General features: G+C 37.0%; 194 protein-coding genes, 4 tRNA genes and 2 pseudogenes (2 of these 200 running past the window's edge). 104 read left to right on the top strand and 96 right to left on the bottom strand.

The window, feature by feature from the left end; genetic code table 11:
• The 6 genes from EG346_RS11135 to EG346_RS11110 all read right to left on the bottom strand — a co-directional run.
• Positions 1 to 768, bottom strand: the 5' portion of a protein-coding gene (locus EG346_RS11135) for a T6SS phospholipase effector Tle1-like catalytic domain-containing protein (protein ID WP_123878665.1). Its footprint begins 573 nt before the window's first position; the window shows 768 of its 1341 coding nt (coding positions 1-768); it begins with the start codon at positions 766 to 768; its stop codon lies off the left edge, out of view.
• 158 nt (positions 769 to 926) lie between these two features.
• Positions 927 to 1604 carry a response regulator transcription factor gene (locus EG346_RS11130; RefSeq protein ID WP_073335206.1) on the bottom strand — a complete coding sequence of 226 codons (678 nt, stop codon included), beginning with the start codon at positions 1602 to 1604 and terminating at the stop codon, positions 927 to 929.
• The gene (locus tag EG346_RS11125; RefSeq protein WP_228423796.1) at positions 1573 to 2334 is read right to left on the bottom strand and encodes a sensor histidine kinase; all 762 of its coding nucleotides are present in this window, start codon (positions 2332 to 2334) and stop codon (positions 1573 to 1575) included. Before EG346_RS11125 ends, EG346_RS11130 begins: the two co-directional genes overlap by 32 nt.
• Before the next feature lie 17 nt (positions 2335 to 2351).
• On the bottom strand, positions 2352 to 2975 hold the full coding sequence (locus EG346_RS11120) for a hypothetical protein (RefSeq protein WP_123878663.1): 624 nt from the start codon (positions 2973 to 2975) through the stop codon (positions 2352 to 2354).
• A 19-nt stretch (positions 2976 to 2994) separates the two neighbouring features.
• Complete coding sequence (locus tag EG346_RS11115; RefSeq protein ID WP_073335208.1) at positions 2995 to 3729, bottom strand: hypothetical protein; 735 nt, start codon at positions 3727 to 3729, stop codon at positions 2995 to 2997.
• A gap of 200 nt (positions 3730 to 3929) precedes the next feature.
• Positions 3930 to 4550 carry a DUF5715 family protein gene (locus tag EG346_RS11110; RefSeq protein ID WP_123878661.1) on the bottom strand — a complete coding sequence of 207 codons (621 nt, stop codon included), beginning with the start codon at positions 4548 to 4550 and terminating at the stop codon, positions 3930 to 3932.
• 217 nt (positions 4551 to 4767) lie between these two features.
• Here EG346_RS11110 and aqpZ point away from each other — a divergent pair, with 217 nt between their 5' ends.
• Entirely contained in the window at positions 4768 to 5487 is a 720-nt protein-coding gene (gene aqpZ, locus EG346_RS11105; RefSeq protein WP_123882635.1) for an aquaporin Z, read from the top strand.
• A 184-nt stretch (positions 5488 to 5671) separates the two neighbouring features.
• Here aqpZ and EG346_RS11100 read toward each other — a convergent pair whose 3' ends face one another.
• The 5 genes from EG346_RS11100 to queD form a co-directional block, all read right to left on the bottom strand.
• Positions 5672 to 6217, bottom strand: coding sequence for a hypothetical protein (locus tag EG346_RS11100; protein WP_123878659.1), 546 nt, complete (start codon positions 6215 to 6217; stop codon positions 5672 to 5674).
• A 23-nt stretch (positions 6218 to 6240) separates the two neighbouring features.
• Positions 6241 to 6714, bottom strand: a complete 474-nt coding sequence (locus EG346_RS11095) for a phosphate ABC transporter permease (RefSeq protein WP_123878657.1) — start codon at positions 6712 to 6714, stop codon at positions 6241 to 6243.
• Between the two features lie 61 nt (positions 6715 to 6775).
• The gene (locus tag EG346_RS11090) at positions 6776 to 7759 is read right to left on the bottom strand and encodes a LuxE/PaaK family acyltransferase (protein ID WP_123878655.1); all 984 of its coding nucleotides are present in this window, start codon (positions 7757 to 7759) and stop codon (positions 6776 to 6778) included.
• Positions 7760 to 7940: 181 nt separating this feature from the next.
• Positions 7941 to 8732: a UDP-2,3-diacylglucosamine diphosphatase gene (locus EG346_RS11085; protein ID WP_123878653.1), complete on the bottom strand. Its 792-nt coding sequence runs from the start codon at positions 8730 to 8732 to the stop codon at positions 7941 to 7943.
• 29 nt (positions 8733 to 8761) lie between these two features.
• Positions 8762 to 9208 carry a 6-carboxytetrahydropterin synthase QueD gene (gene queD, locus EG346_RS11080; protein ID WP_073335212.1) on the bottom strand — a complete coding sequence of 149 codons (447 nt, stop codon included), beginning with the start codon at positions 9206 to 9208 and terminating at the stop codon, positions 8762 to 8764.
• 569 nt (positions 9209 to 9777) lie between these two features.
• On the opposite strand from queD, the gene EG346_RS11075 reads away from it, so the two are divergent.
• From EG346_RS11075 to EG346_RS11050, 6 genes are all read left to right on the top strand, one after another.
• The gene (locus tag EG346_RS11075; protein ID WP_123897652.1) at positions 9778 to 10194 is read left to right on the top strand and encodes a hypothetical protein; all 417 of its coding nucleotides are present in this window, start codon (positions 9778 to 9780) and stop codon (positions 10192 to 10194) included.
• A gap of 34 nt (positions 10195 to 10228) precedes the next feature.
• Positions 10229 to 11497, top strand: a complete 1269-nt coding sequence (locus EG346_RS11070) for a phage tail-like protein (RefSeq protein ID WP_123878649.1) — start codon at positions 10229 to 10231, stop codon at positions 11495 to 11497.
• Positions 11498 to 11768: 271 nt separating this feature from the next.
• The gene (locus EG346_RS11065; RefSeq protein WP_073335215.1) at positions 11769 to 12203 is read left to right on the top strand and encodes a transposase; all 435 of its coding nucleotides are present in this window, start codon (positions 11769 to 11771) and stop codon (positions 12201 to 12203) included.
• Positions 12193 to 12408, top strand: a complete 216-nt coding sequence (locus tag EG346_RS11060; RefSeq protein WP_123878647.1) for a hypothetical protein — start codon at positions 12193 to 12195, stop codon at positions 12406 to 12408. The genes EG346_RS11065 and EG346_RS11060 overlap by 11 nt, the downstream gene beginning before the upstream one ends.
• Positions 12389 to 12715 carry a helix-turn-helix domain-containing protein gene (locus EG346_RS11055; protein ID WP_123878645.1) on the top strand — a complete coding sequence of 109 codons (327 nt, stop codon included), beginning with the start codon at positions 12389 to 12391 and terminating at the stop codon, positions 12713 to 12715. Before EG346_RS11060 ends, EG346_RS11055 begins: the two co-directional genes overlap by 20 nt.
• Before the next feature lie 197 nt (positions 12716 to 12912).
• Complete coding sequence (locus tag EG346_RS11050) at positions 12913 to 13857, top strand: helix-turn-helix transcriptional regulator (RefSeq protein ID WP_228425812.1); 945 nt, start codon at positions 12913 to 12915, stop codon at positions 13855 to 13857.
• Between the two features lie 46 nt (positions 13858 to 13903).
• Here the strand turns inward: EG346_RS11050 and EG346_RS11045 are convergent, their stop codons facing one another.
• The 3 genes from EG346_RS11045 to aceB all read right to left on the bottom strand — a co-directional run bounded on the left by EG346_RS11045 (position 13904) and on the right by aceB (position 17493).
• Entirely contained in the window at positions 13904 to 14299 is a 396-nt protein-coding gene (locus tag EG346_RS11045) for an acyl-CoA thioesterase (protein WP_123878643.1), read from the bottom strand.
• A 127-nt stretch (positions 14300 to 14426) separates the two neighbouring features.
• Positions 14427 to 15707 (bottom strand): isocitrate lyase, encoded by a 1281-nt coding sequence (gene aceA / locus EG346_RS11040; RefSeq protein WP_073335220.1) that lies wholly within the window; start codon positions 15705 to 15707, stop codon positions 14427 to 14429.
• A gap of 208 nt (positions 15708 to 15915) precedes the next feature.
• The gene (gene aceB, locus EG346_RS11035; protein WP_123878641.1) at positions 15916 to 17493 is read right to left on the bottom strand and encodes a malate synthase A; all 1578 of its coding nucleotides are present in this window, start codon (positions 17491 to 17493) and stop codon (positions 15916 to 15918) included.
• A gap of 125 nt (positions 17494 to 17618) precedes the next feature.
• On the opposite strand from aceB, the gene EG346_RS11030 reads away from it, so the two are divergent.
• From EG346_RS11030 to EG346_RS11020, 3 genes are all read left to right on the top strand, one after another.
• Positions 17619 to 19103, top strand: a complete 1485-nt coding sequence (locus EG346_RS11030) for a helix-turn-helix domain-containing protein (protein WP_123878639.1) — start codon at positions 17619 to 17621, stop codon at positions 19101 to 19103.
• Between the two features lie 125 nt (positions 19104 to 19228).
• Positions 19229 to 19882, top strand: a complete 654-nt coding sequence (locus EG346_RS11025; protein ID WP_073335223.1) for a ComF family protein — start codon at positions 19229 to 19231, stop codon at positions 19880 to 19882.
• 171 nt (positions 19883 to 20053) lie between these two features.
• Positions 20054 to 20743 carry an alpha/beta fold hydrolase gene (locus EG346_RS11020; RefSeq protein WP_123878637.1) on the top strand — a complete coding sequence of 230 codons (690 nt, stop codon included), beginning with the start codon at positions 20054 to 20056 and terminating at the stop codon, positions 20741 to 20743.
• A 5-nt stretch (positions 20744 to 20748) separates the two neighbouring features.
• Here EG346_RS11020 and upp read toward each other — a convergent pair whose 3' ends face one another.
• On the bottom strand, positions 20749 to 21402 hold the full coding sequence (upp, locus tag EG346_RS11015) for a uracil phosphoribosyltransferase (RefSeq protein WP_073335225.1): 654 nt from the start codon (positions 21400 to 21402) through the stop codon (positions 20749 to 20751).
• Positions 21403 to 21485: 83 nt separating this feature from the next.
• Positions 21486 to 22796 carry a ribosome biogenesis GTPase Der gene (der, locus tag EG346_RS11010; RefSeq protein WP_047450295.1) on the bottom strand — a complete coding sequence of 437 codons (1311 nt, stop codon included), beginning with the start codon at positions 22794 to 22796 and terminating at the stop codon, positions 21486 to 21488.
• A gap of 254 nt (positions 22797 to 23050) precedes the next feature.
• On the opposite strand from der, the gene EG346_RS11005 reads away from it, so the two are divergent.
• Positions 23051 to 23121 (top strand) — tRNA-Gln (locus EG346_RS11005).
• A 371-nt stretch (positions 23122 to 23492) separates the two neighbouring features.
• Here the strand turns inward: EG346_RS11005 and EG346_RS11000 are convergent.
• The 9 genes and pseudogenes from EG346_RS11000 to EG346_RS25080 all read right to left on the bottom strand — a co-directional run bounded on the left by EG346_RS11000 (position 23493) and on the right by EG346_RS25080 (position 35435).
• On the bottom strand, positions 23493 to 23855 hold the full coding sequence (locus EG346_RS11000; protein WP_073335226.1) for a hypothetical protein: 363 nt from the start codon (positions 23853 to 23855) through the stop codon (positions 23493 to 23495).
• A gap of 673 nt (positions 23856 to 24528) precedes the next feature.
• Positions 24529 to 24850: pseudogene (locus EG346_RS25100) on the bottom strand (RHS repeat-associated core domain-containing protein); the annotation flags it as partial.
• 80 nt (positions 24851 to 24930) lie between these two features.
• Positions 24931 to 25455, bottom strand: a complete 525-nt coding sequence (locus EG346_RS10990) for a hypothetical protein (protein WP_123878634.1) — start codon at positions 25453 to 25455, stop codon at positions 24931 to 24933.
• Between the two features lie 4 nt (positions 25456 to 25459).
• Positions 25460 to 26560: an RHS repeat-associated core domain-containing protein gene (locus EG346_RS25475; RefSeq protein ID WP_164466111.1), complete on the bottom strand. Its 1101-nt coding sequence runs from the start codon at positions 26558 to 26560 to the stop codon at positions 25460 to 25462.
• A 136-nt stretch (positions 26561 to 26696) separates the two neighbouring features.
• Positions 26697 to 27131, bottom strand: coding sequence for a hypothetical protein (locus EG346_RS10980; RefSeq protein ID WP_123878632.1), 435 nt, complete (start codon positions 27129 to 27131; stop codon positions 26697 to 26699).
• On the bottom strand, positions 27128 to 30610 hold the full coding sequence (locus EG346_RS10975; RefSeq protein ID WP_123878630.1) for a DUF6443 domain-containing protein: 3483 nt from the start codon (positions 30608 to 30610) through the stop codon (positions 27128 to 27130). Before EG346_RS10975 ends, EG346_RS10980 begins: the two co-directional genes overlap by 4 nt.
• A 7-nt stretch (positions 30611 to 30617) precedes the next feature.
• Entirely contained in the window at positions 30618 to 33890 is a 3273-nt protein-coding gene (locus EG346_RS10970) for a hypothetical protein (protein WP_123878628.1), read from the bottom strand.
• Positions 33891 to 33894: 4 nt separating this feature from the next.
• Positions 33895 to 34800: a T9SS type A sorting domain-containing protein gene (locus EG346_RS25085; RefSeq protein WP_228425808.1), complete on the bottom strand. Its 906-nt coding sequence runs from the start codon at positions 34798 to 34800 to the stop codon at positions 33895 to 33897.
• Between the two features lie 77 nt (positions 34801 to 34877).
• Positions 34878 to 35435 (bottom strand): hypothetical protein, encoded by a 558-nt coding sequence (locus tag EG346_RS25080; RefSeq protein WP_228425807.1) that lies wholly within the window; start codon positions 35433 to 35435, stop codon positions 34878 to 34880.
• A gap of 508 nt (positions 35436 to 35943) precedes the next feature.
• Between EG346_RS25080 and EG346_RS10960 the strand changes: the two genes are divergently transcribed.
• A complete protein-coding gene (locus EG346_RS10960; RefSeq protein ID WP_073336960.1) occupies positions 35944 to 36138 on the top strand; it encodes a bacteriocin-like protein in 195 nt (64 codons plus the stop codon).
• Positions 36139 to 36399: 261 nt separating this feature from the next.
• Here EG346_RS10960 and katG read toward each other — a convergent pair whose 3' ends face one another.
• Positions 36400 to 38679 carry a catalase/peroxidase HPI gene (katG, locus tag EG346_RS10955; protein ID WP_123878626.1) on the bottom strand — a complete coding sequence of 760 codons (2280 nt, stop codon included), beginning with the start codon at positions 38677 to 38679 and terminating at the stop codon, positions 36400 to 36402.
• Between the two features lie 331 nt (positions 38680 to 39010).
• On the opposite strand from katG, the gene EG346_RS10950 reads away from it, so the two are divergent.
• On the top strand, positions 39011 to 39472 hold the full coding sequence (locus tag EG346_RS10950; protein ID WP_123878624.1) for a heme-binding domain-containing protein: 462 nt from the start codon (positions 39011 to 39013) through the stop codon (positions 39470 to 39472).
• An 11-nt stretch (positions 39473 to 39483) separates the two neighbouring features.
• Positions 39484 to 39897 (top strand): thiol-disulfide oxidoreductase DCC family protein, encoded by a 414-nt coding sequence (locus tag EG346_RS10945; protein ID WP_123878622.1) that lies wholly within the window; start codon positions 39484 to 39486, stop codon positions 39895 to 39897.
• A gap of 82 nt (positions 39898 to 39979) precedes the next feature.
• Here the strand turns inward: EG346_RS10945 and EG346_RS10940 are convergent, their stop codons facing one another.
• Positions 39980 to 41413 carry an alpha-amylase gene (locus EG346_RS10940; protein ID WP_123878620.1) on the bottom strand — a complete coding sequence of 478 codons (1434 nt, stop codon included), beginning with the start codon at positions 41411 to 41413 and terminating at the stop codon, positions 39980 to 39982.
• Between the two features lie 188 nt (positions 41414 to 41601).
• Here EG346_RS10940 and EG346_RS10935 point away from each other — a divergent pair, with 188 nt between their 5' ends.
• Positions 41602 to 42288, top strand: a complete 687-nt coding sequence (locus EG346_RS10935; RefSeq protein WP_073334448.1) for a DUF4290 domain-containing protein — start codon at positions 41602 to 41604, stop codon at positions 42286 to 42288.
• Positions 42288 to 43595, top strand: coding sequence for a UDP-N-acetylglucosamine 1-carboxyvinyltransferase (murA, locus tag EG346_RS10930; protein ID WP_123878618.1), 1308 nt, complete (start codon positions 42288 to 42290; stop codon positions 43593 to 43595). The genes EG346_RS10935 and murA overlap by 1 nt, the downstream gene beginning before the upstream one ends.
• A 90-nt stretch (positions 43596 to 43685) precedes the next feature.
• Here murA and EG346_RS10925 read toward each other — a convergent pair whose 3' ends face one another.
• From EG346_RS10925 to EG346_RS10915, 3 genes are read right to left on the bottom strand one after another with little or no spacing between them, the layout of a single operon-like run.
• Complete coding sequence (locus EG346_RS10925; protein WP_123878616.1) at positions 43686 to 44150, bottom strand: hypothetical protein; 465 nt, start codon at positions 44148 to 44150, stop codon at positions 43686 to 43688.
• A gap of 45 nt (positions 44151 to 44195) precedes the next feature.
• Positions 44196 to 44771, bottom strand: a complete 576-nt coding sequence (locus EG346_RS10920; protein WP_123878614.1) for a DUF6705 family protein — start codon at positions 44769 to 44771, stop codon at positions 44196 to 44198.
• A gap of 19 nt (positions 44772 to 44790) precedes the next feature.
• On the bottom strand, positions 44791 to 46167 hold the full coding sequence (locus EG346_RS10915; protein ID WP_123878612.1) for a hypothetical protein: 1377 nt from the start codon (positions 46165 to 46167) through the stop codon (positions 44791 to 44793).
• Positions 46168 to 46304: 137 nt separating this feature from the next.
• On the opposite strand from EG346_RS10915, the gene EG346_RS10910 reads away from it, so the two are divergent.
• A complete protein-coding gene (locus EG346_RS10910) occupies positions 46305 to 46670 on the top strand; it encodes a helix-turn-helix domain-containing protein (protein ID WP_123878610.1) in 366 nt (121 codons plus the stop codon).
• Between the two features lie 131 nt (positions 46671 to 46801).
• Here the strand turns inward: EG346_RS10910 and EG346_RS10905 are convergent, their stop codons facing one another.
• The 4 genes from EG346_RS10905 to EG346_RS10890 all read right to left on the bottom strand — a co-directional run bounded on the left by EG346_RS10905 (position 46802) and on the right by EG346_RS10890 (position 50713).
• Positions 46802 to 48727 carry a DUF2207 domain-containing protein gene (locus EG346_RS10905; RefSeq protein ID WP_123878608.1) on the bottom strand — a complete coding sequence of 642 codons (1926 nt, stop codon included), beginning with the start codon at positions 48725 to 48727 and terminating at the stop codon, positions 46802 to 46804.
• Positions 48728 to 48730: 3 nt separating this feature from the next.
• Positions 48731 to 49279, bottom strand: coding sequence for a LemA family protein (locus EG346_RS10900; RefSeq protein WP_123878606.1), 549 nt, complete (start codon positions 49277 to 49279; stop codon positions 48731 to 48733).
• 227 nt (positions 49280 to 49506) lie between these two features.
• On the bottom strand, positions 49507 to 49824 hold the full coding sequence (locus EG346_RS10895; protein WP_228425805.1) for an NIL domain-containing protein: 318 nt from the start codon (positions 49822 to 49824) through the stop codon (positions 49507 to 49509).
• Between the two features lie 244 nt (positions 49825 to 50068).
• Positions 50069 to 50713, bottom strand: a complete 645-nt coding sequence (locus EG346_RS10890) for a YiiX/YebB-like N1pC/P60 family cysteine hydrolase (protein ID WP_228425803.1) — start codon at positions 50711 to 50713, stop codon at positions 50069 to 50071.
• Positions 50714 to 50843: 130 nt separating this feature from the next.
• Between EG346_RS10890 and EG346_RS10885 the strand changes: the two genes are divergently transcribed.
• The 6 genes from EG346_RS10885 to EG346_RS10860 all read left to right on the top strand — a co-directional run bounded on the left by EG346_RS10885 (position 50844) and on the right by EG346_RS10860 (position 59489).
• Positions 50844 to 51548, top strand: a complete 705-nt coding sequence (locus EG346_RS10885; RefSeq protein ID WP_073334443.1) for a response regulator transcription factor — start codon at positions 50844 to 50846, stop codon at positions 51546 to 51548.
• A 9-nt stretch (positions 51549 to 51557) separates the two neighbouring features.
• Positions 51558 to 52910, top strand: a complete 1353-nt coding sequence (locus EG346_RS10880) for a HAMP domain-containing sensor histidine kinase (protein WP_123878602.1) — start codon at positions 51558 to 51560, stop codon at positions 52908 to 52910.
• A gap of 312 nt (positions 52911 to 53222) precedes the next feature.
• Positions 53223 to 53918: an MgtC/SapB family protein gene (locus EG346_RS10875; protein WP_073334441.1), complete on the top strand. Its 696-nt coding sequence runs from the start codon at positions 53223 to 53225 to the stop codon at positions 53916 to 53918.
• Between the two features lie 61 nt (positions 53919 to 53979).
• Positions 53980 to 55074, top strand: coding sequence for an efflux RND transporter periplasmic adaptor subunit (locus EG346_RS10870; RefSeq protein ID WP_123878599.1), 1095 nt, complete (start codon positions 53980 to 53982; stop codon positions 55072 to 55074).
• 70 nt (positions 55075 to 55144) lie between these two features.
• Positions 55145 to 58240: an efflux RND transporter permease subunit gene (locus EG346_RS10865; RefSeq protein WP_123878597.1), complete on the top strand. Its 3096-nt coding sequence runs from the start codon at positions 55145 to 55147 to the stop codon at positions 58238 to 58240.
• Positions 58230 to 59489 (top strand): TolC family protein, encoded by a 1260-nt coding sequence (locus EG346_RS10860; protein ID WP_123878595.1) that lies wholly within the window; start codon positions 58230 to 58232, stop codon positions 59487 to 59489. Before EG346_RS10865 ends, EG346_RS10860 begins: the two co-directional genes overlap by 11 nt.
• Before the next feature lie 270 nt (positions 59490 to 59759).
• Here the strand turns inward: EG346_RS10860 and EG346_RS10855 are convergent, their stop codons facing one another.
• Together EG346_RS10855 and EG346_RS10850 are read right to left on the bottom strand one after the other, a co-directional pair.
• Complete coding sequence (locus EG346_RS10855; RefSeq protein WP_073334438.1) at positions 59760 to 60242, bottom strand: DUF1801 domain-containing protein; 483 nt, start codon at positions 60240 to 60242, stop codon at positions 59760 to 59762.
• Positions 60243 to 60356: 114 nt separating this feature from the next.
• Positions 60357 to 62153, bottom strand: coding sequence for a T9SS type A sorting domain-containing protein (locus EG346_RS10850; protein ID WP_123878593.1), 1797 nt, complete (start codon positions 62151 to 62153; stop codon positions 60357 to 60359).
• A 403-nt stretch (positions 62154 to 62556) separates the two neighbouring features.
• Here EG346_RS10850 and EG346_RS10845 point away from each other — a divergent pair, with 403 nt between their 5' ends.
• The 4 genes from EG346_RS10845 to proC all read left to right on the top strand — a co-directional run bounded on the left by EG346_RS10845 (position 62557) and on the right by proC (position 66164).
• Positions 62557 to 63762: a pyridoxal phosphate-dependent aminotransferase gene (locus tag EG346_RS10845; RefSeq protein ID WP_123878591.1), complete on the top strand. Its 1206-nt coding sequence runs from the start codon at positions 62557 to 62559 to the stop codon at positions 63760 to 63762.
• A gap of 10 nt (positions 63763 to 63772) precedes the next feature.
• Positions 63773 to 64261 carry a hypothetical protein gene (locus tag EG346_RS10840; RefSeq protein WP_123878589.1) on the top strand — a complete coding sequence of 163 codons (489 nt, stop codon included), beginning with the start codon at positions 63773 to 63775 and terminating at the stop codon, positions 64259 to 64261.
• A 4-nt stretch (positions 64262 to 64265) separates the two neighbouring features.
• Positions 64266 to 65279: a UDP-N-acetylmuramate dehydrogenase gene (gene murB, locus EG346_RS10835; RefSeq protein WP_123878587.1), complete on the top strand. Its 1014-nt coding sequence runs from the start codon at positions 64266 to 64268 to the stop codon at positions 65277 to 65279.
• An 81-nt stretch (positions 65280 to 65360) separates the two neighbouring features.
• Complete coding sequence (proC, locus tag EG346_RS10830; RefSeq protein ID WP_073334434.1) at positions 65361 to 66164, top strand: pyrroline-5-carboxylate reductase; 804 nt, start codon at positions 65361 to 65363, stop codon at positions 66162 to 66164.
• On the opposite strand, the gene EG346_RS10825 is transcribed toward proC, so the two are convergent.
• On the bottom strand, positions 66145 to 66567 hold the full coding sequence (locus EG346_RS10825) for a VanZ family protein (RefSeq protein ID WP_123878585.1): 423 nt from the start codon (positions 66565 to 66567) through the stop codon (positions 66145 to 66147). The two genes, proC and EG346_RS10825, sit on opposite strands and share 20 nt — an antisense overlap.
• Before the next feature lie 55 nt (positions 66568 to 66622).
• Between EG346_RS10825 and lnt the strand changes: the two genes are divergently transcribed.
• Positions 66623 to 68257 carry an apolipoprotein N-acyltransferase gene (gene lnt / locus EG346_RS10820; RefSeq protein WP_123878583.1) on the top strand — a complete coding sequence of 545 codons (1635 nt, stop codon included), beginning with the start codon at positions 66623 to 66625 and terminating at the stop codon, positions 68255 to 68257.
• Positions 68258 to 68539: 282 nt separating this feature from the next.
• Here lnt and EG346_RS10815 read toward each other — a convergent pair whose 3' ends face one another.
• The gene (locus EG346_RS10815) at positions 68540 to 70252 is read right to left on the bottom strand and encodes a T9SS type A sorting domain-containing protein (RefSeq protein ID WP_164466109.1); all 1713 of its coding nucleotides are present in this window, start codon (positions 70250 to 70252) and stop codon (positions 68540 to 68542) included.
• A gap of 240 nt (positions 70253 to 70492) precedes the next feature.
• Here EG346_RS10815 and rpmB point away from each other — a divergent pair, with 240 nt between their 5' ends.
• The 6 genes from rpmB to EG346_RS10785 all read left to right on the top strand — a co-directional run bounded on the left by rpmB (position 70493) and on the right by EG346_RS10785 (position 72956).
• The gene (gene rpmB, locus EG346_RS10810; protein ID WP_002976757.1) at positions 70493 to 70735 is read left to right on the top strand and encodes a 50S ribosomal protein L28; all 243 of its coding nucleotides are present in this window, start codon (positions 70493 to 70495) and stop codon (positions 70733 to 70735) included.
• Between the two features lie 6 nt (positions 70736 to 70741).
• Positions 70742 to 70924 (top strand): 50S ribosomal protein L33, encoded by a 183-nt coding sequence (gene rpmG, locus EG346_RS10805; protein ID WP_027373683.1) that lies wholly within the window; start codon positions 70742 to 70744, stop codon positions 70922 to 70924.
• A 19-nt stretch (positions 70925 to 70943) separates the two neighbouring features.
• Positions 70944 to 71096 carry a DUF4295 domain-containing protein gene (locus EG346_RS10800; RefSeq protein ID WP_002976755.1) on the top strand — a complete coding sequence of 51 codons (153 nt, stop codon included), beginning with the start codon at positions 70944 to 70946 and terminating at the stop codon, positions 71094 to 71096.
• A 99-nt stretch (positions 71097 to 71195) separates the two neighbouring features.
• Entirely contained in the window at positions 71196 to 71552 is a 357-nt protein-coding gene (locus EG346_RS10795) for a RidA family protein (RefSeq protein ID WP_228425797.1), read from the top strand.
• Positions 71553 to 71672: 120 nt separating this feature from the next.
• On the top strand, positions 71673 to 72626 hold the full coding sequence (gene ftsY / locus EG346_RS10790; RefSeq protein WP_073334430.1) for a signal recognition particle-docking protein FtsY: 954 nt from the start codon (positions 71673 to 71675) through the stop codon (positions 72624 to 72626).
• 69 nt (positions 72627 to 72695) lie between these two features.
• Positions 72696 to 72956 (top strand): GlsB/YeaQ/YmgE family stress response membrane protein, encoded by a 261-nt coding sequence (locus EG346_RS10785; RefSeq protein ID WP_073334429.1) that lies wholly within the window; start codon positions 72696 to 72698, stop codon positions 72954 to 72956.
• A gap of 71 nt (positions 72957 to 73027) precedes the next feature.
• On the opposite strand, the gene sppA is transcribed toward EG346_RS10785, so the two are convergent.
• Positions 73028 to 74782: a signal peptide peptidase SppA gene (gene sppA, locus EG346_RS10780; RefSeq protein WP_123878581.1), complete on the bottom strand. Its 1755-nt coding sequence runs from the start codon at positions 74780 to 74782 to the stop codon at positions 73028 to 73030.
• Positions 74783 to 74802: 20 nt separating this feature from the next.
• Between sppA and folK the strand changes: the two genes are divergently transcribed.
• The 5 genes from folK to fmt all read left to right on the top strand — a co-directional run bounded on the left by folK (position 74803) and on the right by fmt (position 81026).
• Complete coding sequence (gene folK / locus EG346_RS10775) at positions 74803 to 75219, top strand: 2-amino-4-hydroxy-6-hydroxymethyldihydropteridine diphosphokinase (RefSeq protein WP_123878579.1); 417 nt, start codon at positions 74803 to 74805, stop codon at positions 75217 to 75219.
• A 25-nt stretch (positions 75220 to 75244) separates the two neighbouring features.
• Positions 75245 to 76354: a flagellar motor protein MotB gene (locus tag EG346_RS10770; RefSeq protein WP_073334426.1), complete on the top strand. Its 1110-nt coding sequence runs from the start codon at positions 75245 to 75247 to the stop codon at positions 76352 to 76354.
• 67 nt (positions 76355 to 76421) lie between these two features.
• Positions 76422 to 77858, top strand: a complete 1437-nt coding sequence (locus EG346_RS10765) for an OmpA family protein (RefSeq protein WP_073334425.1) — start codon at positions 76422 to 76424, stop codon at positions 77856 to 77858.
• A 75-nt stretch (positions 77859 to 77933) separates the two neighbouring features.
• Positions 77934 to 79841, top strand: a complete 1908-nt coding sequence (locus EG346_RS10760) for a RecQ family ATP-dependent DNA helicase (protein ID WP_123878577.1) — start codon at positions 77934 to 77936, stop codon at positions 79839 to 79841.
• Positions 79842 to 80081: 240 nt separating this feature from the next.
• A complete protein-coding gene (gene fmt / locus EG346_RS10755) occupies positions 80082 to 81026 on the top strand; it encodes a methionyl-tRNA formyltransferase (protein ID WP_123878575.1) in 945 nt (314 codons plus the stop codon).
• A gap of 142 nt (positions 81027 to 81168) precedes the next feature.
• On the opposite strand, the gene EG346_RS10750 is transcribed toward fmt, so the two are convergent.
• The 3 genes from EG346_RS10750 to EG346_RS10740 all read right to left on the bottom strand — a co-directional run bounded on the left by EG346_RS10750 (position 81169) and on the right by EG346_RS10740 (position 84052).
• Positions 81169 to 81750 carry a Crp/Fnr family transcriptional regulator gene (locus tag EG346_RS10750; RefSeq protein WP_123878573.1) on the bottom strand — a complete coding sequence of 194 codons (582 nt, stop codon included), beginning with the start codon at positions 81748 to 81750 and terminating at the stop codon, positions 81169 to 81171.
• A gap of 108 nt (positions 81751 to 81858) precedes the next feature.
• Positions 81859 to 82980 (bottom strand): 3,4-dihydroxy-2-butanone-4-phosphate synthase, encoded by a 1122-nt coding sequence (gene ribB, locus EG346_RS10745; protein WP_123878571.1) that lies wholly within the window; start codon positions 82978 to 82980, stop codon positions 81859 to 81861.
• Positions 82981 to 83047: 67 nt separating this feature from the next.
• On the bottom strand, positions 83048 to 84052 hold the full coding sequence (locus EG346_RS10740) for an LLM class flavin-dependent oxidoreductase (RefSeq protein ID WP_123878569.1): 1005 nt from the start codon (positions 84050 to 84052) through the stop codon (positions 83048 to 83050).
• A gap of 330 nt (positions 84053 to 84382) precedes the next feature.
• Here EG346_RS10740 and EG346_RS10735 point away from each other — a divergent pair, with 330 nt between their 5' ends.
• Complete coding sequence (locus EG346_RS10735) at positions 84383 to 84823, top strand: hypothetical protein (protein ID WP_073334419.1); 441 nt, start codon at positions 84383 to 84385, stop codon at positions 84821 to 84823.
• Between the two features lie 36 nt (positions 84824 to 84859).
• Here the strand turns inward: EG346_RS10735 and EG346_RS10730 are convergent, their stop codons facing one another.
• On the bottom strand, positions 84860 to 86992 hold the full coding sequence (locus tag EG346_RS10730; RefSeq protein WP_123878567.1) for a helix-turn-helix domain-containing protein: 2133 nt from the start codon (positions 86990 to 86992) through the stop codon (positions 84860 to 84862).
• Positions 86993 to 87074: 82 nt separating this feature from the next.
• On the opposite strand from EG346_RS10730, the gene EG346_RS10725 reads away from it, so the two are divergent.
• Positions 87075 to 87524: a hypothetical protein gene (locus EG346_RS10725; protein WP_123878565.1), complete on the top strand. Its 450-nt coding sequence runs from the start codon at positions 87075 to 87077 to the stop codon at positions 87522 to 87524.
• A 316-nt stretch (positions 87525 to 87840) separates the two neighbouring features.
• Here EG346_RS10725 and EG346_RS10720 read toward each other — a convergent pair whose 3' ends face one another.
• Complete coding sequence (locus EG346_RS10720) at positions 87841 to 88368, bottom strand: gamma carbonic anhydrase family protein (protein WP_123878563.1); 528 nt, start codon at positions 88366 to 88368, stop codon at positions 87841 to 87843.
• A gap of 189 nt (positions 88369 to 88557) precedes the next feature.
• Between EG346_RS10720 and EG346_RS10715 the strand changes: the two genes are divergently transcribed.
• From EG346_RS10715 to hemH, 3 genes are read left to right on the top strand one after another with little or no spacing between them, the layout of a single operon-like run.
• The gene (locus EG346_RS10715; protein ID WP_073334416.1) at positions 88558 to 89436 is read left to right on the top strand and encodes a NifU family protein; all 879 of its coding nucleotides are present in this window, start codon (positions 88558 to 88560) and stop codon (positions 89434 to 89436) included.
• Between the two features lie 9 nt (positions 89437 to 89445).
• Positions 89446 to 89982, top strand: a complete 537-nt coding sequence (locus EG346_RS10710; RefSeq protein WP_123878561.1) for an NADPH-dependent FMN reductase — start codon at positions 89446 to 89448, stop codon at positions 89980 to 89982.
• Positions 89983 to 89993: 11 nt separating this feature from the next.
• Entirely contained in the window at positions 89994 to 91022 is a 1029-nt protein-coding gene (gene hemH, locus EG346_RS10705) for a ferrochelatase (RefSeq protein ID WP_123878559.1), read from the top strand.
• A 70-nt stretch (positions 91023 to 91092) separates the two neighbouring features.
• On the opposite strand, the gene EG346_RS10700 is transcribed toward hemH, so the two are convergent.
• Positions 91093 to 93042, bottom strand: a complete 1950-nt coding sequence (locus tag EG346_RS10700; RefSeq protein WP_123878557.1) for a M4 family metallopeptidase — start codon at positions 93040 to 93042, stop codon at positions 91093 to 91095.
• Positions 93043 to 93442: 400 nt separating this feature from the next.
• Positions 93443 to 94657, bottom strand: coding sequence for a type IX secretion system plug protein (locus EG346_RS10695; protein ID WP_073334412.1), 1215 nt, complete (start codon positions 94655 to 94657; stop codon positions 93443 to 93445).
• Between the two features lie 69 nt (positions 94658 to 94726).
• Here EG346_RS10695 and EG346_RS10690 point away from each other — a divergent pair, with 69 nt between their 5' ends.
• A complete protein-coding gene (locus EG346_RS10690) occupies positions 94727 to 95365 on the top strand; it encodes an MBL fold metallo-hydrolase (protein WP_073334411.1) in 639 nt (212 codons plus the stop codon).
• Positions 95366 to 95535: 170 nt separating this feature from the next.
• On the opposite strand, the gene EG346_RS10685 is transcribed toward EG346_RS10690, so the two are convergent.
• The 3 genes from EG346_RS10685 to EG346_RS10675 are packed head-to-tail and all read right to left on the bottom strand — an operon-like array spanning position 95536 to position 100721.
• Entirely contained in the window at positions 95536 to 97992 is a 2457-nt protein-coding gene (locus tag EG346_RS10685; protein WP_123878555.1) for a TonB-dependent receptor, read from the bottom strand.
• Between the two features lie 18 nt (positions 97993 to 98010).
• On the bottom strand, positions 98011 to 99489 hold the full coding sequence (locus EG346_RS10680) for a trehalase family glycosidase (protein WP_123878553.1): 1479 nt from the start codon (positions 99487 to 99489) through the stop codon (positions 98011 to 98013).
• 2 nt (positions 99490 to 99491) lie between these two features.
• Positions 99492 to 100721, bottom strand: a complete 1230-nt coding sequence (locus EG346_RS10675) for an MFS transporter (RefSeq protein ID WP_123878551.1) — start codon at positions 100719 to 100721, stop codon at positions 99492 to 99494.
• A gap of 123 nt (positions 100722 to 100844) precedes the next feature.
• On the opposite strand from EG346_RS10675, the gene EG346_RS10670 reads away from it, so the two are divergent.
• Positions 100845 to 101750 (top strand): AraC family transcriptional regulator, encoded by a 906-nt coding sequence (locus EG346_RS10670; protein ID WP_123878549.1) that lies wholly within the window; start codon positions 100845 to 100847, stop codon positions 101748 to 101750.
• A 119-nt stretch (positions 101751 to 101869) separates the two neighbouring features.
• Here EG346_RS10670 and EG346_RS10665 read toward each other — a convergent pair whose 3' ends face one another.
• Entirely contained in the window at positions 101870 to 102424 is a 555-nt protein-coding gene (locus EG346_RS10665) for a thioredoxin family protein (protein ID WP_073334406.1), read from the bottom strand.
• 156 nt (positions 102425 to 102580) lie between these two features.
• On the opposite strand from EG346_RS10665, the gene EG346_RS10660 reads away from it, so the two are divergent.
• The 4 genes from EG346_RS10660 (at position 102581) to EG346_RS10645 (ending at position 109461) form a co-directional block, all read left to right on the top strand.
• The gene (locus tag EG346_RS10660; RefSeq protein WP_073334405.1) at positions 102581 to 103177 is read left to right on the top strand and encodes a TetR/AcrR family transcriptional regulator; all 597 of its coding nucleotides are present in this window, start codon (positions 102581 to 102583) and stop codon (positions 103175 to 103177) included.
• Between the two features lie 358 nt (positions 103178 to 103535).
• Entirely contained in the window at positions 103536 to 104729 is a 1194-nt protein-coding gene (locus EG346_RS10655) for an efflux RND transporter periplasmic adaptor subunit (protein ID WP_123878547.1), read from the top strand.
• 7 nt (positions 104730 to 104736) lie between these two features.
• The gene (locus tag EG346_RS10650) at positions 104737 to 107919 is read left to right on the top strand and encodes an efflux RND transporter permease subunit (RefSeq protein WP_123878545.1); all 3183 of its coding nucleotides are present in this window, start codon (positions 104737 to 104739) and stop codon (positions 107917 to 107919) included.
• 129 nt (positions 107920 to 108048) lie between these two features.
• Positions 108049 to 109461, top strand: coding sequence for an efflux transporter outer membrane subunit (locus tag EG346_RS10645; RefSeq protein WP_123878543.1), 1413 nt, complete (start codon positions 108049 to 108051; stop codon positions 109459 to 109461).
• A gap of 61 nt (positions 109462 to 109522) precedes the next feature.
• Here the strand turns inward: EG346_RS10645 and EG346_RS10640 are convergent, their stop codons facing one another.
• The 3 genes from EG346_RS10640 to miaA all read right to left on the bottom strand — a co-directional run bounded on the left by EG346_RS10640 (position 109523) and on the right by miaA (position 111394).
• Positions 109523 to 110131: a hypothetical protein gene (locus EG346_RS10640; RefSeq protein WP_228423724.1), complete on the bottom strand. Its 609-nt coding sequence runs from the start codon at positions 110129 to 110131 to the stop codon at positions 109523 to 109525.
• 38 nt (positions 110132 to 110169) lie between these two features.
• Positions 110170 to 110340 (bottom strand): hypothetical protein, encoded by a 171-nt coding sequence (locus EG346_RS24800; protein WP_164466105.1) that lies wholly within the window; start codon positions 110338 to 110340, stop codon positions 110170 to 110172.
• Between the two features lie 142 nt (positions 110341 to 110482).
• Positions 110483 to 111394, bottom strand: a complete 912-nt coding sequence (gene miaA / locus EG346_RS10635; protein WP_123878540.1) for a tRNA (adenosine(37)-N6)-dimethylallyltransferase MiaA — start codon at positions 111392 to 111394, stop codon at positions 110483 to 110485.
• A gap of 131 nt (positions 111395 to 111525) precedes the next feature.
• Between miaA and EG346_RS10630 the strand changes: the two genes are divergently transcribed.
• From EG346_RS10630 to EG346_RS10615, 4 genes are all read left to right on the top strand, one after another.
• Positions 111526 to 112383 (top strand): YicC family protein, encoded by an 858-nt coding sequence (locus EG346_RS10630; protein ID WP_073334398.1) that lies wholly within the window; start codon positions 111526 to 111528, stop codon positions 112381 to 112383.
• A gap of 70 nt (positions 112384 to 112453) precedes the next feature.
• On the top strand, positions 112454 to 113017 hold the full coding sequence (gene gmk, locus EG346_RS10625; protein ID WP_123878538.1) for a guanylate kinase: 564 nt from the start codon (positions 112454 to 112456) through the stop codon (positions 113015 to 113017).
• Positions 113018 to 113130: 113 nt separating this feature from the next.
• The gene (gene nadA / locus EG346_RS10620; protein WP_123878536.1) at positions 113131 to 114150 is read left to right on the top strand and encodes a quinolinate synthase NadA; all 1020 of its coding nucleotides are present in this window, start codon (positions 113131 to 113133) and stop codon (positions 114148 to 114150) included.
• A complete protein-coding gene (locus tag EG346_RS10615; RefSeq protein ID WP_123878534.1) occupies positions 114150 to 114632 on the top strand; it encodes a hypothetical protein in 483 nt (160 codons plus the stop codon). The genes nadA and EG346_RS10615 overlap by 1 nt, the downstream gene beginning before the upstream one ends.
• A 48-nt stretch (positions 114633 to 114680) precedes the next feature.
• On the opposite strand, the gene EG346_RS10610 is transcribed toward EG346_RS10615, so the two are convergent.
• On the bottom strand, positions 114681 to 114875 hold the full coding sequence (locus EG346_RS10610) for a bacteriocin-like protein (protein ID WP_073334394.1): 195 nt from the start codon (positions 114873 to 114875) through the stop codon (positions 114681 to 114683).
• Between the two features lie 62 nt (positions 114876 to 114937).
• A complete protein-coding gene (locus tag EG346_RS24795; RefSeq protein WP_164466103.1) occupies positions 114938 to 115108 on the bottom strand; it encodes a bacteriocin-like protein in 171 nt (56 codons plus the stop codon).
• Between the two features lie 361 nt (positions 115109 to 115469).
• Here EG346_RS24795 and thrA point away from each other — a divergent pair, with 361 nt between their 5' ends.
• From thrA to EG346_RS10575, 7 genes are all read left to right on the top strand, one after another.
• On the top strand, positions 115470 to 117920 hold the full coding sequence (gene thrA / locus EG346_RS10605; RefSeq protein WP_123878532.1) for a bifunctional aspartate kinase/homoserine dehydrogenase I: 2451 nt from the start codon (positions 115470 to 115472) through the stop codon (positions 117918 to 117920).
• Positions 117921 to 117930: 10 nt separating this feature from the next.
• Positions 117931 to 118857: a homoserine kinase gene (locus tag EG346_RS10600; protein ID WP_123878530.1), complete on the top strand. Its 927-nt coding sequence runs from the start codon at positions 117931 to 117933 to the stop codon at positions 118855 to 118857.
• A 10-nt stretch (positions 118858 to 118867) separates the two neighbouring features.
• The gene (gene thrC, locus EG346_RS10595; protein WP_123878528.1) at positions 118868 to 120181 is read left to right on the top strand and encodes a threonine synthase; all 1314 of its coding nucleotides are present in this window, start codon (positions 118868 to 118870) and stop codon (positions 120179 to 120181) included.
• The gene (folB, locus tag EG346_RS10590) at positions 120178 to 120549 is read left to right on the top strand and encodes a dihydroneopterin aldolase (RefSeq protein ID WP_073334391.1); all 372 of its coding nucleotides are present in this window, start codon (positions 120178 to 120180) and stop codon (positions 120547 to 120549) included. Before thrC ends, folB begins: the two co-directional genes overlap by 4 nt.
• A gap of 29 nt (positions 120550 to 120578) precedes the next feature.
• Entirely contained in the window at positions 120579 to 121937 is a 1359-nt protein-coding gene (locus EG346_RS10585) for a DUF4403 family protein (RefSeq protein WP_123878526.1), read from the top strand.
• A gap of 23 nt (positions 121938 to 121960) precedes the next feature.
• Positions 121961 to 122467: an RDD family protein gene (locus EG346_RS10580; protein ID WP_123878524.1), complete on the top strand. Its 507-nt coding sequence runs from the start codon at positions 121961 to 121963 to the stop codon at positions 122465 to 122467.
• A 58-nt stretch (positions 122468 to 122525) separates the two neighbouring features.
• A tRNA-Cys gene (locus tag EG346_RS10575) sits at positions 122526 to 122596 on the top strand.
• Positions 122597 to 123174: 578 nt separating this feature from the next.
• On the opposite strand, the gene EG346_RS10570 is transcribed toward EG346_RS10575, so the two are convergent.
• The 3 genes from EG346_RS10570 to EG346_RS10560 all read right to left on the bottom strand — a co-directional run bounded on the left by EG346_RS10570 (position 123175) and on the right by EG346_RS10560 (position 125774).
• Complete coding sequence (locus EG346_RS10570) at positions 123175 to 123435, bottom strand: SemiSWEET family transporter (RefSeq protein WP_123878522.1); 261 nt, start codon at positions 123433 to 123435, stop codon at positions 123175 to 123177.
• 562 nt (positions 123436 to 123997) lie between these two features.
• Entirely contained in the window at positions 123998 to 124288 is a 291-nt protein-coding gene (locus tag EG346_RS10565) for a hypothetical protein (RefSeq protein ID WP_123878519.1), read from the bottom strand.
• Positions 124289 to 124322: 34 nt separating this feature from the next.
• Entirely contained in the window at positions 124323 to 125774 is a 1452-nt protein-coding gene (locus EG346_RS10560; protein ID WP_123878517.1) for a serine hydrolase, read from the bottom strand.
• 1009 nt (positions 125775 to 126783) lie between these two features.
• Here EG346_RS10560 and EG346_RS10555 point away from each other — a divergent pair.
• The gene (locus EG346_RS10555; RefSeq protein ID WP_228425792.1) at positions 126784 to 127611 is read left to right on the top strand and encodes a glycosyltransferase family 2 protein; all 828 of its coding nucleotides are present in this window, start codon (positions 126784 to 126786) and stop codon (positions 127609 to 127611) included.
• Positions 127612 to 128119: 508 nt separating this feature from the next.
• On the opposite strand, the gene EG346_RS10550 is transcribed toward EG346_RS10555, so the two are convergent.
• A complete protein-coding gene (locus EG346_RS10550) occupies positions 128120 to 128566 on the bottom strand; it encodes a hypothetical protein (protein ID WP_123878515.1) in 447 nt (148 codons plus the stop codon).
• A 250-nt stretch (positions 128567 to 128816) separates the two neighbouring features.
• Here EG346_RS10550 and EG346_RS10545 point away from each other — a divergent pair, with 250 nt between their 5' ends.
• The 8 genes and pseudogenes from EG346_RS10545 to EG346_RS10510 all read left to right on the top strand — a co-directional run bounded on the left by EG346_RS10545 (position 128817) and on the right by EG346_RS10510 (position 138143).
• The gene (locus tag EG346_RS10545) at positions 128817 to 129368 is read left to right on the top strand and encodes a YMGG-like glycine zipper-containing protein (RefSeq protein WP_073334384.1); all 552 of its coding nucleotides are present in this window, start codon (positions 128817 to 128819) and stop codon (positions 129366 to 129368) included.
• A 51-nt stretch (positions 129369 to 129419) separates the two neighbouring features.
• Positions 129420 to 131051, top strand: coding sequence for an LIC_10190 family membrane protein (locus EG346_RS10540; protein WP_123878512.1), 1632 nt, complete (start codon positions 129420 to 129422; stop codon positions 131049 to 131051).
• A 50-nt stretch (positions 131052 to 131101) separates the two neighbouring features.
• Positions 131102 to 132172: a chorismate synthase gene (gene aroC, locus EG346_RS10535; RefSeq protein ID WP_123878511.1), complete on the top strand. Its 1071-nt coding sequence runs from the start codon at positions 131102 to 131104 to the stop codon at positions 132170 to 132172.
• Positions 132173 to 132189: 17 nt separating this feature from the next.
• The gene (locus tag EG346_RS10530; RefSeq protein WP_073334381.1) at positions 132190 to 132753 is read left to right on the top strand and encodes a thioredoxin family protein; all 564 of its coding nucleotides are present in this window, start codon (positions 132190 to 132192) and stop codon (positions 132751 to 132753) included.
• Positions 132754 to 132798: 45 nt separating this feature from the next.
• Entirely contained in the window at positions 132799 to 133338 is a 540-nt protein-coding gene (locus tag EG346_RS10525; RefSeq protein WP_073334380.1) for a TlpA family protein disulfide reductase, read from the top strand.
• A gap of 84 nt (positions 133339 to 133422) precedes the next feature.
• Positions 133423 to 133764: a YkvA family protein gene (locus EG346_RS10520; RefSeq protein WP_073334454.1), complete on the top strand. Its 342-nt coding sequence runs from the start codon at positions 133423 to 133425 to the stop codon at positions 133762 to 133764.
• 123 nt (positions 133765 to 133887) lie between these two features.
• A pseudogene (gene pyrF / locus EG346_RS10515) lies at positions 133888 to 135266 on the top strand (orotidine-5'-phosphate decarboxylase).
• Between the two features lie 54 nt (positions 135267 to 135320).
• Positions 135321 to 138143, top strand: a complete 2823-nt coding sequence (locus EG346_RS10510) for an aminopeptidase (RefSeq protein ID WP_228425790.1) — start codon at positions 135321 to 135323, stop codon at positions 138141 to 138143.
• Positions 138144 to 138475: 332 nt separating this feature from the next.
• Here the strand turns inward: EG346_RS10510 and EG346_RS10505 are convergent, their stop codons facing one another.
• Complete coding sequence (locus tag EG346_RS10505) at positions 138476 to 139306, bottom strand: lamin tail domain-containing protein (RefSeq protein WP_123878508.1); 831 nt, start codon at positions 139304 to 139306, stop codon at positions 138476 to 138478.
• 88 nt (positions 139307 to 139394) lie between these two features.
• Positions 139395 to 140150 (bottom strand): T9SS-dependent surface endonuclease, AS87_RS02955 family, encoded by a 756-nt coding sequence (locus tag EG346_RS10500; protein ID WP_123878506.1) that lies wholly within the window; start codon positions 140148 to 140150, stop codon positions 139395 to 139397.
• Positions 140151 to 140336: 186 nt separating this feature from the next.
• Between EG346_RS10500 and EG346_RS10495 the strand changes: the two genes are divergently transcribed.
• Both EG346_RS10495 and dusB read left to right on the top strand, forming a co-directional pair.
• Positions 140337 to 143528, top strand: coding sequence for a DUF8818 domain-containing protein (locus tag EG346_RS10495; RefSeq protein ID WP_123878504.1), 3192 nt, complete (start codon positions 140337 to 140339; stop codon positions 143526 to 143528).
• 257 nt (positions 143529 to 143785) lie between these two features.
• A complete protein-coding gene (gene dusB / locus EG346_RS10490; protein ID WP_073334370.1) occupies positions 143786 to 144781 on the top strand; it encodes a tRNA dihydrouridine synthase DusB in 996 nt (331 codons plus the stop codon).
• Positions 144782 to 144817: 36 nt separating this feature from the next.
• Here the strand turns inward: dusB and deoC are convergent, their stop codons facing one another.
• The 5 genes from deoC to EG346_RS10465 form a co-directional block, all read right to left on the bottom strand.
• A complete protein-coding gene (deoC, locus tag EG346_RS10485; protein ID WP_123878502.1) occupies positions 144818 to 145564 on the bottom strand; it encodes a deoxyribose-phosphate aldolase in 747 nt (248 codons plus the stop codon).
• 2 nt (positions 145565 to 145566) lie between these two features.
• A complete protein-coding gene (locus EG346_RS10480) occupies positions 145567 to 146037 on the bottom strand; it encodes an Lrp/AsnC ligand binding domain-containing protein (protein WP_073334366.1) in 471 nt (156 codons plus the stop codon).
• A 16-nt stretch (positions 146038 to 146053) separates the two neighbouring features.
• Positions 146054 to 146995, bottom strand: coding sequence for an endonuclease/exonuclease/phosphatase family protein (locus tag EG346_RS10475; protein WP_123878500.1), 942 nt, complete (start codon positions 146993 to 146995; stop codon positions 146054 to 146056).
• Positions 146996 to 147369: 374 nt separating this feature from the next.
• Positions 147370 to 148041 (bottom strand): tRNA (guanosine(37)-N1)-methyltransferase TrmD, encoded by a 672-nt coding sequence (trmD, locus tag EG346_RS10470; RefSeq protein ID WP_073334362.1) that lies wholly within the window; start codon positions 148039 to 148041, stop codon positions 147370 to 147372.
• Positions 148038 to 149300 (bottom strand): NAD(P)/FAD-dependent oxidoreductase, encoded by a 1263-nt coding sequence (locus EG346_RS10465; protein ID WP_123878498.1) that lies wholly within the window; start codon positions 149298 to 149300, stop codon positions 148038 to 148040. Before EG346_RS10465 ends, trmD begins: the two co-directional genes overlap by 4 nt.
• 65 nt (positions 149301 to 149365) lie before the next feature.
• On the opposite strand from EG346_RS10465, the gene EG346_RS10460 reads away from it, so the two are divergent.
• On the top strand, positions 149366 to 150229 hold the full coding sequence (locus tag EG346_RS10460; RefSeq protein ID WP_123878496.1) for a glycoside hydrolase family 25 protein: 864 nt from the start codon (positions 149366 to 149368) through the stop codon (positions 150227 to 150229).
• Positions 150230 to 150327: 98 nt separating this feature from the next.
• Here the strand turns inward: EG346_RS10460 and EG346_RS10455 are convergent, their stop codons facing one another.
• Together EG346_RS10455 and EG346_RS10450 are read right to left on the bottom strand one after the other, a co-directional pair.
• Positions 150328 to 151974 (bottom strand): alpha/beta fold hydrolase, encoded by a 1647-nt coding sequence (locus EG346_RS10455; RefSeq protein WP_123878494.1) that lies wholly within the window; start codon positions 151972 to 151974, stop codon positions 150328 to 150330.
• Between the two features lie 97 nt (positions 151975 to 152071).
• Positions 152072 to 152611 (bottom strand): 5' nucleotidase, NT5C type, encoded by a 540-nt coding sequence (locus EG346_RS10450; protein WP_228425788.1) that lies wholly within the window; start codon positions 152609 to 152611, stop codon positions 152072 to 152074.
• Between the two features lie 336 nt (positions 152612 to 152947).
• On the opposite strand from EG346_RS10450, the gene EG346_RS10445 reads away from it, so the two are divergent.
• Positions 152948 to 154843 (top strand): ABC-F family ATP-binding cassette domain-containing protein, encoded by a 1896-nt coding sequence (locus tag EG346_RS10445; RefSeq protein ID WP_123878492.1) that lies wholly within the window; start codon positions 152948 to 152950, stop codon positions 154841 to 154843.
• 100 nt (positions 154844 to 154943) lie between these two features.
• Here EG346_RS10445 and EG346_RS10440 read toward each other — a convergent pair whose 3' ends face one another.
• Positions 154944 to 155999: a Gfo/Idh/MocA family oxidoreductase gene (locus EG346_RS10440; protein WP_123878490.1), complete on the bottom strand. Its 1056-nt coding sequence runs from the start codon at positions 155997 to 155999 to the stop codon at positions 154944 to 154946.
• 187 nt (positions 156000 to 156186) lie between these two features.
• On the opposite strand from EG346_RS10440, the gene EG346_RS10435 reads away from it, so the two are divergent.
• From EG346_RS10435 to EG346_RS10425, 3 genes are all read left to right on the top strand, one after another.
• Positions 156187 to 158475 carry a TonB-dependent siderophore receptor gene (locus tag EG346_RS10435; RefSeq protein WP_123878488.1) on the top strand — a complete coding sequence of 763 codons (2289 nt, stop codon included), beginning with the start codon at positions 156187 to 156189 and terminating at the stop codon, positions 158473 to 158475.
• A gap of 97 nt (positions 158476 to 158572) precedes the next feature.
• Positions 158573 to 159088, top strand: a complete 516-nt coding sequence (locus tag EG346_RS10430; protein WP_123878486.1) for a PepSY-associated transmembrane domain-containing protein — start codon at positions 158573 to 158575, stop codon at positions 159086 to 159088.
• A 160-nt stretch (positions 159089 to 159248) separates the two neighbouring features.
• Complete coding sequence (locus tag EG346_RS10425; RefSeq protein WP_073334344.1) at positions 159249 to 159839, top strand: hypothetical protein; 591 nt, start codon at positions 159249 to 159251, stop codon at positions 159837 to 159839.
• 97 nt (positions 159840 to 159936) lie between these two features.
• Here EG346_RS10425 and EG346_RS10420 read toward each other — a convergent pair whose 3' ends face one another.
• On the bottom strand, positions 159937 to 160572 hold the full coding sequence (locus tag EG346_RS10420; RefSeq protein ID WP_073334342.1) for a peroxiredoxin: 636 nt from the start codon (positions 160570 to 160572) through the stop codon (positions 159937 to 159939).
• Between the two features lie 94 nt (positions 160573 to 160666).
• Between EG346_RS10420 and EG346_RS10415 the strand changes: the two genes are divergently transcribed.
• Positions 160667 to 161551, top strand: a complete 885-nt coding sequence (locus EG346_RS10415; RefSeq protein WP_073334340.1) for a mechanosensitive ion channel family protein — start codon at positions 160667 to 160669, stop codon at positions 161549 to 161551.
• A 359-nt stretch (positions 161552 to 161910) separates the two neighbouring features.
• Here EG346_RS10415 and sucC read toward each other — a convergent pair whose 3' ends face one another.
• The 6 genes from sucC to EG346_RS10390 all read right to left on the bottom strand — a co-directional run bounded on the left by sucC (position 161911) and on the right by EG346_RS10390 (position 166999).
• A complete protein-coding gene (sucC, locus tag EG346_RS10410) occupies positions 161911 to 163101 on the bottom strand; it encodes an ADP-forming succinate--CoA ligase subunit beta (RefSeq protein ID WP_073334336.1) in 1191 nt (396 codons plus the stop codon).
• 208 nt (positions 163102 to 163309) lie between these two features.
• The gene (locus tag EG346_RS10405; protein ID WP_123878484.1) at positions 163310 to 164026 is read right to left on the bottom strand and encodes a hypothetical protein; all 717 of its coding nucleotides are present in this window, start codon (positions 164024 to 164026) and stop codon (positions 163310 to 163312) included.
• Positions 164027 to 164046: 20 nt separating this feature from the next.
• Positions 164047 to 164433, bottom strand: a complete 387-nt coding sequence (locus tag EG346_RS10400; protein WP_073334331.1) for a DUF423 domain-containing protein — start codon at positions 164431 to 164433, stop codon at positions 164047 to 164049.
• A gap of 1 nt (position 164434) precedes the next feature.
• Positions 164435 to 164851, bottom strand: a complete 417-nt coding sequence (locus EG346_RS25075; protein WP_228425786.1) for a hypothetical protein — start codon at positions 164849 to 164851, stop codon at positions 164435 to 164437.
• Entirely contained in the window at positions 164800 to 165504 is a 705-nt protein-coding gene (locus EG346_RS10395) for a hypothetical protein (protein ID WP_228425784.1), read from the bottom strand. The genes EG346_RS25075 and EG346_RS10395 overlap by 52 nt, the downstream gene beginning before the upstream one ends.
• A gap of 166 nt (positions 165505 to 165670) precedes the next feature.
• A complete protein-coding gene (locus tag EG346_RS10390; RefSeq protein ID WP_123878481.1) occupies positions 165671 to 166999 on the bottom strand; it encodes a hydroxymethylglutaryl-CoA reductase, degradative in 1329 nt (442 codons plus the stop codon).
• 143 nt (positions 167000 to 167142) lie between these two features.
• On the opposite strand from EG346_RS10390, the gene EG346_RS10385 reads away from it, so the two are divergent.
• A complete protein-coding gene (locus EG346_RS10385; RefSeq protein WP_123878479.1) occupies positions 167143 to 168402 on the top strand; it encodes a putative DNA modification/repair radical SAM protein in 1260 nt (419 codons plus the stop codon).
• A gap of 33 nt (positions 168403 to 168435) precedes the next feature.
• Positions 168436 to 169194, top strand: coding sequence for a TIGR03915 family putative DNA repair protein (locus tag EG346_RS10380; RefSeq protein ID WP_123878477.1), 759 nt, complete (start codon positions 168436 to 168438; stop codon positions 169192 to 169194).
• 628 nt (positions 169195 to 169822) lie between these two features.
• On the opposite strand, the gene EG346_RS10375 is transcribed toward EG346_RS10380, so the two are convergent.
• Together EG346_RS10375 and EG346_RS10370 are read right to left on the bottom strand one after the other, a co-directional pair.
• Positions 169823 to 170623, bottom strand: a complete 801-nt coding sequence (locus EG346_RS10375) for a DNA alkylation repair protein (RefSeq protein WP_073334319.1) — start codon at positions 170621 to 170623, stop codon at positions 169823 to 169825.
• On the bottom strand, positions 170620 to 171258 hold the full coding sequence (locus EG346_RS10370) for a peroxiredoxin-like family protein (protein ID WP_123878475.1): 639 nt from the start codon (positions 171256 to 171258) through the stop codon (positions 170620 to 170622). The genes EG346_RS10375 and EG346_RS10370 overlap by 4 nt, the downstream gene beginning before the upstream one ends.
• A 95-nt stretch (positions 171259 to 171353) precedes the next feature.
• On the opposite strand from EG346_RS10370, the gene EG346_RS10365 reads away from it, so the two are divergent.
• From EG346_RS10365 to gap, 4 genes are all read left to right on the top strand, one after another.
• Positions 171354 to 171695, top strand: coding sequence for a winged helix-turn-helix transcriptional regulator (locus tag EG346_RS10365; protein WP_073334315.1), 342 nt, complete (start codon positions 171354 to 171356; stop codon positions 171693 to 171695).
• Between the two features lie 58 nt (positions 171696 to 171753).
• The gene (locus EG346_RS10360; RefSeq protein WP_123878473.1) at positions 171754 to 172626 is read left to right on the top strand and encodes a DUF4846 domain-containing protein; all 873 of its coding nucleotides are present in this window, start codon (positions 171754 to 171756) and stop codon (positions 172624 to 172626) included.
• Positions 172627 to 172709: 83 nt separating this feature from the next.
• The gene (gene pfkA / locus EG346_RS10355) at positions 172710 to 173696 is read left to right on the top strand and encodes a 6-phosphofructokinase (RefSeq protein ID WP_123878471.1); all 987 of its coding nucleotides are present in this window, start codon (positions 172710 to 172712) and stop codon (positions 173694 to 173696) included.
• A gap of 30 nt (positions 173697 to 173726) precedes the next feature.
• Complete coding sequence (gene gap / locus EG346_RS10350) at positions 173727 to 174731, top strand: type I glyceraldehyde-3-phosphate dehydrogenase (RefSeq protein WP_073334309.1); 1005 nt, start codon at positions 173727 to 173729, stop codon at positions 174729 to 174731.
• 91 nt (positions 174732 to 174822) lie between these two features.
• Here gap and EG346_RS10345 read toward each other — a convergent pair whose 3' ends face one another.
• The gene (locus EG346_RS10345; RefSeq protein WP_123878469.1) at positions 174823 to 176112 is read right to left on the bottom strand and encodes a hypothetical protein; all 1290 of its coding nucleotides are present in this window, start codon (positions 176110 to 176112) and stop codon (positions 174823 to 174825) included.
• Positions 176113 to 176543: 431 nt separating this feature from the next.
• Here EG346_RS10345 and EG346_RS10340 point away from each other — a divergent pair, with 431 nt between their 5' ends.
• From EG346_RS10340 to EG346_RS10315, 6 genes are all read left to right on the top strand, one after another.
• Positions 176544 to 177317 carry a LuxR C-terminal-related transcriptional regulator gene (locus tag EG346_RS10340; protein WP_073334305.1) on the top strand — a complete coding sequence of 258 codons (774 nt, stop codon included), beginning with the start codon at positions 176544 to 176546 and terminating at the stop codon, positions 177315 to 177317.
• Positions 177318 to 177407: 90 nt separating this feature from the next.
• A complete protein-coding gene (locus tag EG346_RS10335; RefSeq protein WP_123878467.1) occupies positions 177408 to 178595 on the top strand; it encodes an oxygenase MpaB family protein in 1188 nt (395 codons plus the stop codon).
• Positions 178596 to 178798: 203 nt separating this feature from the next.
• Entirely contained in the window at positions 178799 to 179806 is a 1008-nt protein-coding gene (recA, locus tag EG346_RS10330; RefSeq protein WP_034749257.1) for a recombinase RecA, read from the top strand.
• 73 nt (positions 179807 to 179879) lie between these two features.
• Positions 179880 to 180605: a phosphodiester glycosidase family protein gene (locus EG346_RS10325; RefSeq protein WP_123878465.1), complete on the top strand. Its 726-nt coding sequence runs from the start codon at positions 179880 to 179882 to the stop codon at positions 180603 to 180605.
• A gap of 104 nt (positions 180606 to 180709) precedes the next feature.
• Positions 180710 to 182602, top strand: a complete 1893-nt coding sequence (htpG, locus tag EG346_RS10320; protein ID WP_123878464.1) for a molecular chaperone HtpG — start codon at positions 180710 to 180712, stop codon at positions 182600 to 182602.
• A 498-nt stretch (positions 182603 to 183100) separates the two neighbouring features.
• Complete coding sequence (locus EG346_RS10315; protein ID WP_073334296.1) at positions 183101 to 183481, top strand: helix-turn-helix transcriptional regulator; 381 nt, start codon at positions 183101 to 183103, stop codon at positions 183479 to 183481.
• A 546-nt stretch (positions 183482 to 184027) separates the two neighbouring features.
• On the opposite strand, the gene EG346_RS10310 is transcribed toward EG346_RS10315, so the two are convergent.
• Positions 184028 to 184324, bottom strand: coding sequence for an MGMT family protein (locus EG346_RS10310; protein WP_123878462.1), 297 nt, complete (start codon positions 184322 to 184324; stop codon positions 184028 to 184030).
• 115 nt (positions 184325 to 184439) lie between these two features.
• Between EG346_RS10310 and EG346_RS24790 the strand changes: the two genes are divergently transcribed.
• Positions 184440 to 184586: a hypothetical protein gene (locus tag EG346_RS24790; protein ID WP_164466099.1), complete on the top strand. Its 147-nt coding sequence runs from the start codon at positions 184440 to 184442 to the stop codon at positions 184584 to 184586.
• Between the two features lie 215 nt (positions 184587 to 184801).
• Here the strand turns inward: EG346_RS24790 and EG346_RS10305 are convergent, their stop codons facing one another.
• The 4 genes from EG346_RS10305 to EG346_RS10290 form a co-directional block, all read right to left on the bottom strand.
• On the bottom strand, positions 184802 to 185776 hold the full coding sequence (locus EG346_RS10305; RefSeq protein ID WP_073334290.1) for a deoxyhypusine synthase family protein: 975 nt from the start codon (positions 185774 to 185776) through the stop codon (positions 184802 to 184804).
• A gap of 185 nt (positions 185777 to 185961) precedes the next feature.
• Positions 185962 to 186342, bottom strand: a complete 381-nt coding sequence (locus EG346_RS10300) for a GreA/GreB family elongation factor (RefSeq protein WP_123878460.1) — start codon at positions 186340 to 186342, stop codon at positions 185962 to 185964.
• 379 nt (positions 186343 to 186721) lie between these two features.
• Positions 186722 to 187114 (bottom strand): alternative ribosome rescue aminoacyl-tRNA hydrolase ArfB, encoded by a 393-nt coding sequence (gene arfB, locus EG346_RS10295; protein ID WP_123878458.1) that lies wholly within the window; start codon positions 187112 to 187114, stop codon positions 186722 to 186724.
• A 111-nt stretch (positions 187115 to 187225) separates the two neighbouring features.
• On the bottom strand, positions 187226 to 188257 hold the full coding sequence (locus EG346_RS10290) for an AMP-binding protein (protein ID WP_123878456.1): 1032 nt from the start codon (positions 188255 to 188257) through the stop codon (positions 187226 to 187228).
• Positions 188258 to 188355: 98 nt separating this feature from the next.
• On the opposite strand from EG346_RS10290, the gene EG346_RS10285 reads away from it, so the two are divergent.
• The 4 genes from EG346_RS10285 (at position 188356) to EG346_RS10270 (ending at position 191695) form a co-directional block, all read left to right on the top strand.
• Positions 188356 to 188426, top strand: a tRNA-Gln gene (locus EG346_RS10285).
• A gap of 214 nt (positions 188427 to 188640) precedes the next feature.
• A complete protein-coding gene (locus EG346_RS10280) occupies positions 188641 to 189624 on the top strand; it encodes a tail fiber domain-containing protein (protein WP_123878454.1) in 984 nt (327 codons plus the stop codon).
• Between the two features lie 211 nt (positions 189625 to 189835).
• A tRNA-Gln gene (locus EG346_RS10275) sits at positions 189836 to 189906 on the top strand.
• 166 nt (positions 189907 to 190072) lie between these two features.
• Positions 190073 to 191695 carry a T9SS type A sorting domain-containing protein gene (locus EG346_RS10270; protein ID WP_123878453.1) on the top strand — a complete coding sequence of 541 codons (1623 nt, stop codon included), beginning with the start codon at positions 190073 to 190075 and terminating at the stop codon, positions 191693 to 191695.
• 261 nt (positions 191696 to 191956) lie between these two features.
• Here EG346_RS10270 and EG346_RS10265 read toward each other — a convergent pair whose 3' ends face one another.
• The 3 genes from EG346_RS10265 to EG346_RS10255 form a co-directional block, all read right to left on the bottom strand.
• Complete coding sequence (locus tag EG346_RS10265) at positions 191957 to 192595, bottom strand: HdeD family acid-resistance protein (protein ID WP_123878452.1); 639 nt, start codon at positions 192593 to 192595, stop codon at positions 191957 to 191959.
• A gap of 276 nt (positions 192596 to 192871) precedes the next feature.
• Positions 192872 to 194299 carry an amino acid permease gene (locus tag EG346_RS10260; RefSeq protein ID WP_123878450.1) on the bottom strand — a complete coding sequence of 476 codons (1428 nt, stop codon included), beginning with the start codon at positions 194297 to 194299 and terminating at the stop codon, positions 192872 to 192874.
• A gap of 117 nt (positions 194300 to 194416) precedes the next feature.
• On the bottom strand, positions 194417 to 194710 hold the full coding sequence (locus EG346_RS10255; protein WP_073334275.1) for a helix-turn-helix domain-containing protein: 294 nt from the start codon (positions 194708 to 194710) through the stop codon (positions 194417 to 194419).
• A gap of 185 nt (positions 194711 to 194895) precedes the next feature.
• Between EG346_RS10255 and ccoN the strand changes: the two genes are divergently transcribed.
• The 5 genes from ccoN (at position 194896) to EG346_RS10230 (ending at position 206651) form a co-directional block, all read left to right on the top strand.
• The gene (gene ccoN, locus EG346_RS10250; RefSeq protein WP_073334274.1) at positions 194896 to 197175 is read left to right on the top strand and encodes a cytochrome-c oxidase, cbb3-type subunit I; all 2280 of its coding nucleotides are present in this window, start codon (positions 194896 to 194898) and stop codon (positions 197173 to 197175) included.
• 20 nt (positions 197176 to 197195) lie between these two features.
• Positions 197196 to 198083: a cbb3-type cytochrome c oxidase N-terminal domain-containing protein gene (locus EG346_RS10245; RefSeq protein WP_123878448.1), complete on the top strand. Its 888-nt coding sequence runs from the start codon at positions 197196 to 197198 to the stop codon at positions 198081 to 198083.
• Between the two features lie 288 nt (positions 198084 to 198371).
• Complete coding sequence (locus tag EG346_RS10240) at positions 198372 to 203396, top strand: translocation/assembly module TamB domain-containing protein (RefSeq protein ID WP_123878446.1); 5025 nt, start codon at positions 198372 to 198374, stop codon at positions 203394 to 203396.
• Positions 203396 to 205720 carry a translocation and assembly module lipoprotein TamL gene (gene tamL, locus EG346_RS10235; RefSeq protein ID WP_123878444.1) on the top strand — a complete coding sequence of 775 codons (2325 nt, stop codon included), beginning with the start codon at positions 203396 to 203398 and terminating at the stop codon, positions 205718 to 205720. Before EG346_RS10240 ends, tamL begins: the two co-directional genes overlap by 1 nt.
• A gap of 1 nt (position 205721) precedes the next feature.
• Entirely contained in the window at positions 205722 to 206651 is a 930-nt protein-coding gene (locus EG346_RS10230; protein ID WP_123878442.1) for a YihY/virulence factor BrkB family protein, read from the top strand.
• Between the two features lie 77 nt (positions 206652 to 206728).
• Here EG346_RS10230 and argS read toward each other — a convergent pair whose 3' ends face one another.
• The 7 genes from argS to EG346_RS10195 form a co-directional block, all read right to left on the bottom strand.
• The gene (gene argS, locus EG346_RS10225; RefSeq protein ID WP_123878440.1) at positions 206729 to 208489 is read right to left on the bottom strand and encodes an arginine--tRNA ligase; all 1761 of its coding nucleotides are present in this window, start codon (positions 208487 to 208489) and stop codon (positions 206729 to 206731) included.
• 123 nt (positions 208490 to 208612) lie between these two features.
• On the bottom strand, positions 208613 to 210046 hold the full coding sequence (locus EG346_RS10220) for a SusD/RagB family nutrient-binding outer membrane lipoprotein (RefSeq protein ID WP_123878437.1): 1434 nt from the start codon (positions 210044 to 210046) through the stop codon (positions 208613 to 208615).
• Positions 210047 to 210052: 6 nt separating this feature from the next.
• Positions 210053 to 213076: a SusC/RagA family TonB-linked outer membrane protein gene (locus tag EG346_RS10215; RefSeq protein ID WP_123878435.1), complete on the bottom strand. Its 3024-nt coding sequence runs from the start codon at positions 213074 to 213076 to the stop codon at positions 210053 to 210055.
• Between the two features lie 414 nt (positions 213077 to 213490).
• Positions 213491 to 214912: a SusD/RagB family nutrient-binding outer membrane lipoprotein gene (locus EG346_RS10210; RefSeq protein ID WP_123878433.1), complete on the bottom strand. Its 1422-nt coding sequence runs from the start codon at positions 214910 to 214912 to the stop codon at positions 213491 to 213493.
• Between the two features lie 12 nt (positions 214913 to 214924).
• On the bottom strand, positions 214925 to 217927 hold the full coding sequence (locus EG346_RS10205; protein WP_123878431.1) for a SusC/RagA family TonB-linked outer membrane protein: 3003 nt from the start codon (positions 217925 to 217927) through the stop codon (positions 214925 to 214927).
• Between the two features lie 383 nt (positions 217928 to 218310).
• Positions 218311 to 219948: a SusD/RagB family nutrient-binding outer membrane lipoprotein gene (locus EG346_RS10200; RefSeq protein ID WP_073334263.1), complete on the bottom strand. Its 1638-nt coding sequence runs from the start codon at positions 219946 to 219948 to the stop codon at positions 218311 to 218313.
• Positions 219949 to 219958: 10 nt separating this feature from the next.
• Positions 219959 to 222952 carry a SusC/RagA family TonB-linked outer membrane protein gene (locus tag EG346_RS10195; RefSeq protein ID WP_123878429.1) on the bottom strand — a complete coding sequence of 998 codons (2994 nt, stop codon included), beginning with the start codon at positions 222950 to 222952 and terminating at the stop codon, positions 219959 to 219961.
• A 316-nt stretch (positions 222953 to 223268) separates the two neighbouring features.
• Here EG346_RS10195 and EG346_RS10190 point away from each other — a divergent pair, with 316 nt between their 5' ends.
• The gene (locus EG346_RS10190; RefSeq protein WP_123878427.1) at positions 223269 to 223853 is read left to right on the top strand and encodes a ribonuclease HII; all 585 of its coding nucleotides are present in this window, start codon (positions 223269 to 223271) and stop codon (positions 223851 to 223853) included.
• Between the two features lie 133 nt (positions 223854 to 223986).
• Positions 223987 to 225531 carry an IS1182 family transposase gene (locus EG346_RS10185; protein ID WP_123878425.1) on the top strand — a complete coding sequence of 515 codons (1545 nt, stop codon included), beginning with the start codon at positions 223987 to 223989 and terminating at the stop codon, positions 225529 to 225531.
• A gap of 108 nt (positions 225532 to 225639) precedes the next feature.
• Here EG346_RS10185 and yidC read toward each other — a convergent pair whose 3' ends face one another.
• Both yidC and EG346_RS10175 read right to left on the bottom strand, forming a co-directional pair.
• Entirely contained in the window at positions 225640 to 227436 is a 1797-nt protein-coding gene (gene yidC, locus EG346_RS10180) for a membrane protein insertase YidC (RefSeq protein WP_123878423.1), read from the bottom strand.
• A gap of 181 nt (positions 227437 to 227617) precedes the next feature.
• A complete protein-coding gene (locus EG346_RS10175; protein ID WP_073334257.1) occupies positions 227618 to 229225 on the bottom strand; it encodes a CTP synthase in 1608 nt (535 codons plus the stop codon).
• Positions 229226 to 229377: 152 nt separating this feature from the next.
• On the opposite strand from EG346_RS10175, the gene EG346_RS10170 reads away from it, so the two are divergent.
• Both EG346_RS10170 and EG346_RS10165 read left to right on the top strand, forming a co-directional pair.
• Complete coding sequence (locus EG346_RS10170) at positions 229378 to 229980, top strand: CDP-alcohol phosphatidyltransferase family protein (protein WP_123878421.1); 603 nt, start codon at positions 229378 to 229380, stop codon at positions 229978 to 229980.
• Positions 229970 to 230686, top strand: partial view of a phosphatidate cytidylyltransferase gene (locus tag EG346_RS10165; protein ID WP_123878419.1) — the 5' portion only. The gene runs 87 nt beyond the window's last position; only the first 717 of its 804 coding nucleotides appear in the window; it begins with the start codon at positions 229970 to 229972; its stop codon lies off the right edge, out of view. Before EG346_RS10170 ends, EG346_RS10165 begins: the two co-directional genes overlap by 11 nt.

Raw genomic sequence — 230686 nt, 5'->3', positions numbered from 1 at the left:
AGCATCAGTTTTTGCAGTTCTTACATCAGAAACATAATCTTCAAGGTCATTGGTATTAATAAAATCTGTAGAAATATATACGGAATGCGGTGCCTGAAGATAGCCACCTCCTACATCAGCGTGAGCGCCGGGAACGAAAACTTCTTTCCAGACCGATCCTGAAGTTTCGGTTTTGGTATCCTGCATACTTTTTGAATTTTCAAAAAAACCGGTGAGCGGGAAAAAGAAGCGGCATTCATTGACTGCACAGATATGGAGGGCATTTTCCACTTCCTGCGGAAGATTCATATCATAGGTGTTGAATGGTTTGGATTCAACCGTATCAAAAACACCGAGAAATTTTATGGTTATATTTGCTGATGGATATTTTGTTACCAGCTGATTACAGAACTCTCTGGCAAGCATACTTCCTCTGCTGAATCCATAGATATAAAAGTGATACTCTGTATTTCCGTCGCCCAAGATATTCTGTACAAAACGATCTGCTTTGTCTAATTTGTCGTCGGAAGAATATCCCTGTCCATCAGGAGGATTGGCGCATGTTGCCATTGCAAAATTGCTATCTTCACCGCCAGTGACAGTTCCTATACCTTCGACATATATTTTACTGTTTGCTTTAAATAAATTAAATAATTTATAGATATTGGTAGGAGCTCCTTTATAGCTTTCATTATTTTGTAAAGGCCTTTCAGATGAAGAAGCATTGATCCCGTTATTTCCTGTTCCGTCAAAAAAGATTCCGACAGATAGTATTGTATCGTTTTCCATCGCAGTGTTTTGCTTTAGTTATTAAAAAATTCCCTCTGCATTTTGATTGTTGTGTTCTACTTTAAATCCTGTAAAACTTATTTTTCAAATTAACGGAAGAAGGAAGAGCAATACTAGCGTGAAAAATACCAAATAAAAAATTCCGTATTTCTACGGAATCAGATTTTATCAAGAGAATATATGTTGTTGACAACAGCGTAGATGACAATCCCTACAGTGTTCTTGGCTCCGATCTTTTCCAGGATACGCTGGCGGTGGCTTTCTACTGTTCTGGGACTGATGAAGAGTTTTTCGCCGATTTCGTTATTCGTGTATTCCTGACAAATGAGTTTGACGACATCTTTTTCCCGTTCAGACAATTCGTCTTCCATTTCAAAAAGCGATTTCTTCTTTGCTGAACTGTTCATATAGGTAAAAAGCATCTGATGATCTTCTGCGGTAAAGAAAACTCCGTTTTTATAAACCATGGTAATAGCATCGATGAATGTTTTTCGGTGTGAGTTTTTGGGAAGAAAAGCAGATACGCCCAACTTGACCATATAGCCGAGAATCGACGTTTTGTAATGAGAAGAAAGAATAATAATCTTCAGTTCCGGATATTTTTCTTTAAGAACTTCTACCAGCTCAAAGCCGTTCATGGGCTGCATCTGTACGTCCACCAGCGCTATATTCGGAAAATCATCTTCCGAAAGGCTTCCCAGTTTCTCAATAAAATCAGGCCCGTTGTTGGAGGTAAGGCATACAGATATATTCTTTTCATTTGAAAGCAGCATTTTCACCCCTTCCAGGATCAGCTGCTCATCATCAATTAAGGCTATTTTGATTTGGGAGTTCATGGTTTTTTGGAATTATAATGATTAAACGGCTTCCTTTATTTAAAGAACTTTTCCATTTGTGTACGGCGTTCATAGATTTTATTCTGGATTCGATATTTTTGATACCCATCCCTTTTTTCACCAGGTCATAGTCAAATCCCTGCCCATTGTCAGAGATGATTACAGCCATATTCAGTGGGTAATCTTTGATGTAGATCCAAAGATCCGTCGCTGTGGAATGTTTGATCACATTGGTGGTAAATTCCTGAATAATTCTGTACAGCTGTACTTCTACAAAGATATCTTTTTTCTCATATCCCGGCATTACCTGCATGGAAATATTGATCTTGTGTGAAAGGTTGGCAATCAGCTCTTCCACATAGAGAACGAATCCTACCGATTCAAGGTTGACAGGATACAATGAATGGGAAATACTTCTGGCGGCATCAATAAGTGATGACATTTGGCTGTAAATATTTTTTTTAATCACCTCATCGCCTTTGGTATCGAGGTTATTCATCCACAATGAAAGGATATTAAGCCGGTTTCCAATATCATCATGAATCATGACGGCAATTCTTTTTCTTTCTTCTTCCTGTGCTTTTATATTTTCAAGCACCAGCTTTTTCTGATGGAGTACTTCAGCTTCATGCTGGACATTCTTCTCCTTAATGATCCTACTGATAAAGGCCCTGTAGGCAAGAAGAATAAAGGATACTATAATTGCTATGGTAACAATTATAAGGATCAACAGGCTGATATTTAAGGTTACTTCTTTAATTTAATGAAGGTATATAAAAATGAACAATATAAAATGCTCGACAGAATATTATTCGCGCTCAGAATAATATAATAGTCATTTTCTGACAGGTTCGCGATCTGGTGCTGAATGATAAAAATAAAGACCGAAACGGAATAATAGAAAAAAATACAGGCATCTGCGAGAAGAAAACGGTTGGGTACAGAAACGCCTTTGATCTCACGGATCAGTGCAAATCCTGAAAGACAAATGATGATGATATTTGAAACCACCTTTACAATATCGCTGTTAAAAGGATAATCATAAATATATTTTGACACCATAAATATGGTTGCCAGCAATGCGGTGACCCAAATTAAATATTTCGGAAGTTCCAGCTTCCGGATAAACAAAGCAGTAATCAGAAAAAACTCTCCAGCGATATAAAGAGGATACAGAAACGAGGTATCGTTAAGATTGAAAATATAAGGCAGAACGAGGTTCAGGAGTTCTATAAAAAAAAGAAAAGCAATACAGTGAAAATATTGCTTTTCTTTATTATTTAATATACGGTATTTTGCTGCTCCCAAAAGTATGATGGACAGAAGCAGACCGTAGTTTAGGAATAAAATTGCTTTAAAAAAATCGGTCATTCCTATCTATACTAAGTAGTTAAGATCCAAGTTCAGGAATACGGCAGATAGGAGGACAAGGTTTCGCCCAATCGTAAGTATTTGAAATAGTTTTAGCACTGTTTCCCTGCAATAGCTCCTGGAAAGAGATAAAGATAAGGGTTACCAGCATTCTCCCGTAAATATCATTGTATCTGAGTGCAAACGAACATTTAACCCCTGCGATCTTCGGTTCAGGATGACAAAGATCTTCCATAGGAATATAGAATTTTCTGAAAATTCTCGCTCCTGCGAATTCTGTACACTCACGGAAGAACCATTCCATTCCTTCATCTCTCCAACGTCCGATAGCTTCTATCGCTATATCCTGATCCAGGATGGGCTGGTCGGAAACCGGAAAAAACGTATTGGTATTATCATCTATTTGGGTAAGATTGCTGGAAAGAACTGCGTTTTTGACAACGGTAAATTCCTTTGATTGCTGCAGGATGATATCATGTTTAAGAGGTGCTAAAACTGTGTACTGGTACTCAACAACACTTTTATCAACATATCCTTTCTCGTCCAGCGGGATAAAAATAAGGACTACTTCCCCGTTGAATACGCCTACTTCTGCACAGACATCAACGTATTTGTTTTTCTCTTTGATTTTTTCGATCTTGTCCGCAGGCAGTTCGAAAATGTAATTGGTAGGAATCAGGTTTGAGATCAAGTGATAGTCTGAAAGACATTTGCTCCATTCAGCAACCGCTATTTTATAATCGTTCTCGTTCATAAGTTCATGGTTTATTTAGTGGCATAAAATTATACAAACTAAACATCCTGCACAACTAATCATATCATAAATTTATTATTCGTAAAATAAATTTAATTTTGAAAACCAAAAACCGCCTATCCGTTAAAATATTTTTGTGATTTATGGAGAATCATCTGTTGATAAGAGACCTTAGACTGAGATTGTCTGAAATTAATACATCAATAATTTCTTACTGTAATATGATAACAACTTTGCTGTCTTTCTTTGATATAGTAAATTTTGCCGGCAGCTGCATAAAAATTTAATACCTTTTCCAGTGCCACTTCCATTTTAGGATTGTATTTCAGCACATCATTGAACCGGATGTAGGAAATATCAAAGGAGTTTCCGTAGTTATGAGAGCTTATTCCCAGCGATGCATTGGAGTTTACTCTTCTCAGCCTGCACTGATCTTCCAATGTTCTTGTAATGGATGAAACCGTAAAAGTATGCCCTTTCGTTTCTTTGCTAAACCTGGCCCCCATTTTTTCGAGGGTACTCTTTGCTTTGGAAACCATATAGGCCCGGCTGTAATCCAGTTTTTGGACGCGATATCCTTTTCCTGCTTTTTTTATTTTATGAAACTTTCCGCTGCTGATATATTTCTGCACCGTTTTAGAGTCTATAAGCAACTTTATGCCAAAACTTTTTGATGCATCCAGATGCGATTTGTACAGAGTAGTGGGTTCCACTTTTAATACAGACGTAAGATCATAGCAGGGAAGTACTTTTTTTGCTGCCTGCGAATAATAAAAGCTATACATAAAAGGCACAAAGGCCGCACAAAAAAACTTTCTCATTAACCACGCTTTTAAATTACTAAACGAAAGATAAACATTTATGTCATACCATTCAACTCCCGCTTACTGTCATTCTGAAAAAATTCCCAACAAACATCAAACCAAATTATTAAATCATTAATTTTTCTTCCCAATAAATTGAAATATTTTAAAGATTTATCTTTCTATTTTAAGATTTAAATTTTACATTTGAGATACTTTTAACAATAAACATATGATAAAAAAACTTTTTGCTGAATTTTTCGGCACATTTTGGCTTGTTTTCGGCGGCTGCGGAAGTGCAGTTTTTGCTGCCGGAGTTCCCGATATTGGCATTGGCCTTTTAGGGGTATCTTTAGCCTTTGGTCTTACTGTTCTTACGATGGCTTATGCTGTCGGGCACATTTCCGGCGGACATTTCAATCCGGCTGTTTCTTTCGGACTTTTAGCGGGAGGCAGGTTCTCTGCAAAAGACCTTATCCCTTATATTGTGGCACAGTGTCTTGGAGCTCTTTTGGCTGCGGGATGTCTGTATGTTATCCTTAGTGGTTCCGGAGCCGTAGATTTTTCAAAACCGGGCGCTTTTGCGACCAACTTCTATGGAGAAGCGGTCTATAATGGAAAAGCATTCAGTATGGGAGCGGCATTTCTTGCTGAATTCTTATTAACGGCTTTCTTCCTGATTGTCATCATGGGAGCTACAGACAAATGGGCTAACGGAAAGTTTGCCGGTATTGCGATTGGCTTGGCTTTAACACTGATCCACTTAATTTCTATTCCGATTACGAATACTTCGGTAAACCCGGCAAGATCGCTTTCGCAGGCTGTCATTTCGGGTGGGCTTGCCATGTCTCAGCTTTGGCTGTTCTGGGCAGCGCCTATTGCGGGAGGAATTACAGGAGGATTGATCTACAAGTTTTTACTTCAGAGAGATTCAACGGAAGTTGTTGCTGATTAATTCCAATCATTATATCAAAACATTAGGCTGCCATTTTTTGGCGGCCTATTTTATTGTACGGCTGTGTGCTGGTTTTAAGTTTTGAATTTTAGTTTTGGGAAGAGTTTAGTGGCTGGTTTAAAGCACGAAATTCGCATACGGAAACTTTATACATTGCTGAAAACGGATGACTCATGTCTGATATCTATTTGATTTTCTTGATTTCAAAAGGATTTTTAAAAATAAGTTCTTCCTGTTTTCCTTTCATCTCCATTTTTCGCTGCAGCAGATTTAGCGCCATTTTTCTGATAAAAACATCTTTATCATTGAGTTTCCAGTAAGGGTCTTCATGCACTCTTTTGGGATTGCGTATAAGGTAGAACTCCGTTTCCCAGGTGTCTGCGTTATGATAGAATTCAATAATCCCACAGTGTCCGGGAATTAAGGCATGGTCTATCATACCCATCGGAAGAAGAAAACTGAACGCATTGCAGATATAATCACCGCAGGAAATCTTGTCATGTTTCAGAAATTTTTCGCCGGTCTTTTTATTAAGGTATGATTTTTTGAAATCATTTTTAAAGTCACTTTTCGAAAGTTTGATCTCAATTTCATGACTGAATCCTTCAGAATCAATCAACAGCATATCCGCTTCCCAGTCGGCCTGAAAATAATTCGTCAGTACAATTTCTTTTTCGAAATCGCAGTGGGAATGGATATAAGCGTGAACAAGTTCTTCGATCTTCAGCATGACAATTAAAGTTTAAATTGAGATTATTTCTTTTGCAGTTCGACAACGCCATAATGGAGCCAGATTCCAAAAATGCCCGTTTTGGTCACATAAGATTCATCTTTTCCAAACATAACGGTAGTATCAGGTTGTGTCTGACAAATAAAAAAATGTCCGCCATCCATACAATTCATTTTTCCATCTTTGTGTAGATCTGTCCACCCGAATTCTTTATAGGCATCACGGTCATCTTCGATGTCAAATAAAAACCGCTTAATGATGATTTTATCCTTCCCTCCATCTCTTTTTGAAGTCATCGACCACCTTGCCAGATCAGATTTTTCTTTAGCAGGAATTTCCTTAGGATCAGCATCTTTAATTCTGGTAACCACTAAGGTGTCTGTAGTCGTAGAAACTCCTTTATTGATCTCATTCATCAGGTACGTCCCGGACCAGATATCCTTTTCCTTCTTTTTCTGGGCAGATAAAAGACAAGACACCCCAGTCAGCATGATCATTAAAAAGAAATTTTTTAAGAGATTCATAGCAAGAGATCATTATTATTTTTAAAACTGAGCTTTATGAAACCAGCAAACTGCATCCGCGGATATCGGAATGGTCTATTCTTCCCAGCACCTGAAATGTATCACCTGGAAGTTTTTTACCCAAATCCTGTGTTGCAATAAAGCAGCATGAATGGATATTAGCGAGATCTATTATGTTAACAGCTCCGGTTCTTCCCTCCTGTTCGTAGGAAAAAGGATCTTCTGCATTCCGTACCAATATTCTCATCCAGTTGGGACACTTGTATTCATTGTTGCCCAGCGAATAGGCCTGAGAGAGAAGCTCTGTCATTGAATATTCGGAATAGATCTTCTCTGTTTTAAAACCGTTCTGCAGAATTTTCAAGAGTTCATCCTTGGTCATTTCTTCTTTTCTGCCTTTCATTCCTCCGGTTTCAATCACCGCCAGATTCTGAGATCCGTTAACAGATAGATTAAGGGATTCCACAGAGTCCAGGAAGTCAAGCAAGGCAAAAGACACTCCGAAAAGAATGACTTTTTTATCTTTCAAATTGTTTAAAAGCTCAAACAGGTCTGAATGATTATAAAGAAAATAGCCGTTCTCAGGTTTTGCAGATTTTTTCATCAGATAATCCACCATATAAATGAGAGATGAATTCTGTTTTTCAAGATAGCTTGGAAGTAAGCCCAGAAAAATAAAATCTTCAGGTTTTCCTATAAACTGTTCAAAACTCTTATAAATGCTTTCTTCATAGAGACCGGGATCGGCGATAAAATGTTTTGAAAGATTCATCTGCGTAGTTCCGGAACTCTGAAAAAACAAATCAGTCTTCGGTTTTTTGTCCAGGATCTGATGGTTTTTAAACATTTCGATCGGCAGGAAAGGAATCTTCGTCAACGTATTGACCTCATCAGGGTTTATTTTCAGGTAATCTACAAATTTTCTGTAGATCTCAACATGTTCATATTGATAATGAAAAGCGGCCAATGATGCATTCAGGAAATCCTGTTCTGTCTGTATGCTGAATATATTTTCCAATTTTATAAGACTATTTTAAAAACTCCTTATCAATTCAAAATGAATGAATTATATAAAAAATTATATTTTTTTACTATTTTTTCATTGCAAAATTACACTTTGGTAAACTTCTTGCAATTACTAATTTGGAATATGGATTAAAAACAAGAGTGAGCTTCGGTTCATTCGAAAATTACCTCTCTCAGGGGTAATTTTTTTTTGTGCCGTCTTTAAACGTTTTCAGTTCAAAATCATGCTCAAAAACGCCATAGGTAAAATAGGAAATCCAGTCTCCCAGATTAATGTATTTTGCTTTCTGTTCCAGATCCAAAACCATAGGAAGGTGACGGTGACCGTAAATGAAATAATCGATTTTCTGAGTCTTCAGTTTTTCTTTCGAATAGATAATCAGAAATTCTTTTTCTTCTCCTAAAAAGGCTTTATCCTCTTCTCCGGAGATCATTTTATTTTTCTGTGAAAGATACAATGCGACTTTCATGGCAATATCGGGATGCAGCCATTTGAAAAACCACTGTGCTACGGGATTCGTAAACAGCTTTTTCATTCTTTTGTATCCTTTGTCACCAGGCCCGAGACCGTCTCCGTGAGCAAGGAGAAACTCTTTTCCACCCATCTCAAAGTACTGTTTCTTATAAAAAACGGTACATCCGATTTCTTCTTCAAGATAATCTTTCATCCACAAATCATGGTTGCCTACAAAGAAATAGATGTGAATCCCTCTGTCTTTCAGTTCTGCAATTTTCCCGAGAACACGCACATATCCTTTGGGAATAACGTGTTTCCACTCGTGCCAGAAATCGAAAAGATCACCCATTAAAAACAAAACCTGAGCATCTTCCTTGATTTCATCCATCCAACGGATAAATTTCTCTTCACGCATCTTGCTTTCCTTAGGATCAGGAGCTCCAAAATGCTGGTCTGAAGCGAAATAGACTTTTTTTCCAGATTCTAAATTAATGATCGTTTTTAACACCGGTCTGAATTTTTATGGGTAAATTACTGTTACTTATTATCTTCTGCGAACCATTCTCCATAAGAGTTTTCTGTTTCGTGAAGTTTAAGATAGGCCAGAGAAACCTCAGCCGGAAGTTTTGATTTTATTTTGGCAGCAATAGCGTACAGCATATTCTCGCAGGTCGGCTGAAAACTGCAATAGATCACCTTGTGTCCTTTATTTTCAAGATCTTCGCCTAATTCTTTATGGGGAGACAGCGCATTGACAAGAACTGCATGATCCCACAGATCTACGATCTCAGATTTTACGATACTTTTTATATCTCCGAAATCCACTACCATTCCATTTTTGGAATTCTCCAAATCATTAATCACCCTTCCTTTAACCGTTACAAACAGTTTATAGGAATGTCCGTGCATATTTTTACATTTCCCATCATAGTTGTACAGCACATGGGCTGTTTCGAATGTGAAAATTTTTGTAATACGTATCATATTAAATGTACTATTTTTAAATAACTGGTTTTCAAGATATTAAAATTAAATCAAATTTAATTGTGTCAAAATATGTGTCAACTATCAATGAAACCATAAAATAATGCTCAAATTTAAAATAAAAAAGAGCAGGAAAAAAACCTACTCTTAATTTTGTTTTGTAACTGGCTAATAATAAATGTTTATAAAATTTGATTTCATTAATTTTTAAATATTTTCACCCTATGTGATTTTTACAATTATCCGCAAGAAGAATTAGTAGTTTTCTTAATTTTCTTAGGATCAACTTTTACCAGATTATTGCCCAGATCTGCGTTTTGAGAACATCACCATAAGTTCAAAATTCAAATATATTCACAACATTATATTACTGATAATAAGAAACTTAAATCAATATTGGTATTTTTGACAGTATCTATGTAGTATCCTTAAATATAAAGAGAAAGTATCCTCAGCGTATCTCATTCCTTTATTACAGGAAAAAATAAGGCTAATCTTGCACCTTAATTCTCTCATAGGTGAAAATACAATTAAAGAAAAGCAGTTACCGTATAAAAAAAGCATCCTGCATGCTTCTTTTGCTATGCCTTTTTTATAATATCAATGCACAATTACCAACAGGAACAAATGGCAGTCTACTTAAAAAGCACGGCATTATTTTTCAAACAGAGAAAAAAGTTTACAAACGGGAAGTCTATATCTCTGAAAATAAAAACTCTGTTATAGTTTCCAATAAAAAATCAGTAAATATTGGTGTTATAACCAATCCTTTTAAGGAAAAACAATCAGCATTAGTATTACAGCATAAATACAAAATGGTTGCTGTATACGAAAATAAAAATTTCCCAAAGCAACCTTTCAAAACAGTAGTATTCAAAAGGACTTTATTATCAGGAATACAGATCCGTCCTCCTCCTCTTTTCAATACACTACATGAAAAAAAGTATAAGTTCAAATATATCAATCCGGGAAGGGAGTTATTATAAAGCTCTTTTCATTCTTCTAAAATGAGAAAACAAAATGAGAAATAAATTTTATATCATCTTTACATTAACGATCGGTTCGTTAGCTTTCGGCCAGGTGGGTATCAATACACAAAATCCACAAGGGATTTTCAATATAGATGGCGGCAAAAACAATGCTGCTACAGGAACTCCCACCGCAATACAGTTAGCAGATGATTTTATTGTCACTGCATCAGGATCAACAGGTATCGGTGCAGATCCCGATGCATCTGCTATTCTGGAACTTAATGTAAGCCAGCTTGCCACAACCAACAAAAAGGGATTTTTAGGTCCAAGAGTAGCTTTAACAGCATATAACGATGCGGTTACAATTCCAAGTCCGGCCACTGGTTTACTAGTATTCAATTTAGGAACAGCTGCCCTTACCTATAAAGGCTATGTATATTGGGACGGCTACCAATGGAGACCTTTTGATGGACGTTCATCACAGCTTGGCACCATCGGTAGTTTGACATGCACAGACAATACTCTGGAGCCGCTTACCTATACTAGTGGTGTTCCTTTTGCAGGCACCATGTCTGTTCCGTATGCGGGAGGAAATGAAGGAATGTACCCTGCACAATCTATAGGACCTGTCAACGGACTTACAGCAACACTTTCACAGAGTAATTTTGCGCAGGGATCCGGTACTTTAAACTATCGCATTTCCGGGATACCAACGGTATCCAGTCCCAGTACAACAACATTTCCCCTTTCCATCGGAGGACAAAGCTGCAGTGCATCAGTTGGCCTTGGAAAAGTGCTGGCTCCCGGTGAATACCAGTTCTTTACTTATAGATTACCAGCGACGTACGTAGGATTATTGAGTACACAGATTGGCAGCTCTTATAATGCTGTTTTAGGAGGAAAGATAAGATTGGATCTTAATTTTACTGTAAGCTCCAATCAAGGTTCCGGAGCGGTGAGCTACAATCCTCGTTTAGTTAATGTCTCTCCGGGTAATATCAAGCTATGGTATGTAGCGTCATCGAGCATAGACCATTTCCGGCGTGCGAATGTCTTATTAGCCTCAGGAGGTTATATGGAAACCGATAACGGAGTTTATCTTAACTGGGGAGATAATATGAATGGTAGTTCAACTGCTGTAACAGCCACCAGCTCCAGTGATGATTCACAGGAGATGGAAACAATAGATTTAATTGTTGATGGAATTTGGTATAGAATAATAGTTTATGTTTCTGTAGATAACCTAAATGATAATGATCCTACTAATAACATCCGACGTGTCTTTATGACAGCACAAAGAATGTCATCCTCACAATGATTTTCAAATTCTATTAAAAATTTTGTTACTATTTATTATACAGTCATGAAAGTAAGGGGACAGCCAGCTTTGTGCTTCCACCAAAATAACAAACCGGAACAAGTAGCCAAGAAACCGCTTATCCTGTAACTGTAATGGCAGAGCCAACCGGAAATAATCCCATTGATACTAAAGCATATATAAAAATAGAACAGTAAAATACCTTAAATTTTTCCTATCCGGCAGATGAATCTGTCTGCCGGTTTCTATAGGACTTCAAAAACATAAACAAATGAATTTTAAAGAGATTCCAATAGGATCATTGATTGAACAAGAAGTTGCAGCACGCGAAATAGAACTTTCCCGTATCTGTAATTTTATGAAATGTACGGAACAGGAAATAGAGGAAGTCTACAAGGCAACAAGTATAGAAACAGAAAATCTGTTGAAATGGAGCAAGCTGTTAGAATATGATTTTTTCAGGCTGTATTCACAGCATTTGATCCTGTATGCTCCAGTAACCAAAAGCGCAGAAAACAAGAGCTACAAGAAAACAATCTTACCTCAGTTCCGTAAAAGCATGTATACAAAAGAAGTTATTGGCTTTATTCTGAAGCAAATACAGTCGGGAGAAATGTCAAGATTGGAAGTAATTGAACATTATAAAATCCCAAAAACAACTCTTTATAAGTGGATAAGCAAATATAAAGATGAAGATGAAAAATAATAAATATGTTTATCTCATAGGAAAATCCAAGAAAGAGATAACAGAGCTTCTTGAACAGGACTTTAACTATTATCCTGCCGATTTCTGGTTTTACATTTTGTCTAAGAGTTGGCTGGGAAGAATAAAGGTATTATGGCTGTATTTCAAAGATGAAAAGGTATATGAAATTAAAATAAAAACTACTTATGGAAAAATTAATCCCTGATTATAACAGAATCTATAACGATATCATTATAAAAGAGTTTCCAAATAAAAGAGATTCCTGCATGCGATTATTACAAAAAGAAAACTTATCTGTTATGGACATTATAGAACTGAACGAAAAAATTTTCGGCCTCCCGAACAAAGAAACTTTTGCAGCCAACCAGAGGCACCGTTCGTACACAAAAACAGACATTCTTAAAATACTTGATTACCAGAAAAAAAATCAACTCAACAACAGCCAGCTTGCCATCCATTTTAAATTAAGCCGTAACACAGTATCCAAATGGAAAAGACACTTTGTGGTATAAAATGGTATGCTTTTTTTTAAACAGAAAGGATTCCGGGAATGTTATTTCAAGTTTTATCAAAGAAAAATTTAATTTTATTTAACTGATAAACAATTATATATAAACAATACTATTTTTTTTAACATTACAGAAAATTAATTTTAAAACTTTAATTTATCAATAAATAAGCATTATCTTTTTACATTTATTTATTAACAATGCTACATCAAATACTGAATTATATACTGAATCTGCATATTGATCCCGATGCAGACAACCTTAAGCGTCTTGATGGCCAAAGACTAAATTTATTCTCATTTTCTATAGGCGTTATTTTGATTTTCAACAGTTTCAGGGACTTGTGGTTTGGGTTTGAAAATTATTTTGAAGTGTTGTTTATACTGGGAGTTATTTCCCTGATCCTTTTCTTTTTTACGAAGGTTCGACAAAATTCTTTAGTATGCCTTATTACTATAGAGCTTTACATCCTGGTGGTTTTCTTTTTCTCATCCACATCAGGTTTTGAAAATGGCATGTCATTGTATTATTTCCCGCTATTAACCAGTCCTCTGTTTATTTTTAATACAAGAAAAACCTTGAAGTATATCATCATTATTTTTGCTACTGTATTTATTTTATTTCTCACAAGTCATTATTATGATTTCAGAATATTCAGCATTGGTAACATGGGAAATTTAGAATTTTCAAAAAATCAAAGACTTATTACTTTTATAATGGTGTTTGTGGCACTGGCAATTATCGGATATTTTATTATGTTAAAACACTTTACGGTTTTGGAATTATACCAGAAGCTTCTTAGAAGCGAAAAAATCATCTCCGATATGCGTACAAAACTCAACAGAAAAGATGATCTGGATTTGGAGAATCTGGTAAAACTAGCCATGAATGATGATATTGCTTTCATACCCAAAATAAAATCTTCATTTCCCAATTTATATGATAATCTCATGGAAATAAATCCGGATATTACGTCCGAGGAGTTTAAATTATGCGCTCTTCTCAAGCTGGGTTTCACTACAAAAGATATCGCAGAATACAATCACATTTCAGTACGGACCGTTCAGACAAGGAAAAGCAGGCTGAGGAAATCATTCGGAATATCTGCTGATACAGATCTGTACAAATGGATCGATACTTTATAGTTTGGAGCAGATCCGTTTTGATGATGATACAGATGACTTTGAAAACTTATGATTCTTCAACGATATTATCCAGCCAGTCACTTTCCAGCCTTTTGATCTTTTGAGTTTTCAGATCTACCAAAACCCAAAGCGTATCTGAATCTACCACGAGCTTATCCTTGCAGTAGAATTCAACTTTTCTGGGTTGTTTTATGCCTTCAGGAGGTTTCGGATAGGTTTTAACCGTGATCACATCATGTAAGAACACTTGTTTCTTGTACTGAATATGATGATCAACGAGGATCCATGCAAATTCTGCAAATTCCGTTTTGTGTTTCAAAGAATCCCAATGTTCACCGGCAATTTCTTCCACCCAATGTACATACTGCACATTATTGACATGATGATTCTTGTCGATATGCTCTTCGGTTACGTGTATTTCTTTTTGATAAACTAAATCCATTATTTTTTCTTCTGCATTACTAATCAAATATATAAACTTTAATTTTTTAATTCTAATTTCGATCAAAAAACCTTCTCAAAACTGAGAAGGTTCACCTTTGAAAATTTTATTTAAATAGGGAAAGTGATCAATGAAACTGCGCCGTTTCCGTAGAATCTTTCATAGCAACGGTCGCAGAAGAACCGTTAGTCACTACATTCTGTACTTCATCAAAATACCCCGTTCCTACAAACGACTGGTGTTTTACCGCTCTGAATCCTTTCTGCTGCAAAGCAAACTCACGTTCCTGCAGTTCGGAATACCCTGCCATTCCTCTTTCTTTATACGCTAATGCGAGTTCAAACATTGCGGTGTTCAATGCATGGAAACCAGCGAGTGTAATAAACTGGAATTTATAACCCATTTTCGCAAGCTCTTCACGGAAATTCCCCATTTCCTCCACACTTAATCTGGCTGCCCAGTTGAATGAGGGTGAACAGTTATATGCGAGCATTTTTCCCGGAAACTGAGCATGAATTCCTTCTGCAAACTTTCTTGCCTGTTCCAGATCGGGATTAGAAGTCTCCATCCAGATCAGGTCTGCATAAGGCGCATAAGATAAACCACGGTCTATTCCCTGCTCTACTCCATTATTGACCACGTAAAATCCTTCGGAAGTTCTTTCTCCCGTCACAAATTTACGATCTCTTTCATCAATATCTGAAGTCAGAAGATCTGCTGCATCTGCATCTGTTCTTGCAATAATAATACTTGGAACCCCCAATACATCCGAAGCCAGACGGGCTGCAACCAATTTATTAATAGCCTCCTGAGTCGGAACCAAAACTTTCCCGCCCAGGTGTCCGCATTTTTTTGCTGAAGAAAGCTGATCTTCAAAATGAACCCCTGCTGCTCCTGCTTCGATCATCTGTTTCATCAGTTCGAAAGCATTCAGATTGCCTCCGAATCCTGCCTCAGCATCTGCGATAATGGGAACCAGATACTCTTTATCTCCGTTTCCGCTCACCGACTGGATCTGATCTGCTCTCAACAATGCGTTATTAATCTTTTTCACCACAGAAGGCACTGAGTTCGCAGGATACAATGACTGATCAGGGTACATTTCTCCTGATAAATTGGCATCAGCCGCTACCTGCCACCCTGAAAGATAGATCGCTTCCAGTCCAGCATCCACTTCCTGAACTGCCTGATTTCCGGTTAATGCACCAAGTCCTGCCACGTAATCCTGGTTATTTAATTTATTCCAGAATTTGTTTGCCATTTCTGTCGCAATCGTATAATCGATTTTATAAGAACCGCGAAGTTTTACTACTTCTTCAGCGGTATAGGTTCTTTTCACTCCTGTCCAGCGGGGATTGTTCAGCCAATCCTGTTCTATAGCCTGGATTTGTTCTTGTCTTGTTTTCATAATATTTTGGATTTGTTGTTTGTTAGGGATTAGATGATAGGTTTCAGGGATGAGAGAGTCTTAGCATTGTTTGAGATATCATTGATGAGCTATGAATGATGAGGTAAAGTCGATGGTTTTAGTATAATAGAATCGTCCCGCTTTCCAAAAGCCAATTCTCTTAAAATCAAACGCTCCCACTCTAAAATACTCCTACTTATATACGCTCTCACTCAATAAACGGATACGCTTTCAAAGTCAGGAATTCTTCAAATTTTTCCGAGAATACCAATTCATTGAAAAGTTCTTTCGCAAGATTGAATTTCCCATTTTTAAAACGCTGTTCACCTACATATTGTTCGATGTGGTCTATTTCTTCCGCTTCCCATTGGAGAATCATTTCGCGGGTTAATATTTGCCCGTTATCAAGTTTTGCTTCATTTTGTAACCATTGCCACAGCTGCGTTCTGGAAATTTCTGCGGTGGCGGCATCTTCCATGAGATTGTAAATAGCAGCTGCACCCACTCCCATCAGCCAGCTTTCCAGATACAAAATACCTACGTTGATATTTTTTCTGATTCCTTTTTCAGTAATTTCACCTTTTGGAACTTCCAACAGGTCTGCCTCTTTGATGTGGTATTCCAATTTTTTATCAATTTGATTTTGCGTTGGCATATGTTCATCAAAAATCTCTTTTGCAATGGAGACTAAAGCAGGATGGGCCACCCAGGTTCCGTCGTGACCGTTTTTCACTTCACGCTCCTTGTCTTTTTTTACTTTTTCAAAAGCCGCTTTGTTCGCTTCATCATCGTTTTTTACAGGAATTTGCGCTGCCATTCCTCCGATAGCATGAACGTTTCTTTTATGGCAGATTTCGATCACTCTTTTTGAATACGCACTCATAAATGGTGAAGCCATGGTCACCTGATCTCTGTCCGGCACCATAAAAGCGGGAAGGTTTCTGAATTTTTTGATGAATGAGAAAATATAATCCCATCTTCCGCAATTGAGTCCGGCACTGTGATCTTTTAATTCAAATAAAATTTCATCAATCTGAAATGAAGCGGTAATGGTTTCAATGAGAACCGTTGCTTTGATGGTTCCTATTGGTATTCCAAGATAATTTTGGGCAAAAACAAAAACCTCATTCCACCAGCGTGCTTCTTTATAATGTTCTAATTTCGGAAGGTAAAAATAGGGACCACTTCCGTTTTTAATTAAGTGCTGAGCATTGTTAAAAAAATAAATTCCAAAATCCGTGAGTGAACCTGATGTTTCTTCACCATTGATCTCCATATGCTTTTCCGGCAGATGCAAACCTCGTGGACGTACCTGAAGAACCGCTGTTTTTTCATTAAGCTGGTAAGATTTTCCATTTTCAGTCGTGAAATCTATCTTTTTTCTTACCGCATCGGCCAGATTTATCTGTCCCTGAATGCAGTTGTCCCAGGTTGGCGAGCTGCTGTCTTCAAAATCAGCCATAAAGGTTGATGCTCCGGAATTGAGAGCATTGATGATCATTTTCCGGTCTACAGGTCCTGTGATCTCTACTCTTCTATCTAAAAGGTCAGCGGGAAGTGATGCACAGATCCAGCTTCCATTTCTTATTTCTTCGGTTTCAGGAAAAAATTGAGGAAGATTTCCCAAATCAAAAAACTGCTGTATTTTTTTTCTTTCTTCTAAAAGTGCCAATCTTTTTGCGTTGAATTTCTGATGAAGTGCAACGATAAAATCGGTTAGTTCCGGAGTAAAAACCTCTTCAAACTGCTTCTGAGCTTTTATTTTTAACTGAGTTCTGGTTTCCATAACCTATTGATTTTGTGATTTGATGTTACAAACATAAATAAAAATTTTCACAATCAGCGAACGTTCGCTAAATATTTTAAAAATTTATTATGCGAATAATCGCATTCAATTTTTTATATTTGAATATGAATTCAGAAAGTGATTTTATCAAAACCGTTTTCGGACTAAAGCTGAAACAGCTGAGACAAAAGAAAAACTGGTCTCTGCAGGATCTTGCGGTGAAGACCGGTTTATCCAAATCTTACCTCAATGAAATTGAAAATGGAAAAAAATATCCGAAGCATGATAAAATCATTCAGCTTTCGGAATCGCTGGGCTCTACTTTTGACGAGCTGGTTTCTACTAAACTCGACAAAAGCTTAGCTCCATTTAACGAGATTCTGCAATCGGATTTCTTCAAGGAAATACCGTTGGATCTTTTTGGAATCAGCAAAAACAACCTGATCAGCATCATCAGTGATGCGCCTAAAAAGGTAACTGCTTTCATTAATGCATTGATTGAGATTTCACAGAATTACAATTTGGGAAAAGAACGCTTTTACTTTGCTGTCCTCAGATCTTTTCAGGAGCTGTATGATAATTATTTCCCTGAAATTGAGGATAAAACAGTTGAATTCATCAAAGAAAACGGGTTGGACACCAACAAAGATCTGAGAGCTTCTGTTTTGGAAAGCATTCTTACGGAAAAATTTCATTACAGCATCCAGTCTGAGGATTTTGAACAATTTGGAATACTGGATAATTTGCGTTCCCTGTTTGTTCCTGAACAAAAACTTTTACTGTTGAACCGGAAGCTTGAAAAAGATCAGAGAACATTTATTCTGGCTAAGGAAATAGGGTTTAATGTTTTGGAATTAAAGATTCGTCCCAACACTTATTCGTGGCTGGATTTCGGAAGTTTTGAAGAAATCCTGAATAATTTTTATGCGTCTTATTTTGCCGGTGCTTTATTAATTCCCAAGAAACAAACGCTTGAAAAAACCTCAGAATTTTTGCTTCAGCACACCTGGGAACCGAAAAGCTTTGAAGAGCTGATTGAAAGTTTTACCGACTCTCCTGAAACATTTTATTACCGACTGACCAATTTACTTTCTTCTGAATTGGGAATAAAGGATTTATTTTACCTGTGTCTGGTCAAGAAAAAGAATTCGGATAAAATCCAGATTTTAAAGGAACTTCACCTGAATCATCAGCAGGCACCGCACGCCAATGCGATGAACGAACATTACTGCCGAAGATGGATTGCCGTAAAAAACCTGCATCATTTAAAGGAGAATGAAACGCTTACCGATGCTCAGATCTCACATTACAAGGATCAGGGAGTAAGCTATCTGGTGATTTCCACTTCACAGAAAAATCCTTTTTCAGATGGAAGCAACAGAAGCTATTGTCTTGGAATTTTATTGAACTCCCAAACCATCAAAAAGATAGGTTTTATAAAATCTCCAACCTTAAAGACGATCAATGTAGGAGTCACCTGTGAGTCGTGCAGCATTCCGGATTGTGAAGTCCGGCAGTCACCGCCGATCCGACTGGAAAAGGAACATTTTAACCTCAGTATGAAAAATGCCATTGAGAAGATCAGGAAACAGATGATAGATGATAGATGATAGATGATAGATGATAGATGATAGATGATAGATGATAGATGATAGATGATAGATGCAAAATTAAAGTTTCCACAAACAATATCTCACTTCTAATCTCTATTTTCTAATTAAAAAAAATACACACCATGATATTAGATTTATTTTTTCCCAACCGCTGTATTGAATGTAGCCGGATCATAGATTCAGATCTTTTGGTTTGCAGTTTATGTTTTGAACAGATTCATTTTACTCATTTTGACTATTCTGGTGATAACATCATTAGAGAAAAATGCAAACTTTTGTTTCCCATTGAAAATACCTATGCCCTGATGAGGTTTGAGCAGGATAGTTTAAGTCAAAAGATTATCCACGAACTGAAATATAAAAGCAGGGAAAATGCCGGTAAAACTCTTGCCGAATGGACCAAGGAACGTTTGAATTTCAATGAAGAAAAACCAGATATTCTGGTATCTGTTCCGCTTCATCCTAAAAAATTAAAGGAACGGGGCTATAACCAACTGCATGTATTTACAGAAACATTGTCGACGTTTTATCATATCCCATTTGACCACGAATTGATCCAAAGAAATCACTATTCAAAAGCACAGGCCTTAAAGGATAAACAACACCGTTTGGAAACAACGAATCCATTTTCTCTTTCAAAGTCAATTTCGGGAAAGCATATTCTTTTGATTGATGATGTTTTCACGACGGGAAGTACTGTTTCATCTATTGCCTGGGAAATTTTAAATGCAGGAGATAATAAAGTGAGCGTTCTGGTGATGGCAGTGGATGTTTAGTATAAGGGTTTGAGCGTTTTAAAGTGATCTGGTTACTGGTTCACAGTTACTAGTTACTAGTTGCCAGTTGCCAGTTGATACCCCCCGAATCACTAAAACTCTCGTACCCTTCCATTCAATTACCTTTCTGCTTTCAATTCTTTTTCCTAATTTTCCGGTAAACTATTGATCATGAAAAATCTGCTTTTGCTGCACGGTGCATTGGGACACAGTTCCATTTTTAAACCTTATGAAAAGGAGCTGTCAAAATATTTCAATATCCATACGCTTTTATTTTCAGGACATGGAGAAACTGATTTACCAGAACAGGGAATTAGTATCGAAAAATACACTGAAGAAGTTAAAGCCTATTTGGAAAAAGAAAATTTAGAAGAGGTATGCATTTTTGGACATAGTATGGGAGGTTACGCAGCGCTTTGCTGTGCACTACGATATCCGGAAAGAATTCATTCTATTATGACTCTGGGTACAAAATTCGACTGGACGGAGGAACAGGCTTTAAAGGAAAGCAAAATGCTTGATCCGGAATCTATTCTTTTGAAAGTTCCCAAATATGCTGAACAACTGGAAAACCAACACGGGACAAAATGGAAACAATTACTTCCTGCCATTGCAAAAATGATGGTTTCACTGGGCAGAAATCCACCTCTGAATGAAAACAGCCTTTGGGGTATTACAATCCCGGTACAGATCATGACCGGAGACAAAGATCATATGGTCAGTATAGAAGAAAGTATCGGTGCTTACCACAGTATTCCAAATGCAAAATTGGCCATACTTCCGGACACCAAGCATCCTATGGAAAAAGTACGGCCCAATTTATTATTTGATCTGATGAAAGACTTCTGGGGTCTTTCTTAACATTTTTATCGTTGTAGTTTTTCACCGTAGCTTAAATCTCCGGCATCACCAAGTCCTGGCGTAATGTATCCTTTTGAAGTCAATCCTTCATCGATAGCCCCTACCCATATTTTTGCATCAGGATACGCTTTTTCAATGGTTTCCACTCCTTGTCTGGAAGCGATTGCCGCAACAATATGCAGCTGTGTTGGAGTTCCATTGGTTAAAAGGTCTTTGATGGCTTCAATTAAAGAAGCTCCTGTTGCCAGCATCGGATCAGCCACAATAAGTGGTCTTCCTTCAATATTCGGGCAGGTAAGATAATCCTGTTTGATCGAGAAATAATCATTGGCATCGTGCTTTCTATAAGCGGCAACGAAACCACAATCTGCTCTGTCCAGATAACTCAGGATTCCTTCAAACAAAGGCACTCCGGCTCTTAAAATAGTGGTAATCACAGGCTGAACTGCAATTTCCTGAACTTTAATTTTATCTAAAGGTGTTTGAATCTCTACTTCTTTGTATTCTAATCCTTTACTGATCTCAAACGCTGCAATTTCGCCGATACGCTCCATATTTCTACGGAACCTCATTCTGTCATGCTGGATGTCTATATTCCTAAGCTCATTGATCCAGGAGTTTACTAAAGAAAATTGTTTTGACAATACAATTGTATTCATTATTCTGAAAAAACTTTTTATTTAAACGATTAAATTTTATATGAATAAAATCCCTCTTAGAAAAATCTAAAAGGGATTATTTATTATTTCTGTCTGAAATACACTTCAATAGGAACTCCGGTAAACCCGAATTGCTTTCTCAATTGGTTTTCAGTAAATCTTTTGTAAGGTTCTTTTACATATTGAGGAAGGTTGCAGAAAAATACAAACTGTGGTGACGGCGTTGGAAGCTGTACACAATATTTAATTTTAATATACTTTCCTTTGTTAGCTGGTGGCGGAGTCTGCTCAAAAATAGGAAGCATCACTTCGTTTAATTTTGAAGTTTTGATCTTTTTCTTACGGTCTTCGTATACAACCATTGCCATTTCCACAGCTTTCAAGATTCTCTGCTTCGTTAATGCTGAAACAAAAAGAATTGGAATATCACTGAACTGACCGATCTTCTCTTTAATTGAATTTTCAAAATCCCTAACGGTATTGGTTTTCTTATCTTCAATAAGATCCCACTTATTCACAACGATCACAATTCCTTTTCTGTTCTTTTGTGCTAAACCGAAAATATTCATATCCTGAGATTCCCAGCCAAGCGTTGCATCCACCATAATGATTACAACATCTGAAAATTCAATAGAACGAATAGATCTCATTACCGAATAAAATTCCAAATCCTCATTTACTTTAGATTTCCTTCTCATTCCGGCAGTATCAACTAAAACAAATTCGTGTCCGAATTTATTATAAAGAGTCTGAATACTGTCTCTTGTAGTACCTGCAACATCAGTTACGATGTTTCTTTCTACATCAAGCAAAGCATTCGTTAAAGTGGATTTACCAACATTGGGACGACCTGCGATCGTAATTTTCGGCAATCCCTCGAAAGGATCTTTATAATCTGTTGTAGGGAAATCTTTAACAATATCATCCAAGACTTCTCCTGTTCCGGAACCTGTAGCTGAAGACAAAGTGTAATATTTTTCAATTCCTAACTGATAGAATTCAGTAGCGTTTATTTCCTCTTTGGCAGAATCTACTTTATTGATAACGATGTAAACGGGTTTATTTGCTCTTCTAAGAAGTTCGTGAATTTCGTAATCGGTATCAGTAAGGCCTTCTTCTACATTCATCATAAAAATGATAGACGTAGCTTCATCTATTGCCAGCTGAACCTGCTTACGGATCTCTTCTTCAAAAATATCATCCGTTCCTACATCATATCCGCCGGTATCTATAACTGTAAAATCTACTCCGTTCCAGTCAGATTTCCCGTAATGACGGTCTCTGGTAACACCAGCCGTAGAATCTACGATGGCTTCCCTTCTTTCTAGTAAACGGTTAAAAAGTGTTGATTTTCCTACGTTGGGACGCCCAACGATTGCGACAATATTTGACATAAAAATGTTTAATAAATGAAATTATTAATGGGTATCTCCAACTTTTGGAGCCCAATTTTTTGCAAAGATAAGATTTTATTATTTAGTCGTTAAAAAATACCATTTCTGGAACTCATTTTCATGAATTTTCACGATTATGTATTTAATTAAAAATCATGCAATTATAGATAAACACTACTTTTTTTGTCATTGATCTGCAAAAAATATTTTTTCAATCAAATATTTTTTATAATTTTGCATCACCAAAAAGATACAGACCCATGGTGTAACGGTAGCACTCTGGTTTTTGGTACCATCAGTTGGGGTTCGAATCCCTGTGGGTCTACATCAAAACAAAAGCAACTCGCTAATTTACAGCAAGTTGCTTTTTTATTTCGGTCACTTTTGGTCACTTAGTCACGATTTCGGTTACTGTTTTTGTTAAAAAGCCTTGACTAAACATCATTGAATCTATTTGAATCTGACTGTATTTTTAACTGCGGAAATAATGCCCATCACTATAATAATCATACACTAGATTTCTTGCCGTAGCTTCCCAATCAATATAAATATAATTTGGTGGGGTTCAGGAATACTTCTTCCAAAAGATACTGTACAAATGTTTCATCGTCTGAATATTCACCTATATAATAATTTATTACACTGTCATAAATCCGCTCAAAGTCACAGACTTTGCGCAGCGGGAAAGAGGAGGATTTATTTTATTATACAAATATTTTGTTTTTTTTCTAAAGTATAATAATGATTATATTTAATTATGGTTGAGTCATTTAAAATGTATTCATTGGGAGATTCAATGCCATGTTGTATTAAATCACTAACAGGAATTATTTTTAAAGAATAGCTTTTTCCTAGTTTAATTTTTTTACAATTATTGGACGTATTTTCTTTAAATACTTCTATAATATCATTATTATCTGCTATCAATATGCTAACTTCTTTATTTTCTTTAAAAGAGATTATTTTTCTTGTTATATGAACAGGTTTTGAACTAACAATTACATTGTTTGTTTGACAGCTACAAATAAAGAAGAAAAACAAAAAAACTATATTTTTCATAAGATTATTTTTTTAATTTTTTATCATCTGAATAAACTTTATACAAAGGCTGTGTCTGAATTTTTCCGTTAACATCTTTTTTTCCAGCAAAACCTTCATAATATTTTCTTGTCGTTGTCCCAACAGTCTCAAATCTTGTTCTAGCTGATATGACTAAATTATCATACGGCATCATGCTTCTGGTTTGATCATGGAATTTATCAAATATTGGACTAGGATTTAATGCTGTTTTTATCGGAACGTCTGTTTTTGTATTTAAAGATTCTTGGGTAATAAGCACATTTTCGACAACTTCATGTGTTATTCCTGTTCCTTTTTGAGTTCCTGTAAAACTTTCTGCACTTCCTAGTACATCAGGATTTGTATATTGAGTTCCTGTACTAATTCCCGTTGCTGAATCATAATCAGCACCACCAAAAGATCCTCCTGGCATTAGCCCCCCACTCGGCGTTACATTGTTACTCTCAGCATAAATTTTTGAATCCATACTGGTATTCTTTATACCATCATATAGAACTTTATCCGTTTTTGAAAGCTTATTATAGTCACTTTTGCTCAAATTTGCAGTATTCAATTTGCCATTCGAATCTTTTGTCATAGCAAGGCTGCTATTTGCATTTAATTGCTCAAGTGCTTTATCTGCTAAATTCCCCAGAAGATGGATATCCTTATTTTCCATTCCATCAGGATCAATAAACCTCAAAGGATTATTATATGCATAAGTATAAGTGCTCCAACGTCTAGAAGTTTCTGCCAAAGGATCAATTACACCCCATCTTCCCAAGTCAGGCATATAGAATCTTGCACCGTAATCATACATTCCGGTCTCCTGCAACTCCTTCCCGTTGTACTTGTAGTTGTAATCCATCAGCATCGATCCAAATATTATACCCCTCATGTTTCAATCCAAACGGATAGTAATTGTTTTCCTCCAGAAGGGCAACTCCTCCGCCGTGGGCAGCACTGTAGCTTAATCTTATATTTCCTAAATGATCTCTCTAATTGTAAACCACCGCAATTGCAGCGGTTTGTTTTTATTATTGGACATGGTCGAGACACTATATCTGCTGGGAAATTAATTATCATCAAACTCCTGACTAAATTTCACTCCCTTTTTTAAAAGTATCTCTTTTATCTCTTTTGATTTTTGTTGTGGAGATATACGAATAACTTCATTTTTTGAATTAAATACAATATACCAGTTTTTAGAATCATAATCTATTAATTTAGTTGCAAGATTAAAGTCTTCATACTTTGTTTCTTTGAATGAATGTTTTAATATATCTGATTTATTCAGTGATTCATCTATAATCAATTTATAACCTTCAATTTCATACACTTTACTATATTTAAAATCTTGTAATAATTTTGGATTAACAAACCATACGTCTAACCAGTAAGCATTTTCAACATTCTGACTTGTACTAGCACCAATTATTAGTATATTTTCTTTTTTGCTGATTTCTGTTTCTGAATTTCTATACTTAATAAATGCCTTAACAATATTTTGATATAAACTATTGTTTTTCTGACTATATATATTGTTTTTACAACTACTTATAAGTAGCAATAAAAAAACTAATAAAAAGCAATTTTTCATATTTTTATTTTTTTGTGTTACCTATATGTTTAGCTGTCTTATTGTCATATCTGAAGTAACCGACACCTGGAGTATATTGATAGACATTTTGAATATTTGCGTTGTGGTTTTTTCGGTCGCCACCTGGCAAACCTACATCAGTTAATATCCCACCTGTTTTTTTATCACGATGTGCATTAAAACCTGAAGGTCCCCATTCAGACCCTGGAGGATGAGAATGAACTCTTTCCTGCCGAATTGCATCTTTTGTAATGTGGAATCCAGAACCTCCTAAATTATTATTTTCAAGAACATCAGCAGCACTAGCACTTTCATTAATAGAATGATTAGTACCAACAATATTTGTAGAGAAACCATCGGAAAAGTTAAATGTATCTTGTCCAAATTCCACAGACGTATTATTTACTGCAAATTCAAAAACTTGTGTTGCAACATCATAATCTTGTATCTGCATATAGGTAAACTCAGTTCCTCCCGCGACTCCGTCGTGACCGGGTGTATTGTAAGGTACTGTTTTAGCTTCTCCTATTTGTGAATCTCCTGTTGGATTTGATTCCGAAACATTTGTCCGAGCAATCTGTATAGATTTAGATTCATCTTCGTTAGTAATGGTGTCATAGGCATTGTCATCTTTTTTTCTTTCTATATTTCCATTGTTGAATATCTTAATCTTATCTTCTGCCTGTCTACCATCCGGATCAATAAATCTCAAAGGATTATTAAAACCATAATTGTAAGGACTATGACGTCGCATATTCTCCGACAGCGGATCCACCACACCCCATCTTCCTAAATCCGGCATATAGAACCTTGCGCCGTAATCATACATCCCTGTCTCTTGTAATTCCTTCCCATTATACTTATAACTGTAATAGCTTCCCAACTTTGAACTGCTAAGCATTCCCTGAATATGATTTAATCCAAAAGGATAATAATTATTGGTATCTGTAACTTCCAGAACGCCTTCGCTGTTTTTCGCAAAACTTACCCTGGCATTGCCAAGGTGATCTCTGTATTGGTAAATATAGCGGTTTTCCGTGAATGAAATGATAAAAGAGACTGTATCAAAGGTAAACCAACGCTCTGAGAATTCCTTAAATGACAAAAGTTGTCACACAGGAGTCCGAGAGAGAAGGTGCTTTTGAGACAGCCTCCTTATTTTTATTAATGGACACGAGCGAGACGCTCGCGCCAGCGGGGGGGATTGCAGTTTTTTTTTTATGTTCTGTAAAAACTATTTTTTACATAAAAGACTTTGCTTCATTTGTATATTCAATTTTATAATGATTCTTATCTTTCCCAATATATATAAACTTATACTTAGGTAGTTGGTCTTTATTTAATTTTATATTCTGTTTATTATCAATAGTAATTGTAACATCTTTATTATTAAAAATTATACAGGCTGCTGTAAATCCTAACGTTGGCATAGTCTCACTTTTTTTATTAAGAATTGTACTATCCTCATTTTTAACAGTTATGAGATTGTCAAATTTAGATGTGAAAGTTAAAAATGATTTATTTTTATCATGTGCATCAAATTTTTTAATTAAAACTTTTGATCGTACATTATCAACAATTTCCATTTCCTTACCATATATTTCGGTTGTTTTTATAGCAGAACAGCTTATAAAAACAAATGAGCAGCAAACTATTATTTTATTAAATATTTTCATTGTCTTGATTTAGGTTGTTGTTCTTCTACTAATTTAATAGCATTAGTTCTTTGTTCTGGAGTTATTTTTTTACCTGGACCTCCTTCTCGCATTAAATTATCTGGAGAGGATTTTAAAGTTGCTTTATCATTATGTTTTATTCCTAATGTATGACCTGTTTCATGAGCACCTGTTTTAGCAACAGCAGATATATTTTTATTATTAAAATCTAATTGCCCTGTTTTTTCATCAGCACCGAGTCCTTCTGTAGTAAAAACATTAATCTGAGTTCTATTTATCTGTGTATTGTTATTAGTATCTGTCATTCCATTAGTAAAATATGTAGCATTATCAAAGAACTCTTGACTTTGTCCTTTAAAATCATCAACATTATTTTTATCATAACCATTATTATATTCCCAGATCATAGTAGATTTATCACTCTGACTGAAGGTAATATTGACTTGATTTCCAGCAGAATCTTTCCCTCCAAAAGATGATACAATTTGAGCTTCACGATCTTGAAGCAATGCAGACATTTGTGCATTAGAAAGAACTCCTATTGTATTATTTACAGGTTTATACGTAAGATGTAAATTGACAGTCTTATTTTCTAAGTTTCTACTTGATACCCATTCTAATCCTTCTAATTCTATACCGTCAATAACTCTATTTTCTGCAAACGCATAAGTACTGTTATAAGGAAATTTTTCCGCCAAAGGATCGATATTAAAAAACCTTCCTACATCTGGCATATAATTCCGCCACTTAAAACTGTAGAAACCATTCTCTTGCAACTCTTGCCCTTGATACTTATAACTATAATAGCTTCCAAGATTAGAACCCATCAGCATTCCCTGAATATGATTCAATCCAAAAGGATAATAGTTATTGGTATCCGTAACCTCCAGAATGCCTTCGCTGTTTTTAGCAAAACTTACCCTAGCATTTCCAAGATGATCTCTGTACTGGTAAATATAGCGGTTTTCTGTGAAACTGTAAAATCCTTCTGAAGTAGGCACAAAATCCAGTTTCCATTCAGGGGGACCTCCGATAACAAGGCCATCATTGATGTTTTTATACGCCTGTTCTTCAAAAGCGGTTTCACTTCTACAAGTAAGACATAAGCCTGCTCCTTCATTATAATCATACTGAAATCCATCAAGATAATCTGTAATACGTGTGGAACCTGAAAAACCTTTTCTTCCGTAAATCGTATGGGTTTTTCTGAGCTTTGTTCCGTCTGCACGGTATAAATACCCTAACTGTGCATTTGTAGCCTGTCCAAGTCCAAATGGATCTATGTATGTTATTGAATAGGTATTAGGGAGATTAAGGTAATTGTAAACAATACCCTTGATCCCTTTGTCTTTCATATTGATCATATTCCCGTTCAGGTCATAATCAATCATATTGTTTCCGCCTTCATATCCTGCATCATTTAAAGAACTTTCAACAACCTGATTCAGGCGGTTTCCTGTATAATGATAGGTAAGATTATCGACAAGCTGTGCTGTTCCTGCAGGCGCTTTTCCGTTTCTGTGCAGCGTAGTGATATTCCCATTGAGGTCATACGTCAGGTTTTCATTAAAGAAATAATTATTGGGAGCAGTAGTGTAGGCTTCTCTGTAAATGGCATCTGTCAGTCTGTTCAGCTTATCATAAACATAATGGTATGCTTTGTAAACATCATCAGCGGTTCTCCAGTGTACTTCTGCAATATTTCCTCCATATCGGGGAACTGATTTACCAGGAATAGCGGGATCCTGGTATCTCATGGAGTATCCGAATAGTTTTCCGTTAAGATTGTCCGGATCATTGATCCTGGTCATCCAGCCCCGAATATTGTATTGGTAATCCATGCTTTGAAGCGGTGATCCAATGCTGATTCCCCCGACTTTCTTGTTTTCAAGCTGAGAAAGCTCATTGTACTTATTCTGGGCAAGAATTTCTTCAGGATTGCTGTCTACCTGGTGTTTGTGGACCAGAAGTCTGTTCTGCTGATCATAGATGAAGTTTTCGGTAATGACTCTTTCTGTATCTGTAGTCAGTCTTTTGTGTTTCGTAATGACAGTCTGCGCTACTCCGGCAAAATCCAGTTTGGATTCTGTTTTGGTATAGCCTCCCAGATGATTGATGGAATGACTGCCAATCGCTCGTCCTTTACCATCATAATAGGTGTAGTTTTTGGTCCAGTTATCGTCTTCAATATTCTTGACCAGACTCATGACCGGAAGGCCTTTGGTGGTTTTTCCATCGGCTGGAGTTGCTGTCAAAATGGACTCTCCCTGAATGGCGGATGGAAAAGAGGGATTGAAATTGTATCCTGGAACAGTGTCATAATAGTTGATACTTAGGATTTTTTCATATAAAAATCCAAACGGATAGACCGCATTGCTGTAGTAAACGGGCATTGCACTATTGGTAAATCCGGAAGTATTGCGCTCTTCATGAAGCGGAGTTCCGGTATTGGCATAATAATCTACGGACTCTTGTACCTGTCTTCGTATGTACTGTGAACCTATAGCTGCTATTCCGGTATACAAAACTCTTGAAAATTGATCATATTTCGTGAATAGCCATTTACCAGAAGGCTTCATATTAGCATCCTGACTCATTATCAACCGGTCAGCTTTATCATATACCATATACTCCCAGCCTTTACCGGGAAGTTTCTTTTCTACCAAACGGTTTCTGCCGTCATAACGATATTGATAATACAAATTTTCTACTGTCGTAGGTTCAACAGTAGGAGCTGATGCTAAGGGAGGAATAACATACGCCAGCTGATCATATTCATTATAAACATAATACGTATCGGCATTTTCTGTAGAACTTACTACTTTTCGGACAAGCAAAAGCTGTCCTTTCCCATTTTTAAACTCTATGGTTTTGTTGCCGTCTTCATCAGTGACGGTATTTTTGTACAGTTGAGAAGGCTCGAAATACTGAGGAAGCTCTACCTGTGTTTCTGTCCTGCCATCAATCCAGATGGTAGTGGTTTTATATTTTCTAACGTAATCTTCACCAATATTCGTTGCATAATCAAATTTCACAGGTTTACCAGCCCAGTCATTTCCTACCTGGATCTGCTGCTGGATTCTGTCAAGTGGAGAGTTTTCCAGTACTTTTTCCGCATATATTTGTTCAGAACCATAGATGTTAGGTTGGGTAGCATTAGCCAATGGAGTCGGAACAATCGCACCATTCAGGGTCCCGGATTGCGGAACAGGCAAGTAGTCTTTTACCTGTCTTCCGAATGCATCGTATTCAATATGGGTAACCACATCTCTGCCTAAAGGGGAGGCTTTTACATTTACGACCTGTTTAGGTCTTCCCAGACCGTCAAAATACTGAACGGTTTCTGAAGTCTTTGTGGGGGTGGCTCCATTATAATCGAGATAGGTTTTGGTTTGTACATAGTTTTCTCCCTGCGTAAGCTGAGCCTTTGCTGACTGACTAATCAGCAACAACCCAATAGGAATGATTATTTTTTTCATGTCTGTGTTAGTTTTTGTAGTTGTATTTATATTCCTTCAGGATCTTACCCGTCGGGCTGTTTTCCCTTACTTCTTTCAGTCGGTTGGCGGTATCATAAATGTAGAATTCTCTGATGCCGGATGGAGGAGTGATGCTTTTTACTCCGATTAACGGATCATAGCTGTACGTACTGATTTGATACGCTGATAATGCAGCGTTATTTCTAAATACATCTAAAGCAGAGATCAATGATTGCTCTGACGCCTCTGTACTGAGCTGACCATCATTAACAGATGCATTGACGATATTATCGATAAGTGCCTGAGGAATATCTGAAAGCTTGGCCCCTTCTATTTTGGCAATAGGCTGGGTTTGGTTGTAGCCCCAGATGATTGTTGCTGAAATACCATTTTTGGTCGTATACTGCTGCAGGTTGCCCTTGGAATCGTATTTGTCATATGTGACTTCGGTGGATGGAACGCCAGTTAAATCAGATATATCATATGATTTTACATATAATGGAAGTACTAATGAAGCATTGTTATTTGTGATTTCTGCCGCTGTCTTAGGATAAACAGTCTCTGATTTTGAGAGTGTTTTTGTAGAAGTTCCAATAGTCTGGTTTGTTGATGTTTCCAGAGGAATACCAACCATATTCTTATCGATCATCAACTGGTTGCCTTTTTCGTGGGCATAACTATAATTTGTTTCATCAATAGATGCATCAGGAAAAGTAATTTTTTGTTTATTCAGCTGATAATGCCATGGATTATTGTAGAAGTATTCTGTTTGGGTAACAATTGGAACACCATTTAAATAATCACTTGTTTTCTGAGACTGTAAATAGGTAAAACGACTGATGTTTTTATAATATACAACATCCATATGTGGATAATCAGCATCCCAATTTCCAACATTGATAATAGGTTCATAAATTTTTCGTCTGCTGATACCTCCTAAATAAGAAGTCCTGCTTTGATCCTCAACATAATTGTTTTCAATAGTTTTTAAGGTCGTATTGTTATTGTCTTTATAAACTGTTAAGATCTCTTTCCCGTTATTCCAACCTGAGTTGGTCCAGGGAGCTGATATAATAGAGCTTCCTTTAAGAGTGGTACCCGGGTAATCCTTTTCGGAACTAAAGTGATGGACAGTTTTTCCTTTTCCTTCTATTTGTTCTTCCACAGTATCATAAAAAATATTCGGATTAAAAGAAAATAATCTGCCTATGTTAGATGAAGTAATGGCAGTATAGACAGACATTATAGGCAACGGATTTAAAGAACCCATACATAAGGAACCTGCCGATCTGACTTCAACAAATACAGGGTCTCTGGTAACGTTGATAGAATGTTCCCCATTATCCTTGATATACTTATATTTTCTTATTACAGGAAGTCCATCACCAGGAGTGTCAACCGTTGAACTAACCCTATATCCGCCTAACAACACATCTTGTAAGACAGACTTATCTTCCTGGTCATAATAATATACTTGAATATATGCCTGACAACAAACAAATGATGCTTGCACAGTGACTTTAATGGTCTGGTTCTTCTCAACAAAAACATAGGCAGTTTGACTATTGTTCAATGAAGATTCTGCCGAAATACCGAGAGAGGTATATCCAATACCAGGAAAATACTCAAATAAAGGCAGATAATTTCCTAACTGATCTTTAACCCACATTCCACCTTTCTGCTTATCAGTTTCTAAATCAGGGCTGTCTTTACAGTTCCCATAAGGATTGAGATAATTGGATAATTGAATACGAACATATCCCGACTTTGCAGGGGTAATAGTTAATTCCTGTGTTGAATCATAAGTGTTAGAGTTATTTACAGTCGAGGTACCTAAAAAAACTTCAGGTGCATACACCAAAACATTTTCCTTCCTAACGTGATTTTCGTAATTAAACAGTGTGTTGCCTCCCGTTGGGTAAGTAATGGCTTTTAATAACCCGTACTGTCCATAGGAAGGTTCAACTTTCTGATTAGCGCCACTATATTGAGGTGCTGTAGTATCATTACTCGAAAACAATTGAGGTACGAGACTGCTGTTGCTCACGCCATTATAAAACCCCCACATATCTCTGGAAAAACTTAATCTTGGAGGAAAGCTTTGCGGATTATTATATGTGAATTTATGGGATGAATTAATTTTATTATTCAACATTTCAGTTAAGAATACTCTTGACGAATTCGTTGTCAAATAGTTAAAGCTAATGTCATCTATTACTATATTAGTATGATACTTTTTTACATTAGTGAGTATTGAATAATCTCCATTTTGAGAGGAATAAGAAAATACAACGGAATTATTATTGGTATCAAATATTTTTTTGAGTTGCTTACCCACTACATACTGCTCTGAATCTGCAATAAGCCCTAAATCCGGTGGTATAGTATATGGCTTACCCTCACAATAGTAAAAATCATTTAGATCGTCATATTGTAGATCACCATATTTCTGCTGAATTGTTTGGGTGTAAGTCATTGTTTGGGATTGTGAAAGAATAGTGGTATAACTCACATCCTGATACTCAAATGTAAGAGTCTGGCCATTAGAAGTAATGATGGAAGTTAAATACCATGATTGTATATATTGTTGTGGTGGCTGATGTCCTCCAGTATTAAATGTCCTGTTTTGTATATATTCTATAGTATTGAAATTATATCTTACTCCGTTATCAAGTATAATTGAAAATAAATTTCCATTATCATTCCTTTTTATTTTGTAATCTTTCTGATCAATCATAATAATATTACCTGCTTTATTGATCATAAATTTTACGTTATAACCACCAAAGTTGGCAGAATACAAATCAGGCTCAGAATCAAAATCATCATTTTCACAGAAATTTAGATAGGCGGACAATTGAGTAGCAAAGTTTTCTGCTAAAGGGACATCTCCGCTCCCAAAACTGCTCTCTTCATCAGGTCTGTCTCTTATCGTTTTTGTGATAATTCCGCCTGAAATAAAAGTCCATCCTAATCCTACAGAACCATTCATCTCATCTACATTGATTCCGTTAGAAGCATAGTTTAAAGAAATGGGAATACTTGTTCCATCGACTGAAAGTTCTGTAATTGGAATATTAATATTGGGAGCACCTGTAAACATTCCTATGGGAACATTTCCATATTGGCTAAATTTAAAGGATTCCGGACTGGTTGGTGATATTTTAGGAATGTGTTTGCCAGCATCATTTGTATTGGTAGTATAATCCTGTGGGGTATTACTCTGACTATACATCAAAGCAGAAAGTATAATCCCTACCAATGTTAAAGTTTTTTTCATCGTGTTATTTTTTTATAAATTTCGCACTTGCTGTTTTATTATTATCCGTTTTTATGGTAACCAGATAAGCCCCCTGAATCAAATTCTGAGTATTAATTTTGGTCACCTTGTTTTTGGTTTTCACCGTCTGAAGCTGCCTTCCACCCATATCGTACAGCACTATATCAGCCTCTTTGAAATCGTAGCCTATTTCAACATAAGTATACTCTGAAACTGGATTCGGATAAATTTTGATATCCTGTTTTTCGATCAACTGGTCAAGCTGCTTATCTCCAAGCTTTACGATCTTCCAGTTTTCTTTTCCTAATTCTTCTGCGCTAGTTCCTGCCAGAATGATCGAACCGTCTCTGTTCAGCTTTATATCAGATAATCTTTCTTCTCGTTTTCTGGATTCACCTTTCACATGTTTGCGCCACTGTTCATTTCCATCTGCATCTAAATAAAGCGTCCAGAAGGTTTCGTCATCTGTTTCTATTCTTCCTTCTGCCTGTGTATAACCACCTAAAAGGATTCCTTTAGAAGATTTATTATCTGCTGAATGAATGACACTCATTCCCATCAAAATATCACGGTTTTTGAAATTGTAAGACTTTTGCCAGATCTCTTCTCCTCTTTCGTTAAGCGATATTAGCCATAGATCTGTTCCTTCTTCAATACCAACGGTTTTATTTCCTGATCTTTCTGAACGACTTTCGCCACCAATGATATAGCCAGTCGAAATCAAAGCAAGAGTTTTCAAATGATCATCTGCTTTTCCACCAAAGTTCTTTTCCCATTCAACCTTTCCTTCATTGTTAAGTTTGATGATATAATAATCTCCTTCACCATAGTTTTCAGTTTTCTTTGAACCACCCAAGTTGCTTCTGGAATAGATCCCTAACAATGCACCACCGTCTCTAGTGGGAATCATTTTCTCTACTTCATCCAATCCTTTTCCTCCTAAAATAGACTGAGAGAGTTCTTTTCCGTTCTTATCGAGCTTTATAATTAAAACATCTTTGATCCGTAACCTTTAGCCGAATTTTGGACATTTCCAGCCACAAAAAATCCTAAGTCTGTCGTCTGAATGACTGATCTTGCTTCTTCATCAGATGCTGATCCCAATGTTTTTTGCCAGAGCTCGTCTCCGAATTCATTTAATCTAATCAACCAGATGTCTGATCCACCTTTTGAATCTTCTTTTTTATCCAGTCCCTTTGCTGAATAAGTCGTGCCAGAAATCAAAAAACCTCCGTCTTGTGTAGAAATGGTTGCGGATAAATAATCATGATTGTTTCCAGAAAAATATTTTTCCCAAACCTCCTGACCCTGTTGGTTTAATTTGATCAAATGTAGGTCGTAACCATTGTTTTGTTTATTGCCTTCTGAGAGAGGTTTATTGCTCTGAATTGAGCTTCCCGTGATCAAATACTGCTGATCGATTGTTGTGGTTACCTGGCTTAAAAAATCCTGTGTACCGGATTTAATGTCTTTTTGCCAAACCACTTCCTGAGCATTGCTCAAGATTGTGCATATAGTCAATGCACTCATGTAGAGTTTTCTCATCTATTTTTGTGTATTTATTAATTTAACTTATGTTTAATTTGCAAATTTAACATTTTTTAATAATGATTTAGATCCCATTAATGAGATTTAATATGAATTTTATCACACACAAAAGATTATTATATATTTTAAATCTTTAGTACTACAAATCTACTATAGCGTAGCGACAGAACGTGTCGTGTATTAAACTAGATGTACTTATTTCGTAAAAAGCTAGAAGCATCTGAAATTTCAGTTAAAAGAATAGGCATTTGTTTAAAGAACTTATCTCAAACAAACTGTCAGGGTATTGTTATAGTAAAGAAGAATTTACCAATAAAAATCTTCTAAATTTAATGTTCAGTTCCTCTAAAAGCGTAGTTTAAGGAGTATCTAAATTTAATTTCAAAAAAAACACACGTGAACGTGAATTTTTATATTCGCAGTATTATATTTTTTTTTATATTAGTTTCATAAAAAAAGTATCCGAAACCGGATAAAATAATAAAAAAATTAATCCAAAACTACTATGAAAAATTTAAAAAAAATTTCAAGAGAGAACTTAAAAGCTGTTAAAGGAGGAATTACACAAGAATGTGCAGTATGGTGGGGTTCAGGTAAGCCATATTATAAAACTGAGGCAGCTTGTATTCAGGCAGCTTTAAATAATCAAGATGATTTTCCTAACTGCCATAATGAATGTGGACGTTGGTACGGTTACTAAACTTAAAAAAATAAATTAAAATGGCTGTTTTCTGGTGAAACAGTCATTTTTTTATGAATAACTTCTACTTAACCAGAGTGAATTTTCCATATCAGAAGTATATTTTCTTTAAGAGACTTCTTCCGGAAATTGATCCTATTTTTAATCAGGAACTCATTAATATTATATCATAATTTTTCCTCATCCCGATTAATCTATTCTAAGGCCAATAAAAAAGACAGCTTTTACAGCTGTCTTTACCCTATGATGTTATGTTAATCATTATTTCACATCAAACCGATCAAGATTCATTACTTTCGTCCAAACTCTCACGAAATCCTTAACAAATTTCCACTGAGCATCGTTGCTTCCATACACTTCGGCAATTGCTCTCAATTCAGAGTTCGACCCGAAAACAAGATCTGTTCGGCTAGCCGTCCATTTAGGCTGTCCTGTAGAACGATCGGTACCCATATACAGTTCATTATCTTCAGAAATAGATTTCCATTGCGTTCCCATGTCCAGAAGATTAACAAAGAAGTCATTGGTAAGTACTCCAGGGCGATTGGTAAATACACCATGTTTAGATCCGTCAAAATTAGTATCCAGTGCACGCATTCCTCCTACCAAAACCGTTAATTCCGGAGCTGTAAGGGTTAAGAGCTGTGCTTTATCGATCAATAAAGATTCAGTAGATACCGAGAATTTACTCTTCAGATAATTACGGAATCCGTCCGCTGCCGGTTCCAGATATCCCATAGATTCCACATCGGTCTGCTCTTGCGAAGCGTCCATTCTTCCAGGCGTGAAAGGGACTTTAATATCCTGTCCTGCATCCTGTGCTGCCTTTTCTACGGCTACACTTCCAGCCAAAACAATAATATCGGCCATTGATATCTTCTTTCCTCCGCTTTGAGAGTCATTAAATTCTTTCTGAATCTTCTCCAATTCCCCTAAAACTTTCTGAAGCTGAGAAGGATTGTTTACGGCCCAGTATTTTTGTGGAGCCAGACGGATTCTGGCACCATTAGCTCCGCCACGTTTGTCACTTCCTCTGAATGTAGACGCAGAAGCCCAGGCAACAGATACCAGCTCAGAAATAGTCAGTCCTGAATTTAATATTTTCCCTTTTAATGCCTCAACATCTCCATCATTCACCACTTCATGATCAACTGCCGGAATAGGATCCTGCCAGATCAGTTCCTCCTGTGGAACATCCGGTCCTAAATATCTTGCTTTAGGGCCCATATCTCTGTGCGTAAGTTTAAACCATGCTCTGGAGAAGGCATCAGCAAAGGCATCCGGGTTTTCGTAGAAATGTCTTGATATTTTTTCGTAAACAGGATCCAGTCGCAATGAAAGGTCTGTCGTAAGCATGGTAGGTCTGTGCTTTTTATTTGGATCAAAGGCGTCAGGAATAATCTCAGCACCTTCTTTCGCCACCCACTGGTGAGCGCCGGCAGGGCTTTTGGTAAGTTCCCACTCATTTTCAAATAAATTCTTGAAGAAATAATTACTCCATTCTGTAGGAGTTTCTGTCCAGGTTACTTCCAGTCCGCTGGAAATAGCATCTGTCCCTCTTCCTGATTTATAGGTACTGCTCCACCCTAGCCCCTGAAGTTCAATTCCGGCAGCTTCCGGTTCTTTTCCTACATGATCAGCAGGACCGGCACCGTGTGTCTTCCCAAAGGTATGTCCACCGGCAATCAAAGCTACTGTTTCCTCATCATTCATCGCCATACGTCCGAATGTATCTCTGATATCTTTAGCTGCAGCAATAGGATCAGGATTTCCGTCCGGACCCTCAGGATTTACATAGATAAGTCCCATTTGTACCGCTGCAAGTGGTTTCTCAAGATTTCTGGAGTGAATATCACCATCCGCATCATCATCTGTAGGAAGTACCCCATGTTGTTCAGCTACACCTTCTGATCCGTGAGCATAACGAAGGTCACCTCCCAGCCACGTTTTTTCCGAACCCCAGTAAATATCCATATCCGGTTCCCATACATCTTCACGCCCTCCTGCAAATCCGAATGTTTTAAAGCCCATCGATTCCAGAGCTATATTTCCTGTCAGGATTAAAAGATCAGCCCACGAAATATTCTTTCCATATTTTTGTTTAATCGGCCACAATAATCTTCTGGCCTTGTCTAAACTTACATTATCCGGCCAGCTGTTCAAAGGGGCAAAACGTTGCTGTCCTGCTCCCGCTCCACCTCTTCCATCCCCTACACGGTACGTACCGGCACTATGCCACGCCATGCGGATAAACAAAGGACCGTAATGGCCAAAGTCAGCGGGCCACCAATCCTGAGAGTCTGTCATTAATGCATGGAGGTCTCTTTTTACCGCCTCAAGATCAAGGCTTTTAAATGCTTCGGCGTAGTCAAAATCCTTATCCATAGGATCTGAAAGTGATGAGTGCTGACGCAGGATATCTACCCTCAGTTGCTCAGGCCACCAATCTAAATTTTTGGTTCCTCCGCCTGCTACGGATTCTTTTTTCATTGTTCCGTTATGAAATGGGCACTTACTGATGTCATTCGAATCTTTTTCCATTGTCGTTTAATATTTTATGTTGTTTAATACATTTTCTTTTTAAATACCTGACAAACTTACAAAGCCTTCTTAATATATACAATCTATTAATTTTAATTTAAACCATAGTTAAAAACTATAATAAATTAATTTTTACAGATCGCTTGATCATATCAGACTAAAACAAGTAATAATGCAATTAAGTTAATGAAAATTAGAGAATGTACAGACAATATGCAAGATTAAACCATCATATTTAGAATGATTCAAATGAACGGTATACAATTTGATAATCAGTTCATTCAGTTTAATAAAATTTGACTATTTTTATAATTCCAAGCATAAAATTGATATGAAAAAAATACTCATTATCCTCCTTGTTGCCTTCATTATTATCCAGTTTTTCCCGATTGACAAAACCAATCCACCTCCTACGCCGGGCATGGATTTTCTGAAAATCAAAAATACACCACCCCCTGTTGCCAGGATGATCAGTACCTCATGTTATGACTGTCATTCGAATGAAACCCAATATCCATGGTATTCAAGCATATCACCAGCTTCATGGTTAGTTAAAAATCATATCGATGAAGGCCGTAAGCATCTTAATTTCTCTACCTTTGCTGTATACGAGCCGAAGATACAGGCTCATAAACTGGAAGAATGCATAGAAATGATCGAAAAGGAAGAAATGCCTTTGGAATCTTACTATGTAGGACACCAGGATGCAAAACTGACCGCTGAACAGCGTAAAGAATTGATCCAATATTTCAAAAAAGTAAAAGAAGACACCGAAAGGAAAATGGTATTTTAAAAATAAGCGTCATGCGGGAGAATTGGGAAGATCAACATATTGTGTTTTTTGACGGCGATTGCGGCGTCTGTAATTTCTGGGTGCAATGGATTCTTGAACGGGATAAGAATAACAAATTTATGTTTGCATCCCTTCAGTCTGATTTCGGACAAAAATTCTTGGCTGAAAGAGGTCTGGAAACCAAAGTATTCAACACGCTCTATCTCTGGAAACCGGGCCATTACTACTACATAAAATCAAGGGCAGTACTCCAGATTGCCAGTATATTGGGTGGTATTTATAAGCTTTCGGTTGCCGGAAAAATAATTCCTGCATTTTTAAGTGATCAGGTGTATGATCTCATTTCAAGAAACAGAATGAAACTGGCTAATCAGAAATGCTTTCTTCCTGATCCGAATCAAAAGAAAAAATTTATTGAAGTCTGATTCTTAATGATGGATTTCTTCAAAATACATACTGAAAAAGCAAAGATGAATCATCTTTGCTTTTTTATTTATTAAACTTTCTCTATTGGTTCAACGACCATATGGAATAGCTGTTTGGCGGAGACTGGATCTTCACCCATTGATCTCCCTGCGTTGTAGGATACCAGGTAGAATTACCTGTAAAATCTTTGATCTGCTTACTGCTCCAGTTGGTTTGCACCCATCTTTCCTGCCAGCTTGATGAATTGTTGATATAAACTACAAGTCCGGGATTTCCATTGTACCCGTTACGTCTTGCGATATATTCATCATTATCTGTATACAGAATAGAGGTATTTCCGGTGGCTTTGTTATTATGAATCCAGATCAGATTGTTCAGTTTTTGTTTATTCAGCCACTCTTCATAATCCCGGTAAAAGATCGTCGGATATCCTTCATGAGTCAGAATATAGGCATAGGCCGGCATTTTATTGTTAATAATATCTGTATCATGATTGGCTACAAAAGTAACAGCTTTGTAAGGATTTCTTTTCCACATCATATCGTCATTCAAAGCATTTAAATTTCCATTATCAAAAGCTTCATCCATTTTATAATAGGCTGCAAAATCGAAGACGGAACTGTTGGCATTGTTCGCCCACCATTCCAGAGTATTCACATTGGAATCCCACAGTTCACCTACGGAAAATCCGCCCACATTGCTATTCCAGGTATTAACTACCCAAGGTCCGAAACCTTTGACATAATCAAATCTCCAGCCGTCAAATTTCATGACATTTTTATAGTACTTTCCAACAGAATCATCTCTTCCCCAAAGCCAGTCCTGAACGTAGGGATTAGCGTGACAAAGATCCGGAAACCCACCAAAAGCCCCTTCATCATTGTTTCCATAGGAGTTTTTATAAAAATCATTGTAGCTTCTTGGAAATTTACCCGAAGCTATGGCTGAGAAATCGGTCCATGTATTGGTTCCTGTAAAAGGATTGGACTGAGATTGTCCACCACTGTTGTGATTGATGACAATATCTGCATAAACCTGCATATTTTCAGCATGGGCCTTTGTAATTAATGCTTCCAGTTCAGTTCTTGAACCAAATCGTGTTTCTACACTTCCGTTTTGGTTGAAATTTCCAAAATCATAATAATCGGTAGGATCATATCCCATGGAATACGCTCCGTTCTGAGCTTTTGAAGCAGGAGGAAGCCATACTGCACTGATCCCTGAATCTGACCATGCGGCGAGTTTGTCTTTCACGGTATTCCACCAGTTTCCACCTTCGGGAACATCCCAGTAAAATCCCTGCATAAGAACTCCTCCTCCGGGACCGGATACAAATTTTCCGGATACAGATCCGCTTCCGGTACTAAAAGGACGCCCGTCATGCGTTGTCACATTAACGGTTTTGCTGTGAGATTCCTGTTTCCTCAGATTTTCATTATCATTTTCATCAGTGTTCTGACAGGAATTAAAAACGGCTAAAACCAGCATCGAAACTAAGAAATGTGTTTTTTTCATACTACTATTTTAATTATTAACCTATTAACTAAATTACAATTTTCTTAAAACAAATTCTATAAAATGTGAAATATTTTAATTTTCACCAAAAGATCTTTGGAAAAGGATGCCTACAATTTTCATTAAAAAATCATAAACTTTTTATATTTTCAAAACAATTTTTCTTTTAATCCATATATTTGCATATTATGGAATATAACACCCAAAGAACTCAGCTTCATATGCCAGAATATGGCAGAATCATACAGCAGTTGGTTGAACGCTGCAAGGAACTCCCTACCAAAGAGGAAAGGAGTGAAATGGCCATGGCTATTATCGATTTTATGGGTCAGAGAAACCCTCAACTCCGTGACGAAGACAATTATAAACATAAACTTTGGGATCATCTTTTCATTTTAGCAGAATATGATCTTGATGTAGAATCCCCATATCCTTTCCCTACCAGAGAACAATTGGCCGAAAAGCCGAAAAGAATGGAATATCCTAAACTTCAGGGAGATTTTAAGTTTTACGGGAAAAGTATCCTTCAACTGATTGAAAAGGCCATCGAACTTGAACCGGGTGACGAAAAGGAAGCCCTGATCGAGGTGATCGCCAACAATATGAAGAAGTCTTACAATGTATATAATAAGGAACATGTAACGGATGACGTCATTTTCCGTCACCTTAAAGAGTTGTCTGAAAACAGGCTGGACCTTACGGGAATAGAATCGCTTGAAAAGAGCAAAATCTATTACACCACCAACAATAATAGCAGAAACAACAGCAACAACGGGCGAAATAACAGCAATAACGGACGAAACAACAGCAATACCAATAAAGACCAGACTAATAAGAGAAGGCATAATAACAACAACCATAAAAACAGAAAGTAATGAGTGGAACATTTCAGATAAGGGGAGGAAAAAAACTGCATGGGGAAATAACTCCACAAGGGGCAAAAAATGAAGCTTTACAAATTTTATGTGCTGTCTTGTTAACCGATGAGGAGGTAAGAATTAAAAATATTCCTGATATTCACGACGTCAACAGACTGATCGAAATTCTAGGTGATTTCGGGGTAAAAGTAACCAAAAATGGCCAGGGCGATTTCACATTCAAAGCCGACAAGGTCAATTTCGACTATATAAAATCAGACGAATTTAAAAAAGACGGAGCTAAACTGAGAGGTTCCATTATGCTGATGGGGCCGATGCTTGCCCGCTACGGTGAAGCTTATATGCCGACTCCGGGAGGTGATAAGATCGGAAGAAGAAGATTGGATACGCATTTCCAGGGATTGGTAGAACTAGGAGCTGAATTTAATTATGATGAAGAGGAATATTTCTATTCATTAAAAGCGAAAGAACTGAAAGGGAAATTTATTCTTCTTGAGGAAGCTTCCGTAACCGGAACTGCGAATATCGTTATGGCTGCAGCTCTTGCTAAAGGAAAAACAAGAATTTATAACGCTGCGTGCGAACCTTATCTTCAGCAATTATGTAAAATGCTGAACAGAATGGGTGCCAATATTTCCGGAATCGGTTCTAACCTGGTAACCATTGAAGGGGTAGACTATCTTCACGGTACGGAGCATACGATGCTTCCGGATATGGTAGAGATCGGATCATGGATAGGACTTGCTGCCATGACGAAATCTGAAATTACCATCAAAAATGTCAACTGGAGCCAGCTTGGCGTGATTCCCAATACATTCAGAAAATTAGGAATTCAGCTTGAACAGAGCAATGACGATATCTTTATTCCTGCTCAGGAAAACTATAAGATCCAGAAGTTTATCGATGGATCTATTCTTACCATTTCAGATGCTCCTTGGCCAGGATTTACGCCGGATTTATTATCGATTATTCTGGTAGTAGCTACCCAGGCGAAAGGAAGTCTTTTGGTTCACCAGAAAATGTTTGAATCCAGATTATTCTTTGTGGATAAACTGATCGATATGGGGGCACAGATTATTTTATGTGATCCGCACAGAGCAACAGTAATCGGATTGAACCAGGAAGCTCCGTTGAGAGGAACGACTATGGTTTCTCCTGATATCAGAGCCGGAAATGCCCTTCTGATCGCGGCACTTTCTGCGGAAGGAAAATCCATCATCCACAATATCGAGCAAATCGACAGAGGATATGAAAATATTGACGGAAGACTGAAAGCCATTGGTGCTGACATTGAAAGAATTTAAAAGAATTTATTTAAAATAGGCTGTCTTAAAAGACAGCCTATTTTAAATAACAGTATTGGAGTATGACAAAATTGCTCTATAAAATAATATTTAATCAATATCATTAATACTAAGTTTTGCAGCTTCTAAAATAAGTTCTGCTGCTTCATAAAAATGTCCATGATATTTTTTTGAAATTCCTTGAACCTGGAATTTTTTTTCTGAATTATCCTTTTTTAAAGTTATTGAATTACTTCCACCATCAAGAGTTCCTATCAAATAATTATTACTTTTAGGAAATTCTATGCTATCTTGTTTTATTTTTAAAATAATTCCTTGGATTTGTTTATACTTTTCATATGTTGTTCTCTTATGATCATAGTATTCTCCTTTTCTGAAGATTTTTACGATGACAGGCCTTTTTCTATGTTTTTTCGTAGGAATTAATATAACCGTTAATCCATCACCTCCTACTACAACAGCATTCAAATGATCTAATTGAATAAATTCATCATTATTTTTTTGTGACGTACAAGAAAATAAACAAAAAAGAAATAATAATATTATTTTTTTCATGATCTGTGTTAGATAATAAAACCTCCAAGCTTGGAGGTTTTACTTTTATTGCTTAGTTAATACTATATCTCTTGGAAAGTTAATGGGAAAATCACCATTTTGATCTACATAACTGTTATGAACACAGTCTTCTTTATAAATACTTGGCATATATTCAAAGTGGAGTGTCATTTGATTTCCAGAGAAATTTGTAATATCTAAAGCTGCCGATTTTCCACACATATTTTGAGGATAAAAATAAAGCCTTTTCCAATTTCCATTTCGTAAACTACCAGAAATGCCTGTAAACTCAGGATCTGTATTGTTAAAATTTGTAATCTTATCAATTTCTATTATTCCGTTTGATGCAATTACTTTCCTTGCACCTAATATTCTATCTTTATAATAGGGATGTGTATCACCGGGAATAGAAGAAGAGGTTTTCACTTTGTTGAATTGAAGGTAAAGTGTTTTTCCGTTCCAAGTACCTTTCCAAAGCCCAACATATTTATCCAATTCATTGTTCGTATCTTTTAAATAAGCATTGTTTGGTATCTCACTCGGATCAGTATTAAGAGGATACTCTTGTGCTTTACATAAAAATGAAAGCATTGTTGCTATAATTAAAAATAGATTTTTCATATTTTTTTTGTTTTTATTATTAAGGACAATTAGTCTCTGTTAATTTTCCGTTTACAAGGCTTAGCTGAGTGTTTCCACTTGAGGTATTTCTGAAAAGTTTTGCACCAGGTATATTCATTTTTTCGTTCATAAATTTAAGAAATCCTTTTTCTAATTTTTGTGAATCAAAACTTACATTACCACTTACATTGCCAACACTTTTTGCTGCGTCTAAAAGGTCAATATATCTATTATTAAAGTCTATCAATTCTTGTGTAGTGAAATTAGGAAAAGGGTTTGGTACAGAACCATCAAAAGTGAAAGAATAATTCCCCCAACTGCTGACTATTGTAAACACGATTTGATCAAGAGGAATTTTAGGAAAGTTTGCGGGATTACTATTATAGTTTTGAGCCCAGTTAACCCATTGATTAAAAAACAAGATGTCACCAGGAGAAAATATAGGATACAGTTGATCGTAGTGAGAGTGCATTATTACAACAGTATTAGGAAATACAGTTAAGTTTACCTCATTAGTTCCTGGCTTATTTTGTAATATTTGATTTTGAATGCCCCCAGCAGAGTTGCCTATTCTAAAGCCACTTTCGAAACCATCTCCCGTTTTCCCTTCCAAGTTTGTTATATTTCCTTTAAAAGTTGGAGTATCGGTCATTGCCCTTAATCTTGAACAAGGATTTGCGGGAGGTGTACCTCCTCCTCCGCCACTACCTCCTGCATCAGGATTATGGATACAATCTTCATAAGGTCCACATCCACCAGAAGGCCCCCCACCCCCTCCTGGAGGGATCCCACCCCCACTTCCGGGACTGGGTACGGTAATAATAATAACTTCTATATCACAGGGTGGCTGTCCTTCAAAACCGCACGGTCCTCCTGGAGCTTTAGCAACAGATTTAATTTTCATGTTACTTTTTATATATTGAGCTCGAAATAACCCAAGTATTTTACTATAGTTTTCAGCTTGTGGAGACATTTTATTAAACTCAACGATAGTTTCATCATCTTTCAGAATTGCAATAATAACGCCTTCTACTTGATAGCTTTTGATCAGTGGAAAAAGAATATATCTTTCATTATTTTTTGTAATGAAGTCTTGAGACCTGATATTGAATTCTATGTATTCATCTGCCATAGTAGATGAATCTTTAAATGCATTTTTAAGTGCCTTAGTAGTGTGCTGCACATTGTTAATTTCATCGTACCGTTCCAATAAAGTTTTGAAGCCATTTCCATAATTTACTGTTCCATTTTTCTGAGCAGACTGAGCAGAAAACACTCTAAACTTAGAAGGGGGTGATTCTTCATTGCTGTTCAGAAGATCTTCTGAACGACAAGAGGTTATAGAAATGGCCAGTGAATAAGCCATCATCAGCCGGAGCGCTAATTTTCTCATCATAATTTGTTGTTTTTTTTAGATTTTTTAAATATATAATAATTTTTAATATCACACCGAAGTGATATGTGACAAAGCTAAAATAAATTATCTCTCAACATTATAAGAATTTTTATATTTTTGATAAAAATTCTTATAATATGAGTATAGGTACTAAAGTCAGAAAGTATAGAGAAGCGAAAAACTGGTCTCAGGAAGATCTGGCAATGCGCTTAGATACCACGCAGACTACAATTTCTAATATAGAGTCTGATAAAAACATTCCCAATTCTCTATTATTAAATAAGCTTGCAAAAGAATTAGATATAAATATGAACGAACTTTTTGATGATAAGATTACAAATATTAATCAGATAGAAAAAATTGAGGGAGCTGTTAATTTAGGAAATGGGACTATAAACATGCAATCTCCTGAGCTAATAGAAAGTATTTTAAAAAATCAGGAGCAAATTACAAAACTGATAGAATTACAAAGCAGACTTATAGAGAATTTACTTAAAAAGTAAATAGAGCAGGATGATAAGGACTTCATCAAGAAAGCTGTATCGTAAGACGAAAGAATTTAAAAATACATTGTATTCCGATAAAAAAGCGTTCAAATTAATTTTTGAACGCTTTTATTTTTTTGAAACATCGGTTACCAGCCGCCTCCGCCTCCACCGCCACCGCCACCGCCGGAGAATCCTCCGCCGCCGGATCCGCTGCCGGAACTGGATGGCTTTGTAGATGCAGACTGTATCGATTGCGTAAGACTTGAGTTCAAAGTATTTCCGAATGCATAATGATTCATTACGCCTCCGTAATACCAGGTATTGTGATATTCCGTTGATGTTCTTTTCAGCAAATCATCAAATTTCTGTCCCCAGATCTGATCGACTCCCATCACCATCGCAAAAGGAAGGAGGGTCTCGAAAACCTGTGGGGTCATCTGAGGAGGATTATGGAATTTCAGCTGCTCATTTTCAGCTGCTCCCATATACATTTTAAAACCGTCTATCAGTGATTTTTTCCTTAGCTTTTCTTTGGATGGCTGTTTGATTAAATACTGATAAAGCACCATCACAGAAAAGGACAGAGCAAGAAAAATATAACAGACACTGAAATTGATACTCGTTTCATCTGTACCTTCCTGAGAAATAATCCCTCCTATTCCTAAAATAATACTGATGGGAATAGGAATCAGGAACAGAAGCTTCCATGAGAGTTTTTTTGCTAAAAAGGCTATCAAAACAAATGCAATAAAAAGAACAATATATAAAATCCCTCCGGCAAATACTCTTTCAAACTCAGGCAGGATCGTATAGCTTATAAATAAGCCAAAGCCATAAAACACAGTAATGATAAGCCATGGGAGTAATAACTTCTTTGTATTATTTCCTTCATTTAAAAAATCCTCATGCTGAAATCTTAGCGCTTCTTTGAAATTGAGAACCGCCTTTTCAATCTTCGAATTATATTTTCCGTCAAACTTTACGGCATTTTCAGAATCCGAAAAAAGACTGTTCATCAGATTGATCTCTTCTTTGGAAAGGGATTCATCTGCCGGTTTCAGTTTTTGCAGCGTAAAAGTTTTGGTATTAAAAAATCCCAGCAGACCGGAATCTTCACCTTCAATAATCTTGACATACCCCTTGACGGCAAGATTGACAACCGCTGCGGTAAGGTATTTATTCTTAAAACTTTCGGAACTGATATATCCGAGAGAAGACGGTGAAAGATTTTCGGGAACATTAAACTGCGGATAAACGGTTGGTGTTTCAGGATCAACCCCATATTTTCGCCATGTCGAATACAAACACATTAAAAGAATTAAAAACAGGATACATCCACCCATCAGAATTCCATATTTTTCAAGGAAAGTCGGTGGCGGTGGAGGAACCATTAGACCTTTTTTGAAACCTACTGCAATGGTAAGTCCTTCATTAGCCCGAAGCCCTGCCGCACTCCATTCAATGGCATGCTCAGACAATACCTGAGCCGTACAATTTTGGCTGTTGCTACCGTAAGCTCCCGTATAACAAGAGTTTTGGATAATTCCTGCTCCTTCGGGAAGATTCACTTTTGCAGAAACAGAATCTACATCGAAATCCCAGTAGGTTCCGTTCACATTCCAGTAAAATTCATCATACTTCGCAAAAAATCCGATCTGGTTCTGTGCTTTGTATTTTATTTCATAGTCGTAGGTTCCGGGATCCAGGATAATATCTTTATTTCCTGCATAAATCTTTAAATAGCCATCTCCTGTCTCTTCATGGTAATTTTCATCGATTCCATTTTTTTTCACAGAGATGATATCGTATTGTACTTTCTGTGTTTTATTGTTCAGATTTCTGGATAAAGGAAGTGCCCGGAAAATTCCTCTTTTGATGTTATTTCCGAGACTGTACACCTTAATATTTTCGGTTACGGTAATTCCTGAATTTTTATCCACATCAATATCCGAATGGAAAGAAATAATTTTTTCCGTTCCGATCATCGATAACTGATCTGCCCTGGCCAATTCGTTTTGGGCAAAGGCTACGAAAAAAAACTGAAGAAGGAAAAGCAGTAACCCCTTTTTCATTTCTTAGAATTTTACAGTTGGTACTTCTCTTTCTGCAATATTATCCAGTTCAAAGAAAGGCGATTTTTCAAATTTGTACATGTTCGCAATGATATTGTTTGGAAAAGATTCAACTAAAGTATTGTTTTCACGCACCGTTCCGTTGTAATATCTTCTTGCTTTTTCCACATCATTTTCTATGGAAGTAAGTTCGCTTTGAAGTTGCTGAAAATTAGTGTTCGCTTTCAGATCAGGATACTGTTCTGCAACGGCAAATAAATTCATCATCGCCTGATTCAGGTTTTTCTCAGCCGCTTCTTTGGACTGAACAGAATCTGCCCCTACTGCCTGCGTTCTCGCTCTGATCACGCTGTCAAGAGTTTCCCGTTCGTGGGTAGCATAGCCTTTCACCGTTTCCACAAGATTGGGAATAAGGTCATGGCGTTTTTTAAGCATCACATCAATACTGCTCCACGCTTCCTGAACCAGATTTCTCAGTTTTACAAGACGGTTGTAGATCGACACTGCATAAATAGCAAACGCTGCGATTAAAGCAATAATAACTATACTCATACATTTTTATTTTATATCCTTTAAAAGTACTCTTTTTTTGAATCGGAAATATAAATTTAAGAATAGTCTGGAATTATTTTAATGGAATTTCTTTTAAACCATTAAAAATATTGAATAGATGAAAGCAAATTAAATCAAAATTTTGATCTTAAAAATCCCGTTGATATCACAAAAAAAGTATCCGGAAAAACCGAATACTTTCTGTAATTAAAACTATATGAACCTCCCTAAAAATACTTCCGGCAGTTGTATTCCACCATGGTATTTAAAAGTTTATTTTTATTCAGATAAAACTCCAGCTGCTGGTAGTCTTCTGAATTGACATTAATATACAATTGTACCGAACCAAAACTGTTTCCATTCACATATTCTACATTGGCAGATAACACCCTGTGGCAGATCCCAAACTGATTGTAGATGGTGTTCATTAAATGCTCAAATTTCATTTTGCCATTCAATTCTATTTCCAGTATCAGTTCTTTTTTAGGCAGCCCGATTGGATTATTCGGTATTACCTGTAATGTTGGATTAGGTGTAATCATCATTAAACAATTTTTTGGTTAAACATTTTCTAGATCATGGTTGCTTTCTTGCATTAAATCTTTGACAAAAATATAAAAAATTATTAGTCCACCAAATTAGTAGACTAATAATTTTAAATTTTAACTTATTTTTTTTTAAGCTCAGGATAATAGAATGGAATTATTTCCCCACAGATTACACGGAGATCACTGATTTTACAAAAAAATACCTCTAAAGATCATTCAAATCTTTAGAAGCTGTAGTATTTTAGAGTTCCCCTACTCTTTCCAGTTTTTCTGAAGCTGCTAACCCATTTGGATTACATCCGGGTTCTCCTTCAGGAACGGCCAGATTTTTCTTTTTATAAAATGCTGTCCAGAATTCATTGGTCTTCCCTGTTTTAGGGTCAATAAAGGTCATAGGTTCTAATGTGAAAATTTTGCTTTCCCGGAACGCTCTTTCTATGTAATCTGAACAGTAATACGAATTGTCATCTAAAATATAATTGAAATTATAGGGTTTTCCCACCATAGATTCTGCTTTTTTAAGTGCTTCGGGAACAGATTTCTGATAGTCAGATTTTAAGCGGTAGATCATTACTTTCTGCCCTTCATCAGACTGGTCTTTAAGAAAAGAGGTCAGGTCTTGTTTCTGGGAACCTCCTTTTGGAGCTGCATGCAGCACATACCAGTGATTATTTTCCTTTTCCACAATTCCAATATGATCAAAAGAGGCCTCTTTTTGCTTTTGTGTCACATTATTAATTGCTCCCGACAGTCCTGTTTCTTTTGCCGTGACAAAAAGCAGGTCGCCGTTCTTTAATTGTCCGGCTCCGGGTTGAAAAGTACAACTCTGCACAAGAAGTAGCACAGCTAATATACTACTATAGGTAAAGGTTTTTACAAAGTTCAAAAACAGAACTTTTTTTAATCTAATCATAACGCGTTTATCATTAAGTGGTCAAAATTACAAATTGCATTCATTATATGTATGTGAAAATACTTAATTACCTTTGCAGAACCAGCAATAAAACCTGACTTCTATGCCTCATATCCTGTTAGTTGAAGATGATAAAAGACTTTCGCAGCTGATTGCGAGAGGAGTAATGGAAAATGAGATGGAAGTAAATATTGCTGCGGACGGTGAAACAGCACTCAAGCTTACCGAATTAATGGATTTTGATCTTATCATCACTGATATTATCCTTCCCGTTAAAAACGGACTGGAATTCTGCAAGGAAATCAAGGCACTGAAGCCCGAGATCCCGGTTATTATGCTGACTGCATTAGGAACAACGGATGATAAGCTGGAAGGTTTTGATTCCGGGGCAGATGATTATCTTACCAAACCCTTTGAAATGAGGGAACTCATAGCGAGAGTGAAAGTTCTGCTTAAAAGATATTCCACCTATCGTCCGGAAACCTCATCTGTGTTGCACTACGAAGATATTGAGATGGATTTAAAATTAAAAACGGTCATTCGTGCCGGAAATCCAATCAAGCTTACTCCTAAAGAATTTAACCTGATGAAATTCCTGCTTGAAAATCCTGAAAGGGTTCTCTCCCGACATGAAATTGCAGAAAATGTATGGGAAACCCATTTTGATACGGGGACAAATTTCATTGATGTCTATATTAATTATATCAGAAAAAAAATCGACCGCAGCTTTGACACCAAACTTATTCATACAAAAGCAGGTATGGGGTTTATTTTGAAAAAGGGCTACGAAGATAATTCCAACGCTTAACGATCCGGTATGAAAGTTAGAACCAGGCTTACCTTACTTTTTACTCTAATCACTGCGATGCTCATTAGTTTTTATGGCGTTGCGATCTACTATTCTTCAAAAGAAGCCCGGGAAACTTCATTTTACACGGAACTTAAAAGTGAAGCGGTTGCCAAAGCCAATCTCTTTTTTCAGGGAGCACTGAGCGAAAAGGAAATGCATCAGCTATATAAAAACAATACCCAGACTCTGAGTGAAGTTCAGGTCGCGATCTATGATTCCCATTTCAATCTTGTTTATCATGATGATTCTAAAGTGGATTACGTGAAGGAAACCCCTGAAATGCTGTCAAAAATCTTTAAAAGCAAACAGCTTTTCTTCTTTCTGGACGATTTGCAGGTAACAGGAATCGTTTATTCCCATAACGGACAACAGTATGCAATCACTGCGGCGGCTTATGATCAGTATGGTTATAATTCCATCAATCATTTATTGACCATCAGTATTATTTCATTCATTATTATTCTTGTCCTTATTTATCTGGCAGGTCTTTTTCTTTCTAAAAAAGCCCTCAGTCCTGCTGTGAAAATGGTGGAACAGATCAAAAGGATCAACGCTGGAAAACTTCAACTCCGGTTGGATGAGTCTGAAGAAAAAGGAGAGTTCCACGAACTTGAAAAAAACTTCAACCAGATGCTGGAAAGACTAGACAACTCTTTCAGCACACAAAAACATTTTGTCTCCAATATTTCTCACGAACTCAACACCCCACTCGCTGCCATGACCGCTGAACTGGAACTGGCTCTGCAGAAAAATTACACCCAGGAGGAATATCAAAAGATTATCCTGAATGCATTAACGGATGTGAAAAATTTGAGTAAGCTTTCCGGAAGTTTAATGGATCTGGCCAAAGCCAGCTATGACCCTGCTGAAATAAGCTTTTCAGAAATCAGAGTAGACGAAATACTGATGGAGTCTTACGCTAAAATCAAGAAAGAAAATCCTCAGTATAAAATCAACCTCAACATTGATCCGGCAATTGATGAGCAGAAACTGATCCATAAAGGAAATCCTTATCTTCTTCTGGTTGCATTCAATAACCTGATTGATAATGCCTGTAAATATGCTTCAGACAATACCTGTTTTATTAATGTTTCGGCTGTATCTGATCACCTTTCCATTAAGTTGATCAACAATGGATTGCCTGTTTCCGAAAAGGATCAGCGGAATATATTTAAACCTTTCTACAGAGCAGAAAATTCCTTTGACAAAAAAGGATACGGAATAGGCCTCTACCTTACCCAAAAGATTATTAGTCTTCATCACGCTCAAATCCAGATTTCTTCAGGAGAAAATACAACCAGCTTTCAAATCACTTTTTAGACAGAGGAGAAAAGGTAAAAGATGAAAGAGAAAAGAAGATAGATAATAGACGTCACAATTTAACTATAGGTTAATGATATCAGAATACGACGTATATAACTTCACTCTAACTTCTAAAATCTAGCCTCTCTAATCAAATTCTAATAACATTCTAAACCATCTCTAACAGCTTCTCCCAGCCGTTACCACTACTTTTGCAGCAAAATAATTCCAACTATGGACGCAGATCCTTCCAGTTATTATCAACCGTAAGCCTTTTCTGAGCATGCTTTTTCTGTATGCCTGAAAAAGGCCTGCTAAAAAGAAAAAGTTATGAATACATTAGAATTTGCTACCCGCTTACTGGCTGCTCTTATTTTGGGTGCATCCATTGGTTTTGAAAGACAGTGGCATCAGAAAAGTGCAGGGCTCAGGACCAATACACTGGTATGTCTGGGATCGGCAGCATTTGTTTTATTATCTCTTAAAATCGGCGGTGATGCTACAGGTAGAATAGCCTCATACATCGTTAGCGGCATTGGTTTCCTTGGCGGCGGCGTTATCATGAAAGACGGACTAACCGTACGTGGACTGAACACTGCTGCTACCATCTGGTGTTCTGCCTCTGTGGGCTCACTGGCTGCTTTGGGATTCGTGACCGAAGCCGGAATAACTGCCGGACTCATCATCTTAATCCACACTGTATTACGTCCTTTGGGAAAAACATTAGGCTCCAAAACAATTCGCGCCAGTACCTCCGAATATCTTATCACGATTCAATGCAGAACGGAAATCGAAAACCATGCAAGAGTATTGCTGATGCAGTCTTTCAATTCAACTGATCAGATCCTGTTAAAATCTCTGACCAGCGATGATACCGAAACCCCGGAAAATATTATTATTTCTGCAGAAGTCTATTCTTCTTCACCTCAGGATAACATGATCGAAAAAGCGATCAGCAGGCTCACCCTGGAAGATAAAATTACCCGAGTCAGCTGGGAAATCATCGGAACTGAAAACGATTTATAAACTTAAAACTCAATGTACAATGATTCTAAACAATGAAACCCGATTTATTAAAATATTCTCAATGAAATCAGTATTCTTTACTCCTGTTCTTGCTTTTATTATTTCCTGCAGCGGTAAGAAAGAAGAACCTCAGCAGAAAGAAACCTTTAGTATCAAAGGAAATCATGTCATCATATCAGAAAACAATCCGGTATTAAAAAAGATCATCACTGAAACGGTTACGGAGCAGCAGTACAGCAAGAACATCACTTCCGCCGGAACTATAGAAACCATTCCAAATAATTATGCAGAGATAGCAAGTCCATTTTCAGGGCGCGTGATCAGATCCTTTATCAATATCGGACAAACCGTAAAGGCAGGAAGTCCTATTTTTGAGATCCTTGCCCCCGGATATTCTTCCGTCCGTAAAGATTATTCTGATGCAATGAACGATGTAAGACTTGCAGAAAAAAATTACAAACGTCAGCAAGATCTTTTCAGACACGGTGTAGGGATCCAAAAGGAACTGGAAGAGGCAGAAACTGAATATCAGAATAAGAAAACCTCTCTTTCCAATGCTTCGTCTACATTGAACGCTTACAACAGCAAGGGTTCAGGAGGAACCTACATTATTAAAGCACCGATCAGTGGAGAAATTATTTCCAATAAGATCGTTACCGGACAATATCTGAAAGAAGATTCCGAACAGGTTGTCATCATCGCTGAACTGTCAAAAGTATGGATCACAGGTGCGGTGAAGGAAAAAGATATCCGTTTTATCAGTCCTGGCGACCCTGTATCGGTGAAAATCAATACCTATCCGGATATGGAAATTACCGGAAAGGTATATCACATCAGCGAACTGGTAGATGAAGATACGCGAAGTATCAAGGTTTTAATCCAATGTGATAATCCGCAAAGAAAATTAAAACCAGGAATGTTTGCGGCTGTCACTTATTCTGCAGGAACAGAAAAAGCCGTGATTATCCCCTCACAAGCACTGATGCAACAGGGCGACCGTCAGTATGTCTGGATAAAAACAGGAAGAAATGAATTTACAAAACGTTTCATCAATCCCGGCAGCACTTCCGAGAAAGCAACCATGATCAGTTCAGGACTACAACCTGGAGACATCATCATGATCCAGGGGGGAATTTATATGCCCGGGACAAAATAACACCTCTTTTCATCCTTCCGAAAGCCTTTGCCCACTGAGCCAACGACTTCCGGACTATTAAATCAATTTTATGAAAAAACTACTCACACTCTCTATACAGAAGAGATGGCTGATGCTTGCCCTTTTCTTATTATTAGGAATTTTTGGATATTATTCATGGACCAAGCTCTCTGTGGAGGCTTATCCTGATATTGCCGACACGACATCGCAGGTGGTAACTCAGGTTCCGGGGCTTGCTGCCGAAGAAATAGAACAGCAGATCACCATTCCTTTGGAAAGATCACTCAATGGTTTGCCGGGAATGCACATCATGAGAAGCAAAAGCACTTTCGGACTTTCTATCATTACCATGGTTTTTGATGATGGCGTTGATGATTATTGGGCAAGACAGCGCATCCAGGAAAGACTTTCCGAGGCTGAACTTCCTTACAATGCCCAGCCGGGCTTAGATCCTCTGACCTCTCCTGTGGGAGAAATTTACCGCTATATTATTGAAGGAAACGGACAAAGTCTGAGAGAACTGACGGACCTGCAGAATTTCGTCATTATTCCAAGAATCAAACAGGTAACAGGTATCGCAGATGTGACCAATTTTGGAGGAATCACGACCCAGTTTCAGATCGAGCTGGATCCTCAGAAGCTGGATCAATATGGGCTCTCTTTATCTGAAGTCACTGAAACCATTACTAAAAACAACAGCAACGCAGGAGGAAGTATGCTCCCAAGAGGTGATCTGGCGTATGTGGTACGGGGAATAGGACTGATCAAAGACCTAGATGATTTAGGTAAAATTGTTATCAAAACAGAAAAGGGGGTTCCGCTATTTTTGAATGATGTGGGAACTCTGAAATACGGCAATCTTGAAAGGAAAGGAATTCTGGGTTATACAGACAGGACGCGGAATTATAATGAAAGTACCGGAGGAATTGTACTTCTGCTAAAAGGACAAAATCCTTCAGTCGTTCTAAAAGATGTTCATCAGGCTATTGAAGAGCTGAATACCAATATTCTTCCTGCTGGTGTCAAAATTCATCCTTATCTGGACAGAACAGATCTTGTTAATACAACCCTGACTACGGTCACCCATACTTTAACCGAAGGAATTGTTTTGGTGATCATTATCCTGATTATATTTTTGGGAAGCTGGAGAGGAGCACTGCTTGTTGCCATTACCATTCCTTTGTCGCTTCTTATTGCATTTATCCTGATGTATTTCACAAATATCCCTGCTAATCTGCTTTCATTAGGCGCAATAGATTTCGGGATCATTGTAGACGGATCGATTGTGATGCTGGAAGTTATTTTAAAAAAGAGAGAAGACCACCCGGAAAATGAACTGAACGAAAAGACCATCATCCAGAGAGCAACCGAGATTGCAAAACCTATTTTCTTTTCTACCGTCATTATCATTACAGCTTATCTTCCCTTATTTGCTTTCGAACGGGTAGAAAAGAAACTCTTCACTCCTATGGCTTTTACGATCGGATATGCCTTACTTGGGGCATTGGCCGCCGCTTTGATCTTGATTCCCGGGCTTGCCTATGTTATTTACAGAAAGCCCCAGAAGATATTTCACAACCGTTGGCTCGAAAAAATAAGTAGTCTTTACGGTAAAAGAATTGATAAGGTTATAAAAGCTCCTAAAAAAATGCTGATTCCGGCAGGCATCATCCTATTTTCCGCAGGACTCCTTTCTTTTATGGTGGGCAAAGACTTCCTTCCGGAACTGGATGAAGGATCTATCTGGCTTCAGGTACAGCTTCCTCCAGGAATTTCATTGGATAAAGCCAGGGAGATGAGTGATTCATTACGTACTCAGACGATGAAGCATTCAGAGGTTACTTATGTGATGGTACAGGCCGGAAGGAATGATGACGGAACAGATCCCTGGACGGCTTCCCATTTTGAAGTTTCTGTAGGCATAAAACCTTACAAAGAATGGGCATCAGGCAAAACCAAAGCGGATCTTATCAAGGAACTGGCTGATGATTATCAAAATATGCCGGGGTTTTCGGTAGGATTTTCACAACCTATGATTGACGGGGTTATGGACAAAATTTCCGGTGCACACAGTGAACTGGTTGTAAAAGTATACGGTGATGATTTTGACGGAACCAGAAAAATTGCAGAACAGATTCTTTCTACTTTAAAAGCAATTCCGGGATCTGCAGATCTTGCTATTGATCAGGAACCGCCGCTTCCCCAACTTCAGATCATTGCAGACCGGGATAAAATTGCTCAGTATGGACTGAATGTTTCCGATGTGGCAGACCTCATCGAAACAGCTTTGGGTGGAAAGGCTATTTCACAAATCTTCATCGGCAATAAGGTATATGATATTTCGTGCCGGTATGCCGAAAACAGCCGAAACACTCCGGATAAGGTAGGAAATCTTATGCTGACTTCAACTTCAGGTGCCAAAATACCTCTTTCACAGGTAGCTGAGATTAAATTGAGCACGGGAGAAAGCACCATTACAAGAGAAATGAATAAAAGACATCTCACCGTTAAACTGAATTTAAGGGATCGGGATCTTTCCTCTTTTCTGAAAGAAGCGCAGAATACTATTGAAAAAGATATTCGCTATGATCATCTGAAATACCAGATCAAATGGGGCGGGCAGTTTGAAAACAAAAACAGGGCTTACTCCCGATTGGCATTCATTGTTCCGATCGCACTGTCTGTGATGTTCTTACTGCTTTACGGAGCCTTTGGAAGCTTCAGACAGGCGCTTGTTCTGATGAGTATTATTCCCCTTGCTTTATTCGGAGGCATGCTGGCATTGAATGTACGGAGTATGACCTTAAATGTTTCGTCAGCGGTGGGCTTCATTGCCCTGTTCGGAGTAGCCGTACAGAACGGAGTAATTATGGTATCTCACATCAATACGCTCAGAAAGCAGGGATTTAATTTAAAAACGTCCGTGGTTAAAGGAGCGGAAGATCGTTTCAGACCTGTACTGATGACTGCTTCCGTTGCTGTGATAGGACTATTTCCGGCTTCACTGGCTACGGGAATTGGTTCTGATGTTCAGAGACCTTTAGCTACAGTCATTGTATATGGTCTTATGTTTTCAACGCTGCTTACTTTATTTATCCTGCCGGCGATCTATTATCTCGCAGAATATCATTTTGACAAACAAAAAATTAATTCGAATGAAATCTAAAATCATTTTCACCATATCACTTGGGCTCTTATTTCAAATTTCCGTAAATGCCCAGGAGAAAGAAACTTTAAATTTTGCCTCTTATCTGAGTGAGGTCAGAGAAAAAAATCTAAACTATGCTGCTCAAAAATATAATGTCAGTATGACGGAAGCTTCTATCCTGACGGCGGGATTGTTTCCGGATCCCCAGCTTGAAATGGAAACTTCAGACAATGGAGTTTCAAAAAAAATGGGGTATACGATCGGAACTTCAGTAAACTGGACTTTGGAACTTGGTCAGAAAAGAAAAGCAAGGATAGAAACTGCAAAAAATCAGGCTGAGTATTCTAAGCTTCAACTTCAGGATTTTTTAAGAAACCTGATAGCGGATGCGTCTGTTGGATACATTGAAGCATTAAAAACAAAAGCTCTTGTTGACATCCAGAAAGATTCTTACCTCAGCATGCATCAACTTGCAACATCCGACAGCATCCGATACAGGCTGGGCGCTATCTCTCAGGTGACATCCAGACAAAGCAAACTGGAAGCTTCATCTTTACTGAATGATCTCTATAAGGCAGAAAGCATCAGCAGACAATCATTCTCAGCACTTTTTATATTTCTGGGAACGGATCAGCAAGAAAAAGAAATTAGTGGAAACTTAAAGGCTTTTAACAGAGACTTTAATTCTGAAGATCTTATTTTGGAGGCTGTTAATACCAGATCTGATCTTTTGGCCTCAAAACAGAATATCCATACAGCCGCCAGCCTGATTAAGCTTGAAAAGGCAAACCGTATCATTGATTTGGGATTAAGTGTAGGCGCAGAGCATAGCACCTGGGCAACCAATGAAATTGCTCCTTCCCCCGCTGTGAACGCCATAAAGCTGGGAGCCAGCATTCCTTTGAAGTTTTCAAACCGCAGAAATGCTGATCTGAAAATCGCAGAAATAGGACGTAAGCAGGCAGAAACGGAGTATAAGCAGATCGAAAACAGCATCCGAACAGAAGTTATGCAGGCTTATTATCAGTATCAGGCCACCCAGAAACAGCTGAAACAATTTGACAATGGAATGCTTTCCGAAGCCAAAAGTATTCTGGATGGTATTATTTATAGTTATCAGAGAGGTGAAAGTTCCATTTTGGAAGTTCTGAACGCACAGAGGACCTATAATGATATCAGACAGCGCTATATTGAAACACTTGCAGATAATGCGGTAGCGCTTATTGAATTGGAAAGGAAAACCGGGATCTGGGATATTGATTTTTGATGATGATTGTATTTATTTGGTTAGGTTTCGGGGGCATTGTTAACCACCCCGTCAAAAATTCTTTGAATTTTTGACACCCCTCCATGGGAGGGGAATGATCGTCGTTTGAATAGTAAGCTTATTTTCAACTGAGTACATCATCCTCAATGATTTTTTTTTATTCTTTAGCATAAATGTAATTTCTATCCGATAAGCCATGTCCATGAAAAATTTAAGCAGTCAAAAAGCTTTTGCTATTTTTTGATTAGATATATAAAGTAAGTCGAGAGTCTATTTCTTTTTTGAAGTGGGCTCTTCTTTCTTTTTAAACTGAGTTTCATACATGTCAATCCATTCTTCCAGTGTTATTTTCTTGCTGACCTCAGCGATAAGTTCAAAAGGAATATCATCCATTTTTTTGAAGCGGACGCATGATTTTCCCATATCCAGTTTTCTTTTGGAATACTTTGGATATTCAGCGACAAACCATTCCAGCAATTGAGGATCTGCATACATTCCCATGTGATACAATGCAATAAAGTTCTTTTGCGAAGCTAATGCTATAAATGGTAAAGGTGAACCTGGCGTACAGTGATAGCCAGCAGGATATCTTTCCAGGGGAACTGCCCAACCTACCATCCCGTAGGCAGTGGTTTCCTGAAAACCTTCCGGCAGATTATCATTCACAGTATCGAAGAACTTTTTGAATACCTCCTGTCTTTCCTCAGGAATTTTTGAAATATAATCGGCTACGGAGTCTGCTGGAATTTGCATTGTCAATTGAATTTTATAATCATCCAAAATAACAAAATTTATGAATATGTTGAATCAAAAAAAACGACAGTACATAAATGCACTGCCGCTCAATTTTATTGACCTTAAAAAAAATTATTTTCTGACTGCTTTCACCGTAGACTGTGAACCGTCTTTGAAATAGATCGTAACAAAATATAATCCAGTATTCAGTGTACTTAAGTCCAGTTCCTTCAAAGCTCCGGTAAAAGTTTTGACCGTTCTTCCGGAAGTATCTCCTACGGTTACAGATTTCACTTCTCTGCTGTCTGAGATATACAGAATATCTTTGAATGGATTAGGATGAACTGATGCTTTCTTCACTCCTTCTTTTATTTCTGAAGTACTTAACAGAGCACTTTCCACCTTAAAATTATCAACATAAAAATTATAATCAGGATCATCATTCACGGCTCCGTCTGTTCCGTAAAAAGCAAATACGGTGTTGGCACTGTTATATCCTGTTAAATTATAAGAATATTGAGTCGAAGTATTGGTGGGAGCATTGGCCTCATTCCATGTTTCAAGAATGGTCCATGTTGTTCCTCCATCATTCGATACCAGGAAATGAACAACGTCATCAGATCCCATAGGTGAAGCAGCGGTACTAAAATAGGCCGTTACACCATAATCAAATTTCACTTTGTAAGAACCTGCGGACAGATTAAATGGTAATGTTTTAAGCCAGCCTGTTCTTCCGGTAGTATATAAGTTGATCGTTGCTGATCCGCCAGACCCGACTCCTAAAAAGCCACCCGACATCCAATAGGGAGTGGTACCGGTAGGAGCTGTGGCAGGAGTTCCCCCCGAAAGTCCGGCTGTCCAGCATGTTCCCGGGAAGCTGCTGAAATCATGAGTATACGAAGGGACAACCGTACCACAAAGTGTGGTAAATGTTCCCGACAATGACCAACCGCTCTGTGCCGTTGCCGTGCTGCAATTACTTCTCACCCAGTAATAGTAGACTGTACTTGGTGATAAGGAGGGAATCGTAAAGGTATTTCCTGTTACTCCAGGGTGATTAGGTACCGTTGTACTTGTTGGTGCTGTATTGGTTGTACTGTAATACACATCATAGCTCACCGCCTGAACGCTGCTTGGGATTGTCCATGAAACTTGAGCAGAAGTTGAAGTAAGCGTCCCCACAGGCTGAAGTGTTGGAGCTACACAGTCGGTATAAGCATCGGCAGAGAAGGCGAAAATATTGGCAATTCCAGTCCCCCCAACTTTGGCTACGGTAACACTTTGAATAGGTTTGGTCTGATTGGCAGCATCTATCGTTAAGACAGACTGGTAAAGTCTTGGATTGGTAGAATTCGGTTCCAGAACGTTATTACTTCTGTTAATTCTTCCGATTCCCTGGACTGCATAACTTGTTCCTCCGTACCAGTCGGAAATCGCTACTCCGGAAAATGTCTGAGAGGTAGCATCTGTAAAGTTGACAGTTACATTCACTGTACACGTTCCGCTTCCTCCGGTAGAAAGCATATAGACTTTAAAAGCGGGAACAGGTGTGATAAATGATAGTGTTCCGCTATTGCTTCCTGTAGTATTACTGGAAATTTTTAAGGAATTATTTCCATACAAATCTCCCAGTTTAAAGCTCAGTCCAGGTGTAGACGCCACGGCAGAATTAATAATTCCATTAACAGGAAGTCCGTAGGTAATGGGTGTACTTGTAGCAGTAAGTTTAAAATCCCGCGCGACAAATGCAAACGACACGCCATCAACATCTTCTGTAGTAGACGTCATTGCGGACCCTACATCGTTGGCAATAACATCTGCCGTATATCCGGACTGGACTGGCATCGTTTGAAAATTTTGGGCATTCATCAATGATGCCGCAAAAAGAGTCATCATAGGAAGAACTCTCAATGGTAAATGTAATTTCATGATTATTTTTTATTATCGCTTAAATTTAATAAAAAACACAATACAAAACTGATAATTTTACAAAATAAACAAATATAAGCCAATAATATTACGATATCAATATTTTAACTATATAGAAAATTTATTTTCTGACCAAATATTTTATTCACATTTTAATGTATTATTTTGACAATTTCAATCATTTTGTCTCATCATCAATCTGGAATAGTCAATATTTTTCAACAAGCTGACAGCCAGTATCAAACATCAATAAAAAAAATTTACTTCTCAATCCACAGAATCAGTAGCAATCAATTTTAATTTACTGATTTCCAAAACAATTAAAAAGCTTTCAAAATGGACAACAGGTTATTTTATTATTGAGAAATTAAATCTTATTTTTGCCATACAAATTTTTTGAACAATGCCGAATATTTCAAACAGAGCACAGCATATGCCGCCATCGCCGGTAAGAAAACTGGTTCCTTACGCTTTAAAAGCGAAACAGCAGGGAATAAAAGTATATCACCTTAATATCGGTCAGCCTGATATTGAAACGCCGGAAACCGCTTTAAATGCTTTAAAGAACATTGATCTTAAAGTATTAGAATATGCACTTTCTGAAGGTAATATAGAATACAGAAGAGCCCTTACAGAGTATTATCATACTTTAGGTTTTTCAGACCTGACACCTGATAACTTCATTGTAACAAACGGAGGTTCTGAAGCGCTAAACTTCGCGATCTCTACTTTATGTGATGATGGTGATGAGGTCATCATTCCTGAGCCTTACTATGCCAATTACAATGGTTTTACGAGCACCTTCAATGTTCATGTGGTAGCTGTTCCATCTACGATTGATACAGGTTTTGCCCTTCCTCCGATCGAAGAATTTGAGAAAAAAATTACAGAAAAAACAAGAGCAATCGTTATCTGCAACCCAGGTAACCCTACAGGCTATCTTTACACTCGTGAAGAGCTTCAGAAGTTAGCAGAAATTGCTTTGAAATATGATATCGTTATTATCTCTGATGAAGTATACAGAGAATATGTTTATGATGGAAAGCAGCAGATCTCTATGCTGGATTTCCCTGAACTTAGTGAAAACTGCATCATCATTGATTCAGAATCCAAGCGTTATTCGATGTGCGGGGTAAGAATCGGATGCCTGCTGACCCGTTCTAAGAAGATCCATGATGCAGCGATGCTTTTTGCACAGGCAAGATTAAGCCCTGTTCTTTTGGGACAAATCGCAGCAACAGCAGCTCACCAGAACGACGGTGCATACATCAGAGCGGTAAGAGAAGAATATACCCACAGAAGAAACATTCTGGTAGATCTTCTGAACGGTATTCCAGGAGTAATCTGCCCTAAACCAAAGGGAGCATTCTATTGTGTTGCTGAACTTCCGGTAGATGATACTGAGAAATTTGCACAGTGGTTACTAGAAAAATACTCTCTTAATAATGAAACGATCATGGTAGCTCCGGCAGGAGGTTTTTACAGTGATCCTGAATTAGGAAAAAAACAGGTAAGAATTGCCTACGTACTGAAAGAAGAAGATCTTAAAAGAAGTGCTGAAATTCTTAAACAAGCGCTGAAGAAATACAGAGAAGAATTTAGTCTTTAAAATATAATCTATGGTGCCGGCAATAAAAAATACTTATCTGAAACTCCTGTTTTCAATATTTTTGTTGCCGGCACTTTTTTCCTGTGACCAAAAAAAGGAAGAGGTTTCTGCCGTCCACCAAAATTCCAATGAAATAACCTTCATTAGTGTATCCAATATCGGAGGTGATCAGGGAGATTATAAAATTATCAAAGTTACTCAGGATTCCATCCATGCAGAGAAGGGAATTGCGGCCCGCGGAACTCATCAGGAATGGCACTCAGCAATTAGTGTACCCATCTGGAAACAGCTGATATCTTCGATTAAGACTAAAGATCTTGATGAGATCCAAAGCTCTCCCAGCCAACAGTCTGTAGACGGTATTGACGAAACGTTTCAGATCAGAACTCCGAAAAAGTCACACATCTATGTCAACTCTTATGCAGATACGCTTCATTACCAACAGCTGAAACAGTTTAAAGAACAGCTCAATATGATTCTTCCAACAGAATACCAATAACAATATGCAAGAAAATTTTTCCCTAAAGCCTTACAATACATTTGGCGTTGACGTCAAAGCAAAATATTTTATTGAAGCAACTACCATTGAAGAACTTAAGGAGGCCATCCGTTATTCTAAAAATCATGATTTTAAGGTCTTATTTTTAGGCGGCGGAAGCAATATTCTGCTGACCAGAGATTTTGACGGACTTACCATTAAACTTAGCCTGAAAGGAATCGAAGAGGAAGACCTGAGTGAAAATGAGGTTCTTGTAACAGCAAAAGCAGGGGAAAACTGGCATGAATTCGTAAAGTACAGCCTTGATAAAAACTATGGCGGACTGGAAAATCTTTCTTTAATCCCGGGCAATGTAGGCACTTCACCCATGCAGAATATCGGCGCGTACGGAACTGAGATAAAGGATACTTTTGTAAGTTGTACCGTTTTGGATCTTGAAAATCTTGGATTGAAAACGTTTAATCTGGAACAGTGTCATTTTGGCTACAGGGATTCCATTTTCAAGCAGGAAGGAAAAGGGAGGTATGTGATTTTGGACGTCACTTTCAAATTAACAAAAAAAGAGCATCATATTAAAACGGAATACGGAGCGATACAAACTGAACTGGAAAATCTGGGAATTACTCATCCTACCATTCAGGATGTTTCCAAAGCCGTCATCAATATCAGACAAAGCAAACTTCCGGATCCAAAAATGACCGGAAATGCAGGAAGCTTTTTTAAAAACCCAACCATTCCTTTGTCCCAATTTGAAGATCTGAAAAAGAAATTTGAAAATATTCCCGGCTATCCCAACGGAGATGTGGTAAAAGTACCTGCCGGATGGCTTATAGAGCAATGCGGATGGAAAGGAAAACAAATTGGAAATGCAGCGTCACATAAACTTCAGGCTCTGGTCATCGTGAATGCTACAGGAAATGCTACGGGAAAAGAAATTTTTGATTTTTCTACTGAGATCATTCATTCCGTACAGGAGAAGTTTGGGATAGAACTCGAACGGGAAGTGAATATTTTATAATATACAAAAGACAGTTACTGAAAATAACTGTCTTTTTTTTGTCAACAAAATCACTATTTTAGCTAAAAAAAGAGCACAAATATGAAAATCGCTATTCTCGGAGCCGGTAATATGGGCCTTTCCTTTTCAAAATCATTTTTAAAATACGATCTGATTAAGCCTGAACATCTTCATCTGATCACAAGAAGTCAGTCTAAGATTTCCAAGATTGCCGAAGAGTTTCCAAAATCCAAAATCTCTACTTTTGAAGAAACCCAGGAACTGGATGCCGATCTTATTATCATTGCTGTAAAACCTCAGGATTTCCTGCATGTTGCACAGAACTTTCACTTCACATTAAAAGAAAACCAGATGGTCCTGTCGATTATGGCCGGAATCAAGATTGAAAAGATTCAGCAGTTATTACATCACCCGCTTGTCGTAAGAGCAATGCCTAACTCTCCTACTCTTCTGGGAATGGGAATTACCGGATACACAGCCGCCAACGGTATTTCCTTCAGCCAGCTGATCAATATTGAAAGACTCCTGAACAGCACCGGAAGATCTGTCTATTTGGAAAACGAAGACCTCATGGACGGCGTTACGGCACTTTCAGGAAGCGGACCTGCTTATTTTTATTATATCGTAGATGCCATGATAAAAGCTGGCGTAGAAATGGGTATTGAAGAGAATCTTTCTAAACTTTTTGTTCAACAAACGATGTTGGGCGCTTACCACCTGATCAATAATTCTGAAAAGAGCCTTGAAGAGCTTATCAAAGACGTTGCCTCCAAAGGCGGAACTACGGAAGCAGCGTTAAAAACATTTGAAGATAACAGTTTTAAAGAAATTTTAAAAAACGGAATTTTAAATGCTGAAAAACGGGCTAAAGAACTAAACGGCTAAATTTCTTTTCTACAAGCCTGCAAAGCAACCATCCAAGATAAACACCGAAAGTATTAAGAATAATATCATCAACCTCAAATATCCCCATTCTTGTAAAATACTGAAGCGCTTCAACGATGACTATGGAAGAAACGAAGACATACAACAGCCTTTTCAGATCTTTAAGCTGAGGAAAGATCCAGCCCAAAAAACCAAAAGGAATGAACATGAGGATATTGCCCAGCACAATAACCACGATCTCCTTCCATCCAATGGTGTTATGAATAAACTCCAATGTAGAGAGAATAGGTTCTACGGTAATCTGGTTATCTTCGTATTGAAATCTGCCCATTCCTAAAAACATCAGATAGAGCAAAGTCAGTGTATACGGAACAATAATAATTTTATAAAATTTCTTTAACATCAAGTGCAAATTTATTCATTTCAAAAACATTAAATTTGTTTGTTAAATTAATTTAATGAAATACCTTTTACTTACACTCATTTCAGCGATATTGCTGTCTGTGTCGTGGCCTACTTACGGAGTACCGTTCTTTATATTTTTTGCCCTTGTTCCGCTATTGATGATGGAACACGGCATATCCAAATTTTCAGCTTATAATAGAAAAAGCTGGATGGTCTTTGGGCTCTCTTACCTTTGTTTTGTGATCTGGAATATTGTAACAACCGGATGGCTTTATGGCTCCAAAAACCCGGACGGAAGTCACTCGATGATGGCAGTGATCTTTCCGGTGCTCGTGAATTCTTTCCTGTACTCTCTTGTTTTCCAGTGCTATCATTGGTACAAGAATGCACAGGGAACCTACTGGGGATTAGCCTTTCTGATCGCTATATGGATGAGCTTTGAAAAATTTCACCTTAACTGGGAACTGACATGGCCGTGGCTGAATTTAGGAAACGTATTCTCAGATTACCCTAAACTGATACAGTGGTATGATACACTGGGAGCAACCGGTGGAAGCTTTTGGATCCTGCTAATCAATGTTTTAATTTTCTACACGATAAGAACCTGGGAAGCAGGAAGAAAAAGAAAAGATCTGATCAGAAACGTTTCTATTGTAGGGGTACTGATTATTCTACCTATGATTGTTTCAATAATCAAATACAATAACTTCAACGAAAAATCTTCCGGACAGGTGAATGTTCTGATGCTTCAGCCTGATCTTGATCCTTACGCTGAAAAGTATTCAAAGGACAGTCTTACCATTGAAAACGACCTGTTAACTTTAGCAGAGAATAATTCAAAAGGCAAAATCGATTATTATATCGCTCCGGAAACTGCTCTTCCCGGAAGAGGATCCATCTCTGAAACCGCTTTTGAGAAAAGTTTGCTCTTAAATAATGTTAAAGGATTTTTATCAAAACATCCGGGCTCTGTTTTCGCAACAGGAATTTCTTCACACCGCTTTTATAAAAATAAAGAAAACCTTCCCAAAGAAGCTTACCAGCTCAATCCTGATCTTTGGGTAGAAAGTTATAATACCGCCATTCAGGTTGCACCACAGCAAAAAATTCAGGTATATCACAAAGGGAAACTTGTTCCTGGAGTGGAAATCTTCCCGTATATGAGTGTTTTAAAACCTCTTCTGGGGGATGCCATGCTCAACCTAGGCGGAACAGTGGCCTCTTTGGGAATAGATAAAGAAAGAATGGCATTTTCAAATCCGTACAACAAAGGCCGTATGGCACCCATCATTTGTTATGAAAGCATTTACGGTGAGTTTACAACCGATTATGTAAAGAAAGGAGCCAACTTTTTAGGCATTATGACCAATGATTCCTGGTGGGGAGTTACGGAAGGACATAAACAGCTTCTCTCTTACGCAAAACTAAGAGCTATCGAAAACAGAAGAGAAATTGCCCGTGCTGCCAATAGCGGTATCTCTGCACATATCAATGCTAAAGGAGAAGTAGTAGCCGATACTTTCTACGGAGATCAGACCACATTATTTGCAAAAGTGAATCTTTATGAAACCATGACCTTCTACACGAGAGCAGGAGATCTTTTATCAAGATTTTCCATTTTTGCACTGGGCTTTTTACTGTTTTACTTTTTGATTGAGAAGTTCAGAAGCAAGATTAAAAAAGCTTAATAGTGATGATTTTTTCAACACCAATAGCGCTAATGGCCTGTACTGACCAGCCTATTTATTGGTAAGAAATCTCAAGTACATAATTCCTTTTTCTACCGAGGGAAATATACTTGCATAAAATAGATGACCATCATTCAAACGACTAAAATTCCCCTCCCATGGAGGGGTGGCGAAAATTCAAAGAATTTTTGACGGGGTGGTCTACCCGCATAACAACGAAAAAAATAAGAAATAGAAAAGCCAGCTGGACGACTGGCTTTTCTCACTAATAGAACGATTCAGTTATTTAATAATGAGTTTCCTGATGATTATTTCGTTTTTTATTTTCACTTTTACAACGTAACTCCCTTTTGTAAGATGGGATACATTAACAGACTGGTCGTTATTTAAAACAACATTCTGCTTTCTGCCATCTATAGAATACAGCTCAACATCTGAAATTTTTTCTCCTTTAATGAATATTTTTTCTGATGCCGGATTTGGGTAAACTGATATCTGGCTCTCTGATTTTACATCAAGCGTTCCCAATGCATTTTGAGAAGAGGCATCGGAAAACACCTTTGAAGCATCGATTGATCTTACACTCCAGTACACATTCTGAATAGAAGGATCGAGATCCAGGAACCATGACGGCGTTGTTACTATGTATTTTGCAATATTACCCGCTCCGGGTGTAGTTCCAACTTTGATTTCATAGCGCAGCGCTTTCACTGGTGTCTTGTCATCAGATGCCCCGCTCCACGAAAAATTAAAACGGTTTCCTGTTTTTACAACCTTAATGACTGCAGGAGGTAGAGGTTTCAGATTAACTTCAGTAGAAGTATTTTTAAAAATTTTGGTAAGTGAAGGCATGCCCGAATCTGCCCAATCAAATCCGGCCAACAAAACATCCAGACGGTGGTCATTGTTAAAGTCAAGTAAATTGACAAAACCCGGTCCTCCTAAAGTATGCAGTCCTGTAGGTATATTTTCAGTGAAATTTTGATTTGAAGGATCATATAAAAAAGTTTTCACGACGGCATCATTATTTTCATCATTTCCGGAAACAATGAAATCATAGTATCCGTCATTATTGATATCTCCCGTCATTACAGATGAATCTGCAATCTCCGGAGTACTAATTTGCTGTACCTCCAGATGTCCGGTTCCATCATTCATAAGAACGGTAAGAAATCCTGAGTAGTTGGTATCCTGTCCGGTAATGACAATATCCTGATAGCCATCTGCATTGAAATCTGCAAAATCCATTTTCCCACTTATTAATGCTGTAAGATCTTGCGTAAACGTCAGGGTTCCTGCCTGGTTGATATAGACTTTAGCAATTGGAATATCACCATCAGCTACTCCAAAAATGACAAGATCCATAAGATGATCATTATTTAGATCCACAAATTTGAAATTTCCGTTTTGTGTTCCTGGCAACCAGCCTTTAAAAATTTCAAAATCAGTTCCCGTATTTTTATAAAAATCCATATTATTTATGAAGCCAGCCCCTTCTACGTAATGAGTTCCATTGATCGCATAATCTATTTTACCATCATTATTGAAATCAAAAGCTTCCAGAGATCCGTAAATCTTTCCGGCAAGGTCTGCTTCTTTCGAAAAACCATTTCCTGTGTTTTTGAATCTGTAATGCTTATAGTTGACCACATCATTATAACTCAGGCCTGTAGATATAATATCCAAAAGACCATCATTATTAAAGTCCATGAATTTGATATCCCCCAGATGGGTTGAACCCACTCCCAGATTAGCATATGGCACCAGTGAAGTCCCGTTGTTCTTATATATTTCATTAAAAGAGCTGTCTACATTTCCATCACTGTCACTATCAATGGCTCCGTTGATCACTACATCCAGTTTTCCATCGCCATCCATATCAGCTGCATCCGCTGCCCCGTAATAGAAATCCTTCATACCGGTCTGAATTTCAGCAAAATCCTGTGCGACAAGTCCAACCGGAAGCATAGATAAAAGAATACAAATCCTCCTCATATTATTTTTATTTAGATTAATTAAAAACAAAGATAAAACATTAGGATTTGCATTGAGAAGAAAGTTTACATGAAATATATCAGTCACTTGGCTCAGGGGATGTCATGATTTCGTTTATTTTAAAATTCATGATTATTAATCAGCTTGTTATTTGTAAATATTTTCCAAAAGATTTGTCTATATAAAAAATTCTTCGTTATTTTGCACTCTCAAATATTATACAAATAAGAACATCGAGATATGTCAAGAATTTGCCAAATAACAGGAAAGCGTGCAATGGTTGGTAACAACGTTTCTCACGCTAATAACAAAACGAAGCGTCGTTTTGAAATTAACTTATTAGAGAAGAAATTTTACCTTCCGGAGCAAGATAAGCACGTAACACTGAAAGTATCAGCTCATGGATTGAGAGTGATTAACAAGATTGGAATCGAGGAAGCTATTGAAAGAGCTACTAGAAACGGATTGATTAAAAAGAATTAATAAATCATGGCAAAAAAAGGAAACAGAGTTCAAGTAATCCTTGAATGTACAGAGCACAAAGAAAGTGGTATGCCAGGAATGTCTAGATACATTTCTACTAAAAATAAAAAGAACACTACAGAGAGATTAGAGCTTAAGAAGTATAATCCTGTTCTTAAAAGATCTACCCTTCACAAAGAAATCAAGTAATTTATAAATATAATTTACCATGGCAAAGAAAGTAGTAGCAACCCTACAAAGCGGACAGTCAAAAAAAATGACTAAAGTTGTGAAAATGGTTAAGTCATCTAAGTCAGGTGCTTACGTTTTTGAAGAAAAAGTAATGAATGCAGACGAAGTAGACGGTTATTTGAAGAAATAATCTCCACTTTATTTACAATATAAAAAACTACTCATATTTTGGGTAGTTTTTTTGTTATCTTTGTTCACCAGATTATTAATCAATTCAATATACACCCATATGAAAAAGATTTTCATTCTGGTTTTCATAGAATTTTTTCTATTTTCATTCAGTCAGAAAAAGATGGACAATGTAGAATTCAGAAACTCGGCTGAAGTATTTACCATTAAAGGGCTTTCACAATCAACAAGCATTGACTGTGGAAATTCCAAAATGATTTTTCTTTCCGGGCAGGTTCCATTGGACAAAGCCGGCAACCTTGTAGGAAACGATGTAGAAAAGCAAACGCAGCAGGTATTTAAAAATATCGAAAACATCCTGAAAGAATATGGAGCTACAGGAAAGAACATTGTAAAACTGGGAATCTTTATCACTGACATTTCCAAAACACCAGACTTTAGAAAAATTCGTGATTGATATATCAACCTTCAGAATCCTCCAGTGAGCAGCCTTGTGGAAGTGAGCCGTCTTTTCAGAGATGACGTACTTATAGAAGTAGAAGCCACGGCAGTTATAAAAAACAAATAAGAACAAACTATGAGTTGGTTTAAAAATATTTTCAAAAAAGAAGAAAAAGAAACTTTAGATAAGGGCCTGGAAAAATCCAGCCAGGGTTTCTTTGAAAAAATGACGAAGGCCGTAGTCGGTAAAAGCAAAGTAGATGATGAAGTACTGGATAACCTTGAAGAAATACTGATCGCATCCGATGTAGGCGCATCTACCACCATCAAGATCATAGAAAGAATTGAAGAACGCGTTGCGCGTGACAAATATGTAAGTGTAAGTGAACTTGACAATATCCTTCGTGAAGAAATCTCCGGACTGCTTCTTGAAAATCCGCACGCGGGAACAGGAAATATAGACAGTTCCAAAAAACCCTATGTCATCATGGTAGTTGGCGTCAACGGAGTAGGAAAAACAACGACCATCGGGAAACTCGCGCACCAGTTTAAATCTGAAGGCAGAAAGGTAGTGCTTGGAGCAGCAGACACCTTCAGAGCGGCAGCAGTAGACCAGCTGACCATCTGGAGCGAAAGAGTAGGTGTTCCTATCGTAAAACAGGATATGGGCTCAGATCCGGCTTCTGTCGCTTTTGATACTGTACAGAGTGCCGTTGCACAGGGCGCAGATGTGGTAATCATTGATACCGCAGGAAGACTTCATAATAAGATCAACCTGATGAACGAGCTTTCCAAGATTAAAAGAGTCATGCAAAAGGTAATTCCAGATGCCCCTCATGAGATCCTGCTGGTTCTTGACGGTTCTACCGGACAGAATGCTTTTGAGCAGGCCAAACAGTTTACGGCAGCCACTGAAGTAAATGCACTGGCAGTAACGAAACTTGACGGTACAGCCAAAGGCGGAGTGGTGATCGGTATATCAGATCAGTTCCAGATTCCGGTGAAATATATTGGGGTTGGCGAAAAGATGCAGGACCTTCAACTTTTCAATGGTACGGAATTTGTTGACTCATTTTTCAAGAAAAGATGATTCACATCATGTTTTCCCTTAAACCAGCAAACAAATCAATAAATATTAACACTTAAAAAATTTGCAACTATGGGAATTTTAACATGGATTATTTTCGGTCTATTGGCAGGAGCAATCGCAAAAATGATTATGCCGGGTAACCAGGGAGGTGGCTGGCTGATCACTATTATTTTGGGGATCATCGGAGCTTTCGTGGGTGGTGCAATAGGAGTTTATGTCCTGCACTGGGGAGACGTTACTTCATTCTGGAATCCAAGAAGCTGGATTCTGGCTATAGGAGGAGCTTTAATTGTCCTCTGGATCTACGGAATGGCTACCAAGAGAAGCTAACACTGGCAGATAAAAATAAAATCCCGGAACTGAAATTCAGTCCCGGGATTTTTTGTACAATATAATTTAGTTTAGTTGATCTTGATTTGATAAGGCATTTCCATTTTCACCTCAGACTTCAGTTTTTCACTGGTGATTTGCTGAAGGATTTCATAATTGGCTTTTCCTATTTTATTTTTAATGATTCTTGCGGAAATATCTTCCTCATTCAGGTCTTTGAAAATCTGCTCAAAAGGAGTCATTTTTTTAGGGTAAGAAGAAACATGATAAGATTTTAAACCTGCTTTTTGAGCAGCAAATTTCACAGCATCATTCAATGTTCCCAGTTCATCTACAAGCCCGATTTGCTTGGCACGAACACCACTCCATACTCTTCCCCCTCCTACACTGTCAATCTGCTCGAAAGTCTGCTTTCTGTTTTGCGTAACGAAATGTACAAATCTCTTATAGGTTCCTTCTACGCTTCTCGTGATCAGATTTACCCCGTAAGGCGTCACCCCGTTCAGCGCTGAGTAGTATTGAGAATTCGCATTGGTAGAGACAATATCTGAACGAACACCGTTTTTGTTGGCAAGGTCTTTATAATAAGGTATCACTCCGAAAACTCCGATAGATCCAGTCAGTGTATTAGGTTCAGAATAGATCTTATCTGCAGCCATTGCAATATAATATCCTCCTGAAGCGGCATAGTCACCGAAAGAAACCACTAAAGGTTTTTTCTTTTTCAACTGCTGAAGCTCGAATAAAATCTCATCCGAAGCATTGGCACTTCCTCCTGGAGAATTGATTCTGAAGACCACAGCCTTTACTTTATCATCATCCTGAAGGTCTCTGATGTACTTGATGTATTTTTCAGAATAGATTTCATTGTAGCCATCTCCGTTGTTTATGCCTCCTGAAGCGTATAATATAGCTACTTTTTCACCAGACTTTTCTTCATCTGCATAAGAATTAATATAGCCGGTTAACGATACCTTATTCAGCTTTTCTTTTTCTTTAAGACTCAACTTAGATTTTATCATCTGGTCATACTCCGTTTTCTGGATCAGTTTATCAGCCAGTTTATATTTCAAGCCCAATTCAGGAATCATTCCGTATAAACTGTCAACAACCGTTTTAAACTGTGCAGTATCAATCTTTCTTGAAACCGCCATTTTAGTGGATGTATTTTTCCAGATATCATTTAAAAGCGTACCCAGCTGTTCTTTATTTTCAGGAGAAATATCATTTCTAAGGAATGGCTCTACTGCTGACTTAAATTTTCCGTGACGGATAACTTCTATACCAATTCCATATTTATCTGCGAAATCTTTAAAAAAAGTAACTTCCGTAGCCAATCCTTTCAAATCTATCATTCCGGATGGATTAAGATAATACTGATCAGCTACAGATCCTAAATAATAAGAAGCCTGTGATACAGCATTTCCGTAAGCATATACAAATTTTCCACTCTTTTTAAAATCTTCAATCGCATTTCTGATATCATCTATTTGCGTCATTCCTGCATGCAGATCATCAGCTTCAATACTTATACCTTTAATATGATCATCTGTTTTAGCTTTCCTGATGGCTTCCAGAACATCATAAAGCAAAACACTTTTGCTTTTCTCGCTGATATTGAACAGGCCCACTTGCTCTTCCGTTGGGCTATCTATTATATTGGTCTTTAAATTAATCGTCAGCACAGAATTGTCTTTCACTGCAATGGATTTTTCATTCCCCATGGAACTGAACACAATCATCATAATGAAAAAGACGAAAAATACGGCACATAATAGGACAATTGCCACTATATTTGCCAATACGTTTTTAAAGAAACTTCTCATAAATCAATCAATTTTCCAATATGTCGCAGAATAAGGTCGTTTTGTTACTCGGAAGTAACCTCGGAGATCAAAAAAAAAATTTGGAACACGCTTTACAGAAAATCAGTGAGGGTGGGAATGAAATATCACAAACAAGCGAATTTTTAATTACTGAACCCGTAGAATTTGTTAGTTCCAATATTTTTTGTAATATTGCATCAATAATATTCACGCGTCTTTCACCAATTCAACTGCTTGATTTTGTTAAAGGTATTGAAGCTGAAATGGGTAGAATTAATGATTCAACATCATCTGGAGGCTATAGCGATAGAATAATAGATATTGATATCATTAAATATAATGATCTGAAATTCAGATCCGAAAGATTAGAAATACCCCATCAAAAGCATTTATTTGAAAGGGATTTTTCTAAAATATTATTGAAAGATTTTATCTAAAATAAAAAAACATAAAACATACAATATGAAATTAGGTTTATTATTATTGGCCGCACTTCCTATCACAGCTTATGCTCAGGACAGTACAACAGTAAACTCTTCAACTGAGTATCCTAATACCTTCTCTTCAGGTTCTGCTAATGTAAAGCCATTCGACAATAAGTCCAGACGTTTCAACGACTGGTCTATTTCTGTTGGTGGTGGTGCTGCATTTATGGCTCATTCCGATTTAAGATCTTTTTATGACAAAAAGGTCAACTGGGGCTATAATGCTTATGTAAGTATTGACAAGCAGATCACGCATGCTTTTGGATTAAGCCTTATCTACCAGAGAGGTGAAACAAAGCAGAAAGCACAATTAGAAGGGGTAGCCGGTGCTTTGGCTGGTGTAGGTACAGCAACAACCAAATTTGATCAGGTTGCATTAATGGGAGATGTAAACTTTTCCAATTTATTGAGAAGAGTAGATAATCATTCCCCTTACAGATGGGCTTTCCATGGTTATGCAGGAATTGGTTTCCAGGGTTACAATACTTCTCTGCATGATGGAAATGAATACAGATGGAGTAATACTCCTAAAAGAGTTCCATTGTTTATCAAGCAGAATTTAGACATCAACTCTCTATTCTATCAGTTTGGAGCAGGATTGAAATACAACGTTTCAAGACTTATCGATATCGAAGCAAGAACCATGTATATCATAAGTGGTGATGATGAATTTGACGGAGGCGGATGGGCAGGTCCAAACGATTATGACCCGGCAGTACCAGGCTCAAAGTATAACATGATCAGCGATTCAAGGTCTGATAATGCATGGACTGTTACTTTAGGTGTTTCTTTCAAATTAGGAAAAAATCTATCCCACTTGGCATGGCATGACCCACTTCAGGAAGCTTATTACAGAACAAGCGTTTTAGAAAATGCTTCTACAGAGCTTGTTGTATGTGAAAAAGGTGATGCTGACAATGATGGGGTTTGCGACGATTGGGACAGACAGTTAGATACTCCTGCAGGAGCAAGAGTGGATGGTGCCGGTGTAGCTTTAGATATGGATCTTGACGGTGTCATCGATTTGTATGATAAGTGCGTCACGGTTCCTGGACCTGTTGAGAACAACGGATGCCCTACAAAATAATAAACAGGGCATTAAGCTTGTTTATTTAAAAATAAAATCATTTAATTAACTAAATAAAAAATACACTATGAAATTAAGTTTAGCAATTGTAGCATTAGCAATGGCCATTCCAGCCGCAAGCTATGCACAAGACTCAACGGCAGTTTCAAATGGAGAATATCCAAACACATTTTCTTCCGGTTCTGCCAACGTTTCCCCGTTTACCAATCAGTCAAAAAGATTTAATGACTGGTCTATTTCAGCTGGTGCAGGTGTACCGCTAATCCAGTCTGCGGATATGACTTCCATAAAGAATGGTAACGGTAAAAACCTTTTCGGATACTCTGCTTATGTAAGTATCGATAAAGCCATTACTCATGCTTTTGGTTTGAAATTACAGTATGACAGAGGTGAAACAAGACAAGGATGGTTCAACACTAAAGATGCTGCTCCAGACGCGAAAGCTGTAGCTGGAAGAACTCAGTATGATGCAATATCTTTATTAGGAGATATCAACTTCTCTAATCTTATGAGAAGAGTTGACAACCACTCTCCATACAGATGGGCACTTCATGGTTACGCTGGTATCGGTACCATTGCGTACAGAGCCTACCAGAAAGATATTACAGGACAAAGACTTGCTACTGAAGTTAAACCATTTAAATTCGGGTCTATGTTTATGCAGGCTGGTGCCGGTTTAAAATATAAAATTAACAGAAGAATTGACCTTGAAGGCCGATTGATGTATGTTGTCACCGGTGATGATGAATTTGATGGTGGAGGCGACAAATACAGTACGATCAACAGACGTGAAGAGCAGGTATCTGATAACTTCTTTAATGCTACTTTAGGGATTTCATTGAAACTTGGAAAACACGAGTCTCACTTAATGTGGCATGATCCACTACAGGAAATCTATTACAAGCTAGATGTTTTGGCTAACAAAAACCAGGATATTGAAGTATGTAAAAAAGGTGATGCTGATAACGACGGAGTTTGTGACGATTGGGACAGACAGCTTGACACTCCTGCTGGTGCAAGAGTAGATGGTGCTGGTGTTGCTCTTGATACAGATCTTGACGGTGTCATCGATCTTTACGACAAGTGTGTAACAGTTCCCGGACCTGTTGAAAACAACGGATGTCCTACAACGACTGCAGGACCTGTAGTAGAAACAGAAACTAAACTTGAAGGAATTGAGTTCGATTTAAATTCTGACAGAATTTTACCTTCAAACACTCCCATCTTAAATAATGCAGTTAACTATATCAATTCTTCAACTGGTTCTTACAGTGTAATCGGTGCTACTGATACAAGAGGTACTGATGCTTATAACCAGAAACTTTCTGAGAGAAGAGCAAATAATGTTAAGTCTTATTTAATTAAGAACGGAGTTCAGTCTGGAAAAATCAACGCAGTAGGAAAAGGTGAAAAAGATCTTAAATATCCTGAGTGTGAACCAGCTACTAAATGCCCTGAATGGAAAAACAGAGCCAACAGAAGAGTATACTTCGAAGCTAAATAATATTTAGCAGTAAATATATCAAAGCCGTGCCTTGCACGGCTTTTTTTGTTGTAATACTTTTATTACTTTTACCTTATGATTTCTCAGCAGGATTTCCAAAAATTAAAATATGATACCCTAAAGTTTTTTTGGGGCTATGACAGTTTCAGAGATTCTCAGGAAGAGATCATTAATGCAGTCATCAATGAAAAAGACAGTCTCGTTCTCTTACCAACCGGTGCTGGAAAATCACTTTGCTACCAACTGCCTGCCTTATTAAAGGAAGGAACCTGTCTGGTTATTTCTCCCCTGCTTGCCCTGATGAAAGATCAGGTGAGCAAGCTCAAGCATCGCGGTATCGAAGCAGATTATTTATCTTCCGAACTGGATGAATATGATGCAGAAGCAGTCTATAACCGTTGTAAAGACGGACTTACCAAGCTGTTGTATGTTTCTCCTGAAAGATTGACCAATAATCAATTTCTGCAGAATATTGAAGAAATTCAGTTGTCTTTTATTGCGGTAGATGAAGCTCACTGTATTTCAGAATGGGGTCAGGATTTCCGCCCAAGCTATCAGAATATTAAAGAATTCAGGAAAAACAACCCAAAGATTCCATGTCTGGCTTTAACAGCTACTGCAACTCCCAAAGTGCTGGAAGAGATTAAAAACAAACTGGAACTTAAAAAGCCCTTTGTTTTCCAGAAAAGTTTTAAAAGAGATAATATCAGAATTTTCATGGATGAAGTTTCTGACAAATTTCAACGTGTTTTGGATATCTTGAAGCACAACAATGATTCAGGAATTGTCTATGTAAGGACAAGAAAGGATGCGGAAATGCTGGCAGAGTTTCTAAAAAAAAATCAGGTAAAAAATGTAGATTATTTCCATGCGGGTTTAACGACAAAAGAGAAAAATACAAGACAGAATATCTGGAATCAAAGCGATAATCAGGTTCTGATATCAACCAATGCCTTTGGAATGGGAATAGACAAAGACAATGTCCGCTTTGTGATCCACTACTCTCCTGCCCCGTCATTAGAGAATTATTACCAGGAAATCGGAAGATCAGGAAGGGACGGCAAGGATAGTTTTGCATTTCTTCTCTGGAACAAACAGGAACTCCTTAATTTTGATGACATCCTGAAAAACCAAATTCCAAACAAGGCAGAGTTTTTAAAGATTATCACCTACCTCTACTCCATTTTCCAGGTGGCAGAATATGAGCTACCGGAAAAAGTTTTCCAGCTGAATACTCAGGGAATACAAAATTTCACAAGATTATCGAAAGCTAAGATCAGTAACGTTCTTAATTTCCTTCATAATCAGGAAATCATTTATCATAACGACAACAAAAGCCTGTCGTCACTGGAGCTTCTTTTCAATGCAGATGAAATAGACCAATTACCACAGAAAGACGCTTATTTCATAGAGCTTCTGCTTCGTACGATATCAGGAATCACTACCCATAAGGTGATGTTCAGTGAGCAACAGGTTAGCAATAAGATCGGAGTGAGCATTCCTCTGATCAAAGAGCGGCTGAAAGAATTGCAGCAGAAAAATTATCTTGAGTATGTGGACGGAGCCCTGTCAAGCATAAAATTTCTAAAACCTCGTGACGAAAGAGCCATCAATGCAGCGTACTGGAAACTCTTTGAACATATTCAAAAGAATAAGATCCAGAAATGGGAAGAAATAAAGTTTTTCATAGAAAATAATGATTACTGTAAAATGAAACTTATTCTCGCCTACTTTGGCGAAAAGAATACGAAGAATTGTGGCCAGTGTTCAGTCTGTGAAAAAAATAAACAGTCCATCTTTGGAAAAAATATTTCCCAACAGATCATTAATTTATTGGCTAAAAAACCGTCAACCATTGAAGATCTTTCTGTACAGCTGAACTACCATTCTAAAAATAACATTCTAGAAAATCTGATCTTCCTTTTGGATGCTGGAAAAATAAAAATGCTGAATTTCAGAACGTATGCACTGAATCATGAGTAAAGGGTAATGAGTGATAAGCAATGGTGAATTTTGCTTCGCAAATGAATGATGAACCTTAGACAGCAGATTTCAGACAAATTATGGTAAAAAAGGAGTTTAGATTGGCCTATGGTAGAGACGAGCTAAACGGATTGAACGAGTAACGGCCAACCAGCAACGAAAACACTCTAAACTATAAAACTCTCCGATCCTAAAACCCTCCAATTCCAAAACTCTACCAAAAACCATTATCTTTGTGCTATGAAATCATTGAAAGTCGTTTTTTTAGGAACTCCGGAATTTGCAAAAACTTCTTTGGAGGCTATCCATCAGTCAAAACATCAAGTGGTAGGGGTTGTTACTGTTGCTGATAAAGCCAGCGGCCGCGGGCAGAAGATCAATCAGTCTCCTGTAAAAGTGTATGCTTCAGAAAATAATATTCCTGTTTTCCAGCCGGAAAAATTAAGAAATCCTGAATTTTTAGAGGAACTGAGAAAACTGGATGCTGACGTTTTTGTAGTGGTGGCTTTCAGAATGATGCCAAAAGTTCTTTTTGAAATGCCTAAACTGGGAACTTTCAATCTTCACGCTTCCCTTCTTCCTGATTACAGAGGAGCAGCTCCTATCAACTACGCAGTAATTAACGGTGAAGAAAAAACAGGGGCTACCACCTTCTTTATCAATGAAAAAATTGATGAGGGGAATATCCTTCTTCAGGAAGAACTTGAAATTTTACCGGACGAAAATGCAGGAAGTCTTCACGACCGGTTAATGGAAATGGGTTCAAAATTAGTGGTAAAAACACTTGATGGCCTTGCAGAAAATGCCATTGTGGAAAGACCTCAACCTCAGGTGGAGCATCCGAAAAATGCTTATAAAATTTTTAAAGAAGACACCAGAATCAGTTGGAAAGCTTCTTCAAAAACAGTTCATCAATTTATTCTTGGGATGTCACCTTATCCTGCTGCATTCACTACGATCAAAATTGGGGAAGAAGAAAAAGGATTAAAAATATTTGCTGGAAAATTTGAGATTTCAGATCATGGAAAACCTTCGGGAACATTGGACATCTCTAAAAATGAATTCAAAATTTATACGGAAGACGGTCTGTATTTCCCACTGGAACTTCAGCTTGAAGGCAAAAAAAGAATGACGGTAAAGGATTTTCTGAATGGGTTCAGAAACTTTGAAGAAATAAAGTTTTAGTTGAAGGATTTCAGAGTACGAGATTCGGTTTCGGAGATTAGCTGCTTGTTATTACCCGTTGGTAGATTTATTGCTAAAGTCCTTTCTCTGTAACCTAAAGATTCTCCCATCTCGTGTCTGAAATCTGATATCTTTCTCCTGATCAATTCTTACTCACCATTTTCCTCCTGATTCTGCTTATAAATTCAGGAGTAACTCCCAAATAGGCAGCAATCTGAATATTGGTAAGACGATGGGCTGTTTTGGGATACTTTTTCAAAAAATCCTGATAACGTTCCTCGGAGGGCTTGCTTAAATTATCAATAATTCTTCGTTGCAGGGCAATGATGGACATTTGAAATTTAAGTCTCATCAGCCTTTCAATTTCAGGGATTTCCTGGTATAGCTTTTCTTTGTCTTCTTTTGAAATGAGAAGAATTTCACTGTCTTCAATAGCCTGGATATTCAGCTGTGACGGAATCTGATTAATAAAACTGTCGATATCTGAGATCCACCAGTCTTCTACTGCAAAATAAAGGATCTGCTCGTCTGCATTGCTGTCTGTACGGAAAACTTTGAAACACCCGTTCATCACAAATCCTTCAGCTTCACAGATGTCTCCTTCTTTCAAAAGAAAATCTTTCTTCCTGATCTTATGAAGACTGAAAGCACTGCAATATTTCTCGAGGTTCTCATCTGAGATTTCAATGTACTCCCTGATGTGTTTCTTTAAGGACTCTATCATGGCTTAAAAATAAAAAAAGGTTTAGAAAAATCCTAAACCTTTTTATTGATTATATTTCTACAAATGACCTGTAGTATTGGTATGCTACTGACCACTCAAAATTCACTTTTACAGCTGAACCAGTTCGGTCACCTCTACATCATATCCTCCAACCTGTGGCTTAATATTAGGATTCTGAGTAATCACCTTGAATTTATTGATTCCCAGATTTTTCAGGATCTGTGTTCCGATACCGTAATCTCTGTAGTTGTAAGCTAAAGTAGGATGCTGCTCCTGCCCGTCCTGATAATTCATGAACTGCTGCAGTTTTCTCAATGTATTTTCAGAATTTGAAACGTTATTGATGAAAATAACAGCTCCTTTCCCTGCTTCATTCACCATATTGGTTACTTTTTCCAATAAAGGCTTCTCACCATTGTTAAGTCTTGTCAACACATCGAAATAAGAATCTGAAGACTGAACTCTTACTAAAACAGGCTCATCAACCGTCCATGCTCCTTTTGTCAGGGCAAAATGGATCTGGTCGTTAGAGGTTTCTCTGAAAGCATAAAAATCAAAATCACCATAGGCTGTTTTTACTTTTCTTTCTTCCAGCCTTTCGATCAGGTTTCCTTTTTTAAGCTGATAGTGGATCAGATCTTCAATAGAAACAATCTTCATATCATGCTTTTGAGCGAAAGCGTGAAGCTCAGGCAAACGAGACATCGTTCCGTCATCGTTCATAATTTCACAGATCACTCCTCCTTCTTTCAGACCTGCCAACTGAGTCAGATCAATAGCAGCTTCAGTATGTCCTGCTCTTTTTAAAACACCTCCTTTTCTTGCACGAAGCGGGAAGATGTGTCCGGGTCTCATGAAATCTGTCGGCTTGGATTTTTCATCCATCAAAGCTAAAATTGTTTTGGCTCTGTCTCCGGCAGAAATACCTGTAGAGGTTCCGTTTCCAAGAAGGTCAACAGAAACGGTAAAAGCGGTTTCCTTAGGATCACTGCTTCTGCTTACCATGACTTCCAAACCAAGCTCGTCACATCTTTTTTCAGGAAGGGGCATACATATAAGTCCTCTTCCATAAAGTGCCATAAAATTGATAATTTCCGGCGTCGTCAATTCTGCAGCGCAAAGAAAATCTCCTTCGTTTTCTCTGTCTTCATCATCTACTACTATGATTATTTTACCATTTTTAAGGTCTTCAATAGCCTCTGGAATAGTATTTAATTTAATATCAGACATGTTTACTTTTTATTTGTGCAAAGATACTTATAAAAATAAGCATCTGCCAATTAATATAGAGGGTTTGTTAGGCTTTGGATAAAGAGTTGCTTGCCTCTCTGAAAATTTCATAAGATCTCAGTCTTTTCTGATGATCATAGATATGTGAATTGATAATTAATTCATCCACATTGAATTTTTCCTGAAAATCTTTCATCTTCTCTTCAATTTCTGCCTGATCTCCTATAAACGTATGTCTTAGTTTCTGAAGCACCATTGATTTTTCCATTGGTGACCAGATATCATCCATATCATCTACCGGCGGGGCAAAAGGTTTGCGGTCATTTCTTACGATATTGATAAAGGCCTGAAACAATGTCGTAGAAATTTTATGAGCCTCTTCAGACGTTTCTGCTGCCACACCATTGACACAAGCCATAATATAAGGTTGATCCAACTGTTGTGAAGGTTGGAAATGTTCTCTGTAAATTTTAAACGCCATTTCCATCTGTTCCGGAGCAAAATGTCCTGCAAAAGCGTACGGAAGCCCAAGTTCAGCAGCCAGCCAAGCACTATCTGTACTGGAACCCAGCATATACAATGGAATATCCAGACCTTCTCCAGGAATCGCACGGACCAAAGCATCAGCATTTTCTTTTGAAAAATACGTTTGAAGTTCTAAAATTTGTCTTGGAAACTGCTGGTTGATGATCGCAGGATTTCTTCCTAAAGCCTGAGCGGTAAGTCCGTCAGTTCCAGGAGCTCTTCCCAGACCGAGATCTATTCTTCCCGGAAAAAGAGATTCCAGGGTTCCAAACTGTTCGGCAATAACCAGTGAACTGTGGTTGGGAAGCATAATTCCTCCTGATCCTACTCGTATTGTTTTCGTTCCGTTGGCAATAAAGCCGATCAGAACGGAGGTCGCAGAGCTAGCAATACTTTCCATATTGTGATGCTCGGCCAACCAGAATCTTTTATAATTTAAATGTTCAGTATGGTTTGCTAAAGATAAACTGTCCTGAAAGGTATCGTGAATGCTTTTTCCCTGCTTTACGGGAGCAAGGTCCAGCACCGATATTTCAAAATTTTTCATATCAAGATATTTGTTTTAAAGGGGATCAAAAATCTCCTTTCAATTTCATTATTTTAAATTTCAGGTTCTAAAAACCATACAAATTTAAACCATATCATCTGTATTAGTTACTTTTTGTAATTGATAAGTCTGATCGGTGTTGTGAGAAAAAACTATCGGAATTAAATTTCTCTGTCAATGATTTTGTTTACACAAATTGAATTCTTAAAAGTACAATCCATTTTGTATATTTGAAAGTGATCTGAGCTTTACAGGTAAAATAAAAATAACTTAAATTCGATTTGTAAATCTTCCATAAAAACCGAAGCTTACTTAATAAAAAAAATTCCCATGAAAAAAATATATCTTATTCTTATTTCTTTTCTTCTGATCAGTTGTTCTTTTAACCAAACCTTTTCAAACCGTGAGGAAGATAAAAAAGATGCAGAAGAAATCTCACAAAAATTCTTTTGGGAACTAAAATACGGAGGTAATCTGGATACAATTTACAACCTGTTCGGTGATAAGTTTTTTGAAGTAACAGACAAGGAAAAATTACTTCAGATCATCAACACTACTCAAAATGATATAGGGAGGGTTGAAGAATATGATTTGGTAAAATGGGAAACTCTTATTATAAAAGGATCTAATGCCAAAAGTGAGTATCTGTTGGTATACAATGTCAAAAGAGGTATGGCCAAAACAGAAGAAACTTTTTCTATGGAGAAAGATAAAAACGGAGATATCAAGATCGTTGGATATAGGGTCAATCAGGATCTCTTAAACAAATAAAAAAAGACTGTCTCTCTTTTGGGACAGTCTTTTTTGTTATATCGAATCATTCTTCTCTTTTTTAAAAGTATAATGATTGATCAAAATCCTGATTTCATTAAATTCAAAATCATTCGGCAATGCATTTTTCCATTCCGTTAAAGTTTCAAGTGGATTTTTGTAGAACTGGTCTTCAAATGCTTTGATCTTATCTGAAGTAATGACTCTTGAAATATCGAGTAATCCCTGCTCTGCAAATTTTGCTAAATGCCCGATTACTGTTTCTTTGACCAAGCCTCTTTCCATGGCAATTTCACCGATGGTTTTTCCTTGCTCGAATAATTGAAAAGTTAGGACCTGAGAAGGAACTTTTGCAATCGTTAAATTGATTTCTTTATCGTTTTTTTCATCTAAAAGTTTAGTTTCCAGTAAATGAGCTTCTTTCAGATTGTTGAGATACTCTTCAGTATCCTCCAGCCAGTCTCTGAATTCTTCATTGTATTGTTTTAAGCCTTTTGTTCCTTTAACTTCAGCATAAAACTCCTTCAACGGATTGAAGATTTTATCCCTGATTTCGGTAAAGAAAAAGTTTACTGCACCTTTGGTTTTACTTTCAATTTCGGTCCATTCTTCTTTGTTCTCAATGAAATTATTAACCTTCTGTGAAATAACCCTTTCCAGTTTTTCGAAAATTTTTCCAAGATTAACAATTTCATGTTTCAGCTGAAGATAAAGTTGATTGGTTTTGACATGATCAATGCTTTTGGTGGTGATAGAAAGCTTATTCCACTCTTCTACTTCATGCAGGAACCAAAGACAGTTTACCGTACGAAGAACTTTCTTGATGCTGTAATCATATTTTTCACGGTTCAGGATCGCTTCTACATTGTCATTGGCAAAAGTATTTCCCTGAAACTGCAGAATTCTGTTATCCTTAAAAATAACCTCAGGAGTGATTTTGGATTTTAAAACAATCCCTTCCAGCGTTCGGCATCTTGACAGAGCTACATAAACCTGTCCTGCGGTGAAACTTTTTCCGGCATCAATAATGACATTATCAAACGTTAATCCCTGACTTTTGTGAATGGTAACCGCCCAGGCAAGTTTGATCGGGAACTGTTCGAAGCTTCCGAGCACCTCTTCTTTGATATTTTTTTCAGTGTCCAGAAAATATTTTTTCTGTTCCCAGACTTCTCTTTTTACAACAATTTCTCTTTCGCTTCCATCGAGAACGACTTTGATTTCGTTATCATCAAGTGAGATGATTTCACCCAACTTTCCGTTGAAATATTTTTTTTCTCCGGTAATATCATTTCTGATGAACATCACCTGTGCGCCCACTTTTAATTCTAAAAATTGTTCATTGGGAAACTGGTTTTCCTTGAAATCACCAAAAAGTTTAGCTTCATAAGTTTTCACCGTCAGATCAATTTCCTCCAGTTTTTGCTGGTTGATCTCATCGGCCATCCTGTTGTGGGAACACAGATAAACGTAGGAATCAGTTCCAGCTTTAAAATCAGGATCATACCTTTCGTTCAGAACATCAAAATTAATATTGGCTACATCACCGTCACGGATCGCATTCAGAATATCCAGAAATTTTTCATCCGACTGTCTGTACACTTTAGTCAGTTCAATAGTCAACAACGGAATATCTTTAACGGCATGACTGTCGAAAAAGAAAGGAGACTGGTAGCAGATCTTTAAAATATGCTCATCCCTTACAACGGGAGGAAGCTGATAAAGATCTCCAATGAACAACATCTGAACTCCGCCAAATCTCTGATTATTCCGTCTGATAAATCTCAGCGAAAAATCCATCATATCAAGAACATCCGCTCTGAGCATAGAAACCTCATCAATAATCAGGACCTCTACTTCTCTTAAAAGTTTAAGCTTATCTTTTCTATATTTGAAATGGGGCATCAGATCAGCAATATTATTTGCCAAACTGCCATCGATACGGTCTGTAGTCGGTAAAAAAGTCCTTAAAGGCAAGCCAAACATAGAATGGATGGTCACTCCTCCGGCGTTGATTGCGGCGATTCCCGTAGGCGCTACCACAATATACTTTTTCCTTGTCTTCTTTACAAAGTCATTAAGGAAAGTTGTTTTTCCGGTTCCTGCTTTTCCTGTAAGAAAAACGCTTCTGTTCGTATGCTCTATTAAGTCAAAAAAATGATTGTTCACGGCTCCAAAATTACGGAAAATGAATTTGAATTTGTTACCTTGGCATAACTTTTGAAAATTCTTTAACAGAAAAGAAATTATAATGAAAAAATTTTTCATCAATATTCCATTACTAGCATTATGCACTACACTTACCTTGGTTTCATGTAATACATCCAAGAACGTCAATACCAATCTTCCTAAAGATATCTCCGAAAGACCTGCCGATGAAGACAGCCAGAAATATGAACAGGCCCAGCTGGATAAGTTAAAAGCATCTATTGAATCTGAAGTCTCAAAAGAAAAATGTACTACTGCTTCTGATTGGACATTTGCGCCCATGGGAGCCAAAGCCTGCGGAGGACCTCAGCAGTATATCGCCTATCCAAAAAAAATTGAAGCTACCTTTTTACCAAGAGTTGAGGACTATACCCAAAAAGTAAAAACCTTCAATGATAAGTACAATATCACTTCTGACTGTATGATGGTGATGCCTCCTACTTCTATCAAATGTATTGCAGGAAAAGCATTGCTCATCACGGCAGAACAATAAAAAAGTAAAAATAAAAGCAAAGGTTATCTATCCGGTTGAATCATCAACAAACTCGCTCAGGAGTTGATACTAAGGATCAAAAAAAGCTCTATCGACAGGATGGAGCTTTTATTATTTTGAAACTGATGTGAATTTTACTTCGCGAATGAATGCTGAAGAAGGTCACGAAATAAGATTGTAGATTTCATACATGAGATTTGAGATGTTCAGGTTATTATTTCAAAATTTTCTGCTACTTGGAATAGCAACCATTAATCACTGAGCTCATTCACTCTAAAATCCTTTTACGCTCTCAGTCCTTAATACTATCCTATTATCAAACTTCAAGATTTTCCTTATACCAGGAAGAATATTTTACATAATTATCAGCAATTCTGTTCACTTCTCCTTCCAATAGCTGGGTAGAAATATCTTTAATTTTTTTTGCAGGAACTCCACCCCAAACTTCTCCTGATTTTATATGAGTCCCCTGTGTTACTACTGAACCTGCTCCTACAATAGAGTTTTCCTCTACCAGACAATCATCCATCACAATAGCACCCATACCGATCAATACATTATCTTTGATGGTGCATCCATGAACAATTGCATTGTGGCCGATGGACACATTATTTCCAAGGTGTAAAGGGTATTTCTGATAGGTACAGTGCAACATTGCATTGTCCTGAACATTTACTTTGTCGCCCATTCTGATGTAGTTTACATCTCCCCTGATTACTGCATTATACCAGATACTGCAGTTTTTGCCCATGGTAACGTCTCCGATAATGGTTGCCGTTTCTGCCAAAAAAGTATCCTCTCCTATCTGAGGTTTTTTTCCTAAAAGTTCTTTTACAATTGCCATAGTTTTAATTTGATGATTTGAAATTCAGTTTATTTGAAGATTATACTTCTGCTCCCACCAATTTCCAAATTCTATTCTCTAACTTCTGAATTTTTATTTCTAAATGAGTGTGATAGCAAAAATCTAATTTCTAATCTCCAACTTCTAATTTCTAATTGCGTATTTTTGTATCTCAAATTTAACGAAAAAATGCGTACGATACTTATAGAACCAACTGAAAACCCGAAAGTGATGAAATTTGTCGCGGATTATAACCTGATCCCGGGCTCTTTAGAGTTGGACAGAAGTTCAGATATTTCAGAAATTCCTTTAGCCCAGGAACTTTTCAATTATCCTTTTGTGGAAAGAATTTTCATTACTGCAAATTTTGTAGCGATTGCAAAGCAGGATACAATAGAATGGGAACATGTAGCTGACAGCCTTAAAAATGTGATTGAGGATGAATTATTGGCTAATCCGAGAATTTACCTTCAGAAAAAGAAGGAAATGTATCAGATCTATGCAGAGATGACGCCTAATCCTAATGCGATGAAATTTGTTTCCAGCAAAATGCTTATTGACGGTTTTGTGGAAGTAAAATCAGTAGAGGCTGCGGAAGGAGTTCCTTTAGCACAAGCGATCTTTAATGAATTTGATTTCGCTAAGGAAATTTTTATTTCTGATAATTTTGTTGCCGTGACAAGAGATGATTCTGTAGAGTGGCATCAGGTGATGATGGCTGTTCGCGGTTTTATTGCTGAATATCTTCAGAACGGAGGCGAAATTTCCACGATCGAACCTCAGAAACATGAAAATCCTGTTGAAAAAATCATCAACAGAGATTATACAGATGATGAGCAGAAGATTTCAGATATCTTAAATGAATATGTAGCTCCTGCAGTAGAAAATGACGGTGGAAAAATTTCCCTGATGGAATATGATCAGGAAAGCAAAACTGCTAAAATGCTTTTACAGGGTGCTTGTTCAGGATGTCCGAGTTCTACCGCTACTTTGAAAAACGGAATTGAAAATATTCTAAAACAATTCGTTCCGGATCTTGTAGAGAGAGTGGAAGCTGTCAACGGATAATTAATCGTAATGATATCCGGAAAGAAGATTTTGATCATTGTTGGAAGTGCTACAAAACATTCAAGCAATCATAAATTACTGGAACAGGTTCTGGAAAAACATTCAGATACGGATATTAATTTCCATCTGTATGATGATCTTTCTACACTTCCACATTTTGATACTTCATTAACTGATACGGATATTCCGGATGAAGTAGTGAAGATCAGGAAGGAAATCGAACATTCAAAAGGGGTTGTATTTTCTACTCCGGAATATATTTTCAGTATTCCGAGCAGGTTGAAAAACTTATTGGAATGGTGCGTTTCCACTACTCTTTTTTCTGAAAAACCAGTTGCTGTAATTACGGCATCTGCCAACGGAGAAAAAGGGCACGAAGAATTAATAATGATTTTGAAAACATTGGGGGCGACAATAGAAGATCAGCATCAGCTTTTAATCAAAGGTATAAAGGGAAAATTTAACGATGGCTTGGTTGAAAATAATACCTTTGCCAGAGTATCAACATTGATAACAGATTTTGAAAACGCTGTTTCACATAATTAAAATTAAAAATATTGGCTAAAAAAGGAATTTTACTGGTAAATCTGGGATCGCCAAGATCAACGGCGGTCAATGATGTAAAGGAATATCTTGACGAATTCCTCATGGATGAGAAGGTGATTGATTACCGTTGGTTTTTCCGGGCATTGTTGGTTCAGGGAATTATTCTTAAAACAAGACCAGCAAAATCTGCAGAAGCTTATAAAACAGTATGGACGGATGAAGGTTCTCCTTTAATTGTCATTACTCAAAAAATTCAGAAAAAACTTCAGAAAATCGTTGATGTTCCTGTAGAAATCGGAATGAGATATGCTCAGCCCAGCATTGAAGCAGGAATTCAGAAATTAGTTGATCAGGGAGTTTCCGAGATTGTTCTTTTCCCATTGTATCCGCAATATGCGATGAGTACAACGGAAACAGTCATTGAAAAGGCTGAAGAGGTAAGAAAAAAGAAATTCCCGAAGGTAAAGATTAATTATATCCAGCCTTTTTACAACCGAGATATTTATATCAACTGTCTCGCAGAAAGTATCAGGGAAAAACTTCCTGAAAATTTCGATGCATTGCAGTTTTCTTATCATGGTGTTCCGGAAAGGCATATCTACAAAACAGATCCTACCAATACCTGTAATCTTAATGACTGCTGCTCAAGAGACAGTAACCCGAGCCATAAGTTTTGTTACCGTCATCAATGTTATAAAACGACCAACCTTGTTATTGAAAAATTAAATCTTCCCAAAGAAAAAACCATTGTTTCTTTCCAGTCGAGATTAGGAAAAGACAAATGGATAGAACCTTATACGGACGAGACTTTAGAAACGATTCCTAAAAAGGGAGTGAAAAATCTGGCTATTGTTTGTCCGGCCTTCGTTTCTGACTGTCTTGAAACCCTGGAAGAAATTTCAGTGGAGGGTAAAGAACAATTTCAACATGGAGGTGGTGAGAGTTTCCACTATATTCCATGTCTGAATGATGAAGACCGCTGGATCGATGTCGTAAAAATACTGTGCGAAGAAAAGCTGAATGATTTTTATTTGGTCTAATTTCTTCAATACATAAAACAAAAAGGGGCACAAAATTCATTCTGTGCCCTTTTGTTAAATATATTAAAGTTTATTTTTTGATCAGGTTTCCTGCTTTTTGTCCATTCACCATGACAATATATACTCCTGAAAGTATACCGGATGGAAGCTGAATATCTACTTTATTCAAACCGTCGGTCATTTTGAATTTTTCAGAAATCTCTCTTTTTCCGGTAAGACTCACCAATTCTACAATTCCTTTTCCTTCTTTTCCTTCGAACTGAACCGTAAATTTATCAGTTGCCGGATTTGGACTGATGGTATACAGTGAAGCCTCAGCTGCTGTTTTTCCTGCTGCCGATGTTCCTCCACCAACACCTACCGCATTCCAGGCATTGGTCACCTGTGTTACTTCATTACTTCCGGCACCGTATAAATCTGCAGCGGCCTGAAGTGAATAAGTTCTTGCATTAGCATAGGTGGAAGAAGAAGTAAGATAATTGGTCAGTGTTCTATAAGCAATGGCTCCTGCCTTATCTATTCCTATTGCTGACACATTATAAGCAAAACCTTTATCGTTGGTGCCTGTTCCTCCGGTTACCAGTAAATAATACCAGAAATTAAGGACTCCTGAATTCGTGTGTACTCCACAATAATCATTGGATTGGCTTGGAGTTGAACAACCCGATGTTGTCGTAGCTTTCCAGTAGGTTCCTAAATAGGTATCCGGTTGGCTATACGCATTAGGATTGGCCATATCTCTGATGACATAACTGAAATCTTCTCCCAATTTCCAGCTTGCTTGTGTTGGTCTTGCCCAACGTTCTATTGTATTTCCAAAAATATCAGAAAATCCTTCATTTAAGGCTCCTGACTCTCTTTGATAAGCAAGGTTTGCGGTTTTAGTAGTCAAACCATGGGTAATCTCGTGGCCGCAAACATCAAGAGCGGTTAAAGGCTTACCTCCGTTTGTCGTAGAGCTACCGTCTCCGTAAGTCATTCTGGAACCGTCCCAAAACGCATTAAAATAATTGGTTGAGTAATGAATATAAGATTTAATCGCAAAATTATTATTATCTATACTTTTCCTTCCAAATTTGGTATAAAAATAATCTAAAGTCATTTCAGCTCCCCAATGGGCATCAGTAGCATATTGATCTTTATTTGTATTTACGTTGTTCCAATTGTTATCGGTATCTGTAAAATCTACAGCTGATGCATAGCTGGTCCCTTTTTTAAGATTGTATGTTTCTACAGCAGTTCCTCCATTTCTTCCGGTTTCTCTTAATCTATAACTTCCATTATATGAGTCGGCAACAATAGATCTGTTTCCACTGTAACCTGTTGTAGCAGTTCCCGGAGCATTGGTTTCATGAATCAAAGCATTAGTTCCTAAAACTTTAGCATCTTTGGCATCCACAAAAACATATTGTCTGCTTAATGGTTTTTCTGCATAGATATCGAATTTGTAGGCAAGCTTGAGATCTCCTATTTTTTCATCTGAAGGATCCGAATAGTATACCAATTCTCCTTTTGGAGCAAAACTTGCATCATTATTTTTAGATTCTTTTTTTATAAATTCTTCTTCTTCTTTATTCTGCCATTTATAGGAATCTGCTCCTACAAAAGATAAAGCACTCTGCAATGCCGTACTTTCAGAGATATTTGCTTTTTTCTCTATAGTGGCCGGTATTTTAAGAATCCATTTCCCGGTTTCTCCCACAATTTTTCCTCCTTTGGTCTGTACGGCCATCATTCCATATTCTACAGGAATATCATTGATGGTTTGTTGAAATCTATGGGTTTCAAAGCCCAATTTATCTTTTTCCAATCCCAACTTGCGAGACTGTCCTGCTGACAGTCTTTGCGAAGCTTCATCAAATAAAACAGGAGCTCCCTTAAAATCGGGACTACTTTTATCAAATCTCAAAAATTCTGCATGAAGTCCGCTTTTACCCGGAACTACTTTTGATGGAGTTTCTTGTCCAAAAGCAAAGGAGCAAGCTGCAACGCTTACTGCCAGAATAAATTTCGTTTTCATAATAATATTTGTTAAAATTTTAAAACTAATTTAGAAATTATTCACAACAAAATGATAAAATAAATAAACAAATAATAAGCAAATTAAAATATGAATACATAAAATCCAATTATCATTTTTCCTAAAAAGATCATTAACCTAAAAATAATTTAATCAAAACAAACAATAATTATGAATAATTTTAAATGCAAATCAAATAATTGTGAATTAATTTTTCACTATGCTTTGCATTGTATCTAATTAATGAACAGACTCTCTGATTTATCGCAAATGATTTATTCATCATCGTTTCACAAAAAAACCATCTCTTGCGAAATGGTTTTGCTGTATATAATTTTAATCTATTTATTTTACTATTCCAGGAATTTTTTTTTACCAAAAGCATTCATTTCACCCAAAACTATTTCCCAATAGGCGTTCTGAATTCACCATATCCCATCAATCCGTCATAATTACGTCCGAAAGGAGCATAATATAAAAAGCCCTGATACAGGTTTTCTGTTTGCCAGAAATTACCATTGATCTCTCCGAAGTTCAGCGATCCGTCGCCTTCTTTGGTCGCTAGAATGTAGTTGTAGAAACCTTGTTTCAGAAATATTCTGGCTACATATCTTTTATTGGCCGCATCATACTGCATCAGATTTTCTTTGCCGGCTTGAAAATTATTAAAACCACCCATCACGTAGATCTCCTTATCCACAGGATCGGAATCTAAAGAAAAATACACCCAAGAATAATCAGCCTCCCTTTCCGCATTCCTTTCCAGTCCCAGATCATTTCGTCTGTAATACCATGCTCCATTAACATCTGGCTGGTATTGGTAATTGAGAGGGAAAGCCCACACGGGATGCAAGTAGGTCTGATTAATACCGTCCTTCAATTCTGTAGCTCTTACCATGTCTGCCGCCATATTCATATTCTTATTATCGAAATAATAGAATTCATTATTTCCGGGAAATGTTAAATTCATTTGCTGAAAAAGCAGCTGATTTCCCAAAGTAGCACTTGGCTTAAGGTTATTAACCACTACATTGGGATTGTTATTCTGCATGACATTCAAAGTCATAGAATTCACATTGGAAGAAAGGTCTCCGGCTTTTGAGGTTGCTTTCACCTCCACTCTCTGATTGACATTTGGATTTTTGGCGTCTGCGATCCTAGAGATATTCAAAGCAACAGATGCCGCATCTTCCACCAGATAAAAGCGTCTTTTGAACAATGGTTTGTCTGCAGAATCTTTATAAACGATCAGTTCAAAATTTCCTGAGATCTTCGGCTGAATTTTATCATTCGGGAAGGTAAGCTTATAATGGGTATAAGGCTGCAACGTATTAAAAGAATACTGAAACTGATCTAAAAGCCCGTTGAGACTTCCCGTTGCAATTTCTGTAAAAAACAGGTTGTCATCATTCCAGTTTCTATCGTAATGTTTAAGAGTGTATCTGTAGATTTCACTGGCATTGGTAAGGTCATCAAAGCTTAAAATCAGCTGTTCTCCAAATTTTATGACAGGCGTTTCATCGTTCGTCTGAGGGTTAAAAAGCTGGATACTCTGGATATTCTGTCCAAAAACCAGTCCGCCCAAAGAAAGTAAAAGTATTCGCAAAGTTTTCATTATGACGAAGATAACGAAAAATCGGGATTTTCTTAATAATATCGTATTTTTGAAATAAAAAAAACAATTATGCTTCAGATCCAAGGCTTCGTATTTAATTTTGCCAGCGAAAACACGTATATCCTTTACAATGAAAATAAAAATGCCTGGCTGATCGATCCGGGAAATATGAATGAGCAGGAAACCAAAGCGATTGAAAGTTTTATTTCTGAAAACGGGCTGAAAATAGAGAAGATTCTTTTGACCCACGCTCATATTGATCACGTTTTGGGTCTTCAATGGGCTTTTGATACCTTCAAAGTTCCTGTTTATATGCATCAGGAGGACCAGGAAGTTTTGGATATGCTTCAGGTCAGCGGAATGCGATTTGGATTCTCAGTTGATCCCGTAAAAGCAGATATCACCTACATCAGTGAAGGTGAAGTTCTTGATCTTGACGGAGAAAAGTTTAAAATTTATCATGTTCCGGGACATTCTCCGGGAAGCGTGGTTTATCATAACGAAAATCAAAGTTTCATGATTTCGGGTGATGTTTTGTTTGAAGGAAGCATCGGAAGAACGGATCTTTATAAAGGAAATCATGAGCAATTAATCAATGGAATTAAAAACAAACTTTTTATTCTTGATGATGAGACGCAGGTATTCTCTGGACACGGAAATCCAACGACGATTGGTTTTGAGAAGGAGTATAATCCGTTTTTCAAATAGTTTCGCGATGCTGAGTTTGAGTGTATGAGGGTTTTAGAGTGTATGAGGTCTCATATCCAGTATCTGATGCCTAAAATCTTGATTCTTATCACTCAGTTCCTTTCGACAAAAAAGCAAAACCGCCAGAAAATTTCCTGACGGTTTTTTTTATGAAGAAAATAAATATAAGTTTAAAAATCCAGTGTGATGGATGCTCTTGCAGCAGCGCCCATAATGGGTCTTGCCATTCTGATATTCGTTCCCGGGGTAATCTGGGATCTTGGATCTCCTTCTGTAATACCAATGGTGTTAAAGATATTCGTTCCGTCTACTGCAAAACGTATTTTTCCTAACTGATAAGACATTCCGGCACCCACTTCAGTGAATGAAGGCAGAATATTATCATCCGTATTTCCTTCGTTCTGGAAACGTTTTCCGTAATAGTTCATGCTTACGTAAGCTCTCCATTCTTTAGTGATATTCACTGCAGGAGAGATATTGAAATAGAACTTAGGCATTCTTCTTACCGTATTTCCATCATAGTCAAAGGTAGTTCCGTCTGCATTTTTTCCTACAAAATCTTTGTATTTGGGATTCTGGATCGTCCCGTTGAAAGTCACTTCAAGAATATTATTGAACAGTCTTGTGTATCCTTCGATTTCTACCCCGAAATTCGTTGTGTTAGCAAATTTATTTTCTGAAGTTCCGTCTGAGAAGACATCAGTAAATGAAAGATTTTTAAGGGTAGAATAGAAAGGAATAATTCCGATATCGAAAGTACGTGAATAATATTTGTATCCTACTTCAAGCTGATTGGTATCAACCGCTTTGATAGCGCTCAGATCCGACATATTATTATAATAAGCTTCTTCATTCGGAGATCTGAAACCATGAGAGAAACGTGCATATACTGCATTTCCTTTGTTAAGCTTATAATTCGCCGCCAATGTATAAGATACTTTATTGATATCATAGTTCCAGTAGGTATACTTATTACCCAGCACCGCCATATTATCATCTGCTGTAGTCGTCACAAAACTGTGGGTTCCGTCAGTCGTTAAACCTGAGTTATTGAGATTCGCTGTTGTGGTATTGACTCCATATCCTTTATAGTAATCACGGCTGTAACGCATTCCTCCGTTAAGACTTAAAGCATCTGTTACATTATAATCTAAATTCAGATAAACATCATTAAGACTTCCCTGGATCTGTGAATCTCTGATCAGAAAAGACATATCTTTCACCCCGTTATAGGTCTGAGAATATCCTGCACCTGAAGGGCTTATCGATGGATTGACAAGGTTTAAAAGCGTTGGCCTGTCTGAAGCTGTCGCTAAAACATTACTCCAGTTCCAATATTGATGAGATTTCCAGTTGGATTTATAGAAACCTGCCGTCACACTTCCTTTATCAAATTTATAATTCAACTGTAAATCATTAACGAAATTATTCATCTGCTTATCAATAGCCCAGAATCCTAATTTCTGTATATACTGCGGATTCACTACAGAGCCATTACTCACCAAAGAATACTGATAATTGCTCATTCCCAAACCACCTTCACTAACAGGTTTAGTTGCATAATCAGAAGCCAGTTTAGGAGCTCCTGCAGGGAACATTCCTGTATATTCCATGTTGATATTGGTGTATCTCGTCTTGTTTAGAACGCTGAAATTATTTCCAAGATCATATTTAAATTCTGCGCCCAGCACATCTACTTTTGGGTGAATTCCATTTTCAAGATCTCTCTTAAAAAATCCGCCGCCGGCCTGTGGAATATTAAGCTGGCTTACACCTCTGTAGCTGTAGGTTCCATAGTTTGCATTAAAACCAGGAAATTCTTTAAGGTCGTTTCCATCTTGTAGTAAAGGAATCGGAAGGTAGAATGTATTCCTGTCATCCAGCTTTTTATAATACACTTTAGCATAGCCTTTATCAAAGACATACTTAAGATTCATTCTGATCTGTCCACCATTATTGGCTCTGAATCCCGTTTTTCTGATTCCATTATCCGTTCTGTAAAACCCTCCGACATTGAAGAATAGTTTATCCTTCACCAAAGCTCCGCCTAAATTCATATCGGTACGCATCAATCCGTACGTACTGGTTTCCAGTTTAGCCGTTCCTTTAAAGTCATTGCTTCCTTCTTTGGTAATAAAGTTGATCAAACCTCCCGGAGAATTGTTCGCGTAAATGGAACCTGAACCTCCTCTCAGAGCTTCCAGACGGCTCACCGAATTATCTACCCGGAAAAAATTATCTGCATTGGCAAACTGAAGGGCTCCGTCTTCAAAAACCGGAAGTCCGTCCTCCTGCACCTGTACAAATTCGTATGCTCCTGCGGAAGGAATACCTCTGGCAAAAAGGTTATTTCCCACTTCCCCACCGGAAGTTTCCACAGCAAACCCCGGAACCCTCTGTAAAAGAGCGGCAGCACTGATGGGATTCTGTTTCTGGATTTCTTTTGCGCTAAACGTAGAAATCGCGGTACTGGATTCTATTTTCTTTTTTGGGCCGGAGTTCCCGGTAATAACGATCTGGTCTATAGAAGACGTTTTGACTGAGTCCTGAGGGGTTTCCTGAGCATACGCATTGTTAAAGTAAAGCGTAGCGGTGGCAGCCATTAAAAATATCGATCTTTTTTTCATAGCATGATTTTTATATAGTTAGTTTTGTTTTAATTTGAGATAGACCCCATTTGTCCATCCGAATCCATCCTGATTCGGATATTCTCCGCCTCCCGCAATGGTTTCAGTGTCTAACGCGTTATATTTTTCCATTAATTTTCCGGTGTTGCTGTATACCCTTTCCACATTGTTGCACCAGTTATTTTTGATTTCCTCAGCCAGTTCATCGAAACCATAATTCTTCATTGCTTTAAAGCCTAACCATTGGTAGGGCGCCCATGCATTCGGAAGATCCCATTGCTGGCCGGTATTTTTTGTGGTGGTGACAAGACCTCCCTGATACAGAAACTTCTCTGCAATATTTTTAGCCACAGACTCTGCCTGTTTCTGGTCTGCCAGGCCTAAAAATAATGGATAAAGAGCAGCAATATGTTCAGACGGTGTAGTTGTGTGTTTTTTTAAGTGATAATCTTTATAAAATTCCGTCTTTTCATCCCAAAAGTAGGTATCGATCATCTGTCTGCGTACGGCTGCTCTTTGAGTAAAATAATTTTCTTTCTCTGCCAGATTCAGAAGCGCTGATGATTTTGCAAGTGTTTTCTCCAAATGCCATAAAAGGCTGTTGAGATCTACTTCTGCAATATTCAGTGTTTCTATCGTCTGTATATGTTCTCCGTCTGCAAACCATCTGCTGGAAAAATCCCAGCCGGATTCGCAGGCACTTCTTATATTTCTGTAAAATTCCTCTCCTGTATTTTCACTATCTTCAATATCGATAAGATAACTTTCAGGACGTGGTGTATTGTCTGCATCATAATAGCGGTTGAGTAAATCGCCGTTTTTGGTTTTTGCGACTCTCTTCAAGCTGGAAGTATTATCCAAACGCTCTTCCCCACTCATCCAGAAAGCATATTCTTTCTCTAAAGTATCATGATATCGGGTATAAATTTTTTCGTCATGCGTGGTTTCAAAAACAAGATCCAGCATCAGCGAAAAGTAAGGTGGCTGTGAACGGCTCAGAAAATGAGTTCTGCTCGCATTCGGAACAAAGCCGACATTCTGAATTAAGTAAGAACAGTTTTCAACAATATTTTCCATCATTTCTATTCTTCCCGATGCCTGCAGTCCGAGCATAATAAAGTAGCTGTCCCAATAGAAAAACTCATTAAAACGACCTCCGGGCACGATATAGGGTTTCGGAAGCTTCAACAGGGTTCCTTTTTCCTCATACGCAGTACGGGTAAGTTCATCCCAAAGCTTTTCGATATGCTGCACAACAGGCAGATGATCTTCCTTTCGCACTGAAACGTTCGCACCCGGAAAATCAAAATTTTCCGTCACAAAATCTTTCAGTTTAAATCCTTCATGTCCTTTTTTCTTTTCATATTCCGCATTGATCTCCGAAACAGGAAACAAAGGAACGGCATCGGTCATCATCTTCTGGTCTTCAAAGATCTTTGCTCTTTGTACATCATCAAAAAGAGTCTGAATTTCGTTTATGTAAAACTGTTTATTCATTATTATTTCTTAGGATTTATTTTTAATTTATTCATGAAAATGGCTGAGATGATCAGCAGTGAAAGCGGTATCAATGAAAGATAAAATGCTTGTTGCCTACTGAATTCCTGGAAGACAAAACCTGTGATCATTGAACCGATGGTCCCTCCGATCGCAGAAAAAACAACAATCAATCCGGACATGGCACTGTGCAAATATTTTGGTATGGATGCCAAGATCACAGAATTGATGCTTGGATAAATCGGTGCCAGCAAACCTCCCATCAATGGAAATAAATACACGACAAGAGGTGCATTAAACCAGCCTGTTCCTTCATCAATCTGGACATTATGGGTTAATGGTAAAACTAAAACAATACTAATCGCAAAACCAATTACACAGAAAGAAACCACATAGATCCAGCTGAATTTTTTAGAGAAAAAGCCTGATAGAAATCTTCCCAGCGCAAAAGCTCCGGCTAAAACGGCTCCGGCCTGAATGCTCATAGAAGTCGGAAGTTTTAAAATTTCTTTATAAAAAGTAGGCGTCCATGTCTGAAAACTCTGTTCTACCAGTACAAACAAAAAGGCGCACAAAAGGAAAAACAATACTTTTTTATAACTGAACAGACTGATACTGTTTTTCAGATCGCCTAACCAATCGGTTTTCTCACTTCTGGCTTCGGTTTCATTCAGTTTTGAAAAGAACAGGAACAGAAATGACAATGCTGAAACAGCTCCCAGAACCCAATATACATTCAGCCATTGGGTAGATTTTGGATTATGATCATCAATAAACAAACTGAAAAGTACATTTCCTGCCAGTACCCCAATCATGAAAAACCCTTCCAGAAAGCCCATAAAGCTTGAATGCTCCTTATCTGTATCCGTTACAAGACCAATAGAAGTGAAAACTGATATCTTTATTAATGCAAATGAAATTCCTACAATTGCAAATAACAATTTGAAAAACCAGAAATCATCAGCGAAAGGCATTACAAAGCACATGCAACTCACCAGAAAAAGCCCGGCAAGCATTGAATTTTTGATCCCTATTTTGGGTAGAAATGAGGCCAGAATAAAGGAACATATGGCAATCGGAAGATCTTTAAAGCCCTCAAGAATACTGGCTGAAGATTTTGATATTCCGAAGTTCTGCTGTACCTGAAGAATAACTGTACCCACGGAATTCAAAAGAATCGCGAAAACAAAATAATTTAAAAACAATACCGCTTTAATGTTGAAATTTTTCATTGAGATCATTTCTTGTCGGCTAAGATAGATGCATTTCGCTTAACATTAATTTAACACAATAAATCAATATTTGAACTATATTAATATAATTAGTATTTTTATTGATTAAATACGATTAATGAAATGAAAGTTAGTTTTGAAAGAATAGTAGCCAGTGAAAAGAGCTCCTTCCGTACATTACACAACAATTCACCAATCAGCGAATTCAAATGGGAATATCATTATCATCCCGAAATCGAGCTGGTTTGTGTTATTTCTGGGAACGGAACCCGCCACGTTGGCTATCACAAAAGCAATTATACCAACGGAGATCTTGTACTGATAGGTTCCAATATTCCTCATTCAGGATTTGGATTAAATTCAACAGATCCGCATGAAGAAATTGTGCTCCAGTTCAGAGAAGAGATTCTTCAGTTTCCGGAACAGGAAGTGGAAGCCCGATCTATTAAAAATCTGCTTGAACTTTCCAAATACGGAATTCATTTTCACCATAAGATCAAAAAAGTAATGCTCCCGAAGCTCAAACTGATGCTGGAATCTGAAGGCTACAAAAGATACCTCCTGCTGCTTGATATCTTGTTTGAACTTTCAAAATGTAAGGATTATGATCTTTTGAACAAGGAAATCATGCCCTACACCATTATTTCAAAAAATAAAACCAGACTGGAGAATATTTTCACTTACGTAGAACATCATTATGATAAGGAAATCAATATTGAAGATGTGGCCAAACTAGCCAATCTTACACTGCCGGCCTTTTGTAATTTTTTTAAAAAAGCAACCCAGATCACTTTTACAGAATTTGTGAATCGTTACCGTATCAATAAAGCCTGTATGCTGATGGCTCAGAATAAAAGTATTTCAGAATCGAGCTACAGCTGCGGGTTTAATAATGTGACTTATTTCAACCGGATGTTTAAGAAGTATACAGAGAAGACGCCTTCTGAGTTTATCAAGAATTATTCTCATAATAAGGTGAGTGTGGATTTGAAAGTTGAGAATGAGGTTAAGTTTAAAGCCAGCTTTTAATTTTTCTTATCCCTGGCAAGGTTTTAAATCTTACTAAGGGGTAAAAAAAGCTGCCCTTAAAAAAGAACAGCTTTATACTTATATATATGACGGTTAAAAATATTCAACCATTCATCATATTACTTCCATTTAATATTGCATCCCATGCTTGGCTTCTGGATCTCTTCCTGTGGTTCGCCCAACAAAAGATTTTCGAAAGCGATGATCAGGTCTTCTCCGGTTACATCTTTATTGTTCCCGGGTCTTGAATCATCCATCTGTCCTCTGTAAATAAGGTCTAATTTATCATCAAAGAAATAAAAATCCGGTGTGCAGGCTGCATCATAAGCTTTTGCTACTGCCTGGCTTTCGTCATACAGATAAGGGAAATCAAAATTTCTTTCAATCTGGAATTCTATCATTTTCTCGGGAGCATCAGCCGGATATTTCTCTACATTATTGGCATTGATGGCAATGAATTCAATTCCTTTTTCATTATAATCTTCATATAGTTCGTTGATCTTATCGATCACGTGAAGAACAAACGGACAATGGTTACACATAAAGATCACCAGTGTTCCTTTCTCTCCTTTCAGTTCGTCCAGAGATTGGATCTCATTAGTTTTTGAAGGGTTCGGAAGTTCGAAAAACGGAGCTTTCGTTCCTAGAGCCAACATATTTGAGGGAGTATTCATATCCTTTATTTTCTTTAACGGCAAATATAAAGCTTCTTTTAATATAAGCCAATCTGCGAATTTATAAACTTGCGTTAAATGTTAATTATCAAATATTATTTGGAAGTTATATCGAAAAGTTTGTAGTTTTGCTAACACTGTTAGTAAATAAATATCATGGGCCTACATGAACGTCGTCAAAGAGAGAAAGAATCCATCCGTGCAAATATTTTGCAGGCGGCTTTCGGTTTGGCCAAAACAGAGGGCTGGGCTTCGTTGTCAATGCGAAAGATTGCCGATGCCATTGAATACAGTGCTCCTGTAGTCTATGATTATTTTGAGAACAAAGAGGCGATTTTGTATGAAATTTCTATCAATGGCTTTCACTGCCTTCATATAGAATTATTAAAAGCGCAGAGCAAATTTGAAACTCCTGAAGAGCAGCTTACTGCTATCGTAGACGCATATTGGAATTTTGCTTTTAAAAATAAAGAATATTATCAGTTAATGTTCGGTTTGGGAATGCAGTGCAGCGGTAAGGGTCAGATGAAAGAAGAGTTTTCATCATTTCAGGACCTCATCTATGAGTGCACTCTCAATATCATTACAAAGAATGGATCTAATCCTGACAATGCCTGTCATATGTCACACGCTTTATTTTCGGCGGTGCACGGTCTGATCTCTATTATGATGATGCGAAATTCCGATATTCCTTCTACAATGAATAAAACAACTTTAGACGAAACTGTTTCAGCTTTCGTTAAGTCTCTGTAAATTTTTTTTGAATTAAAAATTTACAGCGTTAGGAAAAGTAACATCAGATATCTATAAAATATCCGTTTAAAAAACTAAAAAAAGTAACAATGAAAACGATCATCTAAAATCTATGGAGGCCTCTAACATAAAGCTTAACACTGTTAGTTAAATTAACACATGATTAATACACCTCATCTTTTATATAACCTACATTAAAAAAATAGACAGCTATTATGAAAATGACGATCTGACTCCGTTATTAAAAATTCTGATTTTTTTTTGACCTTATCATTAACACCGTTAGGAAAAATAACAGAAATCATTAAAAGAACACTATTACTTAAATCTAACACTTCATTAAAAAATTAAACCCACAATGAAAATACCTGGAAAAATAAGGTTTATCGTACTTATATCAAGTATTATCCTTTTGCAAAACTGTACCCAAGCAGCAGAAGGTTCCAATGCAGCACCGCCTGCTCCGGAGCTTCCGGTTTACACCGTGATCACCTCTCCAGCTACAACATATCAGGAATTCCCTACCGCACTGGAAGGTAAAAACAACGTAGAAATCAGATCTCAGGTCGATGGATATCTGGACAGGATCTACGTAGAAGAAGGTTCTTATGTAAGAGCCGGACAGCCATTATTTAAAATAGATTCAAGAGCCTATGGTGAACAAATGAATATGGCTCAGGCCAATTTACAGGTAGCCAATGCCAATATCCAAAAAGCTAAAGTAGAAGTTGACAGACTTCAGCCATTAGTAGCTGCCAAAGTAGTTTCCGATGTACAGATGAAAACGGCAAAAGCCAATTACGCAGCCGCTGTAGCGGCCGCATCACTGGCAAAAGCATCGGTAGGAGGCGCTAAAATCAATGTAGGATTCACGACCATTACTGCCCCTGTGAGCGGATATATCGGAAGAATTCCTTACAAAAAAGGAAGCCTTATTTCAAGAATAGACCCGAGCCCATTGACTTTGTTATCGGATATCAGCCAAATTTATGCTTACTTCTCTTTAAGTGAACTGGATTTTATTGCGTTTCAGAATAAGTATCCCGGAGCAACTTTAGATGAAAAACTGAAGAATATGCCCATGGTAGATCTTATCATCGCAGACAACAGTACTTACCCTGAAAAAGGAAGAATGAGTATTGTAGATGGACAGTTTGATAAAACCACCGGGGCCATTACCGTTCGTGCTATTTTCCCCAATACAAAAGGCTCTTTAAGAACAGGAAATACAGGAAGAGTGCGTATGCCTCAGATGCTTTCAAATGCCGTTGTCATTCCTCAGGAATCTACTTTTGAGATTCAGGATAAAACCTATGTCTATAGTGTAGGTAAAGACAACAAAGTAACCAGCAAACCAATTAAAATCTCCGGAAAAACGGAAAGTTATTACTTTATTTCTGGAGGAATTTCTCCGGGAGAGAAAATCGTATACACAGGAATTGGAAGCTTAAAGGATGGAGCTTCTATCAAGCCGAAAGCGATTTCATCTGACAGCTTATTGCGAGCTAAACCTTTGTCCTCTATTTCGAATACGGAAGACTTAAAAAAATAAACTTCTTATGTTAAAACAATTTATAGAAAGACCGGTACTTTCAACGGTCATCTCCATTATACTGCTATTGCTGGGAGCTCTTTCGGTATTCAACCTGCCAATTACGCTGTTTCCCGACATTGCCCCTCCAAGCGTTCAGGTTACCGCATTTTATCCGGGTGCGAATGCAGAAGTTGTTGCCCGCTCCGTTGCTGTTCCTATTGAAGAAGCAGTGAATGGCGTTGAGAATATGACTTATATGACTTCCAACTCGAGTAATGACGGTACTATGACCCTGAGTGTGTTTTTCAAGCAGGGTTCAGATGCTGATAATGCTGCTGTAAACGTTCAGAACCGGGTGTCCAAAGCCATGAGCCAGCTTCCGCAGGAAGTAGTTCAGGCCGGAATCTCCACACAGAAAGTGCAGAACAGTATGATCATGTTTATGGGATTGTCAAGTGATGATCCTAAGCAATATGACGAGCTGTTTCTTCAAAACTATCTTAAAATCAACGTTATTCCGCAGATACAGCGTATTCCGGGGGTTGCTCAGGCACAGGTTTTCGGAACGAGAGATTACTCGATGAGAATCTGGCTGAAACCAGACCGGTTAGCCGCTAATAATCTTTCTCCACAGGAAGTAATGGCAGCGATTAAAGACCATAACCTTGAAGCTGCGCCAGGACGTCTTGGACAAGGAAGTAAGGAAACCTACGAATATATTTTAAAGTATAAAGGTAAATTAAGCAAAAACGAGGACTACGAAAACATTGCGATTAAAGCCAATAATGACGGTTCATTTTTAAGATTAAAAGATGTTGCAAGAGTAGAATTCGGTTCCTATACTTATACAGCAGCCAACAGAGTGGACGGTAAACCTGTAGCAGGGTTCGCGATCCTTCAAACGGCGGGTTCCAATGCCAATGAAATTCTGACTGAAATTGAAAAACAGGTCGATCAGTTTTCAACGACCCTTCCAAAAGGAGTAAAGCCGATCATTATGTACAACTCTAAAGATTTCCTGGATGCCTCTATTCATCAGGTGGTAGAAACTTTGGTGATTGCATTTATCCTGGTATTTATTGTCGTGTATATCTTCCTTCAGGATTTCAGATCTACTTTGATTCCGGCCATTGCGGTTCCGGTTGCCATTATTGGTACCTTCTTCTTCCTTCAATTATTTGGATTCAGTATCAATATGCTTACACTGTTCGCACTGGTACTCGCCATTGGTATTGTGGTGGATGATGCGATCGTTGTGGTTGAAGCCGTCCATTCCAAGATGGAACAGACAGGAATGCCGGTGGAACAAGCCACCACCAACTCTATGAGTGAAATTTCAGGTGCGATTATTTCCATTACTTTGGTGATGTGTGCCGTATTTATTCCGGTTGGATTCATGCAGGGCCCTGCTGGAGTTTTCTACCGACAGTTTGCCTTTACATTGGTCATTGCGATCATGATCTCAGCAGTCAATGCATTAACATTGAGTCCGGCTCTTTGTGCATTATTGCTTAATGATCCTCAGGGAGAACATGGTGAGCATAATCATAAAAAAGGTTTTGGAGCGAAGTTTTTCAACGCATTCAATGTGGCCTTTAATAATATGACCAAAAAGTACATTTACAGCCTTAAGTTTTTAATCAAAAACAAATGGGTAGCCGTGGGAGGTTTAGCGGTTATTATTGCTGCAAGTGTTTTCCTGATCAATAAAGCCCCTACAGGATTTATTCCAACGGAAGATCAGGGATTTGTTTTGTATGCAGTGAATACTCCTCCGGGAAGTTCACTGGACAGAACCAACAGAGCTACTGAGCAGATTGATAAAATTGTTAATGCAGAAAAATCCATGAAGCACCTGTGGGTAGCCGATGGAATGAACTTTATCAGTAATGCCAACGCTTCTCCTTATTCTGCAGGATTTATTAAGCTTAAAGATTATAAAGACCGTGGCGAAATGAAAGATCCCGACCAAATTGCTGCTGCCTTAACAAGTAAAGTATCACAGGTAAAAGATGCCAACGCATTCTTCTTCAATTTCCCTACCGTACAAGGTTTTGGTAACGTTTCCGGATTTGAATTTATGCTTCAGGATAAAACCAACGGTTCATTTGAGCAGTTAGGAACAACCACTCAGGCTTTCATCGGAGAACTGATGAAACGACCGGAAATTGCATTCGCCTTTACGACGTATGCAGCAGGAAATCCTCAGTACACGATTGATGTAGATGCTGATAAGGCCAATCAATTGGGCGTTTCTATAACAGAGTTGATGCAGACTATGCAGATCTATTACGGAAGTAGTTTCGTTTCAGATTTCAACAGATTTGGGAAATATTACAGAGTAATGGCTCAGGCAGATATTCCTTACCGTACCGATGCGAATTCTCTCGAAGGAATTTATGTTAAAAATAAATCAGGCGAAATGGTTCCTGTAAAGACCCTGGTTACATTACAAAGAACTTTTGGACCTGAAACTGTAACCAGAAATAACCTTTTCAATGCAGTAACGATTAACGGAACTCCAAAACCTGGTTACAGTACCGGAGATGCGATTAAAGCTGTTGAAGAAGTAGCTCAGAAATCATTACCAAGAGGATACGGATATGAATGGACAGGAATTACCCGTGAAGAAATCAAAACAGGGGGACAAACGGCCTTTGTATTCTTCTTAAGTATATTATTTGTCTATTTCTTATTAGCTGCCCAATATGAAAGTTATATTCTTCCCTTTGCTGTTATTCTCACAGTTCCTACAGGGATTTTCGGAGTATTTGCTTTCACGGGACTGGCTGGAATTGACAATAACATTTACGTTCAGGTTGGTTTGATCATGCTTGTCGGGCTTCTTGCGAAAAATGCGATTTTGATTGTAGAATTTGCCGTACAGCGAAGAAAGGCAGGAAAAACATTGATTGAGTCTGCTCTTCAGGCTTCAAGATTACGTTTGAGACCTATCCTGATGACCTCATTTGCCTTCATTATCGGGATGCTTCCATTGGTTTGGAGCCAGGGAGCTGCGGCAAAAGGTAACCACTCCATCGGTATCAGTACCGTAGGAGGAATGTTTACAGGGGTGGTATTCGGAATTTTCATTATTCCGGTAATGTATGTGATCTTCCAGTATCTGCATGAAAAAATGCCGAGCAGAAAAAAGAAAAGACTTCAAAGACAAAAATTGGAGGAAGAACTTCTGGCCACTGCTCACTAATATATATGATATCAAAACTTTGAGATATTAATGGTTCAATAAAAGCAAAGTATTCTCCTACTAAAGACCTCTTTGCATTAATAAAACCTTCTCAAAGTTTTGTTTTCAACTAAAAGTCCATTTAAAACTATGAAAAGAATTAAGAATTTTATTCTCACCCTTATATTGGCTTTAGGCGCGGTTTCATGTGTGTCCAAACTGGCATACACGGAGCCGGACCTTCAGCTTCCGGAAAAATTCCAGTACACTGCTACGGCTGATACAGCAAGCGTTGCCAATCTGGAATGGAAAAAGTTTTTCAGCGATCCTATTTTACAGGGATTGATTGAAAAAGGAATTAAAAATAACTACGATCTTCAGATTGCTTTAAAACAGGTAGCTTCTTCACAGGAAAAACTGAAACAGGCAAAATATCTTCAGTACCCTGATGTAGGTTTTGGTGTTTCGGCACAAATTTCAAAACCTTCAGAAAACAGTATGAACGGGAAAAGCCTGAATTCATTTTTAGGTCAGAGTCACGTTGAAGATTATAATGCAGCATTCAATCTTTCGTGGGAAGCAGATATCTGGGGAAAGATCAAAAATCAGCAGGAAGTTTCAAGAATGCAGTATCTGCAGACTTATGAAGCTACAAAAGCAGTACAGACCCAGGTAGTAGCAGCTATTGCACAGGGATATTACAATTTATTAATGCTTGATAAACAGATCCAGATTGCCAAATCAAATCTGGAATTGAGCACCAATACCCTTTCCATTACTGAAAAAATGTGGCAAAGCGGAGATACCACTTCTTTAGGCGTTCAGCAGGCAACCGCTCAGAAACAGTTAACAGAACTTTTGATCACTCAATTGGAACAGAATATTGCCATTCAGGAAAATGCTTTGAGTATCCTTGTGGGTGAAAATCCAAATAAAGTCAACAGAACGATTGAAATGTCTGACACTTCTCTTCCCCAGAATATTTCCGCAGGACTTCCGGCAGCCATGGTAAGCCGTCGTCCGGATGTGCGTCAGCAGGAATTGGTTTTGCTGGAATCCAATTCAATGGTTGGGATAGCTCAGGCTAATATGTATCCTGCCTTGAAAATCACAGCAAACGGAGGAGTGAATTCATTTAAAATCGATAACTGGTTTCAGATTCCGGCATCTTTGTTCGGATCTGTATTGGGAGGAATTACTCAACCTCTTTTCCAGAAAAGACAATTGAAAACAGATCTGAATGTGGCTAAAATCCAAAGAGAGAAAAATGTATTGGCGTTCCGTCAGTCGGTTTTAAATGCTGTGGGTGAAGTTTCCGATGCTTTGGTGTCTAACGAAAGCCTAAAAGTTCAGGAACAAAAAGCAAAAGAACAGGTAACCACGTTGAAAAACGGAATAAAAAGTGCAGAAATGCTTTACAAAGGCGGTATGGCCAATTACCTGGAAGTAATTACAGCTCAGGGGAATTCTCTGCAGGCTGAACTCAATCTTGCTTCTGTAAAAAGACAGAGACTAAGCAGTATTGTAGATCTTTACAGAGCTCTTGGTGGCGGTTGGAAGTAGTAAATTTAATTATATTGTTTTTAGTGCGGTCTCTGATTCAGGGATCGCATTTTATTTATTTTTAAGGAAATTTAGCTGTTTCTCTAGGGATGAAAAACCCTTTGATGCAATTCAAATTTCTGATACAAATCTGGATGTGGTTTTTAGTTTGTATGCCAGCCCCTTCATAGGCTGGCCCACCTTCCGTAAAAATTCCTCTGGCAGTATCAAATCTCCTGATCTCGCTAAACCCTTTTTCCTCTTCATCTCTTTTTATTGCATCCTCAATTTTTTGATGCAGATATTCTATGACGGCACAATCAAGTTCTCTTAATACTAAATCCTGGTGGGCATCTCTCTTCACATCCTTATTCTGGGGTAATTTTTTTCCTGTAAATTCTAAATCAGTTTTAAGCAGTTCATAATAATCACATAATACCCCAATAAACTGAGAGTCTGTGAAATCCAAACAATAATCTAACTGATAAATTACTCCAACCACAGACGGATTGGCTACAGTACCTCTTTCAAGTTTGTCTTCAGCCCATTTTAATGCTCTTTCAAAATTATTTTCCCATACATAAAAACCATTCCCTAGCCAGTCAAATTTTTCCTGACTTTTTTTGATTTTATTAGGATTATTAACCAGTTCGTTTCTAACAGACTCATCGCACCCATGAAATCCAATCATTAAATTTGGACGGCTACTGTAAAGCATTAGAAAGAATATTATTTAGTGGAAACAACTCTTTTTAAATTACTGTATGTGCCAGTAAAATTTTCATTCTTGGTAAGAATTTTAGCAGACTGCAAAGAGGTTAAAATCTTGGTTCTATCCTTCTTCTCGGCTCTTATACTTTTAGCCAGAGCCTTTAACAATTTAACCTGATTATTTTCCATTTTCTTTGCTTTTGATTGTATAAATATAAATCCGATATCTTTTATCAGAACAAAGTAACAGTTTTTTTTAATATAAAACAACACAAAAAAAACACGAACCACATAGAATATCAATGGGTTAAACCATAATATTTATAAAAAATTATTTTTCCTGTTCAGAGATCCACTGAAGCAGCTCTTCAAAATCTTCCTGTGAATAGCCCAATTGCAGATAATGAATATCATCAGCTTTCCTGTACCATGTCAGCTGGCGTTTTGCGTATCTTCGACTGTTTTTTTTGATCTCAGAAACGGCAAACTCAAGATCCCATTCTCCATCAAAATATTTGAACAATTCTGCATATCCAACCGTTTTCAAAGCTGTCAGATCTTTAAATTCCTCCAGAAATTCCGCTTCTGCCAAAAGTCCTTTCTCCATCATGACCTCTACCCTTCTGTTGATTCTGTCATACAGATCTTCTCTGGACGCTTCAATTCCTATCCGGATCACATTGAAATCTCTGGAATCCTGTGAAACAGCGATCTGCTCGGAATATTTTTTATTCGTCTGCCAGATCACATCAATAGCCCGTAAAAGTCTTCTGTGATTGTGAAAATCTACCACTCCGAAATACTCGGGATCGAGCTCTTTCAAAATCTGCTGAAGTTTTTCGATTCCTTCCGTGTCAAAGATTTCCTGTAACTTTTTCTGATTGTTTTCATCAGCTTCAGGCAGGTCATTCAAACCTTCAATAACCGCTTTTTCATACATCATACTTCCACCTACCAAAATGACGGTGTCATGATTAACAAAAAGTTCATTAAGTTTTTTTAAAGCATCTTCCTCATACTGACCGATAGAATAGTATTCTTTAACTGAAAGATTCCCAATAAAATGATGAGGTGCCTGTGCCAGTTCATCTTCCGAGGGCGACGCCGTTCCTATTTTCATTTCTTTAAAAAACTGACGGGAATCACACGAAATAATTTCCGTATTGAAATGGTTGGCCAGATCAATTGCCAGTCTCGTTTTGCCTATTCCAGTGGGTCCTACAACAGAAATCAAATTTTTCATATGTAGTTTATTTATTTGTTTTTTAAAGGTCATATGGAATCTAAAATCTTCCTCATTAATTGTGGTTTCCAAATCACTGCGATTTCACAGTGCTAATTTAAATGTTTATCTTTGTACAACAATAAAAAACTATGATTTTATCAATGACCGGATTCGGCAGAGCCGAAGGTGTTTTTGAAGGTAAAAAGATTTCAATAGATATTAAATCATTGAACAGCAAAAGCTTTGATTTAAATATCAAAGTTCCTTTACGTTACAAAGAAAAAGAATTCGAAATCAGAAAAATCCTTAATGACAGAATTATCCGTGGAAAGGTAGACTGCTACATCAATCTGGAGAACCTTGAGGAAACTAATGATGTGAAGATCAATAGAAGCTTAATTGATTCTTATATCAATGAACTTCGCAACATCGCTTCTGACGGACCAGACTTTGAATACCTGAAAATGGCGGTAAGACTTCCTGATGCGATCACATCCAGACCAGACGAGCTTACGGAAGGTGAGTGGGAATCTTTAGCGAAGATCGTTCATGCAGCGGTGGATCGTTTTATGGAATTCAGAAAGACGGAAGGAGGAATCTTACACGAAGAACTGGCCAGAAATATCCAGAATATTGATAAATATCTTGCTGAAGTCATTCCTTTTGAAGAAGAAAGAATCATTGCAGTAAAAGAACGTTATCAAAAATCTTTGAAGGAATTCGAAAATGTAGACGAAACCCGTTTCTATCAGGAAATGGCTTATTTTACGGAGAAACTTGATATTGCAGAAGAAAAAGTAAGACTTACCCAGCATTTGAAATATTACCAGGAAGTAATGGACAATGAAGATTTCAACGGAAAAAAACTTGGTTTTATTTCTCAGGAGATCGGAAGAGAGATCAATACTTTAGGGTCAAAAGCCAATCATGCAGAAATCCAGAAACTGGTAGTCATGATGAAAGATGATTTGGAAAAAATTAAAGAACAAACGTTAAACGTATTATAGACCATAGACCTATAGACAGGAGATCATAGATTTTATTCTTGTATCTCTAATCTAAAAATCTCTAATCTAAATGAATAAAGTTATCATATTTTCAGCACCATCCGGGAGCGGGAAAACTACATTAGTAAGGCATTCTCTGGAAACATTTCCTGAACTGGCATTTTCAATCTCATGTACGACAAGACAGCCGAGAGGAAGTGAAGCTCATGCCGTGGATTACCATTTTTTGAGTCCGGATGAATTCAGACAGAAAATAGCGGAAAATGCTTTTGTAGAATTTGAAGAAGTGTATACTGATAAATATTACGGTACTTTAAAATCTGAAGTGGAAAAGATCTGGAATGCAGGAAAGGTCGTTATTTTTGATGTGGATGTAAAAGGAGGAATTTCTTTAAAAAAATATTTTGGAGAGAAAGCCCTGTCCATTTTTATTGAACCACCTTCCATAGAAGAATTGGAACGAAGATTGATCTCCAGAAATACGGATGATGCAGAAACCATCCAAACCCGGGTAGCAAAGGCAGGAGAAGAAATGACCTATGCGAAAGAGTTTGACAGGATCGTCATCAATGCCGATCTTGACATCGCAAAAAGAGAAATAGAAAGTTTAATAAAAAAATTTATTGGGAATTAAGAGAGGAAAGAAGGAAGATGGAAGTTTGAAGAACAATTACAATTCAAGCTACAATTTTCTAACTTCTAATTTCTAACTTCTAATTTCTGATGAGCAAAAAAATTGAGGTTGATATGAGTACCGAAACATTAGAAAAAGCTAAATCTGCAATTCCTGTAAGAGGATTTCTGGATATCAAAGATATAGTGATTCCTCAAGGAGAAGAATTGGTGAAAGCTATTCTTAAGCTTAAGGAAGAAAAAAATGCAGTAATCCTTGCCCATTATTACCAGCCGGGAGAAATTCAGGATATCGCCGATTTCCTGGGAGATTCTTTACAACTGGCAAGACAGGCTAAAGATACCAATGCAGACATGATTGTATTCTGTGGAGTCCATTTCATGGCAGAAGCCGCTAAAATTCTGAACCCGACTAAAAAAGTAGTTCTTCCGGATACCATGGCCGGATGTTCTCTTGCAGACGGTTGTTCAGGAGAAGGTTTGAGAAAAATGCGTGAACAGCATCCTAATGCGCTTATCGCTACCTACATCAACTGTAATGCTGAAACTAAAGCAGAAAGTGACATCATTGTGACCAGCTCAAACGCTGAAACAGTGATTGAAGCCCTGCCGAAAGACCGACCGATCATCTTTGCTCCTGATAAAAATTTAGGAAGATATCTATCTAAAAAAACCGGTCGTGATATGATCCTTTGGGATGGAAGCTGCATCGTACATGAAGCATTTTCTATGGAAAGAATTGCGCAACAACTAGCAGAAAATCCTGACGCGAAAATGATTGCCCATCCTGAAAGCGAGGAAGCTGTATTAAAACTGGCTCACTTCATCGGTTCTACTTCTGCCCTGTTGAATTTTGTAGAAAAAGACGATTGTCAGAAATTCATTATTGCCACTGAGGAAGGAATTCTTCATGAAATGAGAAAACGTGCTCCACACAAAGAATTGATTCCCGCTCTTGTATTTGACGAAAGCTGTAACTGTTCGGAGTGTTTCTATATGAAACGTAATACGATGGAGAAGTTGTACCTGTGCATGAAATATGAACTTCCGGAAATCCTTATTGACGAAGAACTTCGTTTAAGAGCTTTGAAACCCATTGAGGCAATGCTGGATCTTTCGAAGTCTATCAAATAATGAAAAAAATATTTTTACTATCTCTGTTATTTGCTGGCAGTCTCTATTTTTCTCAGAACTATAAAGAAACAGTGATCAAACAGGCCACTGAAATGAGGAAATATTTTATGGAAAAAAATTATAACGCGTACAGTAATTATGTGGACGATGGCGTTATAAAAATGTTTGGAGATAAAAAGAAAATGATCAGTACATCAGTAGATGCTGTTGAAAAAATGAGTAAGGCAGGATATACTTTTAAAAAAGTAAACTTTTCTGATGTTTCTGATATTGTTCATACTAAAAATGAACTGCAAACAGTAGTTCATCAAAGAATAGAAATGGAAACTCCTAAAGGTAATATCTTAGGTGATTATTATCTGATAGCTATTTCAAAAGACAATGGAAAACTTTGGAAATTTATAGACACTTCAGGGAAAAGCATTGAATCAGTAAGAAAATATTTTCCCAACTTAAGTCCTCAACTTTATATTAAAAAATAATTAATCTAAAAGTAAAAAATAAGCACTGTTTTCACAGTGCTTATTTTTTTAAAATGGTCCAAAACATAAATAATCTACCTTTACCCGTAATTTACAGCACTCCGGTAAAGCGTTAAAATCATCACATGATTTTGGGTAATCCGGTCCTGGTCCATAAGGTCCGGAAGGACAGTTTTCAAAACAGGCGCTTCCTCCATTAACCGATTTTAGATTTTCTCTGTTTAATTTTCTCAGATTTTTCATAGTAATTTGTTTTAGCTTATCAATAAGATGACAGTTCATGAAAAAGATGCAAGCATCATTAATTACACCATTGGAGCATAGCAGGTACCACCAGGTTTTCTCCAGCAACCCCAGGCGCCGCCGCCACGGAAACACACATAGGCTGCTCCACCGCATGTTTCAATCTGAAACTCTGTAAATCCACCATTAATCTTACTTTTCTCTTCTCTGGAAAGCTTTTTTAAATTTTTCATACTAATTTTATTTTGGTTTAGTACTTAAATATAGATGTTTTACCAGACAAAATAAAACTTTCAGCAAAATTATCTCTCTCAGTAATGAATTAAAAACATCAGAACATCCACCAAAATAATTTTGCTGTCTCAAAATAATTTGTACATTTGTCTCGTAAAGAATGAACTTTCTAAGAAACATATCAGCCATTTCTCTACCGGAATTACTTATTTCGGGGCTATCTTCTGTTTCTACATCAACGATTACAACTACAACAACTACCCCTTAGCGGGGTACATTTTCACATATCATTTCCTACGCCCGTACTCTTTTTTTAGAGAGTCATTATTTCGTTTTACCCCAACCTCAAATACCTATTGGATGAAAATCTTAAAATTCGGCGGTACATCAGTCGCCAACGCCCGGAATATTCTTCTGGCAGAAAATATGATCAAAAAAGAATCTTTGCACAACAGAATTGTAGTAGTAGTTTCAGCTCTTCACGGAGTTACGGACAACCTGATAAAAGCGGCAGAGTATGCTTCTGTTAAAGATGAAAATTATCTTCCGCTCATCAAAGATCTTGAAGACAAACACCTGGATCTCGTCAAAGAACTGCTCCCCGTTTTAGAACAGAGTGCATGGCTGAGCTTCGTTAAAAAACATTTCAATGATATGGAAGATATCTACAACGGAATCTTTGTATTAGGTGAATTTACAGATAAAATCAGGGACAGGATTACTTCATATGGGGAATTTCTTTCTTCAAACATAATCGCCGCCAGATTTCAATATGAAGGATTAGACGCTATATGGATGAATGCTGCTGAACTGATCAGAACTGACAGCAATTTTGCCAATGCAAAAGTAGATTTTGATACCACTGAAGAAAATTTGAAAAATTATATTACCAGTCATCAAAATCAGATTATAGTGGCACCCGGTTTTATTGCTAAAGACCAGCATGGTAATATGACAACATTAGGCAGAGGCGGATCTGATTATACCGCAGCTATTATTGCAGCAGCTGTTTCGGCTGAAGAACTCCAGATCTGGACCGATGTAAGCGGTATGATGACTGCAGACCCGAGATTGGCATCCAACGCCAAACCCATTCCTGAGATTTCTTATCATGAAGCCATGGAACTTTCCCATTTTGGTGCTAAAGTGCTCTATCCTCCATCCATACAGCCAGTAATGGCCAAAAATATTGATCTTAAGATCAAAAATACTTTTGATCCCGATGCTTCCGGAACTTTGGTATCCCATCATCTGAACAGATCAGCAGACCAACAGCAACAGGCTGCGGCAGGAGTTTCCAACATGAGTCATATTGCTCTGGTAACTTTGGAAGGCAGTGGAATGGTCGGTATTCCCGGAATCTCGGCAAAACTTTTCCAGTGTCTAAGCTTTGAAAAAATAAATATCATTCTTATCACTCAAGGTTCGTCTGAACATTCTATTACGATTGCTGTTAATGAAAAAGATGTATTTCATGCCGAAAATGTTGTCAATGCTTCTTTTGAAGACGATATAAAACTATACAGAATGGCCCCGGTAAAGATAGAAACCGGATTATCTATTGTTGCGCTGGTGGGCGAAAATATGAAAAACAGAAGTGGTATCTGTGCCAAAATGTTCGGATGTCTGGGGAACAACGGGATTAATATAAGAGCTATTGCTCAGGGATCTTCAGAAAGGAATATCAGTATCGTTATCTCGGAAAAAGATACCAGAAAAGCAGTGAATGTTCTTCACGAGGAATTTTTTGAATCAGAAATCAAGCAGGTCCATCTGTATCTCTGCGGAACCGGAAATGTAGGATCAAAACTGGTTCAGCAGATCTATGAACAGAATGATTATCTGCAGGAAAATCATTTAGTCAATTTACGGATTGCAGGTATTTCCAACAGCCGGAAAATGTTTTTTTCAGACAAAGGAATTCCTGAAAGTGAGTTCACCAATTGGAGCGAAAAAGGTATTGAAGCATCAGTTCACGGATTTGCAAATGAGATTATCTCCCGAAATCTTCGAAATTCAGTATTTGTTGATGTCACTGCAAGTACATCTGTGCCGGAAGTTTATGAAGATTTATTAAAAAAAAGTGTCAATATCGTGGCTTGTAATAAAATCGCAGCCTCATCAGATTTTGAACACTATAAAAATTTAAAAAATACGGCCCGGAATCATAATTGCAATTTTCACTTTGAAACCAATGTAGGCGCCGGACTTCCTGTTATCGGAACGATCAATGATCTCATGAAAAGCGGGGATAAAATTACCTCTATTCAGGCAGTACTAAGCGGAACCTTAAATTTTGTTTTTAATCATTATGATGGCAGCAGAACCTTTTCAGAAGTCGTAGCCCAGGCTCAGAAGGAAGGCTATACAGAACCTGATCCGCGATTGGATCTTACAGGAACTGATGTGGCAAGAAAGATTTTAATTTTAGCACGGGAAGCTGGATATGCACTTCAGTTTGAAGATATTGAAAATGAAAGTTTTCTTCCTGAAGAATGTCTTCAGGGAAGTGTAGAAGACTTTTACAACAAGCTTACTGAATATGAGAATCATTTCAAAAGTTTATTGAATGCTGCTCAAAAAGAAGGTAACATTTTAAAATACACTGCCGGTTTCAAAGACGGAAAAGCCAAAGTCGGACTTCAACACGCATCTCCGGATAGCGATTTGTACCATCTTTATGGTAAAGATAATATTGTCATCTTTAAAACTTTGAGGTATTCTGAACAGCCTCTTGTGGTAAAAGGTGCTGGTGCAGGAGCAGAAGTAACTGCCAGTGGTGTTTTTGCAGATATTATACGATCCGTTTAAAATAAATAGTATGAAAAAAATAAAAATAAAAGTTCCCGCTACCGTCGCCAATCTGGTTTGCGGATTTGACATCCTGGGAATGGCAATTCATGAGCCTTATGATGAAATGGAACTGAAATTACTGGACACTCCCGAAATCATTATTAAACATGAAGATCATTTCGGGCTTCCGGAAGATCCTTCTCAAAATGTAGCCGGTGTAGTGCTCCAAAACATCCAGAAACATTTTCAACTGACCCAAGGTTTTGAAGTAACGATCCGCAAGCATATAAAACCGGGCAGCGGGCTCGGCTCCAGTGCAGCAAGTGCCGCCGGAGCTGCCTTTGGGGCTAATGCTTTATTAGGAAATAGTCTGTCTGATGAAGAAATGATCCACTTTGCGATGTTCGGGGAAGAACTTGCTTCAGGAGTGCGCCATGCAGATAATATTGCCCCTTGTATTTATGGCGGCATTACATTAGTGAAGTCCTCCTCTCCTATTGACATTATTCCTTTGAGTACACCGGATCTGTTTGTCGTTGCCGTACATCCGCAAGTGGAGGTAAAAACTTCCGATGCCCGTCAGATTTTAAAGAAAAATGTTCTTCTGAAAGATGCGGTAGAACAGTGGGGAAATATCGCGGGATTAGTGGTAGGAATTCTTAAAAATGATATTCCTTTAATTGGAAGAAGCCTTAATGATGTCATTATAGAACCCATAAGAAGCATCCTGATTCCTAAATTTGACGAGGTCAAAATGAAAAGTTTGGAAGCTGGTGCCCTGGGAGGCGGAATTTCTGGTTCGGGACCTTCAATTTTCATGCTGGCGGAAAAAAAAGAAACGGCTGAACATATTGCCCGGCTGATGAAATCGGTGTATGATGAGATTGAGATCGAGAGTTTTGTATATGTCTCTAAAATAAATCCGGCAGGGATTGAAATCGTTGAAGAACAATAAATTAAACAACATGAATTATTATAACTTAAAAAATAAGCAGGAAACGGTTGATTTCAAAACGGCCACTATAAAAAGCCAGGGTAGTCAGAAAGGACTTTTCTTCCCGGAAACGATTCCTCATTTTGATGAACATTTCATTAAGCATCTTCATTTGTATTCTGATGAAGAAATTGCTTTCAGATGTATGAAAGATTTTATAGGCGATGACATTCCGGCGGAAGTCTTAAGGACCATTGCAGCAGAAACCGTTGGTTTTATGATTCCTTTAAAAAAAATCAGTGAGCAGATATCTATCTTGGAACTCTTTCATGGGCCTACATTGGCTTTCAAAGACGTGGGCGCCCGGTTTATGAGCAGATGCCTGTCTTATTTTCTGCAAGATCAGGATAAAAAAGTAACCGTTCTTGTCGCTACTTCCGGTGACACGGGCGGAGCTGTTGCTCATGGTTTCTATAACATTCCCGGAATTAATGTTGTTATTCTTTATCCTAAAAACAGAGTGAGCCCGGTTCAGGAAAAGCAACTTACAGCCTTGGGTGGAAATATTACTGCGCTGGAGGTTAAAGGAAATTTTGATGACTGTCAGAAGATGGTAAAACAAGCTTTTTCGGATGAAAGTATTAATGCGGAACTGTTTTTAACTTCTGCCAATTCTATTAATGTCGCGAGATGGCTTCCTCAGCAGATTTATTATCTATTAGCTTTAAAACAATGGCAACAAAAAGAGAGTACTGATCCTGTCATCTGCGTTCCAAGCGGAAATTTCGGGAATATCTGTGCCGGGTTTCTGACTTATTTCCGTGGACTTCCTGCAGACCACTTTATTGCTGCCTGCAATGAAAATGATGTCGTTCCTGACTATTTAAAAACCAATCAATACCAACCTAAGAAAGCCTCAGCCACTTTATCCAACGCTATGGATGTTGGTGATCCAAGCAATTTTACGAGAATAATGGAACTTTTCGGACATCAGTTTGATACGCTTAACAATATGATCACCGGCTATTCAATAGATGATGAATCTACCCTGCAAACAATCAAAAAAGTTCATGAGAAATACGGATATATTCTGGATCCTCACAGTGCTGTTGCTTTTGCTTCTCTAGAAAAATATCTGAATGAAAATCCGGGTAAAAAAGGATTTATACTGGGAACAGCACATCCGGTAAAATTCCCTGAAGCAGTAGAAAAAGCAGCCAATATTAAGATTGAGATTCCGGAAGCATTGAATAATCTGATGAAAAAGGAGAAAAAAACTGTAGAAATTCCTGCAGATTTTGAAGAATTAAAACGATTTTTGCTGAATCAAAACCAGGAACAATGAGCAAGATCTTTCTTGAAGATGTAAAAATATATGCCTACCACGGTGTCCTTCCCGAAGAAAATATCATCGGTACCTATTATATTGTAAATGCGGAACTGCACACGGATCTTTGGAAAGCTGCCGAAACGGACGATCTGAATGATACCATAAGCTATGCGGATATCAACGGGATCATTCATGAGGAAATGGCAATACCATCAAAATTACTGGAACATGCAGCAGGAAGAATCACCATGAAAATCCATGAAAATTTTCCGCAAATTTCCTATATCAAATTGAAGATCACCAAAACTTCTCCACCGATGCAAGGTGAAATGAAAGGCGCAAGCATTGAACTGGAAAGAAGCTTTAAACCCGGAGAACTGTAAATTTTTATTTCACAAAAAACATAAAGAAATTGAAATCCATCAAATTATTATTTTTATTAAGCTTTGCCGTAGTTTTCGGCCAGACTGTAGCTGATACTCCAGCCTATAATTTTCCAAAGATCAGGTCCTCCATTACAATGCCGGTAACCATTCCGCTTTCGGAGATCAGTAATATGATCAATGCTTCAGTGAAAGATCTGGTATTCCAGGACGATTCGTATACGGATAACAATAATGACCAGTTTAAGGTAAAGGTATGGAAAACCCGTCCTATCCGATTGGTAGGAGGAACCAGTCAAAATATTCTGATCGAAGTTCCGTTAAAAATCTGGGCTGAAAAAGGGATCGGTACTTTGGGAGTGTACTCTTATCAGAATACAACTTTTGAAACGGTGATGTCTTTTAATACTACGGTGAGTTTCAACAATAACTGGACGATCTCTACCAATACACAGCCTAACGGCTTCAGATGGGTAACAAAACCTGTTCTTGACTATGGCAAAATACAGATCCCTATTACTTCTCTGGTAGAAAAAAGTCTGAAAGAGCAGCAGGGAAAATTTGCCAAAACGATTGATCAGCAAATGAATACCCAACTAAATTTCCAACAGTACGCCGTCATGGCATGGAATGTTTTTTCGCAGCCTTTTAATATTTCAGAGGAATACAATACCTGGTTGAAAATAAGCCCGGTAGGCGTCAATATCACTCCACTGAAATTCTATGGCAATGAAATCACGACCAACATCGGAATGGATATTTACTCGGAAACATTTACTGGAAGTAAGCCTGCAGCATCAGCAACAGTAAAATCAGCCGGTAACTTTAATGTCATTCCTGTTTTAGCTGACAAATTTCTCCTGCAAACCACCGCCAATGTTCCTTTTTCAGAGGCAACGAATATTGCGAGAAATATGTTCATGAACAAAGAATACGATGTAAGGGGTTCTAAAGTAAAAATCAAAGACATCAGGGTTTATGGTTCCGAAGGAAGAGTCATCGTTGAAGCTGAAACAGAAGGTTACGTAAATGGTAAAGCGCTCATTTCAGGAATTCCGGTGTATGATGAAACGAAAAAGAAAATCGTACTCTCCAATACCAAGTTCAATCTCAGGACTGCCAATATTTTACAGAAAACTGTTACTCTCCTTTTTAAAGGAAAGATCGTGAAAATGATCGAAGATGAATACGGAATTCCTACTCAGGATCTGGAACTGGCTTCAAAGAAAAGTATTGAAGAAGCATTTAATAAAGAATATTACAAAGGTTTAAAAATGAATGGAAGGGTCTACAACCTGAAACCTGGCAGCATTCTTCTCAACGACTCAGGAATCACTGCGGTGATTGAAACGAGTGCTACTTTAAAACTAATCATCAACGGAATTTAAATTAATAAAAACTAATATTTATCATGAGAAAATATCTGGCAATTGTCGACAGACACAAAGCCACATCCGGCACCCGTTTTATTAACTTATTATTAGACCGACTTTTTATACAGGTCATTTACTACGTCTTCTTTTTTATTGTTGGAGTAGGCTACGCCGTAGTATATGGAGAGGGATTTGATACAGAAAGTGCCAATCAAAGTTTTATGTTTAAGCTGATCACGCTTCTAACGTACCTCACAATATCCTTTTCATATTTCTTTTTTATGGAATTTTATCTTGGCAAAACCATTGGCAAATATATTACCGGAACTGAAGTGATCAGTATAGATGGAAATAAACCTACCGCCGGACAGATTATAGCCCGTACCTTTTCACGTGCAGTACCTTTTGACTCGCTATCTTTTTTAGGAAATAACGGTTGGCATGACAGCTGGAGCGATACCAGAGTCATAAAAGGTAAAAACTATGTTACTGAAAGACAATCGAAAGAAGAAATTAACAGCATTGGAGCGAAAGAAATGAGTTAAAAATTTTTGTTCATTAATAATTTTTGCTATATTTGCACACCTCAAAAATGGTAAAAATGGTACTTTGGCCGAGCGGCTAGGCAGTGGTCTGCAACACCATCTACAGCGGTTCGAATCCGCTAGGTACCTCTTAAAACCTCTAATTAAATAATTAGAGGTTTTTTTTATTGATTATTTCCAGATCATTTGACTTTAAGTGGTGATAATGACAAGTCTCCCTATTCCGTTTTTTTAAATAGTATGCAAGGTTCTTTTTTCATTGAGATCCTACCACGGCCGTCATCAAAAACAGGATAGTGTAATATAATAAATCGTGCTATATATCACTGTCATTCTTTCAATAATATATTTTAAAGGTGGGAGAATTAATAAAAAAAACTTCCCACATATCAGGGAAGTTAAAAGATTTAGGTGTGATGATGTCATCACTAAGATTATCAATTCAAATATAGGTGATTTATTTTATAATTAGTATGATTTAGATCATAATTTTAGTTTTCGCTATTTAAACCATAAAAAAAAGTCTCCCGGGGCACGGGAGACGAAAGTGTAAATTTTCAGAAATGAAATATATTATAAAGTGATGGTGATTTCTTATAACCAAACGGTATGCCGTTTCGGGTTGTACATCCACAAATCGTGACTTTTGTGGTATCTTTTTTCCAAAACCAGAAAGCTTTCACGAAGATTCCCATAAAAAACCGATATTATAATGCAGTAATGAAAGCGAAAAATCCAAAAAATATTCCCGGAGAATTGGCTACTACAATAGGCCAGTCTTTCTTAGGCTTCTTAACAAATCCATAAGTAACCCAAAGTGTACAGTTTATTGCCGCCACCAAAGGCTGAAGCCAATCCCCTTTATCTCCGTTTAAATTGTGGGTGATTTGAGGAATATAAGAAAAGTACATCGCCATAGCGGCAACTGTTGCTATCCATCCCAATATCTGCATCGATTTTTCACTCATAACATTCTTATTAATAGTTAGCGATCAATAAGAGAAATTATTATGCCAAGCGTTTAATCCAATTTGTGTACAAAAAAAAATCAACACCTATAATTAATGATAATTTTCTAAACCTCAAATTCGTTTTAAACATGAATTAAGTACCAAAATAAATTGAGACTTTTTTTGAACATTGAGAAAACAGAAAAACACGCTTATCCATCAGACTTATCAGTGAGACATAAAAATATCTGAACTAGCACAAATTGTAAAACCATTCAGTCTGGATAAAAAAAATCCCCGAATTGCTTCGGGGATAAAAACTAATAACCATGAAAACTCAAATTAAACATGAGTTGCTTGATTATATTGAAAAATCGTACCAAAATGTAAAAATTTTGAAAATAATTTGATTTTTTTTTGAAAAAATTAATTGACCTGTACGTTTTACGCAGACATTGTCACGGTACCTTCTTACGTTATTGCTTCATTTACAAGCATTAACAACAACTTACTTACATTCTAAAGTTTCATCGTATTTTTTTTTCCTCAGAAAGCATTTTTTTCTTCAACTTTAAAATAATCACTGTTTTCCTAAAAATCTCAAGATCGATGACAGTTTATATAAATCATCATCTATCATTTCTCTTTTACCATTTAGAACATTTTGTAAAAATTGCCAATCATCTGTCAGACTTTCCATTGTTAAATCTTTAGGATCCTTATAAGTGTGATATAGTTCTTCATCCAGAACATTCCAATATAAATCTTGATCCAACACAAAAGTATTATGGTTGGAAGCATCGAGCTTATTCATTAACAAAAGAAGGATTTTCTTTAGATCTTCCTTTTCAATTTCTATTGTATTTTTCATTTGATAAAGTCAACTATAGCTGCTTTTAATAAGATTAGTTTTTCGTATTTTGAATCTGTTCCAGAACCTTTTTACCATTATCATTCGCAGGGTTAAGTTTTAAAGATTTTTTATACATCTTAATCGCTTCATTTTTATCACCCGTTTTTAACAGAACTTCACCATAGCTGTCGTAAACATTCCAACTGTCAGGAAATAAATAGACGTTGAGTTTGAAAATACCCAGGGCTTCTTTCTCCTGATTTGTTGTCAGCATTCGATAAGCCCAGTTGTTCAGTTCAAGTTCCTTTGGATTAAAGTCAGGATTTTGTTTTTTTTCCTTTTTGACAAAATCTACAGCATTTTCAAATCCAATCTTTTGCAGATTTTTTCTTAGGTACGTTAGTGGATCAGCTTTGATAATATCAGGAATATAGCAACCTGCAATCTCTTCTATAAAATCCTCAGGAGCACTCCCCCCTAAATTGGTTAATACAATGACTGCTAAATGATCATCAGGATAAACCAGTACAACAGATCTGTTACCACCCGACATTCCTACTGCCTTATGTTTTTTCCGAAACTTCGCAATCCCCCAGCCTCTTGCCCAATCTGTAGGATTTCCATTATTGAATTGACCAGGGGACCACATCAGATTCAAAGTTCCGGACTTTTGAAATAACTGACCGTTTTGTAAGGCAATAATCCAATTGCCCACATCTTCAGCAGTACTGTTAAGTCCTCCCGATGTACGGCTAAAATCCGGAAATTCATAATAATTATTAGTCAATTGACTCTCATTCAAATTTTTTCCATCAAAAAAACTTCTGTAACTGTAAGAAGGTGCATAGTGAGGAATAACATCTCTTGAGTCTCCAAATAAGGTATGTTTTAAACGGGCGGTTTTAAATTGATTTTCTTCAAAGAAAACAGCAAATGGCAAGTCAGTAACCCTCTCTATTATTTTACCTAATAAGTAATAATTGGTTTGATTATAACGGAACTGTTCCCCTTTTCTAAAGTCTAAAGGAATAGTTTTGAGTTTTTCCCAAATCGCTTTTTCTGCTCGTAAAGGTCCAATATTTCCTGTAACAGGGTCAAAAAGCTGTAAAATTTCCGGTAATCCGGAAATATGAGTTAATAATTGATCAACAGTTATCTTTTGCCACTCTACAGGCAAATCATTTAAATAGGTACTGATGGGTGCATTTAACTTTATCTTTCCCTGCTCAACCAATTGCATGATTGCAACACCCGTAAAAATTTTAGTGTTTGAATTGAGGGGAAAAATAGTCGTGTTGGTTACCGGAATGTTATCCTGTATATTTGAAAACCCATAGGATTTACTCAAAACAATTGTACCATTTTGAACTATAGCAATCTGTACTCCAGGAATGCGCCTCGTTTTCATTTCCCTATTAATAATTTCGTCTACATCTGCATTTACATTTTGCGCAAAAGAAGATACAGAAACGAGTAATGACATGATAAGAAAGTACATTTTCATGGTATATATTTTACCTATAAAACAACTGAAAATTAAATCTATTACATCCTTCCGCTAATTTAACAGAACGTTGAATTACTTTTGAACAATTATATTCATCTAATTTTTTACAGTTTTATCATTACAAAATAATGATTGAAAAAATAACAAAAAAAATCCCCGAATTGCTCCGGGGATAAAAACTAATAACCATGAAAACTCAAATTAAACATGAGTTGCTTCATGTATTGAAAAATCATGCCAAAAGTTTAAAATGGCAAAAAATACTTTATATATTTTTAAGAGTTATTATCTATTAAAAAAATCAGGAAGCGATAATGTATTCGGGTAAAACGAAAAAACTTCCCATAAATGGGAAGCTAAAGTATGATTATAAAGTGATGAAAATGTATAATGCTTTAATTTTCAATTCAAATATAGAGACATTATGACTTACTTTTTTATGACTAAGATCATATTAAAGTTTTCACTTATAAATTCTTTTCATCGGAACTATTCATCTTTTGATCAAGATCGCTCAAAATATGGAAAAAATTAAAAAGCCTCCCGAAGGAGGCCTCAAAAAACACAAATGATGAAAAAAATTTTTATAATCTATATAAAATTATCTATCGTTTAATTCTGTAGTCAAAATTATGATATACGATCTGTACATTTTATGAGTTGAGTCATAAAGTAAGTTTTTAACATATTTACTATGTCTAAATCTCACTGCGAGATTAAAATTTATAATCTTATTATTACCCTAAGTTCAATTTCGCAAAAGTATACGGACAATTAATCTTATCTACTCCTGTTTTCACTTTTACAGCTTAACAAACGGTATTCATTTACAGCAATTTAAAACTTTTCAACAATGGAATATTCGCATAAATAATCAATTATTTAAAACTATACCGAATCATAATCTTGTAATATAACAAAAATTTACCAAAAACAACTTGATCCAGATCATATTTTTCAAATAATATATTCTATAGTTTTACATTAAAATCTAATTCAATATAACGTGATAAAATTCTCTATACTTATAGCCAATTACAATAATGGGAGATACTTTAGGGACTGTTATAACTCGTTGATTAGCCAGACCTATCAAAACTGGGAAGTTATAATTGTTGATGATGCATCTACCGATGACTCTATGGAAGTAATTGAAACGATTATTAAAAATGATCCCCGTTTCAAGATGTACCGCAATGCCACTAATCAAGGCTGCGGATATACAAAAAGAGAATGCATGAAATATGCACAAGGAGAAATATGTGCTTATCTGGATCCCGATGATGCTATTTATACAGATGCCCTGGAGAAGATAACACAGGAGTTTGTAAAAAATGATATTACAGCAGCCTATTCCCAAATGATGCTCTGTGATGAAAATCTTAATCCGGATAAGGTATTTGCAAGTACAAAACAGATTTATAACAGCAGATTCTTTTTCAATTGCCCTACTCAGTTTGCTCATTTCTTCACTTTTAAAAAAGAAACTTACCTGAAAACTTCTGGTATCAACCCCAATTTAAAAAGCGCTGTAGATCAGGACCTTTATCTTAAGATTCTTGAGCACGGTAATGTCAAATATATAAAAGAGCCACTTTATATGTATAGATTACATGCGAAAGGTATTTCTCAACAGAGCTCCAAATCGAAAGCCAAAGAATCTTTTGCTAAAGTGATTCATGATACGATGAAAAGAAGAGGAATCAGAAAGATCAATAACAAAAAAGTTCCGGAAGTATATACCAACCCGCAGGAAATTTATGAGCTCCTTAATTATCAAACTCAAAGACTTCACCGCCTGATTAATAAAGTAAAAGTAACTCTAAATATATAATATAGTGCTTCTCAATGTTGAGAAGCATTTTTTTTATTTAATACAACCGACATAATAATAGAAATTCATTCCTGAAGTCCCCCCCTCTATCATGAAGGTAAAATAAAAGACCTCCCATTCAGGAGGTCTAAAAACACAAATGATGAAAAAAATCTATTTAGAAAAATCTAAACAGAATCCGTTGACAATTAACGTCTTAATATCTTCTTCTATTATATCTTTTCGAGTAAGGAAAATCATAACTGTAATACCAAAAGCCTGATTTATGATTTATTTTTTTCAGAATCATACAACATCCAAAAATAGCAAGCATTGATAAACAAATAAAATAATCATTTTTAGAATAAATGAATAGTCAAAGACGTCTATAATAAGTAGTTTTAAGTTTTTATAATGTTAAATTTAATAAACTCCAAAACAATGTGAATAAACTATCTGTATTCTAAACTGATGAAAAAAATCCTCTTTCGAGGATCTCCAAAATGGATACTTATTTTACCACAAAGTCTTATTCTGCCCAGGTAACAGGGATATATACCGTTACATATCCATCTGCATCTACCTGAGCATCAGATACAGTTCCAGTTACGGATCCATAGCCTGTCCAGCCTCCCTGTCCCTGCATCGCAGAAAACGTATAGCTCCCTGCAGGGATTCCCTCATAATATCCGGGAAGGGTCTGAAAGCCTCCACTGTAATAGGTATCATAAACCTCTCCCGTTACCGTATTCTCAGCCAGAAAGCTTCCCACATCATGATTACCCGAAAGGGTCTTGGTTCCGTCTAAAGAAATAAGACCAAACCTTACTTTATAAGTTTTCGTTTTTGAAACTTCTTTAGAGGTTTCAGAATGAGGCTGAGACTGAGCATCTGCCATGATATCATTATTTGAGCATGATAAAGCCGTAACCGACAAGGCTACAAAAGCCACTGTTTTAAAAATTGATATTTTCATATGAAAGTAATTTGGTATTCCAAAAGTAACCAATTCATATGAACTGAATGAAAACACTTAATTAACTAAAAATTACATTCCAGAACACCAGCTGGAAACAGAAACAATGCAGTCTGATTTTTTCACAAAAAGTACATTTATCTTAAAATATAATATTTTAACACTTCTTAACTGAATGTTGGCTTCATAATTGGAAATATACAGATAGTTGCCGCCGTTTGGGCTAAGACTACTTATTAAAATTTGAATTATGAAAAAGATAGTATTAGCAGGTTTTTTATCAGTCTTCTTAATGACAGCCTGCAAAAAAGACGACAGGACAGCTGAAAAATCACTGGAAGAACAGAAACTGGAATTCCAGGCCAGACAGCTTGATATAGAAAAACAAAAGCTGGCTATTGAAAAAGAGAAATTAGTATACGAGGCCCAGAAAAAGGTGGACAGCATCTCAGAAAGTAAAAAATCTCAGGCTGCTGCTGCCAGCAATTCAAAACCTAAAGTCATAAGAGAAACGAGAACCGTGTACAGAGACAGAGGATCTAACTCAAATTCTGGAGGAGGAACCTATGCTGATAACGGAAACAGCTCATCACAAGGAACAACCCAAAAGAAAAAAGGATGGAGCAAAGCCGCTAAAGGAACCGCTATCGGTGCCGTGGGTGGTGCCGCAGTAGGAGCTATTGTAGCGAAGAAAAACAGAGGTCTTGGTGCCGTAATTGGTGGAGTCGTTGGTGGTGCAACCGGTTATACAATCGGTAGAGCTGGTGACAGAAAAGACGGAAGAGTTCAACCGCGTAATTAATATTTCCATGATACTATTTAAAGATTGCTTATTTTTAAGCAATCTTTTTTTATGATGCTACTCTTTCTTTCTTCAGCAATCATGCTCTCAGTTCTCGCAGGCTGGGGAAAGATCTTAGAGAGTTTCTTAGGATCTTTATCGCAGGGAATTTCAGGGAATATTTTAAACGGAATAATTGGACTCAGCCTGATATGGACAGTTCTTGCGTTTTTTATTCCTATCAATATATATGTAGAGATTCCTTTTGTACTAGCAGGAGTTTTCCTCTTTTTCAAAAATAAACTGTATCTCGAATTTTATCACTTCTCTAAAAAAGATTCTTTTTTAATAGGCGGTATCTCAGTAGTCATTCTTTACAGCAGTTCTTTTTATCCTTATATATTAGATCATTTCGGATATTATGTTCCCAGTATCAAATGGCTTACGGAATATGGTCTGGTGAAAGGCATTGCCAATCTTGATCTTACATTGGGACAAATGTCGGTCTGGCATATTTTCCAGGCAGGGTTTTCAGGGTTTTCAGATCCCTTTTTAAGGATGAATGCCGTTCTGCTGATCATTTACACCATTTATATTTTTGAAAACAAAAGCTGGATTCAACTCTCATTTATTCCGGTATTTTTGCTTTTTTCACAATCGCCAAGCCCGGATTTGCCTGTCATTACTTTATCTTTGATTATTTTAAATGAGCTCATAACAGGTAATAAAAATATCAGGCTCCTTTTTGCCTATGCTGTTTTCATTTTTTCTATAAAGCCTACGATGATCTGGCTTCCACTATTGGTATTCCTATCTTCTGTATTGATCTTTAAACCTCATTATAAACATACCATCATCGGAATTCTCATCCTTTTATTATTCTTCATTAAAAATATATGGACATTTGGTTATCCGGTATTCCCAGTTGCTACAGGCGATTTCGGATTCAGCTGGAAACCTAATCCGGAGGTTTTAAAAATATCATCTCAATACGCTATTCAGAAAACGTATGATATGCAGTATCCCTATGAGGAAATCCAAAAATTTTCTCTTTATGACGCGGTCAGAAACTGGTTTACACTGGAAGGAATTAAATCGAAAATCAATATCCTATTTATTTTATGCCTGACTGTATTTTCGGTTTTTGCCTTTATTAAAAAGAAAAAGATCCTCACCTTGATCTGTATCTCTTTATTAATTAAAAGTATGCTGGTATTAGCTTTTTCGGCCCAATATCGATTTTTTATTGATGCGTTTTTTGTAATATTTTTTGTATTGTTTATTCATTTAAGCAAAAAAAAGGCACTGCTTTTTTTCTTATTATTAAGTTTACTGGTGCTGGGCATTTTAAGTTTCCCCAACTCCATCCGTCAATATATTCCGAGTTTCAGACCGGGAAATTTCATGACCGGCTTCAAAAAAGAACAATTGTATAAACCTTCCACCTATCATTACTATCAATTCGAAACCTTCCAAACAGGAAATTTAAAATTCAATATATCAAAAGATTACCCTTTTAATTTTGACACTCCGCTTCCTGCCATTTCTTCGGGCTACGTCATTGACTATATACATTCAGGGATTTTCCCGCAGTATATTGACAAAAAAAATATCAAAAAAGGATTTATCTGGAAACAGTTGACTCCAAAGGAAAAAAGAAAGATAAAGGACGTTATCCATACTATCAAAAACAGTGATCAATAGAACAAATGGAGAAACTTTATTATCTGAAGAAAAATAGGTAATTTTGTATTATGTTCAACACATTAGGTAATCTTCTCAGTCTTACAACATTTGGAGAAAGTCACGGCGTGGCTTATGGCGGTATCATTAATAATTTTCCGGCAGGTTTAACGGTAGATTTCGATAAAATTCAATATGAATTGGATCGTAGAAAACCGGGCCAGTCTGCGATTGTCACTCAAAGAAAAGAAAGCGACACGGTAAAGTTTCTTTCCGGAATCTTTGAGGGGAAAACCACAGGTACTCCAATCGGTTTTATTATAGAAAATGAAAATCAGAAGTCTAAGGATTATGATCACATTGCTGATTCATATCGTCCGAGTCATGCAGATTTCACTTATGACCAGAAATTTGGAATAAGAGATTATCGCGGGGGCGGAAAATCTTCTGCAAGGGAAACTATCAACTGGGTCGTTGCAGGGGCTTTAGCAAAACAGCTTTTGTCCGGTATCGAGATCAATGCTTACGTTTCTTCCGTAGGTGATATTTTCTGTGAAAAACCTTATCAGGCTCTTGACTTTTCAAAAACGGAAAGCAACGATGTACGTTGTCCGGATGCTGAAACTGCTGAAAAAATGATCGAAAGAATCAAAGAGATCAAAAAGGAAGGCAATACCATCGGCGGAACCGTTACCTGCGTCATTAAAAACGTTCCTGTTGGAATCGGAGAACCGATATTTTCCAAGCTTCAGGCTGAATTGGGTAAAGCAATGCTGAATATCAATGCCTGCAAAGGATTTGAATACGGAAGCGGTTTCTGCGGTGCTAAAATGACAGGAAAGGAGCACAACGATGCCTTTAATACAGATTTTACAACAAAGTCAAATCTTTCAGGAGGCATTCAGGGAGGTATTTCCAATGGAATGGATATTTATTTCCGTGCAGCATTCAAACCTGTAGCGACTATTCTAAGACCTCAGGACAGTGTGGACAAATATGGTCACCCGGTCATCGTTGAGGGAAAAGGACGTCACGATCCTTGTGTAGTGCCAAGAGCCGTTCCCGTTGTGGAAAGCTTAGCTGCATTTGTACTGGCTGACCTCTTTTTGATCAACAAAACAAGAAACATCAATAATTTTTAATATAAATATTTTTAGTAATGAAAAATTACTGGGATCAGGGAATTTCTTTTGAAGAATACCTCCGCATCGGAAAAGAAAGATTAGAAAATCCTTCCAACCAACAGGAAATCGAATATAAACAATACTACGAACTTGGACTTCAGAGAATGGACAGAACACTGAAAAAGTATGTCCCGGACGAAGAGCAGCTGAAAGAATTGGCTTCCAAAAATTTTGACGGAAAGATCCTGATTATTTCAGAAGCATGGTGTGGTGATGCAAGTGCTACAGTTCCTGCACTTGTCACATTTTTTGAAGGACACAATGAGGTGAAAATTTTCCTCAGAGACAGTGATAAAAGCTTAATCAGCCAATACCTGACCAACGGTACAGAGTCTATTCCTAAGGTAATTATCCTGGACAAAGATTTCCATGTGAAAAATTCCTGGGGCCCTCGCCCGAAGTACGGCCATGAATTATTAATGAAACATAAAGCAGACCCGGAGGCTTATCCTAAAGATAATTTTTATAACGATCTGCAACTGTATTACGCTAAAAACAGAGGAAAAGACGCCGTTGAGGAAATTTTAGAATTATTATAACGATCATTAATTTCCCTCGGTCAAAATAACAGTAAAGATTAACGCATGAAAAAGAATATCATTTATCTTGTCCTGATCATCATTATCGGGGTGATCGCTTTTGTACCAGGAGTAAAAGAATCCCTGAAAGACCAGTTCTTTCCAATTGCTACCATTGAAAATGCGGTCCATGTAAGTGAAGAAGATTATGACATTGAGCTAAAAGGAATCAATGCACCCAATACCAATCTTAAAGCTTTTAAGAATAAACCTGTTTTCCTTAATTTCTGGGGAACATGGTGTCCGCCTTGCAGAAAAGAATGGCCTACCATTCAGAAATTATATGATTCAAGAAAAGGAAATGTAGATTTTATTCTGATCGCCATGAATGATCAGGAAGATGCGGTAAGAAAATTTTTAAAGGAAAATAATTATACAGTTCCTGTATATTTTGCACAAAGTCCTATTTCTGAAAAAATTCTTCCCAAAGTATTCCCTACCACTTTTCTGATTGATCAGCATGGAAGAATCATCATTAAGGAGGATGCCTACAGAGATTGGAACACAGAGACTGTGCATCAGTTCATTGACAATATCATCAAGTAATTTTTTTTAACTAAATTTTATAGTTTATTGGTATAAAATTTGCGAAATTTACTGTGTTGAAAAATGATCAAAACTAAACACAAAATGAAATATTCAAAATTAAATCTTGCAAAAGAGGCCATCAGCCACAAAGGATTCGTAAAAAAAATTCCTGATATCTTCAGAATGGTTAAATTGTGGAGAAGAGGAGAATATCCAATGAGATCCATCGATATTATCCTTCCACTTCTAGGAATTCTTTATGTGATCTCTCCCATTGACCTGCTTCCGGAATTTGCGGTCCCTGTTTTAGGGGTGATGGATGACCTTGCAGTATTGTCGCTGACGATTCCTAAGCTTATTAAAGAGGTAGATAAATTTTTACTCTGGGAAGCAGAACAAAGGCTGAGTGGAACCAAAATCATTGATGCAGAAATTGTAAAATAATACTTTACAGAAATATTTTAAACCATCCTGAAACATTTCGGGATGGTTTTTTGTTGACAAATGGTTGATAAATTTTTAAGCCTTATTTCAAATCCTTAAATTTGCAGTATCTAATAAAAAATAATGGAAAGTAAAAAAGAATTTTTCTTAGAGTGCTACAAGCTGGGCATCATCAAATTTGGAAGGTTTACCTTAAAAAGTGGTATCGAAAGCCCATTCTATGTTGACCTGAGACCTTTGGCTTCAGATCCCAAAATTTTAAAAAATCTGGCTAATTATTTACTGGAAATGCTTCCATTGGATAATTTCGATTTAATTTGTGGGGTACCTTATGCAGCGCTTCCGATGGCTACTGCAATGTCTTTGGAAAGTTATATTCCATTAATTATTAAAAGAAAAGAAGCAAAAAGCTACGGAACGAAAAAACTGATCGAAGGAATTTATCAGAAAGGACAGAACTGTCTTTTGGTAGAAGATGTGATTACTTCCGGAAAATCTCTGGTAGAAACTATTGCAGAGGTTGAGCAGGAAGATCTGAAAGTAGCGGATATCGTTGTGGTTCTTGACAGAGAACAGGGCGGAAAACAACTGCTTGAAAGCAAAGGATACAGAGTACACACACTTTTCAATATTTCAGAAGTATGTACGATTCTTCAGGAAACCGGAGAGCTGTCTGACGAAGAAGTAAAAAGAATCAGGATTTTCTGAAAGTAAATCATATTCAGTTTGAAGAAAAGACAAGAAGTTCTTACGAACAAAAACTTCAGCAAACCCAGCACTCAGTTTCAAAAAAATTACTGGAAACTGCACTGGCAAAAAAATCTAACCTGATTGCCTCTGCAGATGTTACGACCACACAGGAACTGCTTGCTCTTGCTGACAAAGTAGGTCCTCATGTGATTGCCTTGAAAACGCATATTGATATCATTTCAGATTTTGACTACGAAAAAACAATTGTTCCCTTAAAAGCATTGGCTGAAAAGCACCAGTTTCTCCTGATGGAAGACAGAAAGTTTGCTGATATTGGAAATACCCAGGAACTGCAGTTTACCAGCGGTGTATTTAAAATTACCGATTGGGCAGATTTCGTAACGTCACAGGTAATCGGAGGATTCGAATCTTTAGATTGCTTTAAAAATGTTGGGGTAGTTGCTATTGTTGGAATGTCTTCAAAAGGAGCACTGACTACATCCAGCTATCGTGAAGAAGCTTTAAAAGTAGCATTATCACATCCTAATGTAATCGGAGGGGTATCTCAGAACCAGATTCCTGAAGATCTTCTGCTATTCACACCAGGTGTTAATCTTGCAGATTCAGGAGATGGGAAAGGACAGCAGTATAATACTCCTGAGCACGTTTTCAAAATGCTTCACACCGATTTCATTATTGTAGGAAGAGGAATTTATAAATCTGAAGATCCGGAAACGGCTGCCGTTACCTATAAAAATGAAGGCTGGAATGCATATGTTAATTCTTTGCAAAAAAACACAGTTCAGGGCTAAAATCCTGCTGAATATATTCAAAATAAGTTTATATTTGGGCTTTATCACAGGATATTGAAAAAGATCACCACTTGCCTTGTTTTGTTTTGGGGAATTGTACAGGTTTCCGGGCAGAAGGACAGCATATATATTGAAGCTAAATTATCTGCCGACAGAAAAACACTGGAGGTGAATCAGGAAATTGTGTATTACAATCATTCCGATAAAGACCTGCATTCGGTGAAGTTTCTCAATTGGGTTTCTGCTTATAATAAAAAAGGGACCTCCCTGGTCTACAGAAAACTTGAAGACAGAAGTACTGATTTGCATTTTGCCAAACCGGAGCAGCTTGGTAAGCTTCTTGATTTACAGGTTCAAAATTCGGCCCAGCAGTTGGTACCAGTGAGTTCAATTTCAGATGAGAATCTTTTTCTTCCTCTGGCAGAGGCCTTAAAGCCAGGTGAAAGCATTACATTACAGCTTCATTACAGCATGCGCCTACCCGACAAGAGATTTACGGGATATGGTACATCTGATACCATGACAGCATTAAAATATTTCTTTATTGTTCCGGATCATTTTGATCCGGACAATATTTCCAAAAGGAACTATCACGACATTGAAGAATCTGTAAGTTTCAACACATTCTGGACCATCAATTTTGATCTTCCACCCAACAGTTTTATCGAAGGTAATCTCCCACAAACGCAAATGAATTCATTTAAGGGTTACCTTGATTCTGATCCTGAGTTTGTCATCGCACAGAATGGGCTTCCTTCCATAAAAGTCAATGTAGATGGCGAAGATACTGAGATCAAATTCGGATACAATCTGAAACCGGAAGAAAAGCAGAATCTTGAATTCTATCTTCCTTTGCATTTAAAATTCATTAAAGAAAAGATAGGTTTCGTTCCAAAAAACCTCTTTATTTCAGAGAAGTTCAGGTCTTCGGAAGATTTTTTCGGAAACAATGATATTACCTTCTGGAAGTTCAGATTTCAGTTATTCACTGACGCTGAAAAAACGGATCTTGATTATTTCGGAATCATTACTAAAAAAATTCTTGACGAAAGCGTCATAGCAGATAAACAAAGCAATCACTGGTTTAAGAACGGTTTAAAATCGTACATGGAAATCCAGTATATCCAAAAATTCTATAAAGAGACCAAATTATTGGGTACTCTGCCCGAAACTAAGATTTTTGGAGTCAAACCTTTGAAGTTATTCCATGCCTCCAAAGTCAAACTTATCGACCGTTATGGACTTTCTTATCAATACATCATGTCCCAGAATCTGGATCAGAAAATCGGTGAAAAATTTACGGTTTTAAGCAACTTCAACGATATGGCTGTCAGCAGTTTTGAAACCGGAAGTCTTTTCAATTATACGGCAGAGAAAATGGGGTATGACCGCTTCAACGAAATCGTAAAAAATTATATTTCTAAAAATACGGACCAAAAGATCGATCCGGAAGACTTTTTGAAAGAGCTTGCTGACAAAGACAAGACTTCAGGATACCTTTCAGATTTTTTAAAACGAAAAAACAGAGTTAACTTCAGGCTGAAGAATATCAAAAGAGATGCAGACTCTTTAACAATCAGAATTGGTAAGAATGCAGATACTCTCATACCTGTCCGACTTGAAACCCAAACAAGCGAAGGTGAAAAAAAATCGTACTGGGTAGAAACTGAAGAGCATGAAAAAATAACCAATTTCGTTCTTCCTGCTTCTGAAGATATTCACAAAGTCACGCTCAACAGTGATTATATTTTTCCGGAATCTAAATACCGCGATAATTTTTTATACGCGAAAGGTCTGTTTTCGAATGCAAAAAAAATAAAATTTAAACTGATAAAGGACATTCCCAACCCGGAATACAACGAAATATACATCAGTCCAAGGGTACGATTCAACAATACTTACGATAAATTCCTACTGGGCGTGAATTTAAAGAATCAATCTTTCTTTGACCAGAAATTTCTGTATTCATTTACCCCCACTTACAGTACCGGAACAGGAAAACTGACAGGGTCAGGAGCGATCTCCTACTCTTTTCTTCCGGCAGAAAGTATTTTCAGAAGTATTACTTTTGGGGTATCGGGCTCATATTTCCATTATGACTATGGACTGGCCTATAGGAAAGGTTCTATATTTTCCAATATTAATTTCAGAAAAAATCCACGGAGTACGGTGAGCAGAAGTCTTGGATTCTCCTATAATTATTTAGAGAGAGATTTGAGTCCGAAAATGGTTGCCAACAGAGATTATGGCAAATACAACTTATGGACTGCAGGATACGGATACAGTGACAGTCAGATGATCCATGAAAAAAGCTTAAGTTTAAGCACACAAGGCATGGAGGATTTCAACAAAATAACTGCTGAAGGATTTTACAGATGGGAGTTCGCTCCTAAACAAAAATTAAGCCTTAGACTGTTCGCCGGTTATTTTGTAAGAAATGACACGCGAAATAATATGTTTAATTACGGAATTTCAAGAGTGTCCAATTATTCTTTCTCCTATAATCTTTTGGGTGAAAGTGCCAACAGCGGTCTTTTATCCCAACAGTTTATCCTGGCTGACGGAGGTTTCAAATCTTTTATTCCGGGATCTGTTAATCAGTGGATTACTTCTTTTAATGTAGACTCAAGTGTCTGGAAGATATTTCATGTTTATGCTGATGCAGGGATATATAAAAACAAAAACCGTCCTGCTGAGTTTATCTGGGATAGCGGTATCAAAGTAAGACTGATTCCTGATTTCCTTGAAATTTATTTTCCTATACAGTCATCCTTAGGTTTTGAACCTTCTTTTAAGGATTATGCAAAACGCATCAGATATACTTTAGTTCTCAACCTAGGTGCAGTCATTAATGCTGCGAGAAGAGGATGGTATTAACTAAAAAGAAGCAACTGTAAAAAATACAGCTGCTCTTTTTAACATGTTATATTGAAAACTAACTTTAAAATTTTATTAGAGATCGATTTCAAAACTTTTATTCAAAACAATTGCTGAATAAATAACCAATCTCTATTCAATAGATATCAAAAAGGATACCACAAAAATAGATAATCAAAGAATATCTCTAAAAACAGAACATACTTCATTTAATTCAAATTATTGAGCCGGATATGCCAGCCAAATCAGCGGTTAAGCAGATGATATCATAAAAAGCTCCGGCCATTTCGTAGAAATGGCCGGAGCATATATTATTTAAAAGAAACTAAAGATTAGTCTTTCAAAATCTTCTGAGATACAGGCTCGTTGTTTACAGTTCCTGTTACGATGTAATTTCCTTTTGCCAATTCAGCAACGTTCACAGTTCCGTTTTGTTTTACAGAAGCAGACTTCACTACCTGTCCGAACATGTTGTACACTTTCACATCTTTCACATCAGCACCAAAAGTGATTTCGTCGCTTTTCACGAAAGTATTTTTTACAAAGTTTCCAGCTTTTACATTTTTAACATCTGAAACAGCTAGTGATCCTGTAGTTGAATTCTTAGGAGTAGGAGCACCTGCAACAAAATCTGTAGCATTGTTGTTAGTATCACCAGCTACTCTTGCTATAGAATTTGTATTTGATGGAGCAGGAGCTGGTCCTGTACCTTCAAAGCTGGTAGTTGTAGTTCCATATCCTACATAATCTATAACGTTCGCAGATGTAGAAGATGTTGGTGCAGTACCATCAGATGTCAATGCAATTTTACCTGCACTTCCTGATAAGTTTATTGTTGCTGATGCATCTGGTGTTGGTAAAGTAGCCCCGTTTGCTCCAGATGAAATTTCCTGAATTAAATAAGTCTGTCCCGGCGCCAAAGTAAAAGTAGGAAGAGCGTGATTGCTAGTTCCTCCATTAAAAGTTCCGATAGCTGAAGCATATTGTAAATAAGCTCCAGTTAAAGTAATTGAAGTTGTACCAATATTTTTCAATTCAACAAAGTCATTTTTATAAGAAGCACCAGAATTCCCTCCGCCTCCATATACCTCATTGATCACAATCTGAGCATTCATAAATGCCGTTGCGGAAATTAATCCTAAAACAGTAAAGATTTTTTTCATTATAAAAAGTTTTAAATTTATGTGGTAAAAGTACAAAAAAACCGTCATTATTTTAAAATGACGGTATATAATTAACAATTAATTAAAATTAGCTTTTTAAAATCTTCTCAGAAACCGCATTACCATTAACATTTCCTGTTACAATATAAATCCCTTTCTGAAGATCTATTACATTTAATACTCCATTTTCCGTCACAGAAGCAGATTTAATTAATTTTCCATTAAGATCAAAGATTTTGATATCAGATTTTGCTCCGAAATAGATCTCATGATCTACTGAAGTATTTTTAATCAACTTTATTGAAGATGCTTTAATATCATTTACAGCAAGAGCACCTTGCACTGCCAATTTAATATCGTCGATAAAAAATCTCTTTCCTCCTGCTGCTGAAGCAAATCTAAGTTTTGTTGTAGAGGTACCTCCAATAATATTAACGGTATAAGTAGAAAATGCAGAGTTGGTCAAGGTAAAACTGTTGGAACCATTGATACTTCCTCCACCAGAAATCGTCACCGTTAATGAGGTATTGTCAGTGCCGAATCCTGCAGCTCTGAATGTAAGAATGGCATTACCGGCAAGACCTGTTAATGCAGGTGTAGTTACTGAACCTGCTGTACTGCCAGAACCAGCTTTAATACATTGTGACGCTCCTCCTGCACCTGCAAATACCCAACCTGCTGTTGTATAGGTACTGAGAGACTTTGTCCCGACGTTTCCAGTCCAAGAATCATCATTTCCCCCTGTTCCATCCAAATCATCAAACGTTGCATTGAAAACAGTAGTTTGAGCTAATGTTGCAACAGCAAATACAACTGTAGCAACTAACGAATAAAATTTTTTCATAACTGTAAAATTTAATTATTAATAATTTACACCGCAAAATTACCGGTATTTTTCAGGGGTTTACAATAATTAGATTAATTTTCTGTTAATAATGCTAAACCCATTTCCATTAACATTTTTTAGCTATTTTTACGAATTATTTTGAAACGCTTGCGCAATTTTTTTCTTCTGATCGGTTTGTTTTTCATGGGCATATTTTCGGCTCATGCACAAATATTTTCGTGGAAAAATCCAAACATCCCACAAGACAGTATTAAAAAAGACAGCATCCTCGCAGCACGCTTTGAACAGGACCTTTTTGCAAAAGACACATTGGATTTTGTAAGGACCAACAACAAAATAATCGTAGATGAAGCCGTACTTGTCAAAAACGACAAGAAAAGATTTTTGGGTGAACTGAACTCTAAAGGTTCCATTATTAGAGGAATCACTTTCGGTAATAATCAAGGCCAATCTGTACAGAGTTCAATGGACCTTCAGATTTCCGGACGACTTTCGAAGGATGTCACTATTTTGGCGAGTATTTCAGATCATAACCTTCCTATTCAGGCGGACGGATACACGCAAACCCTGGAAGAATTTGACAAGATCTATATGCAGCTTAATATTAAGGATAAATCGATCCTCAGAGCTGGTCACCTTGACTTGGTAGAGTCCAAAAACTATTTCGCCAAATTTCAGAGACGGAGTATGGGTCTTGAATTTCAGACTGAATTTGGAAAGGATAATAAGACTTTTGTCGATGTTTCTATGGGGGTCGCACGAAGTGAATTCCACAGGGTACGTTTTCAGGGAGTGGAAGGTAATCAGGGACCTTACCGTCTGACAGGTAAAAATGGTGAACAGTTTATCACCCTTATTTCAGGTTCTGAGCAGGTTTTTATTGACGGTATTCTAATGAAGCGTGGAGAAAACCAGGATTACATTATTAATTATAATACAGGAGAGGTCACCTTTACCAGTTTCCGACCGATTTTCCAGCAGAATTTCATTACAATCTCTTATAACTATACAAACAGGAATTACTCCCGATATTTATTTACCGGAAAGCTTGAACATCAAAGGGAAAAGTTTAAAGTAGGCTTAAACTGGTTCATGGAAAATGACAATAAAAATGCTCCTCTTTCTTTAAATCTTTCTAAAGAAGATGAACAGATTTTAGCAGAAGCAGGAAATGACCCGAATCTCATGTATGCCCCATCAGGTGTGGTTACAGCATATGATGTCAACAAAATCCTGTATCGGTTAAACCCCGCCGGCAATTTCTACGAATTCTCTACCGATCAGAATGAAACATTATATCAGGTTTCCTTCACGTATTTCGGTATTAATCAGGGAGATTATAAAATTACCCAGACGACTAACAACGGCCGTGTATTTGAGTATGTAGGGAATAATATGGGAGATTATAAAGCCGTAAGAAAACTCCCTTCACCTCAGAAATCACAGGTGTATTCAGTGAATTCCGAATATCTTTTAAAGGAAGGAAAAATAGGCGCTGATTTCTCCCTGAGCAATTACGATCTGAACCTATTTTCATCAAAAGATGCAGCTCAAAATATAGGATATGCATGGCGTGTTTTTGGAAATAAAACGTTCACAAAAAGCAGGTGGAAAGGTACTCCAAGTTTTGAATATCAGTACATAGACAAGCAATTTCATATTCTGGACCGTATCAACGATGTAGAATTCTCAAGAGACTTTAACCTGGTACAGGAATTCAGCCAGAGAACCCAAAACAGATTTACATTCAGCTTTCTGAATAAATGGAATAATAAATCAAATCTAAATTACAGAATCAATTACCTGGATGAACAGGACACCTACAAAGGAATAAAAAATGACCTCGACTTTGGATGGATCACAGGAAAGTTTTTTACCAAAGGGAATTTATCTTATCTTAATACCGATGCGACCCTTCAGGATACGAAATTTATCAGAGGAGGGGTTTCTACAGAGTTTACAGGCAAAAAAGGCAGCTGGGCTCTGGGGGGAAGTATGGAACATAATGAGAAGAAGTACAATGATACCCAACTCATGGATGTCACCAGTTTCAGCTGGAAAGAGATCTTTGTACAGAAAAAAATCGGCGATAGTACGCGTACAAAATTGCTTGCTAAAGTCTATATGAGAGATAATGATTCTGTAAGAAACAACAGACTGGAAAATATGAATAATATTCTGGGGATTATGGCTGAAAGTCAGATTATTAAAACTGATAAAACGACTTTAAATGCTTTAATACATTACAGAAAATTTTTCTATCAAAATAATGAAGCCGATATGACTCGAAATAATGATTTCGTAGTTGGAAATATACTTTACAATCAGCAGTTATTCAGAAACGGAATGCGTTTGCAGGCATTTTATGAACTTGGAAACGGACAGGAAGCGCAAAGAGAATTCCAGTACCTTAAAGTAACGGATGGACAAGGGGTTTACAAGTGGACCGATTATAACGGAGACGGCATCCAGCAGCTCGACGAATTCGAAATTGCAGAATACTCTGATCTGGCACAGTACATCAGAATCTACACCAATTCTGTACGGTATATCCCTTCAAATAAAAATAAAATACAGCTGGCATTGTTTGTCAACCCAGCGATTATTTTCAATTCAGAAAATGGATTTTTAAAGCGCTGGAATTTTAATGTTTCATTAAATTCACAAAACTCATTCTATAAAAAGGACAAGGTTTTAGTATTGAACCCGTTTGAAAAGAACAGCGATCAGATCCTCAAAAATCAGAACATATTAGCTTCCGTACAGTTTAACCCCACTGAAAAATCCGGATGGAATGGTAACTACCGTTTTATTTCCAACGATAACCTTATCAATGCCAATTTCAGTAACGAAGAAAGGCAGCAGACTTCTCATTTCATCAATGTTGGATACTGGTTTAATAAAGAATTCAGGGTAGACTGGGAGAATTCTGTCCATGAGCTTAAAAACTCATCCCAGCTATTTGCTACAAGAGATTACCTTCTTCATAATATTGAAACCAAACCGAAAGCGACTTATAAATTTACAGATGCCATCCAGACTGAACTCTCCTCTGCCTACCGTCAGAAAAAAAGAATGGACGGTGAAGAATTATTAAAAGCTTTTGACATCACAGGAACGATTCAGTGGGAACGAAGAAAAACGTCGATCAGGGGAAACTTCTCTTTCATCAATAATAATTTTACAGGAAACAATTTCAGTATTGTAGGAAACCAGATGCTGGATGGTCTCAAGCCTGGAAAAAATCAGGTATGGAGTGTCTTCATCCAGCAGGCGATCAATTCTTTCCTTCAGCTCAACCTCAATTATGAGGGAAGAAATTCGGGAGACCGAACCATCCACATTGGAAGTATGCAGGTAAAGGCTAGTTTTTAAGCGCTTGAGTTACCAATTATTCAATCAAGCATCTAAAAAAGGGCTCTTATCTCGTGCCCATGTCTTTTATCATACATCTACAATCGATTGTTCTTCATTCATTTGCGTAATAAAATCCTATAAGGAAACAACTTTTAAAGTCTAAGATCTCATGTCTCAAATCTGAGATCAAAGCCTTTTCCCAAATAGACAGGGAACATTTACAACGATAGATATTATCATACTTCCGAATGTTTAGAATTTCGTAAATTTGCGCCATGGTAAAAATAGGCAATATAGAACTGCCGGAATTTCCGCTTTTGCTGGCTCCGATGGAAGATGTAAGTGATCCTCCGTTCAGACGTCTATGCAAGATGCATGGGGCTGATCTGATGTACTCAGAATTTATCTCTTCCGAGGGCTTGATCCGTGATGCAATGAAGAGCCGCAAGAAGCTGGATATTTTCGATTATGAGAGACCGGTCGGCATCCAGATTTTCGGTGGAGATGAGGAAGCAATGGCAATGTCTGCAAGAATTGTAGAAACTGTCAACCCGGATCTGGTAGACATTAATTTCGGATGCCCGGTGAAAAAAGTAGTGTGCAAAGGAGCAGGGGCAGGAGTTCTTAAGGATATTGACCTTATGGTACGTCTTACCAAAGCAGTGGTAACTTCTACTCATCTGCCTGTGACAGTGAAAACCCGTTTGGGATGGGACAGCAACAGCATCAATATTGATGAAGTGGCAGAGCGTTTACAGGAGACTGGAATTAAAGCTTTAACAATACACGCAAGAACCCGCGGACAAATGTACAAGGGAGAAGCAGACTGGGAACATATTTCAAGAATTAAGCAAAATCCGAATATAGAGATTCCAATTTTCGGAAACGGTGATATTGATTCTCCGGAAAAAGCGCTTGCCTACAAACAGAAATATGCTTGCGACGGAATTATGATCGGTCGTGCCGCCATTGGATATCCCTGGATTTTTAACGAGATCAAACATTTCTTTGAAACAGGTGAGCATCTTCCTGAACCTGGCATCTCAGACCGTCTTCTGGCTGTACGCCAACATGCGGAATGGAGCGCAGAGTGGAAAGGAGAAAAATTGGGACTTATTGAAATGAGACAGCACTACAGCAATTACTTCCGTGGTGTTCCTCATTTTAAAGAATTCAGAAAGAAATTCCTTGAGGTCTTTACCTTGGAGGAAATGGATGTGTTAATCAAAGAAACACAGAAGTTCTACGAAGAGTATCAGGCTCAGGCATAAATAAAAAAACCATCAAAATTTGATGGTTTTATTTTTTTAATATCCCTCTGATGAGGATTCGTTTTTAATTAGTGCCAGTGCGGAGGAAGTTCCGATTCTCTTAACTCCCATGCTGATCATTTTTTCAGCATCTTCAGGAGTTCTTACCCCTCCGGCTGCTTTTACAGGAAGCTTGCCTGCATGATCCAGCATAATTTTTATGCCTTCAAACGTAGCTCCATTGGGCTTTCCTCCTTCAGTTTGGTAAAAACCTGTAGAAGATTTCACAAAAATTTTTGGAAACTCACTTTCTGAGAAATTTTCTTCTGCCCAGGTTGAAATATGTTTGGTGATACCAGCGATCTGATCATCTGTCAGTGCCGCTATTTCAATAATCCACTTCACTACTTTCTGATGCTTGAGGCCCAGCTGAGTACCTTTTACAAACTCTTCTTTTACCAGTTCCAGATCTCCTCTTAGATAGGCAGTGTAATTAATAACAAAATCCAGTTCATCGGCTCCGTCTTCAATTGCTTTTGAAGCTTCCGCAAGCTTTTCGTCAATAGAATAGGTTCCTTCATGAAAACCTATTACGGTTCCTACCGCAACATTTGAACCTTTTTCCTGAATATACTTTTTGATATCCGCTACATAATCCGGACGGATCATTACGGCAAAGATGCTATGATCTATAGCTTCCTGTGCCAGTTCTTTATCTAATTGTAATGTTTCTTCGTTTGAAATACCGGACTGTGCGGGCGTTTTCAAATAGGTTGAATCCAAATATTGGGCAATGTTCATAATCGTTATACTTTCAGTTGTCTGTAAATACCTTGTTCCAAAGATATGAAAGTTTCTGTTCTTGTCACGCCTTTAAGCTTCTGAAGTTTGCTAAGAATCTGCATCAGATGGTCATTATCTTTGCAAAGAACTTTCAGGAATATGGTATAATTTCCTGTTGTGTAATGGGCTTCTACTACCTCATTCACGTCCTGAAGAGATTTTACAACATCCGGATAATGACTGGGCTGGTCTAAAAACATACCGATATACGAGATCACCTTATACCCTATTTTTTTAGGGTTAAGAAATGAAATAGAGTTTTCAATAACTCCCGCATGTTCGAGTTTTTTGATCCGTTGATGTACTGCTGTTGTGGAAATTCCGACATTTTTTGAAATGTGGGCTAACGATGTCTTAGCGTTATCCATGAGCATGTAAATGATCTCTTTGTCAATCGAGTCTAAATGATAACTTGTGTTGCTTGAATTCTTCATTTTCTACTTTTAATATTTATGTTTTTGTTTCCTCAAATTTTACAAAAACCGGAAAGTGATCGCTGTATCCGCCCAAATACCGTGTACCGGCATAGGTTCGGAAGGGTCGGCCTTCAAAATTTTTTACTCGGCTGCTTAATTTTTCAGAATTAAAAATATGGGCATTCTGAAACTTCAAAATATCGTTATCAAAAAGAGATTTTGACAAGATAATCTGATCATAAAGCAAACCTGACTTATAATGAAAAGTAGAATAATTTCTTGTATAGAACAACTCTTGAAAAGGATTTATCAATACCTTCTCATGATCGTTGTCGTATAGAATTTTTACTAAATTTCCATCATCCGGGTTTTCGTTAAAATCACCGCACAATATTACATGTTCCTTTTCTTCACGCACGATTTTCAAGATCCGTGAACGGATCTCATTAAGGATAAAGTCTCTTTTGGGCTTATTAACGTCTTTTTCTCGCTTAGAGGGAAGATGGGCGACAAAAACATTAATAACAGTTCCTTTATATTTAATTTTAGAAAATAGTACGTCTCGGGTTGTGTCGTAATTTTCTGTGTTTTTTTTATTTATAATTTCAAAGAAGAAAGTGATCGTTTCCGAATCTATAATTTCTACTTTGGTTTTATCATATAGCAGGGCTACATCTACCTTTCTCTCGTCCATGGAATTGTAATGCACAATTCCATATTCTGAATTAAAAGGCTCCATTTCCACCAGATCTTCCAAAACTTTCCTTCCGGAAACTTCGGACAGCCCAATTAAAAACGGAAGAACTTCATTTTCCTCCTTCATCAATTGAAAAACGTGTGAAATTTTAAAAAGCTTATTTCTGTATCTTTTTTCATCCCAGTTTCTCAATCCCGATCGGGTTGGATCTAATCTGTGGACAGGTTTTGGATCAGGTAAAAATAAGTTTTCGACATTGTAAAAAGAGAACATCTCCATCTGCACAAATTGCTATCTTAAATTATCACTTTCTTTTTCCGTTGTAAATTTATTGTTTTTTTTCAAATTTCGTTAATTTATTTACAATATTTTTAGATTAAACTTATACAATAAATACAACTTATTGACTAAAAAACATCAACAAGAAAGCTTTTATCTGACTAAATTATTAAGTATTTGAAATTATTTCTCCATTAGATAGAATTAAAACAATCCATAATTTTCAAATTAACATGAATAAATTCATGTTTGAGATCGCAAAATAATTAATAATTTCAGCCCGATTTATTTTTCTATCAATTCTTATTCCGTTTTAATTTCAATATCCTCAGAATGTGAAAAAAAATTCATGATAACAGGTTTCCCTGTTATTTTTATAGCAAATCCGGACGCTTTTCCTGTGTAATCCTTACTGCTTCATCATGACGCCATTCTTCAATCTGGGCAAAGTTACCGCTCAGCAAAACCTTCGGTACTTCTAAACCTTTATACACTTCGGGTCTTGTATAGATGGGTGGCGAAAGAAGATCATCCTGAAAGCTATCGGTAAGGGCACTCTGCTCATCATTTAATACTCCGGGGATCAGTCTTATAATAGAATCTGCCAGAACGCACGCTGCCAGTTCACCCCCGGTAAGGACATAATCACCGATTGAAATTTCTTTGGTAATATGAAGATCCCGAAGTCTCTGATCAATACCTTTATAATGACCACAAAGAAAAATCAGATTGTTTTTTATGGAAAGGGTGTTGGCTATTTTTTGGTTTAAAGTAACCCCATCGGGTGTCAGATAAATTACTTCGTCATAGGCTCTCTGGGCTTTAAGTTCCGAAATGCATTTATCGATCGGTTCTATCATCATCACCATTCCTGCTCCGCCTCCATAAGGCTCATCATCGATCTGTCTGTGCTTATTAATCGCCCAGTCTCTCAGATGATGAAAATGTACCTCTACCAAACCTTTATCCATTGCTCTTCTTAAAATAGAAGTCTGAAACGGACTTTCCATCAATTCAGGAAGTACGCTTATTATGTCAATTCTCATTGTAATGTTCCGTTTTTCTTATTCGGTGAAATAATTAATCTTAAAGAAGAATCTTTGTTGAAATAGCTCCACATCCAGTTGAAAAAGACGGCAAGCTTATTTCTTACACTCAGGATGAGCATCAGGTGAAGGAACATCCAGAAATACCATGCCAGGAATCCTTGAAACTTGATAAACGGAAGATCTACCACAGCTCTGTGCTTTCCAATAGTTGCCAGTGAACCCTGATCCTTATACTCGTATTCTGTCCATTCACTTTCATTCTTCTTCAGAAAATTTTTACCTAAATTTTTTGCTTGATTAATGGCTACGTTGGCTACCTGCGGATGTCCCTGAGGATATTTCGGAGTTTCCATATAGGCAATATCTCCAACCGCATAAATATTATCGTACCCCTTTATTTTATTAAATCTGTCTACTATATATCTGTTTCTGATCAGCTTATCTTCCGGAAAACCGCCTACGACATTGCCTGTAACTCCGGCAGCCCAGATCACATTGTTGGAAGGGATTTCTTTCCCGCTCTTCATGTATACTTTATTGCCGTCATATTCCGTAACGACCTCACCGCTTAAGAAAGTTACTCCAAGATCTTTAAGATATTTTTCAGACTTCTCCTGTGCTTCACTGCTCATTACGGCCAATGGTTTTTCAGTGGAACTGACTAAAATAATCTTAAGGTGATCGAAATTCATGTATGGATAATCCCGCGGAAGAATCTCTTTTTTCATTTCAGCAAAGGCACCTGCGAGCTCTACCCCGGTTGGTCCGCTTCCTACAATAAGGATGTTCCAGTTACCGTCGTCGCTTCTGCTTTTCTCCAGAATCAGCTTTTCAAAGGTCATCAGCACATGGTTTCTGATGCCTATCGCTTCCTGGGTATTTTTCATCCCGAAAGCTCTGGATTCCATATCTTTGTTGCCAAAGAAATTGGTTTTACATCCGGTTGCTATAATGAGCTTATCATAGGTAAACTCTGCTTCATCTGTGATGACTTTATTATGGACAGGATCAATTTCTTTTACTTCCGTAAGACGAAACTGTGTATTTCGTGACTGCTGAAAAATCTTTCTGAAAGGGAAGGAAATATTGGAAGGTTCTATCCTTCCGCAGGCCACCTGATAAAAAAGCGGCTGAAACATATGATGATTCACCCGGTCCAGAACGATTACTTTTTTATTCTTGTTATTTAATGTTTTTGCAAGCTGCAGCCCCGCAAATCCTCCTCCTATAATGATGATTTTTTCGCGTGTTTCCATAATACACAAATTTACTGATTTTATTTAGCATTTAGTAGTGAAAAAAGTTAGTTTTGCAAAACTTTATGACACCCAGAAAGTACACCAAAAAAACTGCCAAAAAAGTACACGAGAACCGTCGGAAGAATTATTTTTTCCGAAGAAAAGTAATATTGGCCATTTTAATAATCGCTTTAATTGGGACCGGATTCTACCTGAAGCAGTCTGTCAGCTATTATTACGCATTGTACTTTAATAAATTCAATCATAAAAAACTTCACAACAGCGAAACAGAAACTTTAAGAATACAGAAAATTCTCAGCGCTAATCTTGACAAGACCTACGGTTTTGATGTTTCCCATTACCAAAACAAGGAAGATATCAAATGGGACAGTTTAAGTATTGGAAATAAAACCATTCCCCTGGAATTTGTCGTAATGCGAGCCACGATGGGAAACCGAAATGCAGACAAACATTTTGATGAATTCTGGGAAAAAGCTCACCAACATAACCTTATCCGCGGAGCCTATCATTTTTACAGAGCCGATGAAGATCCTGTCATCCAGGCTAATAATTTTTTAGAGAATGTAAAACTGGAAAGCGGAGATCTTCCGCCTATTTTAGACATCGAAAAAATTCCAAAACGAAAAACGAATAAAAAACTGATTGAAGATCTGAAAATATGGTGTAAAATCGTAGAGGAAACTTACGGTGAAAAGCCCATTATCTATACCTATTATCATTATTATAAAGATTTCCTGAAAGGGGAATTCGATGATTATCCGCTATGGCTGGCTAACTATAATGATGTCCCCTCTCCCACTCCTGAAGGCCCCTGGGATTTCTGGCAGTTTACGGAGAATGGTATCGTTCACGGCATTAACACCAAAGTAGATCTTGATATTTATAATGGTAGCTTATGGTCTTTGAAAAGGCTTACATTAGACTAAGTCAGGAAGAGGGAAGCTGCATGATAAATGGCTGATACAATTTATTCGCCTACGATATCTCCCGTTCTCTATCTTCCGTCTTCCAATCCAAACCCTGATCATTTACCCAGAAACTTCAGAATATCTGCATTCAATTCATCTGCATGTTCAAAAGGAATCATGTGGGTTGCATTTTTGTAAATTTTAAGTTCAGCATGAGGCATTTCTTTCGCCATCATCTCAGTGTGATCTTGTTTAATTACATCTTGATCTCCGGCAATGACTAAAACAGGGCTTTGTATTTTGTTGAGATCTTTTGTACTGATATGGGGCTCATTCAACATCATCTTCACCAATCTGCGTTCGTTGAATTTTTCAGGTTTGTTTTCCATATTGAGTACGAGAAGCTGGTTTTTCATATGAGAGGTCAGTCTTTCGTCAACGCCTGACGGAAAGGTATTGGCTCCGATAATAATTAATTTGTCAAGGTTTTCAGGATATTTTATGGCAAACTCGAGTCCTGTAATCCCGCCGTCGCTCCATCCGGCAATATTTATTTTCTTTAATCCCAGATGGTCTGCAAGAGCTTTTATATCTTGCGCAAACTGAGTATAGGTAAAATCTTTTTTAGATGTATCATTACTTTTACCCTGCCCCCTGGTATCTACCACAATGACTTTAAATTGTTTGGAAAGAACGGGAATCTGCTGGTAAAAGTCCTTTATACTTCCTGAATTGCCATGAAGGAGAAAAAGCGGTTCTCCTTCCCCATATATTTCGTAATAAAGTTTCGTATCCTTTACTTCAAGATAACCTCCTGAGGATTCGTTTTTTCCGTATACAGAGCTTTCTGATGCTATTTTATATTGAGAAATATCAGAAATCAACCCTTCAAGATCATCTCCTGAAGCAGACGCTTCATCTTTGGTATTTTTTCCACTTTTATCCACTTTTACATCTATATTAATAGCCGGGGCCGCTAAGGTTGTTTTTTTCCACTCTCCATAAAATCTTCTAAGAAATCCGGTTCTGAACAAGGCTGCACTGATAAAGATCCTTCCTTCAAATTCTTTCAGAAACTGAATTCCAATAAAAAATTTCCCCTGCACCCAAATATTTTGGTCGCTAACGTCCAGTGTAAAGGTTCCGTCTTTGATCATCTCCTTTGTGAGTGATACCGTGATTTCTTCATCCAGAATATTTTGATCAGGAAAACCATTTTTTTCCTTGTAAATACTATAGCGCATCAATACAGGTTTATCGGACGTATAACTTGCAATATTCAGATTGATATTTTTGATTTTGGATCTTCTGCTGGCATTAAATTCCAAAGCGGTTTCACCAATGAAATCATCTTTTTTCAACTGGGGATTAACAGAATACAGAACATGCTTTGTTTTTGTATTGACGCCCCAGTTTTTATCAACCAGCTTTTTTACTTTGATAGTAACCTCCTTTATATCTTTAGTTTTTTCTTTTAAAATTATCTGTTGGTGACCTTGTTTTTTTAAATTCTGTACCGTTTCAGCATAAGGTTCGTAACCGGGAACTTCTATTCTGAGTTTTTTTGAGGAATCAAGTCCGGACAGATCAATTGAAAAATTGCCTTTCTCATCAGAAACGGTTCCTGCATTTTCCTTTTCAATTCCGATTTTCACATAAGGAATCGGCTGATTTTCATTTTTGGAAATGACTGTTCCGGAAATTACCTGTGCATTTAAAGCATAAGCGGCTAAAAGAAAGAATAAAGTATTCAGTTTTTTCATGGGATAAGTTTGGTGCAAAATTCTTTATTTCCTGCATTCAACACTCCCAAGGTCTTATTAAATTTAGCAGCTGTTTAGTTAAATTTATTTTAAAATATCACCATTTTGTGATGGAAGTTCTAAAAAATGTATAATCTTTCTTTCTTACAGAATAGCCATGATCTCTTCCCATGAATACACTCTCTTGTAATGTTCGTTTTCTGTCAGCTCGTTGTGGGGTTGGGTAAAAATGATCCAGGTTTTTCGGATAATCATCAATCATTACATCACCATGGATTACTTTTTTGCTTCCGCATAAAACAATCTGTTCCCAGCTGATAAACGGAAAGTGTTCTCCCAGCCAGTCAAATTTTTCCCGTAAACTGTTGGGAAATTCCATTCCGGCAGAAACAATATAGAGCTCGTATTTATTATTGATATACTCCAAAGCCGCACGGCTTCCTTCCATTACCGGAAGCGTTCTGAAAAAGCCAACTTCATTGACGTGTTTCTTTCCATTGGGAAAGGCTTCAATTTCCGGTATTCCGACAAGATTACTGATTTCAATTTCTCTTCCTGAATCTCTTTTTTCAAACTGCACCAGCTGATGATATACATCTGCCATGACCCCGTCCATGTCTACAATTACTCTTTTCATTATTATACATCCGATTTAGCATTCATTAGCATCAAAAATCAAGCCTTAGGGCCATTCAAAATTAGGGAATGTGTTGGGGAAATTTACTTGATGGATATTAAATAAATCTTAATTTTAAGGGATGGAAGATGGAAGCCGGAAAAGAGAAACTATTTAATTCAAATATTTTTGTACCCTTGTCAAGGTTTTGAACCTTGACAAGGATATCTTCCAACCTCCTTCTTCCCCCTTCCATCTTCCTTACCTCTAATTCACTTCATTAGGTCAAACTTTTCTAGTTACATTTTCGTACTTTTGCCGCTGAATACAAAATCAATATCAAACCATTACATTCCAATGAATTACGTTTCTGTCGAAAATCTTACTAAATCTTATGGCATCAAAGTTTTGTTCCAAAACATCAATTTTCATGTAAATGAAGGCGACAAAATAGCCATTGTTGCTAAAAACGGGAGCGGAAAATCTACCCTTCTTAAAATATTAATGGGGAAAGAAATTGCAGACAGCGGAACTGTGAATATTAATAAAGACATCCAGGTTGTTCTATTTGACCAGGAGATCGAGTTTGATTCTGATCTTACTATTGACGAATTTATGATGACGCTTGATTCTGCCCCTATTCAGGCCTTGAAGAATTATCATAAATCCCTTCTTTCTACCGATTACGATTTCATTGAAAAAGCTTTGGCTGAAATGGAAATCCATAAAGCGTGGGATCTGGAGAATGACATGAAACAAATTCTCTCTCAGTTAAAAATCACGGATCTGGAAGCCAAAATGGGAAACCTTTCCGGAGGACAGATCAAACGTGTGGCCTTAGCGAAATTACTGACTGAAACAAGAGCGGAACACCGTCATACCCTTCTCATCATGGATGAGCCTACCAACCACCTGGATGTAGAAATGGTAGAATGGCTTGAAAGCTATCTGAGTAAAGCAAAAATAACTTTAATTCTGGTAACTCACGACAGGTACTTCCTGGATGCTGTGTGTGGCATTATCTGGGAAATGGAAGATAAAAATCTATATTTCCATAATGGATCATATGCAACTTATCTTGAAAACAAAATGATTCGTGAGGACAATATGAATTCTACCATCGACAAAGCCAATAATCTTTACAGGAAAGAATTGGAGTGGATGCGAAGACAACCTAAAGCGAGAACTACCAAATCGAAATCGAGACAAGATGACTTTTACGAGACTGAAAAAATAGCTAAAACTGATACGCGCAAGGAATCTCTGGAACTTGATTTCGAAATGAAAAGGCTTGGAAACAAAATTTTAGAGCTTAGAGATATTTCTAAAAGTTATGGAGATAAATTATTATTAAAAGATTTCAGTTATCAGTTTCAGCGAGGCGAAAAAGTAGGAATTGTAGGAAAAAACGGTGCCGGAAAATCTACCTTACTGAATATCATCCAGGGGCTTGAACCCAAAGATTCCGGAGAAATTGAAACGGGAGAGACGATCAAATTCGGCTATTTTTCTCAAAAAGGACTGAAGTATAAAGAAGATGAAAGAGTCATTGATTTTATCAAAGAAATTTCTGAAAACTTCCCTTTAGCCAACGGAAAAACCATCTCTGCATCTCAATTTTTAAGATTATTTCTATTTGACGATCAGACACAATATTCACCTATTTCTAAACTTTCGGGAGGGGAAAAAAGAAGACTGCATCTGATGTATATTTTATATCAGAATCCCAACTTCCTGATCTTTGATGAGCCTACAAATGATTTGGATCTTCCAACTTTGACGGTACTTGAAAATTTCCTGCTGAACTTTCAGGGCAGTTTGATTATTGTTTCTCACGACAGGTATTTTATGGACAGAATTGTTGACCATATTTTGGCATTTGAAGGGGAAGGAAAAATTAGAGATTTTATTGGAAATTTCTCAGAATACAGAGATGCCAAAAGCCGCGAGGATGCAATGGAAAAAAATGCAGTATCCAAACCGGAACCTGTAAAAGAAATTGTTGCAGTAGCAGCAAAAGAAGTAATTCAGACTTCTTCTCCAAAAAGAAAAATGTCTTTTAAGGAGCAAAGAGAACTGGAAACGATAGAAAAAGAAATGCCTGAACTTGAAGAAAAACGCGCCAAGATCATGGACCAGCTTAACAATGAGACGGAATATGAAAAGGTGGCAAAATTATCTGCTGAACTTGAAACCATTTCTGAAAAGCTTGAGGAATATGAAATGAGATGGCTGGAACTTCAGGAAATTTAAATAATATATAGAGAAAGGGTTTTAGAATACGAGCTACTGATATAATCCCTCATACGCTTCTATTCTAAAACCCCCTATTACTCTCAACTCTCCCACGCTCTTACAAGTAAACAACCTTCTCCCCTTTTGAGCTCTCAATGGAAGCATCGATGATTTTCATATTCTGAACCACTTCTCTTCCCTGTGACGGCAATGCATATCCAAAGACAATGTATTCGTAGATCTGTTGGTAATAATCCATATAATTTCCGGGTTCACTGGTGGTCAGTATTCTTTCAGTTTCCGAATTTTCATTTAAGAAGTTTAAAATTCCGTCTGTGTCTTTTAACGGTTTTGTCCATTCGTTCCCATACACAGGTATAGCTCCGGCAACCAATTCATTTTCCTGATTGTCTGTCCTTTCCTGCAGAAAACTTCCTTTTTCCCCATGAATAGCATACGCATAATGAGCTTCTTTGGTAAAGACCGATGATTTCAGTCTCACTCTCAAATTATTTTTGTAGTAAAGAAGGATTTCAAAATAATCATTCGCATATTCTGCTCCTTTCATGGAAAACACATCAGCAAAAAGCTTTTCCGGATATCCGAAATACTGTACTGCCTGGTCTACAAGATGAGCCCCCAGATCATGAAGTGAACCTGAACCTGTTTGTTCCGGATCTTCTTTATGCTGTTTTCCGCTTGGTGTCGTGCGGAATCTGTCGAAACGAATTTCAGCTTCTTTAATGTCTCCCAATTTTCCTTCACTCATTATTTTGTGAACCTGTAAAAAATCGCGGTCAAATCTTCTGTTCTGATACACACTTAGAAATAACCCTTTTTCTTCTGCGAGATTCACAAGCTGCTCTGCTTCTGATACACTTACCGTAAAAGGTTTTTCAACGATTATATTTTTTCCGGCTTCGAGTGCCATTTTAGCATATTCGAAATGCGTTTGAACCGGGGTATTGATGATCACCAGTTCAATATCTGCATTCTGAAGCATCTCTTCTACGGAACGATAAATAGTCGCCTCCGGATATTTTTCTTTAGATTCTTCCTTGCTTCTTTCTACAATAGCAGCCATAAAAAATCCGGGATGTTCTTTTAAAAACGGAGCATGAAAAACTTTTCCGCTCATTCCAAAGGCACAAAGTCCTGCTTTTACCAATTGCATAGGTATAAATTTTTAACAAAGATATTTAATAATCCTCAGTTTAGCAGCTTACAGCAAGGATAGATATTTTTATTACTTTCTTAAAGTATGACAAAAATCATTTTATTATTTTTATTAATTCTAAATTAATCCCTTCCGAATTCTTATTTTTGCCGCTATTTAAAACTATTCTACATAAAAATAAGAAATGAAAAGACAACTCTCTTCTTTAGGCCTTTTATTGACCGCCTTATCTTTAGGCGCTCAAATGAAAAATATTGAGACGGACACCATCAGATCACAAACTATAGAAGATATCAACCTTCATAAAACAGGAAATCCAAACCAGGCAAGAACATTATCGACCAAGTCTAATCTTACGGTAATGGAAAACCCACAGGCGATCTCCATTGTCACGCATGAAATCATTGAGCAGCAACAGGCTAAACAATTGAGCGACGTTCTTCAGAATGTCAATGGTATGTATGTGACTTCATCCAGAGGAAATTCTCAGGATAGCTTTGGAGGGCGTGGTTTTATCTTAGGGAATGATAATATTTTTAAAAACGGATCCAGGATTAACAGTGGTGTTTTTCCGGAAATCAGCGGTCTTGAAAGAGTTGAAGTCCTGAAAGGAGCTAATGCAATGCTTTATGGAAATACAGCTGCAGGAGGGATTATCAATATGATTACCAAAAAACCAAAATTCAATTTTGGAGGAAGTGTGGGACTGAACGGAGGAAGCTGGAATTCTTACAAGCCAACGATTGATCTTTACGGTCCTTTATCCAAGGATATAGCCTTCAGAATAAATGGTGCTTACGAATATGCTGAAAGCTTCAGAGATGTTGTTCAGTCTGAGAAATATTATTTCAATCCTTCATTTTTATTTAATATAAGTCCAAAATCCCAGTTAATTGTAGAAGCGGATTATCTTAAGAATAATTTTACTCCGGATTTTGGTATTGGGTCTATTACAAAACAGGATGGTCTTACGTATGAATTAAATAATTTGCTTCCAAGAAATGCATTTTTAGGAACAGACTGGCAATATCAAAATGTACAGCAGCTTTCCACAAATATCACATTTAATCATCAGTTTAATGAAAAATGGTCTTTGAATAGTACTGCTTCATATCAAAACTATACAAAAGATTATTTTTCTACGGAAAGAGTACAGTGGGGATATGAAAAAATCAGTAATCGCCTTTCATGGAAAAGACCTTTAAACAGAACCTATAATGAACAAAACTATACTTCAGCACAGGTAAATCTTAATGGTGAATTTAATACAGGAAAAATTAATCATAAAGTATTAATTGGAGCAGATGCAGATTACAGTGCCGCAGACTCATATACCTACTATAATCCAAGTAATAATCTGGCATACGGAAACAGTTATTTTTATGGGACAAACGGAAACAGCCTTGGAACGGTTTACCTTGATGACCCTTCAAGCTGGGCAAGTGGTGCAACACCCGATGCTTCAAGATTAGAACAGAATCGCATTAATACAAGAAGAATTGGAGTATATGCACAGGATTATATCAGCCTTACCAAAGAGTTTAAAGTAATAGCAGGATTACGTTGGTCTTATATTGAAAATATGCCGACAATCAATACTAAATTTAAAACCAATAAAAACGCAGTTGTTGATCCTAATGCTACAACAACTAAAGGATTAGTCAATAATACTTCATCATCAGATCAGGCAATATCACCAAAAGTAGGATTTGTCTATTCTCCAAATAACAATTTATCTGTTTTTGCAACCTATACCAATTCTTTTGTGGCTAATACAGGTATGTTAAGAAATAATGAAGCTTTAACCCCAACCAATATTGACCAATATGAAGTGGGAGCCAAGAAAAATCTATGGAACAACGCTTTGGCAATTAATCTTACTATTTATCAAATATTATATAGAAACTACTATCAGGTAGCATTAAATGATGCAGGACTACAGTTGGATCCCAACGGATTGATTAAAGATTTTGCAGGAAAAATGAGAAGTCGCGGTATAGAACTGGACATTACGGGAAATCCTAATGAAAATCTATCCATTATTGGAGGCTTCTCGTATAATAATTCAGTTTATCTTGATACTCCTGAAAAATTCGGTTATGTAGAAGAGCAGAGAATTGTGAGAACTCCTGCTACTACAGCCAATGCTTCTGTATTCTATAAATTCACCCGTTTTGCCAAAGGATTAAAAATAGGTGCCGGTGCTTATTATATCGGTAACCGTCTCGCGGGATGGAATGATACCAAAACAGGAAGTAACAGTTTAGCTTCAAGAAATGGAGTGAGCAGAATTTTTGAATTAAAAGATTACACAACCGTAACCATATCTGTAGGCTACGAGTGGAAAAAATTCTCTATCCAGGGGAAAGTGGGTAACTTATTCGATGTTGTCAATTACAACGTACACGAAAACTATTCAGTCAACCCTATTACCCCAAGAAACTACTATTTTACCCTTACCTACAAGCTGTAGAATTTAATACGATAATAATTTCATCAATCAAAGTGGAAATTGCATTTTTGCAGTTTCCATTTTTAAATGATAAAAAACAAACAATACGATATACGATATGGATAAGATCAAGGACACAAGAAGTTTTATGCGAATTACACACCGTTATCTTGGATATTTTCTTGCAGGAATAATGGCCGTGTATGCACTGAGTGGAGTTTTACTTGTTTACAGGGACACCGATTTTCTGAAAAAAGAAAAGAAATACGATAAAACTGTTGCGGTCAACCTTTCAGAAAAGGAATTGGGAAAAGAATTAAAGATCAAAGGCCTTGAAGTGGAAAAAACAGAAGGAAACATTCTTCATTTTAAACAGGGAACGTATGATGCTGCATCCGGAAAAGCAAAATATTCTAAAATGGAACTTCCTTTTGTTCTGGACAAGATGGTTAAACTTCATAAATCCCAATCAAAAGAAACATTATCTCCTCTTAACACATTTTTTGGGATCTCTTTATTTTTCTTTGTCATTTCAAGTTTCTGGATGTTTAATCCTAAAACAAAAGCATTCAAGCGAGGGATCAAATTTGCTATTGCAGGCCTTATTATTTCGATGATTCTTTTGTGCCTATAAATTATAGGATCATCAAAAAAATGACTAAATAATTCACATTACTCATCTTGGCAAATTAACACTTATTCTGAGTTTTTATCTAAAATTAAGAAGTCTGGCACATTTCTTGTTTTTTCTTTAATCTACAAATGATAACATTTAATTATTAAAATAATAAATTATGAAAAAACTAATTTTTGCAGGAATATTGGCAGCAACAGGATTAACTGCAACTGCGAATGCTCAGATTCAAAAAGGTAACTGGCTTGTAGGGAGTAGCTTACTAACAAGTAACTTTGGTTTGAATACTGGTGGTGGTTATAGCATTGCTATTCAGCCTAAAGGTGCTTATTTTATCCAAGACAATGTTGCAGTGGGTGGATATGTTAATTTAGGAATTAGCAAAGTAACCAACGGAAGCCCAACAAGATTTGATTATGCAGTAGGTGGTTTAGGCCGTTATTATCTATCTCCGGGAGAAAAAGGAGTGGATAACTTGTTAAATCACGGACGTTGGTTCTTCGAAGGTAACGTAGGTATCGGAGGTTCATCTGTTGAAAATGGTAACTCAACAACAGGTCTTGATTTCGGTGTTGGACCAGGTTATTCATATTTCATTACCCCTAATATTGGTTTAGAAGGTCTTGTTAAATATCAGGGACAAGCTGGTTTTGGTAGCGAAGGATTAAATTCGAATATTACATTCAACGTAGGATTCAGTATTTACTTACCAACTTCAAAGGCTAAAGAAGTAGCTAACGACGTAAGATAATTTTATATTATCTGATAAAAAAAATGAAATCGCCCCGAAATATTTTTCGGGGCGATTTTCGTACAAATTAAAACTAAACTATAAAAAATCAAATAAATCATGTATTGGGTTGGGGCGTATATCTCAGGTACGGCTTTACTTCTGTAACACCTTTCGGAAATATTTTTCTTGCTTCTTCTGTAGAAATTGTAGGCGGAACAATGACGTCTTCCCCGTTTTTCCAGTTGACAGGAGTCGCAATCTTATGGGAATCAACCAGCTGAAGAGAGTCCAGTACTCTCAGGATTTCATTAAAATTTCGTCCTGTAGATGCAGGATAGGTGATAATGAGTCTTACTTTTTTGCCGGGATCAATAATCAGTAAAGATCTTACCGTAGCAGTCAGTGAAGCATTCGGATGAATGAAATCATAGAGTTCAGAAATTCTTCTGTTCTTATCTGCAATAACAGGAAATTGAACATCCGTATTCTGGGTCTCATTAATATCTTTAATCCAGTTCTGATGGTCTTCTACTCCATCTACACTTAAAGCAATAACTTTGGTTCCTCTTTTATCAAATTCTGATTTCAGCTTTGCTGTATAACCCAGCTCTGTAGTACATACCGGCGTATAATCTGCAGGATGTGAGAAAAGAATTCCCCACGAATCCCCTAAAAATTCATGAAATTTAATATCACCTAAAGAAGTCTCTGCCTGAAAATCCGGTGCTGTATCTCCTAGTTTGATTGACATAATATTCTGCTTTATTAGTCTACAAATTTAGTAGACTTTTTGGAACTGGCAAAATTTTTGTAAGAAATTTATATCTTTAATTAAAATTTTATTCATGCAGAACATTGGACACCGCTATATAGATGTCATTTACAGAGTTTTGGAAAGCTGGTACATGAGATTTGCCGAGCTTACTCCGAAACTTATCGTCGGAATTTTAGTCTTTTCTTTTTTTCTTATTACCAGTAAGTACCTGAGTTTAGGCGCCGTAAAATTATTTCACAAATTTTTCCCGAAAAGTCAGAAGGAAAGTTCTCTGGTTACTTTAATCAGTATTTTCAGATTTCTGATCATGATGATGGGAACTTTCATCGCTCTTGAAATTATGGGCTTCAGCGGTTTCCTATGGAAATTCATCGGAAGTCTAGGGGTGGCTGGGGTTATTGCCGGGGTCGCTTTAAAGGATCTGGTATCCAGCATCTTTTCAGGAATGCTTATCGGGATTGATAAAGCATTTAAAATAGGGGATTATATTACGATCGGAGCGCATTCGGGGACCGTACAGGAAATAGGTTTCCTAACAACCAAAATCATTACTGACGATGGAAAGAAAGCTTATATCCCCAATCAGGTTATTTTCAATGCTCCTTTTTATAATATCACGGCTTCCCCGCAACGCAGAATTATTTTAAATTTTGAGATTCCGGCAGACGAAGATATCAGTAAAGCACAGAAAGGAATGCTCGATGTTATTAAAAGTCTTGACACCGTAGACAGACTGGATACTTCGGAAGTTATTTTCACCGACCTTAAACAGGGCAATTTTAACCTCCAGGCTAAATTCTGGATGAAGGTAGGTGCTAACATGGTTCAGTTGAAAAGCGAGGCTTATCTTAAGATTAAGGAGCGTCTGGACGCTGACAATATACAGCTTGTCACCCCTACGAGCATCAGCATCACGAATGGAGAAACTTCTCCTGCCGAAAATCAGGACAAATAAATACCAACCGCTTTTCTTAAGCGGTTTTTTTATTCTTCAAATTATTTTTTATGATTGAATTTCGAGAGATCTTTCTGGTTTAACCGGGCTGAAAAAAAATAGATTCAACCACAAAAGTTTTTTCACACTTAAGTTATTTTAAAGCTGAATAAATTGTACATAGAAAGCGCACTTCAGTTCTTATGAAAATCTTTGATTTTCTTCTCAGGTGATCTTATTGTTTTCAGGATAATAAAACTTTAAAACTAAAGTGATCTCAAGTGTTTAACATTAAAAATTTTTGTGGCTTTTGTGGCTAAAAAATAAAAAAAACCGTTCCAAAAATGGAACGGTTTCTCAATTTATTTACAAGTTTAGGCTTATGCTAAAACTTCTTTTACTTTGTTGGCTGCTTCTTCCAAAGTAATTGCAGAATGTACAGGAAGACCTGAATCATCAATTAATTTTTTAGCTTCAACAGCGTTAGTTCCCTGTAATCTTACGATCAATGGAACCGGAAGGCTACCCATCGCTCTGTAAGCATCTACAACACCCTGAGCTACTCTGTCACATCTTACGATACCTCCGAAGATGTTGATCAGGATTGCTTTTACGTTAGGATCTCTCAAGATAATTCCGAAAGCAGTCTGTACTCTCTGAGCATCTGCAGTACCTCCTACGTCAAGGAAGTTAGCCGGGTTACCACCAGATAATTTGATGATATCCATCGTTGCCATAGCAAGACCAGCACCGTTTACCATACAAGCAACGTTACCATCCAATTTTACGAAGTTAAGACCAGCTTCACCAGCTTCTACATCCATTGGATCTTCTTCTCTTGTATCTCTTAATTCAGCAAGGTCTTTGTGACGGAACAATGAGTTATCATCCAAAGTTACTTTAGCATCTACAGCGATAATTTTGTTATCAGACGTTTTCAACACAGGGTTGATTTCGAAAAGAGAAGCATCAATTCCAGTGTAAGCATTGTAAAGAGAGGCAATGAATTTTGTAAATTCTTTGAAAGCATTTCCTTCAAGACCTAGGTTGAAAGCGATTTTTCTAGCCTGAAAACCTTGAAGACCTAAAGCAGGATCAATGATTTCTTTGTGGATCAAATGAGGCGTTACTTCTGCAACATGCTCAATGTCCATACCACCTTCAGTAGAATATACGATTGTATTTTTACCTTCAGCTCTATCTAAAAGAATAGAAACATAAAATTCTTTAGTTTCAGTTTCTCCCGGATAATAAACATCTTCTGCAACCAAAACAGAGTGTACTTTTTTACCTTCAGCAGAAGTTTGTGGAGTTACCAACTGCATTCCGATGATGTTTTGAGCGTTTTCTTTAAGTTTATCCATGTTTGGAGAGAACTTTACACCACCACCTTTACCACGACCACCTGCGTGAATTTGTGCTTTTACCACCCAAGCCTGAGCTCCGGTTTCAGCAGTCAATTTTTCAGCAGCTGCTACAGCTTCTTCTACATTGTTCGCTACGAAACCACGTTGGATAGCAACTCCGTACTTTGATAAAATCTCTTTTGATTGATACTCGTGAAGATTCATATTATTTTTATTATTTTATTTTAAAATTTAAAGGTTGACAAATTTACTAAAAAGACATGGAAGTTCAAGTTTATTGACTTAAAAATTAAGGTACAGTATACTTGATTTTTAACATATTTATCAAATTCCCTCTGTTCTTCGGATGATTTTTCAGACTGTGATCCCATCCATGTAATCTTTGGAGTCAGAAAACATCAGTTGTTTTTGACTATTCAAACCTTAACACAATCGGCTGGGAAAATTGTTGTATAATGGGCTTTTTATCATAATACAAGGGCTTTTCCAAACCTCCGATAGCATAGAGGAATAATGCACTGATAATCTTGAACTCTGTACCGGATGATCCGCTGTATTTTACTTTTTTGAATTTCCCATCCACATCAATGATAAAATTCAGCCGGCACTGATAGGTCCCTTCGTCCTCTTCTATCAAATAAACCGGAAAATCAACGGTCAAGCGTTTTTTTAAATCTTCAAGTTGATGGTAATTCTCGACCTGACTCATATCAACAGATTTACTTTTGATTTCATTTTGAGATTGAGATTCCCCCGGCGACACGGTGTTTTCTACCTGTATTCCATTCGCTGTTTTAAATAAAATACTTTGATCGACCTTCCCGATGATGACTTCTTTATCGAATATACTTTGGTACAGGCTTTCCAGATCCTGTATTTTTTCAATGTAAAAAGCTTTATATTTCTTACTGTACAGATCAGCATTTTTTTTGTAATCATACCGACTGATGCTGTCAGAAAAATTCTTTTGAATCGTTTTAACGGCCGTTAAAATATTCCCATTCATGAATTTCTTCTTCTCCTGGGCGTTTATTTTTTGAACACCGAAAGAAAAAATAATAAGGGTCATCAACAATAAGATAAAACGACTTTTCATTTGTCCGTCTTTATAGTAAACAAGTTTTGCCAAAGTCTGAAACCCGTTTCTTATTATATTTTTGTTTTGGCAAAATACCATATCAGCAGTGCCCAGCTAACAATCATAAAAAGACCTCCAAGCGGAGTAATGGGCCCTAAAAACTTCAGGTTGGCCCCCAGATAATCCTGTAAACTCAGGAAATAAATACTGAAAGAGAATAACATTGTTCCTGCAATCATTAAAATAGAAATCCATTTCTGCGATGAAGTATCAAATTTCAGGATGTAGCCAACGATCAACAGAAAGAATGCAGCGTACATCTGGTATCGCACTCCGGTTTCAAAACTTTCAAGTCTTTCCACAGACAGTATCTTTTTTAAAGCATGTGCTCCGAAAGCTCCCAGAATAACGGACAGCATTCCATAGGCGGCACCGAAAATTAAAGTAATTGTTTTCATTTTATAGTTCTTCTAATTCTAGATTTAAATATTTTTTTGTTTTGTAATCCTGCCATGTACCAATGATTTTATTCCCTTTCAAATCCGCTTCTATTAAGGCTCTTGGTATCCATTCCTTAAGTTCCTCACTGTGGTAATCATCTTCTGTGATGGAAAAATGGTCATGGACAAATTCGCCCCTCCAATTGATTGATTTTTTGTTCTTGTCATACCAATAAGTAGCTGAAAAGGAATCATCCTCATTGATTTCGTTAAACAAAACCGTAATAGGATATTTTCCGTCAATTTTTCCTTTGAATAATTTATTTCCTGGACCCGTCTGCCCAATTTTTTCAGAACCTGAAATCAGATTCTTACCATAAATACTCAGGTATTTTTCAAGTTCTTTATAGGTAAATTCCAGTTCATGACTTCCCAATCATCCAATGCCCGCATGGCATGATTGGAACATCGACCTGCTACAAAAGTCAATTTATCCTTTCCGAAAAAATACTGGATGCCATTCAAAGTATAATCCATAAAGCATCCTTCATATAAGCCAATCTGCTCCTGAACTTCTTCTGATGGATTCTTTTCGGATTTTAATTTTACGAGAAAGCTATTGACTCTTTTTTTAATTTTTTTCTGAATCAAACCTGCAACCGTTTTGGTAGCACTTGCTTGAAATAAAGCTTCCGCATTGATATAATTTCCAGTTCTCAGATCAAAATTCTTCCAGTCTGAAAACTCTTCCGGATACGCTCCCGAAGCCTCTCCATTGATGCTTATACTTAAAATATTTTTAGGAGTTTCCAATTTCTGCCAATCAAAGAAATAGACATAGTTGGAATAGTAATTCGTAGCTGTAGAGGCCAGTTTAAAAGGGTTCCCACCGGAATTCGGAATATATTCCAGTTCACTGACCTGCAGAAAAGTATTGATCTTATTCTCAACCAAAGGCTTTACGCTGTAAGAAATTAACGGAAAATTATGGTTTTCAGAGGCAGGTTGCAGATTATTGATCTTCACATTTTTTTGCTGTGAAAAACTTAAACCTGAAATCAAAAGGAAGAATAGAAGATTCCGTTTCACTATTTTGATTTTATATAGATTAAAATAAGTTTCGCAACCAGAGTCGAAATCCCCAATATCATAAAGAGAGTGGAAAATTTTTTAGAACTTCTGAATCCCGGGGATGTCGTTTTCTTTAAAAAAATCCCGAAGCCGATAAATAGTAAAGGTAAAATGATTTGCAGCATTATTGGGCTCTTAATCGGTTAAACTCATGAATAACCTCATGATGACTTACTGTTTTATCTTTAAAATACGTCACAAAATGCTGTTTTTCCGCTTCTGTAGCGCCCATTTGGTTTAAAATATTCAACAAGTGCATTTTCATATGCCCTTTCTGGATACCTGTTGTCACTAAAGAACGAAGGGCTCCGAAGTTCTGGGCAAGACCGGAAACAGCCAGAATACTCATCAATCCCTGTGCAGATGGTTTTCCAAGAAGGGCCAGCGAGAATTTCACCAAAGGATGTAAATTCGTAAGTCCTCCTACCACTCCAACAGAAATCGGAAGATCAATCCAGAATCTGAAAATTCCATTGTCTATCGTACAGTGAGTTAAAGATCTATATTGTCCGTCTCTTGCAGCATAGGCATGTGCGCACGCTTCTGTGGCTCTGAAATCGTTACCTGTGGCAATGACTACAGCATCTACTCCATTCATCACTCCCTTATTGTGCGTCGTGGCACGGAAAGGTTCTATTTCAGCGATGGTTACCGCCTGTTTGAATTTTCTCGCAAACTCTTCATTGGAAATTCCGCTGTCGTCTTTTAAATCTTCAATTTTACAGGAAACCTCAGCTCTTACAATACAGTCAGGGGTAAAGTTGGAAAGAATATTCATCACCACCTGAAGTGAGCTTTTTTCTTCCTGAGTAAAATCTTCACTCGTTGCAATTTCCTGTTTCAATGTTTTACCGAACTGCTCAAGACATGAATTGATGAAATTCGCACCCATGGAATCTACCGTATCGAAACTTGCTTTAAGCTGGTAGTAATTCGGCATTTCAGAAGTTTTATCAACTAATTTAATATCCAAAATTCCACCGCCTCGATTTCTCATGTTGGCTGTGATCGCTTCTGTAGCTTCGTATAATTTTTTCTTTAAATTAAAATTAAAGAAATGCTGAAGCTTATGAGATTCTACGTTAAATATAAAGTGGGTATGTCCCAGTTTTTCATTGTTGATAATGGTTGTTTTAAAACCTCCTTTATCGATCCAGAATTTGGCAGCCTTGGAAGCGGCCGCTACGACTGAGCTTTCTTCTACCGCCATTGGAAGGGCGAATAGCTTTCCGTCGATCAGGAAATTCGGAGCAATTCCGTAAGGCATATAGAAATTGGAGATCGTATTTTCAGAAAACTCTTCGTGAAGTTTCTGAAGATCAGCATTTTCGTTCCAGTATTGTTTTAGTATATTTTGATATTCTTCGTTTCCATCAAGGTATTCGCTCACAAGCCAATCTATTTTGCCTTGCTTGGTAAGTTTCGAGAAACCTTCTACCGGTTTATGATCCATAGCATAAATTTAATATCCGTAAAGATAGTAATTTTGTAAGTCACCATTGTTGATAACTTCTATCGAAAAAGATTGATAATTATAAATTTTGGAACTATTTTTGAACAAAATAATGATACAAAATATAACATCCGGTTAGAAATATGAACTTTGAACGCCTGAAAGAAAAACTTGAAATCCTTGCGGACGCTGCGAAATACGATGTTTCCTGCTCATCCAGCGGAGGAACGAGAAAGAATAAGAAAGGCGCTTTGGGAGACAGTTCCGTAAGCGGGATCTGTCATACCTATACAGAAGACGGACGATGTGTTTCTTTGCTTAAAATTCTATTGACCAACCACTGTATCTACGACTGCGCCTACTGTGTATCCAGAAGTTCAAATGATATCAAAAGAGCAGGTTTTACAGTAGAAGAAGTGGTGGATCTGACGATTAATTTTTACCGTAGAAATTATATTGAAGGATTGTTTCTAAGTTCAGGTATCTTCAAAAACGCTGATACAACGATGGAGCGTTTGGTAAGAGTGGCTAAAAAATTACGGACTGAAGAAAATTTCAACGGCTACATCCATTTAAAGTCTATTCCGGGTGCCAGTGATGAACTGATGCAGGAAGCAGCCCTTTATGCAGACAGACTTTCCGTCAATCTGGAAATTCCTACAGAAAGTGGTCTGAAACTGTTGGCTCCTGAAAAGAACCGTCAGGATATGATCAATCCGATGCGCTATATTCAGAAAGGCATTATTCAATATAAAGATGAAAAGAAAATTTTCAGAAAAGTACCGAAGTTTGCGCCTGCAGGACAGTCTACACAGATGATCGTAGGAGCCACCAATGAAAACGATTTACAGATCATCAAAGTGGCTGATCATTTTTATAAAAACTTCAATATGAAGAGAGTCTATTATTCGGGATATGTTCCTGTTTTGGAAGATAAAAGACTCCCCTCTCTGACTACGGAAGTTCCTATGCTTCGTGAAAACCGTCTGTATCAGTCGGACTGGCTGATGAGGTTTTACGGATTTAAAGCGGAAGAAATTTTAGATCCTCATATGCCGTTTTTAGATCTGGAGGTAGATCCTAAACTGAGTTGGGCACTGAGACATCTTCACCAATTTCCTATTAATCTGCAAACGGCCGATTACCAAATGATTTTAAGGATTCCGGGAATTGGCGTAAAAACGGCACAGAAGATCGTTCAGGCACGTCGTTTTCAGGTTTTAAATATGGACCATTTGAAAAAACTTGGTGCTGCCGTGAACCGGGCAAAATATTTCATCGATTTTAATGCAGGAAATGCTTACCTGAAATATTTAACGGATACCAATTTAAGGAAACTGCTGATAGGAGGAAGTTCTTCCAAGTTTCACAATCAGTTTTCACAGCAGTTGACTTTGTTTTAAAACTGATCAAAAAAAAAATTTACCTGAATCACGATGACCACATTGCTTTATGACGGAAGTTTCGACGGCCTTTTAACCGCAGTATTTGAAGTATTTGAATACCGGTATCAAGATGTTGAAATTATAAGTAAGGAAAAATTCCATCAGGAAAACATTTTCGCTGAAATTCATGAAGTGATCACACAATGCGACAAAGCGGAAAGAGTATTCAATAAACTGGAAGAGAATATTGGAAGATCAGGCATTCACCAGCTGCTGAAAGTTTTTCTGTCCGAAGATCAGGAACGGGAGCATCTTATTCTTTCTGCTGTCAAACAATCCATCAGGCACTCTGGCAAAAATATTCTTCAAAATTATGCGGATGAAGAGATGCTGAAAATATCAAAGATCTGTAAATCTGTAGATCGTGAAAGGCACAGAATGACTGCTTTTGTCCGGTTTGAAAAAATGCAGGACGGAGTTTTCTTTGCCAAAATAGATCCTGACTTTGATGTTCTTCCCCTGATCCGGAAACATTTTAAAGACCGTTATCAGGACCAGAAATGGATGATCTACGATTTGAGACGGAATTATGGAATCCTGTACGATCTGGAAAGCTGTGAGTTTTTTTATCCGGAAGAAAAACTAGATCTTCATAAATACCAACAAAAGTTCCATGATGAGGAACAGAATTACCAAACGCTTTGGCAGCGGTATTTTACGAAGACCAACATAACGGAAAGGAAGAATTTAAAACTGCATGTGCAGCATGTTCCGAAAAGGTACTGGAAATATCTGACTGAAAAATGGTAACAGATCCTCAAAAATTTAAATAACGTGAGTTCAGGATAAAATTGATTTTACATATCCTGGTCATATATATTGTAACTCAACATTCTTTTATTTTTTCTGACACCTTTGCGAACATTTTTTTCAGGTTTAATTAAAAATATTTTGCGATCATAGCATTTAAAGCTATTTGAAATCAAATTTTATGACATCCTTTAAAAATGAAAACGCAATAATAACTTCTAACCTCGTGCCTCCGGCTTCAAATCTTTATCAATTAAATTTTCTTATCCCCGATGATCTCTGGAAATAAGTTCTAAAATTTGAATCAATCATTCCATATTGTGGATAACTTTTTATTTCGTTGAAAAAAGACCTGATTTCAATTCCCTTTTTGACTTATATTACTTAAATCATTCATTTCATGAGATATATAATTCACATTAATCAAAAACTCATATTGTGGATAACTTTTTCAAGTTAACATACCGTTAACATTGAGGCTTTTTCAATCTTATTTTTCCTGTCAAATGGAGCAAATTATTCCCTGGTCAACGAGAATAGAGGTTTGAAAAAAATTATTTAAAAATTTGAAAATCCGTGACATATGTAATGAAAAATTAAATCACCATTCTTTTTTTGTGGATAAGTCTTACTTTTTAAGGGTTCGCAAAGCTTTTTTTACGATATACTGTGTCTCTTTTCCTGGGCTTTCCCGAAGCCATTCATCGCAGGTTTCGATGACAAACTCAGGTTGTGATTTGCTTGCATCATTCAACCAGTTTCCTACACTATCCTGCACATATCTTGAAGAATCTGACCGTAAAGGCTCGAGAATTTTCAGTCCAAGTCCGGGATTTTGTTTTAAAGCATTGATATGTTCGCACCAAACACCTCTCGGCCTTGTAGATTCGCTGGCAAAACGTCTCACATTCTCATTGTCATGCCGCGTCCATTCGGATAAAACAGATAAGCTTTCCTCAAGATTTTTGGATATATCCGGACGCACTGCCATCCAGCAGATTTCCCTCACTCCAAAATGAGAATCAGAAGCAAATGACTGAATCCTGTCTAATTTTTCTTTAATTTTCAAATTATTGTTTCGTCCAATGGTATAGGAAGCCCAGCAACGTACGAGATCTGCCGGATGGGCTGAAAGTTTGAGAAGAAACTCATCGTCATTATTTTTAGAAGCCAGATTAAGTAAACCAATTCCGATGGTTTCATTAATGGTATTAACGGTTTGTTTTTTCAGCTGGTCTACATTTTCTACAATAGGTTTCAAATATTCTGTACGGTGATTCTGCTGAAGCAAATTTTCCAGCAACAGTCTTTGATCTACCGCCAGCCATTCTGTAAGATTAACACTTTCGATCTCTCCCCGATTCAGCTTTTCAAGAATCTCATGTGGAATGTCTTTGATGGAGCGGGCTCCTTTTCGTTTTTCTGTCATAATACTTTAATCAGTTCTTCAATATCCAGCCTGTTCATGTAATTTACATCTAAAAATCTGAAAATGATATAACCATTTCTGTCAACTACAAATACAGCAGGAATTGGCAACATATTATCTTCATTACCATTAAATTCTGTAAGATCAATACCGAGGCTTTCATAATAAGGCAACAAAAAATCCGTTAATTGGAAAACGATTCCCAACTTTTTTGCAAAAGCATTACCTGCATCTGTCAAAACATCAAAACCAAGGTCATTTTCCTCAACTGTAGTTTTAGAATAATGCAAAGTTTGTGGAGAAACAGCGGCTAAAAAAGAATTTTTATTTTTTATTAATGAAAGATTTTCCTGCAGAGACCTCAGCTCGAGATTACAATACGGACACCAGTTTCCTCTGTAAAAAGTCAAGATCATTTTTTCTTTTTTAAGAATTTCCCGGGACGATATCATTTGTCCGACAGTATTGGGAAGTGAAAATTCGGGCATTTTATCACCTATCTTAAGACTATTTTTTTCCAGATTACTGGTTTTTAATTCTTCAATAGATTTTCGAAATGCCTGCAAAACCTCTATTGGAAGCTGAGAAGATAATGTATGATTTAATTTGTCAATCTGTTGAGCCAGACTATTCATCTTTTTAATTTTATTATTTTTACAAAGGTCTAAAAGTGAATCAGAATAGGCAATAACGCATATTTTTCACCCATAGGGATAAAAAAGTCAATTTTATGAAAACAAAGGATAAAGCTGAGGAAAATAAAATATGTCCGTTGGAAGTCGCCGTCAATACCATCAGTGGAAAATGGAAAGTTCCTATTGTATGGCAGATCAATGAAGGTAAAAAAAGGCCCAGTGAATTTCTTCGCGGAATTGCTAAGGTGGACCGCAGAGTTTTGAACCAGCAGCTTAATGAGATGGTGGAGGATGGTATTTTGGTTAAACAGTCGTTTAATGAATTACCTCCCAGAGTTGAGTATACTTTAACGGAGCTTGGAGAAAAACTGGTAGAAATTCTTTGGCAGCTGAATGATTGGGGAAAGCTTTTGGTTCCTGAAAATGAGAAAATTTAATGTCTGTTTTCAATTCATATCCTAAAATCGCGGATATTTGTCATTAAACAGAAACTGCATGAAAAAAAATATTTTTATTCTGACGCTTACCCTGATCATTTCAAGCTGTAACAATGACAAAAAATTATCAGGTAACACCATTGAAATAGCAGGAGTTGGGGGTCCTGAAAGTTCTGTTCAAATCAATAAAGATAAAAACACGATTAGGGAAAGATTTTCTGCTCCTGAAGGTTATACATGGATTGAAGAGCAGCAAGATTCTTTTGGATATTTTATTGAGAATTTCAAGCTTAAACCGTATGGAAGTCAGATTTTAAAATATGATGACACTCCTATTTCCACTCAGGATCTTCACGAAGCCGTTTATGATATTGATACAGGGAATAAAGATCTGCAACAGTGTGCTGATGCAGCAATCCGTTTAAGAGCGGAATATTTGTACAAAGCTAAAAAATTTGATAAGATCAAATTTCATTTTACCAGTGGCGATCTGGTCTCCTGGAATGACTATAAAAATGGTATCCGGGCTTTCGTCAATGGAAATTCAGTAATTTTTAGAAAGACAGCAGGTTTTGATGATTCCTATTCTAATTTCAGAAAATATCTGGATCTGATTTTCAATTATGCCGGAACGATTTCCTTGAATAAAGAAACAAACCCGGTTGCAAAAACTTCAGATCTGAAAACCGGTGATATTCTGATCACTCCGGGAAGTCCGGGACATATTATTTTTATTTCAGGAGTCTGTCAGAATAAGGAAGGTGAAAAGTTATTTTTATTAAGCCAGGGATTCACTCCTGCCCAATCTATTCATATGCTATCCAATCCTTTTGATAAAAATATTTCGCCATGGTATCGTCTTGATGTAAATTCTTCTGAAACCAAAACAGCAAGGTATTTTTTTAAACCTACAAATTTTAGAAGCTTTTAATTATATATATTCAAAACTCTTCTCAACTTACTGCCATTATCTGAACTTGTTTTTGTAAATTTGTGTTCGAAATTTTTTACTAGATGAAAGAGAGTGCTGTAAAAAAAATTGCAGTTCTTACTTCAGGAGGTGACTCTCCAGGTATGAATGCAGCATTAAGAGCGGTCGTAAGAACCGCCAATTATTATAATATCGAATGCTACGGAGTAAGGGAAGGCTATAACGGGCTCATCAATGATGATTTCCTGAAAATGGGTCCCCGTTCCGTAAAAAATATAATCAACCAGGGCGGAACCATTCTGAAATCTGCCAGATCCGTGGAATTCAGAACTCCGGAAGGACGCCAGAAAGCTTATGATAACTGTGTGAAATATGGTGTCGATGCATTGGTATGCATTGGAGGAGACGGAACTTTTACCGGAGCCAAGATCTTTAACGAAGAATTCGGGATCAGGGTCATCGGTGTACCGGGAACTATTGACAATGATATTTTCGGAACGGATAATACCATTGGCTACGATACTGCTTTGAATACAGCGATGGAAGCTATTGATAAGGTTCGTGATACGGCTACTTCCCACAACAGGGTTTTCTTTGTTGAGGTGATGGGGCGTGATGCCGGTTTTATTGCTTTAAACAGCGGACTGGCCACTGGTGCATTGGACATCCTTATTCCTGAGAAAAAAGACAGCATGCAGGATCTTTTCGCAAACTTCAGAAAAGCTGAAAAAACAGGAAAAGCATCCAGTATCGTGGTAGTTGCTGAAGGTGAAAAACTGGGAAGCATCTATGATCTTGCAAATCAGACGAAGGAAGAATTTCCTGATTATGACATCCGGGTAACGATCCTGGGACATATTCAGAGAGGAGGTTCTCCGAGCTGTGCAGACCGGGTTTTGGCCAGCAGACTGGGCTACGGTGCCGTAGTGGGATTAATGGAAGGAAAAACAAATGTAATGGCCGGAATGCGTTCCAACGATATGGTGTATACACCGATTGAAGAGGCCATTAAAAAACATAATGAAATCAATAAAGATCTTTTACTGATTTCCGAAATTTTAGCAATCTAATTATTTTTTATAAATCTAAAACAAACTATTATGTCAACAATCAAAGTAGGTATCAACGGTTTTGGTAGAATTGGACGTCTTGTTTTCAGAGCAATGACTGAAAGAGATAACATTGAAGTAGTAGGAATCAATGACCTAATCAACGCAGAATACATGGCTTACATGTTAAAATATGATTCTGTACACGGTATTTTCCCTGGAGAAGTTTCTGTAGAAGGTAACGACCTTGTGGTAAACGGAAAAAAAATCAGAGTAACTGCTGAAAAGGATCCTAACAACTTAAAGTGGAATGAAGTAGGTGCTGAGTATATCGTAGAATCTACAGGTCTTTTCTTATCTAAAGACTCTGCTCAGGCTCACATCAACGCCGGAGCTAAAAAAGTAATCCTTTCTGCCCCATCTAAAGACGACACTCCAATGTTCGTAATGGGTGTGAACCACCTGGAGCTTACTGACGATATCAAAATCTTATCCAACGCTTCTTGTACAACCAACTGTTTAGCACCTTTAGCTAAAGTAATCCACGATAACTTCGGAATCGTAGAAGGTCTTATGACTACGGTACACGCTACAACAGCAACTCAAAAAACTGTTGATGGACCGTCTGCTAAAGACTGGAGAGGTGGTAGAGCTGCTCTTAACAACATTATCCCTTCTTCTACAGGTGCTGCTAAAGCGGTAGGAAAAGTAATCCCTTCATTAAACGGAAAATTAACAGGTATGTCTTTCAGAGTGCCAACTGTTGACGTTTCTGTAGTTGACCTTACGGTAAGATTAGAAAAAGCTACTTCTTACGATGAGATCTGTGCTGCTATTAAAGCTGCTTCTGAGGGTGAATTGAAAGGAATCTTAGGATACACTGAAGATGCAGTCGTTTCTCAGGACTTCGTAGGAGATAAGAGAACTTCTATCTTCGACAAAGACGCCGGTATCATGCTTTCTCCAAACTTTGTAAAACTTGTTTCTTGGTATGACAACGAAATGGGCTACTCAAACAAATTGGTAGATATGCTTATCCATTCTGCTTCTTTATAATAAGTAATGAGCAATCAGTTATAAATAATGAAACCTTCCCGATGGGAAGGTTTTTTTGATTTTATTATATTCGAATATACTTTAATACATTTTAGAAAAGCTGATTCAGAGGAACCCCGAATTTCACACCCCAAAAACTTTCCTCTTTTCCTTCATCGTAATTACTGAAAGAAGTATTACGCCAGAAAGGCTCAATATTGATTGTGGTTTTTCCGTCCTTATCCCTCAGCGGGAACATAATCCCTACACTAAAAATATTTTTATTACTTGTAAAAGTAGTTGAGCTTGGTGTGATAAACTCTTTATTTTGATAACCTACATCCAAACCTATCAAGTTGGATTGCCCAAGTGGTATAAAGCAGAGAACCTGTACAGAAATATCTCGTTTATATTTTTGCTTAAGCGTATTGAAATTGGTAATATATACACTATGCTCTTCTATATCATAATAAACGGTATTATTGGTTCCACTTCCATAACGGATCCTGTTCCATTCTACAGTTGAGAATATTTCAGAAAGAGAAGTCTTTTTTGAATATGATAATTGTGCATTCAGATATAATCCAAAGCCTTTTCTCGAGCCATAATAAATATTTCCGGATAGGGAAAAATATGCTCCGCTAATGCTTTTATTCATAGGGTCCATCACCGAATTCTGGACATTGATGCTGTCTATTATTTTAAGTTTATCTTCGGAGTAACCTACATCAAGCTTCGTCCATGCTAAAAATTTTGTAGTCCAAACATTTTTGTACACTAAATTTTCATATTTTTCAACCTCCTGATGGTACACTTGTTTATAGTCCGATTGATCAGATTTTATTTTTTCCAACTTATCTTGAGAATCCATTTTTTTTATTAAATCTTCCCGTACTAACCCATAAATTTCTTTATTTTTATCCCGGGTTTCAGGAGATAATTCACCATAAGAATATCTTGTAGATAAAAGTGCTGTCCAGCTTCCCCCTACTCTTAACAATTTTCTATTTGAAAAATCAAAAAAGCCGTTATTATTAAGTTTTCCACTGGCATTTATTGAAAAAACATGTCTAAATTTTTCTTCGTCTTTTTTTTCAGGTATATAAATAATGGGACTCAATGAAAAACTCTGCTCATTTTTATCAATGGAAAGCGCTGCATACTTTCCCACCTGATTATTTTCTGTAGATCCTGTAACAAGCATAGAAAAATCTTTCTTCACCATCTGGTTATAAGTGTACGCAGATACAATAGGAGTATATTTTCCTGATCTTTCTTTGATAAAATCTAAATCCTTATCTACTAAAGTCTTAAGCAAACCTTTAACATCCTCTTCTGGCTTTCCCTGTGATTTGAACATTCCCGCCCACAGCAGGAATAGAAGTAATACATATGTTTTCATGGCTATTAGTTTTATACAAAGTTTAAAAATCCATGAATACAAGTAAATTACCCGTTCGGGTGATTTTAAAGGTTAGAAATGCAATGAGAAGGGAATGTGTAGACAACGAAAAAGCCCCCCAGCAACGAGAGGCTATAAGTTTATCATTTTCAAACAACTAAAAAGAAAAGAGTAAACTGTTTTATAACATTCATAAAAGCTTCTTATTCAGTAGCCGTTCAGGCGGTCCGCTTATGCTTTGTTTAATTATTTTTTTCTTGATTAAAAAAATGATAGAATAAATTAAATCATTAAACAAAACGGGATAAAGTAAATTGAGTTTTCCTGGTTATTAGTTAGTACAAAGTTTAAAATTTTATTAAAGTAAAAAAATCCCCCTTTTGTGGTATTTTGCAAGTATTTTAATTATTTTAGCATAAACCAATTAATTCATGGAGAATTCAGAAAAAAAACACCCTCTTATTGAAGTCTGGAATACGTATCCGGGTGTAAGAAGAGACAGAACGATCCGTGATAAACCACCGATCGAAAAGATCATCAGTGAAATGTTTGCCATTGGTGAATTTTATTATTACGCTCTCAATCTTACCAACAGTACGCTTTCCCATCATCATGAAAATATCCTCAGACTTCACGGTCTTGACAGCTATCCTGAAAATTTAAAAGAAGTCATAGACCTCACGCACCCTGATGATATTGAATTTGTCATGAAAGCTGAGCAGACTCTGATCGACAAAATGACAGAAATAGGTTTAGAACATCAGCTTTACATCAAATGCAGCTATTGCTTCAGAATGAAAACAGCGGAAGGAAAATATGAACTCTTCCATCACCAGTCTGTGATCACCATGGAAGATGAAACCGGAATTCCCATTCAGGCGATAAACATCCATACTAACATCCATCATATCACAAAAGAAAATCCTTATACCGTCCTGATTTCAGGGATGGGCCCCAGAAATGACTTTCACCAGGTGAAGCTGGATTCCTTTTCGAAACCTGAGAGTTTCCCTGAACATTTAACGAAAAGAGAAATGGAAATTCTTTCCCTTATCACAAAAGGATATTCAGGCCCTGAAATTGCCCAGTCCCTGATTCTATCTGAACACACAGTACGCACCCACAGAAAAAATATTTTACGAAAAACAGATTCCAGGAACTGCAAAGAGCTTGTAAAGAAAGCTTTTGAAAGAGGACTTATCTAATGATTTTTTATTAAGAAATCTGATGAAAGGCTGATAAATCTCACCAGTATATTTCGGCGCAAAACTTGTATTTTTATAGTAATGAAAAACATGATGATACTGCCGCGTTTTAAAGATTCTCCTCACTTTAAACATTTTTGGGGAAAAGGAAACGGAAAACAACTTATCGACTTTTCCGGAGCTGAAGTGAGTTTTAAGGACTTTGAAAAGTTTTCACGCTATTTTTATCATGTGGATGAGGTGGGAGATGAAGTGGTAAAAGAGGTTTATTTTACTAAAAAATTTCATGAAGCCTCAAGAGAAATTGAAAATTATATCCGAAACGGGGTCTCTGAAACAGATGATGTTCCTGAAAGCGTAAAAAAACTTTTCACCCAGACGCAGCAGATTCCGGAATGGCTTGACTACAGCCTGCTGAAAAGCGGCGCAGAGCTCTGTATGAGAAGTAATATTGACTCGCTCATCTCATTAAGGGATTACTGTCTGATCGGCGGTTATGATTATGCCTATCTTAATAAGCCCCTCACCGCTACGGAGGCTCTGAAAAAAGGTGCAGTAAAACGTCTTTCAGAAACGCTGGACTTTTGGGTCAATGCAACGCGCTATGATGCCCTTCAAATTCATGCAAAAGGTTACGAATTTGCTATTAAGACCCGCCTGATCCATTCGTACGCCAGACTTTCCGTCAAGAAACATTACAAGGAATGGGATACGGAAAACTGGGGAGAACCTATCAATTCATGGGATATGATGGCTACGTATATTGGTTTCAGTCTTGTTTTTCTTCACAGTCTTAAAAAATTGGGAAATACCTTTTCAGAAGAAGAGGAAAAAGGAATTTTTCATCTTTGGAAATATGTAGGATACTTATTGGGAATTCCTGAGCAACTTCTTCCCGACAGTAAAAAGCAGGCAACAGAATTTTTTCATTTATGGACTTCTGTTCAGCCTCCTTCTGATAAAGATTCTATTTTACTCGCCCATTCTTTACTGAATGAATCTCTGGAAAATCCAATTTTAAAATTCAAGTTCCAGAGGACCAATCTCAGATATCTGCACATCTGCTGTACCTGGTTTCTGCTGGATGATGAGGTATGCAAAAGACTTCAGATCCCGGAAGTTTCAAACAGAAAACTGTTTCCCAAAACAAAGATCCTGTTCAACAAAATCTATGATACAATCGTAAGCAGGGATGCAAGAATAAAAAAAGGAGACAAAGACCAGATGAAAGTACTGGAAGACTATCTCAGAGTGACTAAAAATTCAAATCTTCACTAAAACAATACTGAACAGCAAGTATAGTCAACGGAAAAAAATATTTTTTATGTTTTGAATCATAAAACTTCACATTCCATTCGTAATGAATAACATCAGCCTCAAAACATTATTATTATTTAACGATAAAAACAGTTTTTCACAGTAAATAATATTAGTTTTTGAAGGTAAAATTCCGTAATTTTGAGCAATTATTTTAACAACAGATGAGCAACATAGACGATAAGAAAAAAGCACTTGCATTAGTGCTTGACAAGCTAGATAAAACATACGGAAAAGGAACGGTAATGACTTTAGGTGACAGTACAATTGATACGACCATTGAAGTGATTCCTTCCGGATCTTTGGGATTAGACATCGCTCTTGGAGTAGGTGGATACCCTAGAGGAAGAATCATTGAGATCTACGGACCTGAATCTTCCGGTAAAACAACTTTAACACTTCACGCGATTGCAGAAGCTCAAAAAGCAGGTGGAATTGCAGCATTTATTGATGCAGAGCACGCTTTTGACAGAGGTTATGCAGGAAAATTAGGAATCGATCTTGAAAACTTAATTATTTCTCAGCCGGACAACGGGGAACAGGCTTTGGAAATTGCTGATAACCTGATCCGTTCAGGGGCAATCGACATTGTGGTTATTGACTCCGTTGCAGCATTAACTCCAAAAGCAGAAATTGAAGGAGAAATGGGAGATTCCAAAATGGGTCTTCACGCAAGATTGATGTCTCAGGCATTGAGAAAACTGACTGCTACGATTTCCAGAACAAAATGTACCGTTATTTTCATTAACCAATTGAGAGAAAAAATCGGGGTGATGTTCGGAAATCCGGAAACCACAACCGGTGGTAATGCATTGAAATTCTACGCTTCTGTAAGAGTAGATATCAGAAAAGCGAGTGCACCGATTAAAAACGGAGATGAAGCAGTAGGAAGCCGTGTGAAAGTGAAAATTGTAAAAAACAAAGTAGCGCCACCTTTCAAACAAGCTGAATTTGACATTATGTACGGTGAAGGAGTTTCTAAAACAGGAGAAATTCTTGATCAGGCTGTAGAACAGGGAATTGTAAAGAAAAGCGGTTCTTGGTTCAGCTATGAAGAAACCAAATTGGGACAAGGTCGTGACGCAGTAAAAGACGTGTTGAAAGACAACCCTGAGCTAGCTGAGGAATTAGAAAATAAAATCAAAGAAGAATTGAAAAATAAAGTAAAATAATTTTTTTCAATCCATATATTTAAGACAGCTTCAGGGCTGTCTTTTTTTTGTGTAATTTTAAATAAAAACGCAAATGAAGCTTAATATTATATTCAGAATAGCGTATATTCTGGTATTTATAGTTTTCTTTTCCTGTAAAAAAGACAGAGAGATCAACCCTGATTTCGTCGTATATCCTGTCGATACAAAAAACGAGAAAATTGAATTCTTTTGGAAAGATCATCGAAACCAGCCTTTCAGGAATATTGAAAATTTAAAAAAATACGTTAACACCAAAAATCAGAATTTAAAATTCGCTATGAATGGCGGTATGTTCATTGAAAACAATATCCCAAAAGGATTATACATAGAAAATTTTAAAACTTTACATCCCATTGATACATTGAGTGGTGAAGGAAATTTCTACTTACAACCTAATGGCATTTTCTATAGAACAAAATCTAATGTATCAGCCATTATTGCCACTGAAAATTTCAAAACAGATGCAGATATACAATTTGCAACGCAGTCCGGTCCTATGTTGATCATCAACGGAAAAATAAATCCCATTTTTCAAGAAAACTCAGGTAATTTACATATCAGAAACGGTGTCGGAATATTGAAAAATGGCGATCCGGTTTTTGTGATGTCTAAGAAAAAAATAAACTTTTACCACTTCGCCTCCTTCTTTAAGAGTTTGGGCTGCACCCATGCATTATATCTTGACGGTTTTGTCTCTAGAGCTTATTTCCCGGAGGAAAACTGGACTCAGGTAGATGGAGATTTCGGAGTGATGATTGGTGTTACCACTGAAAAGTAACCCGTTTCAGGATTACAGTCCGTAGAAAAAATGCCATTCTGTCACATTCTCCTTCATGGTATTTTTTTTGAGCATTAAAAGGAAATTAAAAAATCTAAAATATTATGACTAAAGGAAATATTAATGTATCTGTGGAAAACATTTTCCCTCTCATCAAAAAATTTCTTTACAGTGATCACGAAATATTCCTGAGAGAACTGATCTCAAATGCCACGGATGCTACTTTAAAATTAAAGCATTTAACAAGTATCGGAGAAGCTAAAGTGGAGTACGGAAATCCGAAGCTTGAAGTAAAAATCGACAAAGAACAAAAAACACTTCGCATCATCGATCAGGGAATCGGGATGACGGCTGAAGAGGTTGAAAAATACATCAACCAGGTTGCTTTTTCGGGCGCTGAAGAATTCCTTGAAAAATATAAGGATTCTGCAAAAGACTCCGGAATTATTGGTCATTTCGGTCTTGGATTCTATTCTGCATTTATGGTGGCTGAAAAAGTGGAAATCATCACTAAATCTTATAAAGACGAACCAGCCGTACGATGGATCTGTGACGGAAGTCCGGAATTCACTCTTGAGGAAACTACTGACAAAACAGAAAGAGGAACAGAGATTGTTCTTCATATTGCAGAAGATTCAACCGAATTTTTAGAAGAAGCAAAAATTCGTGAACTGCTTTCAAAATACAATAAATTCATGCCTGTTCCGATTAAATTCGGGACCAAAACCCATACACTTCCATTACCCGAAGATGCTCCGGAAGATGCCGTTGCAGAAACTGAAGAAGTGGATAATATCATCAATAATCCAACACCAGCATGGACGATTGCCCCAAGCGAACTGACCAGTGAGGATTACATGAAGTTCTATCACGAACTGTATCCAATGCAGTTTGAAGAGCCTTTGTTTAATATTCACCTGAATGTTGACTATCCGTTCAATCTTACGGGAGTTTTATTCTTCCCGAAACTGAGCAACAATTTAAATATTGATAAGGATAAAATCCAGCTGTACCAGAATCAGGTATTTGTAACGGATGAAGTAAAAGGGATTGTTCCAGATTTCCTTATGCTTCTGAGAGGAGTCATTGATTCTCCGGATATCCCGTTGAACGTTTCCCGTTCTTATCTTCAGGCAGACGGTGCTGTAAAGAAAATTTCTTCTTACATCACGAAAAAAGTAGCCGACAAAATGTCTTCTCTGATCAACGAAAACCGTGAAGATTATGAGAAAAAATGGAATGACATCAAAATCGTTATTGAATACGGAATTATCACGGAAGAAAAATTTGCTGAAAAGGCAGATAAATTCACTTTATATCCTACTACAGATGGAAAATACTTCCTATGGAATGAGCTGATCGAAAAGATTCAGCCTTCGCACACCGATAAGGATGGTAACACGGTCATTCTTTACGCAACCAATGCAGATGAGCAGCACAGCTATATTCAGGCGGCTAATGATAAAGGTTATGACGTTCTGTTATTAGACTCACCTGTCATTTCTCACGTGATCCAGAAACTGGAAACGTCAAAAGAGAAAATCTCATTTGCAAGAGTGGATGCAGATCATATCAACAACCTGATCAAAAAAGACGAACCTGTCATTTCTAAATTAACTGAAACTGAAAAAGAATCTTTAAAGAAGAACGTGGAAGAGGCTGTAAAAGACGCTAAATTCACCGTACAGCTTGAAGATCTTGACAGCAATGACGCTCCGTTTACGATCACGCAGCCTGAATTCATGAGAAGAATGAAGGAGATGCAGGCAACCGGCGGAGGAGGTATGTTCGGAATGGGAGGTTTGCCGGAAATGTATAATCTGGTCGTGAACTCGAACAGTGAGCTTTCAAACCAGATCTTAAAGACAGAAAATCCTGAAGAAAAGGAAACGCTGATCAAATACGCTCTGGATCTTGCGAAGCTTTCACAGAATCTGTTGAAAGGAAAAGACCTGACAGATTTTATTCAGAGAAGCTATAAGCAACTGGAGAAATAATAGATACTCTAAAAATAGTAAGACTGCTCTCATATTGGGAGCAGTCTTTTTTATGCTTTAAATTTGAATCAAACCGAATGTGAAGTTGAGGAAACGCAAAGACGCAAAAGTTTTTTTACATCCTACTGTTTTAAGGCGCAAAGATTTTATCTCCGATAAAATTGTACACCGCTAATATTGCGAGAAATGAAATAATTTTATAATCAATCTAGAATCCTTTACAAATCGTACCAATCAAAAAATTGAACTATCACTTTTCCCTTGCTGAAAATCTTCGATATTCCTGCGTCTTAAAAACTATTTATATTTTAAACCTTGCGTCTTTGTGGGTAAAACCTAAAAACAAAAGCGTAAATAATAAACACATTGATGCAATACCTTTGATATTCTAAACTTTTTCTGCACTTTTCCTTAAATCTCAACCTCCTACTTCACATTTTTTCCATTTTCTATTGTACACATTGTCCTTTTTTTCCATTTTTGTATAAAATGTCGGATATGCAAAAAGAAAAATTACGCGTCATCAGAAAACAAAAAGGCTATACTCAGCAGCAGATAGCCGATATTATCGCGACTGATGTATCCAACTACAGCAGAAAAGAAAGCGGTGATGTAAGAATCGTTAAAGATGAATGGGACAAAATTGCCCGTTTTTTGGATGTTACTGTAGAAGATATTTATGAGGAAGAGGAAGCAAAAGTAGTTGTTAATTACGATCATCCTGTATTTAATGACAGCTCTTCCGGAAATGGAACGATGACTCAATTTCATAACATCTCTGCATCCATTATTCAAAGCTTGCAGGATTATATTGCCCTGCTAAAGCAAGAGAATGAAAGATTGAAAGAAGAATTAAAAACTCCGAAAGGAAGAAGATAAATTTGGCAGTTTACAGTGCCGGTTATTGTATCCTGAATACTCAAGAGTATTCTGGATATTTTTTTAATAATTGTGGGTATTTTTTTACTACCCCGTCTTTTTGCAGGCAAAAATCCACCCCTTCAAGGAAGGGGAATGTGAAGGGAGATCTAACTTCTCTATCGGTAGATTAAGGAGAGTGATCTTTTTTATTTGGGGGTTCCAGCGGCTTTGCCGCTGGAACCTGTTTTTATTATGGTGTATCACTCGCTTTCAGAGCTTCCTCTTTTTTATTATTGACCAATCCATTCAGGTGGTCTCTATTTGGCTGAATAAAAACTTTAGTGCCTTAAGTATTTAGAGAACCTAACTTTCGTGTTCGTTAGGTATTCTTTTATCTTGTCATCTATGAATGCATCTGGGCTTTTGAAAATATAGCGATAAAAAGGAATAGGAATGAGAAGATTGAAATGGGTTTCATTGGTTTTCGTTTTATTGATGAACCAAAGCTATCCCGCCTATTGACCGAATGGAAAATCCTGATCTGAACGGGTAAAATTTTCAATCCTAAATCTCGTCAAGCGGATTCCAAAAGAGTTTTTTGAAATCTTTGATTTTTAAATTTTCGACGGTAATACCTTCTGCTTCGAGTCTTTTTTGAAATTCAGGAACAGACAATACTCCGGAACTTGATATCACACGATGTGCCGGAACGTCTTCGGGGCACCCTCCCATCGCTTTTCCTACGTGACGGGAATGGTTCGGATACCCTACCGCTTTTGCTATAGCTCCGTAAGAGGAAACTCTTCCTTTGGGAATAAGTCGTGTAATCTCGTAAATCTGTTGTTTGAAAATTTCGTCCATAGTCAGTCAGGGGTTGTGTTCCGTTAAAAATAAGGTCTCCGTGAATTTTAAACCTTTTTTGCATCATTTTTGAATGTTTAATGATTCAATGATGTTTGATTTTAAATATAAAGGTATGAAAAAATCATTTTTCCAACTGCTGAATACAGTGAATAAAAAGATGCTCCCCAAGTTGAGCGACAAGGATCCGAACAGCCTCAGTAAAATTGAGAAGGGAATTCTGGCCTACCGTTATTTTGTGCTGGTGAATTCTCTGGACTGAACCTCCACGTAAGTCATTGCGAGCGAAGCGAAGCAATCTCTTTATGAACTTTTTCTTAGTGGTTTTATTTTGAAACATTAAGAAAAGCAATTAACCTTAAAGACTTTGTTGCTTAAATTATAAGATTGCTTCGCTACGCTTGAAATGATAAGTACAACCATAAAAAAGCGCTTCAAAATGAATTGAAGCGCTGGTATTTTGATAAGAAGTTATTCTTAAGAATTTTCCAAGATGTAAGAGAACATCAGTGGTGCACAGATGGTAGCATCACTTTCAACGATGAATTTCGGTGTAGTGATATCCAGTTTACCCCAAGTGATTTTTTCATTAGGAACTGCTCCTGAGTATGAACCATAAGACGTTGTAGAATCTGAGATCTGACAGAAATATGACCAGAACGGAACGTCATGCATTTCCATATCCTGGTACAACATTGGAACTACACAGATTGGGAAATCTCCTGCGATACCTCCACCAATCTGGAAGAAACCAACTCCTTTTCCAGCTGAATTGTGAGTGTACCAGTCTGCCAGGTACATCATATATTCGATTCCTGATTTCATAGTGGTTGCCGTAAGCTCACCTTTGATACAGTAAGAGGCGAAGATGTTACCCATCGTAGAATCTTCCCATCCCGGAACCACGATCGGAAGGTTTTTCTCTGCTGCAGCGATCATCCATGAGTTTTCTCTTGGAATTTCATAGTACTGCTCAAGAACTCCTGAAAGAATCATTTTATACATGAATTCGTGCGGGAAATAACGCTCTCCTTTAGCTTCTGCATCTTTCCAGATCTCCACGATATGCTTCTGAAGTCTTCTGAAAGCTTCTTCTTCAGGAATACAGGTATCGGTAACTCTGTTCAGCCCTCTTTCTAATAAAGCCCACTCATCCTGTGCCGTCAGATCTCTGTAGTGCGGAACTCTTTCGTAGTGAGAGTGTGCCACAAGATTCATTAGATCTTCTTCAAGGTTAGCGCCTGTACAAGAGATAAAATCAACTTTTCCCTGACGGATCATTTCTGCAAGAATCTTCCCCAATTCAGCAGTAGACATCGCACCTGCCAAAGTAATCATCATTTTTCCGCCATCTTTAAGATGTGCAACATACCCCTTAGATGCATCTACCAATGCAGCCGCATTGAAGTGCAGGTAATATTTCTCTATAAATTCAGAAATCGGTTTGCTCATTTTTTTAATTTTTGCAAAGATAAAACTTAAAAACGGAATGCAACATGAGTACTTCAATAAACTCCTCCGCGAACATCCTTTTTTAACAAATGATAAAAAATGTTTCTCAACATCCCATATTTTACACAAAAAAAATACAGCCCTGGAGCTGTACTTTCATCTAACAAATATAGATAACACAGGGACTACCCGTGACAAGATTCTACTTTTAAGATCTCGATCTTCCTTTCACCATCTTTGAAAGGCCAGTCGATGACATCTCCCACTTTATATCCTACAGTTGCCAAAGCAATATCCGATAAGATGGAATGTTTATTTTTTGCCGGTTTAGCTTTTACGGAGGCAACGAAAATATATTCGTGCTCGAAATTCCGCGTGTGGTCTTTGATGGTTACTTTTCTGTCAACAGTCACTACATCATCAGGGAGATCTCTCCTCAAAACCTGCTTGGCTTTCTTCAGTTCTTCAGTAAGTCTTTTCTCTTCCGGCATGCTTACCTTTTTTCTTCTGAGTGTATCTTTTATCGCATCATAAATTCCGGTGGTTACAGTAATATGGTTGGACATTTTTAATTCTTTTAAAATGAGTGGATGCAGCTATTCCAGTGATCCAATGCAGGATGACCCTATTCAGTTTTTCTCCTGTAGAAAACTGCAAAAATAAATACGTGAAATTAATTGGAATATTTTCCCTGTCGTGGATCCTGACAGGGCTTAATTAATAAAGTCCTTGGAATTCTTCAGAAAAGAATCTGTATGTAAGTATAACAGCGACAACAAAAGGCCATTAGAGTGGCTTTCTGCAGAAGAAGGAATAATTGCTGTCATAAATTAATGTTTGTAAATAATACCCCTAAGATAATCAAAAATACCGATATACAAAAGGAAAAAACATACTAAACTGCAACTCAGATCTTATAGCCTCTACATCCCAAAACCTGAATCTCTAAAACTTAAACTTCCTGTTATCTTTCTTTTCAGAAATTTTCTTTTTGGTATCCAGTCTTTTCTGCTTCTGTCCTTTTGAAGGTTTGGTAGCCAGTCTCTTTTTTGGTACAATTAAGGCTTTGTCAACGAGATCAATAATTTTTTCAATCGCCTTATTTTTATTCATGAGCTGGGTCCTGCTTTCAGAGACGGTAAGGAACATATAGCCGTCAGCATTGATTCTGTTTTTTAACTTACCCCTGATGAGCCCTTTTTGATACTCATTAAAAAATTCGGATTCATCGACCAGCCAAAGAACGGTTACCGCAGTTTCCACTTTATTGACATTCTGGCCTCCTGCCCCACTGCTGCGGGAAGTTTTAAAGCTGAGTTCTTTTGAGAAGTCTTTCATAGGATGGGAATGAATGGGTTAAAGATAGTGGATTAATAGATAATAGATGGCGAGATGATAGATGAAGAGATGGATGATGGTAGATGAATAGATAGTGGATGGCACTATTTTTTAGCTTTTGGTTATTATTTTATAGAGTTCTATTCTGTTGACTTTGCCGTTTGGGGTTCTGGGAATTTTATCCGTGAAAATAATTTCTTTCGGTTTGTGAAAACTTTTTTCAAAAGGGATTTTTAAAACCTTTTCAGAAAGTTCTGCAGATTCTTCTCCTTCGATGATCAAAATAAGTTTCTGTCCCAATCGTTCATCTTCACTTCCTAAAAATACTGCTTCATTCGGAATTTCTTTTTTAACTAATGCCTCTAATGCTTCAGGGAAAATTTTAGCTCCGCCGGAATTAATCACATTGTCGATGCGTCCCAGGAATTTAAACTGTTTTTCATTTCTAATCTCAACTAAATCATTCGTTTGCAGAACCTCAGTATTTAAATCGGGAGCCTCTATTTTCAGACAGCCTCTTTCATCTGTAGTGATAGAAATATTTTCGAAAACGGTGAAATAATCTTCAGGTTCAGGCATCAGCTGTTTCAACGCAATATGAGAAAGGGTCTCGGACATTCCGTAGGTCTCAAAAATACGGTTTGAAGTATTGGAAAGCAGTTTTGTACTTAGTATTTTGCTTTTTAAATTTTCAGAAACAGCAGCTCCTCCAATGATTAAATTTTTAATCAAATGCAATTTGTTGAGTGAATTTTCTACCTGAAGCGGCGTCATAGCACAAAAATCTACTTCTTCATTTAAATATTCGGTTGGTTTTAAGGAGGGATCAGTTACGATCAGTTTCAATTTTCTCTGAATAGAACGTACCATCATCATTTTTCCTGAAATATAGTCTACAGGAAGGCACAACAATGCTTTGTTCCCCTCTTTTAATTCCAAAAAATCACAGGTCATCACCGCAGACTTGATCATTTTCTTTTTTTCAATTTCAAAAACTTTCGGAATCCCTGTGGAACCTGAAGTTTGCACTTTTACGGTATCTCCAAGGGAAAACCATTCATCTAAAAAATTTTTGATGGTATATTCGAAATCCGTTTGAGGAGATAAATTATTAATATTGAGTTTATTGAAGTCTATCAGCATAATGGTATGAAATAAAACGGAGTGTAAATGTAAAAAAAACTTTAAAATTTTCTTGTATCTAAAGAAAAAAGCTGTAAATTTGCCTCACCAAAATAAAGAGACCCATGGTGTAACGGTAGCACTCTGGTTTTTGGTACCATCAGTTGGGGTTCGAATCCCTGTGGGTCTACTTAAAGCCTTTTTAATCGACAGATTATTAAGGCTTTTTTATTTCCCAATGGAAGTCTTTAATGATTTCGTAATTTCAACCCAATATTAACATTTGCGAACCATTCATAATAATATTATTTTAAACAATCATAATAATAACTACATTTTATTGTTAAAATTTCATCTATGAAAAAGAAAATATTGTAAATTCGCAATATTAAAATATACATACGATGACTTCAAAAATTATTTTCAAATTTTATTTCGCATTAATATCAGGCTTTTTTTTATCTATAAATGGACAGGTAGGAATTAACACCACTATGCCACAGGCGACCTTGGATGTAGTAAGCAAAACAAACTCCTCTGCAAACAGGTCATTTAAAGTCCGAAACTCTTCAAACGTAGAGGCACTAACTGTTACTGATAACGCTCGTGTCGGAATAAGAATGACTAATCCACAATCCAATTTTCATATTTTGAGTGATGTGTTAGGAGCAATCAATGAAAGAGCTGGAGGAGTAGGTCCCGCGTACTTCGTCCTTAGAAAAAATGCCTCTACTGACAGCAGTATCAACCAAGCTTTAGCATCGGGAGATAATGTAGGGGCGATTGTCTTTGCAGGAAACTCAGGAAATGGCTACAACAGCAATGCCTTAACTTCTTCTAGGATCACGGCACAAGCAACCCAGAATTTTACAACAACAGCACAGGGAATCAGAATAGAATTCCATACGACCCCCAATGATACAAATTCAAGTGTTTTACGAATGACCATAGGTCAGGACGGTAAGATCGGGATTGGTAAAACAGCTTCAACAAATATTCTGGAGATAGAGGGAGAAGCTTCTAAAACGACTGCCGGAGCATGGCTTGCCAATTCGGATGGACGCCTGAAAAAAGACATTCAGCAAATCTCCGGCAATGAAGCATTAGAAAAACTGCTTCAGTTGAAAGGAGTTTACTATTATTGGAATGATGATAAAACGGGTATTCTTCGTCCGAAAGAAAAACAGATGGGCTTTATCGCCCAAAATATACAGGAAGTTTTTCCCGATAAAGTAACCAAAGATACCAAAGGCTATTTGCAAACTGCCTATGGAGATTACGATGCCATTCTGGTGGAAGCCATAAGAGCGCTGCATCAGAAAAATGAGAATCTTGAAAGAAGAATCAACGAACTAGAATCAAAAATTAATGGCTTACCGAAAAAATAATTTTCAAACGTTGAGATGACAATGCCTTTCGTTGGGAAGGCTTTTTTGCTTACAAGAATCTGGAAACCAAAGATTATCCAAGATTTAATTTTTGGAATGACGTTCGTAAAACTATTATTTTAAAAATTTTTACTTCAAAAAAACAGCTTCTTATATTCCAAAGTATTGCACATCAATAAAAAAATAGTAAATTTGCACCACTCAATAATACAGACCCATGGTGTAACGGTAGCACTCTGGTTTTTGGTACCATCAGTTGGGGTTCGAATCCCTGTGGGTCTACAAACCATCCTTTTCTAAGGATGGTTTTTTTGTATCTGAAAATCTTCAAAAATTATGAATTAGCTTTTCTCTGATTTCGTTCATTAGACATTATTACATTTCTTTATTTTTTTTGAGCTTATTTAATTACTTTCGTAGCATTTATTTAATCAAATACTTTATAACCATGAAAAAAACACTACTCCTTTTCTTATTTCTTTTAACATATCATTTGTCAACAGCTCAGCAAGCTCCACCTATTGAATGGGCAGTATGTCTGGGAGGTATAGGAACTGAAGGTGCATGTGTAGATTTCAATACTGCAAACAAGCAATATGGACTACAGGTTTTGCATACTCCGGACGGGGGGTATATTTTAGCAGGGAATACCAATGCCAACAGCGGATATGTTTCCGGTTTCCACGGAAGTGCCGGATTTACCCAGGATATGTGGGTAGTAAAAACAGATAGCCACGGAAACTTCCAATGGCAAAAAGCATTGGGGGGAACAGGAAATGATTCTGCAGCCGCTATTGCACTCACGAGTGATGGGGGATATATTGTTGCAGGATATTCTACTATAGATAATGGAGATGTACCTGCATATTACGGTGCCAATGATATTTGGATTGTTAAATTAGATGGTGCAGGCAATAAATTATGGACACAAAATCTGGGAACGACAGATGATGAAAAAGCTTACTCTATTCAACAGACATCAGATGGAGGCTTTATAGTGGCTGGAGCTATATATGCTGCCGGAGTGGGCCCGGTGACCAGATATAATATGGTAGCGATAAAGACTGATCCCAATGGCAATATAGAATGGCGTAAAAGTTTTGGAGGTTCAGATGATGAAGTGGCCTACTCTGTAAAACAAACAACAGATGGAGGATATATTCTTGCCGGTTCTACCCAAACTAAAAATAATGGCGATGTTTCCGGAAATCACACGTACTGGAGTTCAGGTGACGCTGCCTACCTTGCCTCAAGAGATGCCTGGGTAGTAAAATTAAATGCACAAGGGGTATTACAATGGCAAAAATGTTTAGGAGGAACTGGAGAAGACAATGCATATTCTATCCAGCAAACGACAGATGGAGGATATATTCTTGCCGGATATTCCAATTCTGTAAATGGTGATGTTACCGGAAATCACGGAAATAAAGATTTCTGGGTGGTTAAAATAACTTCTGGCGGTACATTGGAATGGCAAAAAAGTCTGGGCGGGAGTAATTCTGATCAGGCTCATTTTATTAAACAAACTCCTGATGGAGGATACGCTGTAACAGGAACTTCTTTCTCTAATGACGGGGATGTTACAGATCACCGCGGCAGCACTAACAATAATGATTATTGGGTGGTAAAACTGGATGCTTCTGGAAATAAATCCTGGGCCAAATCTCTGGGAGGGACTGGTAGTGATACTGCTTTTTCTTTAGATCTGACCGCGGATGGCGGCTATGCTATTGCAGGAAGTACGCTTTCCAACAATGGTGATGTGACCGGCCTACACACCAATTCTTCTGCTACGGATTTTTGGCTGGTAAAATTAGGGTCAGGTAACATGGGAACAGAAGATATAAAGGCTGCCACTAGTATTTCTTTATATCCCAATCCTGCAAAAGATGTAGTCTTTTTCTCAGAAGAACTCAGCTCAGTTGAAATATATACTTCCGATGGAAAAATCGTTTATGAAGCATTATCCGGTAAACAAATAGATCTTCATCATTTACCTGCAAACATTTATTTTCTGCATGGAATCAATAAAGAAGGAAAAAAAATCGTCAAGAAAATTGTAAAACAATAGTATTTAATTGAGGTTACATTCATTAAAACGATTTCAGTAAACCAATAAAACCCGCTTTCGCGGGTTTTATTGGTTTACTGAAAAGGGTAATTCATCAAAAAAATAATTCTTTTTATTTTTTCAGGAGTGAAAAATTCCTTCTCTAATCTGGCCAGTCCTTGGTCTGACGTGTTGCTTGTCTTTCTCATATTAATAAATATAAGGCAGAAACCCAAAAGTCATTTTATTTGAAGTTTTTTATGATGATCAATAGATATCTTTTTATTTTCTATTTTTCAACTCATCAATCTCCTCCTGAAGAGATCTCACTTTATTTTTCAGCTCCTCACTGATCTTTGAAGGGAATCTTTTAAGTTTTTTAAGGTCTAAAGCCAGCATGATGGAAGCAATTCCTATAAAGATAAAAGATACAGCCGTTAATGTAACTAAGGAAAGTCCGGTAAATACAGGATTAAAGATCAATAGCAAAGAGAATATAATTCCTCCTGCACTTGCCAAGGCAACATTTCCCCAGCTTAAAATTTTCTGACTTCTAAGATCAAAGGCAAATCCTAAAAGCTGAAAAGAACGAAATAACAATGTGAATCCCACAACAAATGGAAGGACCGTCATCGAGATCTTTGGATTACTCACAAGATATACTCCAATTGCTGTCGTCAGCAATCCGCTGATCAGGAACCAGCCCCATCCCTGCAATGACTTGTTATTCTGTAAGGAAAAAAATATTTCCGTTATTCCCGAAAATAAAAATGAAACACTGAAAAAAATAGAAAGAGTGACATACGTAGCAAGCGGGACACTGAATACATAAAAAACGCAGATTAAAAATATAATTCCGAAAATCAATGGAATATACCAATGCTTTACCGTGTTTGTAAGGGTTTGAAATAGATTTGCCATAAGTGAATGTGTTTTAAATTTGTTACTTGTATCGTAATATTGAAATGATCATCTGATTTCTGACTAGTTTTTTTTCACCCTATTTTGATATATATACTTACTAATGTACGCAAAAAAAAAATCTTTTTAAGAAGGTACATTATAAAATTATGGGATAAATGATAAAAGCTTTATTATTTATCTAATTGTAATAGACAAAAAAAAAGGACAGATCAAAATCTGTCCTCTGTATAATTAAGTAAGCCTGCACCCACTTTCTGTACTATAATCAAATTATTATTTGGTTTTAGGTTTATACAGTTTAAACATTATAAAAAGAAACGCCAGCCAGATCGGAATCAGGATCACCTGGATTTCCATTCCCGTAATGCTCATCAATACCAAAATAGCTACTAAAAATAAGATGCAGATGTAATTTGAAACCGGATAGAATATGGATGGGAATAACGTTTTCACCCCCGATTGATCTTTATCTTTTCTGAATTTCAAATGGGTATAGCAGATCATCAGCCAATTAATAATCAGAGTCGAAACTACAAGAGCCATTAAATATTCAAAAGCCTTTTCCGGAACCAGTTTATTAATGATAATACAGATTCCCGCGAAACAGGACGAAATCAGGATCGCATTCGTAGGAACACTGTTTTTATTCAGTTTCTTTAAAAACTTTGGTGCATTTCCCTGCTGAGCCAGTCCGAAAAGCATTCTGCTGTTGCTGTAAACACTGCTGTTATATACCGACAATGCCGCTGTTAAAACAATCAGATTAAGGATATTGGCAATTAAAATATTGAACTGAATCACCTTTCCGAAAATATTGAATTCAAATCCATTTAAATTCTGAAAAACCATCACAAACGGGCTTGTTCCCTCTGTAATCTCTCTCCACGGGCTCAATGCAAATAAAATCACCAAGGCTCCCACATAGAAAATCAAAATTCTATAAATAACCTGATTAGTTGCTTTAGGAATGGTCTTTTCAGGGTTTTTAGCTTCTGCTGCCGTAATTCCGATTAATTCCAATCCTCCAAATGAGAACATAATCATCGCCATGGCGGCAAACAGTCCGGAAAATCCACTTTCGCTTTTATTAAAAAATCCTTTGGGGAAAAATCCACCATCGTTCCACAAATTCGTAATACTTGCTTTATCGCCTCCGGTACCACTTAATAATAAGTAAATACCAAATACAATCATCCCGATAATGGCAATCACTTTGATGATGGAAAACCAGAATTCAGTTTCTCCATATACTTTTACAGAAGCCAGATTTAGGGCTGTAATCACAATAAAAAAGAATAAACTGGACACCCAGAGTGGAATTTCGGGCCACCAAAAATGAATATAATGCCCGATAGCCGTAAGCTCGGCCATACTTACCAGAATATAGAGAATCCAGTAATTCCAGCCAGATGCAAAGCCTGGAAAATTACCCCAATATTTATAGGCAAAATGGCTGAAACTTCCTGAAACAGGTTCCTGAACCACCATTTCACCGAGCTGGCGCATAATAAAGAATGCAATGATTCCTGCTAATGCATATCCCAGAATAACGGAAGGTCCCGCCAAAACTGCTGCCGGGCCAATTCCAAGAAACAATCCTGTTCCTATAGCACCTCCGAGGGCAATTAGTTGAATATGTCTGTTGGTTAATCCTCTCACCAGAGCCCCATCGCTGGACTCTGTTTTCTGTTCGCTGCTCATAAAATCAATTATGCCCTAAATATATAAAACTTTAGAGAAATTTGCCTTCTATGAAGCTTTCTTAATATTCAAAAGGTTCATTTTTAAAGAATTAAAAACTAAAAAAGTCGTATTTTATTATAAATATTCTTCCGGAATTGAAATATTATTCTTTTTCATATACTCTAAAAGCGACTGATACCGGTCTTCATTCCCGTCTGTTCCGCATTTGTGAGAAATACTGCAGATGTCTGAAGGTTTAATTTCCAGGATATCGGAGATCTTCTTAAGGATATCAAGGTTGATCTTTACTTTAGAATTTTCAATGTCGGAATAAGCCTTTTGGGAAATCCCCATTTCAAAAGCCATGTACTCCTGCGTAAAGTCTTTACTTCTACGGATTTTTCTGATATTTTGACCACATATTTTCATCGTTTTTGTTTTAGTAGTTTTTAGTATAGTTTAGAAGGAGAGCTACTAGACTTACACAAAGTTAATAAATACCTTTGGCAAAACATTATACACGTTACATGATATTTATTTTTAACAGAAATCAAGATAAAATAAAATCTGCTTTCAAAAGGTAAATATCACTTCGGTACAACACTATTGGAATTATGGAGACGCAAAAATTCAATTATGACAATAATATTGTCAGAGCATTCTTGTATGCTACTATCGTATTCGGGCTGGTCGGCTTTCTGCTGGGACTTTCGGCTGCGCTGATGCTTTTCTACCCTGAGTTGCCTGAGTTTTTATTCGGGACAGATGATACCACGATTCAGAGTCTGAGAAGCGGAAATATACAGGGACTTATCAATACACAGGGAGCCATGGGATTCGGAAGAATCAGAATGCTTCATACCAGTGCGGTTATTTTTGCTTTCGTATGTAATTCCTTCTTCTGCGGTGCTTATTACAGTATGCAGAGACTTTTAAAAACAAGAATGTACAGCGATACGCTTTCATGGCTCCATTTCTGGACCTGGCAGCTGATGATCGTTGCCGTAGTGATCACTTTCTTAATGGGAATCAATACTTCCAAAGAATATGCTGAACACGAATGGCCAATTGACATTATGATCACCGTATCATGGGTTATTTTCGGAATCAATATGTTCGGAACCATTGCCAAGAGAAGGGTAAGACACCTTTATGTAGCGATCTGGTTCTACATTGCCACCTGGATTGCCGTGGCCATGCTGCATATTTTTAATAATCTTGAAGTTCCCCTATCCTTCACAAGCTGGAAATCCTATTCTGTATATGCCGGTGTAAAAGATGCTCTTGTACAATGGTGGTACGGTCACAATGCCGTAGCCTTTGTACTGACCACTCCGGTGTTAGGCCTGATGTACTACTTCATGCCGAAAGCGGCACAGCGACCTGTATTCTCCTATAAATTATCCATTATTCACTTTTGGTCGCTGATATTCGTATACCTTTGGGCTGGCCCTCACCACCTTCAGTATACGGCGCTTCCGGCATGGGCACAGGCCGTAGGTACGGGATTCTCTATCATGCTTATTGCGCCTTCATGGGGAGGAATGCTGAACGGTCTTCTCACCTTAAGAGGAGCCTGGGATAAAGTAAGAGAAAATCCGATCCTGAAATTCTTTGTAGTAGCAATTACCTGTTATGGTATGGCCACTTTCGAAGGACCTTTACTGGCTACAAAATCTTTAAATAAAATCGGGCACTACACGGACTGGGTGATCGGACACGTACACCTGGGAGCCCTTGGATGGAACGGCTTTATGGCCTTCGGAGTGGTATATTACCTGGTTCCAATCATGTGGAGAACGCCCTTATGGTCTAAAAAATTAGCCAACTGGCACTTCTGGTTGGGAACATTAGGAATTATTTTCTATGCAGTTCCCATGTATATCTCAGGATTCACCCAGGGACTGATGTGGAAACAGTTCAACCCTGATGGTACCTTAATGTATAAAAACTGGCTGGATACGGTAACGGCGATCATTCCTTATTTCAAAATGAGATTCTTAGGCGGTATCCTTTATCTTTCAGGTGCTATTTTAATGGTGGTGAATGTGATCAGAACCGTAAGATCAGGCTCATTCCAGAAGGAAGTTCCTGCAGAAGCTCCGGCACTGGCAGAGATTGGCAGCTCAAGAAAAGAAGGAGAAGGTGTACACCTTTGGCTTGAAAGAACTCCAAAACTGCTTTCAATATTAGCTTTCATCACAGTAGCCATAGGCGGATTAATAGAAATTGTTCCTACACTATCTCTGAAGCAGAGCGTTCCGACCATCACCGCTGTAAAACCTTATACTCCACTTGAACTGGAAGGAAGAGATCTTTATGTAAGGGAAGGCTGCAACTCCTGCCACTCTCAAATGATCAGACCTTTCCGTGATGAGATCGTAAGATTTGAAGGTAAAAACGGACAGTATTCTAAAGCGGGAGAATTCATTTATGACAGACCTTTCTTATGGGGATCTAAGCGAACAGGACCGGATCTTCACAGAGAAGGTGGCAGAAATCCGGATTCATGGCACTTTAAGCACATGTACAACCCGAGAATTACCTCTGCTGGTTCCATCATGCCCCGTTTTCCATGGCTGATCACCAATAAGCTGGATCGTACTCAAATGGTTGACAAGATGAAATTGATGAAAAATGCTTTCGATGTGCCTTATTCAAAAGCAGAAATAGATTCGGCTAACCAGTGGGCAGACAATCAGTCAAAAGGCATTGTCAAAAGAATTTATTCTGAGGCAAATGACCTTAAAGATCAGATGGAAAAAGAAAAAGCAACAAAAGGCACCTCCTACGTACCGCTGGAGCAGAGAGAAATTGTAGCTATGATTGCTTACCTGCAAAGATTAGGTACCGATATTAAAACGACACAGATCCAGACCGCAAGTGCTGAGTAAACTTTAAAATTTTTACTGCAATGAAAAAGAGAACCCCCATTTCAATATATATCGCAACGACGATAGGCTTAACGATCATGGCGTTTGAAATGTTCGCCGGAGATTCAGGCTATTTTTCTTCTCCGTTTTTCTGGGCGCTTATTGTAATCACTGTTATTCTTCTGCTAATCATGAACTCCATCGGAGATCTTGTTGAAAACGAAAGTTTCAGCAGACTTTCAGAAGAGGAAAAGAAAGAATATTTAGCAGAAAAAAGTATTCCCTATTATCAGAAACTTTGGAATTCTGCCTTCAAAAAACAATCTGCTACGGAAGAAAAAGATATTCTTATCGACCATGGTTTTGACGGAATCACAGAGCTTGACAACTCCCTTCCGAAATGGTGGATAGGCCTGTTCTGGTTCGGATGTATATTCTGCGTTGTGTATATGACCGCATTTGCCTTTACTGAATATGCTCATCCTGAAGCGGAGTATGATAAAGAAGTAAAAACAATGCTCGCTTCTATAGCTGAATATGAAAAAACAGCACCCCAGATTGATCTGGAAACGGCAAAATATAGTGCAGACAACATCGCAGATGGTCAGGAACTTTTCAAAACCAATTGTGTAACCTGTCATGGTGACGGTGGAAAAGGCGGTATCGGTCCAAATCTTACAGACACGCACTGGATCAATATCAAAGAAAAAAGTCTTTTTAAAAATGTTTTCTGGATGCTTGAAAACGGTTCACCCAATAACCCTACGATGCGACCTTTCATCAAAGAAGGAACCATCAGCGGAAGAGATGCTGAAAAAATTGCAGCCTATATTTATCATATCAATCAGGAAACTTCTCCTATCACTCCAGCACAGGGCGGTGCCACTCCGCAGGGTGAAGAAGTGAAATGGGAAAACGAAAATAATTAACCTAAATTTTATTATCTCCATATATTTCTCGCCCCCTTTTTTGAAACTAGTCTAACATTTGAGTTTCATTTTTGCTAACCTTTTCAACATTAAAAATGATTAAAAAAGGGGGCTTTCTAAAGAGAAAAATCCACACCTTGGTTGTCTTTATCAACATATTCACTTGACAACTACTAACTAAATTCCATATCACGGCAGCCAAGGCAGGATTTTTGTACTTGCACTAGGATACCACAACAAAGAACTAATAAAATAGTATTCTTATCTTTGTTAGAAACCTAATCGCATTTGGAACTGAAAATCAACAAAAGAAAAATTTTAAGGCGTATTGCAATAACCATTATTTCTATACTGGTTTTACTTACCCTTTTGATCCTGAGTTTAAGGCTTCCTGCCGTTCAAAACTTTATCAAAGACAAGCTGATCGTGTATCTTGAGAAAAAGATCAAGACGAAAGTAAGTCTGGAAAGGGTCTATATCGGATTTCCGAACAGCCTTGTCATGGAAAACCTTTATCTGAAAGGACAGGATGTAGACACGCTTCTCGCTGTCAAAAAACTCGATGTAGGGTTAAATATGCTGAAACTTATCAGCTCCACAGCCGATATCACCTCCGTAGATCTTGACGGAGCCCGTGCGAATGTTGTACGCAAACCCAACGGAACATTCAATTTCGATTATATCATTAATGCTTTTGCAACGAGTGACAAAGAAGAAAGTTCTTCCAAACCTTTTATTATTTCTCTTGATAAGATCAATTTAAAAGATATTGGAGTAACATTTAATGACCAGCAGTCGAAGAATGATATTAAATTATATTTTAAATCTTTTGATACAAGGGTTAAAACTTTTGACCTGAATAAAAATACCTATGCCGTTAATGATATTAATCTTGACGGACTGAAATTAAAATTAAAACAGGACCTCATTGAAGAAGTTTCTAAAAAAGTCGAGAAAAAAGTAGATTCCCTCAACGATAAAAAACCTATGAATATTGGTCTGAGGGGAATCAAGCTTACCAATTTCGATATCGATTATGGAGACGACAATACCAAAACTTTTGCCAAAGTTCTGTTTAAAGAATTAAGTACGAAGGTCAATAAACTGGATCTCGAGAATAATTCCTATAATATTTCCAACGTTGTTCTGTCAGGAGCAGATATTAACGCGAATCTTTATCTTCCTGCACAAAATGCTAATCCGAAAGACCAAAAAGAACCGGAAGTTTCGAAAGTTTCCGATCAGGATAAAGCGATGAAAGTACTTCTTGGAAAACTTGTCCTTAATGATGTAAAAGCTGTTTACAACAACACGGCTATTGCTCCTACCAGACAGGGCATGGACTTTAATCACATGAATTTCTCTAAAATGAATGTGGAGGTAAGAAGCTTCAAAATGGAAAATAACACGTTTGCAGGAACGGTGAATTCCGCGGAAGTTCAGGAAGCAAGAGGGCTTGATATTCAAAAATTCAATACGGATTTTGTCTATGCCGAAAAAGAGGCTTACTTAAAAGATCTCTATTTACAGACTCCCAAAACGCTGATCCGTGATGAGGTAATTTTAAATTATGATTCCCTGGAGCAGCTGACTTCAAATCCAGGCACTGTAAAAATTAAAGCTAATATTAAAGATTCCAAAATTGGTTTTGCCGACATATTGAATATAGTTCCTACTTTACGCAATACTGTTCCATTCAATAAATATCCTAACGCTATTCTGAATGTCAATGCTAATGTTCAGGGAATTGTCAATGACCTTCTGATCAAAGATCTTAAGGTGTCAGGTTTGGATCAGCTGAGAGTTGCGGCTTCAGGAAGGATCAAAAACGCGATGAAACCTGAAAATCTTTATTATGATTTAAGGATCGGAGAATTTTCAGCTGAGGCAAAGACAGTTTACAATCTTGTTCCGAAAAACACCATTCCTTCGAATATTTCTCTGCCTTCCCATTTTAGTATCAAGGGAAGCGCAAAAGGAACGACCAAAGTTGTAAAAGCAGATCTTAACCTCTACTCTACCCTTGGAAATGCTGCCATTGTTGCAGACGTGGATATGAGCAGAAAAAACCGTGAACTGTATGATGTAAAAGCTAATCTTCAGGGTATTCAGGTTGGAAAGATCATCAAAAATAAAGATGTAGGAGCCATTACCGCTCAGATTTCTGCAAAGGGCGAAAGTTTTGATTTCAAAAATGCAAAAGCAGATCTGAAAGGCCATGTAGCATCGGCTGTCTATAAAGGATACCGCTACCAGAATATGGATCTTACTGGTAAAATTAATAAAGGAGCTTACAACATTGTTTTAAATTCAAAAGATCCGAATGCGAATCTGAATTTAATCGCTTCCGGAGTTTACAATGAAAAAAATCCTACCGTAAAAATTAATGGAGAAGTGATCAAACTCGATGTGAATAAACTTGGATTCTATGAGAAGCCTATGATTATTGCGGGAAAGATCGACGGAGATTTTTCAAGCCTTGATCCGGATGCCCTGAACGGTTATTTAAACCTGAAGGATTTTGCTTTTTCAGATACAAAAGAGGTTTATCCTGTACAGGAAGTGAATCTGAAAGCTTACTCAACCCAAGACTCTACCCAAATTATTTTCAACTCTCAAATCGCTGATGTTTCTTTAAAAGGAAAATATAAACTGACCCAGATTTTTGGAGCTTTAACGCAGACCATCAATCAATATTATCAGTTTCAGAAACCAGCGAAAGGTCAGAAGATCGATCCGGGGCAATATTTCACCTTCAATGCAAAGATCAAAAATGATGATTTAATCAGAAAGTTTGTTCCGGAGCTGAAAAGTTTTGAAACGATCAATTTAGCAGGAAATTACAATGCAGATTCTCAAAAGATCGAAATCGACGGTCAGATCCCACAGGTCCTATATGGTGAAAATTCACTTGAAAATGTTGCTTTAAAAGTAACCAATGAAAATCAGGCGTTGCAATACAACCTGAATGTAGCTGCATTAAAAAGCTCAAGCTTCACCTTGAAAAAAGTGGCTGTAAGCGGAGATGTCGCAGATAATACCATTAATTACAATATTACCACAAAAGACGATAAAGATACCACACAGTTCCTTATTGCAGGTCATGCAAAATCATTGAATGACATCACAGAAATTTCATTGAATCCGAATGGTTTAAAACTTAACTACTCGGACTGGAGTGTTGCTGAGAATAATAAGATTCAAATCAGCAGCAAAGGGATTCTGGCAGATAATTTTGTTCTTTCCAATGCGGGAAGCGAGATATCACTTCAGTCTGAAACAGACAATCCAAGCAGTCCCCTTAATGTTTCGCTGAAAGATTTTAAAATTGAAACGATCACTGAACTCATCAAAAAAGATACAGTTCTGGCGAGAGGAACCATCAACGGGACAGCGCAGCTTCGGGATATTACCAAAAAGATGACCTTCACTTCTGATCTGAATATTTCAGACCTGATCGTCTATGGAAATGCGGTGGGGAACCTTGCTGTAAAGGTGAACAACGCTTCACCGAATATTTTAAATGCTGACGTTGCTCTTTCTGGTAATAATAATGATGTGAAAATTCTTGGAGATTATAATACGTCTTCAAGCACATTTGATCTGAATATGGCGATCAATAAGCTTCAGATGAAAAGTGTTCAGGGTTTTTCTATGAATGCGATCACCAATACCGAAGGTTATATTTCAGGAAATTTAAAGATTACAGGAAATACGGATCAACCTAATATTTTAGGGAAAGTAAAATTCAATGATGCCGGACTGGAAATTGCAAAAACAGGCAGTGATTTCAGAAAATTGAATGATGAAATTGATTTTACCAACCGGGGTATCGAGTTTGACAAATTTAAAATCAATGATAAGGATGGAAATTCTCTTGTAATCAATGGACAGGTTCTTACGCAAACTTACAGAGATTTTGCTTTTAATCTTGACGTTAATGCCAAAGATTTCAAAGTGGTTAATTCAGAAAAATCCAATGATGCAATGATGTATGGAATTCTTGCTATTGACGCAGGACTTCATATCCGGGGTAATCTGGATCTTCCTAAAGTTGACGGAAGGCTGTCCGTTTCTGACGATACAGATTTCACTTTTGTTCTTCCACAGTCCAGTCCTTCCCTTCAGGAAAGAGATGGAATTGTAGAGTTCATCGATCAGGATCAGGTGGTTTTAAACAAAACAATTAAGGCTGATTCACTGAAAGCCCAAAGCCGTTTCAAAGGTATGGATGTAAGTGTGAATATCGAAGTAAGTAAAGAAGCAAAAATGTCCATTGTCATTGATAAAGCCAACGGAGATTTTGTAAAACTTCAGGGTGAAGCAGAGTTAACAGGAGGAATTGATCCTTCAGGAAAAACCACACTGGTAGGAGTCTATGAAGTAGAAAAAGGATCTTACGAACTTTCTGTAAGTCTTCTGAAACGTAAATTTGATATTCAGAAAGGAAGCACGATTACATGGACGGGAGAGCCCACTGCAGCTATTATGGATATTACGGCTGTTTATAAAACGGAAGCACCTCCTATTGATCTTGTTGAGCAGCAGGTTGATGACCCGGCTGTATTAAACCAGCTTAAACAAAGAATTCCTTTCAATACCTTATTAAAAATGAAAGGTGAACTTCTAAAACCGCAAATCAGTTTCGACATTACAACGGACGAAAAAAACAATGCTGTTTCATCTGCGGTAACGGATGTAGTGGATCAGAAACTCACTCAGCTAAGGACTCAGGAATCGGAAATGAATAAGCAGGTTTTCGCCCTTCTTTTACTGAACCGCTTTATCGGAGAAAATCCATTTGAATCCGGGGCAGGAATGTCGGCTGAAGCGATGGCCAGACAGAGTGTGAGTAAAATTCTTTCCCAGCAATTAAATAATCTTGCGGCCGGTTTGATCAAAGGAGTGGATATCGATTTAGGCCTTGATTCTTCTGAAGATTATTCAACGGGACAAAAAAATACAAGAACAGACCTGAATGTGGGCGTTAGTAAAAAATTACTGAATGACCGTCTGAAAGTTTCTGTAGGAAGTAATTTTGCTTTGGAGGGTGAAGCCCGTCAAAACGAAAACACCACAAACATAGCAGGAAATGTCACAATAGATTACAGTCTGTCAAGAGATGGAAGATATATGATGAGGGCGTATCGTAAGGATGAATATCAGGTGGCTCTTCAGGGACAGATTATCGAAACGGGATTAGGATTCATCATCACTCTGGACTATGATAAATTCCGCGAGATTTTCCAAACATCCAAGAAAGAAAGACGTAAAAAAGAAAACAAGAATAACCAAGTGGTAGAATTTAAATAATGAAAAGTAATTTTAATATATATTGTAAATATTTGTTCGTTTCGGGATTTGCCGCTGTTTCGGTGTCATGTAGCAATACAAAATTTCTTAAGGAAGGTCAGATGCTTTACACCGGCGGAGAAGTGAAAGTCGAAAATGACAGTCTTTCAAAAAAGGAAAAGAATGAACTCAAGGCGGCGCTGGAGGAAAATTTAGTTCCTAAGCCCAATTCCAAATTATTAGGTCTGCGTCCAAAATTATATTTCTATAATATTGCCAAAGAACCTAAAAAAGATAAAGGATTCAATTATTGGCTAAAATATAAAGTAGGTGAAAAACCTGTTTTACTGGGGGATGTAGATCGTGAATTCAACAGAAAGATCATTGAAAACTATTCTGAAAATAAAGGATATTTCAATGCAAAAGCCACGTATGATACGGTATCAAAAAATAAAAAAGCACAGGTTATTTACACCTTAAGACCTGGTGCAAGGTATCTGGTGAGCAATGTTAAATTCCAGCAGGATTCCACACTTATCAACCGGGAAATTCAAAATTTCGCTAATAAAACCTTACTTAAATCCGGAAAACCTTTCGACCTCGATGTGATCAAAGATGAGAGAGAGCGTATTGATAATGGCTTAAAGGAAAGAGGTTTCTACTATTTCAGTCCGGATAATGTTATTGTTCAGGCTGACAGTACAGTAAGCAAAAATCACAAAGTAGAGCTTAACGTAAAATTAAAAGAAGACACTCCTGATCTGGCTACAGAACAGTTCAGTATTAATAATGTTATTGTCTTTCCCAATTATACTATTCAGGATGTCAAAAGAGGAAAGTACAGCGTTCCGATGAATCCTGATTCACTGTCCAAATATGCTTATGATGACATCTACGTCATTGACCCTCAACATAAATTTAAACCAAAAATCTTCGACAGAGCATTATATTTCAAGAAGGGGGATCTTTACAACCGCTCCAATCATAATCTTACGCTTAACCGTCTGATTAGTTTGGGGGTTTTCAAATTTGTGAAAAATGAATTTATCGTTTCAGATTCGTTAAAACATCAATTTGATGCGTATTATTTATTGACACCAAGACAAATTCAATCCCTCAGACTGGAAGCTTTAGGACGAACGAACTCCGCGAATTATGCTGGTAGTGAACTCAACCTGAACTGGACGCACAGAAACTTCTTCAGGGGAGCTGAACAGTTTAAGGCAGCCGTTTACGGAGCCTTTGATTTCCAGATGGGAGGACAGGAAAATGCACAGAATCTATTCCGTGCAGGGACGAATGTTCAGCTTTCAATTCCAAGAATTGTAGCACCTTTCCGCTTTAATTCTTCAAGTGCTTTTGTTCCGAGAACGAATATTACTTTGGGCTATGAATTTCAAAACCGTACTCAACTTTATACGCTTAATAATTTTAATGCTGCATTTGGGTATGTATGGAAGGAGAACGCCAGAAAGGAACATGAATTAAAGGTCATTGATATTACTTTGGTATCTCCTGCCAATGTAACCGATGAGTTTTACAAGCAGGCAACTACTCCTGCTGCACAAAGAGTCGTTGCAAAGCAACTTATTTTCGGGCCAACTTACTCGTATACGTATACCAATACAATGCTGTCTAAGCCTACCACTATTTATTATAAAGGAACGTTGGATCTGGCAGGAAACGTTACCGGTTTGGTAACAGGTGCCAATGTAAAAAAAGATAAAGAGAAAAAAATCTTCGGAGTCCCATTCAGCCAATATGCAAAAATGGAACATGATTTCAGGTTCTATCATAAATTCACCGAAAAGACTTCATTCGCAAGCAGATTTATCGGAGGGATAGCCTATCCCTATGGAAATTCGGAATTCATTCCTTTCTCCAAACAGTTTTTTGCTGGGGGAAGCAACAGCATCCGTGCTTTCCGTGCAAGAACTTTAGGGCCTGGAAGTTTTGATCCAAGAACTATTGAACCGGGAACTTTATTAGACCAGGCAGGAGACATCAAATTAGAGTTAAATGCAGAATACCGCGCCAATCTATATAAATTTTTAAATGTAGCAGCTTTTGTTGATGCGGGAAATGTCTGGTTAATCAATGATGATAAGAACAGACCCGGAGGTAAATTTTCAAAAGAATTCTTAAGTGAAATTGCAGTTGGAGCCGGAGTTGGTCTAAGACTTGATTTCTCTATCTTAATTTTAAGACTGGATCTAGCAATGCCGTTACGGGTTCCTTATTATGAAAAAGGAGACCGATGGGCATTTGACCGAATCAATTTCGGAGATTCTAGCTGGAGAAAAGATAATTTAATTTTAAATATAGCCATAGGATATCCTTTCTAATATGATCAATACTATCAAATTTTTCTGGGAGGTACTTAAAGAGACCTTCGATGAATGGAACAATTCTTCTGCATCAAAAGATTCTGCAAGTTTAGCCTACTATGCGATATTTTCTATTCCCGGATTATTGATAATTATTATCTGGATCGCAGGAAACTTTTTCGGTGAGGAAGCTATCCGTGGTGAAATAAGTAATCAGATCAGCGGTTTAATGGGAACGGATGTTGCAAAAAGTATTGAAGGAATGATTGCCGGTGCATTGATTGACAAGCAGAATATCTTTATGAAAATAGTAGGAATCGGATCTTTAGTTTTCGGTTCTACCACTTTATTTTTTCAGCTGCAACATTCTTTAAATACGCTTTGGGATGTAGAAGCTGCTCCTAAAAAAGCTTTGTTAAAATTTATTTTGGACAGAGCCAATTCATTGGGAATGATTCTTATTCTTGGTTTTCTACTGATGATCACCATGATTTTATCTTCCATGATCAGCCTGTTTAATAACTGGATCACGAATTATTTTGGCCTTGAAACCTATATGATTGTAGAGCTGGTCAATTTTGGAATTGGTTTTTGTCTGGTCATGCTGCTGTTTGCGCTCATGTTTAAAGTACTTCCTGATGTAAAGATCAGCTGGAATCCTGTATGGAAAGGAGCTTTGCTTACTACTGTTTTATTTACGCTGGGTAAGTTTTTACTAAGCCTTTATTTTGGAAATTTTAAGCCTACTTCCGCTTTTGGAACTGCCGGAACTGTGATCTTGATTATGATGTGGATCAATTATTCCTGTATGCTTGTGTTTTTCGGAGCAGAGTTTACTAAAGTTTATAACAATAAAAAGGGATATCCCATTGTTCTTTCAAAACATGCCAAATGGAGTGCGGCGAAGCTGTACAGAGATAGCAGAAAGGATGATTTGAGTGAGAGCTGAGATTTTCTTTTAATTTATCCGTAATCTATTTTACATTATAAAAAAATAGCCTCCTAAATTTCAGGAGGCTTTATTTTTTACATTCTGTCTACGGTTCCGATGCCGAGCAGGGTTAGTGATTTTTTAATTGTCTTAGCAGTGAGGTCTGATAGATTCAAACGGAATTTTTTTAAGTTTTCGTCTTCATGCTTCAGAATGACATTGCTCTGATAGAATGAATTATAAGCTTTTACTAAATCATAAACATAATTGGCTACCAAAGCAGGACTTAGTGCCTCTGCTGATTTCGCAACGACCGTTTTATAATTGGTCAATAGCATGATAAGTTCTTTCTCGTGTTGATTTAAAGTTACCTCTGAAATTTCCTTATAATCTACCTCTGCCTTTGATAACAATGATTGAATACGCGCATAGGTATAGAGGATAAACGGACCTGTATTTCCTGAAAATTCTACACTTTCAGCAGGATCAAACAGCATCTTTTTCTTAGGATCAACCTTGAGCATAAAATATTTCAAAGCAGCTAATCCTATGATTTCATAAGAAACCTCTTTTTCATCATCAGAAAGACCTTCCAGTTTTCCCAATTCCGTAGTGATCGATTTTGCTGTTTCATACATTTCCTGCATCAGCTCGTCAGCATCTACAACGGTTCCTTCACGGGATTTCATTTTACCGTTGGGAAGTTCTACCATTCCATAAGAAAGGTGGAACAATTGATCTGCCCACGAATAGCCTAATTTTTTCAGGATTTTAAATAAAACCTGGAAATGATAATCCTGTTCGTTTCCTACCGTATAAATGAGTTTCTGAATATTATTTTGTTTAAAACGTTCTACTGCCGTTCCTAAATCCTGAGTCATATACACAGAAGTTCCGTCTGAACGAAGCAGCAGTTTTTGATCCAGTCCTTCATCCGTAAGATCACACCAAACTGAACCGTCTTCTTTCTGGTAAAGAATACCTTTATCCAAACCTTCCTGGATCAAATCTTTCCCCAGAATATAAGTATTACTTTCATACTGAACCTGATCGAAATCGACACCTAATCTTTTGTATGTTTCGCTAAAGCCTTTATACACCCAGGCATTCATTTCTTTCCAGAGTTTTCTTACTGTTTCATCATCATTTTCCCAATCTAAAAGCATTTTTTGTGCTTCAACAATTAAAGGTGCGTCTTTCTTAGCCTGATCTTCAGTTGACCCGGCCTCAATAAGTTCAGCAATTTCTTTTTTGTAGTTTTTATCAAATTCTACATAATAGTTTCCTACAAACTTATCTCCTTTTGTATGGGTTGATTCCGGAGTTTCTCCATGTCCGAATTTCTCCCACGCCAGCATAGACTTACAGATATGAATTCCTCTGTCATTGATGATTTGAGATTTAATCACCTCATATCCTGCCTCTTTAAGAATCTGTGCTACAGAAAAACCTAATAGATTATTTCTGACATGTCCTAAGTGAAGCGGCTTATTGGTGTTTGGAGAGGAATACTCCACCATTACTGTTTCGCTCTTCTTTTCTATAGTATCAAAATCATTGCTAACAGATCTGAAATTATCCACAAACAGCTGGTTTTTCACCTTAATATTAAGGAAACCTTTTACCACATTAAAGCTTTCGAACAGGTCTTCCTGTTCTGTCAAAGCACCTCCTAATTCAACACCGATGCTTTCCGGATTTTTTTTAAGTTGCTTCACCAATGGAAATGTAACAATGGTAAAATCGCCTTCAAATTCCGTTTTATTTTCCTGAATCTCAAGCTTAATATCTTTCAGCTGGAATACGTTTAAAATAACCTCCGAAAGCTTCTCTTCTATAATATCTTTAATATTCATGTGTATGTATTACTTTTTAAAGGCTGAATGGAGCAGCCTGCTTCGTCTAAATATTTTTGAGATACAAATATACGGAAATAAAAAAACCGCCCGAAGGCGGTTTTTGATATGAATGTATATTTTTTAGTTGATATCCCAGAATATTTTTGTAGTAAGTTTATCACCTCCAATGGCGGCACTTGCAGCAGAGCTATTCGTACCATTAGTTGTCGCTTCAGCAGGTGGATACTGAAGTCTAACCGGGACTTTCCCACCAGCATTTGGAATAGCGGTAGTAGGAGCAACTAGTTGTGGATAATCCAATCTTCTGTAAAAGTTCCAAGAAGTTACAGCCTGATTATACATCGCTACCCATGCCTGCTCACCTATTGACTTTTTCCAATTTGCAGGGTTATAAGGATGAGCAGCTAAGTAAGCTACAGCATCTGCAGTCATTCCCCAGTCTGTAAATGAAGAGGTTACTGCGTTGTTATACAATGTAGCAGGACTTCCGCCAATTCCCCATCTTGCAGCTGCTTCAGCAAGATAAAACCCTACTTCTGTATAGCTTAAAAGAATTCCGGGTGTAGTAGCATCTCTTGTAAAAACACCTGGTTTTGAAAAGCTGGCAAAAGCACCAGGTGCTCCAATTACCTGCCCCACATACTGACCTGCAATTGGACCTCTGTAGTATACACTAATCCTTGGATCTGCTGTAGTATTCATGTAGTCTACTAAAGTTTTTCCAGCAATAAAATCATTTCTAGAAGTAACCTCCTGATAAACAGGATTTTCATTAGGAGAAGAATCTAGATACTGGAATTTACAATCATCTCCTGATGAGGACATCAATCCTCCTGAGATTGCTTGATTAACAGTATTCTGAGCTAAACTTGGATTAACATCTGCTAAAGCTATTCCTACCTTAAGCAGTAATGAGTTGCCAAATTTTTTCCATTTCCCAATATCCCCTTTATAAAAAACATCTCCATTCCCAAAGCCATCCGAGCTTGTAGATAAGTTATTTATATCAGTTGTTAATCTTGAAATAAGTGATGCATAAATATCAGCAGCCTTATCATATTTGGGAAGAGGATAAGACTCTATATCTAAAGCCTGTGTATAAGGTATATCGCCATAGGTATCAACTAAAACCTGGAATGTATAAACTTGCATTATATCAATCACCGCTAATTGATTTTTCTTTATACCAGGCCAAGTTGCCGTTTCCTGAATCGTCGGAACATAAGCTTCAATAGTTCTTCTTGCCTGGTCTAAATTTTTTAATGTATTAACATAAGTATCAGTCCAAACATTATTGGATACATTTCTATTCGTAAAATCATAATTACTTTCATTCACATAAATAGTCTCCTGCCAGTACTGCATTGTAAGCCTAAAATTGTTTTCATTAACACTAGGCGTCGTCATATAATCACTTAATTCTTTCTGAGCATAAGTTATTAATGCTTCTGGTGTAGTATTATATGTTGCATGCTGATCTGTGTTTACATCATCACTTGTTGAACATCCTACGAATGACATAGCGACTAACGATGTTAATATATATTTTTTCATACTTTCTTAAAAATTAATTTTTACATTAAACGATATGTTCCTTGTGGTAGGAAGTGGCCCGGATTGGTAACCTTGAATATTTCCAGCCGATAGACCCGCTTCAGGATCTGAGTAAGGAAGGTTTTTATGAATGATCCAAAGGTTGTTACCGATTAAGCTCATAGACATTCCTTGTATAAATTTAGAATTAAAGAAATCTTTATCAAATTTATATGTTATTGCTACTTCTCTCAATTTTACGAAGCTTGCATCATAAACGTAAGCAGCACCTGGAAGGTCTGTTCCTAAAACTTGGCTCGATCTTGATCTATCTAATCTAATTGTATTCGGGATGTATTGACCCGGATTATTTGGATCAGCCATTACTCCTGGCATGATTACACCTCCACCATTAGGCAAAGTATTTCTTATTGGATTATTCAAATCATTCATCCCCACTGAATCAGGATAAATTCCAGTTCCATAACCGTAGAACTGATCTAAAGAATATACTTTTCCACCTTGTCTCCAGTCAATTAAGAAGCTTAATGATAAGTTTTTATATGTCAATGTATTGTTTAGCCCTGCACTCCATCTGGATTGAAAACTTCCCTGATTATAAGTTGCTTTATCTGTAACCAAATAAGCCCCGTTTGGTCCTACGATTTTTTGTCCGTTTGAATCATAGACAAAATCAGAGGTCCAAAGCGTACCATAATCTCCATTGAGAGGAGCATTAACACTTGCTCCGCCCTGAAGTCTACCAATCGAAATATTCTCAATACCTGGACTAAGCGCTGTAACTTTCGTCCAAGGATTAGACCAGTTTAGATTCAAATCCCAAGAGAAATTAGTTGTCTTAATAGGCGTAATATTAACAGCTACTTCAAATCCTTCTGTTGTCAACTCACCAGCATTCTGAGTTCTAGCACTAGCCCCCGTAGCAAATGAAACAGGCAATGCCAAAATTTGATCATATGCTTTATTTTGGAACCACGATACATCAAACCCTAAACGGTTCTTAAACAATTTTGCCTCAATACCAAGCTCCACATTTTTAAGTCCTTGAGATTTAAGATCAAAATTTCTAAGTACAGCATTATAAGCATATACCGGAATATCTCCATAGGAAGGTTGGGAAAAATAACGGTTCATCAATTGATCTGCATTCGTATCTGATCCTACCTGAGAATATCCAGCACGTACTTTTCCAAAATTCAACCAGCTCGCCTTTATAAAATTTGAAAAAACTATACTCCCTGATAATGAAGGATACCAATAAACAGCATCAGTACTCGGCAAAGCAGTAGATTGATCCCTTCTAATAGTACCTTCTAAATAATAGGTATTTTTATATCCTAATGAAACCTGAGCAAAGGCACCGTATACATATTTTGATACATCAGAAATCAATGGTCTAGCTGGATTAGATTTAGAATTGGCTATGGTATAAATTCCGGGAGTATACAATCCTCCAGATGTAGATTGCTGATTTGAGAATGCTTTCTGGACATTTACATTTCCTCCTAGTAATGCACTAACATTAAAATCATCAGTTATGTCTTTCTTGTATGTAGCAATAAGATCGTAATTCGTTTCGTTGAATTTATAATTACTTAAAGCATATCCTGATGGTTGGACAACAGTATTCAACCCAAAATTATTCCCTACATAAGAGCCGACTGCTTTTCTATCTTCTGTCATCATTGTATATCCATCAGTACCCATTCTAAACAATAGATTAAAATCTTTGTTTACATCATAGTTTAAACTAAAATTTCCAGCAAACCTGTCTCGAGAGTCATTTTGATAGTTTTCATATCTTTGGAAATAGGGGTTATCCCAAAATGCAGGGCTCAAATCATCAGTCGCATTTATATTCCAAGTATAGTTCTTTTTATAAGTGTTGTAAAGATACTGTAGATCTTTTATATCTACGTTAGTTGGCCACCATTGTCTGAAATTAGTCATTATGTTATCATTATAACCAGTGCTATTTCGTCCTTTGGTCTTTTGAGTTACATAATTGGCATAGAAATTTGCCGTTAATTTATCTGTCAGTTTATAAGAAGCATTCCCACTAAAGTTATTTTTCATTAGCGAGCTGTTAGGCATGATATCGGAAGCATTTGTATTGGTATAACTTAAACGATATGTAGCTAAGTCATTACCACCACTGAAAGCTAAACTATTTACATAGGTGGATCCAACATCAAAAAACTTGATAGGTCCATTTTTTGCCATTTGCCAAGGAGTCTTTTGACCTTCAGTCGGCGAACCTGGAGTAAAAGCTCCATATTGCCAAACCATTGATCCATCGTATGGAGAACCATATGACGCATCATTTCCAAATTCAACAATTGGACTTCCATCTAATGTCCCGGCAAAACTAGTTCCTCTGTATCCTTGTCCGTACTGCGTTTGATACTTAGGAAAAGTTGATTTATCAACACTTGACATTGTAATGGAACTAGAAAATTCCATGCCTATACCTTCCTTATTTTTCTTTCCTTTTTTGGTAGTAATTATAATAACACCATTTTGAGCCCGTGAACCATAAAGAGCGGTTGCTGCTGCTCCTTTAAGTACATTAAGAGTTTCGATATCATTAGGATTTATATCTGATATTGAACTACCGTAGTCATAACCACCACCACCTGTGGTTTGGGCGGTTGTATTGATATTGTTATTTATGATAGGAATCCCATCTACAACAAAAAGAGCTTGGTTATTACCTAAGAGAGACTTAAATCCTCTCATTACAACATTGACAGATCCCCCAAAGTTGGTACTTTGTTTAATCTCCAGACCTGCTACTTTACCAGATAAGTTATTTAAGAAGTTAGTTGTAGGATTTTTATTAACAGCGTCACCCTTTACTTCCTGGGTTGCATAGCCGAGAGATCTTTTCTCTCTTTTAATTCCGAGTGCAGTTACCACTACCCCCTCAATTTCTTTTGTTTTTACCGTATCGTTCTTCTGTTGAGCATTAGCAATGGCAACAGATGAAGACAATACCAAAACAAGCAGACTTGTTGTTAGTTTCTTCATATCAAATTTTAATTTTTGTAACTGTACAAATTTGTAAAACTTTCTTAAAAACACAAAACAAAATCGTAAAAAATTATTAAATATTCATTAATTTTCAAAATAAAAACACTAAAATTTATTAAATTAAGTTAAAATCTAACCAATTAACAAAAAGAAACCATTTAAGCAATATTTTTTTTCAGAAAAACACAAATCCATTTAATTGATAATCTCTATATGAAACATTAATAATAAATAATAATAACAAATTGATAGTCAGAACCATTCATCACATCACAATGAAAATAAATAAATAACGGACCACAAATACAATGCTATACATATTATATTTTTCAAGCTTAAAATTGCCCATTATATCCTAAAACAACAAAAAACCGCCCTCGGGCGGTTTTTTGAATATTATTTAAGATCAAATTAATTGATATCCCAGAATAATTTTGTGGTTGCTTTATCACCTCCAATTTTACTGGCAGCAGCGTTAACATTTGCACCATTCAATACATATTCCTGATCAGAATAAGGCATTCTGTAGGGTACGGATGATAAATTAGATTTTGGAGGATTAACAAGGATTGGGTTATCCAAACGTCTGGTAAAGTTCCAGCTAGCAAACCCTTTGTTAAACATTGCAATCCAAGCTTGTGTACCGATAGATTGTTTCCAGTTGGCAACATTAAATGGATTAGCAGCTAAATACGTTACTGTATTGGTCGTACTTACTCCATTTTCTCTCATAGATTCTGTTACAGCAGCAATATAAAGATCTGCGGCAGTACCTCCGACAGAATATCCTCTTGCTGCAGCTTCAGCTTTTAAGAAGGCTACTTCCGCATAACTTAATAGGTTAGATGCTGTAGTAGCACTTCTAAAGTAAGGGCTTAATTGAGAGAAATTAGTATAGGGATCATTTAACTCTCCGAAAACACCACCTTTATAAACCCCTCCGACTTTCGTAAACCATACGTCCATTCTTGGATCGGAAAGAGCTTTCATGGTGTTAATAGTCAGTTCGCTAGGTAAAAAGTCATTTCTACCGGAAGCTACTAAATTATCATAAACAGGGTTTGAAAAGGTGTTTCCATCATAACTAAATTTGTAGGCTTCGGTATCAGAGGAGATAACTCCTGCTGCGATTGCTGACTCAGCAGTAGCTTTGGATAATGCAGGATCAACGTCTGCTAAATTTATCCCCAATCTTAATTTAATAGAATTAGCAAATTTTTTCCATTTTGTCATATTCCCTCCATAAACTAAATCACTATAACCAGTAGCAGACGGCTTTATGGTAGCAGTAACAGCATCGATTCTCTTAATTAAATCCAGATAAATAGTCTTAGCATCATCATATTTAGGGGTTAAAATCTCATCTGGCTTAAAAGCTTCAGAATAAGGAATATCACCAAAAGTATTTACTAAATTCTCCCAAATAAAAATTTCTTCAATTTCTAAGGTTGCCAACTTGTTGGCACGTATATCATCCGCTTCTACTTCATTAACCAGATTCATTTTTGCCTGTTTCAGATTGTTAATACTGTAAACATACATTCTGTTAAAATGATTACGGGGCTGATTACGGGTAACAAGATTATATTGCGTTTCATCAGGATATTGCGTTTCCGACATTTGTTGTGTGAAAAACCTGTAGTTATTAAAATTCACACTTGGATTATCCATATAATAAGATGATTGATATAAGGCAGTAGCTAGCAAGTTATCAGATGGAAGAAATGACGGATGTTTAGGGTCGTCGTTAAGAGAAGTTAAATCACTTTGGCACGAACTTAAAGCTAACCCAATACACGCAGACACCAAACTTATTTTTATAATATTTTTCATTTTTAAAGTAATTTAGAATTTAAATGTAACGTTGATACCTAAATCTCTTGTCGTAGGCATTGAACCAATTGACCACCCGTAAGAGCTAAGTCCTCCACCTACCATTGCTTCCGGATCAGCATATGGTAAATTTTTATGAATAATCCATAGATTTCTACCTACAATCGAAATTTTAGCATCATAAATTTTGGTTCCAGCCAATAAAGACTTAGGAATCATATAGCCAATACTTGCCTCTCTTAGCTTAATAAAGGAACCATCATAAACAAATTCGCTCGCAGGTTGTGTTTTGTATCCGGTAGAACCACTGTTATCAATCGGTGATAATGCAATATTATTTGGAGTACCATCAGGCAGAACACCAGGCAAAACAATAGGTTTGTCCCTGTAATCTCCTTCGGCTGTTTCTTTATAAAGACCAGATGACAATCCGTAATACATATCTGTTGAAAATACATCACCTCCTTTACGCATATCAATCAAGAAGCTTAGAGAGAATCCTTTATAGCTGAAGCTATTTCTAATACCTCCAATCCAATCCGGTGTAGTATTACCTATTACTTGATTTGGATTTTGTAAATATTTTCCTGTCTTCGGATCGATAACTTTCTGCCCATTTAAATAGGTATAATCGGCGCCAATCAATGTTCCCCAAGCCTCACCTACTCTGGCATTTAAAGATACACCTCCCTGGAAACTGTTCAATAAATAATTATTAATTCCAGTATATAGCTCTACTACTTTATTCTGATTCTTAGACCAGTTTGTATCAATACTCCAAGTGAAATCTTTTGTCTTTATAGGCACCAATCCTAACTGTACTTCAACCCCACTATTATCAATTCTACCTGCGTTGAATATTTTACCTGTATATCCTATAGCTGCAGAAGTAGGAAGTGGAGAAAGGATCTGAGGAGTAGTTCTTGTCTTATAATATGCAAAATCAACCGTTATTCTGTCTTTTAAGAAATGTGCTTCAGTTCCCACTTCAAATTCATTGGCCTTTTGAGGTTGCAGATCTGGATAAGGTTGATTTAAAATAGAGTTATAAATTCCTTGATTGTATAAAATTCCAGCAGGTCTATAATTATTAACTAATTGATAAGCAGCAGCAGATCCCCCAACCTGAGCATAATTTGCTCTTATTTTCCAGAAATTCATCCATCTTTTAGTATCTAGAATCTCAGACATAATTAATGATCCTGTAATCGAAGGGTAGTTGAAAACATTATTACCTTTTAAAAGTGTTGATGTTTCTTCTATCCTGAATGTTGCATCTAAATAGAATTTTTTATAAAAATCGAATGAAGCTGTTGCATACCATGAGTTAGTTTGTATTGTATATTCAGTTTCATCCTCTGCTAGCGGTGCCTTTTTAGAGTTGGATAAAGCATAAATTCCAGGTACTATCAATCCCCCCTCTGTTGAAGCATAGATTGAATTGTAATAATTCCTACGTATGTTTCCTCCTACAACTCCGGAAAGGTTAATATTATCGGTGATATCGAATTTATAATTTACCATTAAGTCATAGTTAGTTTCAGTCTGTAGTATATCACGCCTTCCATATCCAGAGCTAATAGTGTTATTTGATTGTCCAAAAGCTTGAGGCAAAGATCCAACAGCCAATCTTGTTTCCGCTATAAGGCTTGACCTGTCATAAGAAACTTTTCCAGTAACAGAAATATTATCCAGCAGATCATATGTTACCTGGCCATAAGTGAAATTTCTATATCTTTTGTCTGAAGAATAATTCTGATATGCCTGGAAATATGGGTTGTTCCAATATGCAGGAGCTCCATTGGCGGCAGACTTCCTATTCCAAGTAACATTACCATAGTTATTGGATGCACTAGCCACAGCTGGATCTACATTTGCAAAATATAAGTTTTGCAGATCATTAATATCCACATTAGTTTGCCACCATTGCCTGAAGCCAGTAGCTATATTGTTTGAATACCCCGTAATACTTCTACCCTTAGTATCCTGTAATGTCATTGTAGAATAAAAAGAAGAATGCAATTTAGGAGTTAGATCATAATTGATCTTTAAAGAGAAATTATTTTTATTAAGATGTGAGTTAGGCATTAACCCATCAGACATCATATTTTCATAAGTAAAACTAATGTTTTTCCCTTTTTGTCCTTTTTCTAATGTTACACTATTGATATATGAGGCTGGATTTTCAAAAAAATTGATCGGGCCATTTTTAGCTGCTACCCAGGGGGTTGCTTTTTGATAATTGGGAGATAAAGGATTAAATGAATCCCACTGATACACCATTAAATTAGGATCAAATTTTGGGCCCCAAGAAGCATCCGCTCCAAAGTTAGCATTATTCAAACCATCAGAAGCCTGTGTGCCAAATTTTTGAGAATAACCAGCACCATATCTTGTCTGATATTCAGGGAAAGTAGACTTATCAATAAATCCTATCTGCACTGCAGAAGAAAACGTAACTCCCCAGGAACCATCATCCTTTCCTTTTCCATTTTTAGTTGTAATAACAATTACTCCGTTTAACCCTCTTTCACCGTACAGAGCTGAGGCTGCAGCTCCTTTTAATACGTTAATGGATTCAATATCTTCCTGATTGATATCAGAAAGAGCATTGCCATAATCAATTGAATTCTCTCGAGTAGTGTTATTATTAACAGGCGATCCATCAATAACAATTAGCGGATTACCACCTGCAAGTGATTTCACTCCTCTTATAACTAAATTGGAGGACCCTCCAAAGTTGTTATTGGTTGTAACATTTAACCCGGCTACCTTTCCCGATAACTGTGATGCAATATTACCCGTATTTGTAGTACCATCAGAGAGAGCACTGGCCTTTATTTCCTGAGATGCATAACCCAAAGACTTTTTTTCTCTTTTAATACCGAGTGCTGTCACAACCACTCCCTCAATTTCCTGAACCTTAACAGTATCCTTCTTCACCTCCTGAGCATTGGCTACAGCTAGCGACGAAGATAACACAAGTATAAGTACGCTTGTTGTTAATTTCTTCATATCAATATTTGATTTTATTACTTTATAAAATTTGCAAAACTTTCTTAAAAACACAAAGAATTACCAAAATAAACAGCACTTATACAACAAATAAAATAAATTATAGTAATTTATTTCATAAAATAAAAAATATATAGAATATTAAACAAAATAAATCACACGATAGTTACTTTTTTTCAAAATCTGAAATATGCTATAAAAGCATTCGCTAAAACACAAAAAACATTCATTATCAAATATATATGAAGTAAATATTAATAAATCATTAAATACTATCACTGAACGCTTACATCATTTTATTCACGAAAAGCTGAACCAAAAGCTATAAAACAAAAAAAACCGCCCGAAGGCGGTAATAAAAATATATTAAAAATTTGTCTTACTTATTTTAACCAGAATGGAGAATAAGCATTGATATTATACATATCATCAATACTTGGATTAGGCACGTTAGCCGTATTTGAGATATATTCTGACTGCGGATACATTAGTCTCTTCGGTCTTGATGTATAATAGGCCCCTTGTGGCATTGGTAACTGAGGGAAACCTGTTTTTGTATAACTGATGTATGTCTCAGTCGGGTTGATATTCGTTAATGCAACCCATTTCTGATACTGGATAGCTTGAATCTTATTAGCGGATGCAGCCCATCCCATTCCTGGTTTTGCAGCTATCGCATTAAGATACGCAGCACTAGCAGCTGCTGTAGAACCAAACGTTGTAAATGACTCAGTAATACCTTGATTAAAACTCGTTTGAGCGTTAAATGCCATAGTAGTAGGATATACAACCGCAGCTTCAGCCTGTAAGAATCTTACTTCTGATAATGTCAGTACAAGTCCTGGATTTGAAGCTAAAGCCGTACTTGTATTAGGTCCAGTAGTACCATTTGTGAAGGCCAAAAATAAACCTAGAGTCGCAAAATCACCTTCTGCTTTCCCTGCTTGTTTAGTTCCTCCCTGAGGTTGTCCTACTATATTACCAGCAGCAGTACTTGGGCTTCCAAGTCCTCTACCAATAAATAATCTGGAAATCCTTCCATCTGACACTCCTGAAGTTTCAGTTGTCAATCCTCTTAGAGAGTTAACGATGTGTTCTGACGCAAATGTCTGTCTAAAACCTGCACCAATATCCCCTGCATCAATATCTATTCTTCCAAAATTTGCATAGAACGGATTTCTCTGATCTAAAGAATTTGGATTAAATCCTGGCTGAATCTTCACATCTGCACTGATAAAATTAGCTGGATTACTAGTAAGTGGAGCCATAGACAGAAGTTCTGCATTTCTCCATGTAATAACTTCAGGATCTGTACAATTAGAAAGCCTAACAAGCATTTTAAGCTTCACTGTATTAGCCATTTGCGTCCAGAAAGTTCTCCACGTAGCAAGATCCTGAGTTGCACCAGATCCTTGGAAGATTGGATCTTCAGTAAAAGCCAAATTATAATTAGATGAACTTGGAGTCTGTGGGATCAATGCAAGTGCTTGGTTCAGTTCAGCTAAAAGTCCCTTATAAACATCCTTAGCCTTATCATATTTAGGATTCTTATTAGCCTGTCCTTTGAATGCCTCAGTATAAGGAACATCATTGTATAGGTCAACGATCATCTGCATATAATAAGCCTTCATCACCTTAGCTACTGCAACATGATGAGGATATTTTGCAGATTCCGGAGCATCTATTACTGCCTGCAGGTTAGATACTCCTAAATAAAGATTATCCCAGATATTGTCATAGAACTGTGAATCTGCTCTCATTCTGAACTCATCCCCGTAAGGAGAAGCATAATAGTAAATATTTCCTGCCCATGCATTCATCATCAGGTTACCGAATCTGTTCATGGTATTACCCTGTGTTCTGAATACTACAGTCTCAGCAGCGCCCAGTCTATCTTTAGGAGTTACCTGATTAGTATAGGCTTCGTTTACATTTTTATTTACATCTAGGAAATCATCACTACACGAGTTGAAAAACAGCAGCGTCGTCATTCCTAAAATAGGTATTAGTATCTTTTTCATTATGATTTATTTAAAAATTAATTGTAGTAGTGAAACCTACTGTTCTCGTTGATGGATATTGATTTGCATTTGTTAGTCCCTGGATATTTCCTGTTGTGAAAGATCCTTCAGGATCTGCATACCCTCTGTTTTCTTTAGCAAACTTATAGAAAGGATTTCTTGCATATACACTGAAACTCAAACCAGTCAATCCAATAGATCTAGCCGCATCTGCACTTAATGCATAAGATACACCTAATTCTCTAACTTTGAATGCAGTACCACTTAAGATAAAGTTTTCACCAACCCTTGAGTATACGCTTCCATAGTAATCCGGCAAGTCTCCATAACTTTCTCCTCCAGATTTTATTGAAGTATTTTCAACATACTGTCCAGCTGAGTTCATATAAACAGAATTTGGAATAACATAACCTCCTTGCGTTCTGTCAAATTCTGCAGACTGCTCCAAGTTTCCACTAAATGCCAGACCTGCCATTGCTCCAGAATAGATTTTACCACCATTTCTGTAATCAAGAACTGCATACAATCCAAAATTTTTATATTTGAAGTTTGTATTAAGTGCCAATGTATAGTTAGGTGTAACACGTCCAAAGCTCACATAATTGTTAGAAATATAAGGATTCCCGTTGTCAGGGTTGATAATTATTCTCCCTTGCTCATCTCTCATATAGGCAGTAGCCTTTAATTGAGGGAAATCTTCTCCTTTCACGGCATAGATACCAGCAATTCCTCCCGTAGAAAGGTTTACTTCATCCTGGCCATCAGCCAATTCAATTACTTTAGTTCTGTTAATAGACCATCCAAGGTTTAAATCCCAAGAAAAGTCAGTCCCTTTTATTGGCGTCAATCCTAAATTAACCTCCATCCCTTTGTTTCGGATATCACCTACGTTAACTGCTGTAAGCTGCAAACCTGATGCTGAAGATGTAGTTTGGTTAGTGATAAGGTCTTTAGTCGTTTGAAGATAAAAACTAGCATCTAATGTAATTCTGTTTTTAAAGAATCCTAACCCTAAGCTTACTTCATCACTGGTTATCTTTTCAGGTCTGATATTAGTATTTGTAGGTCTTTGATTGTTTACAAAACTAAGAGGTCCTGCTGAACCAAACGGGTATCCTTGTCCTAAAACAACAGTCTCTTCGATACCAAAGACACTTACAGGGTCATTTCCTACTCTTGTATGAGATCCTTTAACTACAAATCTGCTTACTACCTCACTTTCAACATTGAATGCTTTCAAAGGCATGAATGACACCCCGCCGGAATAGTAGAAGTAGCTAGGCTTACTTTTCTGAGTTTGATCAGAGTGAAGAAGCTTAGAAGAATTTTCATATCTTCCTGTAGCATTTACAAATAAATAATCTTTATATGAAAGATCCATATTAGCAAAGAATGCATATCTGTTATCAGTGAATCTTCTGTTGTTAAGGTTATATGGAATAGTTAGATTACTAAGGTTCCAATATTGATAAATACCAGGAATTTTAATCCCGCTACCTCCTACTGATGTAGTCTTACTTTCAGTTCTCTGTACATTATAACCTAATGTCAATTTAAAATTAATGTCTTTTGTAAAGTCATAATTAAAATTAGCCATCAAGTCATTATAGAAATATCTGTTAATCGCATTAGACTGAGCCAAAGTTGAAGTAATTGAATTTGGTGCAGGATTACCATCTGGTTTCACAATCGTTGGAACTGATTGTGCTGCGTTATATCCGTTGTTATAGTTTAATATGTCGGTTGAAGTAATCTGAGCAGTTCCGTTATTGTTGATTGAGATATGATCATTGATCTTATAACCTAATGAAATAGTTCCGTTTACGATATCAACCTTAGATGTATTTCTAACATTTTGGATTGTCCAGTAAGGATTTTGATAGAAAACAGTCCAAGCGTAAGGATTCGGGCTAGTTCTGAAATCCACAATAGGAATCTCTGCAGCAGATTGAAGAAGGTTCGTATATAGTGCAGGATCTGTTGAGTTAACAGATCTATTGATATAAGTTACCGATCCATCTAGAGAAAGATTTCCAATTTTGAAACCTCCATTTAACATTACCGAAGTTTTCTTCAACTTATCATCAGCAACGATAAATTCTCTATCTTGACGGTTGATCGTTAGTCCTGCATAAGCACCTTCGCTTCCGGCAGTTATACTTAATGTATTATTAAGGTTAAGACCAGTTCTGAAGAATTCCTTAGCATTATCTTTTTTTCTAGGCGCAAATGGAGCGAATACAGATCCAGCTGCATCTTCCGTAGGAACATCTCCGTCTGGATTAACTGAGATTACTCCATCTCCGTTAACATCATAAAAAGGAACCCCAATAGCTACATTCTGACCAGCAAAAGCAGGATCAGAATACGCAGGTCCCCAAGAACCGTTTTCTACGTGAATTCTATCTCCGTACCAACCTTGTCCGTATTTTTGCTGTCTTTTTGGTGTAAAAGCAACATTATCAAATTCAACGTTACTGTTGAAGTTAACTCTAGGCTTTCTGCTTCCACTTCCTTTTTTAGTAGTTACGATAAGAGCACCGTTAACCCCTTGAGACCCATAGAGAGCGGCACCTTGTAGACCTAATAGAGTTGTAGTAGATTCTATAGCATCAGATGGTAAAGACTGAAGAATTGTCATTGAAGAGATTACACCGTCAATAACAATCAACGGAGAAGTACTTCCTGTTAATGTTCTAGAACCTCTGATTTTAATATCATAAGTACCATCAACACTGCTGCTTGTTTTATTAATAGTAAGGCCCGGTACTTTACCTGCCAAAGCTGCAATAGCATTCGGAGCACCAGCTTGAACAAGCTTGTCTTTTCCAATAACGGCAGCGGTTGAAGTCTGAGCATCCAACTTCATTTTTCTGTTCATGGCTCCGGTCATGATTACCTCACCAATCTCCGTCGTTTTAACAGTATCTTTCTTCTGACCACTTACTAAAGCAAAAGTCGAAGACAGAACTACCACCAAAACACTTGTAGTTAATTTCTTCATATTTAAATTGATTATTTTTTTTTATTGAATGCAAATATGTGAAACTTTCTTAAAATCACCAAATATTTCGTTAAAAATATTTAAATTAACTAACAACACCATATCAAGAAACCAAATACTTAGAAATATGTCAACAAAAATAATATATTATTTAAAAGAATACAAAATCAGCCATATTAAATACAATACAGTCATTGTGTTAAATAGAAGCAATATATTTATTAAAACCAAAATATATCTAAAAAAAACGCATGAGTGTTTAAATGCAATTTTCACTAATTTTACCCATCATTTATAATATGATATAAATAAAATCATGGATTTATTACAAAAGTGGACAGATCTCTATATTGAGGCTGGATGTGATGAAGTAGGAAGAGGATGCCTAAGTGGTCCGGTAGTTGCCGCTGCCGTTATTTTAGATGATAGTTTTAAGCAGAATTTAGTCAATGATTCCAAGAAATTAACATTCAAAACAAGGATGGAACTGGATAGTTATATCAAAGACAATGTAAAGAACTATGCGATTGCAGAGCTCCCCCCCGTATTCATTGATGAACATAATATTCTTAATGCCAGTATTCATGCGATGCATCGTGCTTTGGATCAATTAACGATAAGACCTGAGCTGATTTTAGTAGACGGAAATAAATTCCATCCCTATAATTTCATTCCTCATCAGTGCATCATTAAGGGAGACTCAAAACTTCTTTCGATTGCGGCGGCTTCCATTCTGGCAAAGAACTACAGGGACAAATTAATGATCGAGCTCCATAAAGAACATCCCGAATACAGCTGGAATACCAATTTTGGATATGCCACAAAAGCTCACCAGCAGGCCTTAATAAAATACGGGCCCACAATACATCACAGACAATCGTTCAGACTCAAATATGACTAGATAAAAAGAGCCCTTATCGTCTGATTAGATTTCGATATATAATAAAAAGAGGCCGTCTCACAACTGAGGCGGTTTTTTTTGGTTATTATTTTAGGTTTTTATATTTTTATATTTGATAATCAGATATTTGTTTATGAATTTCAAGTATTATAATCAGAATCAGTTGGAGTTGTTTCCCTATAGTTTTGAGGATTTGATTCCCGGGAATTATCCTGTTCGAGTGGTGAATAGTGTTTTAGATAAAATAAATATTGCCCCACTTCTTACAGTGTACAGCAAGGAAGGCAATCCCAGTTATCATCCCGTGATGATGCTCAAGGTGATGGTTTTTGCTTACATGAATAACATTTATTCGTCGCGGAAAATTGAAAAAGCGCTTCGCGAGAACATCAATTTTATGTGGCTTTCCAATATGAGCATCGTGGATCATAATACGGTGAACCGTTTTCGAACCAATAGGTTGGAAGCCGCCTTCAAAGATATTTTCTCGCAAGTGGTTTTACTATTGTCAGAAGAAGGTTTGGTAAGTTTGAGGCAGGTTTTTGTGGACGGAAGCAAAATTGAGGCACAGGCTAACCGTTACACTTTTGTCTGGGCAAATGCCATTAAAACCAATAAAGAAAAGATGCTTCGCCAGCTGGAAGAACTTTGGAACTATGCCCAAAGTGTTGCCCGGGAAGAAGATAAAGATCCTGAACCACCAGAATTTAAAGAAATCAGCAAAGAAAAAATTCAGCAAACAGTAGAAAATATCAATGCCAAATTAAAAGGCAGCGATGGCAAAACTGATTCCGACAAAAAAGCCAAAGCCAAGCTGAATTACATTAAAAACAATTTTGAGAAAAACCTCGGTAAATATGAAGCTCAGGAAGCGATTTTAGCAGAGAGGAATTCTTACAGCAAGACCGACGAAGATGCTACTTTTATGAGAATGAAGGATGATCACATGATGAACGGACAGCTAAAACCAGCCTATAATGCGCAGATTTCTACCGAGAATCAATTTATTGTCAACTACACCATTCATCAGCAAACCAATGACATCAATACCTTAGAAAGCCATCTGGATAATTTTGAGAAATTATATGGCAAAAAAAGGATGAATGAACTGGAAGAACTCACCGCCGATGCAGGTTACGGAAGCGAAGAGAACTACGAATTATTAATACAGAAAAACATTACTCCATTTGTAAAATACAATACGTTCGATAAAGAGCAAAATGCCCATTATCAGGCGAAACACAAAAGTTTCAGCAAAGAAAATCTGTCTTATAACGCTGAAGAAGATTTTTACGTTTGTCCGATGGGACAAAAAATGGCAAAAACACACGAAAGTATCCGGAAAACCAAGACCGGTTACCCGCAAAACCTATCGCATTATCAGGCAAAAAACTGTGACGGTTGTCCGATACGAAGCGCTTGTCACAGTTCCAAAGGCAACCGGAGCATCGAGAGAAACCACCATTTGGAGCAGTACAAAGAAAAAATCAGACAGCTTTTAAACAGCGAAGAAGGCATCAAAAAACGCAGACAACGTTCAGTTGAAGTAGAGCCTGTGTTTGCCCATCTGAAACATTGCAATGGTTTTAAGAGATTTACATTAAAAGGTCTGAAAAAAGTAGAACTGGAATTTGGATTACACGCTTTAGCACATAACCTAAGAAAGAAAGTTGCCTGAAGAGGACAACTTTTTCCTGCTTTGAACAATAAAACAAAGTTCAAATAAAATAAAATCCGTCTCGCAAATTGGTTGTGAGACGGATTCTTTTTATTATAAAGTATTAACTTATTTCTTTTTTTTCTGTTGCTCCTGGATCTGTTGTTGATTTTGAGCTTTCTCCATCATCTCTCTCATTTTCTTCTGGAACTTGCCTTCTGATTTTGGCTTTTCTTTGTTCGCCTGAATCTGTGCATGAATTTTCTTTTCATCCAGGATCAGGTATTTAATAACAAGAATAATTAAAATGTTAATTGCATTCGATACAAAATAATACCATGAAAGACCAGATGCTGATGTATTCAGGAAGAACAGGAAGGTAATCGGGAAGATATACATTAACACTTTCATGTTTGGCATTCCTTCCTGCTGAGGCTGCTGCATATTCCCTGAAGTCATTACTGTATAAATCAAGATCACGATCGTACATGCCAGAGCAAAAACACTTAAATGATCTCCTAAGAAAGGAATTTTAAAGGGAAGTTTGATCAAGTCATCATAAGCCGTCAAATCTTTTGCAAACCAGAATCCTTGTCCCCTAAGATCAATAAAGTTCGGGAAGAAACGGAATAAAGCATAGAAAATAGGAATCTGAACCAACGCCGGAAGACATCCTGCCATCTGATTAACGCCCGCCTTTCGGTAGATTTCCATCGTTGCCTGTTGCTTTTTCATTGGATCTGCATCCTTAAATTTGGCATTAGCTTCATCAATTTCAGGACGAATCACTTTCATCATCGCACTCAATTTATGTTGTTTATACATAATTGGCGATAAGATCAGCTTTACAATGATGGTCATTAAGAAGATCACCCAACCTGCTGTAAGTCCCCATCCTGCGATGAAATTATACATAGGCATGAAGAAATAACGGTTCATTCCTCCAATGAAAGACCATCCTAACGGTAAAATTTCATCAAAATTTTTGTCATAAGATTTTAACAACGGTAAATCAAGCGGCATAAAGTACCAGGTAAAATCCTGATTAAGCTCGCTTCCTGTCATCTGAACAAAGCCTTCAAAATTCAATTTCTTCAGGTATTCACCTTCTTCAATAGCTTCCTGATTTCCTTTACTATGGGTAAAACCGTTTTTAGCTTCGATGACAGAAGAAAAGAACTGCTGTTTTACACCAATCCAGTTAAGGGTTTCTTTTTCCTCACTCATATCTGTTCTTCCATCATAATCATAATCTTCATAATTATTGAAAGCATATGAGAATTCTGAGTGAGACTGTTCCTGTGCTCTACCCTTTTCCAGGTTTCTTACACTGTAATCCCAGATAAAGTCTGCTTTATTATCAGACGTCACGGCAGCAAGCCCTTTCGTTCTTACCTTAAAGTCTAGTGTATATTTTGGAAGTAAGGTATAAATAAACTGAATAACAGCACCATTATAGTCCGCTGTCATCGTTACAGCATTTCCATTAACAGCCGGTGTAAAAACTAAGTCTTTAGTATTGATCACTTTTCCGGTTTTATCTTTAAACTGAAAACCGTAGTTGGAGTTCTTTTTATCAATCAGATAAAGAGGAAGATCTGCTCTGTCTGTTTGATGATCATATGCTTTGTATTTCGAAAGCTGTACTTTAGAAACCTGTCCTCCCAAGCTTGAGAATTCCACATTCAGTTCTTTGTTGTTCAAACTGGCTGTCTGAATGGCGCTGGGAGTTACATTTGGATTGATATTGCTTGCCTGAGTCTGTTGTACAGCATTTTTTACCTGCTCCGTTTTCTGTTCCTGAGCTTTTAACTGCTCTTCTTTCGACTGCTTGTTCTGGAAATAGAACATGAATCCGAAAAGAACCAGACATAAAACCGCAAAACTGATCATCTGACTTTTATCGATTCCCTTGTTTTCTTGCATTTTATTTTTATATTAAAATTTTAAAATTTAACCTAAGTATCACAATGTGCTACTTTTTGAGCTGACAAAAATACTGTTTTTTTATCAAAACTCTATGCATTACCATGTTACTATATAATAAACTCAAGCTGAGAATAATCAGCCTGAGTTTATGATAAGACGTTTATGGTATAGTATTACCTTATTTCTTTTCGCAAGCCTTGATAAAAGCTCTGAACAGAGGATGCGGCGTTGCTACGGTACTTTTATATTCCGGGTGATACTGCACTCCTACATAGAATGGATGATCCGGCATTTCAAGCGCCTCTACCAATCCTGTTTCAGGGTTGGTCCCTGTTGCGAGGAAGCCGTTCTTTTCAAACTCCTGAAGATAATCACTGTTGAATTCATAACGGTGACGGTGTCTTTCAGAAATATTTTTAGCTCCGTAGATATCATATAGCTTAGAAGCATTTTTCAATGAACACTTCCATGCTCCAAGACGCATTGTACCTCCTTTGTCTACTACATTTTTCTGCTCTTCCATAATAGAAATGACAGGATCTGGTGTAGACGTATCAAATTCCATTGAGTTGGCTTTTGAATGACCTAGAACGTTTCTTGCAAATTCAATCGTCATGATCTGCATTCCCAAACAAATCCCCAACATCGGAACTTTATTTTCTCTTGCATATTGAGCCGTAAGTACTTTTCCTTCAATTCCTCTATCGCCAAAACCTGGAGCGATAAGGATTCCGTCTACACCACTTAAGGTCTCTTTAATATTTTCAGCGGTGATATCTCCACTGTATACCCATCTTACTTTCACTTCAGTTTCAAGACTTGCTCCCGCATGTTTGAAAGCTTCAGCAATAGAAATGTAAGAATCCTGCAGAGAAATATATTTTCCTACCAAGGCAATTTCTACTGTTCTTTTAGGGTTTTTGAATTTTTTAAGGAAGGTTTTCCAGTCTTTCAGGTCAGCTTCTTTATCATTTTTCAGATCAAGTTCTTTTAAAACGACATCATCAAAGTTTTGTTTCTGCAGATACATCGGAACTTCATAGATCGTTTCAAGATCTTTACATTCAATCACATTATCTAAAGAAACATTACAGAACTGAGCCAGTTTTGCTCTCTGATCCTTTGGAATATTGTGCTCTGTTCTGCAAACCAAGACATCCGCCATGATGCCGCTTTCCATCAACTGACGAACGGAATGCTGCGATGGTTTTGTTTTTAATTCGCCGCTTGAAGCCAGATAAGGCAATAGCGTCAGGTGAATCACCATAGAATTTTTCTCACCAAGCTCCCATTTCAACTGGCGTACTGTTTCAATGTAGGGAAGAGATTCAATATCTCCTACAGTTCCTCCGATCTCAGTAATGATAATATCGTAGTTCTGCTTGGAAAGCATTTTGATTCTGCGTTTGATCTCGTTGGTGATATGAGGAATTACCTGTACAGTCTTTCCTAAGAAATCTCCTTTTCTTTCTTTTTCTATAACTGTTTGGTAGATTTTCCCTGTTGTAACGTTATTGTTTTGGGAAGTAGGAGCATCAAGATAACGCTCATAGTGGCCTAAATCCAGATCCGTTTCTGCGCCATCTTCGGTTACATAGCATTCTCCGTGTTCATATGGATTCAGTGTTCCCGGGTCGATGTTAATATAAGGATCAAGTTTTTGGATCGTTACATTAAAACCGCGTGATTTTAATAAAAGTCCCAGAGAAGCAGACACGATTCCTTTTCCCAAAGATGAAGTTACACCTCCTGTCACAAAGATGTACTTTGTATTCTTTTTACTCATTAGATTAGGTTTGTGCAAAGTTATGGGAAAAAGAGACACAAAGCAATTTTTTAAATTTTGAAATTGGAAAAACACGCCTGTATCAATTATAAATTCTGATTAAAAAATTTATCTATATTTGATAAACACAATGACAAAAAGCGATAGCCATCATGATTTCCGTATATAAATTAAAACCAAAATTCCAGCAGCTGCTTACTCCGGTTTTATTATTCCTGCATAAAAATAAAATCACAGCCAATCAAATTACAATAGCTTCAATAATATTATCTGTTGTTATAGGGATTCTATTCTGGAATGCAGATTTCTCCAAATGGTTCTTTTTAAGCCTGCCAATAGGACTTTTATTAAGAATGGCTCTGAACGCATTAGACGGAATGATGGCCCGGAAATTCAATCAGACCAGCAGACTGGGTGAAGTCTTAAATGAAGTGGGTGATATTGTTTCTGATGTGATCATCTTTTTTCCTTTATTAAAATTTCAGCCTGAAAGTCTATACCTGATCGTTATCTTTATAGTATTAAGCATCATCAACGAATTTGCAGGGTTGATAGGAAAAGTAGTTGGAAAAGAACGTCATTACGATGGTCCGATGGGGAAAAGTGACCGAGCCCTTATTCTGGGAGTTTATGGTCTGTCTCTTTTTTTCGGAGCGGATATTTCAGGAATTTCATCCTATATTTTCGGGTTTATTATTGTTTTGTTGACCATAAGCACCGGTATCCGACTAAAGAAATCACTGCATGAAGCCTGAAGAAAATAAATTTTCAGATGTTCCCTTGCGGGTAAAAACATGGATTTATATTATCGTCGTTTTTGCCATGGGAACCTCGCATCCTCTCGCCATGAAGATTTTCGTTTCATGGATCAGCTTCCAGTGTTTCTTTGAATTTTTAAGATTATTCAAAATTAATTCAAATCATATTATTCCTTCTTTATTTCTTGGAGCTGCACAGTTTTTTCTGTTGTATTTTTTCACCATTGAAATCTATTTTATATACAGTTCTATTTTGTCACTCGTTGTTCTGCTCTACTTTTTAATTTTGAAAATATCCTTAAAGCTGCTTTACGGAATATTCATAGCTTTATTCGTCTGCCTTTTCGCTTTTCCACACCTTTCATTCATCAGAGACACCGTTTCCGGATTGAATTCCATTATTTTTATTGTAGTTGTAACGGAGCTCAATGACGTTTTTCAATACCTCATGGGAAAATTTTTCGGAAAGCATAAAATCACGCCTACAATAAGTCCTAATAAAACTCTGGAAGGATTCATTGGTGGTGTTTTACTTACGGTGGTATTGAGTACTATCTTAGGATTTTACTTACTGAAGACTGATATTTTCGTCAATACAATCATAGGAGTCATTCTTGGTATTTCTGGATTTTTCGGGGATGTTTTTATGTCTTATTTAAAAAGAAAAGCCAATATTAAAGATACAGGAACGCTTCTTCCCGGA

Source organism: Chryseobacterium carnipullorum (assembly GCF_003815695.1).
In the GTDB taxonomy this organism is placed as follows: Bacteria; Bacteroidota; Bacteroidia; order Flavobacteriales; family Weeksellaceae; genus Chryseobacterium; species Chryseobacterium carnipullorum.
Note: the sequence above shows the minus strand (reverse complement) of the source record. Positions and strands in the feature narration are given on the sequence as shown.

Excerpts from the sequence above, each read along its gene's own strand:
- EG346_RS11130 (WP_073335206.1), bottom strand. The coding sequence starts at position 1,604 with ATGAACTCCCAAATCAAAATAGCCTTAATTGATGATGAGCAGCTGATC.
- EG346_RS11120 (WP_123878663.1), bottom strand. The coding sequence starts at position 2,975 with ATGACCGATTTTTTTAAAGCAATTTTATTCCTAAACTACGGTCTGCTT.
- EG346_RS11115 (WP_073335208.1), bottom strand. The coding sequence starts at position 3,729 with ATGAACGAGAACGATTATAAAATAGCGGTTGCTGAATGGAGCAAATGT.
- EG346_RS11110 (WP_123878661.1), bottom strand. The coding sequence starts at position 4,550 with ATGAGAAAGTTTTTTTGTGCGGCCTTTGTGCCTTTTATGTATAGCTTT.
- EG346_RS11100 (WP_123878659.1), bottom strand. The coding sequence starts at position 6,217 with ATGCTGAAGATCGAAGAACTTGTTCACGCTTATATCCATTCCCACTGC.
- EG346_RS11095 (WP_123878657.1), bottom strand. The coding sequence starts at position 6,714 with ATGATCATGCTGACTGGGGTGTCTTGTCTTTTATCTGCCCAGAAAAAG.
- queD (WP_073335212.1), bottom strand. The coding sequence starts at position 9,208 with ATGATACGTATTACAAAAATTTTCACATTCGAAACAGCCCATGTGCTG.
- EG346_RS11075 (WP_123897652.1), top strand. The coding sequence starts at position 9,778 with ATGCTTCTTTTGCTATGCCTTTTTTATAATATCAATGCACAATTACCA.
- EG346_RS11070 (WP_123878649.1), top strand. The coding sequence starts at position 10,229 with ATGAGAAATAAATTTTATATCATCTTTACATTAACGATCGGTTCGTTA.
- EG346_RS11065 (WP_073335215.1), top strand. The coding sequence starts at position 11,769 with ATGAATTTTAAAGAGATTCCAATAGGATCATTGATTGAACAAGAAGTT.
- EG346_RS11060 (WP_123878647.1), top strand. The coding sequence starts at position 12,193 with ATGAAAAATAATAAATATGTTTATCTCATAGGAAAATCCAAGAAAGAG.
- EG346_RS11055 (WP_123878645.1), top strand. The coding sequence starts at position 12,389 with ATGGAAAAATTAATCCCTGATTATAACAGAATCTATAACGATATCATT.
- EG346_RS11050 (WP_228425812.1), top strand. The coding sequence starts at position 12,913 with ATGCTACATCAAATACTGAATTATATACTGAATCTGCATATTGATCCC.
- EG346_RS11045 (WP_123878643.1), bottom strand. The coding sequence starts at position 14,299 with ATGGATTTAGTTTATCAAAAAGAAATACACGTAACCGAAGAGCATATC.
- aceA (WP_073335220.1), bottom strand. The coding sequence starts at position 15,707 with ATGAAAACAAGACAAGAACAAATCCAGGCTATAGAACAGGATTGGCTG.
- aceB (WP_123878641.1), bottom strand. The coding sequence starts at position 17,493 with ATGGAAACCAGAACTCAGTTAAAAATAAAAGCTCAGAAGCAGTTTGAA.
- EG346_RS11030 (WP_123878639.1), top strand. The coding sequence starts at position 17,619 with ATGAATTCAGAAAGTGATTTTATCAAAACCGTTTTCGGACTAAAGCTG.
- EG346_RS11025 (WP_073335223.1), top strand. The coding sequence starts at position 19,229 with ATGATATTAGATTTATTTTTTCCCAACCGCTGTATTGAATGTAGCCGG.
- EG346_RS11020 (WP_123878637.1), top strand. The coding sequence starts at position 20,054 with ATGAAAAATCTGCTTTTGCTGCACGGTGCATTGGGACACAGTTCCATT.
- upp (WP_073335225.1), bottom strand. The coding sequence starts at position 21,402 with ATGAATACAATTGTATTGTCAAAACAATTTTCTTTAGTAAACTCCTGG.
- der (WP_047450295.1), bottom strand. The coding sequence starts at position 22,796 with ATGTCAAATATTGTCGCAATCGTTGGGCGTCCCAACGTAGGAAAATCA.
- EG346_RS11000 (WP_073335226.1), bottom strand. The coding sequence starts at position 23,855 with ATGAAAAATATAGTTTTTTTGTTTTTCTTCTTTATTTGTAGCTGTCAA.
- EG346_RS10990 (WP_123878634.1), bottom strand. The coding sequence starts at position 25,455 with ATGAAAAATTGCTTTTTATTAGTTTTTTTATTGCTACTTATAAGTAGT.
- EG346_RS10980 (WP_123878632.1), bottom strand. The coding sequence starts at position 27,131 with ATGAAAATATTTAATAAAATAATAGTTTGCTGCTCATTTGTTTTTATA.
- EG346_RS10975 (WP_123878630.1), bottom strand. The coding sequence starts at position 30,610 with ATGAAAAAAATAATCATTCCTATTGGGTTGTTGCTGATTAGTCAGTCA.
- EG346_RS10970 (WP_123878628.1), bottom strand. The coding sequence starts at position 33,890 with ATGAAAAAAACTTTAACATTGGTAGGGATTATACTTTCTGCTTTGATG.
- EG346_RS25085 (WP_228425808.1), bottom strand. The coding sequence starts at position 34,800 with ATGATTCCCACTAGAGACGGTGGTGCATTGTTAGGGATCTATTCCAGA.
- EG346_RS25080 (WP_228425807.1), bottom strand. The coding sequence starts at position 35,435 with ATGAGAAAACTCTACATGAGTGCATTGACTATATGCACAATCTTGAGC.
- EG346_RS10960 (WP_073336960.1), top strand. The coding sequence starts at position 35,944 with ATGAAAAATTTAAAAAAAATTTCAAGAGAGAACTTAAAAGCTGTTAAA.
- katG (WP_123878626.1), bottom strand. The coding sequence starts at position 38,679 with ATGGAAAAAGATTCGAATGACATCAGTAAGTGCCCATTTCATAACGGA.
- EG346_RS10950 (WP_123878624.1), top strand. The coding sequence starts at position 39,011 with ATGAAAAAAATACTCATTATCCTCCTTGTTGCCTTCATTATTATCCAG.
- EG346_RS10945 (WP_123878622.1), top strand. The coding sequence starts at position 39,484 with ATGCGGGAGAATTGGGAAGATCAACATATTGTGTTTTTTGACGGCGAT.
- EG346_RS10940 (WP_123878620.1), bottom strand. The coding sequence starts at position 41,413 with ATGAAAAAAACACATTTCTTAGTTTCGATGCTGGTTTTAGCCGTTTTT.
- EG346_RS10935 (WP_073334448.1), top strand. The coding sequence starts at position 41,602 with ATGGAATATAACACCCAAAGAACTCAGCTTCATATGCCAGAATATGGC.
- murA (WP_123878618.1), top strand. The coding sequence starts at position 42,288 with ATGAGTGGAACATTTCAGATAAGGGGAGGAAAAAAACTGCATGGGGAA.
- EG346_RS10925 (WP_123878616.1), bottom strand. The coding sequence starts at position 44,150 with ATGAAAAAAATAATATTATTATTTCTTTTTTGTTTATTTTCTTGTACG.
- EG346_RS10920 (WP_123878614.1), bottom strand. The coding sequence starts at position 44,771 with ATGAAAAATCTATTTTTAATTATAGCAACAATGCTTTCATTTTTATGT.
- EG346_RS10915 (WP_123878612.1), bottom strand. The coding sequence starts at position 46,167 with ATGATGAGAAAATTAGCGCTCCGGCTGATGATGGCTTATTCACTGGCC.
- EG346_RS10910 (WP_123878610.1), top strand. The coding sequence starts at position 46,305 with ATGAGTATAGGTACTAAAGTCAGAAAGTATAGAGAAGCGAAAAACTGG.
- EG346_RS10905 (WP_123878608.1), bottom strand. The coding sequence starts at position 48,727 with ATGAAAAAGGGGTTACTGCTTTTCCTTCTTCAGTTTTTTTTCGTAGCC.
- EG346_RS10900 (WP_123878606.1), bottom strand. The coding sequence starts at position 49,279 with ATGAGTATAGTTATTATTGCTTTAATCGCAGCGTTTGCTATTTATGCA.
- EG346_RS10895 (WP_228425805.1), bottom strand. The coding sequence starts at position 49,824 with ATGATGATTACACCTAATCCAACATTACAGGTAATACCGAATAATCCA.
- EG346_RS10885 (WP_073334443.1), top strand. The coding sequence starts at position 50,844 with ATGCCTCATATCCTGTTAGTTGAAGATGATAAAAGACTTTCGCAGCTG.
- EG346_RS10880 (WP_123878602.1), top strand. The coding sequence starts at position 51,558 with ATGAAAGTTAGAACCAGGCTTACCTTACTTTTTACTCTAATCACTGCG.
- EG346_RS10875 (WP_073334441.1), top strand. The coding sequence starts at position 53,223 with ATGAATACATTAGAATTTGCTACCCGCTTACTGGCTGCTCTTATTTTG.
- EG346_RS10870 (WP_123878599.1), top strand. The coding sequence starts at position 53,980 with ATGAAATCAGTATTCTTTACTCCTGTTCTTGCTTTTATTATTTCCTGC.
- EG346_RS10865 (WP_123878597.1), top strand. The coding sequence starts at position 55,145 with ATGAAAAAACTACTCACACTCTCTATACAGAAGAGATGGCTGATGCTT.
- EG346_RS10860 (WP_123878595.1), top strand. The coding sequence starts at position 58,230 with ATGAAATCTAAAATCATTTTCACCATATCACTTGGGCTCTTATTTCAA.
- EG346_RS10855 (WP_073334438.1), bottom strand. The coding sequence starts at position 60,242 with ATGCAAATTCCAGCAGACTCCGTAGCCGATTATATTTCAAAAATTCCT.
- EG346_RS10850 (WP_123878593.1), bottom strand. The coding sequence starts at position 62,153 with ATGAAATTACATTTACCATTGAGAGTTCTTCCTATGATGACTCTTTTT.
- EG346_RS10845 (WP_123878591.1), top strand. The coding sequence starts at position 62,557 with ATGCCGAATATTTCAAACAGAGCACAGCATATGCCGCCATCGCCGGTA.
- EG346_RS10840 (WP_123878589.1), top strand. The coding sequence starts at position 63,773 with ATGGTGCCGGCAATAAAAAATACTTATCTGAAACTCCTGTTTTCAATA.
- murB (WP_123878587.1), top strand. The coding sequence starts at position 64,266 with ATGCAAGAAAATTTTTCCCTAAAGCCTTACAATACATTTGGCGTTGAC.
- proC (WP_073334434.1), top strand. The coding sequence starts at position 65,361 with ATGAAAATCGCTATTCTCGGAGCCGGTAATATGGGCCTTTCCTTTTCA.
- EG346_RS10825 (WP_123878585.1), bottom strand. The coding sequence starts at position 66,567 with ATGTTAAAGAAATTTTATAAAATTATTATTGTTCCGTATACACTGACT.
- lnt (WP_123878583.1), top strand. The coding sequence starts at position 66,623 with ATGAAATACCTTTTACTTACACTCATTTCAGCGATATTGCTGTCTGTG.
- EG346_RS10815 (WP_164466109.1), bottom strand. The coding sequence starts at position 70,252 with ATGAGGAGGATTTGTATTCTTTTATCTATGCTTCCGGTTGGACTTGTC.
- rpmB (WP_002976757.1), top strand. The coding sequence starts at position 70,493 with ATGTCAAGAATTTGCCAAATAACAGGAAAGCGTGCAATGGTTGGTAAC.
- rpmG (WP_027373683.1), top strand. The coding sequence starts at position 70,742 with ATGGCAAAAAAAGGAAACAGAGTTCAAGTAATCCTTGAATGTACAGAG.
- EG346_RS10800 (WP_002976755.1), top strand. The coding sequence starts at position 70,944 with ATGGCAAAGAAAGTAGTAGCAACCCTACAAAGCGGACAGTCAAAAAAA.
- EG346_RS10795 (WP_228425797.1), top strand. The coding sequence starts at position 71,196 with ATGAAAAAGATTTTCATTCTGGTTTTCATAGAATTTTTTCTATTTTCA.
- ftsY (WP_073334430.1), top strand. The coding sequence starts at position 71,673 with ATGAGTTGGTTTAAAAATATTTTCAAAAAAGAAGAAAAAGAAACTTTA.
- EG346_RS10785 (WP_073334429.1), top strand. The coding sequence starts at position 72,696 with ATGGGAATTTTAACATGGATTATTTTCGGTCTATTGGCAGGAGCAATC.
- sppA (WP_123878581.1), bottom strand. The coding sequence starts at position 74,782 with ATGAGAAGTTTCTTTAAAAACGTATTGGCAAATATAGTGGCAATTGTC.
- folK (WP_123878579.1), top strand. The coding sequence starts at position 74,803 with ATGTCGCAGAATAAGGTCGTTTTGTTACTCGGAAGTAACCTCGGAGAT.
- EG346_RS10770 (WP_073334426.1), top strand. The coding sequence starts at position 75,245 with ATGAAATTAGGTTTATTATTATTGGCCGCACTTCCTATCACAGCTTAT.
- EG346_RS10765 (WP_073334425.1), top strand. The coding sequence starts at position 76,422 with ATGAAATTAAGTTTAGCAATTGTAGCATTAGCAATGGCCATTCCAGCC.
- EG346_RS10760 (WP_123878577.1), top strand. The coding sequence starts at position 77,934 with ATGATTTCTCAGCAGGATTTCCAAAAATTAAAATATGATACCCTAAAG.
- fmt (WP_123878575.1), top strand. The coding sequence starts at position 80,082 with ATGAAATCATTGAAAGTCGTTTTTTTAGGAACTCCGGAATTTGCAAAA.
- EG346_RS10750 (WP_123878573.1), bottom strand. The coding sequence starts at position 81,750 with ATGATAGAGTCCTTAAAGAAACACATCAGGGAGTACATTGAAATCTCA.
- ribB (WP_123878571.1), bottom strand. The coding sequence starts at position 82,980 with ATGTCTGATATTAAATTAAATACTATTCCAGAGGCTATTGAAGACCTT.
- EG346_RS10740 (WP_123878569.1), bottom strand. The coding sequence starts at position 84,052 with ATGAAAAATTTTGAAATATCGGTGCTGGACCTTGCTCCCGTAAAGCAG.
- EG346_RS10735 (WP_073334419.1), top strand. The coding sequence starts at position 84,383 with ATGAAAAAAATATATCTTATTCTTATTTCTTTTCTTCTGATCAGTTGT.
- EG346_RS10725 (WP_123878565.1), top strand. The coding sequence starts at position 87,075 with ATGAAAAAATTTTTCATCAATATTCCATTACTAGCATTATGCACTACA.
- EG346_RS10720 (WP_123878563.1), bottom strand. The coding sequence starts at position 88,368 with ATGGCAATTGTAAAAGAACTTTTAGGAAAAAAACCTCAGATAGGAGAG.
- EG346_RS10715 (WP_073334416.1), top strand. The coding sequence starts at position 88,558 with ATGCGTACGATACTTATAGAACCAACTGAAAACCCGAAAGTGATGAAA.
- EG346_RS10710 (WP_123878561.1), top strand. The coding sequence starts at position 89,446 with ATGATATCCGGAAAGAAGATTTTGATCATTGTTGGAAGTGCTACAAAA.
- EG346_RS10700 (WP_123878557.1), bottom strand. The coding sequence starts at position 93,042 with ATGAAAACGAAATTTATTCTGGCAGTAAGCGTTGCAGCTTGCTCCTTT.
- EG346_RS10695 (WP_073334412.1), bottom strand. The coding sequence starts at position 94,657 with ATGAAAACTTTGCGAATACTTTTACTTTCTTTGGGCGGACTGGTTTTT.
- EG346_RS10690 (WP_073334411.1), top strand. The coding sequence starts at position 94,727 with ATGCTTCAGATCCAAGGCTTCGTATTTAATTTTGCCAGCGAAAACACG.
- EG346_RS10685 (WP_123878555.1), bottom strand. The coding sequence starts at position 97,992 with ATGAAAAAAAGATCGATATTTTTAATGGCTGCCACCGCTACGCTTTAC.
- EG346_RS10680 (WP_123878553.1), bottom strand. The coding sequence starts at position 99,489 with ATGAATAAACAGTTTTACATAAACGAAATTCAGACTCTTTTTGATGAT.
- EG346_RS10675 (WP_123878551.1), bottom strand. The coding sequence starts at position 100,721 with ATGAAAAATTTCAACATTAAAGCGGTATTGTTTTTAAATTATTTTGTT.
- EG346_RS10670 (WP_123878549.1), top strand. The coding sequence starts at position 100,845 with ATGAAAGTTAGTTTTGAAAGAATAGTAGCCAGTGAAAAGAGCTCCTTC.
- EG346_RS10665 (WP_073334406.1), bottom strand. The coding sequence starts at position 102,424 with ATGAATACTCCCTCAAATATGTTGGCTCTAGGAACGAAAGCTCCGTTT.
- EG346_RS10660 (WP_073334405.1), top strand. The coding sequence starts at position 102,581 with ATGGGCCTACATGAACGTCGTCAAAGAGAGAAAGAATCCATCCGTGCA.
- EG346_RS10655 (WP_123878547.1), top strand. The coding sequence starts at position 103,536 with ATGAAAATACCTGGAAAAATAAGGTTTATCGTACTTATATCAAGTATT.
- EG346_RS10650 (WP_123878545.1), top strand. The coding sequence starts at position 104,737 with ATGTTAAAACAATTTATAGAAAGACCGGTACTTTCAACGGTCATCTCC.
- EG346_RS10645 (WP_123878543.1), top strand. The coding sequence starts at position 108,049 with ATGAAAAGAATTAAGAATTTTATTCTCACCCTTATATTGGCTTTAGGC.
- EG346_RS10640 (WP_228423724.1), bottom strand. The coding sequence starts at position 110,131 with ATGATTGGATTTCATGGGTGCGATGAGTCTGTTAGAAACGAACTGGTT.
- EG346_RS24800 (WP_164466105.1), bottom strand. The coding sequence starts at position 110,340 with ATGGAAAATAATCAGGTTAAATTGTTAAAGGCTCTGGCTAAAAGTATA.
- miaA (WP_123878540.1), bottom strand. The coding sequence starts at position 111,394 with ATGAAAAATTTGATTTCTGTTGTAGGACCCACTGGAATAGGCAAAACG.
- EG346_RS10630 (WP_073334398.1), top strand. The coding sequence starts at position 111,526 with ATGATTTTATCAATGACCGGATTCGGCAGAGCCGAAGGTGTTTTTGAA.
- gmk (WP_123878538.1), top strand. The coding sequence starts at position 112,454 with ATGAATAAAGTTATCATATTTTCAGCACCATCCGGGAGCGGGAAAACT.
- nadA (WP_123878536.1), top strand. The coding sequence starts at position 113,131 with ATGAGTACCGAAACATTAGAAAAAGCTAAATCTGCAATTCCTGTAAGA.
- EG346_RS10615 (WP_123878534.1), top strand. The coding sequence starts at position 114,150 with ATGAAAAAAATATTTTTACTATCTCTGTTATTTGCTGGCAGTCTCTAT.
- EG346_RS10610 (WP_073334394.1), bottom strand. The coding sequence starts at position 114,875 with ATGAAAAATCTGAGAAAATTAAACAGAGAAAATCTAAAATCGGTTAAT.
- EG346_RS24795 (WP_164466103.1), bottom strand. The coding sequence starts at position 115,108 with ATGAAAAATTTAAAAAAGCTTTCCAGAGAAGAGAAAAGTAAGATTAAT.
- thrA (WP_123878532.1), top strand. The coding sequence starts at position 115,470 with ATGAAAATCTTAAAATTCGGCGGTACATCAGTCGCCAACGCCCGGAAT.
- EG346_RS10600 (WP_123878530.1), top strand. The coding sequence starts at position 117,931 with ATGAAAAAAATAAAAATAAAAGTTCCCGCTACCGTCGCCAATCTGGTT.
- thrC (WP_123878528.1), top strand. The coding sequence starts at position 118,868 with ATGAATTATTATAACTTAAAAAATAAGCAGGAAACGGTTGATTTCAAA.
- folB (WP_073334391.1), top strand. The coding sequence starts at position 120,178 with ATGAGCAAGATCTTTCTTGAAGATGTAAAAATATATGCCTACCACGGT.
- EG346_RS10580 (WP_123878524.1), top strand. The coding sequence starts at position 121,961 with ATGAGAAAATATCTGGCAATTGTCGACAGACACAAAGCCACATCCGGC.
- EG346_RS10570 (WP_123878522.1), bottom strand. The coding sequence starts at position 123,435 with ATGAGTGAAAAATCGATGCAGATATTGGGATGGATAGCAACAGTTGCC.
- EG346_RS10565 (WP_123878519.1), bottom strand. The coding sequence starts at position 124,288 with ATGAAAAATACAATAGAAATTGAAAAGGAAGATCTAAAGAAAATCCTT.
- EG346_RS10560 (WP_123878517.1), bottom strand. The coding sequence starts at position 125,774 with ATGAAAATGTACTTTCTTATCATGTCATTACTCGTTTCTGTATCTTCT.
- EG346_RS10550 (WP_123878515.1), bottom strand. The coding sequence starts at position 128,566 with ATGAAAATATCAATTTTTAAAACAGTGGCTTTTGTAGCCTTGTCGGTT.
- EG346_RS10545 (WP_073334384.1), top strand. The coding sequence starts at position 128,817 with ATGAAAAAGATAGTATTAGCAGGTTTTTTATCAGTCTTCTTAATGACA.
- EG346_RS10540 (WP_123878512.1), top strand. The coding sequence starts at position 129,420 with ATGATGCTACTCTTTCTTTCTTCAGCAATCATGCTCTCAGTTCTCGCA.
- aroC (WP_123878511.1), top strand. The coding sequence starts at position 131,102 with ATGTTCAACACATTAGGTAATCTTCTCAGTCTTACAACATTTGGAGAA.
- EG346_RS10530 (WP_073334381.1), top strand. The coding sequence starts at position 132,190 with ATGAAAAATTACTGGGATCAGGGAATTTCTTTTGAAGAATACCTCCGC.
- EG346_RS10525 (WP_073334380.1), top strand. The coding sequence starts at position 132,799 with ATGAAAAAGAATATCATTTATCTTGTCCTGATCATCATTATCGGGGTG.
- EG346_RS10520 (WP_073334454.1), top strand. The coding sequence starts at position 133,423 with ATGAAATATTCAAAATTAAATCTTGCAAAAGAGGCCATCAGCCACAAA.
- EG346_RS10505 (WP_123878508.1), bottom strand. The coding sequence starts at position 139,306 with ATGAAAAAAATCTTTACTGTTTTAGGATTAATTTCCGCAACGGCATTT.
- EG346_RS10500 (WP_123878506.1), bottom strand. The coding sequence starts at position 140,150 with ATGAAAAAATTTTATTCGTTAGTTGCTACAGTTGTATTTGCTGTTGCA.
- EG346_RS10495 (WP_123878504.1), top strand. The coding sequence starts at position 140,337 with ATGGGCATATTTTCGGCTCATGCACAAATATTTTCGTGGAAAAATCCA.
- dusB (WP_073334370.1), top strand. The coding sequence starts at position 143,786 with ATGGTAAAAATAGGCAATATAGAACTGCCGGAATTTCCGCTTTTGCTG.
- EG346_RS10480 (WP_073334366.1), bottom strand. The coding sequence starts at position 146,037 with ATGAAGAATTCAAGCAACACAAGTTATCATTTAGACTCGATTGACAAA.
- EG346_RS10475 (WP_123878500.1), bottom strand. The coding sequence starts at position 146,995 with ATGGAGATGTTCTCTTTTTACAATGTCGAAAACTTATTTTTACCTGAT.
- trmD (WP_073334362.1), bottom strand. The coding sequence starts at position 148,041 with ATGAGAATTGACATAATAAGCGTACTTCCTGAATTGATGGAAAGTCCG.
- EG346_RS10465 (WP_123878498.1), bottom strand. The coding sequence starts at position 149,300 with ATGGAAACACGCGAAAAAATCATCATTATAGGAGGAGGATTTGCGGGG.
- EG346_RS10460 (WP_123878496.1), top strand. The coding sequence starts at position 149,366 with ATGACACCCAGAAAGTACACCAAAAAAACTGCCAAAAAAGTACACGAG.
- EG346_RS10455 (WP_123878494.1), bottom strand. The coding sequence starts at position 151,974 with ATGAAAAAACTGAATACTTTATTCTTTCTTTTAGCCGCTTATGCTTTA.
- EG346_RS10450 (WP_228425788.1), bottom strand. The coding sequence starts at position 152,611 with ATGAAAAGAGTAATTGTAGACATGGACGGGGTCATGGCAGATGTATAT.
- EG346_RS10445 (WP_123878492.1), top strand. The coding sequence starts at position 152,948 with ATGAATTACGTTTCTGTCGAAAATCTTACTAAATCTTATGGCATCAAA.
- EG346_RS10440 (WP_123878490.1), bottom strand. The coding sequence starts at position 155,999 with ATGCAATTGGTAAAAGCAGGACTTTGTGCCTTTGGAATGAGCGGAAAA.
- EG346_RS10435 (WP_123878488.1), top strand. The coding sequence starts at position 156,187 with ATGAAAAGACAACTCTCTTCTTTAGGCCTTTTATTGACCGCCTTATCT.
- EG346_RS10430 (WP_123878486.1), top strand. The coding sequence starts at position 158,573 with ATGGATAAGATCAAGGACACAAGAAGTTTTATGCGAATTACACACCGT.
- EG346_RS10425 (WP_073334344.1), top strand. The coding sequence starts at position 159,249 with ATGAAAAAACTAATTTTTGCAGGAATATTGGCAGCAACAGGATTAACT.
- EG346_RS10420 (WP_073334342.1), bottom strand. The coding sequence starts at position 160,572 with ATGTCAATCAAACTAGGAGATACAGCACCGGATTTTCAGGCAGAGACT.
- EG346_RS10415 (WP_073334340.1), top strand. The coding sequence starts at position 160,667 with ATGCAGAACATTGGACACCGCTATATAGATGTCATTTACAGAGTTTTG.
- sucC (WP_073334336.1), bottom strand. The coding sequence starts at position 163,101 with ATGAATCTTCACGAGTATCAATCAAAAGAGATTTTATCAAAGTACGGA.
- EG346_RS10400 (WP_073334331.1), bottom strand. The coding sequence starts at position 164,433 with ATGAAAACAATTACTTTAATTTTCGGTGCCGCCTATGGAATGCTGTCC.
- EG346_RS10390 (WP_123878481.1), bottom strand. The coding sequence starts at position 166,999 with ATGGATCATAAACCGGTAGAAGGTTTCTCGAAACTTACCAAGCAAGGC.
- EG346_RS10385 (WP_123878479.1), top strand. The coding sequence starts at position 167,143 with ATGAACTTTGAACGCCTGAAAGAAAAACTTGAAATCCTTGCGGACGCT.
- EG346_RS10380 (WP_123878477.1), top strand. The coding sequence starts at position 168,436 with ATGACCACATTGCTTTATGACGGAAGTTTCGACGGCCTTTTAACCGCA.
- EG346_RS10375 (WP_073334319.1), bottom strand. The coding sequence starts at position 170,623 with ATGACAGAAAAACGAAAAGGAGCCCGCTCCATCAAAGACATTCCACAT.
- EG346_RS10370 (WP_123878475.1), bottom strand. The coding sequence starts at position 171,258 with ATGAATAGTCTGGCTCAACAGATTGACAAATTAAATCATACATTATCT.
- EG346_RS10365 (WP_073334315.1), top strand. The coding sequence starts at position 171,354 with ATGAAAACAAAGGATAAAGCTGAGGAAAATAAAATATGTCCGTTGGAA.
- EG346_RS10360 (WP_123878473.1), top strand. The coding sequence starts at position 171,754 with ATGAAAAAAAATATTTTTATTCTGACGCTTACCCTGATCATTTCAAGC.
- pfkA (WP_123878471.1), top strand. The coding sequence starts at position 172,710 with ATGAAAGAGAGTGCTGTAAAAAAAATTGCAGTTCTTACTTCAGGAGGT.
- gap (WP_073334309.1), top strand. The coding sequence starts at position 173,727 with ATGTCAACAATCAAAGTAGGTATCAACGGTTTTGGTAGAATTGGACGT.
- EG346_RS10345 (WP_123878469.1), bottom strand. The coding sequence starts at position 176,112 with ATGAAAACATATGTATTACTTCTATTCCTGCTGTGGGCGGGAATGTTC.
- EG346_RS10340 (WP_073334305.1), top strand. The coding sequence starts at position 176,544 with ATGGAGAATTCAGAAAAAAAACACCCTCTTATTGAAGTCTGGAATACG.
- EG346_RS10335 (WP_123878467.1), top strand. The coding sequence starts at position 177,408 with ATGATGATACTGCCGCGTTTTAAAGATTCTCCTCACTTTAAACATTTT.
- recA (WP_034749257.1), top strand. The coding sequence starts at position 178,799 with ATGAGCAACATAGACGATAAGAAAAAAGCACTTGCATTAGTGCTTGAC.
- EG346_RS10325 (WP_123878465.1), top strand. The coding sequence starts at position 179,880 with ATGAAGCTTAATATTATATTCAGAATAGCGTATATTCTGGTATTTATA.
- htpG (WP_123878464.1), top strand. The coding sequence starts at position 180,710 with ATGACTAAAGGAAATATTAATGTATCTGTGGAAAACATTTTCCCTCTC.
- EG346_RS10315 (WP_073334296.1), top strand. The coding sequence starts at position 183,101 with ATGCAAAAAGAAAAATTACGCGTCATCAGAAAACAAAAAGGCTATACT.
- EG346_RS10310 (WP_123878462.1), bottom strand. The coding sequence starts at position 184,324 with ATGGACGAAATTTTCAAACAACAGATTTACGAGATTACACGACTTATT.
- EG346_RS24790 (WP_164466099.1), top strand. The coding sequence starts at position 184,440 with ATGAAAAAATCATTTTTCCAACTGCTGAATACAGTGAATAAAAAGATG.
- EG346_RS10305 (WP_073334290.1), bottom strand. The coding sequence starts at position 185,776 with ATGAGCAAACCGATTTCTGAATTTATAGAGAAATATTACCTGCACTTC.
- EG346_RS10300 (WP_123878460.1), bottom strand. The coding sequence starts at position 186,342 with ATGTCCAACCATATTACTGTAACCACCGGAATTTATGATGCGATAAAA.
- arfB (WP_123878458.1), bottom strand. The coding sequence starts at position 187,114 with ATGAAAGACTTCTCAAAAGAACTCAGCTTTAAAACTTCCCGCAGCAGT.
- EG346_RS10290 (WP_123878456.1), bottom strand. The coding sequence starts at position 188,257 with ATGCTGATAGACTTCAATAAACTCAATATTAATAATTTATCTCCTCAA.
- EG346_RS10280 (WP_123878454.1), top strand. The coding sequence starts at position 188,641 with ATGACTTCAAAAATTATTTTCAAATTTTATTTCGCATTAATATCAGGC.
- EG346_RS10270 (WP_123878453.1), top strand. The coding sequence starts at position 190,073 with ATGAAAAAAACACTACTCCTTTTCTTATTTCTTTTAACATATCATTTG.
- EG346_RS10265 (WP_123878452.1), bottom strand. The coding sequence starts at position 192,595 with ATGGCAAATCTATTTCAAACCCTTACAAACACGGTAAAGCATTGGTAT.
- EG346_RS10260 (WP_123878450.1), bottom strand. The coding sequence starts at position 194,299 with ATGAGCAGCGAACAGAAAACAGAGTCCAGCGATGGGGCTCTGGTGAGA.
- EG346_RS10255 (WP_073334275.1), bottom strand. The coding sequence starts at position 194,710 with ATGAAAATATGTGGTCAAAATATCAGAAAAATCCGTAGAAGTAAAGAC.
- ccoN (WP_073334274.1), top strand. The coding sequence starts at position 194,896 with ATGGAGACGCAAAAATTCAATTATGACAATAATATTGTCAGAGCATTC.
- EG346_RS10245 (WP_123878448.1), top strand. The coding sequence starts at position 197,196 with ATGAAAAAGAGAACCCCCATTTCAATATATATCGCAACGACGATAGGC.
- tamL (WP_123878444.1), top strand. The coding sequence starts at position 203,396 with ATGAAAAGTAATTTTAATATATATTGTAAATATTTGTTCGTTTCGGGA.
- EG346_RS10230 (WP_123878442.1), top strand. The coding sequence starts at position 205,722 with ATGATCAATACTATCAAATTTTTCTGGGAGGTACTTAAAGAGACCTTC.
- argS (WP_123878440.1), bottom strand. The coding sequence starts at position 208,489 with ATGAATATTAAAGATATTATAGAAGAGAAGCTTTCGGAGGTTATTTTA.
- EG346_RS10220 (WP_123878437.1), bottom strand. The coding sequence starts at position 210,046 with ATGAAAAAATATATATTAACATCGTTAGTCGCTATGTCATTCGTAGGA.
- EG346_RS10215 (WP_123878435.1), bottom strand. The coding sequence starts at position 213,076 with ATGAAGAAACTAACAACAAGTCTGCTTGTTTTGGTATTGTCTTCATCT.
- EG346_RS10210 (WP_123878433.1), bottom strand. The coding sequence starts at position 214,912 with ATGAAAAATATTATAAAAATAAGTTTGGTGTCTGCGTGTATTGGGTTA.
- EG346_RS10205 (WP_123878431.1), bottom strand. The coding sequence starts at position 217,927 with ATGAAGAAATTAACAACAAGCGTACTTATACTTGTGTTATCTTCGTCG.
- EG346_RS10200 (WP_073334263.1), bottom strand. The coding sequence starts at position 219,948 with ATGAAAAAGATACTAATACCTATTTTAGGAATGACGACGCTGCTGTTT.
- EG346_RS10195 (WP_123878429.1), bottom strand. The coding sequence starts at position 222,952 with ATGAAGAAATTAACTACAAGTGTTTTGGTGGTAGTTCTGTCTTCGACT.
- EG346_RS10190 (WP_123878427.1), top strand. The coding sequence starts at position 223,269 with ATGGATTTATTACAAAAGTGGACAGATCTCTATATTGAGGCTGGATGT.
- EG346_RS10185 (WP_123878425.1), top strand. The coding sequence starts at position 223,987 with ATGAATTTCAAGTATTATAATCAGAATCAGTTGGAGTTGTTTCCCTAT.
- yidC (WP_123878423.1), bottom strand. The coding sequence starts at position 227,436 with ATGCAAGAAAACAAGGGAATCGATAAAAGTCAGATGATCAGTTTTGCG.
- EG346_RS10175 (WP_073334257.1), bottom strand. The coding sequence starts at position 229,225 with ATGAGTAAAAAGAATACAAAGTACATCTTTGTGACAGGAGGTGTAACT.
- EG346_RS10170 (WP_123878421.1), top strand. The coding sequence starts at position 229,378 with ATGATTTCCGTATATAAATTAAAACCAAAATTCCAGCAGCTGCTTACT.